The sequence below is a fragment of the Streptomyces yatensis genome, assembly GCF_018069625.1.
Lineage (GTDB): Bacteria > Actinomycetota > Actinomycetes > Streptomycetales > Streptomycetaceae > Streptomyces > Streptomyces yatensis.
The window spans coordinates 7,206,424-7,434,563 of the sequence record NZ_CP072941.1 but is presented as its reverse complement, the minus strand read 5'-3'; the positions used below and the strand labels follow the sequence as shown (position 1 = coordinate 7,434,563).

The 228,140-nt window shown below is 71.9% G+C and carries 196 protein-coding genes, 1 other RNA gene, 6 pseudogenes and 1 riboswitch (2 of these 204 only partly in view); of the genes and pseudogenes, 117 read left to right on the top strand and 86 right to left on the bottom strand.

Going from position 1 to position 228,140, the window contains the following annotated elements; translation table 11 throughout:
• The 4 genes from J8403_RS30930 to J8403_RS30915 all read right to left on the bottom strand — a co-directional run.
• A protein-coding gene (locus J8403_RS30930) for an Ig-like domain-containing protein (RefSeq protein ID WP_211126045.1) crosses the window boundary here: on the bottom strand, positions 1-391 show its 5' portion. 200 nt of this gene lie to the left of the window's left edge; 391 of the gene's 591 nt are visible here — the first part of the coding sequence; the start codon lies at positions 389-391; its stop codon lies off the left edge, out of view.
• Between the two features lie 360 nt (positions 392-751).
• Complete coding sequence (locus tag J8403_RS30925; RefSeq protein ID WP_211128518.1) at positions 752-2,089, bottom strand: hypothetical protein; 1,338 nt, start codon at positions 2,087-2,089, stop codon at positions 752-754.
• 159 nt (positions 2,090-2,248) lie between these two features.
• Complete coding sequence (locus J8403_RS30920) at positions 2,249-3,469, bottom strand: Ig-like domain-containing protein (protein ID WP_211126044.1); 1,221 nt, start codon at positions 3,467-3,469, stop codon at positions 2,249-2,251.
• A 347-nt stretch (positions 3,470-3,816) separates the two neighbouring features.
• Positions 3,817-4,455: a LysE family translocator gene (locus J8403_RS30915; protein ID WP_211126043.1), complete on the bottom strand. Its 639-nt coding sequence runs from the start codon at positions 4,453-4,455 to the stop codon at positions 3,817-3,819.
• A gap of 446 nt (positions 4,456-4,901) precedes the next feature.
• On the opposite strand from J8403_RS30915, the gene J8403_RS30910 reads away from it, so the two are divergent.
• Positions 4,902-6,695, top strand: a complete 1,794-nt coding sequence (locus J8403_RS30910; protein WP_246586399.1) for an ABC transporter ATP-binding protein — start codon at positions 4,902-4,904, stop codon at positions 6,693-6,695.
• A 77-nt stretch (positions 6,696-6,772) separates the two neighbouring features.
• On the opposite strand, the gene J8403_RS30905 is transcribed toward J8403_RS30910, so the two are convergent.
• On the bottom strand, positions 6,773-7,282 hold the full coding sequence (locus J8403_RS30905; RefSeq protein ID WP_211126041.1) for an inorganic diphosphatase: 510 nt from the start codon (positions 7,280-7,282) through the stop codon (positions 6,773-6,775).
• An 83-nt stretch (positions 7,283-7,365) separates the two neighbouring features.
• Entirely contained in the window at positions 7,366-8,082 is a 717-nt protein-coding gene (locus tag J8403_RS30900) for a TetR/AcrR family transcriptional regulator (RefSeq protein WP_211126040.1), read from the bottom strand.
• A 120-nt stretch (positions 8,083-8,202) separates the two neighbouring features.
• Between J8403_RS30900 and J8403_RS30895 the strand changes: the two genes are divergently transcribed.
• Entirely contained in the window at positions 8,203-9,258 is a 1,056-nt protein-coding gene (locus tag J8403_RS30895; protein ID WP_211126039.1) for a medium chain dehydrogenase/reductase family protein, read from the top strand.
• Positions 9,259-9,363: 105 nt separating this feature from the next.
• Entirely contained in the window at positions 9,364-9,996 is a 633-nt protein-coding gene (locus J8403_RS30890) for a GntR family transcriptional regulator (RefSeq protein ID WP_211126038.1), read from the top strand.
• A 126-nt stretch (positions 9,997-10,122) separates the two neighbouring features.
• Here the strand turns inward: J8403_RS30890 and J8403_RS30885 are convergent, their stop codons facing one another.
• The 3 genes from J8403_RS30885 to J8403_RS30875 form a co-directional block, all read right to left on the bottom strand.
• Positions 10,123-10,503, bottom strand: coding sequence for a cupin domain-containing protein (locus J8403_RS30885; RefSeq protein ID WP_211126037.1), 381 nt, complete (start codon positions 10,501-10,503; stop codon positions 10,123-10,125).
• Positions 10,500-11,309, bottom strand: a complete 810-nt coding sequence (locus J8403_RS30880; protein ID WP_211126036.1) for a carbon-nitrogen hydrolase family protein — start codon at positions 11,307-11,309, stop codon at positions 10,500-10,502. The genes J8403_RS30885 and J8403_RS30880 overlap by 4 nt, the downstream gene beginning before the upstream one ends.
• Positions 11,310-11,523: 214 nt before the next feature.
• A complete protein-coding gene (locus J8403_RS30875) occupies positions 11,524-12,876 on the bottom strand; it encodes an MFS transporter (RefSeq protein WP_211126035.1) in 1,353 nt (450 codons plus the stop codon).
• A gap of 255 nt (positions 12,877-13,131) precedes the next feature.
• Here J8403_RS30875 and J8403_RS30870 point away from each other — a divergent pair, with 255 nt between their 5' ends.
• Complete coding sequence (locus tag J8403_RS30870) at positions 13,132-13,845, top strand: DUF2848 domain-containing protein (protein ID WP_211126034.1); 714 nt, start codon at positions 13,132-13,134, stop codon at positions 13,843-13,845.
• A gap of 200 nt (positions 13,846-14,045) precedes the next feature.
• Here the strand turns inward: J8403_RS30870 and J8403_RS30865 are convergent, their stop codons facing one another.
• Complete coding sequence (locus J8403_RS30865) at positions 14,046-14,486, bottom strand: SPW repeat protein (protein WP_211126033.1); 441 nt, start codon at positions 14,484-14,486, stop codon at positions 14,046-14,048.
• A gap of 165 nt (positions 14,487-14,651) precedes the next feature.
• The gene (locus tag J8403_RS30860) at positions 14,652-15,023 is read right to left on the bottom strand and encodes a 5-carboxymethyl-2-hydroxymuconate Delta-isomerase (RefSeq protein ID WP_211126032.1); all 372 of its coding nucleotides are present in this window, start codon (positions 15,021-15,023) and stop codon (positions 14,652-14,654) included.
• 201 nt (positions 15,024-15,224) lie between these two features.
• On the opposite strand from J8403_RS30860, the gene J8403_RS44425 reads away from it, so the two are divergent.
• Together J8403_RS44425 and J8403_RS30855 are read left to right on the top strand one after the other, a co-directional pair.
• Positions 15,225-15,356, top strand: coding sequence for a hypothetical protein (locus J8403_RS44425; RefSeq protein ID WP_272933700.1), 132 nt, complete (start codon positions 15,225-15,227; stop codon positions 15,354-15,356).
• A 72-nt stretch (positions 15,357-15,428) separates the two neighbouring features.
• Positions 15,429-16,052: a winged helix-turn-helix domain-containing protein gene (locus J8403_RS30855; protein ID WP_211126031.1), complete on the top strand. Its 624-nt coding sequence runs from the start codon at positions 15,429-15,431 to the stop codon at positions 16,050-16,052.
• A 132-nt stretch (positions 16,053-16,184) separates the two neighbouring features.
• Here J8403_RS30855 and J8403_RS30850 read toward each other — a convergent pair whose 3' ends face one another.
• Positions 16,185-18,380 (bottom strand): MMPL family transporter, encoded by a 2,196-nt coding sequence (locus J8403_RS30850; protein ID WP_211126030.1) that lies wholly within the window; start codon positions 18,378-18,380, stop codon positions 16,185-16,187.
• A gap of 238 nt (positions 18,381-18,618) precedes the next feature.
• Here J8403_RS30850 and J8403_RS30845 point away from each other — a divergent pair, with 238 nt between their 5' ends.
• Positions 18,619-19,893 carry a sensor histidine kinase gene (locus J8403_RS30845; RefSeq protein WP_211126029.1) on the top strand — a complete coding sequence of 425 codons (1,275 nt, stop codon included), beginning with the start codon at positions 18,619-18,621 and terminating at the stop codon, positions 19,891-19,893.
• A gap of 143 nt (positions 19,894-20,036) precedes the next feature.
• Here J8403_RS30845 and J8403_RS30840 read toward each other — a convergent pair whose 3' ends face one another.
• Positions 20,037-21,452 (bottom strand): PT domain-containing protein, encoded by a 1,416-nt coding sequence (locus tag J8403_RS30840; protein WP_211126028.1) that lies wholly within the window; start codon positions 21,450-21,452, stop codon positions 20,037-20,039.
• 177 nt (positions 21,453-21,629) lie between these two features.
• Here J8403_RS30840 and J8403_RS30835 point away from each other — a divergent pair, with 177 nt between their 5' ends.
• Positions 21,630-22,277, top strand: coding sequence for a response regulator transcription factor (locus tag J8403_RS30835; RefSeq protein ID WP_211126027.1), 648 nt, complete (start codon positions 21,630-21,632; stop codon positions 22,275-22,277).
• Between the two features lie 115 nt (positions 22,278-22,392).
• The gene (locus tag J8403_RS30830; protein ID WP_211126026.1) at positions 22,393-25,527 is read left to right on the top strand and encodes an alpha-N-acetylglucosaminidase; all 3,135 of its coding nucleotides are present in this window, start codon (positions 22,393-22,395) and stop codon (positions 25,525-25,527) included.
• A gap of 122 nt (positions 25,528-25,649) precedes the next feature.
• Here J8403_RS30830 and J8403_RS30825 read toward each other — a convergent pair whose 3' ends face one another.
• Positions 25,650-26,039 carry a hypothetical protein gene (locus J8403_RS30825; RefSeq protein WP_211126025.1) on the bottom strand — a complete coding sequence of 130 codons (390 nt, stop codon included), beginning with the start codon at positions 26,037-26,039 and terminating at the stop codon, positions 25,650-25,652.
• Between the two features lie 234 nt (positions 26,040-26,273).
• On the opposite strand from J8403_RS30825, the gene J8403_RS30820 reads away from it, so the two are divergent.
• Positions 26,274-28,214 (top strand): hypothetical protein, encoded by a 1,941-nt coding sequence (locus J8403_RS30820; protein WP_211126024.1) that lies wholly within the window; start codon positions 26,274-26,276, stop codon positions 28,212-28,214.
• 206 nt (positions 28,215-28,420) lie between these two features.
• Here the strand turns inward: J8403_RS30820 and pulA are convergent, their stop codons facing one another.
• From pulA to J8403_RS30780, 8 genes and pseudogenes are all read right to left on the bottom strand, one after another.
• Positions 28,421-31,069: a pullulanase-type alpha-1,6-glucosidase gene (gene pulA, locus J8403_RS30815; RefSeq protein ID WP_211126023.1), complete on the bottom strand. Its 2,649-nt coding sequence runs from the start codon at positions 31,067-31,069 to the stop codon at positions 28,421-28,423.
• A gap of 43 nt (positions 31,070-31,112) precedes the next feature.
• Positions 31,113-32,501: pseudogene (locus J8403_RS30810) on the bottom strand (alpha-amylase); the annotation flags it as partial.
• Between the two features lie 295 nt (positions 32,502-32,796).
• The gene (locus tag J8403_RS30805; RefSeq protein ID WP_078641034.1) at positions 32,797-33,129 is read right to left on the bottom strand and encodes a putative quinol monooxygenase; all 333 of its coding nucleotides are present in this window, start codon (positions 33,127-33,129) and stop codon (positions 32,797-32,799) included.
• Between the two features lie 59 nt (positions 33,130-33,188).
• Positions 33,189-34,214: an NAD(P)-dependent alcohol dehydrogenase gene (locus J8403_RS30800; RefSeq protein ID WP_211126021.1), complete on the bottom strand. Its 1,026-nt coding sequence runs from the start codon at positions 34,212-34,214 to the stop codon at positions 33,189-33,191.
• A gap of 235 nt (positions 34,215-34,449) precedes the next feature.
• Complete coding sequence (locus J8403_RS30795; RefSeq protein WP_211126020.1) at positions 34,450-35,493, bottom strand: LacI family DNA-binding transcriptional regulator; 1,044 nt, start codon at positions 35,491-35,493, stop codon at positions 34,450-34,452.
• Positions 35,490-36,320: a sugar ABC transporter permease gene (locus J8403_RS30790; RefSeq protein WP_137965458.1), complete on the bottom strand. Its 831-nt coding sequence runs from the start codon at positions 36,318-36,320 to the stop codon at positions 35,490-35,492. The genes J8403_RS30795 and J8403_RS30790 overlap by 4 nt, the downstream gene beginning before the upstream one ends.
• A 2-nt stretch (positions 36,321-36,322) precedes the next feature.
• A complete protein-coding gene (locus J8403_RS30785; protein ID WP_211126019.1) occupies positions 36,323-37,336 on the bottom strand; it encodes a carbohydrate ABC transporter permease in 1,014 nt (337 codons plus the stop codon).
• An 11-nt stretch (positions 37,337-37,347) separates the two neighbouring features.
• Positions 37,348-38,628 (bottom strand): extracellular solute-binding protein, encoded by a 1,281-nt coding sequence (locus J8403_RS30780; RefSeq protein ID WP_211126018.1) that lies wholly within the window; start codon positions 38,626-38,628, stop codon positions 37,348-37,350.
• 263 nt (positions 38,629-38,891) lie between these two features.
• On the opposite strand from J8403_RS30780, the gene J8403_RS30775 reads away from it, so the two are divergent.
• The 6 genes from J8403_RS30775 (at position 38,892) to J8403_RS30750 (ending at position 45,738) form a co-directional block, all read left to right on the top strand.
• A complete protein-coding gene (locus J8403_RS30775; protein ID WP_211126017.1) occupies positions 38,892-40,553 on the top strand; it encodes a glycoside hydrolase family 13 protein in 1,662 nt (553 codons plus the stop codon).
• Positions 40,554-40,578: 25 nt separating this feature from the next.
• Positions 40,579-41,628, top strand: a complete 1,050-nt coding sequence (locus tag J8403_RS30770) for a LacI family DNA-binding transcriptional regulator (protein WP_211126016.1) — start codon at positions 40,579-40,581, stop codon at positions 41,626-41,628.
• 335 nt (positions 41,629-41,963) lie between these two features.
• Complete coding sequence (locus J8403_RS30765) at positions 41,964-42,812, top strand: phosphatase PAP2 family protein (protein ID WP_211126015.1); 849 nt, start codon at positions 41,964-41,966, stop codon at positions 42,810-42,812.
• 124 nt (positions 42,813-42,936) lie between these two features.
• Positions 42,937-43,842, top strand: coding sequence for an HAD family hydrolase (locus tag J8403_RS30760; protein ID WP_425519842.1), 906 nt, complete (start codon positions 42,937-42,939; stop codon positions 43,840-43,842).
• Positions 43,790-45,070, top strand: coding sequence for a threonine synthase (locus tag J8403_RS30755; RefSeq protein WP_246586072.1), 1,281 nt, complete (start codon positions 43,790-43,792; stop codon positions 45,068-45,070). Before J8403_RS30760 ends, J8403_RS30755 begins: the two co-directional genes overlap by 53 nt.
• Positions 45,067-45,738 carry a helix-turn-helix transcriptional regulator gene (locus tag J8403_RS30750; protein WP_211126013.1) on the top strand — a complete coding sequence of 224 codons (672 nt, stop codon included), beginning with the start codon at positions 45,067-45,069 and terminating at the stop codon, positions 45,736-45,738. Before J8403_RS30755 ends, J8403_RS30750 begins: the two co-directional genes overlap by 4 nt.
• 133 nt (positions 45,739-45,871) lie before the next feature.
• On the opposite strand, the gene J8403_RS30745 is transcribed toward J8403_RS30750, so the two are convergent.
• Positions 45,872-46,663 carry a class I SAM-dependent methyltransferase gene (locus J8403_RS30745; protein ID WP_211126012.1) on the bottom strand — a complete coding sequence of 264 codons (792 nt, stop codon included), beginning with the start codon at positions 46,661-46,663 and terminating at the stop codon, positions 45,872-45,874.
• A 246-nt stretch (positions 46,664-46,909) separates the two neighbouring features.
• Here J8403_RS30745 and J8403_RS30740 point away from each other — a divergent pair, with 246 nt between their 5' ends.
• The 4 genes from J8403_RS30740 to J8403_RS30725 all read left to right on the top strand — a co-directional run bounded on the left by J8403_RS30740 (position 46,910) and on the right by J8403_RS30725 (position 50,813).
• Positions 46,910-47,614, top strand: a complete 705-nt coding sequence (locus tag J8403_RS30740) for an MBL fold metallo-hydrolase (protein WP_211126011.1) — start codon at positions 46,910-46,912, stop codon at positions 47,612-47,614.
• A gap of 447 nt (positions 47,615-48,061) precedes the next feature.
• A complete protein-coding gene (locus J8403_RS30735; protein WP_211126010.1) occupies positions 48,062-48,436 on the top strand; it encodes a hypothetical protein in 375 nt (124 codons plus the stop codon).
• An 83-nt stretch (positions 48,437-48,519) separates the two neighbouring features.
• On the top strand, positions 48,520-49,620 hold the full coding sequence (locus tag J8403_RS30730; protein WP_211126009.1) for a hypothetical protein: 1,101 nt from the start codon (positions 48,520-48,522) through the stop codon (positions 49,618-49,620).
• Positions 49,617-50,813, top strand: a complete 1,197-nt coding sequence (locus J8403_RS30725; RefSeq protein WP_211126008.1) for a hypothetical protein — start codon at positions 49,617-49,619, stop codon at positions 50,811-50,813. Before J8403_RS30730 ends, J8403_RS30725 begins: the two co-directional genes overlap by 4 nt.
• Positions 50,814-51,002: 189 nt before the next feature.
• Here the strand turns inward: J8403_RS30725 and J8403_RS30720 are convergent, their stop codons facing one another.
• Together J8403_RS30720 and glnA are read right to left on the bottom strand one after the other, a co-directional pair.
• Positions 51,003-54,239: a bifunctional [glutamine synthetase] adenylyltransferase/[glutamine synthetase]-adenylyl-L-tyrosine phosphorylase gene (locus tag J8403_RS30720; RefSeq protein WP_211126007.1), complete on the bottom strand. Its 3,237-nt coding sequence runs from the start codon at positions 54,237-54,239 to the stop codon at positions 51,003-51,005.
• A gap of 166 nt (positions 54,240-54,405) precedes the next feature.
• Positions 54,406-55,767: a type I glutamate--ammonia ligase gene (gene glnA / locus J8403_RS30715; RefSeq protein WP_208521167.1), complete on the bottom strand. Its 1,362-nt coding sequence runs from the start codon at positions 55,765-55,767 to the stop codon at positions 54,406-54,408.
• Between the two features lie 428 nt (positions 55,768-56,195).
• Here glnA and J8403_RS30710 point away from each other — a divergent pair, with 428 nt between their 5' ends.
• Together J8403_RS30710 and J8403_RS30705 are read left to right on the top strand one after the other, a co-directional pair.
• Positions 56,196-57,869 carry a multicopper oxidase family protein gene (locus J8403_RS30710; RefSeq protein WP_211126006.1) on the top strand — a complete coding sequence of 558 codons (1,674 nt, stop codon included), beginning with the start codon at positions 56,196-56,198 and terminating at the stop codon, positions 57,867-57,869.
• A gap of 357 nt (positions 57,870-58,226) precedes the next feature.
• Positions 58,227-59,981 (top strand): NAD+ synthase, encoded by a 1,755-nt coding sequence (locus J8403_RS30705; protein WP_211126005.1) that lies wholly within the window; start codon positions 58,227-58,229, stop codon positions 59,979-59,981.
• 45 nt (positions 59,982-60,026) lie between these two features.
• Here J8403_RS30705 and J8403_RS30700 read toward each other — a convergent pair whose 3' ends face one another.
• The 5 genes from J8403_RS30700 to J8403_RS30680 form a co-directional block, all read right to left on the bottom strand.
• Complete coding sequence (locus J8403_RS30700) at positions 60,027-60,809, bottom strand: alpha/beta fold hydrolase (RefSeq protein WP_211126004.1); 783 nt, start codon at positions 60,807-60,809, stop codon at positions 60,027-60,029.
• Between the two features lie 927 nt (positions 60,810-61,736).
• Complete coding sequence (locus tag J8403_RS30695; protein ID WP_211126003.1) at positions 61,737-62,942, bottom strand: MFS transporter; 1,206 nt, start codon at positions 62,940-62,942, stop codon at positions 61,737-61,739.
• Between the two features lie 169 nt (positions 62,943-63,111).
• Positions 63,112-64,137: an endonuclease/exonuclease/phosphatase family protein gene (locus J8403_RS30690; protein WP_211126002.1), complete on the bottom strand. Its 1,026-nt coding sequence runs from the start codon at positions 64,135-64,137 to the stop codon at positions 63,112-63,114.
• A gap of 173 nt (positions 64,138-64,310) precedes the next feature.
• The gene (locus tag J8403_RS30685; RefSeq protein WP_211126001.1) at positions 64,311-64,919 is read right to left on the bottom strand and encodes a TetR/AcrR family transcriptional regulator; all 609 of its coding nucleotides are present in this window, start codon (positions 64,917-64,919) and stop codon (positions 64,311-64,313) included.
• Positions 64,916-66,541: an MFS transporter gene (locus J8403_RS30680; RefSeq protein ID WP_211126000.1), complete on the bottom strand. Its 1,626-nt coding sequence runs from the start codon at positions 66,539-66,541 to the stop codon at positions 64,916-64,918. Before J8403_RS30680 ends, J8403_RS30685 begins: the two co-directional genes overlap by 4 nt.
• Positions 66,542-66,788: 247 nt before the next feature.
• On the opposite strand from J8403_RS30680, the gene panB reads away from it, so the two are divergent.
• From panB to J8403_RS30665, 3 genes are all read left to right on the top strand, one after another.
• Positions 66,789-67,649: a 3-methyl-2-oxobutanoate hydroxymethyltransferase gene (gene panB, locus J8403_RS30675; protein ID WP_014060167.1), complete on the top strand. Its 861-nt coding sequence runs from the start codon at positions 66,789-66,791 to the stop codon at positions 67,647-67,649.
• A 147-nt stretch (positions 67,650-67,796) separates the two neighbouring features.
• Positions 67,797-68,807, top strand: coding sequence for an ATP-binding cassette domain-containing protein (locus J8403_RS30670; protein WP_211125999.1), 1,011 nt, complete (start codon positions 67,797-67,799; stop codon positions 68,805-68,807).
• Positions 68,804-69,628: an ABC transporter permease gene (locus J8403_RS30665; RefSeq protein ID WP_425519841.1), complete on the top strand. Its 825-nt coding sequence runs from the start codon at positions 68,804-68,806 to the stop codon at positions 69,626-69,628. The genes J8403_RS30670 and J8403_RS30665 overlap by 4 nt, the downstream gene beginning before the upstream one ends.
• Positions 69,629-69,734: 106 nt before the next feature.
• Here J8403_RS30665 and J8403_RS30660 read toward each other — a convergent pair whose 3' ends face one another.
• Positions 69,735-73,148: an ATP-binding protein gene (locus J8403_RS30660; RefSeq protein WP_211125998.1), complete on the bottom strand. Its 3,414-nt coding sequence runs from the start codon at positions 73,146-73,148 to the stop codon at positions 69,735-69,737.
• 221 nt (positions 73,149-73,369) lie between these two features.
• On the opposite strand from J8403_RS30660, the gene J8403_RS30655 reads away from it, so the two are divergent.
• Entirely contained in the window at positions 73,370-74,167 is a 798-nt protein-coding gene (locus J8403_RS30655; protein ID WP_211125997.1) for a site-2 protease family protein, read from the top strand.
• A 59-nt stretch (positions 74,168-74,226) separates the two neighbouring features.
• Here the strand turns inward: J8403_RS30655 and J8403_RS30650 are convergent, their stop codons facing one another.
• From J8403_RS30650 to J8403_RS30630, 5 genes are all read right to left on the bottom strand, one after another.
• Positions 74,227-74,427, bottom strand: a complete 201-nt coding sequence (locus J8403_RS30650) for a hypothetical protein (protein ID WP_211125996.1) — start codon at positions 74,425-74,427, stop codon at positions 74,227-74,229.
• 103 nt (positions 74,428-74,530) lie between these two features.
• On the bottom strand, positions 74,531-75,268 hold the full coding sequence (gene npdG / locus J8403_RS30645) for an NADPH-dependent F420 reductase (RefSeq protein ID WP_211125995.1): 738 nt from the start codon (positions 75,266-75,268) through the stop codon (positions 74,531-74,533).
• Positions 75,269-75,315: 47 nt separating this feature from the next.
• Entirely contained in the window at positions 75,316-76,299 is a 984-nt protein-coding gene (locus J8403_RS30640) for a carbohydrate ABC transporter permease (RefSeq protein ID WP_246586071.1), read from the bottom strand.
• The gene (locus tag J8403_RS30635) at positions 76,296-77,237 is read right to left on the bottom strand and encodes a carbohydrate ABC transporter permease (protein WP_211125994.1); all 942 of its coding nucleotides are present in this window, start codon (positions 77,235-77,237) and stop codon (positions 76,296-76,298) included. The genes J8403_RS30640 and J8403_RS30635 overlap by 4 nt, the downstream gene beginning before the upstream one ends.
• Positions 77,234-78,556 (bottom strand): ABC transporter substrate-binding protein, encoded by a 1,323-nt coding sequence (locus J8403_RS30630; RefSeq protein WP_246586070.1) that lies wholly within the window; start codon positions 78,554-78,556, stop codon positions 77,234-77,236. The genes J8403_RS30635 and J8403_RS30630 overlap by 4 nt, the downstream gene beginning before the upstream one ends.
• A 230-nt stretch (positions 78,557-78,786) precedes the next feature.
• Here J8403_RS30630 and J8403_RS30625 point away from each other — a divergent pair, with 230 nt between their 5' ends.
• Positions 78,787-79,986: an RNA-guided endonuclease InsQ/TnpB family protein gene (locus tag J8403_RS30625; RefSeq protein ID WP_211125993.1), complete on the top strand. Its 1,200-nt coding sequence runs from the start codon at positions 78,787-78,789 to the stop codon at positions 79,984-79,986.
• A 30-nt stretch (positions 79,987-80,016) separates the two neighbouring features.
• Here J8403_RS30625 and J8403_RS30620 read toward each other — a convergent pair whose 3' ends face one another.
• Positions 80,017-81,144 (bottom strand): sialidase family protein, encoded by a 1,128-nt coding sequence (locus J8403_RS30620; protein WP_211125992.1) that lies wholly within the window; start codon positions 81,142-81,144, stop codon positions 80,017-80,019.
• A gap of 261 nt (positions 81,145-81,405) precedes the next feature.
• Between J8403_RS30620 and J8403_RS30615 the strand changes: the two genes are divergently transcribed.
• Positions 81,406-82,014 (top strand): hypothetical protein, encoded by a 609-nt coding sequence (locus tag J8403_RS30615; RefSeq protein ID WP_211125991.1) that lies wholly within the window; start codon positions 81,406-81,408, stop codon positions 82,012-82,014.
• A 99-nt stretch (positions 82,015-82,113) separates the two neighbouring features.
• On the opposite strand, the gene J8403_RS30610 is transcribed toward J8403_RS30615, so the two are convergent.
• A complete protein-coding gene (locus J8403_RS30610; RefSeq protein WP_211125990.1) occupies positions 82,114-82,338 on the bottom strand; it encodes a hypothetical protein in 225 nt (74 codons plus the stop codon).
• A gap of 88 nt (positions 82,339-82,426) precedes the next feature.
• Here J8403_RS30610 and map point away from each other — a divergent pair, with 88 nt between their 5' ends.
• The 6 genes from map to J8403_RS30580 all read left to right on the top strand — a co-directional run bounded on the left by map (position 82,427) and on the right by J8403_RS30580 (position 88,651).
• Positions 82,427-83,284 (top strand): type I methionyl aminopeptidase, encoded by an 858-nt coding sequence (gene map / locus J8403_RS30605; protein ID WP_211125989.1) that lies wholly within the window; start codon positions 82,427-82,429, stop codon positions 83,282-83,284.
• 148 nt (positions 83,285-83,432) lie between these two features.
• Positions 83,433-84,077, top strand: a complete 645-nt coding sequence (locus tag J8403_RS30600) for a biliverdin-producing heme oxygenase (protein WP_211125988.1) — start codon at positions 83,433-83,435, stop codon at positions 84,075-84,077.
• A 262-nt stretch (positions 84,078-84,339) separates the two neighbouring features.
• Positions 84,340-85,473 (top strand): iron uptake system protein EfeO, encoded by a 1,134-nt coding sequence (efeO, locus tag J8403_RS30595; protein ID WP_211125987.1) that lies wholly within the window; start codon positions 84,340-84,342, stop codon positions 85,471-85,473.
• Positions 85,474-85,484: 11 nt separating this feature from the next.
• Positions 85,485-86,744, top strand: a complete 1,260-nt coding sequence (gene efeB / locus J8403_RS30590) for an iron uptake transporter deferrochelatase/peroxidase subunit (protein ID WP_211125986.1) — start codon at positions 85,485-85,487, stop codon at positions 86,742-86,744.
• Between the two features lie 73 nt (positions 86,745-86,817).
• Positions 86,818-87,795: an iron uptake transporter permease EfeU gene (gene efeU, locus J8403_RS30585; RefSeq protein ID WP_211125985.1), complete on the top strand. Its 978-nt coding sequence runs from the start codon at positions 86,818-86,820 to the stop codon at positions 87,793-87,795.
• Complete coding sequence (locus tag J8403_RS30580; RefSeq protein ID WP_485129829.1) at positions 87,728-88,651, top strand: SCO2278 family lipoprotein; 924 nt, start codon at positions 87,728-87,730, stop codon at positions 88,649-88,651. The genes efeU and J8403_RS30580 overlap by 68 nt, the downstream gene beginning before the upstream one ends.
• A 111-nt stretch (positions 88,652-88,762) precedes the next feature.
• Here the strand turns inward: J8403_RS30580 and J8403_RS30575 are convergent, their stop codons facing one another.
• Entirely contained in the window at positions 88,763-89,497 is a 735-nt protein-coding gene (locus tag J8403_RS30575; protein ID WP_211125983.1) for a bifunctional DNA primase/polymerase, read from the bottom strand.
• Positions 89,498-89,675: 178 nt separating this feature from the next.
• On the opposite strand from J8403_RS30575, the gene J8403_RS30570 reads away from it, so the two are divergent.
• Together J8403_RS30570 and J8403_RS30565 are read left to right on the top strand one after the other, a co-directional pair.
• Complete coding sequence (locus J8403_RS30570) at positions 89,676-90,578, top strand: glycerophosphodiester phosphodiesterase (protein ID WP_211125982.1); 903 nt, start codon at positions 89,676-89,678, stop codon at positions 90,576-90,578.
• 396 nt (positions 90,579-90,974) lie between these two features.
• Entirely contained in the window at positions 90,975-91,997 is a 1,023-nt protein-coding gene (locus tag J8403_RS30565; protein WP_211125981.1) for a small ribosomal subunit Rsm22 family protein, read from the top strand.
• Between the two features lie 69 nt (positions 91,998-92,066).
• On the opposite strand, the gene J8403_RS30560 is transcribed toward J8403_RS30565, so the two are convergent.
• Together J8403_RS30560 and J8403_RS30555 are read right to left on the bottom strand one after the other, a co-directional pair.
• Entirely contained in the window at positions 92,067-93,170 is a 1,104-nt protein-coding gene (locus J8403_RS30560; protein WP_425519840.1) for a serine hydrolase domain-containing protein, read from the bottom strand.
• Entirely contained in the window at positions 93,131-94,471 is a 1,341-nt protein-coding gene (locus J8403_RS30555) for a multidrug effflux MFS transporter (protein ID WP_211125980.1), read from the bottom strand. The genes J8403_RS30560 and J8403_RS30555 overlap by 40 nt, the downstream gene beginning before the upstream one ends.
• A gap of 91 nt (positions 94,472-94,562) precedes the next feature.
• Between J8403_RS30555 and J8403_RS30550 the strand changes: the two genes are divergently transcribed.
• Positions 94,563-95,576: a Gfo/Idh/MocA family protein gene (locus J8403_RS30550; RefSeq protein WP_211125979.1), complete on the top strand. Its 1,014-nt coding sequence runs from the start codon at positions 94,563-94,565 to the stop codon at positions 95,574-95,576.
• Between the two features lie 64 nt (positions 95,577-95,640).
• Here the strand turns inward: J8403_RS30550 and J8403_RS30545 are convergent, their stop codons facing one another.
• Positions 95,641-97,263 (bottom strand): alkaline phosphatase D family protein, encoded by a 1,623-nt coding sequence (locus J8403_RS30545; protein ID WP_211125978.1) that lies wholly within the window; start codon positions 97,261-97,263, stop codon positions 95,641-95,643.
• A gap of 173 nt (positions 97,264-97,436) precedes the next feature.
• Between J8403_RS30545 and J8403_RS30540 the strand changes: the two genes are divergently transcribed.
• From J8403_RS30540 to J8403_RS30530, 3 genes are all read left to right on the top strand, one after another.
• Complete coding sequence (locus J8403_RS30540) at positions 97,437-98,210, top strand: SDR family oxidoreductase (RefSeq protein WP_211125977.1); 774 nt, start codon at positions 97,437-97,439, stop codon at positions 98,208-98,210.
• A 251-nt stretch (positions 98,211-98,461) separates the two neighbouring features.
• Positions 98,462-99,076, top strand: a complete 615-nt coding sequence (locus J8403_RS30535) for a hypothetical protein (RefSeq protein WP_211125976.1) — start codon at positions 98,462-98,464, stop codon at positions 99,074-99,076.
• A gap of 242 nt (positions 99,077-99,318) precedes the next feature.
• Positions 99,319-100,158 carry a glycosyltransferase family 2 protein gene (locus tag J8403_RS30530; protein ID WP_246586396.1) on the top strand — a complete coding sequence of 280 codons (840 nt, stop codon included), beginning with the start codon at positions 99,319-99,321 and terminating at the stop codon, positions 100,156-100,158.
• Positions 100,159-100,341: 183 nt separating this feature from the next.
• Here J8403_RS30530 and J8403_RS30525 read toward each other — a convergent pair whose 3' ends face one another.
• The gene (locus J8403_RS30525; protein ID WP_211125975.1) at positions 100,342-100,962 is read right to left on the bottom strand and encodes a TetR/AcrR family transcriptional regulator; all 621 of its coding nucleotides are present in this window, start codon (positions 100,960-100,962) and stop codon (positions 100,342-100,344) included.
• Between the two features lie 174 nt (positions 100,963-101,136).
• Here J8403_RS30525 and J8403_RS30520 point away from each other — a divergent pair, with 174 nt between their 5' ends.
• The 12 genes and pseudogenes from J8403_RS30520 to J8403_RS30465 all read left to right on the top strand — a co-directional run bounded on the left by J8403_RS30520 (position 101,137) and on the right by J8403_RS30465 (position 116,280).
• Positions 101,137-102,207, top strand: a complete 1,071-nt coding sequence (locus tag J8403_RS30520) for a DMT family transporter (RefSeq protein WP_211125974.1) — start codon at positions 101,137-101,139, stop codon at positions 102,205-102,207.
• 42 nt (positions 102,208-102,249) lie between these two features.
• Positions 102,250-103,452 (top strand): PP2C family protein-serine/threonine phosphatase, encoded by a 1,203-nt coding sequence (locus J8403_RS30515; protein ID WP_211125973.1) that lies wholly within the window; start codon positions 102,250-102,252, stop codon positions 103,450-103,452.
• Between the two features lie 19 nt (positions 103,453-103,471).
• Positions 103,472-105,919 carry a SpoIIE family protein phosphatase gene (locus tag J8403_RS30510; RefSeq protein WP_211125972.1) on the top strand — a complete coding sequence of 816 codons (2,448 nt, stop codon included), beginning with the start codon at positions 103,472-103,474 and terminating at the stop codon, positions 105,917-105,919.
• Positions 105,920-106,090: 171 nt separating this feature from the next.
• Positions 106,091-108,003 (top strand): annotated as a pseudogene (gene dnaK, locus J8403_RS30505) (molecular chaperone DnaK).
• Between the two features lie 87 nt (positions 108,004-108,090).
• Positions 108,091-108,702 carry a nucleotide exchange factor GrpE gene (locus tag J8403_RS30500; protein WP_211125971.1) on the top strand — a complete coding sequence of 204 codons (612 nt, stop codon included), beginning with the start codon at positions 108,091-108,093 and terminating at the stop codon, positions 108,700-108,702.
• A 7-nt stretch (positions 108,703-108,709) separates the two neighbouring features.
• Positions 108,710-109,696: a DnaJ C-terminal domain-containing protein gene (locus tag J8403_RS30495; protein WP_211125970.1), complete on the top strand. Its 987-nt coding sequence runs from the start codon at positions 108,710-108,712 to the stop codon at positions 109,694-109,696.
• A gap of 43 nt (positions 109,697-109,739) precedes the next feature.
• Positions 109,740-110,120, top strand: a complete 381-nt coding sequence (locus J8403_RS30490; RefSeq protein WP_211122438.1) for a chaperone modulator CbpM — start codon at positions 109,740-109,742, stop codon at positions 110,118-110,120.
• Positions 110,111-112,752, top strand: a pseudogene (gene clpB / locus J8403_RS30485) (ATP-dependent chaperone ClpB). The gene J8403_RS30490 and the pseudogene clpB overlap by 10 nt, the downstream one beginning before the upstream one ends.
• Before the next feature lie 42 nt (positions 112,753-112,794).
• Positions 112,795-113,058, top strand: coding sequence for a UBP-type zinc finger domain-containing protein (locus J8403_RS30480; protein ID WP_211125969.1), 264 nt, complete (start codon positions 112,795-112,797; stop codon positions 113,056-113,058).
• A gap of 4 nt (positions 113,059-113,062) precedes the next feature.
• The gene (locus J8403_RS30475; RefSeq protein WP_246586069.1) at positions 113,063-114,976 is read left to right on the top strand and encodes an FAD-dependent oxidoreductase; all 1,914 of its coding nucleotides are present in this window, start codon (positions 113,063-113,065) and stop codon (positions 114,974-114,976) included.
• Between the two features lie 19 nt (positions 114,977-114,995).
• Positions 114,996-115,427 (top strand): DUF2267 domain-containing protein, encoded by a 432-nt coding sequence (locus J8403_RS30470; RefSeq protein ID WP_211125968.1) that lies wholly within the window; start codon positions 114,996-114,998, stop codon positions 115,425-115,427.
• An 82-nt stretch (positions 115,428-115,509) separates the two neighbouring features.
• Complete coding sequence (locus J8403_RS30465) at positions 115,510-116,280, top strand: IclR family transcriptional regulator (protein WP_211125967.1); 771 nt, start codon at positions 115,510-115,512, stop codon at positions 116,278-116,280.
• Between the two features lie 3 nt (positions 116,281-116,283).
• On the opposite strand, the gene J8403_RS30460 is transcribed toward J8403_RS30465, so the two are convergent.
• Entirely contained in the window at positions 116,284-117,252 is a 969-nt protein-coding gene (locus J8403_RS30460; protein WP_246586068.1) for a citryl-CoA lyase, read from the bottom strand.
• Positions 117,249-118,475, bottom strand: coding sequence for a CaiB/BaiF CoA transferase family protein (locus J8403_RS30455; RefSeq protein ID WP_246586067.1), 1,227 nt, complete (start codon positions 118,473-118,475; stop codon positions 117,249-117,251). Before J8403_RS30455 ends, J8403_RS30460 begins: the two co-directional genes overlap by 4 nt.
• 152 nt (positions 118,476-118,627) lie before the next feature.
• Between J8403_RS30455 and J8403_RS30450 the strand changes: the two genes are divergently transcribed.
• Positions 118,628-120,025, top strand: coding sequence for an MFS transporter (locus tag J8403_RS30450; RefSeq protein WP_211125965.1), 1,398 nt, complete (start codon positions 118,628-118,630; stop codon positions 120,023-120,025).
• Between the two features lie 20 nt (positions 120,026-120,045).
• Here J8403_RS30450 and J8403_RS30445 read toward each other — a convergent pair whose 3' ends face one another.
• The gene (locus J8403_RS30445) at positions 120,046-120,948 is read right to left on the bottom strand and encodes an alpha/beta fold hydrolase (protein WP_211125964.1); all 903 of its coding nucleotides are present in this window, start codon (positions 120,946-120,948) and stop codon (positions 120,046-120,048) included.
• A 133-nt stretch (positions 120,949-121,081) separates the two neighbouring features.
• On the opposite strand from J8403_RS30445, the gene J8403_RS30440 reads away from it, so the two are divergent.
• The 3 genes from J8403_RS30440 (at position 121,082) to J8403_RS30430 (ending at position 124,615) form a co-directional block, all read left to right on the top strand.
• On the top strand, positions 121,082-121,960 hold the full coding sequence (locus tag J8403_RS30440) for a LysR family transcriptional regulator (protein WP_211125963.1): 879 nt from the start codon (positions 121,082-121,084) through the stop codon (positions 121,958-121,960).
• Positions 121,961-122,102: 142 nt separating this feature from the next.
• Entirely contained in the window at positions 122,103-123,173 is a 1,071-nt protein-coding gene (locus J8403_RS30435) for a tartrate dehydrogenase (RefSeq protein ID WP_211125962.1), read from the top strand.
• Between the two features lie 149 nt (positions 123,174-123,322).
• The gene (locus J8403_RS30430) at positions 123,323-124,615 is read left to right on the top strand and encodes a serine hydrolase domain-containing protein (protein WP_246586066.1); all 1,293 of its coding nucleotides are present in this window, start codon (positions 123,323-123,325) and stop codon (positions 124,613-124,615) included.
• 116 nt (positions 124,616-124,731) lie between these two features.
• Here J8403_RS30430 and J8403_RS44810 read toward each other — a convergent pair whose 3' ends face one another.
• Entirely contained in the window at positions 124,732-124,809 is a 78-nt protein-coding gene (locus J8403_RS44810; RefSeq protein ID WP_370443954.1) for a 50S ribosomal protein bL37, read from the bottom strand.
• Between the two features lie 326 nt (positions 124,810-125,135).
• Here J8403_RS44810 and J8403_RS30425 point away from each other — a divergent pair, with 326 nt between their 5' ends.
• Positions 125,136-125,660 (top strand): DUF6879 family protein, encoded by a 525-nt coding sequence (locus tag J8403_RS30425; protein WP_211125961.1) that lies wholly within the window; start codon positions 125,136-125,138, stop codon positions 125,658-125,660.
• A 135-nt stretch (positions 125,661-125,795) separates the two neighbouring features.
• Here J8403_RS30425 and rnpB read toward each other — a convergent pair.
• Positions 125,796-126,197, bottom strand: an RNA gene (gene rnpB / locus J8403_RS30420) — RNase P RNA component class A.
• 196 nt (positions 126,198-126,393) lie between these two features.
• Here rnpB and J8403_RS30415 point away from each other — a divergent pair.
• The gene (locus J8403_RS30415; RefSeq protein ID WP_037947063.1) at positions 126,394-126,723 is read left to right on the top strand and encodes a DUF2795 domain-containing protein; all 330 of its coding nucleotides are present in this window, start codon (positions 126,394-126,396) and stop codon (positions 126,721-126,723) included.
• Between the two features lie 365 nt (positions 126,724-127,088).
• Here J8403_RS30415 and J8403_RS30410 read toward each other — a convergent pair whose 3' ends face one another.
• On the bottom strand, positions 127,089-128,306 hold the full coding sequence (locus J8403_RS30410; RefSeq protein ID WP_343245314.1) for a LacI family DNA-binding transcriptional regulator: 1,218 nt from the start codon (positions 128,304-128,306) through the stop codon (positions 127,089-127,091).
• Between the two features lie 240 nt (positions 128,307-128,546).
• On the opposite strand from J8403_RS30410, the gene J8403_RS43900 reads away from it, so the two are divergent.
• From J8403_RS43900 to eda, 6 genes are all read left to right on the top strand, one after another.
• Positions 128,547-129,002: an extracellular solute-binding protein gene (locus tag J8403_RS43900; RefSeq protein ID WP_246586065.1), complete on the top strand. Its 456-nt coding sequence runs from the start codon at positions 128,547-128,549 to the stop codon at positions 129,000-129,002.
• 80 nt (positions 129,003-129,082) lie between these two features.
• Positions 129,083-129,352 (top strand): type 2 periplasmic-binding domain-containing protein, encoded by a 270-nt coding sequence (locus J8403_RS43895; RefSeq protein ID WP_246586064.1) that lies wholly within the window; start codon positions 129,083-129,085, stop codon positions 129,350-129,352.
• 20 nt (positions 129,353-129,372) lie between these two features.
• On the top strand, positions 129,373-130,623 hold the full coding sequence (locus J8403_RS43890; protein ID WP_246586063.1) for a carbohydrate ABC transporter permease: 1,251 nt from the start codon (positions 129,373-129,375) through the stop codon (positions 130,621-130,623).
• Positions 130,624-130,841: 218 nt separating this feature from the next.
• Entirely contained in the window at positions 130,842-132,512 is a 1,671-nt protein-coding gene (locus tag J8403_RS30395) for a glycoside hydrolase family 13 protein (protein ID WP_211128507.1), read from the top strand.
• Positions 132,513-132,602: 90 nt separating this feature from the next.
• A complete protein-coding gene (gene yaaA / locus J8403_RS30390; protein WP_211125960.1) occupies positions 132,603-133,406 on the top strand; it encodes a peroxide stress protein YaaA in 804 nt (267 codons plus the stop codon).
• A 114-nt stretch (positions 133,407-133,520) separates the two neighbouring features.
• Positions 133,521-134,180 (top strand): bifunctional 4-hydroxy-2-oxoglutarate aldolase/2-dehydro-3-deoxy-phosphogluconate aldolase, encoded by a 660-nt coding sequence (eda, locus tag J8403_RS30385; RefSeq protein ID WP_211125959.1) that lies wholly within the window; start codon positions 133,521-133,523, stop codon positions 134,178-134,180.
• A 170-nt stretch (positions 134,181-134,350) separates the two neighbouring features.
• Here the strand turns inward: eda and J8403_RS30380 are convergent, their stop codons facing one another.
• The 4 genes from J8403_RS30380 to J8403_RS30365 all read right to left on the bottom strand — a co-directional run bounded on the left by J8403_RS30380 (position 134,351) and on the right by J8403_RS30365 (position 138,373).
• Positions 134,351-135,526, bottom strand: coding sequence for a bifunctional RNase H/acid phosphatase (locus J8403_RS30380; RefSeq protein WP_211125958.1), 1,176 nt, complete (start codon positions 135,524-135,526; stop codon positions 134,351-134,353).
• A 4-nt stretch (positions 135,527-135,530) separates the two neighbouring features.
• Positions 135,531-136,274: a zinc ribbon domain-containing protein gene (locus J8403_RS30375; RefSeq protein WP_211128506.1), complete on the bottom strand. Its 744-nt coding sequence runs from the start codon at positions 136,272-136,274 to the stop codon at positions 135,531-135,533.
• Between the two features lie 119 nt (positions 136,275-136,393).
• Positions 136,394-137,254, bottom strand: a complete 861-nt coding sequence (locus J8403_RS30370) for a Nif3-like dinuclear metal center hexameric protein (RefSeq protein WP_211125957.1) — start codon at positions 137,252-137,254, stop codon at positions 136,394-136,396.
• An 87-nt stretch (positions 137,255-137,341) separates the two neighbouring features.
• Positions 137,342-138,373 carry an ABC transporter substrate-binding protein gene (locus tag J8403_RS30365; RefSeq protein ID WP_211125956.1) on the bottom strand — a complete coding sequence of 344 codons (1,032 nt, stop codon included), beginning with the start codon at positions 138,371-138,373 and terminating at the stop codon, positions 137,342-137,344.
• Between the two features lie 227 nt (positions 138,374-138,600).
• Here J8403_RS30365 and J8403_RS44635 point away from each other — a divergent pair.
• Together J8403_RS44635 and J8403_RS30350 are read left to right on the top strand one after the other, a co-directional pair.
• Positions 138,601-139,752: pseudogene (locus J8403_RS44635) on the top strand (hypothetical protein); the annotation flags it as partial.
• Between the two features lie 1,409 nt (positions 139,753-141,161).
• A complete protein-coding gene (locus tag J8403_RS30350; RefSeq protein WP_211125955.1) occupies positions 141,162-141,323 on the top strand; it encodes a hypothetical protein in 162 nt (53 codons plus the stop codon).
• Between the two features lie 291 nt (positions 141,324-141,614).
• Here J8403_RS30350 and J8403_RS30345 read toward each other — a convergent pair whose 3' ends face one another.
• From J8403_RS30345 to J8403_RS30335, 3 genes are all read right to left on the bottom strand, one after another.
• Positions 141,615-142,643, bottom strand: a complete 1,029-nt coding sequence (locus J8403_RS30345; protein WP_246586060.1) for a 3-oxoacyl-ACP reductase — start codon at positions 142,641-142,643, stop codon at positions 141,615-141,617.
• The gene (locus J8403_RS30340) at positions 142,628-143,713 is read right to left on the bottom strand and encodes a Zn-dependent alcohol dehydrogenase (protein WP_211125953.1); all 1,086 of its coding nucleotides are present in this window, start codon (positions 143,711-143,713) and stop codon (positions 142,628-142,630) included. The genes J8403_RS30345 and J8403_RS30340 overlap by 16 nt, the downstream gene beginning before the upstream one ends.
• Before the next feature lie 67 nt (positions 143,714-143,780).
• Positions 143,781-144,635 carry a MaoC/PaaZ C-terminal domain-containing protein gene (locus J8403_RS30335; protein ID WP_211125952.1) on the bottom strand — a complete coding sequence of 285 codons (855 nt, stop codon included), beginning with the start codon at positions 144,633-144,635 and terminating at the stop codon, positions 143,781-143,783.
• A 339-nt stretch (positions 144,636-144,974) separates the two neighbouring features.
• On the opposite strand from J8403_RS30335, the gene J8403_RS30330 reads away from it, so the two are divergent.
• The 9 genes from J8403_RS30330 (at position 144,975) to J8403_RS30290 (ending at position 151,962) form a co-directional block, all read left to right on the top strand.
• A complete protein-coding gene (locus tag J8403_RS30330) occupies positions 144,975-146,180 on the top strand; it encodes a sensor histidine kinase (protein WP_211125951.1) in 1,206 nt (401 codons plus the stop codon).
• A gap of 86 nt (positions 146,181-146,266) precedes the next feature.
• Positions 146,267-146,872: a response regulator transcription factor gene (locus J8403_RS30325; RefSeq protein WP_211128505.1), complete on the top strand. Its 606-nt coding sequence runs from the start codon at positions 146,267-146,269 to the stop codon at positions 146,870-146,872.
• A 39-nt stretch (positions 146,873-146,911) separates the two neighbouring features.
• A complete protein-coding gene (locus J8403_RS30320; RefSeq protein ID WP_093461347.1) occupies positions 146,912-147,196 on the top strand; it encodes a hypothetical protein in 285 nt (94 codons plus the stop codon).
• Positions 147,178-147,591 (top strand): DNA-binding protein, encoded by a 414-nt coding sequence (locus tag J8403_RS30315; protein ID WP_211125950.1) that lies wholly within the window; start codon positions 147,178-147,180, stop codon positions 147,589-147,591. Before J8403_RS30320 ends, J8403_RS30315 begins: the two co-directional genes overlap by 19 nt.
• A 150-nt stretch (positions 147,592-147,741) precedes the next feature.
• Positions 147,742-148,335 carry a class I SAM-dependent methyltransferase gene (locus tag J8403_RS30310; protein WP_246586395.1) on the top strand — a complete coding sequence of 198 codons (594 nt, stop codon included), beginning with the start codon at positions 147,742-147,744 and terminating at the stop codon, positions 148,333-148,335.
• 68 nt (positions 148,336-148,403) lie between these two features.
• Positions 148,404-149,351 carry an N-acetylmuramoyl-L-alanine amidase gene (locus tag J8403_RS30305; RefSeq protein WP_211125948.1) on the top strand — a complete coding sequence of 316 codons (948 nt, stop codon included), beginning with the start codon at positions 148,404-148,406 and terminating at the stop codon, positions 149,349-149,351.
• 198 nt (positions 149,352-149,549) lie between these two features.
• A complete protein-coding gene (locus J8403_RS30300; protein ID WP_246586394.1) occupies positions 149,550-150,350 on the top strand; it encodes a DUF5336 domain-containing protein in 801 nt (266 codons plus the stop codon).
• Between the two features lie 240 nt (positions 150,351-150,590).
• A complete protein-coding gene (locus J8403_RS30295; RefSeq protein ID WP_211125946.1) occupies positions 150,591-151,601 on the top strand; it encodes an LLM class F420-dependent oxidoreductase in 1,011 nt (336 codons plus the stop codon).
• Between the two features lie 67 nt (positions 151,602-151,668).
• Positions 151,669-151,962 carry a hypothetical protein gene (locus J8403_RS30290; protein WP_043237004.1) on the top strand — a complete coding sequence of 98 codons (294 nt, stop codon included), beginning with the start codon at positions 151,669-151,671 and terminating at the stop codon, positions 151,960-151,962.
• A gap of 265 nt (positions 151,963-152,227) precedes the next feature.
• Here the strand turns inward: J8403_RS30290 and J8403_RS30285 are convergent, their stop codons facing one another.
• From J8403_RS30285 to J8403_RS30275, 3 genes are all read right to left on the bottom strand, one after another.
• Complete coding sequence (locus tag J8403_RS30285) at positions 152,228-153,328, bottom strand: prenyltransferase/squalene oxidase repeat-containing protein (protein ID WP_211125945.1); 1,101 nt, start codon at positions 153,326-153,328, stop codon at positions 152,228-152,230.
• The gene (locus J8403_RS30280) at positions 153,325-154,068 is read right to left on the bottom strand and encodes a class I SAM-dependent methyltransferase (protein ID WP_211125944.1); all 744 of its coding nucleotides are present in this window, start codon (positions 154,066-154,068) and stop codon (positions 153,325-153,327) included. The genes J8403_RS30285 and J8403_RS30280 overlap by 4 nt, the downstream gene beginning before the upstream one ends.
• A 98-nt stretch (positions 154,069-154,166) precedes the next feature.
• The gene (locus J8403_RS30275) at positions 154,167-155,504 is read right to left on the bottom strand and encodes a glycosyltransferase family 4 protein (RefSeq protein WP_211125943.1); all 1,338 of its coding nucleotides are present in this window, start codon (positions 155,502-155,504) and stop codon (positions 154,167-154,169) included.
• Positions 155,505-155,934: 430 nt separating this feature from the next.
• On the opposite strand from J8403_RS30275, the gene J8403_RS30270 reads away from it, so the two are divergent.
• Together J8403_RS30270 and J8403_RS30265 are read left to right on the top strand one after the other, a co-directional pair.
• Positions 155,935-156,549 (top strand): TetR family transcriptional regulator, encoded by a 615-nt coding sequence (locus J8403_RS30270; RefSeq protein ID WP_093461356.1) that lies wholly within the window; start codon positions 155,935-155,937, stop codon positions 156,547-156,549.
• Positions 156,550-156,839: 290 nt separating this feature from the next.
• Entirely contained in the window at positions 156,840-157,460 is a 621-nt protein-coding gene (locus J8403_RS30265; protein ID WP_211125942.1) for a response regulator transcription factor, read from the top strand.
• Positions 157,461-157,546: 86 nt separating this feature from the next.
• Here the strand turns inward: J8403_RS30265 and J8403_RS30260 are convergent, their stop codons facing one another.
• Positions 157,547-157,780 (bottom strand): ferredoxin, encoded by a 234-nt coding sequence (locus J8403_RS30260; protein ID WP_014060233.1) that lies wholly within the window; start codon positions 157,778-157,780, stop codon positions 157,547-157,549.
• Positions 157,780-159,246: an aldehyde dehydrogenase gene (locus J8403_RS30255; RefSeq protein ID WP_211125941.1), complete on the bottom strand. Its 1,467-nt coding sequence runs from the start codon at positions 159,244-159,246 to the stop codon at positions 157,780-157,782. The genes J8403_RS30260 and J8403_RS30255 overlap by 1 nt, the downstream gene beginning before the upstream one ends.
• 268 nt (positions 159,247-159,514) lie before the next feature.
• Between J8403_RS30255 and J8403_RS30250 the strand changes: the two genes are divergently transcribed.
• The gene (locus J8403_RS30250; RefSeq protein WP_211125940.1) at positions 159,515-160,567 is read left to right on the top strand and encodes a Strvi_7410 family MBL fold metallo-hydrolase; all 1,053 of its coding nucleotides are present in this window, start codon (positions 159,515-159,517) and stop codon (positions 160,565-160,567) included.
• 38 nt (positions 160,568-160,605) lie between these two features.
• On the opposite strand, the gene J8403_RS30245 is transcribed toward J8403_RS30250, so the two are convergent.
• Positions 160,606-161,826 (bottom strand): RNA-guided endonuclease InsQ/TnpB family protein, encoded by a 1,221-nt coding sequence (locus tag J8403_RS30245; RefSeq protein ID WP_211125939.1) that lies wholly within the window; start codon positions 161,824-161,826, stop codon positions 160,606-160,608.
• 368 nt (positions 161,827-162,194) lie between these two features.
• Between J8403_RS30245 and J8403_RS30240 the strand changes: the two genes are divergently transcribed.
• From J8403_RS30240 to J8403_RS30210, 7 genes and pseudogenes are all read left to right on the top strand, one after another.
• Positions 162,195-163,751: a cytochrome P450 gene (locus tag J8403_RS30240; protein WP_246586059.1), complete on the top strand. Its 1,557-nt coding sequence runs from the start codon at positions 162,195-162,197 to the stop codon at positions 163,749-163,751.
• A gap of 77 nt (positions 163,752-163,828) precedes the next feature.
• Positions 163,829-164,362, top strand: coding sequence for a GNAT family N-acetyltransferase (locus J8403_RS30235; RefSeq protein WP_211125938.1), 534 nt, complete (start codon positions 163,829-163,831; stop codon positions 164,360-164,362).
• Positions 164,363-164,418: 56 nt separating this feature from the next.
• Positions 164,419-164,493: riboswitch (cobalamin riboswitch) on the top strand.
• 168 nt (positions 164,494-164,661) lie between these two features.
• Positions 164,662-165,954, top strand: a complete 1,293-nt coding sequence (locus J8403_RS30230; RefSeq protein WP_211125937.1) for an SCO2321 family membrane protein — start codon at positions 164,662-164,664, stop codon at positions 165,952-165,954.
• Between the two features lie 284 nt (positions 165,955-166,238).
• Positions 166,239-166,952, top strand: a complete 714-nt coding sequence (locus J8403_RS30225; RefSeq protein ID WP_211125936.1) for an SCO2322 family protein — start codon at positions 166,239-166,241, stop codon at positions 166,950-166,952.
• A 17-nt stretch (positions 166,953-166,969) separates the two neighbouring features.
• Positions 166,970-168,166: pseudogene (locus J8403_RS30220) on the top strand (energy-coupling factor transporter transmembrane component T); the annotation flags it as partial.
• 524 nt (positions 168,167-168,690) lie between these two features.
• Positions 168,691-170,313, top strand: a complete 1,623-nt coding sequence (locus J8403_RS30215; RefSeq protein WP_211125935.1) for an ABC transporter ATP-binding protein — start codon at positions 168,691-168,693, stop codon at positions 170,311-170,313.
• A 224-nt stretch (positions 170,314-170,537) separates the two neighbouring features.
• Entirely contained in the window at positions 170,538-171,338 is an 801-nt protein-coding gene (locus J8403_RS30210; protein ID WP_246586393.1) for an ECF transporter S component, read from the top strand.
• Positions 171,339-171,400: 62 nt separating this feature from the next.
• Here J8403_RS30210 and J8403_RS30205 read toward each other — a convergent pair whose 3' ends face one another.
• On the bottom strand, positions 171,401-171,967 hold the full coding sequence (locus J8403_RS30205) for a hypothetical protein (RefSeq protein WP_233361717.1): 567 nt from the start codon (positions 171,965-171,967) through the stop codon (positions 171,401-171,403).
• A 371-nt stretch (positions 171,968-172,338) separates the two neighbouring features.
• Between J8403_RS30205 and J8403_RS30200 the strand changes: the two genes are divergently transcribed.
• Positions 172,339-173,520 carry a UDP-N-acetylglucosamine--N-acetylmuramyl-(pentapeptide) pyrophosphoryl-undecaprenol N-acetylglucosamine transferase gene (locus tag J8403_RS30200; RefSeq protein WP_246586058.1) on the top strand — a complete coding sequence of 394 codons (1,182 nt, stop codon included), beginning with the start codon at positions 172,339-172,341 and terminating at the stop codon, positions 173,518-173,520.
• A 333-nt stretch (positions 173,521-173,853) separates the two neighbouring features.
• On the opposite strand, the gene J8403_RS30195 is transcribed toward J8403_RS30200, so the two are convergent.
• Both J8403_RS30195 and J8403_RS30190 read right to left on the bottom strand, forming a co-directional pair.
• Complete coding sequence (locus J8403_RS30195) at positions 173,854-174,036, bottom strand: hypothetical protein (RefSeq protein WP_211125934.1); 183 nt, start codon at positions 174,034-174,036, stop codon at positions 173,854-173,856.
• Positions 174,037-174,121: 85 nt separating this feature from the next.
• Complete coding sequence (locus J8403_RS30190) at positions 174,122-174,481, bottom strand: ATP-binding protein (RefSeq protein ID WP_343245313.1); 360 nt, start codon at positions 174,479-174,481, stop codon at positions 174,122-174,124.
• A gap of 135 nt (positions 174,482-174,616) precedes the next feature.
• On the opposite strand from J8403_RS30190, the gene J8403_RS30185 reads away from it, so the two are divergent.
• Together J8403_RS30185 and J8403_RS30180 are read left to right on the top strand one after the other, a co-directional pair.
• Positions 174,617-175,951, top strand: a complete 1,335-nt coding sequence (locus J8403_RS30185; RefSeq protein WP_485129828.1) for an NsdA family TPR-like regulatory protein — start codon at positions 174,617-174,619, stop codon at positions 175,949-175,951.
• On the top strand, positions 175,936-176,475 hold the full coding sequence (locus tag J8403_RS30180) for a GNAT family N-acetyltransferase (protein WP_211125931.1): 540 nt from the start codon (positions 175,936-175,938) through the stop codon (positions 176,473-176,475). Before J8403_RS30185 ends, J8403_RS30180 begins: the two co-directional genes overlap by 16 nt.
• Before the next feature lie 28 nt (positions 176,476-176,503).
• Here J8403_RS30180 and J8403_RS30175 read toward each other — a convergent pair whose 3' ends face one another.
• Positions 176,504-177,673 (bottom strand): steroid 3-ketoacyl-CoA thiolase, encoded by a 1,170-nt coding sequence (locus J8403_RS30175; protein ID WP_211125930.1) that lies wholly within the window; start codon positions 177,671-177,673, stop codon positions 176,504-176,506.
• 261 nt (positions 177,674-177,934) lie between these two features.
• On the opposite strand from J8403_RS30175, the gene J8403_RS30170 reads away from it, so the two are divergent.
• Positions 177,935-179,167 (top strand): cytochrome P450, encoded by a 1,233-nt coding sequence (locus J8403_RS30170; protein ID WP_211125929.1) that lies wholly within the window; start codon positions 177,935-177,937, stop codon positions 179,165-179,167.
• Positions 179,168-179,220: 53 nt separating this feature from the next.
• Here J8403_RS30170 and J8403_RS30165 read toward each other — a convergent pair whose 3' ends face one another.
• Positions 179,221-179,964 (bottom strand): SDR family oxidoreductase, encoded by a 744-nt coding sequence (locus tag J8403_RS30165; RefSeq protein WP_211125928.1) that lies wholly within the window; start codon positions 179,962-179,964, stop codon positions 179,221-179,223.
• A gap of 99 nt (positions 179,965-180,063) precedes the next feature.
• Between J8403_RS30165 and J8403_RS30160 the strand changes: the two genes are divergently transcribed.
• Together J8403_RS30160 and J8403_RS30155 are read left to right on the top strand one after the other, a co-directional pair.
• Entirely contained in the window at positions 180,064-180,951 is an 888-nt protein-coding gene (locus J8403_RS30160) for a LysR family transcriptional regulator (RefSeq protein WP_211125927.1), read from the top strand.
• Between the two features lie 5 nt (positions 180,952-180,956).
• On the top strand, positions 180,957-181,556 hold the full coding sequence (locus J8403_RS30155) for an HD domain-containing protein (protein ID WP_211125926.1): 600 nt from the start codon (positions 180,957-180,959) through the stop codon (positions 181,554-181,556).
• 98 nt (positions 181,557-181,654) lie between these two features.
• On the opposite strand, the gene J8403_RS30150 is transcribed toward J8403_RS30155, so the two are convergent.
• The 3 genes from J8403_RS30150 to J8403_RS30140 all read right to left on the bottom strand — a co-directional run bounded on the left by J8403_RS30150 (position 181,655) and on the right by J8403_RS30140 (position 185,571).
• Positions 181,655-182,284, bottom strand: a complete 630-nt coding sequence (locus tag J8403_RS30150; RefSeq protein ID WP_211125925.1) for a superoxide dismutase family protein — start codon at positions 182,282-182,284, stop codon at positions 181,655-181,657.
• A gap of 99 nt (positions 182,285-182,383) precedes the next feature.
• Complete coding sequence (locus J8403_RS30145; protein WP_211128501.1) at positions 182,384-184,483, bottom strand: bifunctional glycosyltransferase 87/phosphatase PAP2 family protein; 2,100 nt, start codon at positions 184,481-184,483, stop codon at positions 182,384-182,386.
• Between the two features lie 272 nt (positions 184,484-184,755).
• Positions 184,756-185,571, bottom strand: a complete 816-nt coding sequence (locus J8403_RS30140; protein ID WP_211128500.1) for a helix-turn-helix domain-containing protein — start codon at positions 185,569-185,571, stop codon at positions 184,756-184,758.
• A gap of 165 nt (positions 185,572-185,736) precedes the next feature.
• Between J8403_RS30140 and J8403_RS30135 the strand changes: the two genes are divergently transcribed.
• Together J8403_RS30135 and J8403_RS30130 are read left to right on the top strand one after the other, a co-directional pair.
• The gene (locus J8403_RS30135; RefSeq protein ID WP_211125924.1) at positions 185,737-186,141 is read left to right on the top strand and encodes a DUF2000 domain-containing protein; all 405 of its coding nucleotides are present in this window, start codon (positions 185,737-185,739) and stop codon (positions 186,139-186,141) included.
• 48 nt (positions 186,142-186,189) lie between these two features.
• The gene (locus J8403_RS30130) at positions 186,190-186,516 is read left to right on the top strand and encodes an antibiotic biosynthesis monooxygenase family protein (protein ID WP_137965536.1); all 327 of its coding nucleotides are present in this window, start codon (positions 186,190-186,192) and stop codon (positions 186,514-186,516) included.
• 68 nt (positions 186,517-186,584) lie between these two features.
• On the opposite strand, the gene J8403_RS30125 is transcribed toward J8403_RS30130, so the two are convergent.
• The gene (locus J8403_RS30125) at positions 186,585-187,277 is read right to left on the bottom strand and encodes an SDR family oxidoreductase (protein ID WP_211125923.1); all 693 of its coding nucleotides are present in this window, start codon (positions 187,275-187,277) and stop codon (positions 186,585-186,587) included.
• Positions 187,278-187,529: 252 nt separating this feature from the next.
• Here J8403_RS30125 and J8403_RS30120 point away from each other — a divergent pair, with 252 nt between their 5' ends.
• Both J8403_RS30120 and J8403_RS30115 read left to right on the top strand, forming a co-directional pair.
• The gene (locus J8403_RS30120) at positions 187,530-188,459 is read left to right on the top strand and encodes a helix-turn-helix transcriptional regulator (RefSeq protein WP_211125922.1); all 930 of its coding nucleotides are present in this window, start codon (positions 187,530-187,532) and stop codon (positions 188,457-188,459) included.
• Between the two features lie 150 nt (positions 188,460-188,609).
• Positions 188,610-189,086 (top strand): hypothetical protein, encoded by a 477-nt coding sequence (locus J8403_RS30115; protein ID WP_211125921.1) that lies wholly within the window; start codon positions 188,610-188,612, stop codon positions 189,084-189,086.
• A 43-nt stretch (positions 189,087-189,129) separates the two neighbouring features.
• Here J8403_RS30115 and J8403_RS30110 read toward each other — a convergent pair whose 3' ends face one another.
• A complete protein-coding gene (locus J8403_RS30110) occupies positions 189,130-189,678 on the bottom strand; it encodes a GNAT family N-acetyltransferase (RefSeq protein WP_211125920.1) in 549 nt (182 codons plus the stop codon).
• A 182-nt stretch (positions 189,679-189,860) separates the two neighbouring features.
• Between J8403_RS30110 and J8403_RS30105 the strand changes: the two genes are divergently transcribed.
• The 3 genes from J8403_RS30105 to J8403_RS30095 all read left to right on the top strand — a co-directional run bounded on the left by J8403_RS30105 (position 189,861) and on the right by J8403_RS30095 (position 192,387).
• The gene (locus J8403_RS30105) at positions 189,861-190,463 is read left to right on the top strand and encodes a hypothetical protein (protein WP_246586057.1); all 603 of its coding nucleotides are present in this window, start codon (positions 189,861-189,863) and stop codon (positions 190,461-190,463) included.
• A 20-nt stretch (positions 190,464-190,483) separates the two neighbouring features.
• The gene (locus J8403_RS30100; protein ID WP_211125919.1) at positions 190,484-191,674 is read left to right on the top strand and encodes a sensor histidine kinase; all 1,191 of its coding nucleotides are present in this window, start codon (positions 190,484-190,486) and stop codon (positions 191,672-191,674) included.
• Between the two features lie 83 nt (positions 191,675-191,757).
• The gene (locus tag J8403_RS30095; protein WP_425519909.1) at positions 191,758-192,387 is read left to right on the top strand and encodes a response regulator transcription factor; all 630 of its coding nucleotides are present in this window, start codon (positions 191,758-191,760) and stop codon (positions 192,385-192,387) included.
• Positions 192,388-192,592: 205 nt separating this feature from the next.
• Here J8403_RS30095 and J8403_RS30090 read toward each other — a convergent pair whose 3' ends face one another.
• A complete protein-coding gene (locus tag J8403_RS30090; protein ID WP_211125917.1) occupies positions 192,593-192,778 on the bottom strand; it encodes a hypothetical protein in 186 nt (61 codons plus the stop codon).
• Between the two features lie 147 nt (positions 192,779-192,925).
• Between J8403_RS30090 and J8403_RS30085 the strand changes: the two genes are divergently transcribed.
• The gene (locus tag J8403_RS30085) at positions 192,926-194,122 is read left to right on the top strand and encodes a helix-turn-helix domain-containing protein (protein WP_211125916.1); all 1,197 of its coding nucleotides are present in this window, start codon (positions 192,926-192,928) and stop codon (positions 194,120-194,122) included.
• A 213-nt stretch (positions 194,123-194,335) separates the two neighbouring features.
• Here J8403_RS30085 and J8403_RS30080 read toward each other — a convergent pair.
• A pseudogene (locus tag J8403_RS30080) lies at positions 194,336-194,883 on the bottom strand (GNAT family N-acetyltransferase).
• 71 nt (positions 194,884-194,954) lie between these two features.
• A complete protein-coding gene (locus tag J8403_RS30075; RefSeq protein WP_211125915.1) occupies positions 194,955-195,557 on the bottom strand; it encodes a TetR/AcrR family transcriptional regulator in 603 nt (200 codons plus the stop codon).
• A gap of 123 nt (positions 195,558-195,680) precedes the next feature.
• Here J8403_RS30075 and J8403_RS30070 point away from each other — a divergent pair, with 123 nt between their 5' ends.
• Both J8403_RS30070 and J8403_RS30065 read left to right on the top strand, forming a co-directional pair.
• The gene (locus tag J8403_RS30070) at positions 195,681-196,085 is read left to right on the top strand and encodes a Dabb family protein (protein WP_211125914.1); all 405 of its coding nucleotides are present in this window, start codon (positions 195,681-195,683) and stop codon (positions 196,083-196,085) included.
• A gap of 85 nt (positions 196,086-196,170) precedes the next feature.
• Positions 196,171-197,085, top strand: coding sequence for an NAD-dependent epimerase/dehydratase family protein (locus J8403_RS30065; protein WP_211125913.1), 915 nt, complete (start codon positions 196,171-196,173; stop codon positions 197,083-197,085).
• A 19-nt stretch (positions 197,086-197,104) separates the two neighbouring features.
• Here J8403_RS30065 and J8403_RS30060 read toward each other — a convergent pair whose 3' ends face one another.
• Positions 197,105-198,412, bottom strand: coding sequence for a sialidase family protein (locus J8403_RS30060; protein WP_211125912.1), 1,308 nt, complete (start codon positions 198,410-198,412; stop codon positions 197,105-197,107).
• Positions 198,413-198,524: 112 nt separating this feature from the next.
• Positions 198,525-199,844, bottom strand: coding sequence for a phosphatase PAP2 family protein (locus J8403_RS30055; protein WP_211125911.1), 1,320 nt, complete (start codon positions 199,842-199,844; stop codon positions 198,525-198,527).
• Positions 199,845-200,228: 384 nt separating this feature from the next.
• Between J8403_RS30055 and J8403_RS30050 the strand changes: the two genes are divergently transcribed.
• The 7 genes from J8403_RS30050 (at position 200,229) to thrS (ending at position 207,937) form a co-directional block, all read left to right on the top strand.
• Positions 200,229-201,644, top strand: coding sequence for an acyltransferase (locus tag J8403_RS30050; protein ID WP_211125910.1), 1,416 nt, complete (start codon positions 200,229-200,231; stop codon positions 201,642-201,644).
• A 151-nt stretch (positions 201,645-201,795) separates the two neighbouring features.
• Positions 201,796-202,530, top strand: a complete 735-nt coding sequence (locus J8403_RS30045; protein WP_211125909.1) for a response regulator transcription factor — start codon at positions 201,796-201,798, stop codon at positions 202,528-202,530.
• Positions 202,531-202,552: 22 nt separating this feature from the next.
• On the top strand, positions 202,553-203,296 hold the full coding sequence (locus J8403_RS30040) for a sensor histidine kinase (protein ID WP_246586056.1): 744 nt from the start codon (positions 202,553-202,555) through the stop codon (positions 203,294-203,296).
• Between the two features lie 125 nt (positions 203,297-203,421).
• A complete protein-coding gene (locus J8403_RS30035) occupies positions 203,422-204,666 on the top strand; it encodes a cytochrome P450 (RefSeq protein ID WP_211125908.1) in 1,245 nt (414 codons plus the stop codon).
• 22 nt (positions 204,667-204,688) lie between these two features.
• Positions 204,689-204,886 carry a ferredoxin gene (locus J8403_RS30030; protein ID WP_211125907.1) on the top strand — a complete coding sequence of 66 codons (198 nt, stop codon included), beginning with the start codon at positions 204,689-204,691 and terminating at the stop codon, positions 204,884-204,886.
• On the top strand, positions 204,883-206,109 hold the full coding sequence (locus J8403_RS30025; protein ID WP_211125906.1) for an NAD(P)/FAD-dependent oxidoreductase: 1,227 nt from the start codon (positions 204,883-204,885) through the stop codon (positions 206,107-206,109). The genes J8403_RS30030 and J8403_RS30025 overlap by 4 nt, the downstream gene beginning before the upstream one ends.
• A 457-nt stretch (positions 206,110-206,566) precedes the next feature.
• A complete protein-coding gene (gene thrS, locus J8403_RS30020; protein ID WP_211125905.1) occupies positions 206,567-207,937 on the top strand; it encodes a threonine--tRNA ligase in 1,371 nt (456 codons plus the stop codon).
• Between the two features lie 262 nt (positions 207,938-208,199).
• Here the strand turns inward: thrS and J8403_RS30015 are convergent, their stop codons facing one another.
• The 5 genes from J8403_RS30015 to J8403_RS29995 all read right to left on the bottom strand — a co-directional run bounded on the left by J8403_RS30015 (position 208,200) and on the right by J8403_RS29995 (position 212,048).
• A complete protein-coding gene (locus tag J8403_RS30015) occupies positions 208,200-209,345 on the bottom strand; it encodes a serine hydrolase domain-containing protein (RefSeq protein WP_211125904.1) in 1,146 nt (381 codons plus the stop codon).
• A gap of 129 nt (positions 209,346-209,474) precedes the next feature.
• On the bottom strand, positions 209,475-210,017 hold the full coding sequence (locus J8403_RS30010; RefSeq protein WP_246586054.1) for a GNAT family N-acetyltransferase: 543 nt from the start codon (positions 210,015-210,017) through the stop codon (positions 209,475-209,477).
• A 63-nt stretch (positions 210,018-210,080) separates the two neighbouring features.
• Positions 210,081-210,656, bottom strand: coding sequence for a helix-turn-helix domain-containing protein (locus J8403_RS30005; RefSeq protein WP_211125903.1), 576 nt, complete (start codon positions 210,654-210,656; stop codon positions 210,081-210,083).
• A 118-nt stretch (positions 210,657-210,774) separates the two neighbouring features.
• Positions 210,775-211,341, bottom strand: a complete 567-nt coding sequence (locus J8403_RS30000; protein WP_246586053.1) for a hypothetical protein — start codon at positions 211,339-211,341, stop codon at positions 210,775-210,777.
• Positions 211,338-212,048, bottom strand: a complete 711-nt coding sequence (locus J8403_RS29995; protein ID WP_211125901.1) for a hypothetical protein — start codon at positions 212,046-212,048, stop codon at positions 211,338-211,340. Before J8403_RS29995 ends, J8403_RS30000 begins: the two co-directional genes overlap by 4 nt.
• A 126-nt stretch (positions 212,049-212,174) precedes the next feature.
• Here J8403_RS29995 and J8403_RS29990 point away from each other — a divergent pair, with 126 nt between their 5' ends.
• On the top strand, positions 212,175-212,750 hold the full coding sequence (locus J8403_RS29990; RefSeq protein WP_211125900.1) for a GNAT family N-acetyltransferase: 576 nt from the start codon (positions 212,175-212,177) through the stop codon (positions 212,748-212,750).
• A gap of 224 nt (positions 212,751-212,974) precedes the next feature.
• Here the strand turns inward: J8403_RS29990 and J8403_RS29985 are convergent, their stop codons facing one another.
• Positions 212,975-215,068 carry an MDR family MFS transporter gene (locus J8403_RS29985; protein WP_211125899.1) on the bottom strand — a complete coding sequence of 698 codons (2,094 nt, stop codon included), beginning with the start codon at positions 215,066-215,068 and terminating at the stop codon, positions 212,975-212,977.
• Positions 215,069-215,230: 162 nt separating this feature from the next.
• On the opposite strand from J8403_RS29985, the gene J8403_RS29980 reads away from it, so the two are divergent.
• On the top strand, positions 215,231-216,265 hold the full coding sequence (locus J8403_RS29980) for a peptidoglycan-binding domain-containing protein (protein ID WP_211125898.1): 1,035 nt from the start codon (positions 215,231-215,233) through the stop codon (positions 216,263-216,265).
• A 178-nt stretch (positions 216,266-216,443) separates the two neighbouring features.
• Positions 216,444-217,094 carry an HAD-IA family hydrolase gene (locus J8403_RS29975; RefSeq protein WP_211125897.1) on the top strand — a complete coding sequence of 217 codons (651 nt, stop codon included), beginning with the start codon at positions 216,444-216,446 and terminating at the stop codon, positions 217,092-217,094.
• Between the two features lie 359 nt (positions 217,095-217,453).
• Here the strand turns inward: J8403_RS29975 and J8403_RS29970 are convergent, their stop codons facing one another.
• Complete coding sequence (locus J8403_RS29970) at positions 217,454-218,035, bottom strand: TMEM165/GDT1 family protein (protein ID WP_211125896.1); 582 nt, start codon at positions 218,033-218,035, stop codon at positions 217,454-217,456.
• A 917-nt stretch (positions 218,036-218,952) separates the two neighbouring features.
• Here J8403_RS29970 and J8403_RS29965 point away from each other — a divergent pair.
• The 6 genes from J8403_RS29965 (at position 218,953) to J8403_RS29940 (ending at position 225,975) form a co-directional block, all read left to right on the top strand.
• Positions 218,953-219,621 (top strand): HNH endonuclease family protein, encoded by a 669-nt coding sequence (locus tag J8403_RS29965; protein ID WP_211125895.1) that lies wholly within the window; start codon positions 218,953-218,955, stop codon positions 219,619-219,621.
• Positions 219,622-219,750: 129 nt separating this feature from the next.
• Positions 219,751-221,511, top strand: coding sequence for an alkaline phosphatase D family protein (locus J8403_RS29960; protein WP_211125894.1), 1,761 nt, complete (start codon positions 219,751-219,753; stop codon positions 221,509-221,511).
• A 166-nt stretch (positions 221,512-221,677) separates the two neighbouring features.
• Complete coding sequence (locus J8403_RS29955; protein WP_211125893.1) at positions 221,678-223,651, top strand: FAD/NAD(P)-binding protein; 1,974 nt, start codon at positions 221,678-221,680, stop codon at positions 223,649-223,651.
• Between the two features lie 139 nt (positions 223,652-223,790).
• Positions 223,791-224,273, top strand: a complete 483-nt coding sequence (locus J8403_RS29950; protein ID WP_211125892.1) for a DoxX family protein — start codon at positions 223,791-223,793, stop codon at positions 224,271-224,273.
• Between the two features lie 217 nt (positions 224,274-224,490).
• On the top strand, positions 224,491-225,180 hold the full coding sequence (locus tag J8403_RS29945) for a DedA family protein (protein ID WP_211125891.1): 690 nt from the start codon (positions 224,491-224,493) through the stop codon (positions 225,178-225,180).
• Positions 225,181-225,264: 84 nt separating this feature from the next.
• Positions 225,265-225,975 carry a lytic transglycosylase domain-containing protein gene (locus tag J8403_RS29940; protein ID WP_211125890.1) on the top strand — a complete coding sequence of 237 codons (711 nt, stop codon included), beginning with the start codon at positions 225,265-225,267 and terminating at the stop codon, positions 225,973-225,975.
• Here J8403_RS29940 and J8403_RS29935 read toward each other — a convergent pair.
• Both J8403_RS29935 and J8403_RS29930 read right to left on the bottom strand, forming a co-directional pair.
• Positions 225,959-226,741: an alpha/beta fold hydrolase gene (locus J8403_RS29935; protein WP_211125889.1), complete on the bottom strand. Its 783-nt coding sequence runs from the start codon at positions 226,739-226,741 to the stop codon at positions 225,959-225,961. The genes J8403_RS29940 and J8403_RS29935 overlap by 17 nt on opposite strands.
• 168 nt (positions 226,742-226,909) lie before the next feature.
• On the bottom strand, positions 226,910-228,140 hold the 3' portion of the coding sequence (locus J8403_RS29930) for an RICIN domain-containing protein (protein ID WP_246586052.1). It continues 1,001 nt past the right edge of the window; only the last 1,231 of its 2,232 coding nucleotides appear in the window; its start codon lies beyond the right edge, outside the window — the gene reads right to left on this strand; it ends in the stop codon at positions 226,910-226,912.

The following is a 228,140-nucleotide window of genomic DNA, read 5'->3' as shown; positions in this document are numbered from 1 at the left end:
CGCCGGTGCCGGGCGCGACCGGGGTGACCTTGGCGGTGAACGTCACCGTGGCGCCCTGCGTCGAGGGGTCCGGCGCCGAGGACACCGAGGTGGTGGTCGCCGACTGGACGACGAGGATGACGTTGGCGCCGGTGGACGGGGAGAAGTTGGCGTCACCGTTGTAGTTGGCGAGGACGGCGTGGGCGCCGACGCTCAGGCTGGGGACGGTGACCGAGGTGGTCCCGCCCGACAGCGTCCCGGTCACGGTGGGGCCGCCGGTGACGACGAAGGTGACGTCGCCGGTGGGAGTCCCGACACCGAGCGGGATGACGGTGGCGGTGAGCGTGACCGACTGTCCGGCCGACGCGGGTTGGGGTGAGACCGTGACCAGGGTGATCGTGGGCGTAGCCATGGTGGCCCTCCAAATGGTGTGGGGTGGTGGGCCGTTGCTCGCCACGCATGCGGGAACACGGCGCGGCGGTGCATCGGAGGCAAGGGGGTGCGCACTTACGGCGATCCACGCGGGGAGATCCCCGCGTCGCCGTCCCCCGGCAGATGTGGAACCCACCGGTCTGTAGCACCAGTAGGCGCGCGACTCGCCGCCACCGCCATAGAGTTGCCGCCTAATTACCCCGGATAGCGCAGCGCTCGACGGCCTTCCCCGCGCACACCATCCGCCCGTGCGGCGCGCGTCCCACGCGGTCGGGGCACCGCGTACGCACCGCGCACACGCGTGTGCCGGGGGCCTTGCCGCGGGTGCGGAGGGCCGGGGTCAGCCGCCGCCGAAGTCGCCCCCGAAGCCACCGCCGTCCCCGAAGCCGCCGCCGAAACCGCCGCCGTCGCCGAAACCACCGCCGAAGTCGCCGCCCCCGGCGTCACCGCCGCCGTCGTCGCCGAAGCCACCGCCGAAGTCGCCGGTGTCGTAGCCGGGGTCGAGGGACCCGCCCAGCAGCGTGCCGATCAGCAGCCCCGGCAGCAGCATCGAGCCGTATCCGCCGAAGTACCCGCCGGCCCAGGGCCCGTAGGCCGGACCGGCCTCCCAGTAGGGCCGTCGCCGGTCGCCGCCTACCGGGACGGTGCGGGAGTCCGGATCGAGGCCGTCGTCGATGCGGGTGGCGTCCGCGGCGCAGGCGGGGACGGAGCGCCGGCTGCCGCCCGAGGGTGCCCACTGGACGTCCCGGACCGAGGGGCCGTGGCGCGGGTCGAAGAAGCACGGCGGTCGGCGCTCGGGCAGCGGCCCGCCCTCGCGGCGGGCATCGAGCACCGCCAGCGCGAAGCGACCCTCCTCCAGCGCCTCGGTCACCGGCCGTACGTCCGCGGGGCGCCGGGCGGCGGCCGACTTGGCCTTGGCCTCCTCGTAGGCGTCCAGGGCGCGGCCGTAGTCATCCGCCATCTCGGGGGTGGACGCCGGGTCGGCCGGGTCGAAGCCGGTCCTGCCGAGCTTCTCGCCGTACGCGGTGATGTCCTCCTCGACCGCGCCGCGCACCTGCTCCAGCTCGGCCCGCTCACGCTCGCGGCGCTGCTTGCGGGTGCGCCGCAGCATGTAGAGACCGCCTCCGGCGACCGCGGCCAAAATGATCAGCACCACCACGGTGTCCCCCACCGACATTCCGGTGGAGTCCCGCGCGCCCTGGTCGCCGCCGGTCCCCTGGCCGCCCCGGTCGTGGGTCGCCCTGGCCGCGTCGGTCACGAAGCCGTCGAGGACCGCCGCGAGGTCGCGCGGGTGCTGCCGTAGGTTCTGCGCCGCCAGCGCCTGCGAGGTGCGTCCCGGCAGCACCGAGGTGTCGGAGGCGGCGCCGAAGGAGGAGCCGAGCGCCACCGCGTAGATGCCGGGCCGGTCGACGGCGGCCCGCAGCCGCCCGAAGACCCGCTCGCCCCCGTACGCGGGATTGTCCGGCAGGACGGCGACGTAGACGGGCACGCCGGCGTCGCGGATATGTGCCACAAGGCGGCGCGCCTGTGCGGGGCTCAGTTCGTCGGAGGCGCCGGGATCGACGTAGACGGGGCTGTTCCGCAGCGCCTTGCCGATCTTGTTCACATCCGTTTCGGCACGGGCGCCCCCGGCGGTGAGCAGCACCGCCGTCAGAGCGACGAGGACGGCCAGCAGCATCGTGCCCCATCGCGGCGTCTTGACGGACACACCTGTCGTTTACCCGCATACGACCCATATACGCGCGGATCGGGCTTTCCGTGCGGGCCGACGGCCGATGTGCGTGGCTGGTCCCCGCCACTGCCCCTTTCGGCGGCGGCGGGGACCAGTGCTGTGGGATCAGCTCGTGCTGGTGGTCACCGTGCCGCTGTCCGGCTCCGTGACGACCTGGATGTACTCGGAGACGCCGGAGGCGCCGAAATTGGCGTCCCCCTCGTAGACGGCCTCGACCTCCCAGTTGCCCGCCGGCAGCGCCAGTTCGAGGAAGGCGAATCCATTGGTGTCCAGGGTGGGACTGGTGGTGATCGTGTCCACACCGTTGGTGAGGGTGAAGGTGACCGGTCCCGTCGGGGTACCGTCGCCGGGCGGGATGGCTTCCACGAAGGCGACGAAGTCGACGGGTGTGCCCGCCTCGGACGGGTTGGGGTTGGAGCTGATCGAGGTCCGGGAGTTCGCGAAGTTCACCATCTGCGTGAGCGGCGCCGACGTCGACGGGGCGAAGTTGGTATCACCGCTGTAGGTGGCGGTCACGGTGTGCGGCCCCGTGCCCGGTCCGCTGGTGGTGAACGTCGCCGTGCCGCCCACCAGCGGTTGGGTGGAGGTGACCCCGTCGGGGTCGCTGATCACGAAGGTGACCGTTCCGGTCGGGGTGCCGGTGGCGGGCGGGTTCGGGGTGACCGTGGCGGTGTACGTGACCGGCTGCCCGAAGACGGACGGGTTGACCGAGGAGGTCAGCGTGGTGGTCGTCGCCGCGGGGCCGGGGTTCACGGTGTGGGTGTCGGTGCCGGTGGACGGCAGGAAGTCCGTGCTGCCGCTGTAGGCGACCACCACGGCGTGGGTGCCGACACCGAGGGTGCTGAGGCTGAGCGTGGCCATGCCGCCGGACAGCGGCTGGGTGAACGTACCGCCGCCGCTGCCGCCGATGATGAAGGTGACCAGGCCGGTCGGGGTGCCCGCACCGGGCGCGACCGGGGTGACCTTGGCGGTGAACGTCACCGACTGCCCCAGCGTCGACGGGTCCGGGGCCGAGGTCACCGTGGTCGTCGTCGACGCCGGGATCACCAGGACGGCCGTGGTGCCGGTGGACGAGGTGAAGTTGGCGTCGCCGTTGTAGGTGGCGGTGACGATATGGGTGCCGCCGCTGAGACCGCTCGCGGTGACCGAGGCGGTCCCGCCCGACAGCGTCCCGTTCAGGGTGGGGCCGCCGCTGACCACGAAGGTGACGGTGCCGGTGGGGGTTCCGGCGCCGAGGGGTATGACGGTGGCGGTGAGCGTGACCGACTGCCCGGAGACCGCGGGGTTGGGTGACGCCGTGACCAGGGTGACAGTGGGTGAAGCCATGACGGGCCCTCCAAGGGGGTGGAATGGTGGGCCGTTACTCGCCACGCGCGACTGCGAGCGCGCGCGGCGGCGCATCGGAGGCTAGGGGGTGTGTACTTATGGCGATCCATACGGGGTCATCCCCGCGTCGCCGTCCCCCGGCAGATGGGGAACCCACCGGTCTGTAGCACCAGTAGGCGCGCGACACACCGCCAACGCCAGAGATTACGGGACGAATTGCCCTGAATGGCGCAGCGCCCGCTCCCTCCCCCGGCGCACCACCCACCCCGCGCACGGCGCGCGCCCCGTCTCCCCGACTCCCCGCGCACGCATGGCGTGCGGAGGGCGGTGCGGGTCAGAGGGCGTTGCTAGTCCGTGCGGCCGGTCGCGGCGACGGTGACGCCGAGGCCGATCATGGAGAGGCCGCCGACGCCGCCGACCAGGGCGAGGCGTCGTGGGGAGCGGGCGAACCAGGTGCGGGCGGTGGCCGCGGCCAGGCCCCAGACGCTGTCGGAGACCAGCGCGATGGCGTTGAAGATCAGGCCGAGGAGCAGCATCTGCAGCGTGACATGCCCCTGGTCGCGGTCGGCGAACTGGGGCAGTACGGCGGCGAAGAACACCGTCGTCTTGGGATTGGCCACACCGACCGCGAACCCCTCCCACAGCGTGCGCAGGCCCCCATGGGTGGGGCCGTCGCCGGTGAAGGCGGCCTGCAGCGAGCGGCGCCGGCGTACCGCCTTGACGCCCAGATGGACCAGATACGCGGCGCCCACCAGCTTCAGCGCGGTGAAGACGACGGCAGAGCGCTCCACCACGGATCCGACGCCCAGCGCCACGGCCACGACCAGCACATAGGCCCCGAGCGTATTGCCGATGACCGTGGTCAGGGCCGCGCGGCGGCCCTGGGACAGCGCCCGGCCGACCACGAAGAGCACGCTGGGGCCGGGGATCACGATGAGCAGAAGGGACATGGCCGCGAAGGCGAGCAGCCGGTCGAAGGACACCATGGGGCGCATCGAAGCACGCGAAGGGGGCGCGGCTCCATCCGTTTTCCGGGGTCGTCCGAGGTCGACAGAGGTCTGCTGAGTCTGCCGACGGCGCGTGAGGTGAGGGAGTCGCCTGAGGCCAGGGGCCGCTCCACGATCGGTGGACCTCGCCGCAAACCACGGGCGCCCGCGTCTCGGTCTGCGGCAATCTGAGGCACACCGAACGGAAAACACACCCTCAGGGGGGATTTGTGACGTCCCGAGCCACGGAGCAGGCGGAACAACCACCAGAACAACAGCCACAGGAACAGCCACAGGAACAGCCATCGAAGCAACCACCGGAGCAATCGTCGGAACAACGGCCGGAACAACCGCCGCGACAACCGGCCGAGCGGCCCAGCGAGGAGTTACGGTTCCGGCCGCCCGCGCTGACCGCCTTGGAGAAGAACCCCATCACCACCCGGGCCATGGCCCGCCGACTGCCCCAACTGGTCCGCCGCTCCATGGCGTTGGCCTGGAAGGTGGACCGGACGGCGGTGGTGGCGCTGCTGGTGTGCCAGGCGCTGTCGGGGTTCTTCGAGGCGTTCGGGCTGCTGGCCACCACGGGCACGATCACGGCGCTCATCTCCTCCGGCCACATCACCGACCGGCTCCGGGACGCGCTGCCCTCGATCGCGGTGCTGGCGGGGGCGGCCGGGCTGCGGGCGCTGCTGGGGATCGCGGTCAACAACATCTCCAGCCGGCTGTCCCCGCGGATCTCCCGGGAGGCCGAGACGCAGATGCTGGACGCGGCGATCAACGCCGAGCTGGCGGCGTACGACAACCCCGGGTTCAACGACAAGTGGGACGCGGCGGACCGGGGCGCCGAGGTGGCGCAGGATCTGATCACCGAGTCGCAGCAGCTCATGGCCTGTCTCTCGTCGCTGATCGCGGCGGCGGGCGTGGTCACCGTGCTGCATCCGGCGCTGCTGCCGCTGTTGCTGCTGACCGCGCTGCCGCAGGGGATCGCGGGTATGAAGGCGGCCCGGGTGCACTACGAGACCAGTCGTGCGATGAGCGCCGACCGGCGCACGCTCGGGCTGCTGCGCTGGTACATGGTGGACAAGGACATCGCCGATCAGCTCCGTTCCGGCACCATGGCGGAGTTCCTGCTGAAGCGGTACCGGGCCATCGGGGCGCGGGTGGACGCGGCCACCGACACGGCGGTCCACCGGGGCGCGCGCTACGCGGTGCTGGGCGCGCTGGCGGGAGGGCTGGCATCCGGGCTGGTGTGGGTGTCGCTGGCGCTGCTGCTGGGCGCGGGGCAGATGTCGGTGGCGTCGGCGGGTACGGCGGTGTTCGCGCTGCGGACGGTGGGCGCCTCGCTGCAGGGGATGGTCGGCTACGGGACGCGGCTGTTCCGTACGGGGCTGTATCTGGACGACTGGGCGGAGTTCATCGAGGAGGCGGGCGGGCACCGGATGCGGCGCGGCGCCCGGGTCCCGGCGGTGCCGCGGGTGATCAGGACCGAGGGGCTGACGTACGCCTATCCCGAGTCCGACGCCCCGGCCCTGGACGATGTCACGCTCGAGGTGCGGCGGGGCGAGGTGCTCGCGCTGGTCGGGGAGAACGGCTCGGGCAAGACCACCCTGAGCAAGCTGCTGACCGGGCTCTATCTGCCCACCAGGGGCACGGTGACCTGGGACGGCGTGGACGTGGCGGAGCTGGATCCGCAGGCGATGTGGCGGCATACGGCGGTCGTGCCACAGGACTACGCGCACTGGCCGCTGTCCGCCCGCGACAACATCACCCTGGGCCAGCCGCACGGCGGGGACGAGGCGGTCCGGAAGGCGGCGGCCCACTCGGGGGCGCATGAGGTGGTGGACGGGCTGCGCAGCGGGCTGGACACCCTGCTCGCCCGGCAGTGGTGGGGCGGGGTGGAGCTGTCCGGCGGGCAGTGGCAGCGCATCGCGCTGGCCCGCGCGTTCCACCGGCCCGCCGGGCTGCTGGTGATGGACGAGCCCACCAGCGCGCTGGACGCCCGCGCCGAGCACCGGATCTTCGCCGGGCTGCGGCGGATGGCGGAGGACCGCGCCGTCGTCCTGGTCACGCACCGGCTGGCGAACGTCGCCGTGGCGGACCGGATCGTCGTGCTGGAGCGGGGGCGGGTGATCCAGCAGGGCACGTTCGCGGAGCTGACGGGGTGCCGCGGGCTGTTCCGGGAGCTGTGGAAGCTGCAGAACGACCGGGGGGTGCCGGCGCCACGCGGGGAGACGCCCTGAGCGCGGGGGGCTGCGTGGGACACCCTTGGCTCTGGTCCTGGTCAGAGGCCCGGTCCGGGGCCCTGACAGGGGCCCGGTCAGGGGCCCGGGAACCAGCCGCTCTCGGCGGCGCGGGCGCGGGAGGCGGCTATTTCGGCGTAGGCCCGGTCACGACCCTCCCAGTGGGAGCCCTCGACGGACTTGCCGGGTTCGAGGTCCTTGTAGACCTCGAAGAAGTGGGTGATCTCCCGACGGTCGAATTCGGGGACGTCCTCGATGTCCTGGACGCCGACATAGCGCGGGTCATGGGCCGGGACGCAGAGGATCTTCTCGTCCGGGCCCTGCTCGTCGCGCATGCAGTACATGCCGATGGCGCGGCAGAGGATGACACAGCCGGGGAAGGTCGGCTCGGCGACGGTGACGAGGGCGTCCAGCGGATCGCCGTCCCGGCCGAGGGTGCGGTCGACGAAGCCGTAGTCGGCCGGGTACTTCGTCGAGGTGAAGAGCATCCGGTCCAGCCGGATGCGGCCGGTGTCATGGTCCATCTCGTACTTGTTGCGGGACCCCTCCGGGATCTCCACGACCACATCGAACTCACCCTGCTCCATCGCGGCCTCCGGTCACCCGTGCGCTCCGCCGTCCTTCCAGTGTGCGCCCGGCCCGCGGGGTGGGCAGCTCGGACCCGGGCACCTCAGCCACCCCGCACCAGGGCGTCGATCTCGGCCTCGAAGAGGACCGAGGGATCGAAGCCCATGCCCGTGAACTGCCCTTGCACATCAAGGCTGATCACGCCGTGGAGCCGGGTCCAGGTGCGCAGCGCACGGCCCTTCAGCTCGCCACCGGGCTCCTCCCCGGCCACCCAGGGGCCCGCGCCCTCCAGATGGCGCGCCAGCGCGGCCTCGAGCTCGGTGAGGGGCTGCCCGCCGCTCATCGCGGCGCCGCTCCCCCCGGCGCCGCCTTCACCGGCGCCGGCGCCCGCACCGCCGACGGTGGCGCAGGCGTCGAGGATGGTCCGCATCAGCCCGGCCGCGATCTCGGTGGTCTCCGGCGGCGCGTGGTAACCGGGCACCGGGGTGCCGTAGATGAGCAGATAGCGGTCGGGCTGCCGCTTCGCCCACTCGCGCAGGGCGAGGGCCAGGGCGCGGAAGCGGTCGGCGGGGGTGGCGTCGGCGACGGCCCGGGCGAGGGTTTCGGCCAGATCGCGGTAGGTGTCCGTGATCAGCTCGGTCAGCAGCTCGTCCCGGCTCGCGAAATAGCGGTAGAGCGCGGGGCCGGTCATGCCCATCGCCTTCGCGATCGCGTTCACCGAGATGCCGGCCGTGCCCGACTCGGAGAGCTGGGCCAGGGCCACGGCCTTGGCCTCCTCCCGGGTCTGCTTGCGGTAGCGCTCTCGCCGTGCTGTCGCCATGGACGGGCCTCTCGTACGGGTCATCGATGTCGGACTTGACACCTCGAGAGTAACAGGTTCATTGTTTGGTTAGAAGCTCTCACAACAACGAGAACTCCTCACAGGAAAGCGAGATCCGCCATGATCACCGAAGTCGTTCTGCCTGGCCAGGTCGAGCCGGAGGGGCTCCAGCTCCGCACCCGCCCGCTGGCCGAGCCCGGTCCCGGGCAGGCGCTGGTGGCCGTCGAGGCGTCGGGGGTCTCCTTCGCCGAGCAGCAGATGCGCCGCGGGAAGTACTACGACCAGCCGCCGTTCCCCTTCGTGCCCGGCTATGACCTGGTCGGCACGGTGGTCTCGACCGGTCCGGGGGTGGATCCGGCCCTGCGGGGCCGCCGGTTCGCGGCGCTCACGAAGATCGGCGGCTGGGCCAGCCACACCACCGTCGACGCGGGCGATCTGGTGGAGGTCCCCGAGGGGGTGGACGCGGCGGAGGCCGAGACGGTGGTGGTCAACGGGATCACGGCCTGGCAGATGCTCCACCGGGTGGCCAAGGTGCGCCCGGGGATGACCGTGCTGGTGCACGGGGCCGATGGCGGAGTGGGCACCACCCTGGTCCAGCTCGCCCGCCATGCGGGAGTCAAGGTCATCGGCACCGCCTCACCCCGCCATCACGACGCGGTGCGCGCCCTCGGCGCCACCCCCCTCGACTACCGCGATCCGGATCTCCCCGGCCGGGTGCGCGCGCTGGCCCCCGGCGGGGTCGACGCGGTCTTCGACCACATAGGCGGCGAGGGCATCGTCGACTCCTACCGGCTGCTCGCCCGCGGCGGCACGCTGGTCTCCTACGGCACGGCGGCCACCCGGGACATCCCCGGATCGTCCCGGGCCCCGGTGCTCAAGCTGTTCGCCCGGCTGGCCCTGTGGAATCTGCTGCCCAACGGACGGGGGGCGCACTTCTACAACCTCTGGGCCGGACGGCGGCGCCTGGCCGCCTACCAGGCGCGGATCCGCGCCGATCTGGGGCAGGTGCTGGCGCTGCTGGCGAGCGGCGAGTTCACCGCGCTGGTGGCGGCGCGGATCCCGCTCTCCGATGCCGCGGAGGCGATGCGGCTGGCCGAGTCGGGCACCGTCACCGGAAAGGTGGTCCTGGTCGCGGACCGGAGCGCCCGCCGGGACGGCGAAGGGGACGCGCGATGAGTGCCGAGCCCTCCGGCGGATCCACGGCTCCTGGATTCCCGACCCGGCCACCGGTCCGTGGTAATTTTCGTATACGAGTTGTATGCGAAGCAGCATGGGGGCCCAGTGCCAGCGCAGTCCGGACGAGAAAAGGCGTACGCGTTCCTCAAGGAAACCGTGCTGACCGATCCCGACATGCAGGGCCGGTTCCTCACCGAGCAGGAGATCGCCGACCGGATCGGCATCTCCCGGACCCCGATCCGTGAGGCCCTGCTCCTGCTGGCGGCCGAGGACCTGGTCCAGCTGGTCCCCAAGCGGGGTGCGCATATCGCCCCGCTCTCCGGTCGGGAGATCACCGAGCTGATGGAGCTGCGCGGCATCGTCGAGCGCTACGCCGCCGAGCACACCATCGAGGCGGGCACGGTGCCGGTCGCGAAGCTGATGGAGCTGCTGGACCGGCAGCGCGAGCTGATGGGGCCGGACCAGGCCAAGGAGTTCATCGCCATCGACCATCTCTTCCACGCGACCATGGTCGCCGCGGTGGGCAATGAGCTCCTCAACCGGCACTACGACGGGCTGCGCAGCCGCCAGATCCGGGCCGGAGTGGTGGCCCTGTACAACCAGACCGGCCGCCAGGAGGAGGTGCTCGGCGAGCACCGGGCGATCCTGGACGCGGTGGCCTCCGGTGACAGGGAGGCGGCCCGCACGGCGATCAGCGCCCATCTGGAGTCGACGCTGAAGGTGCTGCTCACCGGGTGAGCCGGCGCCCGGCGGCCGGACGCGGGCCGGACGTGGGGGCGACTCACCGCCCGGCGGCCGGACGCGGGTGAGTACCACCCGGCGCCCGGACGGCACGAGCCGGCGCCCGGCGGCCGGACCGGTACGTCACCGCTCGGCGGCCGCCGCCGGATAGGTGATCACCAGCATGGTGACGCCCTCCTCGGAGGCCCAGGGGCCATGCGGCATCCCCGGGGGCCGGCAGGCGTAGAAGCCGCGCGAGAAGGTCCTCCCCAGGGTCAGGTCGTGCATGCTGCCTTCGAGGAGATAGACCTCCTCCCAGCCGTCGTGGCGGGCGACCCCGGACGGGGAGGTGTCCGTCCCCGGCTCCCAGCGCACCAGGGCGGTGGTGTGGGAGCCGCTCCCGTCCGCGGCCAGGATCTGTTCGCTGACCCCCGCGCCCGCGCCCGGCGGCCGCTGCCAGGGCCCGGCGGGCAGATGGAATTCCAGCTCCGGTTTGGGCCCTTCGGCCTCGGGGGCGCCGCTCATGGGTTGACGCCCAGCCTGCGGTTGGCCAGGACGGACACCGTGCGGCGCACCGCCGTGACCTCCTCGGTGTCCACGTCCCCCACCAGCAGCCCCGGTCCGGCGTCCAGCCGCTCCCGTACGGTGCCGTCGGGGCCGATCAGGGCGCTGTGGCCGATACCGGTGGGGGCGGAGCCCGCGGCCGTCACACCGGACGCCGCCGGATCGGCCTGGCCCACGGCGGCCAGCCATACGGTGGCGTCGAGCGCCCGCGCCCGGGTCAGCAGCTCCCACTGCTCGCGCTTGCCGGGCCCCGCGCCCCAGGAGGCGGGCAGCACGGAGAGCACCGCGCCCGCGTCGGCGTGGGCCCGGAAGAGCTCGGGGAACCGCACGTCGTAGCAGGTGGCCAGGCCGATCCGGGCGCCGTCGAGATCGAAGGTCACCACCTCGGAGCCCGGGGCCACGGTCTTGGACTCGGCGAAGCCGAAGGCGTCATAGAGATGGATCTTGTCGTAGGAGGTCTCCACCCCCGGGCCGGTGGCCAGCAGGGTGTTGGTCACCCGGCCGTCGGGCGCCGGGGTGAACATCCCGGCCACGACCACCAGCCCGGCGTCCTTGGCGATCTGCCGGACCTCGGTGGCCCAGGGCCCGTCCAGCGGCTCGGCGATCGGGCCGAGCCGGGTGCCGAAGCAGGCCATGGCCGCCTCCGGGAAGACGACCAGACGCGCCCCGGCCTCCGCCGCCCGCTGTGTCTCCTGGCGCAGAAGGGCGAGGTTCGAGACCGGGTCCGGGCCCGTGGTGAGCTGGCTCAGTGCGATGCGGAGGGGCATGGCGGGTGCTGCCTCTTTTCCTGGTCGGGAGGGTCGGGAGGGTCGGAGTGCGAGCGGGCTGCCGGGGTACGCGGTCCCGTCCCGCGTAGGTGATCCCATCCCGCCCCTTCCCCGGCGCGGCTCGCTTTACAGCTCCGCGGAGCAGGGAGCGGGGAGCAGGGAGCCGAGAGCCGGAACTGGGTGCAGGGCCGGGACGGGACGGGGACGGAAGGGGTCAGGACACCGAGGTGGAGGTGGTGTGGCCGACGGGGAGCGGCTCCGGCTCCTCCTCCTGCGCGGAGGAGGGGTCCCGGCCCAGCCAGAGACCCGCCACCGTGACCGCTGCGGTGACCGCGATGTAGATGGCCAGCGGCACCCAGGCGTGGTAGACCCCGAGCAGCGTGGTGAAGAGCAGTGGCGCGACCGCGCCGCCGATGATCCCGGCGAGGGTGTAGGCGAGCGAGGAGCCGGTGTAGCGCAGCCGCGGGGAGAACTGCTCGGCGACGAAGGCCGCCTGCGGCCCGTACATCAGCGAGTGGATCATCAGCGCGCCGACGACCCCGAGGGTGAGCAGCGCCCAACTGCCATCCGCGACCAGGGGGAAGAACACAAACGGCCAGACACCGGCGGCGACGGCGGCGCCCCCGTACAGCCACCGCCGGTTGACGCGGTCCGAGAGCGCCCCGGCCAGCGGGATGAGCACGATCTGCAGCGAGGAGCCGATCAGCACGGCGGTGAGCGCCGAGCCGCGTGACATGTCGAGTTCCTCGGTGGCGTAGGTGAGCACGAAGACGGTGAACATCGCGTACAGCACATCGGGGGCGACCCGGCAGAGGATCGCGGCGATCAGCGCCCTCGGCTGGGTGGTGAACACCTCGCGCACCGGTGCCTCCGGCCGGTCCTGCGCGGCCTCCATCGCCTTGAAGACCGGGGTTTCCTCCAGCTTGGCGCGGACCCACAGGCCGAATCCCACCAGGGCACCGGAGAGCAGGAACGCCACCCGCCAGCCCCAGCTGATGAACTGGTCCTCCGTCAGCATCGCGCCCAGCGCGGCCAGGACGCCGTTGGCCAGCAGATTGCCCGCCGGCGGGCCGACCTGCGCGGCGGAGGCGTAGAAGCCGCGCCGCTTCGGATCGCCGAACTCGCTGGACAGCAGCACCGCACCGCCCCACTCACCGCCGACGCCGACGCCCTGTGCGAAGCGCAGCAGCACCAGTGCGGCGGGGGCCGCGACACCGACCGTGGCATAGGTGGGCAGCAGCCCGATCAGCAGCGTGGCGGCGCCGATGAGCACGAGCGTCGCGATGAGCACCTTCTTGCGGCCGATGACATCGCCGAGCCGGCCGAAGACGAAGCCGCCCAGCGGCCGGGACACATAGCCGACGGCGTAGGTGGAGAACGCCAGCAGGGTGCCGGTGAAGGGGTCCTTGGAGGGGAAGAAGAGGTCGCCGAAGACCAGGGCCGCGGCGGCGGAGTAGACGGCGAAGTCGTACCACTCCAGGGCGGTGCCGGTGAGGCTGGCGACGAAGGCGCGGCGGACCCCGGACCGGTCGGCCCGGGGCGGTGCGCTCGATGCGGTGGGCTGCATGTTCCGTCCTCGAGGTGGTGCGTGAGGCTTACGTGATGGTACGTGGCGTTTGGGCGGGTGGTGCGATGAGATGGTCGGGGGGTGTGCGTGGGTCGACCTTCCGGCATACTTGTTGTATACCAAGCGTATGCGCAACCCCTCCGGGGGAAGTTAACCGCTTCGAAATCGCGGAAAGCGCGGTCAGCGCAGCTCGCGCACCACCGCACAACCGCGGAAACAGCACATCGCCCCACCGTGCCTTGGAGAGCCCAGCCCATGACGACGCAGCCCGCACAGCCCGCCCGGTCCTCGCTCACCTTCGAACTGCCCGATGGCTCCCTCCACCACGTGGAGGTCGTCCAGGTGCTCAACGCGGGCTACGCGGGACGCAGCCAGGACGATGTGGCCGCCCATGTCGCCGAGCTCGCCGAGCTGGGCGTGCCCGCGCCCTCCGTGACCCCCGCCCTCTACCCCGTCTCCCCCTACCTCGCCCAGCAGACCGGCCAGGTCAGCGTCCAGCACGACCGCACCTCGGGCGAGGCCGAGTGGGCACTGGTCGTGGCCGCGGACGGGGAGCTGCTGCTGACGGCCGCCTGCGACCACACCGACCGGGCGCTGGAGGTGCACGGCGTGGCCTGGAGCAAGAACGCGGCCCCCGATGTGCTGGCCACCCGCGCCTGGCGGCTGTCCGACGTGGCCGCCCGCCTGGACGATCTGACGCTCCGTGCCTGGGTCACTCACGACGGTGAGGAGACCGAGGTGCAGAGCGGCACGCTGGCCGAGCTGCTGCCGCCGTCCTACTGGGTCGAGGTGCTGCGCGAACGCGGTGACCTGGTGCCCGGCACCGTGCTGATCTCCGGCACCATCCCGATGGCCGAGGACGTGGACCAATTCGCCGGGCGCTGGCGGGTGGAGCTGGGCGACCCGGCCACCGGCCGGACCATCGACTGCTCCTACGACGTGGTCCCGCTGCCCGAGCCGATCGGCTGAGACCGTCCGATCGGCTGAGACCGGCCCGCACACCGGCACCGGGCGCCCGCACACCGGCAACCGGCCCGCACGCCGGCGCCGGCGCTGCGCGAAGAGGGGCCACCGGCAACGCGCGAAGGCCGTCCACCACACGACCCCCGAGAGGCGTGCGGTGGACGGCCTCCGCCGATGCGCAGACGGTCCGGTGATTCAGCGTCCGGTCAGGTCTCCCTGCCCTTCCGCATCACCATGCCGGCTGCGACCAGGCCGAACAGGCAGGTGATGGCACCCACGACGACGTTGTTCGCGATCACTCCGGCATCGGCACCCCGGGCGACGACCCAGGGGGAGATGATCATCCATACACCGATCGCGGACATGGCCCAGCACAGGCTGTACATCCTCCTCGGCGCCGTGGTGAGACCGATGCCCAGCAGGGCGATCGTGATGCCGAGGACGAGGTTGTTGACCATGAGGTTGGGGCTGGTGCCCGAGAAGTGCACCACCCAGGGAGAGATGGCGAAGTACAAACCGGCGAGAAGTACCGGCCCGTCGAGGAAGACAACATCCCGAGCGTCCATCATGCGCGCGTAACGCTCCCGCATCTCGGACACGTCGGGGTGGCCCGCAAGATCACCTTTCGCACGTGAGACGTCGGCCATTCGACTCGCCTCCTTCGATCCATGCAAGTCTGACCGCACAGTGCGGTAAAACACCGCACCCCCATTGTGCGCCTCGCCCTGGTATATAGGTAGATGCCGGATTCGCATTAAATGACGTATAGTTGTGCGCCGCCGTACACCATGCGCGCGAGAGGCAGGGGCGCGTCAGGCCGGATGGACCGCCTCGTGCTTCTCGTAGCAGTCACGGTCGAGATCGCGGATATCGACGGTGGTCTGCACGGTCAGCCCCGGCACGGGCGACACATGGGCGCGGGCCACCTCCAGCACGGCGGCGGACAGCTCCCGCTTGGTCCCGGCGTCGCGCCCGGACAGGATGGACACCTCGATATGGATCATGGCGAGGTCCGGGGCGCCGTCCGCGAGATGGGCCTCCTCGATCCGCCGGAAGCGAGTCTTGCAGCCCGCCACCGCCGTGTCGACGGTCTTGGCGACCACCGGGTGCAGGGCGGCACCGAAGCCGGGGCGGTCGAACGCCTCGGTCAGGGTGTCGGAGTATTCGACGACGATATGCGGCATGGGCTTGCGCTCCTCAAGGGGTACGCGGCGGCCGGTGGGGCTGCCGCGTGGGGCCTCTGACGCCCGCATCGTCGCACTTCTCCCCGCTCCACCGCCGAGCGCCCCGAGCCCGCCATCCGCTCGAGTCCCCGCCCGGTTCCGCTTCGGTTCCGGCCCCGTATCCGCTTCAGCCCCGACCCCGGTATCTGCTTCAATAGCCCCATGGCCAGCCTCCATGACACCGCGACGGGTCGTTACGACCTCGAGCCGTTCTGGCCGTCCCGGCAGGCGCACCACTTCGACCGCGAGTGTTGCCGCGCATCCGATGCGCGGGCCCGCTCGCTCGGCCGCTGACCTCTCCGCCCGGCCGCCCAGCCCGCGCGCACGACGTCCACTGACGCCTTCTCGCGCGAAAGAGCTGACCTCATGACGAACCTCCGTAGCCTGTCGTCCGCCTCCGCCTCCGCTCCCGCCGCCCCGGCCGCAACCTCCGCGGCATCCGCGCCGTCCGGCCCGGCCAACCGCCAGCGGCTGCGAGCCGTCGCACCGGACGAGGTGCCGCCGGTCGCCGATCTGCTGCACCCCGGCGCCACCTGGCTGCCCGCTCCCCCGCACACCCTGCCCACGCTCCCCGGCCATCCGCCGATGGTCGGCTATCTGGTGCTGGTCCCGGCCGACCGGCAGCGGCCCGAGGCGGCGGGGCCGCCCCCGGGCGAAATACCGGCCGTGACGGGCGGGACGGGAGGGGCGGGCGAGAGGGGTGACGAGCTCGTCCGGATCGACCCCGACCATCGGACCGCCGAGGTCGCGGGGCGGCCGCTGGAGCTGACCTATCTCGAGTTCGAGCTGCTGAGCCATCTCGTCGCCCATCCGCACCGGGTGCACTCCCGCGATCAGCTGGTGACCACGGTGTGGGGGTACGGCCATGTCGGCGACGGCCGGACCGTCGATGTCCATGTGGCCCGGCTGCGGCGCAAGATGGGCCCCGAGCACCGGGGCACGATCGTGACGGTGCGGCGGGTGGGGTACAAGTACGTGCCCACCCTCTGACCGCGTCCCCGAACCCATGACGCCCGCCGTGCCGGGCAGGCCAGAAGCCTGTCCGGCACGGCGGACGCGTACCCGGACCCGGACGCGGACCCGTACCCGGACGCGGACCCGTACCCGGACGCGGACCCCCGCTCAGCGGTCCGCCCCCACCAGCGGCGGCCGCGGCCGCTCCACCGGCTCCTCGCCGTGGTCGAGGTTCGGCAGCCACCGCAGGGCGCGCGGCAGATACCAGTTGCGCTCCCCCAGCAGCGCCATCACCGAGGGCAGCAGCACCATCCGCACCAGCGTGGCGTCCACCAGCACCGCGACCGCGAGCCCGACGCCCATCTGCTGCATGTCCTGCATCCGCAGCAGCGCGAAGACCGCGAACACGGCGACCATGATGGTGGCCGCCCCGGTGACCGAGCCCGCCGTCGTCCGGATGCCCTCGCGGATCGCGTCCCGGGTGGCGAAGCCCCGTTCATGGGCCTCCCGGATCCGCGAGACCACGAAGACGTGGTAGTCCATCGACAGCCCGAAGAGGATGACGAGGACGAACAGCGGCATCCACGACTCGATCGCCCCGGCCGGCTCCATCCCCAGCAGCTCCGCGCCCCAGCCGTGCTGGAAGACGGCGGTCATCGTGCCGTACGCGGCGCCCACCGACAGCAGGTTGAGCAGGATCGAGACGAGGGCGATCGGCAACGACCGGAAGCAGAGCAGCATCAGAACGAACGTCACGGCGGCGATGAAGAGGAAGACCGGCGCGATGTCGGTCTTCAGCTGGTCGTTGAAGTCACGGCTCCCGGCGAGCTCACCGGTCACATACGCCTGGTCGGAGACCGGCCCGAGGATCTTCGGGACCAGCTCGTCCCGGAGGGTGTCCAGGGCGCGCCGGGAGGTGGCGTCCTGACCGTTCCCGGCCAGCGGCACCTCGATCCGCGCCACCCCCTTCGTACGGTGCGCCTCGACGTCGACCGTCCTGCCGAACCGTCCGGACGCGACGAGTTCCTTCTTGAAGTCCGCGACGGCGGCCTCGAAGCGGGGCGAAGCGATCTCGTCGGAGCGCAGCACCACCTCGGCCGGGGCGGGGCCGCCGGGGAAGGAGCCGGTGATCTCCTGGTAGGCCACGGTGATCGGGGCGTCGGAGCCGAACTGCTTGTCCATGCCGAGCTGTTCGGTCTTCATCCCGAGGGCGGGCGCGGACAGCACCAGCAGCAGCACGCCCGATACGACGGCGAACAGCTTCGGCTTGGCCAGGACGGGCCGCATCAGCCTGACGGTGACGCCACCGCTGGAGTGCACGCCCTTCCTCCGGCGGCGGCCCCGCAGCGGCACCCGCCCGGCGTCGATCCGGTCGCCCAGCCAGGACAGCATCGCGGGCAGTACGGTCACCGAGCCGAGCATGGCCATCAGGACGACCAGGATGGTGGCGACCGCGAAGCCGTGGAACAGCAGCAGCCCGGACAGGAACATCCCGGACATCGCCAGCATGACCGTGACCCCGGAGATCAGCACCGCCCGGCCGCTGGTGGCGGCCGCGATCCGCAGCGCGGTCCCGGCGTCCCGGCCCGCGGCCCGCTCGTCGCGCTCCCGCCGCAGGTAGAACAGCGAGTAGTCGACGCCGACGGCCAGGCCCACCAGGAACATCACCGAGGTGGTGGAGTCGAACATGGGCAGCTTGTGGCTGACCAGGGCGAGCAGTCCGAAGGTGCCGACGCAGGCGGTCACCGCGAGCAGCACCGGCAGCAGCGCGGCGACCAGCGCCCCGAAGACCACCAGCAGAATGCCCAGCGCCAGCGGTACGGCGGTCAGCTCGGCCTTCTTGAAGTCATTGGTGAGCATGTCGTCGAGCCGGTGCTGGGCGGTGGCGTCGCCGAACTCGTAGACCGCGATGCCCCGATGGGCCGACTCGGTCTTCTTCACCGCCTCGACGACCGGCTCCACCCGCTTCCCGGCGGTGTCCGGGTCGCCCTTCATCTCAAAGCTGATCAGGGCCTCCCGTCCGCTCTCCGAGCGCACCGGGGGCTGGATGCGCACCGCCTCGCCCGTCCGCTCCAGTCGCGCCGTGAGGTCGCGGGCCGCGTCCTTCCAGCCGTCCGGGCGGTCGCCGCGCAGCATCACCATCTCCCCGGCCGGGGTCTGGAGGCCCGCGTCCTCCAGGATCTTCTCCGCACGCGCGGAATCGCCCGTACCGTTCTCGGAATTGGTCATCTGCCGGGAGCCTGACATTCCGCCGACCACGGCGACGACCACGACGAACAGCAGCCATCCGATGATCGCGGTCTTGCGGTGGCGCGTGCTCCACCCACCCAGCCGCACGGCCAGGCCCTTCCTCGTTGCGCTCATGGCGTCTCTCCCCGTGAGGTACGGACGGAACAGGTCATGCCACGACGCTAGAAAAGCGCAGGTCCGCGCCCCAGCCGGGCAGCCACCCAGTCGCCGAGCCATAGGGCGAGGCGGGAAGGTGGTGCCAGCTACACCCCCGGACGGTGCCCGGCCCCCGTGTCCGGGCGGCAGGGCGCTGACACACTGAGATGGCCCGAGGACACGGGCACGAAGACCCGACCGGCGAGGGGGACTCAGGATGAACGGACGCAGAGCGCTGACGGCCTGCGCACGGGGGTTCGCCGTCTCCTGGCTCGCGCTGGTGTCGATCACCCTGTCCGTACTGACGATCCTGTCGATCTCCTTCATCCCGCTGGGCCTGGGGGTCTTCACCACCCCTCCCCTGATCAAGGCGGTGCGCGCACACGCCAACTGGCGCCGGCTCCTGGCCGCCACGTGGTCCGGTGTCACCATCCGGGCGCCGTACCGGCCGCTGCCCGCCGATCGGCGGGCCGGGGTCACCGGGCAGGTGGAGCTGTGCACCTTCCTGCTGAAGGACCCGGCCACCTGGCGCGATCTGCTGTGGCTGCAGGTCGACATGACGGCCGGGTACGTCACCTCGCTGCTGGCCTTCGTCTTCGTGCCGTACGGGATCGAGGGGTTCGTCCTGGCCGCCGGGGTGTGGAAGCCGATCGTGGAGGCGGGCGGCACCTACTGGTACGCGTTCCTCCCCATCGACTCGCTGGGCACCGCCCTGCTGGCCGTCCCGCTCGGCGTCGGCTTCATGGCGCTCGGGGCGACCGCCTCCCCGCTCGTGCTGCGCGGCCACTTCCTGCTGGCGCGCGCCTTCCTCGACCCGACCCCGCAGATGGCGCTCGAGCAGCGGGTGCGGCGGCTCACCGAGACCCGGCATGACGCGGTGGACACCTCCGCCGCCGAGCTGCGCCGCATCGAACGCGATCTGCACGACGGCGCCCAGGCCCGGCTCGTCGCCATGGGCATGAGCCTGGGCACCGTGGAGGCCCTGATCGAGAAGGACCCGGCCAAGGCCAAGGAGCTGCTCGCGGCGGCCCGTACGAACTCCGCCGAGGCCCTGGCCGAGCTGCGCGACCTGGTCCGCGGCATCCATCCGCCGGTGCTGGCCGAGCGGGGCCTGGGGGACGCGGTGCGCGCCCTGGCGCTGCGGATGGCGGTGCCCGTGGAGGTGGACGTGGAGCTGGCGGGCCGGGCCGATGAACCGGTCGAGTCGGCCGCGTACTTCGCGGTCAGCGAGGTGCTGACCAACGCGGCGAAGCATGCGGGTGCCTCGCGGATGTGGCTGGACGTGCACCACGCGGAGGGCATGCTGCGCATCACCGTGACCGACGACGGCCACGGCGGCGCCCGGATCACCCCGGACGGCGGGCTGAGCGGGGTCGAGCGGCGGCTGGGCACCTTCGACGGGGTCCTCGCGGTCAGCAGCCCGAGCGGCGGGCCGACCATGGTGACGATGGAGATCCCCTGCGCGCTCTCGGCGCCCGACGCCGCCCGATGACCCACCGCCGGGGAAAATCCGGCGGCGGGACGCGTCGCGCCGGTGTCAGCGTGCCGATGCCGGCCGCGGGACTCCGGTGCGACTTCCGGAACCCGCCTGTTGAGCGACGAGGCCGGTACGGAGATCGTCCGCCCCCGGCGCGCTCAGTCAGTGATGTACCAGTCGTCCTTCAGATACTCCAGGGTGCTGGTCCCGATCTCGTTTTCGGAGAAGGTGACGGAGGCCTTGACCGCATCGGCCGGAATGTCGATCTTGGCGGGGCTTCGTACGACGACCTTCCGCGGATCGACCGTCGCGGTCTGCAGGGCCTTCTTCTGCGTAGGCGAGATCATCTGGAACGTGACCAGGAACGTGGACGTGCACGGGCCGAACCCCTGGTCCTCCGCCTGCTTCGCCGCGGGCCCGGCCACCTCGCAGACCGTCTTGATGTCCTCCCGGCCCACGGCGTGCAGATACTCCTCGTACCGCCGGATCGCCCCTTCCTCCGTCCTGGGCGCGGCCTGGTCCGTGGGCCGTTCCGTGGGCCGTTCCGTGGGCTGCTCGGTGGGCTGTTCGGTGGGCCGGTCCGTGGGCTGGTCCTTGGGCGGATCCGTCGGCGGCTTGTCGGCGGGCCCGCAACTGTCGTCGGTGAAGACGCCCGACAGCAGACGCCCCGGGCGCGGGCCCATCGGCCCGTCGAATCCGCTCACATGCTGCTGCGACCCCCACCACCCGGCGTACCCCCACCAGGGCTCGCGGTCGACCGGGCGGGCGTGCTCCCAGGTGCGCCATTCGGCGCCGCCCTTCGAGGGCCGATCGAGCGTGCCGTTCACCCACTGGTTCTTGTCGGTCGGATAGGAGCCGTGTGAACCACGCGCCGAGTACACCGTCGGATGCCCGTCCCGCGGATCCAGTTCCGACCACTTCACGCTGCACGTATCCTTGCCGTGCTTCGCGAACGTCACCGCCTCGGGCTTGCCATCGCGCAGCTGGACCGCGACGCGCTCCCAGTCGCCCTCGTGCCGGTTGCCCGGGGTCAGGTTGTTGTAGGCGTAGAAGAACCAGTAGACGTACGCCGCGCGCTTCGGGTCCGTCTTGTGGTTGTGGTACTCCCAGTAGACCGGCGCGTCCGTGCCCTCGCCCTTCCGCACCTCCTTCGGCGGGTCGAGATAGAAACCGCCGCCGGCCTCGGTCGAGGTGTGCCACTTGTCCCCGTGTCCGGGGCAGGACACCGGCTTGGACGACGACTTCCCCGGCTGCACCTCCGCGTGCTTGTAGGCATTGTCCTTACTCCCCAACCGCCGCGGGTCGATCGCGGCGGCCACCGGCCCCTCGTCACGGCAGAAGCCGTCGTGGTCGAAGCGCAGCGCGGACCGCCCGATGAACCGCGTCGCGTCCATCGGCATCAGCGACTCCCCCTTGGCCAGCCGCACCAACGGCGCGAACCGCGCGGCCTCGGCCGCGGACCCCTTCGAAGGCTCCGCCCCCGTCCACTCCTTCTCCTTCTCCGGCCCGCACGCCACCAGCGCCGCCGAAAGCGACACCGCCACGCCCACCATCACCCGCCTCCGACCCAGCACCGGCTCCCCCTTCGTTCGCCCGCCACCAGCCGGCGGCACATCAAGAGGACATCACGCGGAATCCGGCAGAACGGTTCCCCGGGCCGCTGATCCCCTCCCGCTCACCGCACAGCGGTACATTCGTCGGATTCGGTCACGTCCCCCACCCCAGGGGCCCGAAGAAGTCATGGAGCCGCCGTGCGTGTTGTGGTCGCCGAGGATCTGTTCCTGCTGCGGGACGGGCTGGTCCGCATGCTGGAGGCGTACGACTTCGAGGTCGTGGCGGCCGTGGAGAGCGGGCCCGAGCTGAGCAAGGCGCTGGCGGAGCTGGAGCCGGATGTCGCGGTGGTGGACGTGCGGCTGCCGCCGTCGTTCAGCGACGAGGGGCTGCAGTGCGCGCTGCGGGCCCGGCGGGCGCGGCCGGGGTTGCCGGTGCTGGTGCTCTCCCAGCATGTGGAGCAGCTGTACGCGCGGGAGCTGCTCGCGGACGGCAGCGGGGGCATCGGGTACCTGCTCAAGGACCGGGTCTTCGACGCCGATCAGTTCATCGACGCGGTGCGGCGGGTGGCCGCGGGGGGCACGGCGATGGATCCGCAGGTGATCTCGCAGCTGCTGGACCGGCGCGCCCAGGACAAGCCGCTGGGGCGGCTGACACCGCGGGAGCTGGAGGTGATGGAGCTGATGGCGGAGGGGCGGTCGAATACGGCGATCGCCGCGCAGCTCTTCGTCACCGAGCGGGCGGTGGCCAAGCACACCTCCAATATCTTCGGAAAGCTCGGTCTGCCGCCGTCGGACGACAACAACCGCCGGGTGCTGGCGGTGCTGGCCTACCTGGACCGGGGCTGACGCTCCATGGCCCCGGGAACCGGCACCTCCCCGTGCGCCCCATTGCTCCCACCTCCCAACGCTGGTTAAGTGCCTTCTCCATACGACGCATTGGCCGTTGTCCGATGGGGGGCGCATGAGCGACCTGAGCAGACGCACGCTGATCGGAACCGCCGGAGCACTGGGGGCCGGGGCCACGCTGGGGAGCCGCCTCCCCGCGGTGGCCGATGAGCCGCACGACGCACAGGACACCGCCGTGACCGCATTCGACACCGCTCCCGCACGGGCCGCCCTCCGGCGGCTGCTGCCGACCCACGCCGGGCAGTTCCGGCTGGTGGCACTGGCCAAGCGGGGCGATGAGGAGCGGTTCGAGGTCGACGGCTCCGCGGGGCGGGTGACGGTCTCCGGCACCAGCCCGGCGGTGCTGCTCACGGGCGTGCACTGGTATCTCAAGTACACCTGTCACGCACAGCTCACCTGGTCCGGCGATCAGCTGAACCTGCCGGAGAAGCTGCCCGCGCCCGCCCGGCGCCTCACCCAATCGACCGCGCTGCCGCACCGCTTCGCGTTCAACGACACCCATGACGGCTACACCGCGCCGTTCGCCGACTGGGACCGCTGGGAGCACCTGATCGACGTCGCGGCCCTGCACGGCTGCAACGAACTGCTGGTCACCGCCGGTCAGGAGGCCGTCTACCACCGGCTGCTCCAGGAGTTCGGCTACACCGAGACCGAGGCGCGCACCTGGCTCCCCGCCCCCTCCCACCAGCCGTGGTGGCTGCTGCAGAACATGAGCGAATACGGCGGACCGGTCTCCACCGCGCTCCTGGCCAAGCGCACCGAGCTGGGGCGGCGGATCGCCGACCGGCTGCGGGAGCTGGGCATGCGGCCGGTGTTCCCCGGCTACTTCGGCACCGTCCCCGACGGCTTCGCGGACCGCAACCCGGAGGCCCGTACGGTGCCGCAGGGCGACTGGAACGGGCTCAGGCGCCCCGACTGGCTCGATCCGCGCACCGAGTCGTTCCGGAAGGTGGCCGCGGCCTTCTACCGCCATCAGCGCGAACTGTTCGGCGAGGCCGAGCTGTTCAAGATGGATCTGCTGCACGAGGGCGGCGACCCGGGCGACGTCCCGGTGCCCGACGCCGCCCGCGCCGTGGAGACCGCGCTGCGGACCGCCCGCCCCGGCGCGATCTGGGTGATCCTCGGCTGGCAGGAGAACCCCCGCCGGGATCTGCTGGACGCCGTCGACCACGACCGGATGCTCGTGGTGGACGGGCTGTCGGACCTGGACACCGTCACCGACCGGGAGAAGGACTGGGGCGCGGTGCCGTACGCGTTCGGCACCATCCCCAACTTCGGCGGCCGCACCACGATCGGCGCCAAGACCCATATGTGGACGAAGCGGTTCACCGTCTGGCGCGACAAGCCGGGCAGCAAACTGGTCGGCACGGCCTATATGCCGGAGGCGGCCGAGCGGGATCCGGCCGCGTTCGAGCTCTTCAGCGAGTTGGCGTGGCGTGAGGATGCGGTGGACCGGGCCGAGTGGTTCCGCTCGTACGCCGAGGTGCGCTACGGCGGACGGGACGCCAAGGCCCGGGAGGCGTTCGCCGCGCTGCGCGACACCGCGTACCAGATCAGCAGCAAGGACGGCCGCCCGCATGACTCGGTCTTCGCCGCCCGCCCCTCCCTGACCGCCCGTTCGGGCACCAACTACGCGACCCACACCCCCGCCTTCGACCCGGCCGGCTTCGACGTGGCCTTCGCGGCGCTGCTGGGCGTCCGCGCCGGGCTGCGCGACAGCGACGCCTACCGCCATGACCTCACCGACATCGCGCGGCAGGCGCTCGCCAACCGCTCCTGGCAGCTGATCCCCCAGCTCCAGGACGCCTACGACCGCAAGGACCGCACGGCCTTCCGGACGCTGGCCCGGCTGTGGCTCAAGCTGATGCGGCTCAGCGACGACATGACCGGCGCCCACCGGCGGTTCCTGCTGGGCCCGTGGCTCGAGGACGCCAAGCGGATGGCGTCGGGCGAGGAGGAGTCGGCCCAGCTGGAGCGGGCCGCGCGCACCCTCATCACCACCTGGGCGGACCGCGCCACGGCGGACGGCGGCAAGCTGGCCAACTACGCCAACCGCGACTGGAGCGGCCTCATCGCCGACTTCCACCTCCCCCAGTGGCAGTCCTACCTGGACGAGCTGGAGGACGCGCTGGCGGAGAACCGGCCCCCGCGCTCCTTCGACTGGTTCGCCGTCGAGGAGCCGTGGACCCGGGAGCGCACCAGCTATCCGGTGCGGCCGACGGCGGACGCCCACCGCACCGCCCAGCGGGTGTACGAGGCGCTGGCCAAGGCCCCGTACCAGGGCACGCTGACCGTCACCGCCGAGCCCGCCGCCCTGCCGCCCGGCGGCACCGCGTCCCTCACCGCCGCCCTGCGCAACGTCAACGGGCTGCGCCCCACCGGCCGCGTCGACTTCGACCTCACCGTGACCGGGCTCGACCCGGATCCGGACGGGCCGACCCGGCTGCCCGGCATCCCCGCGGGCGGCACGGGCGAGGTCCGCTGGCGCGCGACCGCGCCCGACGAGCCGCTGGAGCACCCGCTCAAGCCACTGCCGTACGAACTGGGCGTCACCTACGGGCCCCGGGGCGAGGACCGGGTGCGGGCCGTGCGCACGGGGACGCTGTGGATCGCCGGACCGCTGGCGGACGGCTTGCGGACGGTCACCAACAGCGGTGCGGCCTTCGGCCAGCTGGACGAGCGGTTCGCGATCGACGGCGCGGGCCAGGACCTGTGGAAGGGCACCGCCGAATTCGGCTCCGTCTACCGCGACGGCGTCCTTACGGTGGGCACGGCCATCACCGTGAAGGTGACCGCCCAGGCGGCCACCGGACCCTGGGCGCGGGCCGGCATCATCGTCCGCAACGACCTCGCCACGGCGGGCTCCCCCGGCTTTGTGAACCTCTCCGTCACCCCGGCCAACGGGGTCGTCCTGTCCTACGACTCGGGCGGCGACGGCACGCTGGACACCTACCAGCGGATCACCGGCGTCAAGGCCCCCGTCCTGCTGCGGCTGACCCGCACCGCGGCCACCTCCTACACCGGCGAGCTGTCCACCGACGACGGCGCGACCTGGCGCAAGGTGGCCACCGTGACGGCACCGGGCGGGGCGGCCGCGCAGGACGCCGGGATCTTCATGACGGCGGCGAACGGGGGCACGGGGGCCCGGGGGACGGTCGAGTTCAGCGGGTGGAAGACGGGTACGCCGTAGCGGGGCGGCGTCGGTGGCGGCACGGTATCGATTGCGGCTCCGCCGCGTGGCAGGCTTCGCCCCCGGCCCTCCGGGGCCCGGGGCCCGGGGCAGAGCCCCGCACGCGGCGGAGCCGCATATCGTCAGGTGTCGGGAAGGGGCGCTCGGGGGGTGTGCGGCGGATCGTGACGCCTGCGGCGGGCTGTTCCCCTCCCCGCCCCTTCCCTCAACTGGGGCTCCGCCCCAGACCCCGGCCGGGCGGCCCGGATGTGCACGGGCATCCGCCCGCCCTTCTCACGCCGGCGGCCGAACGGTCGGCCGATATCGACCGGCCGGGCGGCCCCGAGGGGCCGGACAGTGTCGGCGAACCATACGGCCTCGACGAGCTGGGCGCGGACGGCCTGGGCAGGCTGGCCCCTCGCCGCCGGGCACACCCGCATCGGCGGGCTGATCGCGGTCAGCCGGCCGATGCGGGTGTTCACGGCCGCGACGGCCGGGGGCAGGTCGAGGCCCTGCCACGCGCCGGAGCGCATACGGACGGTGCGAGTAGGGGCCGGGAGGGAAAGGCACCGCCACGCTGCTCTGCCGCGTGGGGGCGACTCCGCCGCATGGCAGGGGCTCGGCAGGGGGCTGCACCCCGGACCCCGGGGGTCTGGGGCGGAGCCCCAGTTGTGGGAAGGGGCGGGGAGGGGACAGCCCGCCGCGGGCGCCAACTCCCGCCGGACACCGCTAGGTGACCAACCCGGCCCGCCACTCGTTCACGAACCGTGGACCAGCACCAGGCGACAGTCGCCCCCGACGACGAAACCACCGGCCTGATCGACGTCGAGCAGGCCGAGGCCGCCATCGTCGAGCACTACCCGCGGCTGGTGCGGCTCGCGTATCTCATCCTGCCGCCGGGCATCGGGCGCACCCGCCGGGTGCTCGCGGCGCATGCCCTCGCCCAGCGCGCGCTGCCCCGTAACCGGGGCTACGGCACGGGCCCGGACCCGCACCCTGATGTCGAACTGCCCTGGCAGCGCGGCACGAAGGGCCCGGGCGCCGACACCGGCTATGCCTATGTGCGGCTGCGGGTGCTGCGCCTGGCGCTGCGCGCCGCCCGGCCGCGGCGCTGGTGGCAGCGGCCCCCCGCGCTGCCGCAGGTGTTCGGGCTGCGGCTGTTCCCACGCTCCGGCGGGGCCGATGAACTCGCTCTGGAGCGGGCCCTGTCGGAGCTGTCCGGCCCCGGCCGCGCCGCATACGTCCTGCGGGAGCTGGAGCGGCTCGGCGAGCACGAGGCGCGCACCCTGCTGCGCGCCGCCGGGGTCGCCGACGCGCGGGCCGCGCTGGACGAGGCGGACGCGGTGCCCGAACAGGCCGGCAGCCGGGACGGATCGCTGCTGGAGTCCCCGGAGTTCGACCCGTGTTCGCTCCAGGCGCGGCCCACCGATCTGATGCGCCGCCGTCAGCATGTGCGGGCGGTACTGGTGGCCGTGGTGGCGCTGGTGGTCTGCGGAACGCTGCTCGGCGTGCCCGGGCGGGGCTGGGGGCCGACCGGTGCGGCCGCGCCCTCGTACGCCCGTAATCCCTCCTCCGAACGGGCCCTGGACCCCGCGCGGTTGACGCGGGCCGCGCCCGACGCCTGGCGCACCGCGTCCCGCGCCGGGTTCTCCTCGTGGCCCGCACGCGGCGACCGCGTCCGGGACACCGCGCTGCTGCGCCGCGCGCTGGCCGTCTGGGCGCGGCCGGGCCGCTCCGTGCGGGTGTCGGCCACCCTGGGCACGCAGTCCGGGCCGCCCTCGGGGCCGCCGCAGCTGCTGTTCGCGGGCGAGGTGGACCAGGCCACGGTGGTGCTGCTGTACGACGGGCTGCGGGTGGCGCGGTACGCGGAGGCGGGCGACGGCGGCGCGGCCGCGCTGGACTTCGCCCGGCTGGACGCGGCCGACGCGGCCACCTCGACCGCGCTGGTCCTCAGCCGTACGGACGGCAACGTCCGCTATCTGACCGCCCCTTGGGTGCGCCACGCCTGGGTGCGGGATCTGCTCCACCCGAACGGGACGCCGCGTCCGCTGCACCGGACCGGGCACGGGGTGACCGACCCGGTGCGCACCGTTCCGCAGCTGCGGCCCTGCCGTGGCTGGCCCGCGTTGCAGTTCGGCTCCCGACTCGTGGCCGACCTGGGCGAACTGGCCCCGGCCCGGCTCACCTACGGCACCCCCGGCGCCGGTGTGCGCGATGTGGCGGGCCGGGCGGCCCGTGCGAGCTGGGCCAGGACCGGCTGTCGGCTGGCGATGATGCGCGGGCGGGGGGTGCGCTCGGTCAACGCCTGGCGGTTCGCCGCCCAGGCCCTGCCGGAGGCGGGCGGCCACGCGGCCTGGCTGTGCACCCGCGCCGACACCTGGCGGGACACGGGCAGCAAGGTCCTGGCCCAGTTCCAGCCGTGGGACACCCGCCGCGGCGCGGCGGGGGCGGTCGTCTCCAGCGCCGACAACTCCCCCGCCTGCGGTCCGCGCGAGCCGCGGGTGCTGGCGGGGGTGTTGTGGAAGGCGCGGTCCGGCCAGTGGTATCTGCTGGCCGCCGGAAGCCGTCAGGTCACCGGGATCGTCGCCACCGGCGGCGTCCGGGGCCGCTCCTACGGCCGCGGCCTGGCCCTCCCCGCGAAGGCAGGCGCCCGCGCCGACCTCAGGGCCCGGCTGGCGGACGGTGGCCGACTGCGACCGTTGCGCTAGGGGTATGCGGCGGGCCTTGACGCCTGCGGCGGGCTGCTCCCCGTCCAATCCAGCCCCTCCGGCGATTGAGGAGCGGGGTCCGGGGCGGAGCCCCGGCGGGGTCCAGGGGCGGAGCCCCGGCCACGCGGCGGAGCCGCATATCGATACCGCGGGAAGGGGCGGGGAGGGGAATGCATCGTTGTGCGGCTCCGCCGTGCCCCCCCCGCCTAGCCCCCGGCCGCGTAGACGGCCACCGTACGACCGGGCACCGTAAAGGTGCCGCTCGCCCGCTCGTACCGAGCCGTCTTCACCGTCGCGTCGGCGCCATGCGCCTGCACCGGGTGGAGGGCGTACCGGCTCCCGGCCACCGCCGGGACGGTCTGCGACTGCCGGGACGGGGTCGCGTTGAAGACCACGACCAACCCGCCCAGCCGCATCGTGATGACACCCGGCGTCTCCCCACTCCCCGACAGCGGGAAGGACAGCGCCTTCTGCACCCCCTCCGCCGTGCCCTGGCTGAACGCCGCCTCCGTGGTGCGGATCCGCAGCAGATCCCGGTAGGCCGCCGAGGCCCCCGTGATCTCGGGGCAGCCGGGGCGCGCCGCCGCGTTGGTCAACAGGGACTTGGCGTACGGCCACTTGGGCTCGTTGTCCGCCGCCGGGGGCAGTCCCCGACCGAAGCCGTTGCCGGACGCGCAGTCCCAGTGGATGGCGTTGAACCAGTCCCCGCTGTCAAAGGAATTGCGGTCCAGGGACTTCGAGCGCAGCAGATCGGTGCCGGCCTGGCTGAGCGCCGGCCCCTGGGAGAGGGTGGCGGTGGCCAGGGCCAGCACCTGCGCCCGGGCGCGGTCGGCGGCCGAGGTGGCGGCGGGGAGCTTGTAGGCGAGCGCGTCGTAGAGGGTCTCGTTGTCATGGGCGTCGGCGTAGGCGAGCGCGTCGCCGGGGGCGGCGGCGTAGCCGGCCGGGGAGCCGTTGTAGTCGACCTCGGAGCCCTTGACCCGGCGCCCGCCGCTGTCGGTGAAGGTGTAGTCGGCGAGGTTGCCGGAGAGCCCGACCTTGATCAGGTCCTGGGCGTGCAGCAGCCGGGCCCGCTGCTCGTCCGGACTCCCGTTGGCGGGCGACCCGTTGGGGTCGGTGAAGAGCCCGGAGGCGAAGCCCTGGACGCGGGGGTCCTCGTCGAACGGCCCGCCGCCGCGCACCGCGTCCCGCGCCCGGTCGCTGAAGGTGGCGATGCCGGTGCCGGCCATATTGCGCTGGTTGGCCTGGACGAAGCGGGCGTCGTCGGCCACCTCGCCGAAGTTCCAGCCCTCGCCGTAGAGGATGATCGACTTGCCGTCCACCCCGTCCTTGGCGGGGGTCAGCGCGTCGAGGGCCTTGCGTACGGCCAGGATGTTGGCCTTGGGGTGGTGGCCCATGAGGTCGAAGCGGAAGCCGTCGACCTTGTACTGCCTGGCCCAGGTGACGATCGAGTCCACCACCAGCTTGCCCATCATCGCGTGCTCGGGCGCGGTGCCGGGGCAGCAGGTGGAGGTGGCCACGCTGCCGTCGTCCAGCAGCCGCTGGTAGTAGCCGGGCACGATCCGGTCGAGTACCGACTTCTGGTCCTGTCCGGCGGCCACGGTGTGGTTGTAGACCACGTCCATGACGGTGCGCAGCCCGGCGTGGGCCAGGCCCTGCACCATCTGCCGGAACTCGCGGGTGCGGGCCGGGCCGTCCGGGTCGCTCGCGTAGGACCCCTCCGGCACGGTGTAGTGCAGCGGGTCGTAGCCCCAGTTGAAGCCGTCCTTCGCGGCCGTCTCGGCCACGCACTTCTGCTGCCGGTCGGAGTCGGCGGGCAGGGCGGCCAGATCGCAGCCGGGCCGGGCCTGGTCGGACCGCCGCTCCGGGACGGTGCCGAAGTCGAAGGCGGGCAGCAGATGGACGTACGAGGTGCCGGACCGGGCCAGCCGACCGAGGTGCCGCATCCCGTCCGAGTCGCGGTCGGTGAAGGCGAGGTACTGGCCGGGGTGGGCGCTGGTGCGGTCCGCGATGGAGAAGTCGCGGATCTGCAGCTCCTGGATGCGGGCGTCGCGCGGCGGGACGGCCTTGGGCTTCTTCAGCGACGCCCAGCCGGCCGGGGCGAGCCGGGGGTCGGCCAGGTCGGTGACCAGGCTGCGGGCGGAGTCGGCGGTCAGGGCGGTCGAATAGGGGTCGGTGACCTCGTTGGTGACGGTCTTGCCGACGCTCGGCGCCCAGACCTCGACCCGGTAGCGGTAGGGCTTGTCCCGCCAGTCGGAGCCGCCGGTCACGCTCCACACCCCGCTGCCGGGGTCCCGCCGCATGGCGACGGTACGCCCGTCGAGGTCGAGCGACACGGACCGGGCGGTCGGCGCCCACACCGAGAGGGTGGGGCGGGCCCCGTGGAAGACCGGGCCGAGCCGGGCCGAGCGCGCCCGGTCCGCGTAGAGGTCGTCCAGAACGCCGGGGATCTGCACCCCGGTGCGGTGCAGTACGTGGTCGTGGTCATCGGCCGCGCGCTGCACGGCGGCGAGGGGGCCGCGCAGCGCGATGGCGGCCTTGTCGCGGTCGCGCGGGTCGAGGCGATAGGCGGGGCGGCCGGCCAGCTGGGGGTAGGCGGCCTTCTGGGCGTCGGTCAGGGCGACCGGGGTCAGCCGCAGGGTGCGGCCGTCGGCGTAGCTCAGCTCCTCGACGGTCTCGGCGGTGTGCTCGGCCTGCCAGACGACGGTGGCGCGGTCGATCCACTGCGCCTGCGCCGCCTCGATGGCGGGCGCCGCGGCCCGGGCGGTCTGCGATACGGCGGGCACGGCCGCCGCGCCCAGGGCCAGGGTGGCGAGCGCGGCGGCGGTGCGAAAGAGGGTGGCTCTCGGGGGCTTCACGGGGCTGGTGACTCCTTGAGTGGCTGGTGGGCGGAGTGGGTCAGCCGCAGTTACGGGCGCCCACATGCAGTGCCACCGCCGTATTCGCGCCCAGCGTGGCGGTGAACTTCCCCGCGGAGTCGACGGTCACGGCCTTGCCGCTCTGCACATCGCAGTAGCCGCCGGCCGGGAGCGAGGTCTGGAAGGTCTGGGTGAGGGAGCCGCTTTCGTGGTTGATGGCCACGTACGCCTTGTCGCCGCGTCCGAAGGCGATGGCGTTGTTGCCGTTGTCCCACCAGTTGGTCACCGCGGCGCCCCGGGCCGTGTTGCGGAGGGCGACCATGCTCATGATCTCGGGCCACTTGTGCTGGCACTTCCAGCCGTCCTGGTAGCAGGCGCTGACCGAGCCGCCGTTCGGCGGGCCCGCGTCGTTGTCGCTGAACTCGTAGCCGGAGTGGACGTCCGGGGAGCCGTAGGGCCAGGCCAGCATGAAGACATTGGCCAGGGTGTAGTCGGCGCCGTTCTTGTACGTCAGCGTGGAGCCGTTGCGCTCGGTGTCCCAGTTGTCGACGAAGACACCGGACTGGCCGCTCGCCATATGGCCCCAGCCCTCACCGAAGTTCTGCAGATAGGCCAGCTTCTCGCCCTGGAACACCCGCTTGAGGTCCCGGCCGTAGCGGAACTCCTGCACATCGCCGTTGCGCAGATACTCCGTCGGGGAGACCGCCTCGCCCTCGCCGTAGATGACCTCCTGCTTCCAGTAGACGCCGGGGTCGCTCAACTGGCTCTTGATGGCGGCCAGGTCCTCTGCCGGGATGTGCTTGGCGCCGTCCACGCGGAAGCCGTCCACGCCGAGCGAGAGCAGGTCGTTCAGGTACTGCGCTATCCGGGTGCGGACGTAGCTCTCACCGGTGTCCAGGTCGGCGAGTCCCACCAGCTCGCAGTGCTGCACATTCCAGCGGTCCTGGTAGTTGCTGATCTGCGAGGTGCAGTCGTCCATGTCCTGGGCCTGGTAGATCCCGGGATAGTCGTACTTGGTGTACGAGGAGCCGCCGGTGCCGGTGCCGGATCCGGCGGACATGTGGTTGATGACGGCGTCGGCGACCACCTTGACGCCCGCCGAATGACAGGTGTCGATCATGTTCTTGAAGGCGGTGCGGTCGCCGAGCCGTCCGGCGATCTTGTAGCTGACGGGCTGGTAGGAGGTCCACCACTGGCCGCCCTGGATGTGCTCGGTGGCGGGTGACACCTCGACATAGCCGTACCCGGCGGGGCCGAGAGTGCTGGTGCACTCCTTGGCGACGGAGTCGTAACGCCACTCGAAGAGTTCGGCGGTGACGTCCTTGGTACCGGGCGGTGTCGCCCGGGCCGTCTGCGGGGGCAGCGCGAAAAGGGCCACCGAGCCCGCCGCGAGGGCGAGTGCGGTGGCAAGGGGAATGCGGTTGCCGGCCATCGTTCCTCCGTGGGGGGGGAAGAGCTGGGGGTGACGATTGAGCCTCATGCGGCAACGCGCCATGCCCGTAAGGCCAGTTGAAGGTTCTTGCTGCAAGACGTCAGTCCTGTAGCGGTGACCGGACCGTACTCGCGCGTTCTCCTCGTTGCAAGACCTTTCGCAAGCCATTGCGGCGGTGTTAAGTTCAACCCCGTTCTCCGGTCCGGCCGGTCGGGGGTCCGGTCAAGGGCCCCACGCGCCCGGCCGGCCGGACCGGTTCGACGGCCGTGGATCAGTAGATCAGCGGTTCAGCGGATCAGTCGCGGTCCTCGACGGCCATTTCCCCGAGGAGGGACCAGTCCTCCTGCGGGACGTTCATGTTGACGATCCGCGGGGTCGCGGCGAGATGCGGCGGCAGGGTCCGCTGCGCGGCCTTGAAGTGCGGCGAGTTGACGTGTGCCGCACCGGCCTCCTCGTCGCGGAACGCCTCGACCAGGACGTACTCGTCCGGGTCCTCGACACTGCGGGACCAGTCGAACCACAGACAGCCCGGCTCGGCGCGGGTGTCCCGGGTGAAATCGCCGGCGATCTCGGGCCACCGGTCAGCATGCTCGGGCAGGACGCGGAACTTCGCGGTGATGAAGATCATTGGGGGTTCCTCACGTTGCGTTGTGTCAGGTCGGCCGTCCCATGGGCATGGACCGGCGGTCAGGGGACAAGAATGGCGCGCCCGCGGATCCGTCCGGCGTCGAGGTCGTCCAGGGCGTCCTGGAACCGGTCCAGCGGGTAGGTGGTGGTGTGCAGGCGCACACGGCCCTGGGTGGCGAGCACCATCAGCTCGCACAGATCGGTGTAGGAGCCGACGAGATTGCCGATGAAGTTGATTTCGGCGGAGATGATGTCGATCGTCGGCACATCGATGTTCTCGCCGTACCCCACCACGTGGTAGTCGCCCGCACGGCGCAGCATGCGTACGCCGTCCCGGGTGGCACCGCCCTCGCCGACGAAGTCGACGACCGTCTCGGCCCCCTGCCCGCCCGTCAGCTCGAGCACCTCCTCGACCTGGCCTCCGTTCGCCACGATCCCGTGGTCGGCGCCGATGGAGACGGCCAGTTCGACCGCGTCGGGGTTGCGGTCGACCACGATGAGCTCGGCGGCCGTAAGGGCTTTGAGCACCTGCACACCGATGTGTCCCAGCCCGCCCGCGCCGATGATCACGCACCTGGTCCCGGGGCGCAGCCGTCCGGCGGCCTTGGCCGCGGCGTGATAGGCGGTGAGCCCCGCGTCGGCGAGCGCCGCGACGTCGGAGGGTTCGAGGGAGTCGTCGATCTTCACGACGCTGCGGGCGGAGGTCTTCAGATACTCGGCGTAGCCACCGGCGGTGTCGATGCCGGGGAAGAGGCTCTGCTCGCAGTGGACGTCGTTGCCGGTCCGGCACGCGGGGCACAGCCCGCAGGTGATCAGGGGATGCACGATGACCTTGTCGCCCTCGGCGACGTTGGTGACCGCGCTGCCCACCGCATGGACCCAGCCGGCGTTCTCGTGCCCGATGGTGTACGGCAGGCTCACCCCGGACTTGTCCGCCCACTGGCCCTCGAGGATATGGAGGTCGGTGCGGCACACGCCCGCGCCGCCGATCTTGACGATCACGTCGTACGGGCCGGTGACCTCGGGTTCCGGTACATCGGCCAGCCGCGGGTTCTGGCCGTAGCCCACGACCTGGACTGCCCTCATGAAGCGTTCTCCTTCCTCGGGAAGAGGTAGCGCGCGGGGAGGCTGATCGGCCCCGTCCGAAGACCACGCCAGGCAGCGCCTACCCACCTCAGCGAGGTACCGGGTGTCTCATTTCGAGACGCCCCGTCGAGGGGTGGCCCGGCGGGGAACTGCTCGCATCGTGGCAGCGCGGCGCGGGTTACGGCCTGTCGCCGGAGGAGATGCGGCCGGTGTTCACCGGTTCGGTCGACACCGCCTACCCTGCGGTAGGCGGCGCCTGGGCCGTGGAGCCGCGGACGACCAGGTCCGGCTGGAAGACGAACTCCGTGTGCTGCACCGGGTTTCCGGCCATCTCCTCCAGCAGCGCCCCCACCGCCGCCGTCGCCATCGACTGCACCGGCTGCCGGACGGTGGTCAGCGGCGGATCGGTGAAGGCGATCAGCGGGGAGTCGTCGAAGCCGACCACCGACACCTCGTGCGGCACCCGCAGCCCCCGCCGGGCCGCCTCCCGGATCACCCCGAGCGCCATCAGATCGCTGCCGCACACGATGCCCGTACAGCCCCGGTCCAGCAGGGTGGCCGCCGCCACCTGCCCGCCCTCGACGCTGAAGAGCGTATGCCGCACCAACTCCCCCGCCTCATCGGGCGATCGGCCGAGCAGCTCGGTGCTCGCCGCGAGGAACCCCTCCACCTTGCGCTGCGCGGGGACGTAGCGGGCGGGCCCCACCGCGAGGCCGATCCGGTGGTGGCCGAGCGCGGACAGATGGCGGACGGCCATCCGCGCCGCCGCCCGGTCATCGGGGGAGACGAAGGTGGCCTGGATGTGCTCGTTGTAGCCGTTGATCAGCACGAACGGCACCTTGCGGCCGGCCAGCCGGGCGTAGCGGGCGGGGTCGGCCGTGGTGTCGGCATGCAGTCCGGACATGAAGACGATGCCCGCCACATCGCGCTCCTCCAGCTGCTCCACCAGCTCGTCCTCGGTGGCGCCGCCCGGCATCTGGGTGCACAGGATCGGGGTGTAGCCATGGCCGGCCAGCACCTGCTCGATGATCTGCGCGAAGGCGGGGAAGACCGGGTTGGTCAGCTCCGGGATCACCAGGCCGACCAGCCCGGCGCTGCGCCGCCGCAGCCGCACCGGCCGTTCGTAGCCGAGGACGTCCAGGGCGGCGAGCACCCGCTGCCGGGTGGTGTCCGCCACCCCCGCCTTGCCGTTGAGCACCCGGCTGACGGTGGCCTCGCTGACCTTGGCCTGTGCGGCGATATCGGCGAGCCGCGGCCCCGCCGCGGGTGGGCTCGTCACGACTTGGTCGCTCCGGCCGTGAGTCCGGCGACGAGGTGGCGCTGGGCCCAGGAGAACACCAGCGCGGCCGGGATGGCGATCATGACGGCCGCGGCGGTCATGGAGCCCCAGTCGGAGGTGTACTGGTTGACGAAGGTCTGCAGCCCGGCGGCGAGCGTGAGGTTGTCCTCGCCCGTCATGAAGGCGGAGGCGTAGGCGACCTCGGCCCAGGCGGTGATGAAGGTGTAGAACGCGGTCACCGCGAGCCCCGGCTTGGCCAGCGGGACGACCAGCCGCCAGAAGGTCCCGAACGGGTTGAGGCCGTCGACCCGGCCCGATTCGTCGATCTCCACCGGGATGGTGTCGAAGAAGCCCTTCATCATCCAGGCGCAGAACGGCACGGCCACGGTGAGGTAGGTGACTATCAGCGAGATCGGCTGGTTGAGCCAGCCCAGCGTCGACATGATGTTGTACAGCGGCACGATGAGGATGGCCACCGGGAACATCTGGGTGATCAGCAGCAGCCACATCAGCGGGCGCATCCCGGGGAAGCGGAAGCGGCTGACGGCGTAGCCGGTGGTGGCCGCGATGAAGACGCCCAGGATCGTGGTGATGACCACGATGAACAGCGAGTTGCCGAACCAGGTCAGGAACTCGGTGTCGCCCAGGACGTGTCGGTAGTTCCCCAGTGTCGGGTTCTTCACCACATCGGTGCTGAACGCCTCGCTCTTGGGCTTGAACGAGGTCACCACCAGCCACAGCGGCGGGAAGACCGCGACGGCGGAGGCGATGACGAGCGTCGTGTGCAGCCCGACGGAGGCGAGCGGGCCGCGTCGTTGGTCACGCATGGCTACCAGACCTCTCCCTGCTTGCGGAGCGAACGGCGGTAGACCACCGCGAAGAGCATCAGGATGAGCAGGATCAGCACACCCCAGGCCGAGGCGCCGGCGAAGTCGCGCGGGCTGTTGACGAAGGAGAGCCGGTAGGCGTACGTCACCAGGATCTCGGTGGCATCGCCGGGTCCGCCGCGGGTCAGCAGGAAGATCACCGGGAACATGTTGAACGTCCAGATGGTGGACAGCAGGATCACGGTGGAGCTGACCGAACGCAGCCCGGGCAGGGTGATGTGGCGGAATCGCTGCCAGGGGCTCGCCCCGTCCATCTCGGCGGCCTCGTAGAGCTCACCGGGGATGGACTGCAGTCCGCCGAGCAGCGCGACCAGCATGAACGGCACCCCGAGCCAGATGTTCACGGCGATCACCGAGGCCTTGGCCATGGTGGGGTCGTTGAGCCAGGGCACCGCGTCGATCCCGCCGCCCTCCAGCACCTTGTTGAGGATGCCGTTCTTCTCGTTGTAGAGCAGCCGCCAGGCGAAGACGGAGACGAAGGCGGGGACGGCCCAGGGCAGGATCAGCAGCGACCGGTAGAGGGTGCGCCCGGCGAACCGCCGGTTGAGCAGTACGGCAAGACCCAGGCCGATCGAGAAGGTGAGCGCCACACAGCAGACGGTCCAGGTGACGGTCCAGCCGAGCCGGTCCCAGAAGACCTGGTCGTCCAGGATGGCCTTGAAGTTGTCGAGGCCGACGTTCTTGTAGGTGGCGGGGATGTGGTTGACCCCGATGGTGCGCTCGACGTTGGCCTCGTTGGCGTCGGTCAGCGACAGATACAGGCCGCGGCCCAGCGGATAGCCGATGATCAGCCCGATGACGATCACGACGGGCGCGACCATGGCCCAGGCGTACCAGTGGCGGGCCAGCGCGTTGCGGATCCGGCTCCGCGGCGGAGTTCCGGCGTTACGGATCCGGCCGCGGGCGCCCTTCGCGCCCGCGGCCGGGTCCAGCGGCCGGCTGGTGTCGACAGCCATCGTCGCCGGCCCTACTTCCAGTCGCCCTTGAGGAGCTTGCGGTAAGCGTCACCGGCCGACTTCGCGGCCTTCTCGGGTGAGGTCTTGCCGGTGAGGACGTTCGGGAACTGCACCAGGATCGCCTGGAAGAGGCTGTTGCCCTCGGGGATCCAGGGGCGCTCGACGGCCTTGTCGACGGCGGCCTTGAAGAACTTCACATTGGGGTTCGCGGCCACCGACTTGTTGGAGTAGACGGAGGTGCGGGTGGGCAGCAGCGAGAGCTTCTCGGTGGTCTTGGCCTGGACCTCGGCCGAGCTCATGTACTGGGCGAAGGCATAGGACGCGTCCAGGTTCTTCGACCCGGCGTAGACGGTGAGGTTCTGGCCGCCCTGCGGGGCGCCCTGGCCCTTGCTGCCGGCCGGGACGGGGACCACTCCGAGGTTGGACTTGTCCTTGAACGCCTTGCCCGCGAGGGTGTCCTCGATCGCCCACGGCCCGTTGATCGTCATCGCGACGTCGCCGTTCTTGATGGCGTTCTGCATGTTGTCCCAGCCGTCGGTGGCGTCGGTCTCCGCCGCCTTGGAGGTGACCAGGTCCCGGGCGGCCGCGAACGCCTTGATGCCGGGCTCGTCGTCGATGGTGACCTTCTTGGCGCCGGTGTCGAGGAGGTCGCCGCCCTCGCCGTAGATGAAGGGCAGGTACCAGTAGGCGTCGTCGCCGCGCAGATACAGACCGGTCTTGCCGGTCTTCTGCTTGATCTTCTTGGCGGCGGCCTTGAGCTCGGTCCAGTCCTTGGGCGGCTGGACACCGGCGTCCTTGAGCATCTTCTTGTTGTAGAAGAGGCCGAGGGTGTCGATGACCTGCGGTACGGCGTAGGTCTTGCCCTTGAACTTGGCACCGGCCAGGGCCTTGGGCAGATAGTCGGACTGGTCCGCGAGGGCGGGGGTGCCGTCCAGCGGGGCCAGATAGCCGATGTTGGCGAGGTCCTGGGTCCAGGCGACCTCGGTGCGCAGCACATCGGGCGCGCCGGAGCCGCCCGAGCCCGCGGCGTTCTTGAACTTGGCCAGTGCCTCGCCGAAGGGCACATTGACGTAGTTGACCTTGACGTCGGGGTGCTTCTTCTCGAAGCCGAGGGCGAGCTCCTTGTAGGTGCCCTTCTCCGCCTCGTTCGACGTGTCCCAGTAGGTCACGGTGCCGGAGAGCTTGCCGCCGGACTTCTTGTCGCCGCCGCTGCCGCCGTCGTCACCGCCGCATGCCGTCGCCGCGAGCGCCATGGCCGCGACGAGTGCGGTGGCCGCTATGCCACGTCGCATCTGAACTCCTCCAAAGCCGGCCGCTCCGTCGCGGCCCCGGGTTGCGGAGGAACGTAACAGGGCCGCAAGCCCGCCGAAAGAGCTTGCGGCAAATTTCTGCAAGGCACTCGGCATCGTTACGTCCGCGTGTCCCCGCGGTAGCCGCTCCGCTCCCGTTCGGGCGCTTGACATGCGCCCACAGCACGACCGGAGCCCCCGCCAAGGGCACCAGCGCGCCCTGCAAGCTCTTCCGCAAGGCATTGCAGAGCTGTTACGTTCGCGCCATGACCCAGGAGCTCACGACCTCCCTTCCCACCGAGCCGGTGCGACCGTCAAAGGGCCCCGGATGGTGGCGCGACGCCGTCATCTACCAGGTGTACGTGCGGTCCTTCGCCGACAGCGACGGCGACGGGATCGGCGATCTGCGCGGGGCGCGGGAGCGGCTGCCGCATCTCGCCGGGCTGGGTGTGGACGCCGTCTGGCTGACCCCCTTCTACGCCTCCCCACAGGCCGACGGCGGCTACGACGTGGCCGACTACCGCACCGTGGACCCGCTCTTCGGCACCCTCGGCGACGCCGACGACCTGGTGCGCACCGCCCATGAGCTGGGGCTGAAGGTGATCGTGGACGTCGTCCCGAACCACAGCTCGGACCAGCACCCATGGTTCCGCGAGGCGCTCGCCGACCGTCCCGGCGGGGCGGCCCGCACCCGGTATCACTTCCGCGGCGGCCGCGGCACCCACGGCGAACTGCCGCCGAACGACTGGGAGTCGGTCTTCGGCGGCCCCGCCTGGACCCGTACCACCGATCCGGACGGCACCCCCGGCGAGTGGTATCTGCACCTCTTCGCCCCCGAGCAGCCCGACCTCAACTGGGACTCCCCCGAGGTGCGGGCCGAATTCGACTCGGTGCTGCGCTTCTGGCTCGACCTGGGCGTGGACGGCTTCCGGATCGATGTCGCCCACGGCATGGTCAAGGCCGCCGGGCTGCCCGACATCGGCCGTACCGAACAGGCCAAGCTGATCGGCTCCCAGGTGCTGCCGTTCTTCGACCAGGACGGGGTGCACGAGATCCACCGCTCCTGGCGCCGGCTGCTGGACTCCTACCCCGGTGACCGGATCGGCGTCGCCGAGGCATGGGCGCCCACCTCCGAGCGCCTGGCCCTCTACGTACGCCCCGACGAGCTGCACCAGGCGTTCAACTTCCAGTTCCTCAAGTGCCCGTGGGACGCGGCCGCGATGCGCCAGGTGATCGACGAGTCGCTGGCCGCCACCGGCTCCGTCGGCGCCCCCACCACCTGGGTGCTCTCCAACCACGACGTGGTCCGGCACACCACCCGTTACGCCGACGGCGGTCCGGAGCGGGGGCTCGCCCGCGCCCGTGCCGCGGCCCTGCTCACCCTCGCCCTGCCCGGCTCGTCCTATCTCTACCAGGGCGAGGAGCTGGGCCTTCCCGAGGTGACCGATCTGCCGGACGAGCTGCGCCAGGACCCGGCCTTCTTCCGCACCTCCCCCGACGGGGAGGACGGCCAGAACGGTCAGGACGGCTTCCGCGACGGCTGCCGGGTGCCCCTGCCCTGGACCCGCTCCGGCGAGAGTTACGGCTTCGGCCCCGGCGGGAGCTGGCTGCCGCAGCCGGACGACTGGTCCGGGCTGTCCGTCGAGGCGCAGACCGGCGACCCCGGCTCCACGCTGGAGCTCTACCGCGGCGCGCTCGCGCTGCGCCGTGAGCTGCCGGGCCTGGGGGACGGGCCGATGAGCTGGCTCAAGGCCCCGGCGGGGGTGCTCGCGCTGTCCCGGCCGGGTCTGGTGTGCACGCTCAACACGCTCGGCGAAGAGGTCGAACTGCCGGTCCCGGGGCGTGCGCTGCTGTCGTCGGCGCCGCTTTCGTACGGGGCCGGAACCGTACGCATTCCGCCTGATTCGTGCGCGTGGTGGGCAATCTGACACGCGACCGGTACAGTCCCACTCCATGACCGCACGGCTTGCTGACATCGCAGCCCAGGCGGGGGTCAGCGAAGCCACCGTCAGCCGCGTCCTCAACGGCAGGCCGGGGGTGGCCACGGCCACCCGCGAGTCCGTCCTCGCCGCCCTGGACGTCCTCGGCTATGAGCGGCCCGTGCGGTTGCGGCAGCGCAGCGCCGGGCTGGTGGGACTGATCACCCCCGAGCTGGAGAACCCGATCTTCCCCGCGCTCGCGCAGGTCATCGGGCAGGCGCTCACCCGGCAGGGCTACACCCCGGTGCTGGCCACCCAGACCCCCGGCGGCTCGACGGAGGACGAGCTGACCGAGATGCTGGTGGACCGGGGCGTGGCCGGGATCATCTTCGTCTCGGGGCTGCACGCGGACACCTCGGCCGATATGCAGCGCTATGACCAGCTGCGCGGCCAGGGTGTTCCGTTCGTGCTGGTGGACGGCTTCTCGCCGAAGGTGCGGGCGCCGTTCATCTCCCCCGACGACCGGGCGGCGATGGGGCTGGCGGTCACCCATCTGGTCTCGCTCGGACACACCCGGATCGGTCTCGCGCTCGGGCCGAAGCGGTTCGTTCCCGTACTGCGCAAGATCGAAGGCTTCCAGCAGGCGATGCGGGACCGACTGGGGCTCTCCCCCGAGGAGTCCGAGGAGCTGATCCAGCATTCGCTGTACACCCTGGAGGGCGGCCAGGCGGCGGCGACCGCGCTGATCGACCTGGGCTGTACGGCGGTGGTGTGCGCGAGCGACATGATGGCGCTGGGCGCCATCCGGGCGGCCCGGCAGCGGGGTCTGGGAGTCCCTCAGGACGTCTCGGTGGTCGGCTTCGACGACTCCCCGCTGATCGCCTTCACCGATCCGCCGCTGACCACGATCCGCAAACCGGTGCAGTCGATGGGGCAGGCGGCGGTGCGGGCCCTGCTGGAGGAGATCGGCGGCACTCCGGCCCCGCCCAGCGAGTTCGTCTTCCTTCCCGAACTGGTGGTGCGCGGCTCCACGGCGTCGGCCCACGGGGTGGAGACCCGGGGCCGGGCGGCCGGGGGCGGCTGAGGCCCCGTCCAGGGGCCGTGGCGCCTGCGGCGGGCTGATCCCCCACCCGCCCCTTCCCACAACCGGGGCTCCGCCCCCAGACCCCCGGGATCCAGGGGCGGAGCCCCATCTTCCCGCCCCTCCGGCGATGGAGGAGCGGGTCTGGGGCCGAGCCCGGTTTCGGGAAGGGGCGGGTAGGGGAAAGCCCCCGTCCGGGCCCTCGTCCAGTGGCCCGACACCCGGTGGACGTATGGGGCATACGCCCCTTGGAGGACCCCCGGACCAGGACATAGGCAATCAAAACCCGATGCCGCGGATGATCTGCGGGTGGACGTCGTCTGGCAGACTGTTGCCCTATGGGTGGAGCGACTATCAGGACGACGGCGGGCCGAATGGCCACCCCGGCACCTCTCGCGGACACCGATGCGGCACGGGCGCCGCACCACACCCTGGTGGACCGGTTGCGTACGCCCAGAAGGCCCCGGCTCTGGTTCGAGATCGTCCTCATCGCCGTCAGTTACTGGACGTATTCGCTGATTCGCAACGCCGTCCCGGAACAGCGGCCGGAGGCGCTGCGCAACGCGGGCTGGATCTGGGAGTGGGAGCACCGGCTCGGCATGGCCTTCGAACGGGGCGTCAACCACGCGATCGACTCGGTCAGCTGGCTGATCGTGGGCATGAACTACTACTACGCGACGCTCCACTTCATCGTGACGCTCGGTGTGCTGGTGTGGCTCTACCACTGGCATCCGGGCCGTTACGCCGCCACCCGGCTGGCGCTCTTCGCGACCACGGGCGTGGCCCTGCTCGGCTACTACTTCTTTCCGCTGGCCCCGCCCCGGCTGATGAGCGGCGGCCATTTCATCGACACCGTGGTGGCGCACAACACCTGGGGCTCGATGGCCTCGGGCAACCTCGCCGATATGTCGAACCAGTACGCGGCGATGCCCTCGATGCATATCGGCTGGTCGCTGTGGTGCGGTCTGACCATCGCCACGCTGGCCCGTCCGGTGTGGGTGAAGGCGCTGGGACTGCTCTACCCCTCGGCCACACTGCTGGTGATCGTCGCCACCGCCAACCACTTCTGGATGGACGCGGTCGGCGGGGTCGTCTGCCTCTCCTTCGGTTTCGTGCTGTCGTGCGCCTGGTACGGCTCGCTGCCGTACCGGCTGCCGAAGCAGGTGGCCGTGATCTGCACGGCTTGATCGTCCCCGGCGGAGCCGCCATTCTCTGTTCCGCATGTCCGACATGAGTTCAGGGGCTCCATGTGTCGCGCTGATCGACGCGGAATGAGCACGATGAGCGTGACGAAAGGGACCACCGGCCACCGTGCACACCGCCGACACCGCTGACGCTTCTGTACCCCCCTCCCCGCGCACCGCGGCCGCCGCCGCGCCGCGCGTGCTGCTCCCCCGGCCCCGTACCGCCGGCCGGCCGCGCTTCCCGCTGGTGGCCACCGACCTCGACGGCACGCTGCTGCGCAAGGATCTGACGGTCTCGCCCCGCACTCGTGAGGCGCTCGCCCTCGTCCGGGCCGCCGGGGCGCGGCATCTGGTGGTCACCGGGCGCCCGGCCTCGTCCTGCCGGGAGTTCCTGGTCGCGATCGGCTACCGGGGGCTCGCGGTGTGCGGACAGGGCGCGCAGTTGTACGACGCCTCCGCGGACCGGCTGCTGGTCTCGGCGTCGCTGGACCGGGAGCTGGCCCGGTCGGTGGTGGAGCGCACGGAGGAGGCGCTGGGCGCGGGGCCGCTGGAGCTCGCCGTGGTGACGGCGGCGCCCGAGAACCGCTTCGTCGTCACCGCCCACTTCACCGACCGGAGGCGCCCGGCGTGGGGGCTGGCCGAGCGGGAGGAGCTGTGGGCGGCACCGATCGAGAAGGTGCTGATGCGCCATCGGACGGTGGCGGACGAGCTGGTCGCGGCGGCCGCGGAGCGGGTGGGCGCGGGCGAGGTGGCGGTGACCCACTCCGAGAAGGGCATGATCGAGGTGCTCCCCGCCGGCACGGACAAGGGGGTGGGGCTGCAACTGGCCGCCGACCGCATGGGGTTCACCCCCGCGGAGACGATCGCGTTCGGCGACATGCCCAATGACCTTCCGCTGCTGGGCTGGGCCGGATACGGGGTCGCGATGGGCAACGCACATCCGGAGCTGATGGCGATAGCCGATGAGGTGGCGCCGTCCCATGAAGAGGACGGGGTCGCGGTGGTGCTTGAACGGCTGTTCGTCCACCCTTGAGCGGCTCTCGCACCGCACTCGCGACCCGCTGGAGCCGCCCGTCCTGCCCTTGACTGGCCATATAGAAGTAAACAAAATATCCAAGGTGCGAGCTGAACCACGAGCCGAAGCCCACTACGTCGACGAGCGCTCCGGCGCCACGTACTCCCTCGACGACCCCCGCTGGTGCGGTGACGACGGGGCTCCCCTCACCGTCTCCGCGCTGCCCGGCATCACCCGCGAGCAGGTGGACACCGGGGCCCGGTCACTCTGGCGCTACCGAGCGGCCCTCCCGGTGCGCATCGACGCCCCGGTGTCACTGGGTGAAGGGTGCACCCCGCTGGTCGAGAAGGACTGGGGGGAGGATCGGATTCTGTTCAAGCTGGAGTGGTTCAGCCCCACCGGCAGCTTCAAGGACCGCGGCACCAGCGTGATGATCTCGCTCCTCGCCCAGCGGGGCGTACGGGAGGTCATCGAGGACAGCTCCGGCAACGGCGGGGCCTCCGTCTCGGCGTACTGCGCCGCGGCCGGCATCCGGGCCAGGATCCTCGCCCCCGCCGCCACCTCCCCCGCGAAGATCCTCCAGAGCCGGGCGTACGGCGCCGAGGTCGAGCTGGTGCCCGGCGACCGGGACGCCACCGCGGCGGAGGCGCTGCGCCAGTCGGCCCAGACGTACTACGCCAGCCACAACTGGCACCCCTTCTTCCTCCAGGGCACCAAGACCCTGGCGTACGAGCTGTGGGAGGACCTGGGCTTCACCGCGCCGGACGCCGTGGTGACCGTGGCGGGTGCGGGCAGCACCGTGCTCGGCTGCGACCTCGGCTTCTCCGAGCTGCTCGCCGCGGGCCAGATCGCCCGCCGCCCCCGGCTGCTCGTGGCCCAGCCCGCCCACTGCGCACCGCTCCACGCCGCGTTCCGCGCGGGCACCGAGACCCCGGTGCCGTTCGACCACGCCCCGACCATCGCCGAGGGCACGGCGATCCGGGAGCCCGTCCGCTTCCCCGAGGTGCTGCGCGCCATCCGCCGCTCGGACGGCGACATGGCGGCCATCCCGGAGGACGCGATCGCCGCGGCGGTGCGCCGGCTGGCCGCGATGGGGCTCTACGCGGAGCCGACCAGCGCGACGGCCGCCGCGGCGATCGAGGTCTTCCGGGCCCGGGGCGCGATCCGCCCCGGTGAGACCACGGTGGTGCTGCTGACCGGGTCGGGCCTGAAGGCGGCGCCGACGATGACGGAGCTGTTCGGATGACCGACCGGACGACCGAGAAGCAGCGTCAGGAGACGACGGGAACACCCGAGGACGAGCTGCTGCTGCGCGAGGCCGAGAAGATCGTGGTCGCCATCGGCCGGATGTTCCCCGGGCTGTGCGAGGTGGTCCTCCACGATCTGCGCAACCCCGACCAGTCCATCCGCGCCATCGAGAGCAATCTCTCCGGCCGCGAGGTGGGCGAGCCCACCACCGAGCTGGGCCTGGCCCGGATCCAGGACCCCGGCTTCCCCGACATCGTCCAGAACTACGCCAACCGCTTCCCGGACGGCCGCCCGGCGAAGAGCACCTCGATCGGCATCAAGAACGGCGCGGGCCAGTACGTCGCCGCCATCTGCCTCAACCTGGACGTCTCCCTCTTCGGGAGCGTCGCCCGCAGCCTCAACAACCTGGTCAGGACCGATGAGCAGCAACAGCCGCTCACCGAGACCCTCCGCGCCCGCACGGCCGCGGAGCTGCGCACCGTCATCGAGGAATTCGCCGCCGCCCGCGGCCAGACCCCCCGCAGCCTGGGCACCCCCGCCAAGAAGGAACTCGTCCGCACCCTCAAGACCAGCGGCTTCCTCCAGGTGAAGCACTCCGTCCAGGTGGTCACCGAACTGCTCGGCGTCTCACGGGCCACGGTCTACAACTACCTGCGCTCGCCCTGACGCGAACTGGATCCCGCGACTTCACGTAGGCGGAAGCTCACTGGCCCTCAACGCCGCACCGCCCGCGAGGAGGGCTGAGGCTCGACGATCGGACGGAGCAGGCCTGCCAGATGCTGGGTTACCGTCTGCGAACTCAGCCCGGCTTGACCGCCAGCGTCGCAAAGTAGTGGGACATGTATGGAGCGGATGCGTTGGATTGGTGCGGCGCTTCCGCGAAGCCGGTGAGGACGAACCCCGCGGCGAGTTGCCCGCCGATCTGGTCGGTGAGGGTGTGGCTGTATTCAAGAGGAGCATCGGCGCCGAACTTCTTGGCGCGTTCCTCGGCGGAGTAGTGCGTGACATCGCTGTAGGGCAGCTTGTGCACGACGGTCAGCTCGCCGCGCTCGTCGAGCGCCTCGTGGTCGAACAAGTACACATCGGGGTTGAGGAAGCCCACGAGCAGAGTTCCGCCCGGTCGCAGGACGCGGAAGCACTCACGCCACACCGCTGCCAAGTCCGGTACGAACAGGTTGGAGACCGGATGGAATACGACGTCGAACGTTGCGTCGCCGAAGGCGCTGAGGTCGCGCATGTCGCCTAGGACGGTGCGCATGTCGAGTCCGTCGCGCGCCGCCACCATCTGGTCCTGGCCGAGCTGGCGGGGTGAGTTGTCGAATACGGTGACCCGCGCCCCCGCGGCGGCGAGGATCGGACCCTGCTGACCGCCACCGGACGCCAGGCACAACACGTCCTTGCCGGTCAGGTCCGTCGGCAGCCAGGAGCGGTCGACTGGCTCACGCCCGATGAGAACAATCGACCAGTCGCCCCTGCGGGCGCGCTCGACATCCTCAGCGCTCACCGGCCTCGACCACTCGTTGCCCTCTTGGACACACTTGTCCCAGGCTGCCCGATTGTGGGCAACCGGGTCGACAACAATGTCCTGCACGTTCAACTCCCTGCTACGACCAAGCGGACACCTGCGGTACGGACAGTTCGGTGCCGCCAGCCAACACGATCGCAGGGTGGGTACTCAACGAAATTAGCGGGCATCGAGGTGCCCACGGGCTCGACGGGTGGTCGCGCATCGGGCGCGCAAGCGCTGGTTGCCGGGGTCGCGGAAGCCGTAGGCGTCCGGGCGATTGTCTTGATGACCGCCGAGCGAACTCGCCGCGCACCGCGCCATCATGGCGGGATGGTCAACGACATCTCCGTGCGCCGTCTCGACCTCGGCTACTTCGTCCGCCCGGCCTCCGAAACGGGCGGGCCGGAGCCACGGGTCGAACCGGTGCTCGCCTACCTCGTACGCCACGAGCGGGGGCTGATCCTCTTCGACACCGGCATCGGCGCCGCCGACCCCGAGACCGAAGCGCACTACCGCCCGCGTCGCCACGGCCTGCCGGACGCGCTGGCGGCTGCCGGGGTCGCCCTCGCGGACGTCTCCCTCGTGGTGAACTGCCACCTCCACTTCGACCACTGCGGTGGCAATCCCCTGCTGGCCGGCGCGCCGATCCTGGTCCAGGACGTGGAGCTGGCCACCGCGCGCGGGGGCGATTACACGTTCGAGGAGCTGCTGGACTTCCCCGGCGCCACCTACGAAGAACTCGACGGGGAGTGCGAGATCTGGCCGGGCGTCCACATCGTCCCGACTCCCGGCCACACCGATGGCCATCAGTCACTGGTGGTCCGCCAGTCCGACGGCACGGTGATCCTCGCCGGTCAGGCCCATGACTTCGCCTCCGAGTTCGCCTCGGACCACCTGGCCCGCAGGGCCGCCCTCGATGGCGTGACGCCGCCTCTTCCCCCGTACCGCCCCTGGCTGGACCGCCTCATCGACTTCGATCCACGCCGTGTGCTTTTCGCCCACGACTGTGCGGTCTGGGAGCCGTCGGGCGACTGACGGTTTCGTCTCGCGCCTTCGGCGCGTTTGAGCATGGGTCCGGGGGGGGGCGCGGGCCTCGTCGCCGGGCGGCAGGCCGTGGGTGGCGGGACCTGTGGCGGCTCCCCTGCCCAAGGGCTTGTGCCCATGCCGGACCCCCGGAGGCACCCCCCTGGAAAACGTTTGATGAATGAGTTGCTTCAGATCAAGCGTTTTCGGAAGGGGTACCCGGAGGGGACGTCAGTCCGGCCGGGCCGTGCACGACCTCGCGGCGCATGACGTTGCTCTCCACGAACTGCATATGAAACGCCCGCCCTGTCCGGGGCGGTGGACGACGCTCGGCGCGCACGCCATGGGAGAGGACTCGGGGCTCGTCTCTCTCACTTCCGGGCAACGGGCGGGGGTGCGCCACCCGCGGAGCTACCGTGACGCCACAACTCCCCTGTTCCTCGGCACCCGGAGGTTTGTGTGCGGTACAAACGGCCGCTTCCGAAGCGCGTCACCGGCCGGTTCAACGCCTGGATGGTCGGGCTGCGGTCCTCTCCGCGCTGGGGACGGTGGGTGAGGGGGCGGCTGACCGTGGTGACGTATACGGGGCGGCGGTCGGGGCGCGGTTTCAGTACCCCGGTCGCCTATGAGCGCGCCGCCGATGTCGTCACGATCCGCGTCGCCATGCCCGAACGGAAGCTGTGGTGGCGGAACTTCACCGGTGAGGGCGGGCCGATGACGCTGGATCTGGACGGGGGCGAGCGGGCCGGGCACGGGGTCGCTCGGATCGATGGGAAGGGGCGCGTCACCATCACGGTGCGGCTCGGCGAGCCGCCTGCGCCGAACGGCCGCTGACGCCTACGGAATTGCCATGCCCCCTTCACGCCGCGTGCTGAGCCGCTGAGTAGGATCGACGGCCACACGGGGGAAGGGCATCGATGAAAAAGTTGTTGGGCGGCGCACGCCGCCGGGCGGCTCTGGTCGGCGGCGCCGTCGTGGTGCTGGTGGCGGCCGGGGTCGGGACCTGGGCCACGGACACCTGGCCGTTCGGGAAGGACAGCTACTGCTGGGGCGCCTGGAAAGAGGACAGCGGGCCGGAGTTCCTGAGCGGCGAGGCGCTGGACGAGGACAACGCGAGCCGTACGTCCAAGGAGACCGCGCCGACACCGCGGCAGCCACGCGGGCGGTGCACCGTGGCGCTGCACTCCGAGCGCTACAGCAGCGACGGTGACAAGGTCACGGAGGAGACCGAGGTCACGGTCGTCTACGGCCCCGCGCCCGAGGACGCCGCGCGGCGCATGGAGTGGATCGGCGGGTATCTCGGCGACCGGGCGATGCCGCTGCCCGACCGGCTGCCGGGCGCCACCGACGGCGCTCATGCGCTGCTGGTCCTGCCCAAGGGGTGCGACACCCACGACGGGCGGCCGACCGCGGTGACGCTCGACTCGACGGCCCGGTCGGTCTACCCCGACTCCACGATGTCGGCCGGTGCGGGACTCGGCGGCTCCCAGTCCGTGGCCCGGCTGCTCGTGGCGGTCGCCAACCGGGCGATGGAGAAGGCGGGTTGCGCCCCGGCGAAGCCGCTCGAGGCCGTCTCGCCGATGCCCACCCTGCCCGAGGAGGAGGAGTCCTTCTTCACCCGCGCCTGCCGGATCAGGGGCCTGGAGTTCGGCGAGAAGGAGGGCGCCGACCTAGAATATCAGGTCGGCGCGGTCACCCGGGATCTCCAGTCCTGTTCGGTACGGACGCAGCACGGTGAAGGCCGGTACTTCGACGCCCTGATGGTCGCCGAGCCGCGGCTCTCCGCGCTGCTCGACGGGGCCACGGGCAGCAAGGCGCCGGCGCGCGGCTGGCGCGGTACGGGGGTCTTCGCCGACGACTACAAGGTCGTACGGGCCGACTGCGCGGGGCGTCCGTTCACCGTGCTGATGCTCGCCCCGTCGCCGCACGAGACGACACCGTACTTCGCCGCCTTCGCCGACGCCGTGGCGCGACGCGTCGGTTGCGCGCCCGTCGCACCTGGGGGATCCGACCGATGAGCGACTCCGAGAACGACACCAGCGACAAGAGCGGGGCGAGCGAGGAGCGCGTGCCCCTGCACGAGCGGCGCCGCCCCTGGTGGCACTGGCAGCGGCTGACCGGCAGTCGGCCGCGGCTGGCCGTGACCACGGCCGTCATCGGGGTCGTCGCCGGGGCGCTGCTCGGTGGCGCGGGCGTGGCCTGGCAGGCCGAGGCGGGTCCGTTCGCGGACGACCGGGCCTGCTGGGGGGCCTTGAGCCGGGACGATGCGGCGGCGCTGTTCGCGGGCGAAGACGGCCGCACAGCGGACGTGGAGAGCTCCGAGGTACCCATCACCAGCGATCGCACCGGCGCCGAGGGCTCGTCCGGCCAATGCCTGCTGACGTCGGACGGCTCGCGGATCACCGTCCAGGCGCATCAGCTGGATCCCCGGTTCGGCGGCTCGGGCGATCGGTGGGCCGATGAGTTCCTGTCCGCGCGGCTCACCCCGCTGGGCGATGGCCTGCTGGGCATGGCCTCGGACACCCGGGCCTGGCTGGCGGTACCCGACGGCTGCGTCGGCCGGCCGAGTGACATGGACGTCACCGGCGGTCCGACCGTGATCGACCTGGCGACCGGCTGGACGGTCTACGACCACGACGTCAACACGAAGGCCCGCGATCGACTCGCGCGTGCCGTGGTCAGGCTGGTCGACCACTACATGACCGAGAAGGGGTGCACGGGCACCATCGCCGATCCGACCGGCCGGATACCGGAGCCGCCACGGTTCCTGGACGAGAAGAAGGACGCCATGTGCGGCATCGAGGGGCTGCCGCTCCCCCGCGGGTACGGGCACAGTGCGCTGGGCCGCACCCTGGTGACCCGGGGCGCGGGGCCGGTGCGCACCTGCGACCGCCGGGTGCTCTTCCACCATCCCGGACTGCGGCTGATGACGGTGGAGGATCCACGGCTCGCGATGCTCTACGCGCAACTGTCCACGGACGGCGCCAAGGACCCGGTCAAGGCCGGTGACCAGGACGGATACGGCTTCGTCCGCGACGACATGGGGCTGTTCCAGGCCGAGTGCCAGACCGGCCCGGTCACCTTCCTGATCCGGGCGGACAGCGCCCGGCGCGCCGCCGACATCCGTACGCTCCTTCCCCGCTTCGTCGCGGCGGAGGCCGACCGCATCGGCTGCGGCCCGCTGCGCATCCGCCTGCCCGCGGACGGCTGAGGCGGCCGCGCACCACGGGCGCCCTGGCAGTTGACCCGGCCGCGCACCACGAGCGTCGTGACGGCCGCCCCCGCCGCCCGCCACGGGCATCCTGGTGCCGGACCCGGCCAGCGCCACGGGACGGGCCACGCGCCACGGGCCACGCACCACGTGACGGGCGCAGCCGTGACGGGCGCAGCGTGACGGGCGTCAGCTCTCGTAGTCGTAGAAGAGCCGCTCCACCACCGCCCGCGCCCGGCGGGTGATGCGGCGGTAGTCGTCCAGCATCTCCCCGACGTGGCCCGGGCCGTAGCCCAGGTAGCGGCCCACGGCGGCCAGTTCGCGGACGTCCGTCGGGAAGGTGTCGCCCGCGCGGCCGCGGACCAGCATGACGGCGTTGCGGACGCGGCTGGCGAGGACCCATGCCTCGTCCAGCGTCTGGGCGTCCTCGGTGGAGATCAGCTCGGCGGCGTGGGCGGCGGCCAGGGCCTCGCGGGTGCGGGTGGTGCGCAGCCCGGGCTCGGCCCAGCCGTGGCGCATCTGGAGCAGCTGGACGGTCCACTCGACATCGCTGAGGCCGCCCCGGCCCAGCTTCGCGTGGGTGGTGGGGTCGGCCCCGCGCGGCAGCCGCTCGGACTCCATCCGGGCCTTGAGCCGCCGGATCTCGCGGATCGCGTCCTCGCCCAGCCCCTCGGCCGGATACCGCAGCGGATCGATCAGCTCGATGAAGCGCCGGCCGAGCCCGGGGTCGCCCGCCACCGGTTCGGCGCGCAGCAGCGCCTGGCTCTCCCACACCAGCGACCAGCGGCGGTAGTAGGCGGCGTACGAGCCCAGCGTGCGCACCAGCGGCCCGGACTTGCCCTCGGGGCGCAGATCGGCGTCGATGAGCAGGGGCGGATCGGCGGTGGGGAGCTGGAGCAGCCGCCGCATCTCGTTGGCCACGGCGAACGCGGCGCGGGCGGCCTCCTGTTCGTCGGCCCCCTCGCGCGGCTCATGGACGAAGAGCACATCCGCGTCGGAGCCGTAGCTGAGCTCATGGCCGCCGAAGCGGCCGAGGCCGATGACGGCGAAGCGGGTGGGCAGCTCATCGCCCCAGGTGTCGCGGACGGCGGCGCGCAGGGCGCCGGCGAGGGTCGCGGCGTTCAGATCGGAGAGGGCGTCGCCGACCATGTCGATCAGGGCCGCGGCGTCCACGGGCGGTTCGGCGGCGGGGGCGGCGGGCCGGGCCGGCATATGGGGTTCGGATTCCCGCAGGGCGCTGGGGACCTCGGGGCCCCTGGCCGGCGCGGGGGCGGGCGCCGTCATCGTCGGTCCCGTGGCCCGGCCCGGCGTCCGCTCCTCCGACAGCGGCCAGCTCACGGTAGGGCGCGCCTCGCCGTTGGCCAGCCGGGCGCTTTCGATGACGTCCGCGGCCGCCGTACGGAACATCTCGCGCCGCCGCACCCCGCGCGCCACCGCGACCGCCTGCTCGGCGCCGTCGGCGCGGCCGACGGCGGCCAGCACCTCCTGCTCCAGATGGGCCCGGCCGCGCGGGCGCAGCCCCTCCGGGTCGCCGAGCAGGGCGACCGCCTCGGGGGCGCGCAGCAGCAGATCGGGGGCGAGCCGCCCGGCGGAGAGCACCCGGGCCAGGTTCTCGGCGGCGGCCCCCTCGTCACGCAGCAGCCGCAGGTACCAGGGCGTCTTGCCAAGCGCGTCCGAGACCTTGCGGAAGCCCAGCAGCCCGGCATCCGGGTCGGCGGAATCGGCGAACCAGCCCAGCAGCACCGGCAGCAACGTTCGCTGAATCGCCGCTTTTCGGGTCACACCGGAGGCCAGTGCCTCCAGATGGCGCAGTGCTCCGGCCGGGTCCGCGTACCCCAGGGCGGTGAGGCGCTGACCGGCCGCCTTGGGGCTGAGCCGGATCTCGCCGGGCTGGAGCTGGGCGACGGCGTCCAGCAGCGGCCGGTAGAAGAGCTTCTCGTGCAGCCGCCGCACCTCGCGGGCGTGCCGCCGCCAGGCGGTGCCCAGTTCGGTGACCGGCTCGGTGCGGAACCCCAGCGACCGGCCGAGGCGGCGCTGATCGGCCTCGCCCTCGGGCATCAGATGGGTGCGGCGCAGCCGGTAGAGCTGGAGGCGGTGTTCCATGGTGCGCAGAAAGCGGTACGCGGCGTCCAGCGCGGCGGCGTCGGTGCGCCCCACATAGCCGCCCGCGGCCAGGGCCGCGAGCGCGTCCAGCGTCGTACCGCTGCGCAGCGACTCATCGGAGCGCCCGTGCACCAACTGCAGCAGCTGGACGGCGAACTCGACGTCGCGCAGCCCCCCGGGGCCCAGTTTCAGCTCGCGGTCAACCTCGGAGACGGGGATGTTCTCGACCACCCGGCGGCGCATCTGCTGCACATCGGGGATGAAGTTCTCGCGCTCGACGGCCTGCCAGACCATCGGCGCGAGGGCGTCCACATACGCCTGGCCGAGCCCGGCGTCACCCGCCATCGGACGGGCCTTCAGCAGCGCCTGGAACTCCCAGGTCTTGGCCCAGCGCTGGTAGTACGCCAGATGGCTGGAGAGGGTCCGCACCAGCGGGCCGTTGCGCCCCTCGGGGCGGAGGTTGGCGTCCACGGGCCAGATGGTGCCCTCGACGGTGACATCGGAGCAGACCCGCATCAGCCGGGAGGCGAGCCGGGTGGCGGCCCGCACCGCCTCGTCCTCCTGGACCCCCTCGACCGCCTCCGCCACGAAGATCACGTCCACATCGGAGACGTAGTTGAGCTCGCGGCCGCCGCATTTGCCCATGCCGATCACGGCCAGCTTGCAGGCGGCGGCGTCCTGCGGCTCCTCCTCGGCCGCGATCTCCAGCGCGGCCCGCACCGTCGCGGTCGCCAGGTCGGCCAGTTCCGCGGCCGTCTGGGTGATGTCGATGGTGCCGCACACATCGCGGGCCGCGATGGCCAGCAGCGCCCGGCGGTAGGCGACGCGCAACGCGTCGGGCCGGGGCAGCCCCGCCCCGGGCGCGCCCCAGACCCCCTCTGCCAGGGCCCGCTCGAACTCGGGGGTGGCCGGATGCAGATCGGCCGACTCATAGGTCACCAGGGCGTGCCAGTCCCCCGGATGGCGGGCGAGGTGGTCGCCCAGCGCCTCGGAGGCGCCGAGCACCCCGAGCAGCCGGTCGCGCAGCGGTTTGGCGGTGACGAGGGTGTCCAGCAGCGCCTGCCGCGAACCGGCCCGCTGCCCGCCGTTCGGCTTCCCCGCCTCCCCCTCGTCCTCCGGCAGCGCCTCGACGAGCCGTACCAGCCCGAGCAGCGCCAGATCCGGGTCGGCGGTCGCGCCGAGCGCCTCCAGCAGCACCGAATCGCTGCGCACCGAGGCCAGCTCGGGCGCGTCCAGCAGCCGCTGGGCGGCCGAGGCGTCGGTGAAACCGTGCCGCAGCAGCCGGGTGACGTTGCTGCTCCTGCGTCCCTGCGGTACGGACATCCCGCCGCCTTCCGTCCCTGGTCGACTCCGCGCCGCTCGACCACGCACACCGATGATCAAAGGCGCCGCTGACGAGCCTAAGCGACCCCGAGGGCGAAGCGGCAGGTCCGGGCGGGGTCAGGCCGACGAGGGCGGGGCGCGCCCGCGCCCCGCCCTCGCCCGTCCGCTACAGCACCGGCAGCATCTTCCGCAGCTCGAACGGGGTCACCTCGGAGCGGTACTCCTCCCACTCCTGTTTCTTGTTGCGGAGGAAGAAGTCGAAGACATGCTCACCGAGCGTCTCCGCGACCAGTTCGCTGCGCTCCATCAGGTCGATCGCCTCGCCCAGGTTCTGCGGCAGCGGCTCGATGCCCAGTGAGCGGCGCTCGGCGTCGGAGAGGGCCCAGACGTCGTCGTCGGCGCCGGCCGGGAGTTCATAGCCGCCCTCGATGCCCTTGAGCCCGGCCGCGAGCAGCACCGCGTAGGCCAGGTAGGGGTTGGCGCCGGCGTCCAGGGAGCGGACCTCGATGCGGGTGGAGCCGGTCTTGCCGGGCTTGTAGAGGGGGACGCGGACGAGGGCGGAGCGGTTGTTGTGGCCCCAGCAGATGTAGGAGGGGGCCTCGCCGCCCGCGCCGGCGGTGCGCTTGGAGCCGCCCCAGATGCGCTTGTAGGAGTTGACCCACTGGTTGGTCACGGCGGAGATCTCCCCGGCGTGGCGGAGCAGCCCCGCGATGAAGGAGCGGCCCACCTTGGAGAGCTGGAACTCGGAGCCGGACTCGTAGAACGCGTTGCGGTCGCCCTCGAAGAGGGAGAGGTGGGTGTGCATGCCGGAGCCGGGGAATTCGGAGAACGGCTTGGGCATGAACGTGGCCTGTACGCCCTGCTCCAGCGCGACCTGCTTCATGACCAGGCGGAAGGTCATGATGTTGTCGGCGGTGGAGAGCGCGTCGGCGTAGCGCAGGTCGATCTCCTGCTGGCCGGGGGCGCCCTCGTGGTGGGAGAACTCGACCGAGATGCCCATCGATTCGAGCATGGTGATCGCCTGGCGGCGGAAGTCCATGCCGATGTTCTGCGGGGTGTGGTCGAAGTAGCCGGAGGAGTCGGCGGGCACCGGGCGGCTGCCGTCCACCGGCTTCTGGTTGAGCAGGAAGAACTCGATCTCGGGGTGGGTGTAGAAGGTGAACCCGAGGTCGGAGGTCTTGGCGAGGATGCGCTTGAGGACGAAGCGGGGGTCGGCGAAGGACGGTGAGCCGTCCGGCATCAGGATGTCGCAGAACATCCGGGCGGTCCCGGGGGCCTCGGCGCGCCAGGGCAGGATCTGGAACGTCCCGGGGTCCGGCTTGGCGATCATGTCGGATTCGTAGACCCGGGCGAAGCCCTCGATCGCGGAGCCGTCGAAGCCGATGCCTTCGTCGAAGGCGCCCTCGAGTTCGGCCGGCGCGACGGCCACGGACTTCAGGAAGCCGAGCACATCGGTGAACCAGAGCCGCACGAACCGGATGTCGCGCTCTTCGAGCGTGCGGAGCACGAACTCCTGCTGCTTATCCATGGTCCCCTATCCTTGCAGGTCAAACGGCTCTTTTTGCGGGCGCGGGGCACCTTCCGCAGCCCAGTATCACGCGGCGGGATTACACGGAGGTTTCGTCCGGGCTCTCCGGTCTTCCCTCAGCCGCACCACGATGTGTGCATCGTACTTTCACCCGGCCGGTCCCGGCCCCGGACGTTCCGTGCCCACCGTGGCGCCTGCGGGAGCTCCATACCCCTTGGGGGTAGGGTGCCGACTATCACGATGATCAAACGGTCAGATGATGATCTGAACGGTCAGATGGAGGCGGCGGTGCACCAAGGCCCCTCACCCCACAGCCGACCGCTGATGCGTCGCATAGAGCGGCGCGTCGGCCGCCCGCCCTTCCGGCGGGGCGGCGGACGCGCCGACCCTCACGCATCCGGCACACATCAGCATTGGGGTACTGACTCATGCACGAAAAGACTCGCCGTGCCGTGCTCGGCACGGGCATCGCCGCCGCGGGCAGCGGTCTGCTCGCGGCCTGTGGCTCCCCCGGCCCCCACCCCCGGACCGCGGGCCACGACGGAATGGACAGCAACGCGATGGGCGCCCCCGCCCGGGCCGGCGCCCCCGCGGAGGACGCCCCGGCGGAGTACATCTCCCCGCACGGCCCGGAGGTCGCCGCGACCGAGCAGCGTCGGGGCCCCGGCCCCGTGCGGACGTTCCGGCTGACCGCCACCGCGACCACCCTGGACATCGGCGCCCGCAAGGTGGCGTCCTGGGCGTACGAGGACCAGGTGCCGGGCCGGGAGATCCGGGTGACCGCGGGCGACACGATCGCCCTCACCCTCGCCAACAACCTGCCACAGCCCACCACGCTGCACTGGCACGGCATCCGGCTGCGCAACGACATGGACGGCGTCCCCGGGGTGACCCAGCGCCCGGTCAAGACCGGCGCCGCCTTCGACTACCGCTTCACCGCGTTCTACCCGGGCACCTACTGGGTCCATCCGCACTCGGGCGCCCAGCTGGACCGGGGGCTGTACGCACCGCTGATCGTGGAGGATCCCCAGGAGCCGCTGAAGTACGACAAGGAGTGGGTCGTCGTCCTCGACGACTGGCTCGACGGAGTGGGCGGCCGCACTCCGGACACGGAGCTCGAGCGGCTGAACGGCGGCAAGGGCGGCAAGGGCGGCCACTCCATGGGCTCCATGGGCGACGGCGGCGACCGAGCCGCCAAGGGCGCGGCCAAAGGCACGGCGGCGGGCGCCGCGAAGCGCGCCGCGGCCCGACCGTTGTCCCGGCCCGCGGCGCCCAAGAAGGCCGCGCCCGCCGCGCCCATGGAGAGCGAGCTGCTGGGCGGCCACGCGGGCAATGTCACCTACCCCTACTACCTGGTCAACGGGCGCAGCCCGGAGTCCCCGCAGGTCTTCCGCGCCAAGCGCGGCGACCGGATCCGCATCCGCCTCATCAACGCGGGCGGTGACACCGCCTTCCGCGTCGCCCTCGGCGGCCACCGGATGACCGTCACCCACACCGACGGCTACCCCGTCGTACCGGCCAAGACGGACGCGCTGCTGCTGGGCATGGGCGAGCGCTACGACGTGCTGGTGACCGTCAAGGACGGGATCTTCCCGCTCGCCGTCCTCGCCGAGGGCAAGGGGCGCTCCGCGATGGCGGTGCTGCGCACCCGCGGCAAGAGCCCGGTGAAGTTCCCCCGCCCCAAGGAGCTGGACGGCGAGCTGCTCACCGCGGACCGGCTGAAGGCGGCGGAGGACGTGCGCCTGACGCCCAAGGAGCCCGACCGGATCATCCGGATGCGGCTCACCGGCTCGATGCGGCGCTTCGACTGGGCGATCAACGGCCGGCCGTACGACCCCACGCAGCGCTATCCGGTGCGGGCCGGTGAGCGGGTGCGGATCTCCTTCATCAACGGCACCGACATGTGGCATCCGATGCATCTGCACGGCCACACCTTCGGGCTGCCGGACGGCGGCCCCCGTAAGGACACCACGATCCTGCGGCCGCACCACAAGGTGAACGTGGATCTCGACGCCGACAATCCGGGGCTGTGGATGGTCCACTGCCACAACGTCTACCACTCGGAGTCCGGGATGATGACCATCCTCGGCTACCAGAAGTAGCCGCGGCGTCCGGGACGGCCCGGCCCCGGAGGCGAGGGGCCGGGCGGGATCCGCCCCGGCGCGGCCGTCCGGCGCGGGGAGGCCGGCGGCGCGCGAGGAAGCGGACGGCCCAGGAGAAGACCGGCGGCGCGCGAGAAGGCCGCAGGCGCGAGAGGGCCGCAGGCGCGAGAGGGCCGCAGGCGCGAAAGGGCCGCAGGCGCGAGAGGGCCGCAGGCGCGAGAGGGCCGCAGGCGCGAGAGGGCCGCAGGCGCGAGAGGGCCGCAGGCGCGAGAGGGCCGGCGGCGCGCGACCAGGCCGCAGGCGTGAGAAGGCAGACACCCCCGGCTATCGCGTCAGACAGACGATTACACTGGGCGCGTGCCTCAACTTCGCCTCGCTCTGAACCAGATCGACTCGACCGTCGGAGACCTCGACGGCAACACCGAGTCGATACTCCACTGGACCCGGCACTCCGCCGAGCAGGGCGCCCATCTGGTGGCGTTCCCCGAGATGGTGCTGACCGGCTACCCCGTCGAGGACCTGGCGCTGCGCTCGTCCTTCGTCGAGGCGTCGCGCGCGGCGCTGCACGCGCTCGCCGAGCGGCTGAACGCCGAGGGTCTTGGCGAGTTGCCGGTGGTCGTCGGCTATCTCGACCGCAGCGAGCGCGCCCGGCGCTACGGCCAGCCGGCCGGCTCACCGCAGAACGCGGGAGCCGTGCTGCACCGCGGCACGGTCGCCCTGACCTTCGCCAAGCACCATCTGCCGAACTACGGCGTCTTCGACGAGTTCCGCTACTTCGTGCCCGGCGACTCCCTGCCCATGGTGCGCGTCCACGGCATCGACGTCGCGCTCGCCATCTGCGAGGACCTGTGGCAGGACGGCGGCCGGGTGCCGGCCAGCTGTTCGGCCGGGGCCGGGCTGCTGTTGTCGATCAACGCCTCGCCGTACGAGCGGGAGAAGGACGACACCCGGCTGGACCTGGTGCGCAAGCGGGCCCAGGAGGCGGGCTGCACCACCGCGTATCTGGCGATGATCGGCGGCCAGGACGAGTTGGTCTTCGACGGCGACTCGATCGTGGTGGACCGGGATGGCGAAGTCATCGCGCGCGCCCCGCAGTTCGCCGAGGGCTGTGTGCTGCTCGACCTCGAGCTGCCGGCCGCCGACCCGGACTCCGTCCCCGAGGGGGTCGTGGACGACGGGCTGCGCATCGACCATGTCACCCTCTCCGCCGACCCGCTGCCCGCTTACGAACCGGAGCTCGCGGGCGGCGAGGCCGAGCGGCTCGGCGACGACGAGGAGGTCTACACGGCGCTGGTCGTGGGGCTGCGGGCCTACGCGGCGAAGAACGGCTTCAGCAGTGTGCTGATCGGGCTCTCCGGCGGCATCGACTCCGCGCTGGTGGCCGCCATCGCCTGTGACGCGGTCGGCGCGCAGAACGTGTACGGCGTCGCGATGCCCTCGCGCTACTCCTCCGAGCACTCCGTCGCCGACGCCACCGAGCTGGCGCGGCGCACCGGGCTCAACTTCCGCACGGTCTCGATCGCCCCGATGTTCGACGCCTATATGGGCTCCCTGCAGCTCACCGGGCTGGCCGAGGAGAACCTGCAGTCGCGGCTGCGCGGCACGATGCTGATGGCGATCTCCAACCAGGAGGGCCATATCGTCCTCGCCCCGGGCAACAAGTCCGAGCTGGCCTGCGGCTACTCCACGCTCTACGGGGACTCGGTCGGCGCGTACGGCCCGATCAAGGACGTCTACAAGACGTCGGTCTTCCGCCTGGCGAAATGGCGTAACCGCGCGGCGGAAGAGCGGGGCCAGACCCCGCCCATCCCCGAGAACTCGATCACCAAGCCGCCGAGCGCCGAGCTGCGCCCCGGTCAGGTCGACACCGACTCGCTTCCCGACTACGAGATCCTCGACCGGATCCTGGAGCTGTACGTCGACCGTGACCAGGGGCGTCAGGACATCGTGGCGGCGGGGTACGACGATCCGCTGGTGACCCGGATCCTGCGGCTCGTGGACACGGCCGAGTACAAGCGCCGGCAGTACCCGCCGGGCACGAAGATCTCCGCGAAGGGCTTCGGCAAGGACCGCCGGCTGCCCATCACCAACCGCTGGCGCGAGCGCACCTGAGCCGGTGAGGGGGCGGGGCCCAGTGAGCAGGAGCTGCCCTGTGGGCTACGCATGCTGGGCGTCCAGGAACGTCCTGATCAGCCCCAGCCACTCATCGGGCGCCTCCACGAACGGCAGGTGACCGGACTCCAGCTCGGCGAAGCGGGCGCCGGGGATCCCGTCCGCGACCTGGCGGTGGTGGTACGGCGTGGCCATCGTGTCCAGGGTCGTGGAGATCACCAGGCTGGGCACCCGGATCCGGCCCAGGTCCTCGCGGACGTCGACCCGGCCGACCAGTTCGACCTGGTCGATCGCGCCGGGCGGTACGGAGGCGCGGGCACCCTTGATCACCATGGCGAGCTGGTCGGGCGTCATCCGGTCCAGATAGGGCGCGCCCGCCCCGATGAGCGCCGCCCAGCGGGCGGTCGCTTCCTGGTCGTCCGAGCGCAGATGGCGCAGCCAGTCCTCGACCAGGAGCCGCATCCGGGCGCTGGGCTGGGCGAAGGTCGCGGTCAGGACCAGGGCGGTGACCCGCTCCGGATGGCGGGTGGCGGCACGCAGGGCGACCGGGCCGCCGAGCGAATATCCGGCGATGGCGAAGGTGTCCAGCCCCTGCTCCACGGCGGCGGCCACCAGCTGGTCGGCGAGGGTGTCCAGATCCAGCGGCCCGCTCGCGCGCGGGGTGCGGCCGGAGCCGGGGTAGTCGGGGCCGACCACGCGGTGGCGCTCGGCGAGGCCGTCCAGGATCGGGCCGTAGTTCCCGTCGATGGAGCCGGTCCCGCCGTGGGCGAGCAACAGCCCGGGGCCGGCGCCCCGGACGATGCGGGCGAGGGGTGAGGTGCTGGTCATCGGGTGGTGTCCTTACGTCTCGCGGCTGATGACCGGGACGCTAAAGCCTCACATGGGTGTCAAAGTCAAGCGAGACGGGATCCGGGGCGGTCTGCCCCGGCAACGTGTCCAGCGGGCGCTTAGGGGTGTGCGACGGGGCGTGACGCCTGCGGCGGGCTGTTCCCCTCCCCGCCCCTTCCCGAAACTGGGGCTCCGCCCCAGCCCCCGACCGGGGCTCCGCCCCTGAACCCCGCTCCTCAAGCGCCGGAGGGGCTGGATTGGCTCGGCCGAGTCGCAGGGGTTTCCCGCCCGGGGCCCCGGGTCGGGGGCGGAGCCGCAATTCCGGGGCCGAGCGGAGCCCCAGTTCCGAAGTCGGGGGCGGAGCCCCGGCCCCGGGATCCAGCACGAAGCCCCAGTCGGGGTCCGGGGCCAAGCCCCGGCCGGGGGCCGCAGCCAGGCCCCCCGGGGCGAATCCCCGGCCGGGGCGGAACCAACCAGCCCCTCCGGCGCTTGAGGAACGGGGTCCTGGGCCGGAGCCCCGGCCGGGGTCTGGGGCCAAGCCCCGGCCGGGGCGGAACCAATCAGCCCCTCCGGCGCTTGAGGAGCGGGGTCCTGGGGCGGAGCCCCGGGCGGGTCCTGGGGCGGAGCCCCGGGCGGGTCCTGGGGCGGAGCCCCGGGCGGGGTCCTGGGGCGGAGCCCCGGCCGGGGTCCTGGGGCGGAGCCCCGGCCGGGGTCCTGGGGCGGAGCCCCGGCCGGGGTCCTGGGGCGGAGCCCCGGCCGGGGTCCTGGGGCGGAGCCCGGCCGGGGTCCTGGGGCGGAGCCCCGGCCGGGGTCCTGGGGCGGAGCCCCGGGCGGGGTCCTGGGGCGGAGCCCCGGGCGGGGGCCGGGGGCGGCCCCCGGGTTCGGGGAGGGGCGGGGTGGGGGAAAGATCCGCCGGACCCCCGTCGCTCAGCGCACCTCGGACATCTGCGGCATCGACTCACTGCTCGCAACAACCCGCGAGCCACCCGCCGGAGCCCGGTCGGTCCGCCCCGCGATCAGCGCTATCGCGAGACCGATCACCGCGAGCACCGCGCCGACCAGCGTCGGGGAGGTCCAGCCCCAGCCCGCCGCGATGGCGACGCCGCCCAGCCACGCGCCACCGGCGTTGGCCAGGTTGAACGCGGAGTGGTTGGAGGCGGAGGCCAGCGTCGGGGCGTGCTGGGCCTTGTTCATCACCAGCATCTGCAGCGGGGTGGTGGTCATGAAGCCGACCGCACCCAGCACCACGACCGACACCAGCGCCGCCCACTTCACATGCACCGTGAAGTCGAAGGCCACGAGCGTGACCGCGAGTGCCGCCAGCGAGCCGTAGAGCGTCGGGCGCAGTGCCCGGTCGGTCAGCGGACCGGCGACCAGGGCGCCCAGCGTCATGCCGATGCCGAACAGCGCCAGCACCAGGGTGACCGTCGACTCACCGAACCCGGTGACCTCGGTCATCATCGAGGCGAGGTAGCTGTAGACGGCGAAGACGCCGGCGAAGCCGAAGACGGCGGTGAGCAGCCCGAGGATGACCTGCCGGTCGCGCAGCGCGCCGAGCTCCTGGCGCAGGCCGCCGTGCTGCTCATGGGAGACCTGCGGGACGAGCCGGGCGAGCGCGGCCATCGCGACCACGCCGATCGCGGAGACCACGAGGAAGGTCGCACGCCAGCCGAGGTTCTGGCCGAGCAGCGTGGCCACCGGGACGCCGACGATATTGGCGATGGTCAGCCCGAGGAACATGGTGGCGACCGCGCGGGCCCGCCGGTCCTCGGACACCAGCCGCGAGGCGACCACCGCGCCGACGCCGAAGAACGCGCCGTGGGGCAGCCCGGCGAGCACCCGGCCCGCGATCAGCAGCCCGAAGTTGGGGGCGAGGGCGGAGGCGAGGTTGCCCACCGTGAAGAGCGCCATGAGCAACACGAGCATCCGCTTGCGCGGGATCCGGGAACCGAGGGCGGTCAGCAGCGGAGCGCCCACCACGACCCCGATGGCATAGGCGGAGACGAGGTATCCGGCGGTGGGCACCGAGGTGTCCAGATCGCCGGCGACATTGGGCAGCAAGCCCATCATCACGAACTCGGTAGTACCAATGCCGAAGGCGCTCACAGCAAGGGCGAGCAGGGCCAGGGGCATGAGAGACCTTTCAAACGAAGGAGAAACGTGCAGAGGATGCGTATGTTCTCTAGCTGAACAAAGTCTCTCACGCCGGATGTTCCCGAGGAGATCCTCAAGATGAACGGCACGTAAGATCTCGCCGGATGGGCCGTGAGCTGAGTCACCCGCCCGCCAAGGGGCTCACGGCTCAGTAGTCGACCGACGCCGCCAGCGGAAGGTGATCGCTGCCGGTCTTGGGCAGCGCCCACGCCGCGACCGGATCCACGCCCCGCACCATGATCTGGTCGATCCGCGCCATCGGGAACGAGGCCGGCCAGCTGAAGCCGAAGCCGTCGCCCGCCGCGCCCTGGGCGGACCGCATCTGCGCGGTGACGGGGGCCAGCGCCCGGTCGTTCATCGTGCCGTTCAGATCGCCGAGCAGGATCACCTTGCGGAGCCGTTCCCGGGAGATGGCCTGGCCCAGCGCCTCGGCGCTGGCGTCGCGCTGCCCGGCGGTGAAACCCGCGTTGAACTTCACGCGCACCGAGGGCAGATGGGCCACATAGACACCGACCTCACCGCGCGGGGTGGCGACGGTGGTGCGCAGCGCCCGCGTCCAGCCCAGCTTGATGTCCACGGGCTTGGTGCCGGACAGCGGGTACTTGCTCCACAGCCCCACCGTGCCCTGCACGGTGTGGTAGCGGTAAGTCCCCGCCAGGGCCCGCTCGTACGTGGGCACGGCATCGCCCGTCAGCTCCTCCAAGGCCACCACATCGGCGCCCGAGCCGGCCACGTCCTCGGCGGTGCCGGTCGGGTCGGGGTTCTCCGCGTTGACGTTGTGGGTGACGACGGTCAGCTCACCGCCGCTGCCGGACTTGTCGGAGAACATCAGCCCGCCGAAGAGGTTCAGCCAGACGGCGACGGGCAGCACCAGCGCGAGCACGGCGCTCGCCGACCGCCGCACCAGACCGAGCACCAGCAGCACCGGCAGGGCCAGGCCCAGCCACGGCAGGAAGGTCTCCAGCAGGGAGCCGAGGTTGCCCACCCGGTTGGGGATGTCGGCGTGGAAGATCATGACCAGGGCGAGCAGGATCGCGATCGCCGCCAGCACCAGTCCGCGCCGCCAGATGCCGCGATCGTCCCGGAACCGGTCGAGCAGGCGGCCGATCCGGGATCCCGATCGCCCGGGCGCGTCCCCGAGCTGTCCCGTCTCCTGCGTGTACGCCTGCGTCATTCGTCGTCCCTCACTGCCTCAACTGCCGCGCCTTGGCTACGACCCTAGGTGATGACCAGGGCTTTTCCGGACGCCCCCGGGGGCGTCTCGCGTCCGAGGACGTCGGGTCGGCGGCCGGGAGTTCCACATCCCGGCGCGGGAGGGGGTGTTGTGACACAACAGGCACAAACCGCTCAGCCGCGTGGGGAGACCCCTTCCAGGACCGTGTCGACGATCCGCTCGGCCAGCCCGTCGGGGAGTTCCTTCCACTCGTGGAGCATGGCGCGGGCGAGCATGGGGCCGGTGAAGAGGTCGGCGAGCAGCTCCAGATCCACATCGGCGCGGATCTCACCGCTCTCCCGCCCCCGCCGCAGCACGGCGCGCAGGGTCGCGCGGCGGGCCGCTATGACGTTCTCGTCGTAGGCCCGCCACAGCTCCTTGTGCGCGTGCATCTGGGTGATGACATTGCGCAGCAGGGCGGAGTGGCGCTTGGCGAGCCCGCGGCGGCGCATGAACTCCAGGACGGTGACGAGGTCGTCACGCACCGAGACCCCGGCCGGCTCGGGGCTGGGCTCCTCCAGGGAGCGCAGCACATCGAGCATCAGCGCGTCCTTACCGGGCCAGCGGCGGTAGACGGTGGCCTTGCCGACACCCGCCTCGCGGGCGATCCCCTCGATCGACAGCCCGCCGACCGAGGCGCCCTCCTCCAGCAGCCGCAGCGCGGCCTCGATGATCGCGGCGTCGGCGGCGGGGCTGCGGGGGCGTCCGCGAAGTCTGGGCGCGGAGCTCTCCGGTGCGGTCATCGGTCGGCCGACGCCTCCTTCCGCGGATGCGGCCGCCCGCTGTCGGGGGCCTCGCCGGAGGCGCCCTTGCCGGGCAGGAAGGCGAGGACCACCAGCGCGCCGAAGAGGGCGACGCCCGCCGAGCCGAGGGCGGTGACATGCATGGCGTGGACGAAGGCGTCCTGCGCGGGGCCCACCAGCTCCTGGCCCCTGGGCCCCAGCTTCTCGGCGACCCCCAGCGTGGCCTCGACGGACTCGCCCGCCGAGGCCCGTACGGAGTCGGGGAGTCCGGGCACGGCGGCCAGGGTGTCCCGGATGCCCTCGCGGTAGGTGGAGGAGAGCACCGAACCGAGCACGGCGACCCCGAGCGCGCCGCCGACCTGCCGGAAGGTGTTGTTGAGCGCCGAGCCGGAGCCGGCCTTCTGGCGCGGCAGCGCCTGCATGATCGCGGTGGTCACCGGCGGCATGATATGCGCCATTCCGGCGCCCTGGGCGAAGAACAGCAGCTCGAGCACGACGATCGGGGTGTCCACGCCCAGCAGCAGGAACCCCGACATGGTGGCGGCCACCAGCAGCATGCCGCCGGTGCACACCGCACGGGCGCCGAACCGCTCGACGACCAGCCGGGCGCGGGGGGCGAAGATCAGCTGTGCCACGGCCAGCGGCAGGATCAGCAGCCCGGATTCGAGCGCGCTGTAGCCGCGCACGCTCTGGGTGTAGAAGACCATGAAGAAGGTCACGCCCATGAGGGCGAAGAAGACCAGGGCGACGGCGCCGATGGCGGCGGAGAAGGCCGGGTTGCGGAAGTAGCCGATGTCGATGGCCGGGTGGTCGCTGCGCTTCTCGTGCAGCACGAACAGGACCAGGACGGCGAGCCCGGCGGCGATGGAGCCCAGCACCTGGGCGTCGGTGAAGTCGGCGAGCTGGCCGCCCTTGATGATGCCGTAGACCAGCAGCACGAGCCCGACGACGGACAGCAGCACGCCCGGTGGGTCGACCCGGCCGGGCGCGGGGTCCCTGGAGTCGGGGACGAGCAGCACCATCGCGATCAGTCCGACGATCACGATCGGCACATTGACGAAGAAGACCGAGCCCCACCAGAAGTGCTCCAGCAGCAGACCGCCGGTGATCGGGCCGATGGCGATGGCCAGCCCCACCGCGGCGACCCAGATGCCGATGGCCTTGGCCTGTTCCTCGCGTTCGAAGACATTGACCAGGATGGCGAGGGTCGCGGGCATCACGAAGGCGGCGCCGAGGCCCATGAGCGCCCGGAAGCCGATGAGTTCACCGGGCGAACCGGAGAAGGCGGCGAGCACCGAGCCCGCGCCGAACACCACCATCCCGCCGAGCAGGACCTTCTTACGGCCGATCCGGTCGCCGAGGATGCCCGCGGTGAACAGCAGCCCGGCGAAGACCAGCGTGTAGGAGTTGATCGCCCACTCGAGCTGGCTCTGGGTGGCCCCGAGCCCGGTGGGTTTGGGCGAGGCGATGGTCTTCATCGCCACGTTGAGTATCGAGTTGTCGAGGACGACCACCAGGACGCTGAACATCAGGACGACGAGGATCGCCCAGCGTCTGCGGTAGATCGCCTCGGGGACGCCGGACCCGTCCGGGGCGCCCTGGGTGCTGGATGGGGAGGCCATGCCGCCCAGGCTAGGCGCAATACGATACGAGACCGTATCGTATTGGAAGATCTTTGCGAGGCTTTTGGCCGACGGCCGGAGAAGGGGCCCGGGGAGGGGGCCCGGAGAGGGGGCCCGCGAAAAGGTGGTCAAGGCCACCGCCCGGGGGATCCGGGCCCACTTTCGCCCCGGCAGGAGCCGTGCCAGCATGGGGTTGGTCCGGGGACGCCGTCAGGGCGCCTCGAGATGATGAACAGGAGCCGTAGCGATGACGCACGTCAGTCCTGCGCAGAAGCAGTCCGAGAAGGCCCTCTACGGGGGCACGAGCTCCCGCCGCATCACCGTCCGTGACATCGCGGCCGCCAAGGAGCGCGCCGAGAAGTGGCCGATGCTCACCGCCTACGACGCGATGACCGCGTCCGTCTTCGACCAGGCGGGCATCCCGGTGCTGCTGGTCGGCGACTCGATGGGCAACTGCCACCTGGGCTATGAGTCCACCGTCCCCGTCACCATGGACGAGATCGCGCTGCTCTCCGCCGCCGTGGTGCGCGGCACCCGGCGCGCCCTGGTCGTCGGCGATCTGCCCTTCGGCTCGTACCAGGAGGGCCCGGTGCAGGCGCTGCGCAACGCCACCCGCCTGGTCAAGGAGGCGGGCGTGGGCGCGGTGAAGCTGGAGGGCGGGGAGCGCTCGGCCCAGCAGATCGAGCTGCTGGTCCAGTCCGGCATCCCGGTCATGGCGCATGTGGGCCTGACCCCGCAGTCCGTCAACGCCTACGGCGGCTATCCGGTCCAGGGGCGCGGCGAGGAGGCGGCCCAGCAGCTGCTGCGGGACGCCAAGGCGGTCCAGGACGCGGGCGCCTTCGCGGTCGTCCTGGAGCTGGTCCCGGCCGAGCTGGCCGCCGAGGTGACCCGCTCGCTGCACATCCCCACCATCGGCATCGGCGCCGGGTCCGAATGCGACGCCCAGGTCCTGGTGTGGACGGACATGGCGGGCATGACCGACGGCCGGGTGCCGCGCTTCGTCAAGCAGTACGCACAGCTGCGCCAGGGCCTGGGCGACGCGGCACGGGCCTTCGCGGAGGACGTCGTCGGCGGGGCCTACCCGGCCGAGGAGCACTCCTTCCACTAGGCACCACGGCCACCAGGCACCAGGCACCAGCGACCACCGGCCACCACGAGCCACTGCGGTACAACGACAGCCCGCCGATCTTCCCCCGTCGGCGGGCTGTCTGCCGCTTGTCGGCGGTCTGTCGGTGGCGGCTGTCATCCTGGGCGCATGACGCGGGAACAGAGGATCAGGGACGGCAACGCCGTCGAAGTACGGGGGCTGGTCAAGCACTTCGGTGACACCAAGGCCGTCGACGGAGTGGATCTGGACGTGCCGGAGGGCACCGTCCTCGGTGTGCTGGGCCCCAATGGCGCTGGTAAGACGACGCTTGTCCGCTGTCTGTCCACCCTGCTGGTGCCGGACGCCGGCACCGCGGTGGTGGCCGGGTACGACGTGGTGCGCCAGCCCCGGCAGCTGCGCCGCACCATCGGGCTGACCGGGCAGTACGCCTCGGTCGACGAGAAGCTCCCCGGCTGGGAGAACCTCTACATGATCGGGCGGCTGCTCGATCTCTCCCGCAAGGAGGCCCGGGCGCGGGCGGACGCCCTGCTCGAGCGGTTCTCGCTCACCGAGGCCGGCAAGCGGCGCGTGCGCACCTACTCCGGCGGTATGCGCCGTCGGCTCGACCTGGCCGCGTCCATGATCGGCCGGCCCTCGGTGCTCTATCTGGACGAGCCGACGACCGGTCTGGACCCGCACTCGCGCAACGAGGTGTGGGACGAGGTCCGGCGGATGGTCTCCGACGGGGCCACCGTGCTGCTGACCACGCAGTACATGGAGGAGGCCGAGCAGCTCGCCGACAACCTGACGGTGGTCGACCGGGGCAGGGTCATCGCCGAAGGCCGGGTGCACGAGCTCAAGGCCAAGGTCGGCGGCCGCACGCTGCAGATCCGCCCGTCCGACCCCGGCGAGGTGCACCGCATGGTCGGTGCCATCACCCAGGCGGGTCTCGACGGCATCGGCAACGCGACCGCCGATGTGGAGGAGGGCCAGGTCAGTGTGCCCATCGTCAGCGACGAGCAGCTGACCGCCCTGATCGGTCTGCTCGGTGAGCGCGGTTTCGCGATCGCCGGGATCGACACCCATATGCCCAGCCTGGACGAGGTCTTCCTGGCCATCACCGGCCGGAAGGCGTCCGCACCGCAGGACGACAAGACGCTGGAAGAGGTCGCCGCGTGAGTACGGCCACGATGACCGCGCCCGTACGGGGAAAGAGCGACGGCCGGATCGGCCTCCGCGCCAATCTGCGCCACATCGGCGCGCTGGTGCGGCGCAACACCCTGCAGATCAGGTACGAACCGTTCGCGATGTTCGACGCCCTGCTGATGCCGATCGTCTTCGCGCTGCTGTTCACCTATGTCTTCGGCGGCGCGATGACGGGCGGCAACCGCTCCGAGTACGTCAACTACTTCATCCCCGGCCTGATGGCGATGGGCGGACTCAACATCGCGATGTCGATCGGCAGCGGTGTGAATGACGACTTCAACAAGGGCGTCATGGATCGCTTCCGCACGCTGCCGATCGCCCGCTCCTCGGTGCTGATCGCCAAGCTGGTCGTGGAGTGCGGCCGGATGCTGGTGTCCACCATCATCCTGCTGATCATGGGCTTCATCATGGGCTTCGAGCTCAAGACCGGGCCGCTGGAGCTGTTGGCCGCGGTGGCGCTGGCCGTGCTCTTCGGATCCTCGCTCACCTGGATCTTCATGCTGCTGGGCATGTCGCTGCCCACCCCGCAGGCGGTCAGCGGCATGGGCTTCCTGGTGATCATGCCCCTGCAGTTCGGCTCGTCCATCTTCGCCCCGACCGCCACCATGCCGGACTGGCTGCGGTCCTTCACCGATTACAACCCGCTGTCCCGCCTCGCGGACGCCGCACGGGCGCTGACCAGCGGCCATGGCGCGATAGCCGAACCGGTGACGGTGACCCTGAGCTGGACGGTGGCCATCACGGTGCTCGTGGCGCCGCTCGCGGTGCGCAAGTTCCGCAACAAGACCACCTGACGGTCCACGGTCTCGAGCCACCGGCCGGGCGCGCCCTACGGGGGGGCGCCCGGCCGGTCGTCGTGTCCTCGCTCCCCGTGCTTCCCGGACCCGCTCACCGGCCGGATCAGACCAGCGCGATGGCCTCGTCCAGGGTGAGGCCGCCGCCCTCGGCATGGGCCCGCCCGTACGCGGCGTCCCCGAGCTCGGCCCGCACCACGGCCTCGGTCCGCTCCCGGCGCGCCCGCTCACTGGCGGAGACCCGGTACTGCCGGGGCTTGCGCAGCGCGTCGTACGCCCCCAGCAGCCGCGCCGCCCGAGCCCGCTCCACCCCGCCGAGGCCGCTCAGCGCCTCGGCGGCGGTCAGCAGATGGGTCACCGGGATGAACGGCGCGACCATCTCCGTCATCCGGCCGGTGGTCTTGGCCAGCGCACCGCGCACGGTCGTCAGGGCGTCGCCCGGCCGTCCCTCCAGCAGCTCCAGCCAGGCCAGCATCCCCTCCACCATGCCCTCGAACATCCGCAGCGCCCGGTGCTCGAACTCCCCGTGCAGGGTGGACAGAAGGGTCCGCGCCTCCGCGAGGCGGCCCGTGGTGCCGTAGCGCTGCGCCAGATGGATCCGGGCGTACGACAGCGCCTCGGCGCCCGCGTGCTGCCCCTGCTCGACCACCTCGCGCAGCATCCGCTCGCCCTCGGCGGCCTTCTCCTCGTCGCCGAACTCCACGAACAGCCCGGCCAGCCGGGACCGCAGGAACGTCACCTGGTCATGGGCCCCGAGCTCCTGGGCGCAGCGGATCGCCGCGCGGTAGTCCGCGGCCGCGGCCGCGCCCTCGCCGCGCTTCTCCCAGGTCTCGCCGCGGCCGGCCAGCGCCTCCGCCTCGCCCCATACGTCACCGAGCCTGCGGAAGATCGCCAGGCTTTCGTCGGCGTCGCGGGTGGTCGCGTCCTGGTGCTCGCCGCTCCGCTCCCGGTAGAACTTGGCCCGCAGCTGGAGGGTGAACGCCAGCTCCCAGGCGTAGTCCAGCTCCCGGCAGGTGCGCACCGCCTCGTCGGCCATCTCCCGCAGCAGGACGAAGTCCCCCTTGAGGATCACCGCGAAGAACCACAGGATGCCCGGGAGACGGCAGGTCTGGGGCAGCCCCGGCCGGTAGGCGGAGACGATGCCCTCCAACTCGCGCTGGGTGTCGTCGCCCACCATGGCCTGGAGGTCGCCGTCGATGTTGGCCAGCGCGTACAGCCGCACGCCCCGCCGCGCCTCCGTCAGCAGTTCGGGCTCCATCGGCGGCGGGGCGGCCGTGCAGCTGACGTACAGCGGCGGCGCGGGGGCCACGGGCGGCGCGAAGGGGCTCGGCCCGAGGTCGGCCGCGGCGGTCGCCCAGTGGCGCGCCTCGCCGCGGTGGCCGCGCAGATGCCAGAACCAGCCGAGCGAGAGCACCAGGCACAGCGCCTCCTGCTCGTCGCGGGCGGCCACGGCCCGGCGCAGCGCGGTGCGCAGATTCTCGTGCTCGGTCTCCAGCCGGACCAGCCAGTGGCGCTGCGCGGGGCCGCGCAGCAGCGGATCGGCGGTACGGGCCACCTCCCGGTAGGCGACCAGATGGCGCTGTTCGACCGCGGCCCGCTCGCCGGACTCGTCCAGCCGCTCGGCCGCGTACTCGGCGACGGTCTCCAGCAGCCGGTACCGCATCTCCCCGTCCGCCCCGGGCCCCGCTCCGGGCGCGGTGACGACCAGCGATTTATCGACAAGGGAGCCGAGCAGCGCGGCCACGTCCCGGGGCTCCACGGCCCCGTCACGCCCGGCGCGCCGTTCGTGTTCCGCGGTCTCCGCGTGCTCCGCGTCCGCTTCGGGATATCCGCGCACCGCCCCGGCCGCGTCCGCGCACACCGCCTCCGCCTCGGTCAGACCGCAGCCGCCGGCGAAGACGGACAGCCGGGCGAGCACGGTGCGTTCGGGGGCGTCGAGCAGGTCCCAGGACCAGTCGACGACGGCTCGCAGGGTCTGCTGCCGGGGCAGCGCCGTACGGCTGCCGCTGGTCAGGAGGCGGAAGCGGTCGTCGAGGCGGTCGGCGAGCTGCCGTGGGGTGAGCAGCCGCAGCCGCGCCGCGGCCAGTTCGATCGCCAGGGGCAGTCCGTCGAGCCGCCGGCAGATCTCGGCGCACGCGGCCGGATCGTCCTCGGTGCGGAAACCGGGCCGGGCCGCCGCGCCCCGGTCCTGGAGCAGCCGCAGCGCGACGGGGTCGGGCAGCGGCTCCACGGGACGCACCAACTCGCCCGGGACGGCGAGGGGTTCGCGGCTGGTGGCCAGGATGGTGACCCCGGGGCACTGGGCGAGCAGGGTCTCGGCGAGGTGGGCCGCGGCCGCGACGAGGTGTTCGCAGTTGTCGAGCACGATCAGCATCCGGCGCGGGGCGCAGTGCTCGATGAGCCGGGCGCGCGGATCGCGCACGGCCGGGTCGGTCGCGGCGCGCAGCCCCTCGGGCGAAGGGCCGAGGAGGACCGTCTCGCGCCCCCCGACCGCGCTGAGCACCGTCTCCGGAACGGTCTCGGGGTCGTCGACGGGCGCCAGCTCGGCCAGCCACACCCCGTCCGGCCAGTCGGGCGCGAACGATTCGGCGGCCTCCTGCGACAGCCGCGTCTTCCCGGCGCCGCCGGGCCCGAGGAGGGTGATCAGCCGGTGGCCGGACAGATCGCCGCGCAGGGTCGCCAGATCGGCCTCGCGGCCGACGAAGCTGGTCAGCCGGGCCCGCAGATTGCCACCGCCGCCGCGGACGGGGGCGGGGGCGGGGGCGGGGGCCGGGCGGGGCGGTACGGGGGAGCCCTCATCGGCCGCCGCCAGCAGCTCGGCGAACAGCCCCCGCAGCTCCGGCCCCGGATCCGCGCCCAGCCGCTCGGCGATCTCCGTACGGATCACCTCGTACGCGGCCAGCGCCTCCGCCACCCGGCCCACGTCCCGCAGCGCCCGGATGCGCAGCACGTGCAGCGGCTCGTCCAGCGGGTGGCCCTCGCAGAGCCCGGTGAGCGCGGGGAGGGCCTGGGCGGGGCGGCCGAGGGCGAGGTCGGCGGCGAGCCGGGCGCGCCGCGCGTCCAGCCGTCGCGCCTCGGCGCGGGCGGCGGGCGCGGTGGCGTCGGGCAGATCGCTGAGCACCGGCCCGCGCCACAGCGCGAGGGCGGCGTCGAGCAGATCGACCGCCTTGGCCGGATCGCCGTCGGCGAGGGCGTGGGCGCCCTCCTCCGCGAGCCGTTCGAAGCGGTGCAGATCGACGTCGTCGGGGTCGGCGCTCAGCCGGTACCCGCCCGGGACGGACTCCACGGCGTCCTTGCCGAGCGCCCGCCGCAGCCGCCCGACCAGCGCCTGCAGCGCGCCGTGCCCGTCGGCGGGCGGATCGGTGACCCAGATCTCCCCGATCAGCGCCCCGGTGGTCCGCGCCTGCCCGGGCGCCAGCGCGAGCGCCGCCAGCAGCGCACGCAGCCGCGCCCCGCCGACGTCCACGGGGGTGCCGTCGTCGTGGCGGGCCTGGGTGGTGCCGAGGATGCCGTAGCGCACCGCCCCATTCTGATGGATGCCCGTCTCCCGGCCGACCGCGCCCGCCCCGGCCGTTCTCCCGCTGACCCCGGCCCGGCCATCCTCCCGTTCCCCGCGGCCCCGGCCGCTCCCCCGTTTCCGCCGGCCCGGCCGTCCGCCCGTTTACCCTGGCCCGGAACTCCGCGCCCCCTGTTCGACGTTTCCCCGTCAGCGCTCACCAGCCCGTATGGAGACCCCACTCGATGACCACCGCCATCACCCGCCGCGAGCGGCGCATCAGCCCCGTCTTCCTCGGACTGTTCGCGATCATGGTCGTATCCGCGTGGGCCGTGTGGACGGAGTACTCGGCGAGCCCCGGCTTCGCCGTCTTCCTGTTCGTCGTCTCCGGCTGGGTCGTCTCCCTGTGCCTGCATGAGTACGCCCATGCGCGCACCGCGCTGCACGGCGGGGATCTGTCGATCGGCGCGAAGGGCTATCTGACCCTCAACCCGCTGAAGTACACGCATGTGGCGCTGAGCATCGTGCTGCCCGTGGTCTTCGTGATCATGGGCGGGATCGGGCTGCCGGGCGGGGCGGTGTTCATCGAGCGGCACCGGATCCAGGGCCGCTGGAAGCACAGCCTGATCTCGGCCGCGGGCCCGCTGACGAACGTGCTGTTCGCGGCCGCGCTGACCGCCCCGTTCTGGCTCGACGCCACGGACCGGGTGCCGGAGCTCTTCCGCTTCGCCCTCGCCTTCCTGGCGTTGCTGCAGGTCACTGCGGCGATCTTGAACTTCCTGCCGGTGCCGGGGCTGGACGGGTACGGGGTGATCGAGCCCTGGCTGTCGCACCGCGTCCGGCGCCAGGTCGAGCCGTACGCCCCGTTCGGGCTGCTCGGGGTCTTCGGGATCCTGTGGATACCCGAGGTCAACGAGGCGTTCTTCGGCGCCATCGACGCGGTGATGCGGGCCCTGGGCGTATCGGAATGGGACACCTACTGGGGCCAGGAGTTCTTCCGCTTCTGGCAAGGTGAACCCGATATCGCCGGATTCCGCCCCTAGGGGTACTTGGACGGGCTTTCCCCTACCCGCCCCCGCGGCCTCGGCCCGCGGCCGTGGCCTCAGCTCGTGGCGCCCGTGCTCTCCCGGTCGGCCGCGCGGTCGGCCCGGGCCTTGCGGATGTAGTACCAGGCCATGTTGGACGAGATACCGGCGATCAGGATCCAGATGATCCCGAGCCAGCTCCCCCGCGCGAAGGACACGACGGCCGCGGCGATCGCGAGGACGCAGACGGCCAGGGTGCTAAGGGCGAGGCGGGGCATGGGGTCGGCTCCTGTCGGCGGATGTGGCACTCCCCGACATTGTCCCCCATGCACCGCCGCGGGGGCGGGGCGCCCCGGATGTGCCGGTCGGGCGGCGGCGCCCTCAGACGTCGGTGACGCGCAGGCCCGCATGGGCCTTGTAGCGGCGGTTGACCGAGATCAGATTGGCCACCAGGGACTCCACCTGGTGGGCGTTGCGCAGCCGGCCCGCGAAGACGCCGCGCATGCCGGGGATGCGGGCCGCGAGCGCCTGGACCAGGTCGGTGTCGGCGCGCGACTCGCCCAGCACCATCACATCGGTGTCGATCTGCTCGACCTCGGGGTCCTGCAGCAGCACGGCCGACAGGTGGTGGAAGGCGGCGGTGACCCGGGAGTCCGGCAGCAGGGCGGCGGCCTGCTCGGCCGCGCTGCCCTCCTCCGGCGTCAGGGCGTACGCGCCCTTCTTGTCGAAGCCCAGCGGGTTGACGCAGTCGATGACCAGCTTGCCGCTGAGCTCCTCGCGCAGCGACTCCAGCGTCTTGGCATGGCCGTCCCACGGGACCGCGACGATGACGATGTCGCTGCGGCGCGAGCACTCGGCGTTGTCCGCGCCCTCGATGCCGAGCTCCGCGCCACCCAGCTCCCGCGCCGCGGTCTGCGCGCGCTCGGCGGCACGCGAGCCGATGATGACCTTCTGGCCGGCCCGGGCCAGCCGGTAGGCGAGGCCGCGGCCCTGGTCGCCGGTGCCGCCCAGGACGCCGACGGTCAGGCCGGACACATCGGGGAGGTCCCAGGGGTCCTTGGCGGGGGCCTTCTTCGCGGGGGCGTCGGACGCGGAGTTCGGGGCATCAGGAGTAGTCATGACAGTGATCCTGTCACGCACCGCGGCCACCTTCATGGTGACGTCTCTTACGCTTTGACACTCCCCTCCGTCAGCCCTGTGCGCCAGTACCGCTGGAGTACGCCCATCAGCACCATCAGCGGCAGGACGGACAGGAACGCCCCGCCGACCGTGTACTGGTACAGCTCCGGCTGCCGGTCCGCGTACCCCTGCCAGGACGTCAGACCGAGCTGGATCGGGTAGAGATCGGAGTCGGAGAGCATGACCAGCGGCAGAAAGAAGTTGTTCCAGATGTGCACGAACTGGAACAGGAAGACGGTGACCAGCGCCGGGGTCATCAGCCGCAGCCCCAGCGTGGAGAAGATCCGGGCCTCCCCCGCGCCGTCGATCCGCGCCGCCTCCAGAAGGGAGTCCGGGACGGCGGCGGCCGCGTAGATCCGGCACAGATAGACCCCGAAGGGGCTGACGATGCTGGGGATCAGCACGGCCCAGTAGGTGTTGGCCAGGCCGATCTCGCTGAAGAGGAGATAGAGCGGGAGGGCGAGCGCCGTGCCCGGGATCAGCACTCCGGCCAGGATGACGTTGAAGATGCCCTCCCGGCCGGGGAAGCGGAACTTGGCCAGGGCGTAGCCGGCGGCGGCCGACAGCAGGGTGGCGGCGAGCGCGCCGACGCCCGCGTACATCAGGCTGTTGGCGAACCACCGGACGTAGATGCCGTCGTCGTAGGTGAGCACCCGGTGCAGATAGTCGAGCGGGTGCGGGTCGTGGAACCAGAAGCCGAAGGTGCCGAAGAGATCGCTGCTGGACTTGGTGGAGGAGACGACGAGCCAGTAGACCGGGGTCAGGAAGTAGATGGCGGCGACGGTGAGCAGCGAGACGGTGATGATCCGGTGCCGCAAGGGGGGTTCCGTCCCCTCCCGGCGCCTCGCCGCGCGGCGGCCCGCACCGGGCCGGTCATCGGGCGGGACCGCCTCGGGCCGCACCTGCCCGGATGCGGCCCCGTCCGCGGGCTCGCTCGCGACCGCGCCCGCCAGGTCGTTCGCCTCGTTCATCCGTTGTCGCCGTCCTTCCCCCGCTGGCCCACGAGTCTCAGGAATCCGAAGGACAGCACGCAGGCGACGAGGGCGAGCAGCACCGCCTCGGCCGCCGCGATGTGCTGGTTGTTGCTGGTGAACGCCTCGTTGTAGGCGGCCAGGTTGGGGGTGTAGCCGGAGTCGATGGAATTGCTCAGCGGTTTGAGCACCTTGGGCTCGGCGAAGAGCTGCAGGGTGCCGATGAGGCTGAAGACGGTGGTGAGCACGAGCGCGGGCCGGATGAGGGGGAGTTTGATGTGCCGGGCGACCTGCCAGGCATTGGCCCCGTCGATCCGCGCCGCCTCGTACAGCTCTCCGGGTACCGCCTTGAGCTGGGCGATCAGCACCAGCATGTTGTAGCCGGTGAACTGCCAGGTGACGATGTTGGCGATGGACCACAGGACCGCCCCGCGGCCCAGGAAGTCCACGTCCCAGCCCATCGAATCGGCCATCTCCACCAGCGGGCTGATCCCGGGGACGTAGAGGAAGCCCCACAGGATCGACGCGATCACCCCGGGCACCCCGTACGGCAGGAAGAAGGCGGTCCGGAAGAAGCCGACCCAGCGGGCGGACGCCGCGTCCAGCAGCAGCGCCAGCGCGGTGGCGAAGGCGATCATCAGCGGGATCTGGACGGCGCCGAAGAGCAGCACCCGGCCGAAGCCCGCGGTGAACCGGTCGTCCTCCAGGGCGTGGGCGTAGTTGGACAGGCCCGCCCACACCTGCTTGGTCTCCCCGCCGAGGCCGAGCGGCCCGGTGCGCTCGACCTTCAGCAGGCTCTCGTAGAGGGCGTAGCCGATGGGGGCGATGAAGCAGAGCAGGAAGAGCGCGAGGAAGGGCAGCAGAAACCCGGACGCCGCCCTGGCGCTGCGTGCCTCGGTCCGGGTGAGGCGGCGGGGGGCTTTGCTCACCCGCCTCACCCGGCCTTCACCTTGAGGCCCTTTTCCTTGAGGTCGGCGATCGTCTCGCCCTGCACCTTCTTCAGCACGGAACGGAAGTCGGACCCGTCCCCGATGGCGGCGGTGAAGGCGTCGCCGAGCCGCTGGTAGAGGGTGTCCGTGGCGGGGCCCCACTTCCAGCTGGTGTCCACGCCCTTGCTCGCCTCGTCGAAGACCTTGCTGTACGCCTGGCCGCCGAAGAAGTCCTTGTGCACATCGAGCTGGGAGGTGGTGTACCCCTGCTTGGCGCCCGGGGTGCCATAGCCGTTCTCGATCAGGAGCTTGATCGACTCGGGGTCGGTGTTGAGCCAGATCGCGAAGGCAAGCGCGTCCTTGGGGTACTTGGTCTTGGCGAAGACCGCGGTGGTGGAGCCGCCCCAGTTGGCGTAGGAGGCGTCGCCCTTCTTCCACTGCGGCATGGGCACCACGCGCCACTTGCCCGCGGTCTTGGGCGCGTTGCCGACCAGCAGGGCGTCGCCCCAGCTGGCGCCGAGCCAGGAGGCGATGGAGCCGGTCTGGACGTCCTTGTACCAGGCGTTCTGCCGGTCCGGAATGGTCTTGATGAGCTTCCGCCGGGCCAGGTCGTACCAGTAGTCGGCGACCTTACGGGTGGGCTCGTCGTCGATGGAGACGGTCCAGGTGTCGCCCTCGGTGCCGAACCAGCTCGCCCCGGCCTGCCAGGCCAGCCCCGCGAAGCGGTTGCCGTTGGTGGCCGAGAAGGTCTCGATCCAGGCACCCTTCTTACGGATCGCGGTGGCCGCCGCCTCGTACTCGTCCCAGGTGGTGGGCGGTTCTATGCCCCACTTGTCGAACAGGTCCTGACGGATGAACAGGCCCATCGGACCGGACGCCTGCGGTACGGCGTAGACGGCCTTGCCGAAGACGGACTGCTGCCACTGCCAGCCGATGAACATGTCCTTGTGCTCGGCAACGCCGTACTTGGTCAGATCCAGCAGCCCGTTGTCGACGAGGAAGCTGGGCACGACCGGGTATTCGATCTGGCCGAGGTCCGGCGGATTGCCCGCCTTGATGGCGGCGTGCATCTTGGCGTACTGCGCGCCGTCGACGGCCGAGACCTTCTCGACCTTGACCCGCACCTCGGGGTTCTTGCTGTTCCACAGGGCGACGGGCTTGTCGATGCCCGGCACCCAGGACCAGAAGGTCAGGGTGATCTTCTCGCCCTTCTTGCGGCCCTTGGGTTCCCCGCCCCCGTCGTCGTCCGAGCCGCAGCCCGCGAGGGCGAACCCGGCCGCCGCGGCGGCCGCACCGCCGAGGACGGCGCGGCGCGGCGTGCCGGTCATCCAGGTGTTCCGTCGGGCCATCCGCGTGTCCCGTCGTGTCGGAGTGTCGCTCGTACCGGTCGGGGTGTCGTTCATCGGGAACCTCCGAGGAAACCCCCGCTTTCAGGCGGGGGAGGGATCGGGCTCCTGCGGAGCGGGGCAGAGGGAGCCGAATCGCCGCTGGGGCGATGCGGCGTCCGCCACTGACAACCCGTCAGGAGATCACTAGTCGATGTGCTAGTTTGTGAGCCATGGCCGATCACGTGAAGCGGGCGTATCGGTACCGCTTCTATCCGACCGATGCGCAGGCAGCGGAGCTGGCGCGTACGTTCGGATGCGTGCGGAAGGTCTACAACATGGCGCTCGCGGCCCGTACTGAGGCGTGGACGTTGCGTCAGGAGCGGGTCAACTACAACGCGACATCGGCCATGTTGACGGCGTGGAAGAAGACCGAGGAACTGGCCTTCCTCAACGATGTGTCCTCGGTTCCGCTCCAGCAGGCCCTGCGGCACCTCCAGGCGGCGTTCACCGCGTTCTTCGCCAAGCGGTCGAAGTACCCGCGGTTCAAGTCGCGTAAGAAGTCCGGCAAGTCCGCCGAGTACACCTCCAGCGCGTTCCGGTTCCGGGAGGGGAAGCTGACGCTGGCGAAGATGGATCAGCCGCTGGACATCGTCTGGTCGCGTCCCCTGCCCGAAGGCGCGGTCCCCTCCACGGTGACCGTCTCCCAGGACGCGGCCGGGCGCTGGTTCGTCTCCCTCCTCGTCGAGGACCCCACCCTCCAGCCGCTTCCCGCCGGCGGCTCGGCGGTCGGTATCGACGCCGGGCTCGACCACCTGCTCACCCTGTCCACGGGCGAGAAGATCACCAACCCCAGGCACGAGCGGCGCGACCGCGCCCGCCTCGCCCGCGCCCAGCGCAACCTCGCCCGCAAGGCCAGGGGCGACGGCGCCAACCGGGCCAAGGCACGCCGCAAGGTCGCCAGGGTCTACGCCCGCATCGCCGACCGTCGCCGTGACCATCTGCACAAGCTCACCACTCGACTCGTGCGTGAAAACCAAACGCTCGTGATCGAGGACCTCACCGTCCGGAACATGCTCAGCAACGGCAAGCTGTCCCGGGCGATCTCCGACGCGGCATGGTCGCAGTTCCGGAGCATGCTGGAGTACAAGGCCGCCTGGTACGGTCGCGAAGTGATCGCGGTCGACCGCTGGTTTCCCTCCTCCAAGCTGTGCTCCGTATGCGGCACCCTGCGGGAGAAGATGCCGCTCAGCGTCCGCACCTGGACGTGTGGCTGCGGCACGACCCACGACCGGGACGTGAACGCGGCGAAGAACCTTCTGGCCGCCGGACTGGCGGTGTCGGCCTGTGGAGCCGGTGTAAGACCTCAACGGGAGTCCTCCCGGACGGGGCAGTCGGTGATGAAACAGGAAGCCCCACGGCGCGAGCCGTAGGAATCCCTCTCGTTCACGAGGGGGAGGAAGTCAAACCAGCTCCTCCATCGGAATGCGCCGGAATGTGATGGTCGAGTAGGCGCTGAAGTCGCCGGTCTCGTAGAGCAGTCCGACCGTGGCGTCGTCGAGTCGGACCAGATCGGAGTAGGCGGCGGGCAGGCCGTTCACGGTGTGCGTGGGCCGCCAGGTGACACCGCCGTCATGGCTGGTGCGGACGGTCATCAGCGCCCGGTACGCGGGGTCGGCGGGGCCGGAGAAGAGCAGCGCGTCCGGCTCGCCGAGGTGCAGCACACTGCCCTCGACCACGGGGGCGACCAGCCCGGCCTGCGGCCGGAACGGGAGGTCCAGGGTGGCGCCGCCGTCGCCGGAGTGGGCGTCGGCGCGGGTGCCGGGCGCGGTCGCGTCGGTGCGGGTGTTGAAGTAGACGCGGCCGTCGGGGAGTTGGGCGGCGGTGGTCTCGTTGACGTTGACGTAGCCGTCGGGGTTGTCGTCCACGTACCCGATCCGCCAGGTGGCGCCGTCGTCGTCGCTGAGCAGATCGTGCCCGCCGTTGTACCGCCCCTCGGTGCCGTCGTCGCCGGGGACGGTCGGGGGCAGGGAGTGGTTGGCCGCGACGACGATCCGGCCCGCGTGGGCGCCGTACCGCAGCCGGAGGGCGTGGCCCGGGGTGGTGGCGTACCACCGCCATTCGGGCCGCTTGGTGCTCGCGGTGATCTCGCGGGCCTCGCTCCAGCTCGCGCCGTCGTCATCGCTGTACGTCAGCCACACCCGCCGCCCATCGGCCGCGCTCACCTCGCCGCGCCGGATCCGGTCCTCGGTGGCGGAGGCGGCACTGCGGACGTGCACCAGCAGGACGCGGCCGTCGCGCGGGCCGCCGTCGAGGACGACGGGGGCCGGATTGCCCGCCGTGCCATCGCCGTTGCGGGCGACGAGCTGTAAGGCGCCCCAGGTCCGCCCGCCGTCGGCCGACCGCTTGAGCACGAGGTCGATGCGGCCGTAGTCGGCGGAGGAGTCCACCCGGCCCTCGGCGAAGGCGAGGAGCGTACCGGCATGGGTCAGCACCACTGCCGGGATGCGGTAGCTCGCATACCCCTCGGTCCCCGCCCGGAACGGAACGGACACCTCGTACGAGCGTGCCGCCCCCGTGCCGACTGCCATCAGACCTCCCGATGCCCCGTCGCAATCGAGTGCCGAGTCAGAAAAATGGGACGTAGGACGTCCCTTGTGTGCGGCGACCTTAGGGTTTGCCTTACAGAGCGTCAAGAGACGGCGCATGAACAGTTGGAGACGCGAACGGAGGGCGCGTGGGCGCCGGGCGCGGCACGGGTCGACGGCATGCCCACCGCATATGCCCCGAACGGGTGAGCCGGGCCCGAACCGCGCCCGCGGGGCCGCGGGCCGCGGCAGGATGCGGGTGCCATGGACGCCGTAAGGGTTGCACTGCTGCGCGAAGTCCTCGCCGGAACGGAATGGCTCCAGGCCACCCGCCGCTTCGCGGGCTCGCTACGGGCCTCGGTCGGACCGCGCGAGGGCGGACTGCTGCTCGTCGGCAGCGAGGCTTACGAACCGTGGCATCTGGCCGCGCATCTCGACGACGAGGCCGCCTGGTCCGGACTGCCCGAGCTGTCCCCGACCCTCGTCCGCCACCGGGTGCCGGAGGGCACCGCCGTCCCCGCGCATCTGGCGGTCGGGCTGGGGCGGCTGGAGGGGGCGGGCCGCGGTGAGACCCTGCTGGTGGTCGCGCCGGGCGACCCCGGGGCCGGGCTGCTGGAGCGGGTGAACGACGCCCGCCGGGGCGGGGCGACCGTGCTCGCCCTCGACGGCGGCGACGCCGAGCTGCACGCCCTGGCCCATGACGCGCTCTCCACCCCCGAGGGCGGCGAGCTCGACCTCGACACCCTCCAGCACCTGGTCAGCGCGGCCGCCGGGGAGAACAGCCTGCCGCGCCCGGGCCGCCGCCACCGCTTCCAGGACCGCTTGGCCAGGCTGGCCGAACACTTGGCGGCGCCGCCGCCGACGCACTGGTGAGGACACCCCCGTCGACGCCGGTCGGGTTCCTCATCACAGCGCAGGAGGTGCGGGAGGGGGCCACCGCGCAACCTGTGGACGGGTACCCCCCGGTCGTCCTCAGCTCCTCGCCGGGGGCTCGTCGTCCCGCCAGCGCGGATCGTTCTGCCACTCCTCATTGCGCTCGCGCGCGGTCTCCATCGCGCGGGCGGCCTCCTCGCGCGAGGCGTAAGGTCCGAGGCGGTCGGCGGCGCGGCACTCCGGGCCCTCCTCGACCTTCTGGTGCCGGATGCAGTAGTACCACTCACCGGGCTTGCCGGCGGTTCCCCTCTTGAACAGCGCCATCCCGGCCTCCGGCCTCCGCTCGTTCCCCTGTGGCCCGAAGGGCCCTTGCGGCCATGCTGCCCCATGCGCCGCCGATACACTCGCTGATATGTCTGGCCAGTCGCTTCTAGTCCCGGGGACGCTCTCCCCCACCCGCCCCGTCCCCGCCTCGATCCCGCGCCCGGAGTACGTCGGCAAGGCGGGCCCGACACCCTATGACGGGCCCGAGGTCCAGGACGCCGAAACGATCGAGCGCATGCGGATCGCGGGGCGTATCGCCGCACGGGCGATGGAGGAGGCCGCCAAGCTGATCGTGCCGGGGGTCACCACGGACGAGCTGGACCGGGTGGCCCATGAGTACATGTGCGACCACGGGGCGTACCCCTCGACGCTGGGCTACCGCGGTTTCCCCAAGTCGCTGTGCAGCTCGGTCAACGAGGTCATCTGCCACGGCATCCCGGACACCACCGTCCTCCAGGACGGGGACATCGTGAACCTCGACGTCACCGCCTTCATCGGCGGGGTGCACGGGGACAACAACGCCACGTATCTGTGCGGTGAGGTGGACGAGGAGTCGCGGCTGCTCGTGGAGCGCACCCGGGAGTCCCTCAACCGCGCGATCAAGGCCGTCAAGCCGGGCCGCCGGATCAACATCATCGGCCGGGTCATCGAGTCGTACGCCAAGCGCTTCGGCTACGGCGTGGTCCGCGACTTCACGGGCCACGGGATCAACTCCTCGTTCCACTCCGGCCTGATCGTCCCGCACTACGACAGCCCGCATCACACCACCGAGATCAAGCCGGGGATGACCTTCACCATCGAGCCGATGCTGACGCTCGGCACCTATGAGTACGACATGTGGGAGGACGGCTGGACCGTGGTCACCAAGGACCGCAAGCGGACGGCGCAGTTCGAGCACACACTGGTGGTGACGGAGACCGGGGCGGAGATCCTCACCCTGCCGTAGCGGCTGGAGCGGTTCGCAATGTCTTGTGCTGGGGGCCGATTCTTCGGCGGCCGTTTTACCGACAGCTTGTCGGGAAGGCTATTGACGTAGGCGGCGGCCTCTACTTAGGTAAGCCTAACCTACACACCTCGGCCCCCGGAGGTCCACCGTGGAGTTCTCCGCCCTGATCCGCACCGCCTCGCGGGAAGCGCACACGGACGTCGGGAGCTCGTCGTTCATGACCGATCTGCTCGGCGGACGCCTGGGGGTGGCGGCCTACCGCCGCTACTCCGAACAGCTGTGGTTCGTCTACCGCGCCCTGGAGTCCCCTGTCGACGCACTCGCGGCTGACCCCGTGGCGGGCCCGTTCCTCCGGCCGGAGCTGGCCCGCATGGCCGAGCTGGAGCGCGATCTCGCCCATCTCGGCGGCCCGGACTGGCGCGCCGGTCTGACCGCACTGCCCGCCACGACGGCGTACGCGGCGCGGGTGGCGGAGTGCGCCCGTGACTGGCCGGCGGGCTATGTCGCCCACCACTACACCCGCTACATGGGCGACCTCTCCGGCGGCCAGTACGTCCGGGACACGGCGGAGAAGACCTGGGGCTTCGACCGCAAGGGCGACGGGGTGCGGTTCTACGTCTTCGAGTCGATCGGCAACCCCGCCGCCTTCAAGCGGGAGTACCGCGCGCTGCTGGACGCGCTGCCGGTGGACGATCTGGAGAAGCAGCGCGTGGTGGAGGAGTGCAAGCGCGCGTACGCGCTGAACGCGGGGATCTTCCAGGAGTTGGCCGAGGAGTTCCGGCTCAGCGCCTGAGGCACCGTCGCCACCGCCGCGCGACGGGCGGCCGGGCGGCCCGCGCCGCCGGAGGTGCCGCGCCCCTGAGAGGCGTGCGTCACGTTCTCGCACCTCTCTGGCCCCTGAACTGGCTCAAATCAGCCCCCTTGGTCAAACCTTTGCCATTCACGGGGCACTCCTTGACCTTGCATAGGATCTACACAGGCAAGGCTCAGTTAAGTTAGGGCGGCCTTATCCGACGCCCGTTGTCCGCCCTGTCCTGATTCCGTCTGGAGCCCGTATGCGAGCCGCTCGCACCTCCGTTGTCGCCGCGATATCGGCGCTGGCGACGATCACCGCCGTCGCCGGCTGCGCCCAGAAGTCCGACGCCAAGGACTCGGACGCCGTCCAGGTCACCGCCTCCGACGACGCGTGCGAGGTCTCCAAGACCTCATTCCCCGCCGGGCATGTGAAGCTCGCGGTGGAGAACAAGGGCTCCAAGGTGACCGAGGTGTACGTCTACGCCCCGGGCGACCGGATCGTCACCGAGCGGGAGAACATCGGACCCGGCACCTCCGCCTCGATCAGCGCCGAGATCAAGACCGGTTCGTACGAGATCGCCTGCAAGCCCGGGATGAAGGGCCACGGCATCCGGCAGAAGGTGTCCGCCACCGGCAAGGGCGCGGCGGCCAAGCGCGATCCGCGGCTGGACAAGGCGGTGGCCGCGTACCGCGCCTACACCCAGCAGCAGGCCGACGAGACCCTGCCCGTGGCCCAGAAGTTCGCCGACGCGGTCAAGAAGGACGACCTCGAGGGCGCCAAGAAGCTCTACGCCCCCTCGCGCGTCGGCTGGGAGCGCACCGAGCCGGTCGCCGAGTCCTTCGGCGACATCGACCCCAAGGTCGATGTGCGCGAGGACGGTCTGGAGAAGGGCCAGAAGTGGACCGGCTGGCACCGGCTGGAGAAGTCGCTGTGGCAGACCAAGAAGATCACCGCGGCCGACCATGACCTCGCCGACCAGCTCATCAAGGACCTGAAGGACTGGCAGAAGCGCGTCGGCACCGCCGACATCACCCCCACCGGCATGGCCAACGGCGCCAAGGAGCTGCTGGACGAGGTGCAGACCGGCAAGGTCACCGGTGAGGAGGAGCGCTACAGCCACACCGACCTGGTGGACTTCGAGGGCAATGTCGAGGGCGCCGAGACCTCGTACAAGCTGCTCAAGCCGGTGGCGTCCGCCAACGACCCGGAGCTGGCCAAGGAGCTGGACAAGCAGTTCGCGGCCGTCGTGAAGCTGCTGGACAAGTACCGCGAGGGCGAGGGCTTCGTGTCGTACGACACCGTCACCGAGTCCAAGCGCAAGGAGCTGTCCGACGCGGTCAACGCGCTGGCCGAGCCGCTCTCCCGGCTCGCCGCCGCCGTCGTCACCAAGTGAGGGGCCCTGGCATGACCGACGAGACCGGCACCACACCCTCGCGCCGGGCGCTGATCGGCTGGGGAGGCGCCGGGCTCGCGCTCGGCGCCGCGGCAGCCGGCGGCGCCGCGGCCGCGCTGGGCGGCGGTGCGGACGACACCGAAACGGTCGCCGACAGCGGCGCCGCGGTGCCCTTCCACGGGGCGCACCAGGCGGGGATCGCCACGGCGGTGCAGGACCGGCTGCACTTCGCGGCGTTCGACGTCACCACCGACGACCGCGCCGAGCTGATCGCGCTGCTGAAGGAGTGGACGAAGGCGGCGGCCCGGATGACCCAGGGGCACGCGGTCGGCGGCGGCGCGGTGAGCGATCTGGCGGAGGCACCGCCGGACGACACCGGCGAGGCGCTCGGCCTCAAGGCGTCCCGGCTCACCCTCACCATCGGCTTCGGGCCCACGCTCTTCACGGACAAGAAGGGCAAGGACCGCTTCGGCATCGCCGACCGCCGCCCCGAGGCGCTGATCGACCTGCCCGCCTTCCCCGGCGACAACCTCGACGCGGCGCGCAGCGACGGCGATCTGTGTGTGCAGGCGTGCGCGGACGATCCGCAGGTGGCCGTGCACGCCATCCGCAACCTGGCCCGGATCGGCATGGGCAAGGTGGCCATCCGCTGGTCGCAGCTGGGCTTCGGCAAGACGTCCTCGACCACGCCGGACGCGCAGACACCGCGCAACATGATGGGCTTCAAGGACGGCACCCGGAACATCGCGGGCACCGACACCGCCGCCCTGGACAAGCATGTGTGGGTGAGCGGGAAGGCGGGCCCGGCGTGGCTGGCCGGCGGTTCGTATCTGGTGGCACGCCGGATCCGGATGCACATCGAGACCTGGGACCGCACCTCGCTCAAGGAGCAGGAGGACGTCTTCGGCCGGGACAAGGGCGAGGGCGCACCGCAGGGCAGGCAGCACGAGCGCGACGAGCCGAATCTGAAGGCGATGCTGCCCACCGCGCATGTCCGGCTCGCGCATCCGGACTCCAACGGCGGGGCGCGGATCCTGCGCCGCGGCTACTCCTTCACCGATGGCACGGACGGTCTGGGGCGGCTGGACGCGGGGCTGTTCTTCCTCGCCTACCAGCGCGACGTACGGGACGGGTTCGTACCGGTGCAGCGGCGGCTGGCCCGCACGGACGCGCTCAACGAGTACATCCAGCACGTGGGTTCGGCGATCTTCGCGGTCCCGCCGGGCGTCCGGGACGCGGACGACTGGTGGGGCAGGGCGCTGTTCTCCTGACGGACCCCCGCGACAACCCTCGACGACTCTCGAGGACCCTCGACGACCCTCGACGACAAGGAAGGCGAACCCCGTGTTCGGCAATTACCTGATCGGTCTGCGCGAAGGGCTCGAAGCCAGCCTGGTGGTGTGCATCCTGGTCGCCTATCTGGTCAAGACCGGGCGCCGGGACGCGCTGCGCCCGGTGTGGCTCGGGATCGCCGTCGCGGTCGGCTTGAGCATGTCCTTCGGCGCGGCGCTGGAGTTCGGCTCGCAGGAGCTGACCTTCGAGGCGCAGGAGGCGCTGGGCGGCTCGCTGTCGATCCTGTCGGTGGGCCTGGTGACCTGGATGGTCTTCTGGATGCGGCGCACCGCCCGCCATCTGAAGTCCGAGCTGCACAGCAAGCTGGACGCGGCGCTCGCGATGGGCACCGGGGCGCTGGTGGCCACGGCCTTCCTGGCGGTCGGCCGGGAGGGCCTGGAGACCGCGCTGTTCGTGTGGACGGCGGTGCGGGCGAGCAACGACGGTACGGCGGATCCGCTGATCGGCGTGTTGCTGGGCCTGGTCACCGCGGTGGTGCTGGGCTGGCTGTTCTACCGGGGCGCGCTCCGGATCAACCTGGCGAAGTTCTTCACCTGGACGGGCGCGATGCTGGTCGTGGTGGCCGCGGGGGTGCTCGCGTACGGCTTCCACGATCTGCAGGAGGCCGACTGGCTGCCCGGGCTGCACTCGCTGGCCTTCGACATCAGCTCCACCATCGCGCCGGACTCCTGGTACGGCACGCTGCTCAAGGGCGTCTTCAACTTCCAGCCCGACCCGACCTGGCTCCAGGTGTGGATGTGGGCGCTCTATCTGGTCCCCACGCTCGCGCTGTTCCTGCGTCCCGGTAGGGTGTCGCCGTCCACAGCAGCCCCCAGGAATCGGGAGCCGGAGCCCCATGACACGCAGGCCGCCCCGCCGGCAGTTGACAGTTCCGACCGCAGCGGTGGTGCTGACGCTGGGGATGACGCTGACGGGGTGCATGACGGTCCACGGCGAGCGGGAGAACATTCCGTCGGTGGACAAGGCTGAGGCGCCCAAGGCGCTGAAGCAGTTCACCGACGCGTACAACAAGGCGTACCGGGAGCTGGATCCGGCGGTGGCGAGCCAGGTGGAGACGGGCCCGCTGGAGGCCATCACCACCGCCGACCTCAAGGCCCAGCACGCGAGCTCCCCGAACGGCAACCCCAAGTACCCGGCGCTGGAGCTGTCCGACGTCACCTACCGCATCCCCAAGCAGGTGGGCTGGCCGAAGTTCTTCGTCGCGGACACCGACAGCAACCGCGACGACAACCGCTGGCTGTTCGTCTTCACCCGCGGCGGTGCGGACGAGCCCTGGAAGGCCGCGTATCTGTCGATCCTCAGCCAGGACGAGGTGCCGGACTTCGCGACCGACGAGGACGGCTGGGCCAAGCCGGTCCCGGCCGAGGGGCCGACCCCGAAGCTGGCGACCCGGCCGGACAAGCTGAGCGCGGAGTACACCGACTACCTGATGACGGGCGAGGGCTCGGTCTTCGCCGACGGCCAGTCGACCTCGGGGCTGCGGGACACCCGGAAGAAGTTCCTGCGCACCCCGAAGTTCTGGACGGAGTACATCGACACCCCGGCGCGGGGCGCGCAGGACGCCCCGGTGGGGCTGCGCACCTCGGACGGCGGGGCGATCGTGTTCTTCTCCTCGCACCACCGGCAGAAGCAGACGATGGCGAAGGGGTTCCGGCCCAACCCGGATCCGCGGATCAAGGCGCTGATGACGGGCGAGGCGAAGAAGGCGGTGACGCTGACGAGGGTTTCGGAGTCGGCGGTGCGGGTCCCCGCGAAGGACGCGGCGGACCCGAAGGTGGTCTTCCTGAACCGCCTGGAAGGGGTGACCGCCGCAAAGGGCGAATGATGGTTGTGGGCAATCGTTCCGCGGAGGGGGCACCTCCCAGCGGTAGCTGGGGGAGGAACGGGTGGGCACAACCCGGCCACCGGCCCGCACCCGACAACGAAACCGCGAGGGCTACCGCCCTATGGGCCAAGCGGCCGCATGATCCTGATCCTCGCCCGCGAAGCGGGCACACGCATCGGTGAGCGTCTCAAGCAAGCTCAGCGGATCCGGCAGCGGCCGCTCAGGCCCCAGCAGCCACCCCACATGCCCGTCCCCCGGCAGCTTCGCGGGCGGCATCAGCACATAGCTGCCCCGGCAATGCCACCGCAGCCCCGGATGCTCGTCCATCGTCTCCGGGTGGCAGTCCAGCTCACAGGGCCACCACTCGTCCTCGTCATCCGGCGTGCCCCGGGTGGCGGTGAAGAACAGCATCCGCCCCTGCTGGACATCGCCGCTGCTCGTGGCCACCGGCCCGACCTCGACCTCGGCCGCGCCCAGCCGCTCCAGGGCCAGCCGCCCGGCGTCCGCGGGTACGTCGAGCACATCGTGGACGATGCCGGTGGCGGTGATGAAGTTGGCCCGCGGATCGGCGCGCAGCCACTGCGCGACCTTGTCCGGGTCGGTGGTCGCCTGGGTCTGCCAGGCGAACGAGACGGGGTGGCGGCCCGGGGTGGGACAGCCGATGCGGTCACAGGAACAGCCGTAACCGGAGGGGTGGGCGGCCGGCGCGAGCGGGAATCCCGCCGCCGCGGCGGCCATGAGCAGGTCCTCGCGGACGCCACCGGCGCCCGCTCCCGTGTCGTGGTCGCCGCCCGCTCCGCTCCTCGGCCGACGCAGCCACTGGGAGAACCTGCCCTTGCGTTCCATCTACCGCCTCGCTTCACCGCCGGTACCGCCGGTACCGGCGGTACGGCCGGTACCCGATCAATGCTGCCACCATCCTGCTCCGGAAGTGGCCGGTGTCCGCATCCGGGGTGGGTGAGACCACCTCGACCGGGTGTCGATATCAGGGCATCCACGACATCTCACCCCTAGCGTTCCAACTATGATCAGCAGGCATTTTCTGACCGCCGTCGTGGTGCTCGGCCTGTCCATACCGGCGGCCGTCGCGGCCCACCCCACCGCTCGTCCGTCCGTACGACGTCTCATACCCCCGGCCGGCGAACCGGCGCGGCTGCAGCCCGCGCTCACGGCGCCGTCGGCCGGCAAGCCCGCCGTCGTCTACACCGCGCACCGCGGCGGCGCCCTGGAAGTGCCCGAGAACAGCATGTCCGGGCTGGCCAGTGCCTTCAGCCGGCATGACGTCCAGGTCCTCGACTTCGACACCCGCATGCTGGGGGACGGCACGCTCGTGGTGATGCACGACGCGACGCTGGACCGCACCACCGACCGGACCGGGCCCGTACGGGCTCTGACCGCCGCCCAGTGGCGGGACGTCCGGCTGCGCCCCGACCCCTCCCTGCGCGGCACCTGGCGACCCGAGCGGCCGCCCACCGTCGCCGAGGCGCTGGACCGCTTCGGCGGCCGGATCACCTTGATGGTGGAGGCCAAGGACCCCGAAAGCCTGCCGCGGCTGGCGCGGATGATCCGCGACCGGGGTCTGGTCCACTCCGTCTACGTCAACAGCAACCGCCCCGAGGTGGCCCGCCAGGCCCACCGGGAGGGGCTGCTGACCCAGCTGTGGCGGTCCGCCCGGCAGATGCGCACCGACACCCCGCGCGACTGGCGTGGCGTCGTCGACCTGCTGGACGTCGACTACCGGGCGCGCGACAAGGACGTGCGCCGGGCCGTCGCCTCCGGGATACCGCGGGTGTGGGCGCACACCGTGGACACCCCGGCGCAGCGGGACCGGATGCTGCGGCTGGGGTGCGACGGCATCATCACGGACGCACCGGCCCTGCTGGTCTCCACACCCGTACGGACCTCGCGGGCGCTCGGCGGAAGGTGAGCGACAGCCGACGGCGGTGGGTGAACGGGGCCGACCGGTGGCCCGGCCCGGACGGCGGGGGAGGTGGCGGACCGCGCGGGAGGTACCCGGCCCGGAGGCGAGGCCGACCCTGGATCCGGACGGCGAGGCCGACCCTGGATGAGGCCGGCCCTGAGGGCAGCGGGAGCCCGTGAGGCCCCCGGCCCCGGGGCGGCCCAGCCCCCGGTCCGCGATGCGGGGGCGGCCCTGGGAGCAGCGGACCGCGTGGGAGGATCCCGGCCCAGGCGGCGAGGATCCCGGCCCAGGCGGCGAGGGCGCCGCCCGGGGGCAGCGCGGCCCCCGCGAGAGGCCCCGGCCCAGTTGAGAGGCCCCGGCCCAGGCGCCGAAGGCGCCCCTCCCGCCGGTAGAATCCGCCGAATGCACGCCCCCGACGCCACCCGCACCGACGAGACGCCGCAGACCGCGCTCGCCGGTCTGCTCGACGGTCTGCCGCCCCGCCAGGCGGCCCAGGCGGTCGACCGGCTGATCGGCCACTACCGGGGGCGCACCCCGACCGACGCTCCCGTGCTGCGCGACCGCTCCGACGTCGCCGCCTACGCCGCGTACCGGATGCCCGCGACCTTCGAGGCCGTGCGCGCCGCGCTCGCCGCCTTCCGCGCCCGCACGCCCGGCTGGGCCCCGGCCTCGCATATCGACATCGGCGGCGGTACGGGCGCGGCGAGCTGGGCGGTGGCCGCCACCTGGCCGCGCGACGGGCACACCACCACCGTCCTGGACTGGGCCGAGCCCGCGCTGGCCCTCGGCCGCGAGCTGGCCGGGCAGGCGCCCTCCGAGGCACTGCGCACCGCCCGCTGGCAGCGCCGGGCGATAGGGGACGGGCTCGCACTGCCGGACGGGACCGACCTGGTCACCGTCAGCTATGTGCTGGGCGAGCTGACCGAGGCCGACCGGAAGGCCGTGGTGGCCGAGGCGGCGCGCGCGGCCGAGGCCGTGGTGCTGATCGAACCGGGCACCCCGGACGGCTATCTGCGGATCCGCGAGGCGCGGGACCGGCTGCTGGCGGCCGGGCTGCGCCTCGTCGCCCCCTGCCCGCACGGCGCGGCCTGCCCGATCGAGCCCGGCACCGACTGGTGCCACTTCGCCGCCCGGGTCCGCCGCTCCTCCCTCCACCGGCAGGTCAAGGGCGGTTCGCTGCCGTACGAGGACGAGAAGTTCAGCTATGTCGCGGCCGTACGGTTCGACGCCGCGCCCGCCGACGCGCGGGTGGTGCGCCGCCCGCAGATCCGCAAGGGCCAGGTGCTGCTGGACCTGTGCGCCCCGGAGGCGGGGCTGGCCCGCACCACGGTGACCAAGCGTCAGGGCCCGCTGTACCGGGCCGCCCGCGACGTGTCCTGGGGCGACGTCTGGCCACCGGAGGAATCCAGCCCCTCCGGCGTTTGAGGAGCGGGGTCCGGGGCGGAGCCCCGGCGGGGGTCGAGGGGGCGGAGCCCCCCACGCGGCGGGCGCCCCTCACTCCACCGCCCGCGCCAACGCCGTCCCCGCCGCCGCCCGGGGCCCACTGTCCCCGGGCCGCCTCCGCGGATGCACCGTCGTGGCGAGCAGCACCAGATACACCCCGCGGGCCCGGTCCACCACCAGACTCGTCCCGGTGAACCCGGTGTGCCCCGCGGCACCCCGCCCCGCCAACTCCCCCATGAACCACGGCTGGTCGACCTCGAACCCCAGCCCAGGAGCGCTCAGCATCAGCTCGGTGGAATCCGGCGACAGCACGGGCCCGCCGCCGGCCAGCAGCGCCCGGCACAGCACCGCCAGGTCCCCGGCGGTCGAGAAGAGCCCGGCGTGGCCCGCGACCCCGCCCAGCGCCCACGCGTTCTCGTCGTGCACCACGCCCCGCAGCATCCCCCGGTCCGCCTTGCCCCAGGGCCGCCGCTGGTCCTCGGTGGCCGCGATCCGGGGCAGCCAGGAGGCGGGAGGGGTGAAGCGGGTGGCTGCCATGCCCAGCGGGCCGGTGACCGTCTCCTGGACGAGCCGGTCCAGCGGCCGCCCCGCGGTCCGCTCCAGCACCCGCTGCAGCAGCAGGAAGTTGAGGTCGGAGTAGCGGCGGGCGGTGCCGGGCGGGGTGACCGGCGGCTCGGCCGCGAGCCGGGCCCACCGCCGCCGCACCCCGTCCTCCTCGTACAGCGGCAGTTCGGGAACCAGCCCCGAGGTGTGGGTGAGCAGCTGCCGCACGGTGATGCCGTGCTCGGCGGCGGCCGTGCACTCCGGGGCGTACGCGGCGACCCGCCCGTCCAGCGCGATCAGCCCGCGCTCGACGGCCCGCAGCGCCACGATCGTGGTGCACAGCTTGGTGAGCGAGGCGAGGTCGAAGAGGGTGTCGTGGCGCACCGGCACCCACCGCTCGCGCGGCAGCTCCACGCCCCGGTCGGCCCGCTCGTCGTACGCCGCGTAGCGCACCGCCCAGCCGAAGGACTCCTCGGCCAGCGGGCCCGACGCGGTCCCGGCGGCCAGCGCCACCCCCGAACACCAAGGGCGCTCCCCTTCGGGAAGCGCCCTGACGATCTCCAGCAGCCGGGTCAGACCACGGTCACGCTCTGCTTGGTACGTCGCTGCCACGGACGGCAGAGTCCCACGAAGCAGGCGATGGCCGCGAGTGCGGAGACGAGCTGTACGACGGCCATCGGCACCGCCGTGGTCTCCCCCGCGATCCCCACCAGCGGGGAGGCGACGGCGCCCAGCAGGAAGGTGGAGGTGCCCAGCAGCGCGGAGGCGGAACCGGCGGCGTGCGGGGTGCGGTTCAGGGCCTGGGCGTTGGTGTTCGGCATGGCCAGGCCCATCGCGGACATCAGCACGAACAGGCTCCCGGCCACCGGGACGAGACCGGCCTTCCCGAAGACCCCGGAGGCCAGCACGAGCAGCACGGCCGCCGCGACGGTGATCACGACCAGCCCGGCCATCAGCACCTTGTCCATGCTGACCCGGCCGACCAGCACCCGGCCGTTGAGCTGGCCGGTGGCGATCAGGCCGATCGAGTTCAGCCCGAAGAGCAGGCTGAAGGTCTGCGGTGAGGCGCCGTAGATCTCCTGGACGATGAAGGACGACCCGGCGACATAGGCGAAGAGCGCCGCGAAGGCGAAGCTGCCCGCGAGCATGTAGCCGGTGAAGACGCGGTCGGCGAGCAGCCCGCGCATGGTGCGCAGGGTCTGGCCGAGCCCGCCGTCCTGGCGCCGCTCGGGCGGCAGCGTCTCGCCCAGCCACCGCCAGACCACGAAGGTGAGCAGGGTGCCGATCACGGTGAGCACCGCGAAGACCCCGCGCCAGTCGGTGAAGCGCAGGATCTGGCCGCCGATGAGCGGGGCCACGATGGGCGCCACGCCCGAGATCAGCATCAGGGTGGAGAAGAAGCGGGCCATCGCGATGCCGTCGTAGAGGTCCCGGACCACGGCGCGGGCGATCACGATGCCGGCCGCGCCCGCGAGCCCCTGGAGCAGCCGGAAGCCGATGAGCAGCCCGGCGGTGGGGGCGAAGGCGCAGATGGCGGTGGCGATGACGTAGATCACCATGCCGATGAGCAGCGGACGGCGGCGCCCCCACCGGTCGCTCATCGGGCCGACGGCGAGCTGGCCGAGCGCCATGCCCATCAGGCAGGCGGTGAGGGTGAGCTGGGCGGTGGCGGCCGAGCTGTGGAACCCGTCGGTGACCTCCGGCAGGGCCGGGAGGTACATGTCCATGGACAGCGGCGGGAGTGCGGTGAGCCCGCCGAGGATCAGGGTGACGAGGAGGCTCGTACGGCGCTGCGCGGTGAGCCCGGGGAGGGCGGCAGCGGAGGTGCGGGAGGCGGCGGAGGTGTCGGGGGACAAGGTTCCGGGACGGTCGGCCCGGGTGGGAGCGGCGGCCGGTTGGCCGGGCTGCTGCATGCGTACCTTCCATGAGTCGTTGATGCGTCTCTATGCTCTCAGCAATTCGAATGGGGTCGAACTCCTGTGGACAGGGGGGAACGGGGTCGGAATGGCCGGGACAAGCGGGTCAAGGGCCGTGCGGTGGGGGATTCTGGCGACCGGTGGGATCGCCGCCTCGTTCACCACGGATCTGCTGGAGATGGCGGACGCGCAGGTCATCGCGGTCGGCTCGCGCCGCCCGGAGTCGGCCAAGCGATTCGCGGAGCGGTTCGGGATATCCCGCGCCTACGGCGGCTGGGCGGAGCTGGCCGCCGATGACGACATCGATGTGATCTATGTCGCCACCCCGCACTCGGCCCATCGGGAGGCGGCCGGACTGTGCCTGGAGGCGGGGCGGGCGGTGCTGTGCGAGAAGCCGTTCACGCTCAATGTCCGTCAGGCCGAGGAGCTGGTGGACCTGGCCCGGGACCGGGGCCGCTTCCTGATGGAGGCGATGTGGACGTACTGCGATCCGGTCGTCCGCCGGATGGCCGAGCTGGTCCACGACGGCGCGATCGGTGAGGTCCGGGCGATCCACGCGGACTTCGGGCTGCCCGGCCCGATCGACCCGGACCACCGGCTGCGCGATCCGGCGCTGGGCGGCGGCGCCCTGCTGGACCTCGGCGTCTATCCGGTGTCCTTCGCGCAGTTGCTGCTCGGCGCACCGGACGAGATACGGGCGGTGGGTCAGCTCTCCCCCGAGGGCGTGGACGTGAACACGGGCCTGGCGCTGGGCTGGGACGGCGGGGCGGTGGCGCTGCTCTCCTGCTCGATCACCGCGGATACGCCGATGACGGCGGCGGTGACGGGCACCGCGGGGCGGATCGAGTTCCCGCGCGGCTTCTTCCACCCCGAGCGCTTCGTACTGCACCGGCCCGGCCGGGATCCGGAGGAGATCACGGCGGTGGACGGGCTGCGCTCCTACCAGCGGGAGGCGGCGGAGGTGATGCGCTGCCTGCGCGCGGGCGAGACGGAGTCCCCGCTGGTGCCGCTGGACGGCACGCTGGCGGTGATGCGGACCCTGGACGCGGCGCGGGAGCGGCTCGGGGTGCGCTATCCGGGCGAGGACGAGGGCGTGGGGTGACGGGGTGTGAGGTGTGAACCGGGCGGGCCCGGCGCTTGGGGTGCGCGCCGGGCCCGCCCGTTCGTCAGACCTGCTTGAGGCCGGGGTTCCCGGCCTCGCTGACGAATGACGCCGCCGTGGTGAGCGGCGCGCCCGGGGTGGTGACCGCGGAGACGGTCTTGTAGTCGGCCCGTGCCCGCTCCTCGTCCAGCGAGAGCGTCACATAGCCGCGCCGGCCGTTGTAGAACTTCATATGCGGGTTGGCGGCCATGTAGGTGGCCCAGTTGGCGGGCTTGTCGGCGCCGTCCTTGCCGCTGCTGATGGAGGTGCCGACGAACTCCACGCCCAGGGTCCGGGAGGCCGGGTCGTCGAAGTCCTTCTTGATGTCGAAGGCGTAGTGCACATGGACATCGCCGGTGAGCACCACGAAGTTCTCCAGGCCCGCCTGCTCGACACCGGCCAGGATCCGCTCGCGGGAGGCGGGGTAGCCGTCCCAGGAGTCCATGGAGAGCTGGGAGCGCGCGGCCGTGGTGTTCTTCCGCTGGGAGAAGGTGACCTGCTGCGGCAGTACGTTCCAGGTGGCGGTGGAGCTCTGGAAGCCGCTCAGCAGCCAGCGCTCCTGGGCGGAGCCGGTGAGGGTGCGCGCGGGGTCCTCGGACTCCGGGCCGGGGTACTGCCAGCCGTCGCCGTACGCCTGGTTGGAGCGGTACTGCCGGGTGTCGAGGATGTCGAACTGGGCCAGCTTGCCGTAGTGGAAGCGGCGGTAGAGCCGCATGTCGGCGCCGTCCGGCTGCTGGGGCATCCGCAGCGGCATGTTCTCCCAGTACGCCCGGTAGGCGGCGGCGCGGCGGATCAGGAACTCGTCCGAGGGGCCGCCGTTCTCGTCGATGTCGTCGGCGTAGTTGTTCTCGGTCTCGTGGTCGTCCCAGGTGACGAACCAGGGGAACGCGGCGTGAGCGGCCTGGAGGTCCTCGTCGGACTTGTAGAGCGCGTACCGCAGCCGGTAGTCCTCGAGGGTCATCGTCTCGGTGTTGAACACCGCGGGGAGGGTGCGGTCGGTGTACTTCCGGGCGCCGCCGACGGAGTTGACCGCGTACTCGTACTGGTAGTCGCCCACGTGGAAGACGGCGTCCAGGTCCTCGTCCGCCAGGTGGCGGTAGGCGGTGAAGTAGCCGTCGTGGTACGCCTGGCAGGAGACCAGGCCGAAGCGCACGTCCCGGACCTTGGCGCCCAGGACGGGGGTGGTGCGGGTGCGGCCGACCGGGCTGGTCCAGTTCCCGGCCCGGAAGCGGTACCAGTAGACGCGGTCCGGCTCGAGCCCGCTGGCGTCCACGTGCACCGTGTAGTTGAACTCGGCGTGCGCGGAGGTGGTCCCCCGGCGGGCGACGCGCGTGAACTTCTCGTCGCGCGCGATCTCCCACTCGACCTTGACGGTGCCCTCTTCGGGCAGCCCGTTGCCGGGCTCGTACGGGCGGGGCGCCAGCCTGGTCCACAGCACGACCGAGCCGGGCAGCGGGTCGCCGGAGGCCACGCCGAGCGTGAAGGGGTTGTCGGCGAGCGCGCGCGGGGACACCTGCGCGGCGTGGGCGCTGGGCAGGTTGGTGGTGAACGCGAGCGCGGCGGCGGCCCCGGTGACGGTGAGGAAGCGGCGGCGTCCCAGACGTGCGGCCGCGGCTCGTATGGCCTGCTGGTGCGAGTCGTGTGCCATGTGCTCTCCCCTGGCTCGTGGCGTCAGAGGAATTGCAGTGTCGGGGGACGGCCGCCCGCTTGCGTGCACACGACATCGATATGACCGCTGGGTGAGGTCCGTTGCCGGAAGGGACCATTGCGGCGAATCGACATGTCCACAGGGCGAACTGACGTGGCGTACGCTGCGGCGCCATGAGCGACGGTCGTGTGTCGGTGGTGTCGAAAGTGGCGGTGGTGACGGGCGCGGGCTCCGGGGTCGGCCGGGCGGTGGCGCTCGAACTCCTGGAGTCGGGCTGGTCGGTGGTGCTGGCGGGGCGCCGCGAGGAGGCCCTGGCGGAGACGGCGCGGCTGGCCGGCGGCGGCCCGCCGGCCCCCGTGGTGCCGACGGATGTGGCCAGGCCGGAGCGGGTGGCGGCGCTCTTCGCGGCGGTGCGGGAGCGGTTCGGACGGCTCGATCTGCTGTTCAACAACGCGGGGAGCTTCGGCCCGCGCGGGGTGGCCCTGGCGGACCTGGCCCACGAGGACTGGCGGTCGGTCGTGGACACCAATCTGACGGGCGCGTTCCTGTGCGCCCAGGCGGCGTTCCGGCTGATGCGGGATCAGGAGCCACAAGGCGGACGGATCATCAACAACGGCTCCATCTCGGCGCACGCGCCCCGGCCGGACAGCGTGGCGTACACCGCCACCAAGCACGCCGTCACGGGGCTCACCAAGTCGCTGTCGCTGGACGGGCGCCGGTACCGCATCGCCTGCGGGCAGATCGACATCGGCAACGCGGCGACCGAGATGACCGAGCGGATGTCCGCCGGTGTACCGCAGGCGAACGGGGAGGTGGCGGTCGAGCCCGTGATGGACGTCGCCGACGTGGCGCGCACGGTGCGGCATATGGCGTCGCTGCCGCTGGAGGCCAACGTGCAGTTCGCGACGGTCATGGCGACGGCGATGCCGTACATCGGCCGCGGCTGACGGATGAGGGATCGTCACCCGTCCTAGATAACCCTCCAATTGTGGAGATAATGTGAGGATGCGGGCAATTCACTCCATCGGCACAGCGGCTCCGCCGCCACCGCCGACGCACCCGCTCACCCACCTCCGCACCGGCGCCCTCTCCCACCCCGGACTGTTCGACGCCCGCTCCATATGGCAGGGTCGTTTCCCACCGCGCCACACCCTTCACCACCGCCCCACGACCGCCATCCGAACGAAGAGAGACCGCCGTGCGTTCTCTGCCGCTCACCTTGGTCGCCCGTCTGCTGCCCGTCGCCGTCATCGCCGCCGCGGGGGTGGCCCTGACGACGTCGGACGACTCGGACGCGGGCGCCACCCCGGCGGGCCCCTCCCCGCAGACCTCGGCCCCGGCCACCGGCGCCGCCGCGCCGCGCTACGCCAAGCCGCCCGCGGAGGCGTGCACCACCCTCCCGGAGTCGATGATCAAGGACCTGGTGCCGGGTGCCAAGGCGACCGGGAACGAGCTGAAGTCCAGCGACCTCGGCCGCCGCACGGGCTGCTCCTGGCACGCCCTGGACGACTTCGACTACCGCTGGCTGGACATCGCCTACGACGTCAAGAGCACCGCCGGGAAGACGAGCGGGAGCGAGGGCGGCAGCGCGGTGCCCGGCCTCGGCGACGACGCGTCGGTGACCGAGAAGACCACCAAGGACGACGACCAGGGCATCCGCGAGGCGGTGGTGACGGTCCACCAGGACAACGCCACCGTCACCGTGACCTACAACGGCGGCGACTTCGAGAGCCACAAGGCCGCCGACGGCGATGCGATCCGTAAGGGCGCCATCAGCGCGGCCAGGAAGGCCCTCGCCGCGCTCGACGGCTGATCGCCCCGCCCAGTCTTCTTGCCCTGTCTCTTCGTTCCGCCCTGTCGTTCCGCCCTGTCGTTCTGCTCGGTCTTTTTGTTCCGCTCGCTCTTCGAGGCCGGCCGCTCGGTCCTTGACGAACATCAGCCGTACGGAAGTGTCCTTCCGGGTGAACGGCTACGATCGCGGGCATCGCACCCGAGCTCTGGAGTCCCACCGTGTCCGCCGCCCCCGAACCACGCCTGGGTATCGCCGTCCTGACCATGGGCAACCGGCCCAGAGAGGTGGCCGCCCTGCTGGAGTCGGTCGCGAAGCAGGACGTGCCGCCGGCCCGCATCGTGGTCGTCGGCAACGGCTCCCCGCTCCCGGAGTTCCCCGCCGAGGTGACCGCGGTCGAACTGGAGGAGAACCTCGGCGTCTCGGGCGGCCGTAACGTCGCCTGGCGGCGGCTGCGCGACTTCGGCGACGTGGACGTCGTCATCGACCTCGACGACGACGGGCTGCTGGTGGACGCCGACGTCTTCCGCAGGGTGCGCGAGCTGTACGCCGAGGACCCGCGCCTGGGCATCGTGAGCTTCCGCATCGCCGACGAGACGGGCGAGACCCAGCGCCGCCACGTGCCCCGGCTGCGCACCTCCGATCCTATGCGCGGCGGCGAGGTGACCACCTTCCTCGGCGGCGGCCACGCCCTGTCGGTGGCGATGCTGGAGCAGATCGGCGGCTGGCCGGACGCGTTCTTCTTCACCCATGAGGAGACCGACCTCGCCTGGCGGGCGCTCGACGCGCGCTGGAAGGTCGTCTACGCCCCCGAGCTGCTGCTCCAGCACCCCAGGACCTCCCCCGCCCGGCACGCCGTCTACCACCGGATGACCGCCCGCAACCGGGTCTGGCTGGCCCGCCGCCATCTGCCGCTGCCGCTGGTCCCGCTCTACCTCGGCACCTGGACGCTGCTCACACTCGCCCGCACCCGCTCACTGACGGGGCTGCGGGCCTGGGCGGGCGGCTTCCTGGAGGGGCTGCGCACCTCCTGCGGCCGCCGCCGCCCGATGCGCTGGCGCACGGTGTGGCGGATGACCAAACTGGGCCGCCCGCCCGTGATCTGACGGGCCGGCAGCCCGGCCGATTTTCCCCTCGCCGCCCCTTCCCGCCGCACTGCCATGCGGCTCCGCCGCATGGCAGGGGCTCCGCCCGCCCGGACCCCCGGGGCCTGGGGCGAAGCCCCGGTTTCGGGAAGGGGCGGGGAGGGGACCGGCCCGCCGCAGGCTCCAGGGCCCGCCGGACACCCCCTACGGCGCCAGCCCGAGGGCGGGGAAGACCGACGCCTCGAGGAAGCGGGTCAGATAGTCGCGGTCGGCGAACCGGCCCTCCAGCAGATGGCGGACCCGCATCGCGCCGATCAGCTGGGTGGGGACGAACTCGACGGCGGGGTTGTCCGCGGCCACCTCGCCGCGTTCCACGCCCCGGCGGACCATCGCCTGGATCGTCTTCACCTCGTGCTCGATCAGCGCGGCGCGCAGCGCCTGCAGCAGATCGGGGTCCTGCAGCGCGGCGTGCCCGACGGCGTACACCAGCGCCGTGTCACCGCCGCACACCTCCCCCGCCTCCCCCACCGCCATCGCGACGGCGCGCAGATCGCCCGCGAGCGAGCCGGTGTCGATGCCCTCCAGCGCGAAGGGGCGCTTGCACGAGCGCAGCGCGGCGACGACGAGCTGGGGCTTGCTGCACCACTGCCGGTAGAGGGTGGAGCGGCTGGCGCGGGTGCGGGCGGCGACCGCCTCGATGGTGAGGGCCTCGTAGCCGCCCTCCTGGAGCAGGTCCAGGACCGCCTGGTAGAACTCCTGCTCCCGCTCGGGGCTGATCTTTGAACGGCGCTGCGGCGCGGCCGTCTCCGGGCCTTGCGTCGCCATCGGCTCTCCTCCTCGGTCACCGGACTCCGGACCCCCGACCACGCAGTGTACCGACACATCCTCGTACCGATACACCCATGTACCGATACAGCTCCGAACCGGTACACTCTCGTATCGATACGTTTGTGTGCCGATGGCGCCAGGCAGATGGGCGCCCAGAGGAAGGCACGGTGGATGAACCCGACCGTCATAGCCGTCGCGCTCGCGCTCGCCTCGGCCGTCGCCTACGCGACCGCCGCGGTGGCCCAGGAGCGGCTGGCCGCCGGCGGGCGGCCGGGCCGCATGCCGGGACTGCTGCTGCGCGGTGCCTGGTGGGGCGCCGTCGGCCTCAACTCCGCCGGTGCCCTGCTGCATGTGGCCGCGCTGCGGTACGGACCGCTCACCCTGGTCCAGCCGCTCGGCGCGCTGACCCTGGTCGCGGCCGTGCCGTTGGGCGCGCGGCTCGCGGGGCGGCGGGTGGCCCGGAAGGAGTGGCGGGGCGTGGCCCTCGCACTGCTCGGCCTCGGCGCCCTGCTGCCGGTCACCGCCGGGGAGACCCCGCGCGACACGCTCAGCCTGCCGCAGGCGGCCGGGCTCGCGGGCGTCGTCCTGGTGTTCATCGCGCTGTGCGTCCGGCCGGGGCGCACCGGACGCGGGACGCCGGGCCGGGGGCTGCGGCACGCCACCGCGTCCGGGGTCGCCTCCGGCGTCGCCTCGGCGCTCACCCAGACCCTCACGGTCGCGCTCGCGGACTCCCGCGTCCCCGGGGCGGCCCTGGTGTCCTGGCGGGCCGTGATCGTGGCCGTTCTGGTCGCGGTCTTCGCGGTGAGCGGTCTGCTGCTGGCCCAGAGCGCCTACGGCAGCGGCCTCGGCGCACCCCTCGCGACCCTGACCCTCGCCAACCCGGTGGCGGCCGCCGCCATCGGGATCGTCCTGCTGGACGAGCGCTTCCGGGGCGGCCCGGCGGGCTGGGCCCTGGCCGCCGCGGGCGCGGCGGCGGCCGCGCGCGGCGTGGTCCTGCTCTCCCGGGCTCCCCAGGCGGGCGCGGACGTGCGCGGGGACGCCGTGGCCGTACGGGAGGCCGCCGCGACCGTACGGCGGGCCACCGCACGCGACGCGGCCGTACGCGAGATAGCCGTGCCGGAGAGCCGCGCACCCGATGAGGCCGTGCGCGAGCCCGCCACCGTCCCCCGGGAACCCGTGCGGGAACTGGTGCGGGACCCCGTGCGCGAGTCGGCGCGGGAGCCGGTGCCCACGCCCCCGTGATCGTCCCGGCGTACGGCGGTCCGCCGCCGTATGGTGGACCGCATGGTGGACGCGAGCGTGTCGACCTCGGCCGAGACTGCTGAGCAGTCGCTGGACGAGCTGCTCCGGGCGTCCCACGAGGCTTCACCCGCGGAGCTCCCGGGAGCCCTGGACCGCTACACCGCGGCCATGCACATGGGCCATGCGGTCGTCTTCCTGATCGACCTCCAGCAGCGGCTGCTGATCCCGCTCGACGAGGACGTACCGCGTCTGGACCTCGACGACTCGCTGGCCGGATTCGCGTATCGGACCTGCACCGTGCGGGTCAAGGAGGACGACCAGGGCGGGCTGGACGTCTGGCTGCCGCTGACGAACGGCGCGGAGCGGTTGGGGGTGCTGCAACTGTGCATGGACACCCTGGACGCGCTCACGCTCTGGCGCTGCCGGACGCTGGCCTCGCTCCTCTCCCTGGTCATCACCTCCAAGCGCACCTCCATCGACAGCTTCGCCCGGCGCACCCGGACCCGGGCCATGGAGCTGCCCACCGAGATGGTGCGGGCCTTCCTCCCGCCGCGTTCGATCGGCACCGGCCGGGTGATCTCGACGGCCGTTCTGGAACCCGCGTACGAGCTGGGCGGCGATGCCTTCGACCATTCGTTCACCGAGGACGTCCTGCACGCCACGATCCTCGACGCCATGGGCCACGATCTGGCCTCCGGGCTGACCACCTCCGTGGCGATGGCGGGCAGCCGCAATGCCCGGCGCACCGGCGCCGACCTGGCGGAGCTGGTCACCACCGTGGACGAGGCGCTGGCCAAATGGCTTCCGGACCAGTTCTGCACGGGCGTCTTCCTCCGGCTGCACATGCCGAGCGGGGCGCTGCGCTGGTCCAACTGCGGCCACCCCACCCCGCTGGTCATCCGCCGCCAGCGGCTGCTGGACATAGAGCTGGAGCGCGCCGCCGAACCGCCGCTGGGGCTGCCCCCGCGGCTGTCGGCGGCGCCCCGCCGGATCCATGAGACGGTCCTGGAGCCCGGCGACCGGATCCTGCTCTACACCGACGGGGTCGTGGAGTCGCGCGACGAGACAGGCGAGCAGTTCGGCCCGGAGCGCTTCGCCGACCACATCATCCGCTCGACGGCCGCCGGGGAGAACGCCCCCGAGGTGCTCCGGCTGCTCATCCACGCCATCCTCGGCCACGGGCACAGCCAACTCAGCGACGACGCCACGATTTTGATGATCGAGTGGCGACCGCCGGATCCCTGAGCCGTCGAGGCGATATCGGATGACACCCCCCGACCCCGCCACCCGCCGCGTCCGGCCGAACCCCCCGCCCGGCGCCCCCGACCTGGCCACGGCCACGGTCGACGAGCACGGCGTGGTGACCGGGTGGAGCGAGGGCGCGCGGCGGCTGCTGGGCTACCGCGCCGAGGACGTCGTAGGACGGGCGGCGGCCGAGCTGCGCGCCGGGAGGACCGTCGGGGACAGGGCGTGCGGAACCGGCCCGTGCCCGCCGGACGAGCCCCGGTGGAGCGGACGGATCGCGCTGTGCCACCGGGACGGCCACCGGGTGGAGGTCGAGCTGCTGGCCCAGCGCGGCCCGGTGGGCGACGGATCCGCGGGCTGGCTGCTGGTCTGCGCCGCGCCCCGGGAGCCGCCGCCCCAGGAGCCGCCCCGCCGGGAGTCCCAGGAGCCGGGCGCGCCGGCGGACCGCGCGTTCGCCCAGTGCCCATGCGTCCTGGCGCTCTTCGACACCGAGCTGCGGCTGGCGCGGGCCAACGCCGACATGCAGGCCGCCACCGCCCGCGGCGAGGACCACATGCGCGGGCTGCGGCTGACGGAGCTGGTCGGCCGCGGGGAGAGCGAGCGGGTCGAGCGGGCCATGCGGGAGGTGCTGGAGAGCGGCGAACGGTTCGAACTGGAGACGCACCTGCGGGGGCCGGGCGAGAGCCATGAGCACGCCTGGTCGGTCTCCCTGGCCCCGCTGGCGGGCGGGACCGGCGAGCGGTGCGGCGTGTGCTTCGCGGCGCGCGACACCACCGCCGAGCAGGAGGCCCGGCAGCGGCTGCTGCTGCTCAGCGAGGCGGGCGCGCGGCTGGACAGCACCCTGGACCTGGACCGGATCGCCCGGGAGCTGGCCGAGGTGGCGGTCCCCCGGTTCGCCGACTTCGCCAGCGTCGATCTGCTCACCTTCCTCCACCGGGGCGACGAGCCCCCGGCGGGGCCGCTGCACGAACCCGTCACCCTGCGGCGCGCGGCCCACCGGTCCGTCCTCGAGGGCGCCCCGGAGGCGCTGGTCGGGGTCGGGGAGCTGGCCACACATCCCCGGCACTCCCCCACGGCGACGTGCCTGATCGAGGGCCGGGCCGCGCGGCACCAGGTGGACGAGCCCCTGCTGGCGCACTGGGAGTCCAGGGACCCCGGCCGGGCCGCCCGGATCCGCGAGCACGGAGCGCATTCGGTGATCGTGGCGCCGATGCGCGCCCGCGGAGTCACCCTCGGTACGGCCCTCTTCGCCCGCCACCGCACATCGGCGCCTTTCACCGAGGACGACACGATGCTGGCCGAGGAGCTCACCGCCCGGGCGGCCGTCTGTGTCGACAACGCCCGCCGCTATCTGCGGGAACGCAGGACGGCCGAAACCCTGCAGCGCAGCCTGCTGCCGCAGGAGTTGCCCGAGCTGACGGCGCTGGAGATCGCCTCGCGCTATCTGCCCGCGGGCGCCTGGGCCGGGGTGGGCGGCGACTGGTTCGACGCGATTCCGCTGTCCGGAGCCCGCGCCGCCGTGGTGGTCGGCGATGTGGTGGGCCGCGGCGTCGAGGCGGCCGCCACCATGGGACGGCTGCGCTCGGCCGTACGCATCCTGGCCGATATCGATCTGCCGCCCGGTGAGCTGCTGACCCATCTCGACGACCTGGTCACCCGGCTGTCCGCGGACCAGAAGCCCGAGAGCTTCGGGCCGTTCGGCGCCACCTGTGTGTACGCGGTCTACGACCCGGTCTCCCGCCACTGCGCCATCGCCGCGGCGGGCCATCCCGCACCGCTGGTGGCCGGCCCGGAGGCCGCCGCGGAGCCGCTCGATCTGCCCACCGGTCCGCCGCTGGGGCTGGGCGGGCTGCCCTTCGAGGTCATGGACACGGAGCTGCCCGAGGGCAGTCTGCTGGCCCTGTACACCAACGGTCTGGTCGACGGCCGCGAGCGCGAGATCGGCGAGGGGCTGGAGACGCTGCGCGAGGTCCTGAGCCGGCCCGCCCCGTCGCTGGAGGCGCTCTGCGACAACGTCCTGCGGGCCCTGCTGCCGGTCCGTCCCGACGACGACATCGCCCTGCTCCTCGCCCGCACCCGGCCGCTCGCCTCCGACCGGGTCGCCACCTGGGACATCCCCGCGGACGCGGCGGCCGTCGCCGAGGCCCGCCGGAACACCACCGGGCAACTGCTCGCCTGGGGTCTCGAGGAGACGCTGTTCACCACCGAGCTGATCGTCAGCGAACTGGTCACCAACGCGATCCGCTACGGCCGTCCGCCCATCCGGCTGCGGCTGATCCGCGACCGCGGCCTCATCTGCGAGGTCTCCGACGCCAACAGCACCGCGCCCCACCTGCGGCGGGCCCGGCTCTTCGACGAGGGCGGCCGCGGCCTGATGCTGGTCGCCCAGCTGGCGACGCGCTGGGGCACCCGGCAGGGCCCGGACGGCAAGACGATCTGGGTCGAGCAGGACCTCGCCCCGGGCTGACCGCGGATGCCCGTCCCATGGGTGCACTCGGGGCGCCGATATTCGACCCCCGGGCACTGGACCGGCCGTGGTCCGATTTGTCACTCTTTGTCTAGAGGTCTGCTCACCGATCCGCTCCCGCGGCCGACCGGGCGTTGACTGCGGCCCGGGGCCGTCCCGGAAGGAGTTGCCATGGCCAAGGCAGTCGGTATTGATCTGGGCACCACTAATTCGGTGATCGCGGTGTGGGAGGGTGGTGAGTCCTCGGTTGTTCCGAATTCCGAGGGGAGCCGCACCACGCCGTCGGTGGTGGCGTTCACCGATACCGGTGAACGGTTGGTGGGGCAGCTGGCCCGGCGCCAGGCGATTCTCAATCCCAAGGGCACTATCTATTCGGCGAAGCGGTTCATCGGCCGGCATTACGACGAGGTGTCCGGTGAGGCCAGGGCGGTGGCTTATGACGTGGTGCCGGATGAGCAGGGTCTGGCCCGGTTCAAGGTGCGCGAGAAGCTGTATTCGCCGGAGGAGATCAGTGCGCAGGTGTTGCGCAAGCTGGCCGATGATGCGGGGAAGCAGCTGGGTGAGCGGGTGACGGAGGCGGTCATCACGGTGCCCGCGTATTTCAACGACGCTCAGCGCAGTGCGACCAGGGATGCCGGTGAGATCGCGGGTCTGAAGGTGCTGCGGATCATCAATGAGCCGACCGCGGCGGCGCTGGCTTATGGCCTGGACAAGAAGGGTCATGAGACGGTTCTGGTCTTCGATCTGGGGGGCGGCACGTTCGATGTGTCGATCCTGGATGTGGGGGACGGGGTGGTGGAGGTCCGTTCCACGGCGGGTGACAGTCATCTGGGCGGTGATGATTTCGACCGGCGGCTGGTGGATCATCTGGCGGATAAGTTCCAGCAGGAGAACGGCATTGATCTGCGGCAGGATCCGCAGGCGTTGCAGCGGTTGTTCGAGGCTGCGGAGAAGGCGAAGACCGAGTTGAGTTCGGTGACGCAGACGCAGGTGAGTCTGCCGTTCATCACGGCGGATGCTTCCGGGCCGAAGCATCTGACGGAGACGGTGATGCGGTCGACGTTCGAGCAGATCACGTCGGATCTGGTGGAGCGTTGTCTGGGGCCGGTGCAGCAGGCCATGGGGGATGCGAAGGCGGGTGAGAGCGATATCGACGAGGTGATCCTGGTCGGTGGGTCGACCCGGATTCCGGCGGTGCAGGCTCTGGTGCGGCGGTTGACGGGGGCAAGGAGCCCAATATGAGCGTGAACCCTGATGAGGTCGTGGCGTTGGGTGCCGCGATCCAGGCGGGGGTGCTCAAGGGTGAGGTCAAGGATGTGCTGCTGCTGGATGTGACGCCGTTGTCGCTGGGTGTGGAGACCCGTGGTGGGGTGATGACGAAGATCATCGAGCGGAATACCACGATTCCGGTGCGGCGGACGGAGACGTTTTCCACGGCTGAGGACAATCAGCAGGCGGTGGACATCGTGATCTTGCAGGGTGAGCGTGAGCGGGCCGCGGACAACCGGGTGCTCGGGCGTTTCCAGCTGACGGGTATCCGTCCGGCGCCGCGGGGTGAGCCGCAGGTCGAGGTGACCTTCGATATCGATGCGAATGGCATCTTGAACGTCACCGCGCGCGACCAGGACACGGGTAAGGAGCAGTCCATCCAGATCACCGAGACCGGCAACCTGGACCGTGGTGAGGTCGAGCGGATGGTGCAGGAGGCGGAGCGCAACCGGGGTGAGGACCAGGCGCTGCGTGAGGCCGTGGATGCGCGCAATGAGCTGGATGCCATCGCCTATCAGGTGGAGAAGCGTCTTGCTGAGCTGGGTGATGCGGTGCCCTCGCATGAGCGGTCGCGTGCCGAGATGCTGGTCAACGATGCCCGTGAGGCGGTCAGGAACGAGGCCGGGGTCGACAGGACCAGGCCACTGGCCTCCGAGCTCCAGCAGGTCTACGCGGGCCTGGCCGCCCACGAGACAGCCGGAGCCGCCGGTGCCGGGGCGGGTGCGGGTGAGGGCAGCGCCCAGGATGCCGGGGCCGGGGCCGGCGGAGGCGGGGGCGATGAGGACGTCATCGACGCCGAGTTCGACAAGGGCTGACCGACCGGGCCCGTACGACGGGTCCGGCCGATACGGCTGACCCGAGCGATACGGCGAAGGCAGAGGAAGGCTGACGGAGAGGCCGCGATGTCCACTCAACCGCAGCAGCCCGAACCGGTGCCGGAGGGCGCCGTGACGGAGCAGGAGCAGGGGCAGGAGCAGGGGCAGGGGCTGCCCGCGCCGGGCGCCGTGGAGGCGCGGGGGGCGGTTGGGGAGGGGCCGGGTCCGGACGCGGCCGGTGGCCCTGCCGTTGCCGCATCGGATGAGCAGGCTGCTGCGCTGGCGGAGTTGGAGGACCGTTGGCGGCGGGCGGTGGCCGATGTGGAGAATCTGCGCAAGCGTCATGCCAGGGAGGTGGAGCGGGAGCGGGCCGCGGAGCGGGCGCGTACGGCGGCGGCTCTGCTGCCGGTGATCGACAATCTCGAACTCGCTCTCTCTCATGCCGAGGCGGATCCCGGCTCGATCGTGGAGGGTGTCAAGGCCATCCGTGAGCAGGCGGTGAACACGCTGGCTCAGCTGGGTTACGAGCGGCAGGGGGAGACGGGGGTGCCGTTCGATCCGGCGAGGCATGAGGTGGTCGGTGTGGTGGAGGATCCCGAGGCGGAGCCGGGCACGGTGGTCCAGGTCCTGCGTCCTGGTTATGGGGATCCCGGGAACCAGCTGAGGCCGGTGGCGGTGGCCGTGGCGAGGCGGGAGTGAGCCGGCGATGGCACGGGATTACTACGAGGTGCTCGGTGTTTCACGGGGTGCGAGTCAGGATGAGATCCAGCAGGCGTTCCGCACCCGGGCCCGGCGTCTGCATCCTGATGTGAACAAGGATCCGAACGCGGAGGAGCGGTTCAAGGAGCTCAACGACGCCTACAGCGTGCTGTCCGACCCCAAGGCGCGGGCGCGTTATGACCGGTTCGGTGAGGACTTCCGCAAGATCCCCGAGGACTGGGAGGAACGCGTCGCCGCGGGTGCCGGTGCCGGTGCCGGTGCGGGTGCCGGTGGTGGTTTTCGTGGGTGGACGACCGCCGGGGAGGGGGGGCGGGTGCGGTTCACGCGTGGTTTCGGGGAGGACGCCGGGGGCGGGGGTGTGGATTTCGAGGACCTGTTCGGCTCGTTCTTCGGCGGCGGCGCAGGCCCGGGCGGCGCGGGTGGGCGTGTGGATATCCCCGGGGCCGATCAGGAGGCGGAGTTGCCGCTGACCGTGGAGGATGCCTTTCACGGCGGCCGTCGTACGGTCACGTTGGCGGGGCCGTCGGGGCAGCGCACGTTCGAGGTGGATGTTCCGGCGGGTGTGGTGGACGGGCAGCGGATCCGGCTGGCCGGGCAGGGCGGCCGGGGCACCGGGGACGCACCGGCGGGGGATCTGTATCTACGGGTGCGGATCCAGCCCCATCCGCGGTTCCGGCTGGAGGGCCGGAACATCCATGTCACCCTCCCGGTCGCCCCCTGGGAGGCCGCCCTGGGTGCGACCGTTCCGGTGCCCACGCCTGGGGGCACGGCGAAGGTGACGGTTCCGCCCGGGTCCTCCAGCGGCCGCCGGCTGCGGCTGCGCGGTGAGGGCATGCCCAACCCGCGCGGCCCTGACGGTGATCTGTTCGCGGAGATCCGTGTCATGGTGCCGCCCAGCCTCAGCGACCGGGAGCGGGAGCTGTTCGAGGAGCTGGGCCGCACTTCCTCCTTCGACCCCAGGAGCGAACGATGACCACGCACACACCTGGGCGCACTCACACACTCGGGAGGGAGCGATGAGCACCCACACCTCCGGCACGGTTACGGCCACCCGCTATGCCCCGGTGACGTCCGTCCATTACGAGTTGGTGCCCGCGCCCAGGTTGTCCCTGGAGACGGTGGCCAGCCGTACTGGGCTGCATCCCGAGTTGATCCGGCGCTTCGTGGTCCTCGGCCTGGTCGACGCCGAGCGCGACGCCGGGGGGCGGTTGGTGTTCGCCCCGGGCGCTCCGGCGGCGCTGGGCCGTGTGGAGCGGCTGCATTCGGGGCTGTGTCTGAACTATGCCGCTATCGGTCTGGTGATGGATCTGCTGGATCGTATCGATCTGCTGGAAGCCGCACTGCGCCGCGGTGGCGCGAGGAGTGGCGTGAGGAGTGAAGAACCGTCATGGACATGAACCGCCTCACCCAGAAGTCCCAGGAAGCTCTCCAGGATGCCCAGTCCCGGGCCCAGGGGTATGGCCATAGCGAGGTCGACGGTGAGCATCTGCTGCTGGCCCTCCTCGACCAGCCCGAGGGGCTGGTGCCCCGGCTGGTCTCCCAGTTGGGCGCGGATCCGGAGGCGGTGCGCACCATGCTGGAGGCGGAGGTGGCCCGCAAACCCAAGGTCACCGGCCCCGGGGCCACGCCGGGGCAGGTCTTCGTCACCCAGCGGCTGTCCCGTCTGCTGGACACTGCCGAACAGGAGGCCAGGCGGCTGAAGGACGAATACGTGTCGGTGGAGCACCTGGTGCTCGCCCTGGCGCGGGAGGGGCCGGCCACCGCGGCCGGTCGGGTGCTGGGGGAGCACGGCATCACCCCCGAGGCATTCCTCAACGCCCTGACCCAGGTGCGTGGCAGTCAGCGGGTCACCTCCGCCAATCCGGAGGTGGCGTATGAGGCGCTGGAGAAATACGGCCGGGATCTGGTCCTGGAGGCCCGTTCCGGCAAGCTGGACCCGGTGATCGGCCGGGACGCGGAGATCCGCCGGGTGACGCAGATCCTCAGCCGCAAGTCGAAGAACAACCCCGTCCTCATCGGCGACCCCGGTGTCGGCAAGACGGCGATCGTGGAAGGTCTGGCGCAGCGGATCGTGCGCGGTGATGTGCCCGAGGGGCTGCGCGATAAGACCATCTTCGCTTTGGACATGGGTTCGCTGGTGGCGGGGGCGAAGTACCGCGGGGAGTTCGAGGAGCGGCTCAAGGCGGTGCTGACCGAGGTCAAGTCCGCTCAGGGGCGGATCCTGCTGTTCGTGGACGAGCTGCACACCGTGGTCGGCGCCGGGGCGGCGGAGGGTGCCATGGATGCCGGGAACATGCTCAAGCCGATGCTGGCCCGCGGTGAGCTGCACATGATCGGCGCGACCACGTTGGATGAGTACCGCCGGCACATCGAGAAGGACGCCGCGCTGGAGCGCCGTTTCCAGATGGTGCTGGTGGATGAGCCGAGTGTGGAGGACACCATCTCCATCCTGCGGGGCCTGCGTGAGCGCCTGGAGGTTTTCCACGGGGTGAAGATCCAGGACACCGCGCTGGTCTCCGCCGCCACCCTCAGCCACCGCTACATCAGCGACCGGTTCCTGCCCGACAAGGCCATCGACCTGGTCGATGAGGCATGCGCCCGGCTGCGCACCGAGATCGACTCCATGCCCGCGGAGCTGGATGAGATCACCCGGCGGGTCACCCGGCTGGAGATCGAGGAGGCCGCGCTGTCCAAGGAGAGTGATCCGGCCAGTGCGCAGCGGCTGGAGGAACTGCGCCGGGAGCTGGCCGATCTGCGCGCCGAGGCGGATGCCAAACACGCCCAGTGGGAGGCCGAGCGGCAGTCCATCCGCCGGGTGCAGGACCTGCGACGGGAGCTGGAGGAAGTACGCCGCGAGGCCGAGGAGGCCGAACGCGCCTATGACCTGAACCGGGCCGCCGAACTGCGCTACGGCCGACTCCAGGAACTCCAGCGCAAACTGGCCGCCGAGGAAGAACAACTGGCCGCCAAACAGGGCACGCACCGGCTGCTGCGCGAAGTGGTCACCGAGGAGGAGATCGCCGACATCGTCTCCGCCTGGACCGGCATCCCCGTCTCCCGCCTGCAGGAAGGCGAACGGGAGAAGCTGCTGCGCCTGGACGAGATCCTCCAGGAGCGGGTCATCGGCCAGGACGAGGCGGTCAAGCTGGTCTCCGACGCCATCATCCGGGCCCGCTCGGGCATCCGGGACCCGCGCCGTCCGATCGGCTCGTTCATCTTCCTCGGCCCCACCGGCGTCGGGAAGACCGAGCTGGCCAAGGCACTGGCCGCGGCCCTCTTCGACACCGAGGAGAACATGATCCGCCTGGACATGAGCGAGTACCAGGAACGGCATACCGTCAGCCGGCTGGTCGGCGCCCCGCCCGGATACGTCGGCTACGAGGAGGGCGGCCAGCTCACCGAGGCGGTGCGGCGCAAACCGTACTCGGTCGTCCTCTTCGACGAGATCGAAAAAGCGCACACCGATGTGTTCAACACCCTGCTGCAGGTCCTGGACGACGGCCGGATCACCGACGCCCAGGGACGGCTGGTGGACTTCCGCAACACCGTGATCATCATGACCTCCAACATCGGCTCGATGCACCTGCTGGACGGCGTCACCACCGACGGCGAACTCAAGCCCGACGCCCGGGGCCTGGTGATGAGCGAGCTGCGCGGCCACTTCCGCCCCGAATTCCTCAACCGGGTCGATGACATCGTCCTCTTCAAGCCCTCGGCGAGGCCCAGATCGAACGCATCGTGGAACTCCAACTCGACGACCTGCGCAAACGCCTGGCCGAACGCCTCATCGCCATCGAACTCACCCCCGCCGGCCGCCAGGTCATCGCCCACGAAGGCTACGACCCCGTCTACGGCGCCCGCCCACTGCGCCGCTTCATCTCCCACGAAGTCGAAACCCTCATCGGCCGCGCCCTGCTCCGCGGTGACATCGACGAAGGCACCACCATCAAGATCGACGCCCAACACGGCGAACTCGTCGTCACCCACGAACGACAACCAGAAACCGCGGAACTCGGAAAGGCCGCGTGAGAACAATGCCGACCCGGGCCCCCGCCAGAAAGGACGAACGCCATGGCCATCGAGCCCGATCCACACCTGTCGATGGTGCGGCCGGTCGCCCCGCGCAGCCCCGAGGGCTGTGAGGAGTGCCTGCGCCTGGGGTCCCCCTGGGTCCATCTGCGGCTCTGTCTGACCTGCGGACACGTCGGGTGCTGCGACTCCTCGCCGCTCAAGCACGCCCGTGCGCACGCGTACGCCGACCAACACCCCATCGTCGAGCCCATGGAACCGGGCGAGACGTGGCGGTGGTGCTACGCCCACGAGGCCATGGCCTGATGTGATGACGGACGAGGACCGGTCCCGGGACGCCGCACCGGAGCAAGCCGTACCGGACGACGTGCGGGAGCGAGCCGTACCGGACGCCGCACCGGAACAAGCCGTACCGGACGAGACCCCGGATATCCACGGCGCGTATCCGCGGCTGACGGACGAGCAGATCGCCCACCTCTCCCGGCACGGCACCCGCCGCTCCGTGGTGCCCGGTGAGGTGCTCATCCACGACGGCGGCCCGCCCCCGGACTTCTTCGTCGTCCTCAGCGGCTCGGTCGCGATCACCGCGCACCGCGGCACCCCGGACGAGCAGCTCCTGAGGGTGCACGGCCCGGGGCGCTTCCTCGGCGAACTGAGCCTGCTCCAGGGGCAGGTGGCCTTCTACACCGCCCACGCCCAGGAGGCCGGAGAGGTGCTGGCCCTCCCGGTGGACCGGCTGAAGGCGCTGCTGGCCCGTGACCCCTGCCTGGGCAACCTCGTCCTGCGCGCCTATCTGGGCCGCCGCGCCCAGCTGGTCGGGGGCGGCGTCGGCTTCCGCATCCTCGGCTCGCGCTACTCGCCCGACACCCGGCGGCTGCGCGAGTTCGCGGCCCGCAACCGGCTGCCGCACCGCTGGATCGACCTGGAGACGGACCGGGAGGCCGAGGCGCTGCTGCGCCGCGTCGCGGTCAGCCCGGAGGACACCCCGATCATCATCTGGCGCGAGCACCATGTGCTGCGCAACCCCGACAACGCCGAACTGGCCCAGCTCATCGGCCTCTCCCCACCGATGGCCCCGCACAGCCACTGCGACCTGCTGGTCGTCGGCTCCGGCCCGGCCGGGATCGCCGCCGCCGTCTACGGCTCCTCCGACGGGCTGACCACCACGGTCGTGGACACGGTGGCCCCCGGCGGCCAGGCGGGCACCACGTCCCTGATCGAGAACTACTTCGGCTTCCCGGCCGGGATCCCCGGCTCGGAACTGGCCGAGCGGGGCATGCTCCAGGCGCGCAAATTCGGTACGCAGGTACGGATCCCGGCGGAGGCGACCTCCCTAGAACCGGGCCACGACCACTACCGCGTCACCTTCGCCGACGGCAGCGAAACGCTGTGCCGTACCGTCGTCCTGGCCACCGGCGCCCATTACCGCCGCCTCGACGTCCCCGGAATGGACCGGCTGGAGCGGACGAGCGTCTACTACGCGGCCACCGTCTACGAGGCGCGGCAGTGCGGCGCGGCCCCCGTCGCCGTGGTCGGCGGCGGCAATTCGGCGGGCCAGGCCTCGCTCTTCCTCGCCGCATGGGTGCCCCGGGTGTATCTGCTGATCAGGGGCTCGTATCTGGGCGCCAACATGTCCCGCTATCTGGTCGACCAGATCGAGCGCCATCCGCGGGTGAGCGTGCTGCTGGACAGCGAGCTCCGCGAGGTGCGCGGCGAGGACGCCCTGCGGACGATCGTGGTGGAGCACCGCCGCACCGGGGAGCGCCGCACCCTGGACGCCTGCGCCCTGTTCGTCTTCATCGGGACCAAGCCGTGCACCGACTGGCTCACCGACGTCCTGGCCCTGGACGACCAGGGTTTCGTGCTCACCGGCGACGAGGCCGAGGCCCGGGCGGGGCACAGCGTCCGGGAGGGCCCCGGCCGCGGCTGTCTGGGCCTGGAGACCACGCTGCCGGGGGTCTTCGCCGCCGGTGATGTGCGCAGCGGCTCGGTCAAGCGGGTCGCCTCGGCGGCCGGTGAGGGGGCGATGGCCATCCACCACGTCCATGACCGCCTCGCCCGCACCGCCGCCGCCCCTGCCCATCCGAGCGCCGACCCTTCAGCCCCTCCAACCTCTCCAGCCCCGTCCGGCCGGTCCGCCGCGCCGGGCGTTGATCCGGGCGCTGATCCGCACGTATCCGCTTCCCCTGCGCAGCCGCGACAGCCGCGCAGCCGCTCCACCTGATGACCGGAGGACGAACACCATGGTTGCCACAGGCTTTGCCTCCTTCGACACGACGGTCGACAAGACCAACCGGCTCCTCAAGGACATCGAGGACGCGTACGGCTGGCCCAAGGAGCGCCGCAAACAGTCCTACGCCGCCCTGCGCGCGGTCCTGCACCAGCTGCGGGACCGGCTGACGGTGGACGAGGCCGTGCAGTTCGGCGCACAGCTCCCGATGCTGGTGCGCGGCATCTACTACGAGGGGTGGAGACCGGCGGAGACGCCCGTGAAGATGCACAGCGAGGAGTTCTACCGGCGGATCCGGCACGACTTCCCGTACTCGATCCAGGGCGACACCGAGCAGCTCGTCCACACCGTCCTGGAGACCCTGCAACGCCATATCAGCGAGGGCGAATGGCACGATCTGCGGGCCCGGATGCCCGCCGATCTGGTCACCGTCATCCCGGGCTAGCGCGAACCACCTGGTGGTACTACCTGGTGGTACTGTCGCACCGTTAGACGGTCTACGCGCGGTGCGGCGAGGAGGACGGGCGATGGGGACGGCAGCCGGAGAGGGCGGCGAGGGAGTACGGAGTGTACTGCGCGCACTGGATCTGCTCGCCCTGTTCGACGAGTCCCACCGCTCCCGCAGCGTACGGGAGTTGACCGACGCCACCGGACTGGCCAAGTCCACCGTGGTCCGCCTGGTGGCCACCCTTGAGCAGCGCGGGCTGCTCTGGAGCCGGGGGGACGGCCGGCTCACCCCCGGTGCGGGGCTGCTGCGCTGGGCGGCGCTCGCCCAGGACGCCTGGCGGCTGCCCCCGGAGGCGGTGGAGTGCCTGCGCGTCCTGTCGGTACGGTCCGGCGGCGAGTCCTCGCGGATCTACATCCGCCAGGGGGCCTCCCGGGTGTGCGTGGCCCAGCACGAGGGCACCCAGCAGCTGCGCCATGTGGTGCGCATCGGCGAGGAGATGCCGCTGTGGGCCGGTGCCTCCGGGCATGTCCTGCTCATCGGCGGCTCGCCCCGGACCCTGAGCCGAGTGGCCTCGGCGGCCGGGCGCGACCCCGACTTCGCCTCCGTCCTCGCCGAACGGGCGCGCCTGGCCGCGCAGCGGGGCTGGGCGGTCAGCCACGGTGAGCGCGAGGACGGGGTGTCCGCCGTGGCCGCCCCCGTCACCGACGCGGCCGGGCAGGTCGTCGCCGCGGTGGGCCTCGGCGGCCCCACCAGCCGCTTCACCGAGGAGCGCGTCGAGTCGTTCCGCCCCGCGCTGGCCGAGGCCGCGAGGCGGCTGTCGGAGCTGCGGTTCCTCGGCGAGAGCGGCTGACGCTCACGCGCCCTCCGCGCCGTCCGGGCTGTTCGTGCTTTCCTCGCCCTTCTCGCTCTCCCCGCTCTTCTCGCTCTTCTCCCCCTCCCCGCCCTCCGGCCGGATGAGGTCCCGGGGCGCCGGGCCCTCGTAGGAGGGCAACAGCCGCCGGGGAATGGGGCCCTTGATCCTGGCTCCACCGGACTTCTCCTCCCAGGCGTGGGAGAGGATGCCCACGCTGCGGGAGAGCACGAACAGCCCGCGTCCGAGCTCGGGCGGAAAGCCGAGTTCGCTGTAGACGATGGCGGTGGCGCCGTCGATGTTCATCGGCACGGGGCGGCTGCGGCCCTCCGCCAGCGCCCGCTCCAGGGCCGTCCCGGCGCGCAGCGCCCAGCCCGGCGCCTCGCCGTCCGCCACCGCCGCGCCCACCAGGTCGAGCAGGGGGCTGCGGCGCGGGTCGTACGGGTGGAACCGGTGGCCGAATCCAGGGACATGGGAGCCCGTGGCGCGGTACTCCGCCACCAGGTCCTTCGCGGCGTCGTCGACGTCCGCCCCCTCGGCCACGGCCCGCTCCAGCTCGGTCAGCACCCGCATGCACTGCTGACCGGCCCCGCCGTGGACGTCCCCCAGGAGGTTCACCCCGGTGGCCACCGCGTTGTTCAGGCCCAGGCCGCAGGTGGCCGCCATGCGGGCGGCGGCGATCGACGGGGCCTGCGGCCCGTGGTCGACGGCGGCGACGAGCGCGGCCTCCAGCAACCGGCCCTGGGTGCGGGTGGGCAACTCACCGCGCAGCATCAGCCAGATGGTCTCGGCGAAGGACAGCCGGCCGATCAGCTGCTCGACCGGGTAGCCGCGCAGCAGGATCTCGCCCGGCCGGATCCGGCTGACGCCGGTGGACCACCAGTCGGTGACCTCGCGCGGATCCATGAGGTGCTGCGGAGGCGTGACGTCCTGAGAAGTCGTCACGTCCTCGTCTCCGGACCGGCGGGTCATATCGCACCACGCTCCTTCATCGCGTCGATCTCCTCGGGTCGGTAGCCGAGTTCGGCCAGGACCTGTTCGGTGTGCTGGCCCAGCAGTGGTGGCGGGGCGGTGGCGGCCACCGGTTCGCCGTCGACCCGGAACGGGCTGCCCAGAACGCGCAGCTCGCGCTCGCGCCCGTCCGGGAAGGGCAGGGTGCGGACGAAGTCCCGCTCCGCGAGCTGCTCCAGGCCCAGCGCGTCGGGTACGGACAGCACCCGCGCGGCCGGCACCCCGGCGTCGGCGAGGATCTCCTCCCACTCCCCGGCGGTCCGCTCGACCAGCCCCTTCTCGATCTCGGCGCGCAGCTCCTCGCGGTGGGCCTTGCGGTCCGCGGGATGCGCGAACCGCTCGTCCACCAGCAGCTCCGCACGGCCGATGAGCCGGCACAGGGTGGCGAACTGCTGCTGGCGATTGGCCGCGATGTTGAGACATCCGTCCGCGGTGCGGAACGTCCCCGACGGCGCGGCGGTGAAGTTCTCGTTGCCCATGGGCCGCGGCGGGCGGCCGGTGATCAGATAGTTGGAGGTCACCCAGCCCATCGCGGTGAGCGCGGCCTCCAGCATGGAGACGTCCAGATACGCGCCGCTCCCGGTGCGCTCCCGGCGCACCAGCGCCGCCGCCACGGCGAAGGCGGCGGCCATCCCGCCCAGGGTGTCGGCGACCGGGAAACCGGCCCGCAGCGGGCTGACCTCGGGGGTGCCGGTCACGCTCATCATGCCGGAGAGGCCCTGCACGATCTGGTCGTACGCGGGCCGGGCGCGCAGTGGTCCGGTCTGGCCGAAGCCGGAGACGGCGCAGTAGACCAGCCGAGGATTCTCCCGCATGAGGACCTCCCGGCCGACGCCCAGGCGGTCCATCACCCCGGGGCGGAAGTTCTCGAGGAGGACGTCGGACTCCCGCACCGCGCGCAGCAGGGCCTCGCGCCCCTTCTCCTCCTTGAGGTTCAGGGTCAGCGAACGCTTTCCGGCGTTCTGGGCGAGGAACGACGCGCCCAGCAGCTCCTCGCTCAGCCGCCGGTCGGCGCCCAGTTGGCGCGCCAGGTCCCCGGCCCCCGGCAGCTCGACCTTGAGGACGTCGGCGCCGTGCAGGGCCAGCTGGTATCCGGCGAAGGGCCCGGCGAGGACATTGGTCAGGTCCAGGACCCGGATGCCGTCGAGCAGGGGCGGTGGGGCGGCGGGGGCGGGCGTGCTCAACGGCTGACCTCCAGTGCGAATCAGGGTGTGACCCCTTGCCACGGGGTGGGCGCCTCCATAACATCACCGAACCACCAAGCGGCACAAGCGAACCACGCAGTGGTACGCGATCCACTCGATCCACTCGATCCACGGTGACAAGGGAGTCCCCCATGACGCATACCGGCAGTTCCGCCACCAGAAGGCCGGTCTTCCAGCCCAAGGTCGCCCTCGCCGCCGTCTTCGGCACCACGGTGGAGTGGTACGACTTCGCCCTCTACGGCACCGCGGCCGCCCTGGTCTTCAACAAGGTCTACTTCCCGGGCAGCGATCCGCTGGTCGGCACGGTCCTCGCCTACGGCACCTTCGCCATCGGCTTCCTCGCCCGGCCCCTGGGCGGCGCCTACTTCGGGGAGCGGGGCGACACCCAGGGCCGTAAGGGCGTCCTGGTGGCCACTCTGCTGATGATGGGGCTCGCCACCACGGCCATCGGACTGCTGCCGACCCATGCGCAGATCGGCGTCGCCGCGCCGGTGCTCCTGACCCTGCTGCGCTTCGTCCAGGGCTTCGCCGCGGGCGGCGAGAAGACCGGGGCGCTGATCATCCTCTTCGAGAACGCACCGCCCAAGTGGCGCGGTCTGCTCACCTCACTGCCCGCGATCGGCACCGGCACCGGCACCCTCCTGTCCACCGGCGCCTTCGCGCTCACCACCGGGCTGCTGTCCGAGGACGCCTTCCTCGACTGGGGCTGGCGGATTCCCTTCCTGCTCAGCGCGGGGCTGACCTTCTTCGGCCTCTGGGTGCGCCGCTCGCTGCCGGAGACCGCCGAGTTCCAGCAGGTGCGGCAGGTCCAGCAGGCGGGTCCCGCCACCGCGAAGGCACCGCGCCCGCTGCGGCAGCGGATCGCCGAGAGCCGCTGCGTGGCCGCCTGGCGCCGCTACCCCAAGGAGATGCTCATCGTGATCGGCGCGGGCGCCGCCGAGAACGCGGGCTACTACGTCTTCGGCACCTTCTCGGTCACCTACGCCGAGGACCGCGGCCTGTCGACCAGCGCACTCCTCAGCGGCATCTCGCTGGTCGCGGCCGTGAAGCTGGTGACGGTGCCGGCCTTCGGCGCGCTCTCCGACCGCATCGGCCGCCGCCCGGTCTCGATCGGCGGAGCCCTGGTGCTGCTGGCCGCCGCCTGGCCGTTCTTCACGGTGATCGACGGCGGCCACACCTGGGGCATCTGGCTCGCGCTCTTCATCACCCTGGGCATCGGCCAGTCCGCCGTCCTCGGCTCCCAGCCCGCCTTCTTCGCCGAACTCTTCGACACCACGGTCCGGTTCAGCGCGGTCGGCATCGCCAACAACATCGGCACCGTGCTCACCGGCGGCCTCGCCCCGATGCTCGCGTCCGCCCTGCTGCTCTGGTTCGACCACAGCGTCACGGGCGTGGTCGTCTTCATCGCCCTGATGAGCGCGCTCACCGTGGTCACGGTGGCCCTGGCGCGGGAGACGCGCGGGGCCGCGGAACCGGCCGAGGAGACGGCCACACGGAAGCAGGACGTGGACGTCCGGACGGCACCGTGACACCCGTGCGCGCCGCCGGGTCAGGCGCCGCCGTGGTCCGCGAGGAACGTCCGCAGCTCGCGCAGCGTCTCGTCCGGCGCCTCCTCGGGCAGGTAGTGGTCGCACGGCAGCGCCTGCCCGCGCACATCGTCCGCGTAGCCGCGCCAGACCTCCGGTACGTCGTAGTGGCGGCCGACGAAACCGTGCGCGCCCCACAGGGCCAGCAGCGGTGCGGTGACCCGGCGGCCCGCGGCGGCGTCCGCGTCGTCGTGGACCAGGTCGACGGAAGCGGCGGCGCGGTAGTCCTCGCAGCTGGCGTGGATGGCCGCGGGGTCCGAGAAGCAGCGGATGTACTCGGCCTGGGCCGCCTCGTCGAACGGGGTTCCGCCACCGTGGCGGGCCCCCATCCGGGCACGGATCCAGAACGCGGGGTCCTGGCCGATGAGGTGTTCCGGGATGCCGTTCTCCGCCGCCAGGAAGAACCAGTGGTAGTACCCGAGCCCGAAGTCCGCGTCGGCGTGCTGGAAGACGTACCGCGTGGGCACGATGTCGAGCACCGCGAGCGCGGAGACCGCCGCCGGATGGTCGAGGGCCAGCCGGTGGCCGACCCGGGCGCCCCGGTCGTGGCCGACGACCGCGAAGCGGTCGAAACCCAGCTCCCGCATCACCAGCAGCTGGTCGCGCGCCATGGCCCGCTTGGAATACGTGGTGTGCTCGGCGTCGGACACGGGCTTGTGGCTGTCGCCGTAGCCGCGCAGATCGGTGAGGACGACGCGGTGGGTGGCCGCGAGCGCCGGGGCGATGTGGTGCCAGATCATATGGGTCTGCGGATAGCCGTGCAGGAGCAGGACGGGCGGCCCGTCCCCGGCCGTGCGTACGTTGATTCCCACACCCTCGACGTCAAGGGTGCGGCGGTCGAAGTCGCCCAGCAGCTGATCGCTCATGAACCGATCCCAGCAGCCGCCGCGGTGCGCGTCCAAGACCCGTTGACGACAATCCTTATAGGCGACACCTATGGACGGGTGAGGGTGGCGACGGACCTGGGCGACGGACCTATGAGCGCGGGGAGGCGGCGCGGTGGATGTGCGGCAGCTGGAGTACTTCCTGGCCGTGGTGGACCACGGCGGATTCAACCGGGCGGCCGCCGCGCTGTATCTGTCCCAGCCCTCCCTCTCCCAGGCCATCCGCGCCCTGGAGCGCGACCTGGGCAGCGACCTCTTCCACCGCATCGGCCGCCGGGCGGTCCTCACGGACGCGGGCACGGCGCTGATCGCCCCGGCGCGGGAAGCGGTACGCAGCCTGCAGCTCGCGCGGGCCAGTGTGGAGTCGGTGCACGGGCTGCGCGGGGGCAGGGTGGACATCGCGGCCCCGCCCTCACAGGCCGTCGAGCCGCTGACGGGGCTGATCGACCGCTTCACCCGGGCCCATCCCGCGGTGTCCGTGCGGGTGCAGGCCGCGTTCACCCCGCGCGATGTGACGGAGATGGTGCGCACCGGCGTGTGCGAGCTGGGGCTGCTGGCCTCCCCCGAGGCCGAGCCGCAGGGCGATGTGCGTACGTACCCCCTGCTCGACCAGCGCTTCGTCCTGCTGACACCCCCGGACGGGCCGTTCCGCCCCGGAGTGCCGGTGCGCCATGAGCAGTTGGCGGGACATCGGCTGATCGTGGGCCAGAAGGGCACCGGGATGCGCCGTTTCGTCGACGACCTCCGGGCCGAGGGCGTCGCGCTGACCGTCGTGGTCGAGACCGAGCACCGGGTGGCGATCCTGCCGCTGGTCCTGCGGGGCGTCGGCCTGGCCGTGGTCGCGGACGCCTGGCGCGGCCTCGCCGAGCGGGCGGGGGCGCTGGTCCTGGAGCTCGAACCGAGCACCAGCCTGCATATCGCCCTGGTCAGCCGGCGGGCCCCGCTGACCCCGGCGGCGGAGGCGTTCGTCAGCAGCGCCACGGCAGCCACCTGAGTCGGGCAGCCCTCCCATAAGACGCGCCCGTAAGACCCGCCCATAAGACCCGCCCATAAGACCCGCCCATAAGGCGCGCCTATAAGCCACATGGAATCTGCGTCTTGGACGCGGTGGGCGCTCCCCTGCTGCAATCCCCTCCATGACGAACCGCCGTACGACCACCCACCGCATCGCTCTGATCCCCGGCGACGGCATCGGCAACGAGGTCATCCCGGCCGCCCGCCGCGTCCTGGACGCCGTGGCCGCCCGGCACGGCCTCGGCTTCAGCTACGAGACGTTCGACTGGTCCTGCGAGCGCTATGTCGACCAGGGCGCGATGATGCCCGACGACGGTCTGGAGCGGCTGCGCGGCCATGACGCGATCCTGCTCGGCGCGGTCGGCTACCCCGGCGTCCCCGACCATGTCTCGCTGTGGGGCCTGCTGATCCCCATCCGCCGGGGCTTCCAGCAGTACGTCAATCTGCGCCCCATCCGCGTCTTCGAGGGCGTGCCGAGCCCGCTGCGCGAGGCGGGGCCCGGCGATGTGGACCTCGTCGTGGTCCGGGAGAACGTCGAGGGCGAGTACGGCGAGATCGGCGGCCGCCTCGGGCGGGGGCTCCCGGAGGAAATGGCCGTCCAGGAGGCGGTGTTCACCCGTAAAGGCGTCACTCGCGTGCTGGACTACGCCTTCTCGCTCGCCGAGCGGCGCGGCGGCAATCTCACCTCGGCCACCAAGTCCAACGGCATCATCCACACCATGCCGTTCTGGGACGAGCTCGTGGCCGAACGCGCCGCCGCGCACCCGGAGGTGGCCTGGGGCCAGGAGCACATCGACGCCCTGGCCGCCAAGTTCGTCCTCGACCCGCGGCGCTTCGATGTCGTCGTGGCCTCCAACCTCTTCGGCGACATCCTCAGCGACCTGGCCGCCGCGGTCGCCGGCAGCATCGGCATCGCCCCCGCGGCCAACCTCAACCCCGAACGCGACTTCCCGTCCATGTTCGAACCCGTCCACGGCTCCGCCCCCGATATCGCCGGACGCGGTATCGCCAATCCGCTCGGCGCGATCTGGTCCGCCGCCATGATGCTCGACCACCTCGGCCACGCCGAGGCGGCCACCGGCATCACCGACGCCATCGCGACCGTCCTGGCGAAGACCCCCGTCCGCACCCCGGACCTGGGCGGTACGGCCACCACGGAGGAATTCACCGACGCGCTGCTCGAACTGGTCTGACTGGTCAGACTGCTGGTCGGACTGGTCTGACCCGCCTGGGGTGAGGCTGTCCCCAGGGCGATCCGGGTGGCTGACCGGATCGTTCCCGGGCCCGGCGGGCCTTTAGCGTGGCCATTCGGTCGCGGGTGGGGCTCGGAGGGGGACGACGGATGAACGTGATCAAGCACAGGCGGGCGCGGGGTGGACTGCTCACGCTGGCGGTGGCGATGGGTGTCGCGGCGGTGACACCGGCCGATACGCCGTGGCGGAACACCGCCGCCACGGCCACGGCGGCCGAATCCGGGGTGACCGAATCGACCGCGGCCGAGTCCGGGGTGGCCGAATCCACCGCCGCCGAATCCACCGTGACGGGGTCCACCACTGCCACGTCCACCAACGCCACGTCCACCAACGCCGCCGACCACACCCGGCTGCGCGCACTCCTGCGGCGGCTGACCACGGTCGACGGCGCGCCCGGAGCGCTCGTGGAGGTGCGGAACCGGCGCGGCGCCGGCTGGGTGCTGACCAGCGGCGTCGCGGATGTGAAGAGCCATGCGCCGGTGCGCCGTGACAGCAGGTTCCGGATCGGCAGCATGACGAAGCCGTTCGTGGCGACGGTCGTGCTCCAGCTGGTGGGCGAGCGTCGCGTCGTCCTCGACGCGCCGGTGGAGCGCTATCTGCCCGGTGTCGTCCGCGGACACGGGAACGACGGGCGGCGGATCACCGTCCGCCAGTTGCTCCAGCACAGCAGCGGTGTGCCCGACTACCTCGCCTACCTCACCCCGCGGGAGATCCTCGAGGACCCGCTCGCCCACCACGACATCCGCGACCTCGTGAACATCGCGCTCGCCCATCCCCCGACCTTCGAGCCCGGCACCGGCTGGCATTACTCCAACACGGGCTATCTGCTCGCCGGGATGCTCATCGAGAAGGTGACCGGCCACACCTACGGCGAGGAGATCCACCGGCGCATCATCGCGCCGCTCGGCCTGCGCGAGACGTACGTACCCGGCGACGCCCCGTCGATCCCCGGCCCGCATCCGCGCGGGTATGCGCGGCCGGGCGAGGACGCCCCGCTCCTGGACGTCACCGCGATGAACCCCACGGTCGCGGGCCCGAGCGGCAGCATGATCTCCAGCGGCACCGACCTCAACCGGTTCCTGGCCGCCCTCGTGGGCGGCAGGCTGCTGCGCCCGGCCCAGCTGCGGCAGATGATGAACACCCGCCCGACCGGCAACCCGGACGGCCGGGCGTACGGCCTCGGCCTGGAGAGCAGGCCCCTGCCCTGCGGCGGCCTCTCCTGGGGACACACCGGCGATGCGCTCGGGTACGAGACGATGGGCGGCGCCACGGTCGAGGGCCAGCAGGCGACGGTCATGGCGAACGTCGACCCGGGCGGCTCGGACGCACAGGACGCCGACATGAAGGCCGCCGTCCGCACGGCGCTGTGCGGGAGCCGGTAGCGCAGTGCCGCCGCGGCCACACGGACGACGGGGCTCCCCGTGCCCGGGCGCGGTGGCGCCACGCGCTCGGGGAGCCCCGTCGGTGTCACTCGGCGGAGTGCCTCAGACCAGGGTGATCAGGACTGGGGCCGGCTGCCGTGGTTGGCTCCGTTCTTACGACGGGCCTTCTTCTTGCGACGTCGCTTCGACGACATGTCGCCTCCTCTCCAACGGTGCTTTCGCCCTATGTGTACCGATCGGATCGGTATCTCAAGCGGTGATCACGCGGGCGCGTACCCAGCCCCGCCCCTCGCTACGTCACCCACTTCCGTGAAGCACCTCACGTCACCGCCCTGCCTTGCCATCCCGAGGAACCATCCCCGCGGGCGCGGGGAGCAGACTCTCGCCGAGCAGGGCACCTGCATCCCGCAGGACCCGGAAATGCACATCTCTGAAGCCCTGAGCCAGATGCGCATACCCGGCTGAGGAACGGGCATCGAGGTCCCCAAGTCCTCGATAGCGGCCCTGTTGGAGGAAGGCAGTGGAGCTGATCACCTCCGCCCAACGTGACAAGCTGTTCGACAGCTTTGAACGCGACGCTTTTCATCTGGAGCTGAGGGACGACTACGGATCTCCCATCGAGGACACGCCCTACGCCCGATGGCGGAGAGGCGAGCCGGATGACCTTGCGTGGCTCGCCCCCTGGATGACCCTCATGAAGCGCGTCACGGGCGAGGGGAAGACGGTCCGACGGGTCCGCGTCATCAGTGAGCCCCACTCTCGATATGTGGGCTGGGAGCACTCGTTGACCCACCTCAATATCGAGGCCGGCGAGGATATCCGCTGGTTGCCCCGGCACCAATTGGCTGAGGGTCTCACCTTCCCCGTACAGGGGAACGACTGGTGGCTGTACGACGATCGGCTTCTAGCTGTCGGTCACTTCGACTCCGAGGGCCGCGTACTGGGGTCCGAGGTCATAGACGACCCGGACATCGTGGCGGAGTGCTTCCGGCTACGCGAACTCCTCTGGTCCATCGCCACCCCACACTCCGAGTACAAGCCCTGACCCCGTGCATGTCCGTCGCACGGTAGGTGGTTCGCACGGAACTTTCTCTGAGTCCGGCATCCGGGCCATACGGCCCGCCCCCATACGGTCGGGGCGCCCCGGCAGGGGCGTGGGCCCAGGTCAGGTGGGTGGTGGCGGACGAGTCGGCCTGTACGCCGGGTTCTGTCTCCCGGGGGCCTTGCGGACCCCGGGGAGGCGGCCATCCATCTAGGACCGGCGTTGCCGCCGGTCTCGTGCGGTCTACCCGCGGACTCGGGCGGGCAGCCCTCGATCGTCCGCGCAGAGCCGCCGGGTGGCGGCTCCTCTTGACCTTGCTCCAGGTGGGGTTTACCGAGCCATCCGAGTCACCTCGGACGCTGGTGGTCTCTTACACCACCGTTTCACCCTTACCGGGGGCCGAAGCCCTCGGCGGTCTGTTTTCTGTGGCACTGTCCCGCGGGTCACCCCGGGTGGGCGTTACCCACCACCTTGCCGTGTGGAGCCCGGACGTTCCTCGGCGGGATCCGAAGATCCCGACGCGACCGCCCGGCCGGCTCGTCCGCCGTAATGACCATGATACCTGGCGAGGCGGCCGGACGGCTCAGAGGAAGCACGCCGTCTCCCACGCGAAGGAGACGTCGTTGACCTTTATGGTTCCGCCCCCCTTTGCTCCGTTCTGGGCGGTTTCCCCGATGGGCCCCCGGGCACCCGGGGGCCGTCCTGCGGACGGTCGCGGCGGTTGCGAGGAGGGCCCATGAGCGACACGGATGTGAACAAGGTGCTCGACGCCGTGCGGGATGTCGATTTCCCCGCGGGCAAGGACGAACTGCTGGACGCGGCGCGGCGCGCGGATGCCCCGGAGGGGGTCGTCAAGGCGTTGCGCGGTATTCCGCCGGAGGAGTACCAGAACCGCGAGGAGGTGGCACGGTCCGTGCGAGTGCCCCCGGACTCGGATCTGGGGCACAGCCCCGGGCAGCGCGGGGAGCAGGCCCGGCGGGGCGGCAGACCGGGGCAGTCTCAGTATCTGCGGGACGTGCCGAAGCCCCCGGTCGAGGAGGAGCAGGAGCGGGGCCGGGAACGCTGAGTCGGCCACCGGCCAGGGCCGCCGGCACCGGCCCGCGCCACCGGCCCCAGCCCGCGGCCACCGGCCCTGGCCCGGCGCCTCCGGCCCCTGCCGGGACCGCTGAGCCGATCACCTTCGCCCGGGCCGCTGCCGGCCTGTCTGACCTGCGAAGAGTTGACCTGCGAAGAAACGAGGGAGCTGATCGTCCGGCCCAGCGGCTCCCGCTTCGGCCCGGAGCGGGAGGGGCGCTCCCGGAGCGGGCAGGGCGCTGACGCCGACGGTCGGCCCGTGGGCCAGACCGGTGGTCGAAGGACCGGCCTGGTCATCGAGCTGTCGAGCCGGTGAGGGGGTCCCGAGCCGGGGCGGGAGTTCTGCGATTCGGCCTGTCAGGGTCGCGCGGGCCGGTCGGGGCGGGGCTCCGGGTGGGCCGAGGGCGCCGGTGGGGCCGTGCTGCCCCGGGGGATGACGCGGGTGGGGAAGACCACGTGGCGGGTGGGGTCGGCCTCCGGGTCGTCGATGATCGATCGGGCCAGCTCCGCGGCCGCGCGTCCGATCTCCTCCACCGGCTGGGCGACGGTCGTGAGGTCGAGCCATTCGGCGAGGTGGTGGTCGTCGAAGCCGAGTACGGACATCCGGCCGGGTATGTCGACACCGGAGGAGCGCAGCACCCCCATCACCTCGATCGCCACCTCGTCGGACTCCGCGAAGACCGCGGTGGGCGGGTTGCGCAGGCTCAGCAGGTGGCCGACCGCCTCGCGGATGCCCCGGCGGTGCCGGGCGACGGGGTAGAGCACCAGTTCCTCGTCGTACGGCAGCCCGGCCTCCTCCAGCGTCTTGCGGTAGCCGGTGAGCCGCTCCTTGGAGCTCCAGTAGAAGCCGGTGTCGTCGCTGGACTGGAGGAAGGCGATGCGCCGGTGGCCGAGGTTGAGCAGGTGGCGCATGCCGCGCTGGGCGCCGTCCACATCGTCGATGTACACGCTGGGCCGCCCGGGAGCGTGCTGGCTGACGAAGACCACGGGCATGCCCAGCGCGTCCAGCCGGGCGCGTTCTTCCGGGGTCAGGTCGAAGCAGGCGACCAGCATCGCGTCGGCGTTGCGCCGGGCGGGCAACCGGTCGAAGAACGCGCCGCGTTGGGCCAGGTCCGTGACGCTGTAGACGAGCAGGTCGAGCTCGGCTTCGCGCAGCACCCCGCTCACCCCGGCGATGGCGCTGCCGAGGAACCATGAGTCCAGGTGGGGGGTGAGCACGGCGATCCGCCGGGTCTTGCCCGTGACCAGGCTGGAGGCGCTGCGCGAGACGGCGAACGACAGCTCGCGGGCGGCCTTTTCGACCCGGCCGCGGGTCTGCGGGGACACGCTCGACAGTCCGCGCAGGGTCCGGGAGACCGTGGAGACGGAGACGCCCGCGCGCTGGGCGACGTCGGCCATCGTGGCCTCGGTCCCGAGGCTCCCGGTGTCTGCGGTGTCTCCGGTGTCCGCGGTGTCCGCGGTGTCTCCGGTGTCCGCGGTGGTTCCGGTGTCTTCGGGGTTTCCGTCGCCGTTGACAGCGCTGTCCCGGGTCGCGGGTGCGGTCGGACCGGCGGGGCCGTCGGAAGCTGCGGACATGGCGGGACGGTAGCACGCGGGCCTCCCTCCTCGACAAGGGTCTTCGCCAAGGTTTGGCAACGCTGTCATTCATCTCGCCACCATCTCGTCCTCGAACTTCCGCTGACACGACCGTTGACACCCGTCACAGCCCCCACCTAGCTTGCAAACGCTGTCAGAGAGGCAGCCCTGACGGGAACGGGAGGAGGGCGCATGGTTCTGAGCCGCAGAACGCTGCTTGCAAGCGCTGGCAGTCTCGCCATGACCGCCGGTCTCACCACCGCGTGCGGGACCAACAACCTTGACGATCTGTTGGTCAAGGCGAAACGGCCACCGAAGGGACCGGTGACCGTCCGCTGGTGGGCGGGGAAGATACCCGCCCGAGACGGGGGCGATATGCGCCCCGGCATCATCCGGGCGTTCCGCCGCAAGCACCCCGACATCCACATCGAGACCGTGAAGGCGCCCAGCACCACCGACGGCAGTCGGGTGGCGCTGACCACGCAGATCGGCGGGGGCTCCGCCACCCCGGACGTCTATCTCGGCGACACCACCTGGCCCGCCCAGTTCGGCGCCAACTACCTCGCGCTGCCGGTGGAATCGCTGGTGCCGAAGGGTTTCTGGGACCCCTATCCGCGGGCGCTGATGCGGGCGTCCAGCCTCAAGGGGAAGGTGTACGCGTTCCGCTTCTATACGGACGCCGCCTACCTCTACTAAGCAACTTCATCAACCCGAACGCGGAGAACCTCGGCGCCGCCGTCGCCTTCGCCCGCTTCTGCGCCGAGGAGGAGGTGCAGATGATGCTGCTGCGCCGGGCTGGGGTGCTGCCCGCGATGGACCGTGTGATCGACAGCCCGGCGGCGGCGCGGACCGGCGATCCGACCGTCACCACCACCCGGCGGCTGCGGCTGGTCGCCCGTCCGGTGCAGACGCCGTTCTACCCGCAGGTCAGCAAGGCGATCTACACCCGGGTCAATTCGGCGGTCGGCGGCTCGGAGCCGGTCGGCGGCGCGCTGCGGGCGGCCCGCTCCGACATCACCGCGGCACTGGAGGGCAAGGCGCTGTGAGTAGCACCAGTCACACGAGCATGAGCAGCACGGTGAGCCGGACAGCCGGTACCCCCAGGCACACGAGCACGAGCACCACGGTCGGCCGGACAGCCGGTACCGCCAAGCGCACGCGCCCGACCGCACGCCGCGCCCCCGTCCGCGCCCCCGTCCACGGCTCCACCGAGCGGCGGCTCGCCCGCGTCGGCTGGCTCTACGCCTCCCCCGCCCTCACCGTGATCGCGGCCGTCACCCTCTTCCCCATCCTCTTCTCCGTGGTCCTCAGCTTCTCCGAGGTGCACCTCAGCTACGGCGGGTTCCGGATCGACGGTTTCACCACCGGCAACTACGCGGCGCTGGCGCAGAGTTCCGCGTGGTTCGCATCGCTCGCCTTCACCCTCGGCTTCACCCTCGTCACCGTCGTCCTGGAACTGGCGCTGGGCACCGCCGCCGCCCTGGTCCTGGAGCGGCTGGGGGCCGCACGCGGCTGGATCCTGGCCGTTCTGCTGCTGCCCTGGGCGATGACCACCGCGCCCCTCTACTGGATGGCCACGGCCTCCTTCAAAGGCGCCGGTGAGATCAGCGCCAGCCCGCCCACCGTTCTCCCCCACCACCCCACCACCGCGAACTACGCGGACGCCTTCGGCGGCAACAGCCTCGGCCGGTACTTCTTCAACAGCGTGCTGGTGTCCGGGGTCTCCACGATCGTGGTGCTGGCGCTGGCCTTCTTCGCGGGCTACGCGCTCGCCCGGCTGCCGATGCGCGGACGCGGACCGATCATGGTCTCGTTGCTGATGATCTCGGTCTTTCCGTGCATCGCCGTGGTCACCCCGCTGTACCTGCTGGAGCGCTCGGCCGGGATGCTCAACAGCTATCAGGGGCTGATCATCCCCTACGTCGCGTTCAATCTGCCGTTCTCCATCTGGATCCTGCGCAACTACCTGCTGAGGGTGGAGCGGGCGCTGGAGGAGGCGGCCACGGTGGACGGCGCGAGTCCGCTGCGCACGGTGGTCTCGGTCATCCTTCCGCTGGCGCGGCCGGGGCTGTTCACGGCCGGGGTGTTCACCTTCACCGCCACCTGGGCGGAGTTCCTGATGGCCCTCACCTTCAACAGCGAGGACGCCTTCCGTACGGTGCCGGTCGGCATGGCCCTGTTCACCAGCCAGTACACGGTCCCCTACGGCACGATCTTCGCCGGCGCGATGGTGGCCACCGTGCCCATCGCCGTCCTCGTCCTGATCTTCCGGCGGTCGGTGATCTCCGGAATGACCTCCGGCGCGGTGAAGGGCTGACGTCGCCATGAACCGCGCTGGAACCGCCACGAAACGCCACGCCGGGGGTGACGCCGCCATGAGCTGACGCCCGCGGCGCACCGGCCGCACCGGCCGTGAACGTACGCCTCTCACCCGTACGCATCGCACCCGTACACATCCCCGCCCGTACGCACCCCCGCCCGTACGCACCCCCGCCCGTACGCACCCCCGCCCGTACCGATCACCGCGAGGACCTCGTGACCCTTCAGCCCTCGGACCCCAACTGGTGGCGGCAGGCCGTCTTCTACCAGATCTACCCCCGCAGCTTCGCCGACTCCAACGCGGACGGCATAGGGGACCTGCCCGGTATCACCGCCCGGCTGCCGTACCTCGCCGGGCTCGGCGTGGACTGCGTCTGGCTGAGCCCGTTCTATCCCTCCGCGCTCGCCGACGGCGGCTACGACGTGGCCGACTACCGCGCCGTCGACCCGCGCCTTGGCACCCTCGACGACTTCGACCGGATGGTCGCCGAGGCGGACCGGCTCGGCCTGAAGGTCATGGTCGACATCGTCCCCAACCACACCTCCAGCGACCACGCGTGGTTCCAGGAGGCGCTGGGCTCGGCCCCCGGCTCCGCCGCCCGTGCCCGGTACGTCTTCCGCGACGGGCGCGGCCCGGACGGCTCGCTTCCGCCCACCGACTGGGTCTCCTGCTTCGGCGGCCCGGCGTGGACCCGGCTCCCCGACGGGCAGTGGTACCTGCATCTGTTCGCGCCCGAGCAGCCGGACCTGAACTGGGACCACCCGGAGGTGCGCGCCGACTTCCTCACCACGCTGCGCTTCTGGTCCGACCGCGGCGTGGCGGGCTTCCGCGTCGACGTGGCCCACGGCCTCGCCAAGGACCTGGCCGAACCGCTGCGCGACATCGGGGACAGCCGGGGCTACGACCCGGACGAACTGCCCGAGGACGGCAGCCATCCGCTGTGGGACCGCGATGAGGTGCACGGCATCTTCCGCGAGTGGCGCAAGGTGATGGACGAGTACGACCCGCCGCGGATCGCCGTGGCCGAGGCATGGGTCCGCACCTCCCGCCGCACGCCCTACGCCAGCCCCGACGAACTGGGCCAGGCGTTCAACTTCGACTTCCTCTACACCCCGCTGTCCGCGCCCGCGCTGCACACCGCCATCGACGGCGCGCTGCACGACGCCCGGGCGGCCGGTGCCTCGGCCACCTGGGTGCTCTCCAACCACGACGTCATCCGGCACGCCTCCCGGCTGGCCCTGCCCGACGAACTGAGCCGGGCGGGACGGGAGGAGTGGCTGCTCGCCGACGGCCGGGAGCCGGAGGCCGACCGGGAGCTGGGACTGCGCCGGGCCCGGGCCGCCACCCTGCTGATGCTCGCGCTGCCGGGGTCCTCGTATCTCTTCCAGGGCGAGGAGCTGGGCCTGCCGGAGGTGGCCGACCTGCCCCGGGAGGCGCTCCAGGACCCGACCTGGGAGCGCAGCGGGGGGCGGATCAAGGGCCGTGACGGCTGCCGGGTGCCGCTGCCATGGGCGCGGTCCGGCCCGTCGTTCGGCTTCGGCGAGCGGGGTTCCTGGCTGCCGCAGCCGGAGTACTTCGGCGAGCTGTCGGTCGAGGCGCAGGACGGGGTGGCGGGCTCCACGCTGGAGCTGTACCGGGAGGCGCTGCGGCTGCGCCGTGCGCTCGGCGGCGACGAGGGCGTGGAGTGGGTCGGCTCGGTGGAGGAGCTGAGCGCGGGGGTGCTGCACTTCCGGCGCTCCACCGGCTGGCACAGCCTGAGCAATCTCTCGGCGGGCCCGGTGCCGCTGCCGGAGGGCCTGGAGGTGGTGCTGGCCAGCGGTCCGCTCGATGGGGAGGCCGGCGCCGCGGGCCGGGTGCCCGCGCAGACGACGGTCTGGCTGCGTTAGCGGGAGGTCGTAGGCTGCGGGCGGGGCGGGCGTGGCTTCCCGGGCCCGCCCCGCGCCCTGCCGCCGACGAACCCTTCGAGGAGATCCGCCGTGCTCGTCCTGCTGCCGCCGTCCGAGGGAAAGGCCACGGGAGGCTCCCGCTCCCCGCTGGACCTGGGAGCGCTGTCGCTGCCCGAACTGGGCGAGGCACGGGCGGAGGTCCTGGACGAGCTGGTGTCGCTGTGCTCGGGCGACGAGGCGAAGGCCGCCGAGGTGCTGGGGCTCAGCGAAGGGCTGCGCGGCGAGATCGCGAAGAACGCGGCGCTGCGGGAGGCCGGGACCCGGCCCGCGGGCGAGATCTACACCGGGGTGCTGTACGACGCGCTCGGCCTGGCCACCCTGCCCACCGCCGCCCGGCGCCGGGCGGGCCGGTCGCTGCTGGTGTTCTCCGGGCTGTGGGGCGCGGTGCGGATCGGCGACCGCATCCCCTCCTACCGCTGCTCGATGGGGGTGAAGCTGCCGGGGCTCGGCGCGCTGGGCACGTACTGGCGGAACCGGACCCCGATGGCCGAGGTGATTCCGCAGGCCGCCGGGCGCGGGCTGGTGCTGGACCTCAGGTCGGCGGCGTACGCGGCGGCGTGGAAGCCCAAGGGGGCGCTCGCCGAGCGTACGGCGACGGTGCGGGTGCTCCAGTCGAAGATCGTGAACGGGGTCGAGAAACGGTCCGTCGTCAGCCACTTCAACAAGGCGACGAAGGGCCGGATGGTACGGGACCTGCTGACCGCCGAGTCCACGCCGAGCGGTCCGAGCGAGCTGGTGGAGGCGCTGCGGGGGCTCGGGTACGTGGTGGAGGCCGCGGCACCGGAGCGGGCGGGGCAGGCGTGGGGGCTGGACGTGGTGGTGACCGAGCTGTAGGGCTTGGGGAGCCAGGTGGCGTTCCGAGCCGCGGCGCCCGGGAGCCACCTCGACGGCGCATGGGCGTTGCGGCATGCGCAACCACCATTGCGCAGTGCGCGCACCATGGGCAGGATGGGCGCCGTGACTAGCACCGCGCCCTCCCCCGGTTCCCCGGCGTCCTCGCTGCTCGATCTCGCCCCCGTGATCCCCGTGGTCATCGTCCATGACGCGGCCCAGGCGGTCCCGCTGGCCCGTGCGCTGGTGGCGGGCGGGCTGCCGGTGATCGAGGTGACCTTCCGGACGCCCGCCGCCGCGGACGCGATCCGGGCGATCGCCGAGGAGGTCCCGGACGCGGTCGTCGGCGCCGGGACCGTCCTGAGCCCGGAGCAGGTGGAGACGGCCGTCGCCGCCGGGTCGCGCTTCCTGGTCACGCCCGGCTGGACGGACCGGCTGCTGGGCGCGCTGGACGCGTCCGGCCTGCCGTATCTGCCGGGCGTCTCGACCACTTCGGAGGTCGTGGCGCTGCTGGAGCGCGGGGTCGAGGAGATGAAGTTCTTCCCGGCGGAGGCGGCCGGGGGCACGCCGTATCTGAAGGCGCTCGCCTCACCGCTCCCCCAGGCCCGCTTCTGCCCGACCGGCGGTGTCAACGCCGCGACCGCCCCCCAGTATCTGGCCCTCCCCAACGTCGGCTGCGTGGGCGGCACCTGGATGCTGCCCCCGGACGCGCTGGACGCGGGCGACTGGGGGCGCGTCGAGTCCCTGGCCCGGGAGGCGGCGGCACTGCGGGGGTGACCTTCGGGGGGACCTTCTGAGGCATCCCCCGGGTTGACCTCCCGAGGCATCCCCCGGGTTGACCTCCCGAGGCATCCCCCGGGGTGACCTCCCGAGGCATCCCCCGGGGTGACCTCCCGAGGTACCCCCCGGGGTGCCCCGGGGAGTGACAGCCGCTGCGGTCGGCGCCCCTACCGCAGATGCGCCGTCTCGTTCAGCAGCCTCACCGACGCGTTCCCGTCCGCGTAGTACGCCACCGCCGACAGCGACGCCGCCGAGAGCTCCATGCGGAACAGGGTCTCCGGTGGCGCGCCCAGGGCCAGCCGGACCAGGGTTTTGATCGGTGTGACATGGGTGACCAGCAGCACCGTACGGCCCGTGTAACGGGCGATCAGCTTGTCGCGGGCGAGCGCGACCCTGCGCGTGACCGCCGCGAAGCTCTCGCCGCCGCCGGTCGGGGCCACCTTGCTGGAGGCCAGCCATGCCTCCAGGTCGTCCGGGTAGCGCTCCTTGACCTCCGCGAAGGTCAGGCCCTCCCAGGCGCCGAAGTCCGTCTCCCGCAGCCCCTCCTCGACGCGGACGTCCAGGCCCAGGCGCCGGGCCACCGCGTCGGCGGTCTCCCGGCAGCGGCGCAGCGGTGAGGTGACGATGGCCTGGATGGTGCCACGTGCGGCGAGCGCCGCCGCCACCCGCTCGGCCTGGTGGCGGCCCACATCGGAGAGCCCGGGGTCGGTGCCGCCGCTGCCGGAGAAGCGCTTCTCGGGGGTGAGCGGGGTCTCCCCGTGCCGGAGCAGGACGAACGTGGCGGGGGTGCCCAGGTCCGCCGAGCCCCAGCCCACCGCCGGGGCGCCGGTGGCCGCCGGCTGGGCGAGGGCGTCGTCGGCGGGGGCGGCGGCCTCCGGCGCGCCCGCCGCCAGTGTGCCGCCGGGCGGCACCTTCGGCTGCCACTGCTCGCCCCGCTTGCCCGCGTCCATCGCCTCGTTGGCGAGCCGGTCGGCGTGCTTGTTCTTCTCGCGCGGGATCCACTCGTACGCCACCCGGCCGGGCGGCATGATCGCCTTGGCCTCGGCGGCGAGCGGCCGCATATCGGGGTGCTTGATCTTCCAGCGGCCCGACATCTGCTCGATGACCAGCTTGGAGTCCATCCGCACCCGGACCTCGGCCTCCGGGTCCAGGGCGTACGCCGCCCGCAATCCGGCGATCAGGCCCTTGTACTCGGCGACGTTGTTGGTCGCCGTGCCGATGTACTCGGCCACCTCGGCCAGCGGTTCACCGGTCTCCGCGTCGAGCACGACCGCGCCGTAACCGGCCGGCCCCGGGTTGCCCCGGGACCCGCCGTCCGCCTCGACGACGAAGCGCCGCGCCATCGCCCTACAGCCCCGACTCGGGCGTACGGACCAGGATCCGGCGGCAGTTCTCGCACCGCAGCACCGTGTCGGGGGCCGCCGAGCGCACCTCGTTGAGCTCGGTGATGGCGAGCTCCTGGCGGCAGCCGTCACAGCTGCGCTGGTAGAGCCGGGCCGCGCCGACACCGCCCTGCTGCTCGCGCAGCTTGTCGTAGAGCTTCAGCAGATCGGCGGGGATGGTCCCGGCGATCACCTCGCGCTCCTTGGTGGCGGTGGCGATCTCGGCGTCGATCCCCTCGGCCGCCGCGTCCCGGCGCGTCTGGGCGTCGCCGATCTTGGACTGGAGGGACTCCACCCGCTCGGTCAGCTCGGCGATCCGCTCCTGGACGGACTCCCGGCGCTCCATGACCTCCAGGACGACGTCCTCCAGATCGCCCTGGCGCTTGGCGAGGGAGGCGATCTCGTGCTGGAGGTTCTCCAGATCCTTCGGCGAGGTGACGGCACCGGAGTCCAGGCGCTTCTGGTCGCGGGCGGCGCGCTGGCGCACCTGGTCCACGTCCTGCTCCGCCTTGGTCTGCTCGCGGGCGGTGTCGCTCTCCTCGGTCTGCGCGGCGATGAGCAGGTCGCGCAGCTGGGTGTGATCGGCGTTCAGCGTCTCGATCTCGGCGTGCTCGGGCAGCGTCCTGCGCTTGTGCGCGAGTTGCGACAGCCGGACGTCGAGCGCCTGGACGTCGAGGAGGCGGATCTGATCGGCGGGCGCGGCATTCAGCGTGGGGCTCCAGGGGAGTCGAGTGGGACGGAAAACGAGGTCAGGGAAGTCACGGGGTCGAGGGGGTCAACGGGCGGACACTGCGAGCGGGTGTTCAAGCGGTGCGGGGTCGTGCGGGGTCAAGCGGAGAAGGACGGGGCGGCCGCGCGGACGGCGGGGGCCGTGGCGTGGGCCGTCCAGGGATCGGTGACGATACGGGAGACATGCGTACGCAGGCCCCAGCCGTGCCGGTCGGAGATCTCGTCCAGCTGGGCCGCGGCCTGTTCGGTCCAGGGCCATTCGGTGGCCCAGTGCGCGGCGTCCACCAGGGCGAGATCGCTGTGCTCGCGTGCCTCCGAGGAGGGGTGGTGGCGCAGATCGGCGGTGAGGAACGCGTCGACCCCGGCCGCGCGCACCGCGTCGAAGAGGCTGTCGCCGGAGCCGCCGCTGACGGCGACCCGGCGGAGCGTACGGTCCGGGTCGCCCGCGGCGCGGATGCCCTGCGCGGTGGCGGGCAGCCGGGCGGCGGCGCGCTCGGTGAACTCCCGCAGCGTTTCGGGGTGGTCGAGCTCGCAGACCCGGCCCAGACCGCGGCGGCCCTCGGGGTCCGTGGCGTCGGGCACCAGCGGGCCGACGATCCGCAGGTCGAGCGCGCCGGCGAGGGCGTCGGAGACCCCGGGGTCGGCGGTGTCGGCGTTGGTGTGCGCCACGTGGAGCGCGATGTCGTTCTTGATCAGCGTGTGCACCACCCGGCCCTTGAAGCTGGAGGCGGCGACCGTGGTCGTCCCCCGCAGATAGAGCGGATGGTGAGTGATCAGCAGATCGGCGCCGAGGGCCACCGCCTCGTCGGCCACCTCCTGGACCGGGTCGACGGCGAACAGCACGCGGGTGACCTCGGCCTCGGGGTCACCGCACACCGTGCCGACGGCGTCCCACTGCTCCGCCCGCTCGGGCGGCCAGAGGGCGTCGAGTGCGGCGATGACGTCGTTGAGTGCGGGCACGGGGCAAGGCTACCTCCCGGATCAGGGCTGAGCCCTGCCCTGGCCTTCACGCAGCGCGACGACGGTCCCGGTGGAGCCGTGCGCGTATCAATGGACGAGGTAGCCGCGGAGGTCGTCGAGGACCCGGTCGGCGGCGGTGACGCCGAGGCCCAGGTACCAGGTCTCCTCGTCGACGTTCTTGGCCCGGCCGTCCTTGACCGCCTTGAGCTTCTTCCACAGCGGGTTGGACTGCGCCTGGTCGCGCTTGGTGGCCTTGGGGTCGCCGTAGACGCCGGTGAAGATCCAGTCGGCGTCGGCCTCGTCGATCCGCTCCGGGCCGATCTCGGCGGCGAGGTCGTTGATCTGCTGGTTCTTCGGGCGCGGCAGTCCGACGTCCTCGAGGATGGTGCCGATGAAGGACGCCTTGGCGTAGAGCCGGGTGGCCTGCGGCATGAAGCGGAGCATGGTGACGGTCGGCTTGTCGGGGCCGATGTCCTCGCCGAGCTTCTTCGCCTTCCGCTCGTACGCGCCGAGTGCGCGCTCGGCGTCGGCGGTCCGGTCCAGGGCCGCGGCGTTGAGGAGGTAGTTCTCCTTCCAGGTGAAGCCGGGGCGGATGGCGAAGACGGTCGGGGCGATCTGCTTCAGCTCGTCGTAGAGCGGCTCGGCGCGCAGCTTGCTGCCGAGGATCAGATCCGGGTGGAGGGCGTTGATGGCCTCGAGGTTGAGGTTGTTGATGGTGCCGACGTTCTTCGGGTTCCCGGCGTCCTTCTTGAGGTAGTCGGGTATCGCCTGGTCACCCTCGGAGGGGGCGTAGCCGACCGGCTTGAGCCCCAGCGAGACGACGTTGTCCAGCTCGCCGACGTCGAGCACCACGACCCGCTTCGGCTTGCTCTTGAGCTCGGTCTTGCCCATCGCGTGGGTGATGGTGCGCGGGAACGCGCCGGGCTTCGCGTCCGTGCCCATCTTCGCGGTCTGCTCGGCCGCCGAGCCGAAGTCCTTGCCGCCCTGGGCGACGGACTTGCCGCCCCCGCCGTTGCGCTTGGCGCCGTCCCCGTTGTCCGACGATCCACAGGCGGCGAGGGACAGCGCCCCGGCCAGGGCGAGGGCGAGGGCGGCGGTGCCGCGGACGCGCAGGGACATGACGGAGCTCCTGGAATTGCAGGGGCGCGCCGTTCTCACGAGCGCGCCAGACGCACTTAGGTGTGCCTTACTTTAATCACAAACCATCCTCCCGTCGCTTACAGCACATTCACCCCCGACCTCTCAGGCGAATCGGGCAAGAGCCACACTTACGGGTGGAGCACACCCATTACGGCCTTCGGCAGGGAGTACGAAAACTACGTTCTGTGGCCGGAGGTGACTGACCGATGACTGCCTGTGCCTTCGACACCGCCCTCACCGGGGGCGTCGGCGACCGGCCACGAGGGGGTTTCACCATCGCCTCGGACCGCTCGTACGGCGCGCGGCTCGCGCTCAGCGACGAGGCGTGCTGCTGGTACCCCGAGCGCTGGACGCTGGACGGCCCGGAGCCCTACGCCGTGCCACTGCCCGCCGCCCAGCCCGAGGAGCCGGACAGCGAACTGCTGCCCCTGGCCGACGGGCAGGTGCTCATCCACCGCCGGGTGGCCGGGCACCACGCCTTCTCGCTGCTCTACCCGGCCGGCCCCGGCACCGGCGAGCGCCCGCTCGGCGGCATCGACCGCGCCGAGGTCTCGCTGCTGCCGCCCGCACCCGGCGGGCTGTGCGCGTTCGCACTGGGGCGCGGGCCGCGGTCCACCTCCATCTGGCTGGTGGCCGGGGGCGGCGTCCTCGCCCCCCAGCATCTGGCCGAGGTGCCCGGCCGCTGTTCGGGCGGCAGTTGGCTGGACCGTACGGGCCGGCTGCTGGCGCTCGACCGCGAACTCGACGGCCGGACGAAGACCGTGGTGGTCGATCTGCGGCGCGGCGGTGAGACCAGCCCACTGCTGCAGATCACCGAGCGCAGCGACGACCGGCTGCTGCTCGCCGACCCCGACAGCGGTCTGCTCCTCCTGCGGTCCGACGCGCCCGGGGAGGAGCGGCTGGGGTGGGGGGTGCTGGGCAGCACCCGGCCGGTGCGGTTCCCGGACTGTCTGCGGCCCGCGGGCTGGTCGGAGGCCACGCCGTTCGCGGTGCAGCCGGGTCAGGTGCTGACGCCGGAGGCGTGCGCGGTGGCCTTCCGCGTCGACGGACGGGGCGCGGCCGGACGGCCGTGGGTGGGCGTATGGCGCCCGGCCGAGCGGCGGCTCCGCGAGTTCCCGGCCCCGGAGGGCTGGCTTCCGGGCGCGGGCCTGTGGACCCGGGACGGCGAACTGCGGCTGCCGTACGCGACCCCGCAAGTGCCCTGCGGACTGGCCCGGGTGCGGCCGTCGGGGGTTCCGGGGGTGGCGGCGCCGAGGCCGTCGGGGGGGTTCTGGGTACCGGCGGCGGCGACGGGTGGCGCGGGGGCGGCGCGGGTGGCGGGCGTTCCGGAGGGGTCGGGCGGGGTTTCGGGTGGGGCGTCGGGCGGGGTTTCGGGTGGGGTCTCGGGCGGGGTTTCGGGTGGGGTGGGCGCGGTGGGTGCCGGGATCGGTGGCTCGGGTGGAGTGGGCGCGGTGGGTGCCGGTGGTGGGGCGGGCGCGGCGGGCGCCGGGGGCGGGGCCTCGGGTGGGGCGGGCGGCGGCGCAGGCGCGGCAGGTGCCGGGATCGGCACGTCGGGCGGGGCGGGCGCGGGGGGCGCGGGGGGCGGGGCCTCGGGTGGGGCGGGCGGCGCGGCAGGTGCCGCGATCGGCGTCTCGGGTGAGGCGGGTGCCGTGATCGGCACCCCGGGCGGGGTGGGCACCGGGATCGGCGCCCCGGCCGGGGCCTTGAGCGCCCCGCGTACGGGGGAACCCTCCGAGGCGCCGGAGCTGTCCGGGACCCCTGAGTCTCCGTGGCCACCGGACAGCGCGACCGGGTCGTGGCGACGCGACGAGTCGACCGGGTCGTGGCGACGCGACGAGTCGACGGGGTCGTGGCACCAGGACGAGTCAACCGGAGCGTGGCGATCGGACGACGTGACAGGGGCGTGGCAGTCGGACGGCACCACGGGATCGTGGCCAAGGGACAACGCGACCGGATCGTGGCGGCCGGACGAAGCGACGGGGGCGCGGCGGATCGCGCGGGTGACGCGGGTGTTGTCCGAGCCCTCCAGCCGGGTGGCCGAGCCCTCCGCGCGGCACGCCGAGTCCTCCGGCCGGGTGGCCGCAGGGCCTCCGCATCCGGCAACGCCCGGGGCGCGGGACGTGCAGACGCCGCGGGCGACCGCCCCCGCGGCCGAGATCGCGACCCGGATCACACCGTGGACCCGGGTCGGCGGCCCCGGCAGCGCGGACCCCGCGCGAGTGCCTGGGCTGACGCCGCTGCGGCCGCCTGGACCGGCACCGGAGCTGAGACCGTCGCGAACGGCCGGACTGACGCCTGAGCTGAGACCCTCGCGGACGGCCGGACTGACACCGTCCCGGACACCCGAGCCGATGCCAGTGCCGGTCCCGATGCCGGTGCCGGTTCCGGCGCGGGAGCGGTCGCCGATGCCGGTGCGGATGCCGGAGCCCGAGGGCGGATCGGGTGTCGAGCCGTGGGGCGGAACCGGTTCATGGGCCGGGGTCGAGCAGGAGATGGGGCCCGAGCCGGACCCCGATCCCAGCGCCGGTACCAGCCCCGCCCTGCGGCCCGTACCGCTGCAGCAGGCACCGCTCGCCCGGCCCCCGCAGCCCCGGCCACCCCGCTGGGTCCGGGATCACCGCCGTGGTTAGACTCGATCGGGGGCTGCGCGTCCCCGCGTTCCGTCACGCGCGGGGCGCCCCGGGCGATGCGCATGGAAGGGCGTGCGCCATCGTGGTCAGCCCCCTTCGCACAGTACAAAGCGATCTGACGGGGTGACGTACCCACCATGTCCGAAACCCACATCGACACGACCCAGGCGCGCCCGCGGGGCGCCGCCGCGGCCCAGGCCGATGGCTCTCAGGGCAAGCACCGGGGGCAGGCAGCGTCCGAGGAGTCCCAGGCTCCGGCCAACGGCCGCCACCGACGTCCGAACGAGAACGCCGCCTGAGATTCTCAGGATCTGGGTGTTCCAGGATCTGGGTGTTCCAGGATCTGAGAGTCCCAGGATCTGGGAGTTCCAGGACCGTCGCGAGAACCTCAGGTTCGTCCTCACACAGGGCAGCCAGGCAGCCAGGCCCCCGGGGCGCGTCTCCGATCGCGGGACGGGCTGGATTTCCCGCGGAAGTCCAGCCCGTCCGGCGATCGTGGGGCGCCCCCCGGTTCCGGCCCCAGGATCCCGGCCCGAGCCCCGGCCTGACCCCCGGGCCCCGGGCCCCCACCCCGGCCCCGCCCCCCCCCGTCACCCCCGCTTGAGGCCCAGCACCTCCACCGCCGCGAAGCTCTCCCCGCCCCGCTCCGCGAAGTACGGCGTCAGCACCGCGTCCAGTTCCTCGAAGCCGAAGGCGTCCCCCTTGGCGTCCAGCTTGGTCGCCACCTTCGGCCGCTCCAGGATCGCCACCATGCCGCCGTGCACCACGAACACCTGGCCGCTGACCTTCGCCGCGGCCGGTGAGGCGAGATAGCCGACCAGCGGGGCCGCGTGTTCGGGGGCGAGGGCGTCGAGCCGGCCGTCCTCCGGGAGCTCGAAGTCCGCGAAGACGTCCTCGGTCATCCGGGTGCGGGCGCGCGGGCAGATGACGTTGGCCGTCACCCCGTACTTGGCGAGCGCCACCGCCGTGGAGGTGGTCAGCCCGACGATGCCGCCCTTCGCCGCCGCGTAGTTCGGCTGGCCCGGCGAACCGGCGAGGAACGCCTCCGAGGAGGTGTTGATGATCCGGCCGTGGACCGGGCCGCCCTCCGCCGCCTTGGACCGCTCGCGCCAGTGCGCGGCGGCGAAGCGGATGGTGTTGAAGTGGCCCTTGAGATGGACCCGGATCACCGAGTCCCACTCGTTCTCACTCATCGAGAAGACCATCCGGTCGCGCAGGATGCCCGCGTTGTTGACCAGGATGTCCAGTGCGCCGTAGGTGTCGACCGCGAGCTGGACCAGCTCGCCCGCCTGCGCGAAGTCGCCCACATCGCCCGCATGGGCGGTGGCCCGGCCGCCGGCCGCGCGGATCTCCTCGGCCACCTGCTCGGCGGGGCCGGCCGATGCCTCGCCCGAGCCGTCGCGTCCGCCCTGTCCGTAGTCGTTGACGACGACGTTCGCGCCCAGCCGGGCCAGTTCCAGGGCCTCGGCGCGGCCGAGGCCGCGCCCGGCGCCGGTGACGATCGCGGTCTTCCCGGCCAGCGGGCTCCCATTCAATGGGCTCCCGGCCAGCGGGCTCCCGGCCGGCGCGTTCCCGGTCAGTGGACTCCCCGCCAGGGGGCCCGTCAGATCTCGATGCATGTGCGCAGTGCCTCCCCGCTCCGCATCTGGCCGATCGCCTCGTTGATCTCGCCGAGCCGCACCCGGTGGGTGATCAGCCCTTCGAGGTCGATCCGGCCCGCCCGCCACAGGTCGATGGTGCGCCGGTAGGAGCGGAGCACATCGCCGCCGCCGTAGAGCGAGGGCAGGATCCGCTTCTCGTCGAAGAACAGCTCGAACATGTTGAACTGCAGGAAGTCGTCCAGCGCCCCGGCCCCGACCACGCACAGCGTGCCGCCGCGCCGCGTGATCTCGTAGGCCCGGCGGGCGGTGGCGGAGCGGCCCACGACCTCGAAGACGTAGTCGAAGCCCTCGCCCGCCGTGACGCTGTTCTTGGCGGTGTCGAGGCCGTCCGGCGCCACCGCCTCGGTGGCCCCGAAGCGCAGCGCGGCCTCGCGCCGCGACTCCACCGGGTCGACGGCGACGATCTGCGCGGCGCCCGACGCCCTGGCCCCCTGGATGGCGCTGATGCCCACCCCGCCGCAGCCGATGACCGCGACCGACGAACCGGCCTCCACCCGGGCGGTGTTGAAGACCGCCCCGAGCCCGGTGGTCACTCCGCAGCCGATGAGGGCCGCGATGTCGTACGGGACGTCGTCGGGGATCGGCACGGCGCAAGCCGCGGGGAGGACGATCTCCTCGGCGAAGGTGCCGGTCCCGGACATGCCGAAGAGATCCTGCGAACTGCCGCCGGAGCGCCGGAAGTTGGGGGTTCCCGCGTTCATGAACCCGGTCAGGCACAGCTCGGTCTGACCGCGCTGACAGGCCGGACAGTCGCCGCAGGCGGGCAGCCAGCACACCAGCACCCGGTCCCCGGCGCTCAGCCCGGTCACCCCGTCGCCCACATCGAGGACCTCGCCCGCGCCCTCGTGGCCGGGGATGAACGGCGCGGGCTGCGGCAGCACCCCGGCCATCGCGGAGAGGTCGGAGTGGCACAGCCCGGTGGCCCTCAGCCGCAGCCGGACCTTCCCGGGGCCGAAACCCACCGCCTCGATGTCGTCGAGGACTTCGAGCTTGTCCTGTCCCGTCTCATGCAGTACGGCCGCGCGCACGACGCCTCCTTGGGGATCACACTGGGAACACGCTGGCCCGAGCCCGCCCGAGCCCGCTCGAGCCGGATCAAACGTGGTCGACGACGGTGTCGGTGAGGACCGGCGCGTCGTCCCGCTCGACGGCGGTCGCCGTCACATGGACGCGCCCCTCGTCCCGCCACATCCGCACGCGCAGGGTCTCGCCCGGGTAGACCACCCCGGCGAAGCGGGTGGTGTACGAGCGCACCCGGGCGACGTCCCCGTCCAGCACCGTGTCCACGACCGCCTTGAGCACCATCCCGTACGAGCACAGCCCGTGCAGGATGGGCCGCTCGAACCCCGCGACCTCGGCGAACGCGGGATCGGCGTGGAGCGGGTTCCAGTCCCCGGAGAGCCGGTAGAGCAGCGCCTGGTCCTCGCGGATGGCCCGCTCCACGGTGTGGTCCGGCTCCCGGGCGGGCGGCTCCACACGGTCGGAGGGGCCGCGCTCGCCGCCGAAGCCGCCCTCGCCCCGGGCGAAGATCCGGGTGTCGCAGGTCCACAGCGGGCCGTCCGCGTCGGCGACGTCGGAGCGCAGCACGATGACGGCGGCCTTGCCCTTGTCGTAGACCGCGGCGACCTTCGAGGTCTGGGTGGCCTCCCCGCTGACCGGGATCGGGCGGTGCAGTTCGACGGTCTGGCCGCCGTGCAGTACGGCGGCGAGGTCGACGTCGATCCCGGGGGCGCTCATGCCCCCGGCGACGGCCATACCGCCGCCCGCGACGGTCGCGAAGCTGGGGAGCACATGGAGCCTGCTCTCCAGGGTGTAGCGGAGCTCTTCGGGGTCGGTGGCGGGGATTCCGGCGCCGATGCCCAGGTGGTAGAGCTGGATGTCCTTGTGCCCCCAGGTGAGAGCGGTGCTGCGGGGTTCGGCCGAGATGGCCTTGGCGGCATCGATGGGCATAGGGCGACAGCACTCCTTGGTCCGCTCGCTCGGCCACGGTCCGAAGACCCCGGCCCGCCCGTCCGCACCGTCGGCCGTGCCGGGGTCGTCGCTGGTCGGCCGGGTCGCGTCGCTCGCATGGATATCTAGAACGCGTTCTAGCCGATGGCACCCTGTATAGCCCAATCGCTCCACAGGGGGAAGAGTGCTGACGCTCCATCAGGTGGACATGCGAACCGCCATCGGACGACCTTCGGACAACCGCTGTCCGGGATGGCGAAGGCCCCGGGACAAATGTCACGGCCATCCCCCGACATCCGCATCTGCCCAGCTCATGGGCGCTTCCGTAAGGTCGGACGCATGTATGCCACCGCCGCGCACATCGAGCGCCTCAAGCCGCCGGGCCGCCGCGCCTTTCTGCCCTGGCTCTTCATGCTCTCGGGTGATGTGCAGGCGCTCTTCAAGGGGAAGACCCCCCTGCCCTGGCTCGGCGGCGCCGGGGCGGCGGCCTTCGTCGCGCTCTACGTGACCGCCATCTACACCAGCCTGGACGAGCGCCGCCGCCGCACCAGGGCCCCGCTGCTGGCGCTCGCCGGGCTGGCGGCCGTCACCTACGCGCTGGGCATCGGCTACGCCGGGGACTGGCTGCTGTGCTTCCCGCTGCTGTCACTGGCCTCCGGGATCGTGCTGCGCGGGGGAAAGCGGCCGCTGGGACCGGTCATCCTCGCCCTGTCCGGCTCCGCCGGGATCATCGCCGGGCTCCGCGGCGGCGCCTCGGACTCGCTCACGGTCACGTACGGGACGATCCTGTCCGGCCTGGTGACGGCGGCCATCCTGTCGCTCTTCGAGACCGTGGCCCAGCTCCGCGCCACCCGTCAGGAGCTGGCCCGTACGGCGGTGGAGAAGGAGCGGCTGCGGTTCTCCCGCGATCTGCACGATCTGCTGGGCCACACCATGTCGGTCGTCGTGGTCAAGGCGGAGGCGGTGCGCCGGCTCGCCCCCAAGAACCTGGAGGCGGCGCTGGGACAGGCCGCGGACATCGAGGCGGTCGGGCGGCAGGCGCTCACCGAGATCCGCGAGGCCGTCACCGGCTACCGCGAGGGCAGCCTGGCCACCGAGCTGGACCGGGCCCGCTCGGCGCTGGGCGCCGCCGGTATCGAGGCCGCCGTCCGCCGCTCCGGGCCTCCGCTGGCCCCGCAGACCGAGGCGCTGCTGGGGTGGGTGGTCCGCGAGGGCGTCACCAATGTGGTGCGGCACAGCGGGGCGGCCCGGTGCGAGATCGAGGTCCGCGGCGGCATGGACCGGGTACGGCTGGAGATCACGGACGACGGGGGCGGCGTAGGCTCCCGTGCCACCGGTACGGGGAGCACGGCGAACGGCGAAGCGGCAGCGGGCGCCATCGGCGGTACGGGCCTCAAGGGCCTGGCCGAACGGCTGTCCGCGGCGGGCGGCTCGCTGGAGTCCGGCCCCTGCGGGCGCCGCGGCTTCCGGCTCGTGGCCGAACTGCCGGTGGATACGGAGGAGGATCCGATGGAGGCCGAGGTCAAGGAGGCCCGGACGTCGTGAACGACGCGGACGGTGCGAGCGACACACAGGGCACGCAGGGCACGCAGGGCACGCAGGGCGTGAACGACGCGAAGGGCACGCAGGGCGTGATCAGGCTTCTGCTGGCCGAGGACCAGGGGATGATGCGGGGCGCGCTCGCCCTCCTGCTCGGGCTGGAGGAGGACTTCGAGATCGTCGCGCAGCTCGGGAACGGCGACGAGATCGTGCCCCGGGCCCTGGAGACCCGGCCCGATGTGGCGCTGCTCGACATCGAACTCCCCGGCCGCAACGGTCTGGATGCCGCCGCCGCGCTGCGCGAGGCGCTCCCGGAGTGCCAGGTGCTGATCCTCACCACCTTCGGCCGCCCCGGCTATCTGCGCCGCGCGATGGAGGCGGGCGCGGCCGGCTTCCTGGTCAAGGACGGCCCGGTCGAGGAACTGGCGGTGGCGATCCGCCGGGTCCTGGCCGGTGAGCGCGTCATCGACCCAGGCCTGGCCGCCGCCGCCCTCAGCGCCGGCCCCAACCCGCTGACCCAGCGCGAACGCGATGTGCTCTCGGCGGCGGTGGACGGCGCGACGGTCGCGGACATCGCGGCCAAGGTCCACCTATCCCCCGCCACCGTGCGCAACTACCTCTCCTCGGCCATCGGCAAGACCCAGACCCGCAACCGCATGGAAGCCGTCCGCGCCGCCCGCCAGAACGGCTGGCTGTGACCGCGGACACGATTCCTACTCCTTTGATAATCTCGCCCCATGGACGAGATGCCGTACAGCGTCGGAGAGGGACCGGCCACCAGGGTGAGCCTCTCCCTCCCGGAGGGCACGGCCGAGGCGATTCGCCGCCGGGTCGGCAAGCGGGAGTTCTCCGCGTTCATCACCGAGGCCGTGGAGCGGGAACTGCGCGGTCAGATCCTCGATGAGTACCTGGCCGACTACGAGCGCCGCAAAGGGCCGGTCTCCGAGGACGAGCAGGAGCGGGCGCGACGGGTCTTCGACGAGGTGTTCGCCGAGGAGGGCCAGTGGCCCGCCGCAAGCTGAGCCACGAGGGCACCCTCGTCCTCGACTGTGAGGGCCTCTCGAAGCTTGTGAACGATCACGAGCCCGCGGTCGCCCTGGTCGCGGAAGCCCGCAAGCGCGGCATGGAAGTGGTGATCAGCGCGCTGACCATCATCGAAGCCGCACACCGCCGGACCGACAGGCCGCGGCTGGCCTGGGTTCTGTCGGGCACACGGATCGTGCCCGTCGGCGACGAGGACGCGAAACGCGCCTCCGCACTGCTGATCGCCGCCGGGCTGCACGGACACAAGTACGCCATCGATGCCGCGGTTGCCGAGATGGCACTGCGCCAGCGTCGCCCCGTCGTCATGCTCACCTCGGACCTCGATGACATGACGAAGCTCTGCGGGGAGAAGGTCCGTCTCGTCGCGGTGTAACGGGCAGCCGCGCGACCGGCACCGACCCCTCCCCGGCCTGCCTGGGAGGTCGTACGGGAGGATGGGCCGGTGACTCAGTCTGCTGCTGCCGCCGCGTCCGCGGTTCCCGATCGCACCGTGCTCGACGCCTTCGAGGGGGCGAAGGGGTTCATGCCGCTGGACGAGGGGCTGGCGCTGTATGCCGCGGCCGTTGAGGTCGCGGCGCCGGGGCTGCCGCTGCTCGAGGTCGGTACGTACTGCGGGCGCTCCACCATTCTGCTGGCCGACGCCGCCCGCGCGGCGGGGACGGTCGTCGTGACCGTGGACCACCACCGGGGCTCGGAGGAGCAGCAGCCGGGGTGGGAGTACCACGACCCGGAGGTGGTCGACCCGGAGGTGGGGCGGATGGACACGCTGCCCACCTTCCGCCGCACGCTCCACCGGGCGGGCCTGGAGGACCATGTCATCGCCGTGGTCGGGCGGTCGCCGCGGGTCGCGGCGGTGTGGGGGCGGCCGGTGGGGCTGGTGTTCATCGACGGCGGGCACACCGATGAGCATGCGAACGCCGACTACGAGGGCTGGGCGCCGCACGTGGCACCGGACGGGCTGCTGGTGATCCACGACGTCTTCCCGGACCCGGCCGACGGCGGGCAGGCGCCGTACCGGATCTACCGTCGCGCGCTCGGCTCCGGCGCGTTCGCCGAGGTTTCCGCGACCCGCTCGCTGCGCGTACTGCGCCGCACCGCGACCGCCCCGGCCGCCTGAGCCGCGTAAGGCGGCCGTAGCGCGGGACCGGGCAACGGCGCGGCGGCGGCACGACTACCATCGCCCGCGTGTCCAACGGCAGCTTTCCTCCTGAGCCCGGTCGCCGCGGCGGCACCCTCGCCATCGTTCTGGCGGCGCTGATACCTGCCTGCTTCGCCGGCTGGCTGCTGTGGAGTTCGGTAGGAGACGCGAAGGACGACGGCACGGAGGGGGCGGGCGCGCCCACGACCTCCTCGACGTCCTCCCCCTCGCCCCCGTCGTCCGGTGCGCCCGTCGCGCCCTCGCCGCCGACGCCGTCCGGAGACGCGTCCGGAAAGCAGCAGCCCGGAAAGCAGTCCGGAAAGCCCCTCGCGGGCAAGGTCGTCGTCCTCGACCCCGGCCACAATCCGAACAACCGCGACCACCCCTCACAGATCGCCCGGCTCGTGGACATCGGCACCGACGAGAAGGAGTGCGACACCACCGGCACGGCCACCAACTCCGGCTACGCCGAGGCGTCCTTCACCCTCGATGTGGCGCGCCGCGCCCGCACCCTGCTCGAAGCGCGCGGCGCCATGGTGCGGTTCACCCAGGACGGCGACCGGCCGTACGGGCCGTGTGTGGACGAGCGCGCGGAGATCGGGAACAAGGCCCACGCCGACGCCGTGGTCTCCGTGCACGCGGACGGCGCTGCCGCCGGGGAGCGCGGCTTCCATGTGATCCTGCCCAAGTCCGTCCGCGGCGGCGGCGCGGACACCTCCGCCATCACCGCCCCCTCCCGCCGGCTCGGCGAGCGGCTGCTCAGCCGGTTCGCCCAGGCCACCGGCAGCGAGCCCGCGCAGTACATCGCCGACGGCAGCGGGCTGGACGTGCGGGGCGATCTGGGCGGGCTCAACCTCTCCACCGTCCCCAAGGTGTTCATCGAGTGCGGCAATATGCGCGACTCCCAGGACGCCGCCGAACTGACCGACAAGGCCTGGCGCGAGCGCGCGGCGGACGGTGTCGCACAGGGCATTACGGACTTCTTGAACGAGTAGCGCTCCCACAACCGAACGGGAGGTCACGAGCGGGATACCGATGGGCCACCCCCGGTCTCCGCAGGCAGATTCACCCGTACGATGGGGCCCACCCCCGACGCCTTCGCGCCACGCGCCTGGCGGCAGCGCTACGTTAAGACGAAACCGACAAAGGACCTCACGTTGAACATCCGCTCGCTCACTCGAGGCGACGGCGTGGTGATCGGAGCAGCGGTGCTGCTGTTCATCGCCTCCTTCCTCGACTTCTACACCAACGACTGCGGCGGCAGCAGCTTCTGCCAGGACGCCGGTGTGAACGGATGGAAGTCCGACTTCTTCCCCGTACTGCCGTCGATCTTCCTGGCCGGTGTGATCGCCGCGGCGCTCATCGTCGCCGCGCGTTTCCAGCCCGCGCCCCGCAACCTCTTCGGGCTCTCGCTCGACCAGTGGGGCACGGCGCTCGCGGTCTTCGCGGCCTGGAGCTCGCTGTGGACGATCATCGGTGGCCCGGAGGGGGTCGACAAGGGCGTCGGACAGATCCTCGGCCTGATCGCCACGCTGGCGATGGCGGCGGTCGCGCTGCTCACCCAGCGCGTCCCGGCCCTGAAGGCCCCGCTGGTGAACGCCTCCGGCCCGGCCCCGTCCCCGTACGGCGCCCAGGGCCCGCAGCCGGGGTACGGCTACCCGGGTGGTGCCCAGCCCGGCGCCCCCGCGCCGTACGGCGCCCAGCCCGGTCAGCCGCAGCCGGGGCAGCCGCAGCCCGGCCAGTCCTTCGGCGGCCAGCCCGCCCCGGCCCCGGCTCCGGGGCCCTCGGGCGGCGGGGACTTCGCCCCGTTCTGGTTCGCGGTGCCGGTGGCCCGCCCGCTGTACGCCGAGGACGGTTCGTCGAGCACCATCGCCGAACTGGCGCCCGGCACCTGGTACCTCGCGGTGGAGCAGCGCGGTCAGGCGCTGGTCGCCCAGACGCAGGACGGCCGTCGCGGCGTGCTGCAGGACACCACGGGGATCCAGCGCGGCTGAGCCGAGCCGCGCCGCGCGTTCCCTGACGCGCCTCCGCGCGCGTCACGCATGACGCGCCCCCGCGCGCGTCGCGCATGACCGCGCGTCGCGCATGACCGCCGACGGCCCCTCGCCCGTAACGCTCGGGCGAGGGGCCGTTGCCATGTGCGCCCCCGGCCCGTACAGTCCGGCCGGTGCGGCTGACGGCTGACCTGCTGTCAGTCGCCTCTCCACCCTGTCCGGCGGAACGAGGGGGCTTCCATGCGGCTCGGTCTGGCGCTCGGCTACTGGGGCCGCGGCCCCGACCCCCGCCATCTGGAACTCGCCCAGGAGGCGGAGCGGCTGGGCTACCACTCGGTGTGGACCGCCGAGTCCTGGGGCTCGGACGCCTTCACCCCGCTCACCTGGCTCGCCGCGCACACCACCCGGATCGCGCTGGGCACGGCGGTCGCCCAGATGGCCGCCCGCACCCCCACCGCCACCGCGATGCAGGCCCTCACCCTGGACCATCTCTCCGGCGGCCGGATGATGCTGGGGCTGGGGCTGTCCGGACCGCAGGTGGTCGAGGGCTGGTACGGACGCCCGTTCCCCAAGAGCCCGCTGACGGCGACCCGTGAGTATGTCGAGGTCATCCGGCAGGTGCTGGGCCGTGCGGCGCCGGTGCGGCTCGACGGGCGCTACCACCCGCATCCGTACGCCGGTCCGGACGCCACGGGTCTCGGCAAGCCGCTGAAGCCCATCGTCCATCCGCTCCGCGCCGATCTGCCGGTGCTGCTCGGGGCCGAGGGGCCCAAGAACATCGCCCAGACCGTGCGCATCGCCGACGGCTGGCTGCCGCTGTACTGGTCGCCGTCGCGGACGGAGCTCTACCAGGAGACCCTGGCCGACGCGCGGGACGGCTTCATGGTGGCGCCGATGACCCAGGTGCGGGTGTGCACCGATGTGGCGGAGGGGCTGAAGCCGGTGAAGGCGATGCTCGGCTTCTACATCGGCGGGATGGGTCACGCGGCCCGCAATTTCCACGCCGACCTGATGGCCCGTTTCGGCTACGAGGCCGAGGCGCGCCGGGTGCAGGAGCTGTTCCTGGCGGGCCGGCGGGCGGAGGCGATCGAGGCGGTGCCGGACGCCTTCGCCGATGAGATCTCGCTGGTCGGGCCGCGTGAGCGGATCGCGGAGCGGCTGGAGTTGTGGCGCAAGGGCCCGATCACGGATCTGCTGGCGCTGGCGCCGGATCCGCAGACCTTGCGGGTGCTGGCGGAGCTGGCGGGCTGAGCGCCTCTCGTACGGGTGTGCGGCCGCACTTTAGTTTGGCTCCGCGGAGGCGGGCAACACGTGAGGCATGTCACGAAGTTATCGCCACGGAAGCAACCAGGCGGCGACCGTCGTGGCGGTCGTCGCGGACGTCATGGCCGTCATCCTCGGCCTCTGGATTCTGTTCGCCCTTCTCGACGCGAACCGCGCCAACGACCTCGTCACGGTGGTCCATGACGCGGCGAGCTGGCTCGCGAGCTGGTCCCATGACCTGTTCACCATGGACACGGACTGGCTGCGGACCGTCCTCAACTACGGCCTGCCGGCCGTGGTGTACCTCTTCATCGGGCACGCGATCGCGGGGCGGTTGCGGCGCGGCTAGGGGCCGTCCGACGGATCGTGGCGCCTGCGGCGCGTCTTTCCCCTCCCCGCCCCTTCCCGAAACCGGGGCTTCGCCCCAGACCCCGAGGTCTGGAGCGAAGCCCCTGCCACACGGCGGAGCCGCACATCGACTCAACCCCGCCCCCTCAGGGCGCACCGACATGCGGCTCCACCGCATGCGGAACGTCGCCCCTGAACCCCGGGGCCTGGGGCAGAGCCCCAGTTTCGGGAAGGGGCGGGCAGGGGAACAACCCGCCGGCCACCGCCTAGGCGCAGCAGTCCGAGTCCAGCCCCCTCGGCAGCCCCTCGCCGCCGAAGACGGCCGTGGTCGCCTCGTCGCCGCCCAGGGCCGCCACGGCGAGCAGTAGCGACCCGGCGGTCCAGGTGGTGCGCTCCTCCGGCCAGACCGCGTCGTCCTCGAAGACGTAGCCCGTCCAGTACATCCCGTCCTCGGCCCGCAGCGGCCGCTGGATCCAGCGCAGGATGTCCACCGCGTGGTCGGACTCCCCCATCGCCCAGAGCGCGAGCGCCAGTTCGCAGCTCTCGCCGCCGGTGACCCAGGGGTTGGGCGAGACACAGCGCACCCCGAGCCCCGGGACCACGAAGCGGTCCCAGCCCTCCTCGATGCGCTCCTTGGCGGCGGCGCCGGTGAGGGCGCCGCCGAGGATCGGGTAGTACCAGTCCATCGAGTAGCGGTGCTTGTCGAGGAACCGTTCGGGGTGGCGGCGTATGGCATGGCCGAGCAGCCCCGCCGACAGCTCCCAGTCGGGCTGGGGCTCCTCGCGGTGCTCGGCGATGGCCAGGGCGCAGCGCAGCGCCTGGTAGACGGAGGAGGAGCCGGTCAGCAGGGCGTCGGGGTCGATGGTGCCGTCGGCGGCGCGCCGCCAGCCGATCTGGCCGCCGCTCTGCTGCATGCCGAGGACGAACTCGACGGCGGCGAAGACGGTGGGCCAGATCCCGTCGAGGAAGGCGTCGTCGCCGGTGGAGAGGTAGTGGTGCCAGGCGCCGACCGCGACGTAGGCGCAGAAGTTGCTCTCCCGGCCGCGGTCGGTGGGGTCGGCGGCGGCCACGCCGTCCGGGGTGTCGGGGTAGGCCGCGTACCAGGAGCCGTCGGGGTTCTGGTGCCGGGCCAGCCAGCGGTAGGCGGCCGTGGCGCGCTCGTGCTCGCCCGCCGCGTCCAGCGCCATCGCGGCCTCGATGTGGTCCCAGGGGTCGAGGTGGTGGCCGCGGAACCACGGTATGGCGCCGTCCGGGTGCTGGACGGCGGCGATGGACTCGACCGTGCTCAGCACCTGCTCGGGGCTGAGCACGCCGGGCAGCGCGAGCCGTTCGGTGCGGGGGCCGGGGCGCGGTCCGAGCGCCGTCACGCCTGGTCCTCGCGCGGGGCGTGGGGCTTGGTCGCGTAGGCCACGAAGCTCTTGCCGACGATCGGGTTCAGCGCGCGCTCGGCGAGCCGGGTGGCCAGCGGCTTCTTCATGATGTCCCACACCAGCAGCTTGTGGTACGCGCGCACCGGCAACGGCGCCTCATCACCGTCCTTGTCGACTCCGAACGCGCACTTGAGCCACCAGTACGGGCTGTGCAGCGCGTGTGCGTGATGGGTGCCGTACGGCCGCAGCCCGGCCTCGCGCATCTTCTCCAGCAGCTCATCGGCGCGGTAGATGCGGATATGGCCGCCCTCGACCTCGTGGTAGGCGTCCGACAGCGCCCAGCAGACCTTCTCGGGGCCGTAGCGCGGCACGGTGACGGCGATCCGGCCGCCGGGCCTGAGCACCCGCACCATCTCGGCGAGCACGCCCTTGTCGTCGGGTATGTGCTCCATCACCTCGGAGATGATGACCACGTCGAAGCTGTCGTCGGGGAAGGGCAGGGCGAGGGCGTCGCCCTCCATGGCGGTGGCCGTGGCGCCCGCCGGGGCCTCACCGGCCTCCTTCATGGCGGCGAACCACTTGGCGACCTCGCGTATCTCCTCGCCGTTCTGGTCGAGCGCGACGACCTGGGCGCCGCGCCGGTAGCACTCGAAGGCGTGCCGGCCGGCGCCGCAGCCGAGGTCGAGGACGCGATCGCCGGGGGCGAGGGGGAAGCGGGAGAAATCGACGGTCAGCACGGGGGTCTGCTTTCGTCCGGCGGGTTCGTGGGGCGGGAGGGGCAGGGGCGGGGCTCAGCGGCGGGCAGGAGGGACAGGGAGCGAGGCGGGGGCGGGGCTCAGCGGCGGGCGGCCGGCGCGGATACGCCGATGGCCCGGCGGTACTGCTCGACGGTGCCGCGCGCGGCCTGTTCCCAGGTGAAGCGGCGCAGCACCCGTTCACGGCCCGCGGCGCCCAGCCGTCGTCGGAGGTCGGCGTCGCCCAGCAGCCGGATCAGGGCCGCGGCGAGCGCGTCGGCGTCGCCGGGCGGTACGGCCAGACAGGTCTCGCCGTCGGGTCCGGCGACCTCGGGGATCGCACCGCCGGTGGTGGCGACCAGCGGGGTGCCGGTGGCCATGGCCTCGGCGGCGGGCAGCGAGAACCCCTCGTACAGGGAGGGCACACAGGCGATCTGGGCGCCGCGCACCAGGTCCACCAGTTCGGCGTCGCTGATGCCCTTGACGAACTCGACGGCGTCCTCGAGGCCGTGGCGCGCCATGGTGGTGGCCACCGGCCCCTCCTGCGGCCGCTTGCCGACGACGACCAGATGGGCCTCGGGGTTCTCGGCGCGGACCTTGGCGAGCGCCTCGATCAGATACACCAGGCCCTTGAGCGGCACATCCGCGCTCGAGGTGGTGACGATGCGGCCGGGGGTCACGGGGACGGCGGGGTCGGGCGAGAAGAGCCCGGTGTCGGCGCCGATGTGCACCACATGGATGCGGTCCGGCCGCACCCCGAGGTCCTCGACGATCTCCCGGCGGGAGGAGCCGGAGACGGTGAGCACCGAGGGCAGCCGCCGGGCCACCCGCTTCTGCATCCGGGTGAAGCCGTACCAGCGGCGCACGGAGAACCGGCGCTTCCAGCCGTCGGCGGCCTCCAGCTCCAGCTGCCGGTCGACGGTGATCGGGTGGTGGATGGTGGTGACCAGCGGGAAGCCGAGCCGGTCCAGGCCCAGCAGCCCGTATCCCAGGGTCTGGTTGTCGTGGACGACGTCGAACTGGCCGAGGCGCGCGGCGAGATGGCGGCGGGCGCGCAGGCTGAAGGTGAGCGGCTCGGGGAAGCCGCCGGTCCACATGGTGGAGACCTCCAGGGCGTCGACCCAGTCCCGGTACTCCTCGCGCCGGGGCGTACGGAACGGGTCGGGCTGGCGGTAGAGGTCGAGGCTGGGCAGCTGGGTGAGGGTGACGCCGTCCTCGGCGTCCAGCACCGGATACGGCTGGGCGCCGATGACCTCGACGGTGTGGCCGAGCCGGGCGAGCTCCCGGGAGAGATGGCGCACATAGACGCCCTGGCCCCCGCAGAATGGATTCCCCTTGTAGCTGAGCAGGGCGATGCGCAGCGGCCGTTCGTCGGTGGCGGTGGGGGGTGCTGCTCGAAGCGGGTCGGCCCCGGTCTCCTGCGCGGCCTCTGCGGTCACTCGCGCCCCCTCCTTGGTGCAGTTCAGCGGGAGCGTATCCGCTTCCGTTTATCTAGAACAAGTTTCACTAGCGCATCCCCTGAGGAGTCACGAAGATACCTGCCCCACATGGCCGCTCCAGGGCCGGGGCGGGTGATCCCTACCACTCGGTAGCCAGGGCGCCGGGAAGAAGTTGGCGACCGGCGTGTGCACCGGGCGGGCCGCCCGCCGACCCGGCCGCGGGCACCACCCGGGTGCCGCGCGGCGACAACCCGCCCCAACTGCCGCGACAGCAACCTGCCTCAACTGCGCGGACACGGGCGCTTCGGGGAGGACCCGCGCTAGCCTAGAACGAGTTCCAGTGACTCGCGGGCCCCGGACCCGCCCTGCCACCATGCACCATGTCCGCTTGCCGCCGACCCGCACACGCAACACATTCGAAGTGGGACACATGACCGCAGAAGTCAAGCCAGCCGCCCTGCAGCTGACCGAGCGGCAGGAGGCGCGCCGCCGGCGCATCCTGCACGCCAGCGCCCGGTTGGCCAGCCGAGGCGGCTTCGACGCGGTCCAGATGCGCGAGGTCGCGGAGAACTCTGGAGTGGCGCTCGGCACCCTCTACCGCTACTTCCCCTCCAAGGTCCATCTGCTGGTCGCGACGATGCAGGACCAGCTGCAGCATATGCATGAGACGTTGCGCAAGAGGCCGCCGACCGAGGAGGAGCCGGCCGCCCGGGTCGCCCAGACCCTGATGCGCGCCTTCCGCGCCCTGCAGCGCGAGCCCCATCTGGCCGACGCGATGGTGCGCGCCCTCACCTTCGCCGACCGGTCGGTCAGCCCGGAGGTGGACACGGTCTCCCGGCTCACCACCGCGATCATCCTGGACGCCATGGGCCTGGACGACTCCCCGACGCCCGAGCAGCTCTCCGCGGTCCGCGTCATCGAGCACACCTGGCATTCGGCGCTGATCACCTGGCTCTCGGGGCGCGCCTCGATCGCCCAGGTCAAGATCGACATCGAGACCGTCTGCCGGCTGATCGACCTCACGGCCCCCGCCCCGGCCCGGTAACCGGGCGCAGCGCACACCGGGGTCGGGCGTACCGCACATCAAGGACGGGCGTACCGCATATCCACGACGGGCGTACCGCATACCAAGGCCGGGCGTACCGCACATCAGGGGCGCATGGGCCAATTCCTGCGCCCCTTCGAGCTTCCGGACGTGGTTTGTGCGCCCTTGCGCCCCCTCTTGGCTCAAATTCCGCGTTCACGCCCTGCCCAATCCCGGTATTCATGAACGGCGCGCGACAGAGCGACAACGGCGCGCGACGAGAGAACGCATCGTGGGGGGTGGAGAAGTTCGTGATCAGGTTACTTCTGGTACACGAGTCAGGGCTGCTGCGATCGGCCCTGGCCTCGGTCATAGGGGCCGAACCAGACATCGAGGCGGCCGCGTGTGCCTGGCGCGACGCGCGTAGCAGAGCTCGTTCCATGGAGCCACAGGTGTGCGTGGTGGACACGGATTGCCCGGCGGCCGACAAGGCGGCACGCAAGGGCGAGTGGGGGAAGTTCGTGGCGTCCGCCTCTGGGGAGGGCGGGGACTGCGGGCTTCTGGTGCTGGTCAACTCGGAGCGGCCGGGCCCACTGCGCCGCGCCCATGAGGCCCGGGCGCTGGGGTACGTCGACAAGGACGCCCCACCGCAGCGGCTGATCGAGGCCATCCGGCGGGTGGCACGGAAGGAGCGCTATGTCGACGACGCGCTGGGCTACGGCTTCCTCCAGGCGGCCAAGATCCCGCTGACCGAGCGCGAGCTGGGCGTGCTGTCCCTGGCCGCCGACGGCGCCTCCATCTCGGAGATCGCCCGTACGCTCCATCTGTCCACCGGGACGATCCGCAACTACCTGGCCGCGATCACCCGGAAGACCGGGGCGCGCAACCGCGTGGACGCCATACGGATATCCCAGTGCGAGGGCTGGGTCTGACCGCTGCCGACGACGACGGCCGGTCCGACACCTGCCGACGACGACGGTGGCGGTCCGACACCTGCCGACCGCGGCTGGGGGAGCCGCTACTCGTCAGGGGGAAAGACCTGTTCACCGGTGTCCGACAGGCGCAGGGCGATGGCCTCGACCGGGCAGCCCTCGGCCGCCGCGAGCACCGCCTCGGAAGCATCGGCCTCCGGCTCGACGGGATGCGACTGCCGCGCCCCGTCGAGCCGGAAGCCGCCCGGCGCGGTGCTCACGCACATCCCGGAGCCGATGCACACGCCCCGGTCCACCTCGATCCGCCAGCGGTCCCCCATCAGTCCGTCTCCCCGTCCCAGCCCTGGGGCAGGTGGATCATCTTGTGCTCCAGATACGCGGAGAAGCCCTCCGGGCCGAACTCCCGGCCCAGACCGGAGTTCTTGTAGCCGCCGAACGGCCCGAGCATGTCGAGGCTGAAGGTGTTGACCGAGTAGGTGCCGGTGCGGATGCGCCGGGCGAAGTCGATGCCGTGCCCGACGTCCGCCGTCCATACCGAGCCGGACAGCCCGTAGTCGGAGTCATTGGCGATCCGGGCCGCCTCCTCCTCGTCCCCGTACGGCAGCAGACAGATCACCGGGCCGAAGATCTCCTCACGGGCGATCCGCATGCCGTTGCCGACATCGCCGAAGAGCGTGGGCTCCACGTACCAGCCGGTGGCCAGGGCCTCCGGACGGCCGCCGCCGGTCAGCACCTTGGCGCCCTCCCGCTGCCCCAGCGCGATGTAGTCCAGCGACCGCTTCTGCTGCCGCCGCGCCACCAGCGGCCCGACCTGGGTGGCCGGATCCAGCGGGTCGCCGACGACCAGGGCGGAGGCGGCGGCCGCGAACCGCTCGGCGATCTCGTCGTAGTGGCTCCGCGGGGCGAGGATCCGGGTCTGGGCCACACACGCCTGGCCGTTGTTCATCCAGGCGTTGGGCACGATCCCGGCGACGGCCGCCTCCAGATCCGCGTCCGGCAGGATCACCGCGGCCGACTTGCCGCCCAACTCCAGGGTGACCCGGGTGAGATGGCGCGAGGCGACCTCCATCACCCGCTTGCCGGCCGCGACCGACCCAGTGAAGGACACCTTGTCCACACCCGGATGGCCGACCAGATACTCGCTGACCTCACGGTCGGCCGGCAGGATCGACAGCACCCCCTCGGGCAGCCCGGCCTCGGCCGCGATCTCCGCCAGGAGGTAGGAGTCCAGGGGCGTCTCGGGGGACGGCTTGAGGATCACCGAACACCCGGCGAGCAGCGCGGGCGCCAGCTTCGCGGCCGCCACGAACTGCGGCACGTTCCACGGCACCACGGCCGCGACCACCCCGACCGGCTCCCGCCGCACCAGCAGCGGGCCGAGCACCCCGGCCCGCCGCTCCTCGTAACCGAAGTCGCGGGCCACGGTGATGGCCGCGTCCCACACCATCATCGCGCCGAGCGCCTGGGCGAGGACGCTCCAGGAGTACGGGGATCCGTTCTGCGCGCTGATGACCCGGGCGATCTCCTCATGGCGCACGGCGATGGCGTCCTTGATCCGGGTGACCACCGCGATCCGCTCGGCCACGTCCATCCGGGGCCAGGGGCCCTCGTCGAACGCCGTCCGCGCCGCCGCGACCGCCCGGTCCACATCGCCGCGCGCGGCGTGCGGCACCCGGCCGATGACCTCCTCAGTGTGGGGCGAGACGACCTCGATGGTGTCCTCGCCCGCCGGGTCGGTCAGCGTGCCGCCGATGAAGAGCTGCCCGTGCTCGATGAGATCGCCCACCGTTTGCCTCCGGCCGATGACTGAGGGGTACGTCCGGCTGGCCCGCGCCCGGGACCGCCGACGGCAGGCCCGCGCTCGGGGCCGCCACCAGCTCGCCCGATCGCGGGACCGCCACTGGCCCGCCCGATCGCGGACCGCCGCCGGCCCGCCCGGTCCGGGGCCGAAAAGCCCGCCCGGACCCGGGGCCGCCAATATCTGACGCTGCATCAGAACTGATACCAGTTCCAGCTATAGTGAGCAATGCTTGTGTCGAGGAGAGGGGGAGCCGATGGCGCAGGTGACGCGGGTGACCGAGCACGGTGGCGGGGTGTGGAGCATCCCGGTCCCCATCCCCGACAATCCGCTCGGGCACACCCTGGTCCACCTTCTCGACACCGACCGCGGCCCGGTCCTGATCGACACCGGCTGGGACGACCCCACGGCCTGGGACACCCTCACCGCCGGGCTCGCCGCCTGCGGCACCTCGGTCGCCGAAGTCCACGGCGTCCTCGTCACCCATCACCACCCCGACCACCACGGGCTGTCCGGCCAGGTGCGGGAGGCGTCCGGGGCGTGGATCGCGATGCACGCCGCCGACGCCCAGGTCGTCCGGCGCACCCGCGAGGCCGAGCCCTCCCGCTGGCTCCTCTACCTGGAGGAGAAGCTCGGCGCGGCCGGGGCACCCGAGGAGCATCTGGCCCCGCTGCGCGCTAGCCGCGCGTCCGGCCGCGCGGGCCTCCCGGGGCGGCGGCCCGCCCTCCCCGACCGCGAGATCGTCCCCGGTGAGCTCATCGATCTGCCGGGCCGCCGGCTGCGCGCCGTCTGGACCCCCGGCCACACCCCCGGCCATGTCTGCCTCCATCTCGAAGAGGATCACCCGGCGGCCGGCGAGGGCATGCCCGGCCATGGCCGCCTGTTCTCCGGTGACCATCTGCTGCCCGAGATCACCCCCCATATCGGGCTCTACGAGGACCCCGACGACACGACCGTCATCGACCCCCTCGGCGACTACCTCGACTCCCTCGAACGCGTCGCCGCCCTCGCCCCGGCCGAGGTGCTCCCCGCCCATCAGTACGCCTTCAGCGACGCCCCGGCGCGGGTGCGCGCGCTGCTGAGCCACCACGAGGAGCGGCTGGCCGGGCTGCTGACCCTGCTCACCACCCCGCTCACCCCGTGGCAGCTGGCCGAATCCATGGAGTGGAACCGCCCCTGGGAGCAGATCCCCTACGGCTCCCGCAACATCGCGGTCTCGGAGGCGGAGGCGCATCTGCGCCGGCTGGTGAAGCTGGGCAGGGCCGAAGCGGTGCCGGGCAGCAACCCCGTGAGGTACCAAGCGATTTGATTGAATCCTCCCCTCCCTGAAGGGAGGGGATTCCTGGCTCAGGCCGCCTCCTGGAGCAGCGCTCCAGGAGGTCTTCCGCCATCGGCACCAGCCGGGTTGAGACCGGCCCGGACGAGCATCACGCGTGCGGAGTTCTTGTCCCGTGGGGACACGGTTCCGCACCCGGTGCAGGTGTAGGTGCGCATCCCCAGCGGCAGTGCGTGCTTGGCTCTCGCATCGCAGTGCGCGCAGTCCATCGTGGTGTGCGCGGGGTGTACGAGGCGGATGTCCCGCCCGTGCTTGCGGCCCATCTCGATCAGAGCCGTCTTGGTGGCGCCGATGGCGGCGTCAGCGGCCTTGCGGGCCATCGTGGTCCTGGCCAGGAACTTCGGGCGGAAGTCCTCGACAGCGACAGCGTCATGGTCACGGACGACCTTCTTGGCCCACTTACGGCCAGTGTCCTGCCGCTGCCGGGCGACCTTCCTGTACGACTTCGCCCGAAGCTTCTGCGCCTCGCGGTAACCCTTCGATCCAGGCTGTCCCTTCTTCGGCCTGCGGCGGACCATCATCCGGTCGTACCGGGTCAGCTTCGCCTGGGCCTTCCTGCCGTGCCCGACGTGCGGCAGATCGTGGGCGTCGGACGTGGTGGTGGCGGTCTCCTTCACGCCCCAGTCGACACCGAGTACCCGACCGCTCTCCGGCAGGGGCTGGACCTGGGCGGGGACGACGAACGAGCAGTACCAATGCCCGAGGCTGTCCTGGTACACGCGCACCGAGGACGGCTCGGCCGGAAGTTCCCTCGACCACACCACCGTCACCACGATGCCGCCCGCCAGATGCAGCCTGCCGTGCTTCAGCCGGAAGCCGCGCCGGGTGTAGTTGAGACTCGCCCGCGCCTCGCGCTTCTTCTTGTGCCCGGGCATCCCGGCCCGGCGCGCCATCGGCAACCGCTCCCGGATGTCCTTGTGCGCCTTGGCCCGGGAGCGGCCGAAGTCACGGATGATCTGCTGCTGGAGAACCGACGAGCCCTCACGCAGCCACGGTGTGCGAGCGCGGGCCTCGGTCAGCATCCTGTCGAGCTGCGCCGGGCCGCACGTCGTCTTCTGCCCGGTGGCCTTGTTGTGCCGGTGCACGGCCCTGGACTTGGCGACACACTCGTTCCACGTCCACCGGCACCGGTCCCACTCCGCCACCAGAGCAGTGCGGGCGCCGGACGATACCCGCAGCCGGTAGGTGTACCGGGCATGACCCACATCACCGGGCCCCGCCACTTCCGCCATGCCGACACCCCCGCTCCCGTTCCCGTCACCCACCCCAGCGCTCACACGACCATACGAGCGAGAACCGCACATCCGCACCCATCTCCCGCCGCGATCACCCCCATCAGCGAACACGGAAACATGCGTTCGCCTTCCCCCGGCTCCGCCGGGCAGAGGTCGGTGGTGCTCAGCGCCCGTAAAGCCAGATACGGCGACGCTCCGCGTCGCTGTCACGGGATGCGATTCCTCCCCGGCGTGAACGCCGGGCCTCCCCGCAAGAAACCAGGTGACGTATGGGGTGCCGGTCCGCCGAACCGGAAGCTAGCCTTACCCGACCTGGCGCACACAGCCGCGCACCCCCCGTAACAGCCGTATCAGCAGGAGCATGCGTGACGAGCCCCATCCGCGATTCCGACCCGACTCCGACGGCCGATCCGGCAGCAGGTCCGGCAGATCCGGCCGCTGACCCGGCACCGCCCCCGGGCTGCCCCGCGCACTCCGGTCAGGCCCCGGCCGGGGAACGGCTGGAGTCGCTGCACGGCCCCGAGTTCGCCGCCGACCCGGCCGCCACCTACGCGCGACTGCGGGAACACGGGCACATCGCGCCCGTGGAGCTGTCGCCCGGCGTCCCCGTCTCGCTCGTCACCAGCTATCAGACCGCGCTGGACATCCTGCGCAGCCCCGAGACGTTCTCCAAGGACGCCCGCCACTGGGAGGCTCTCGCCGACGGCACCATCCCCCTGGACAACCCCGTGGTGCCGATGATGATGTACCGGCCGAACGCGCTGTGCAGCGACGGCGAGGCACATCACCGGCTGCGCGCGGCGATCTCCGACACCCTCGACCGGCTGGACATCCACGCGCTGCGCCGCTACGTGGAGCGCAGCGCCGACTTCCTCATCGACCTCTTCGGCCCCAAGGGCGAGGCCGATCTGCTCAAGGAGTACTCCGCCCGGCTCCCGCTGCTCGTCTTCAACCAGCTCTTCGGCTGCCCGCCCGAGTTGAGCGACAAGCTGGTCAGGTCGCTCTCGGCGCTCTTCGACATCACCGAGGACTCCGAGCAGGCCAATGTGCTGCTCGCCGAGACCCTCTTCGAGCTCGTCGCCCTCAAGCGGGCCACTCCGGGTCCGGACATGACGTCCTGGCTGATCGCCCACCCCTCCGAGCTCACCGACGAAGAGCTGGTCCACCAGATCGTCGTCCTCGTCGGCGCGGGCACCCAGCCCCAGCAGAACCTGATCTGCAACGGGCTGCTGCTCCTGCTGTCCGACGAACGGTTCGCGGGCGCCCTCGCGGGCGGCACCATGCTGATCGAGGACGCGCTCAACGAGGTGCTGTGGAAGGACCCGCCGCTGGCCAACTTCTGCATCCACTACCCGCGCCACGACGCGACGGTCGACGGACACCGGCTGCCCAAGGGCGAGCCCGTGGTCATCAGCCTCGCCGCCGCCAACAACGACCCGTATCTGCTGTCGAACCGGCGCGGCAACCGGGCGCATCTGGCGTGGAGCGCGGGCCCGCACACCTGCCCCGCGAAGGACCCGGCCCAGGTCATCGCCGCCGTCGCCATCGAGAAGCTCCTCGACCGGCTCCCCGACCTCGAACTGGCCGTGCCCGCCGAGGAGTTGGAGTGGCGGCCCGGCCCCTTCCACCGGGCCCTGGCCGCGCTGCCGGTGCGCTTCCCGCGGACGGCCGCCAAGTCCGACGAGGCGCTGGCCGAGATGGTCGCCGCGGCGACGGCGACGGGCGCGGGAGCGGTGGGCAGCACACCGCCGGTCGCCGGGGAGACCTCGTCGCACGACGGTCCCGCCGAGACCGGGCCGTCGGCGGACGACACGGATTCCACCGCCACGGCGTCCACCGCCGCGGCTTCGGAGTCCGGCTCCGAGCACGAGGCCCGCCGCCGCTGGTGGAAGTCCCTGGCCCAGTGGTGGCGCCGCGGGTAGGAGCGCGGAGCGCGCTGTCCCCGGCCGCCGCGTCAACGGATTGCCGGGTGGTGCCCGGCCGCGTAGCGTCGCGGCGCATGACCGCGACGCTGCGCACCGCGCGCCTGCTGCTCGAGCCGTACCGGCCCGAGGACGAGGACGCCTTCGTGGTGCTGTTCCAGGACCGGCGGGTGTCCCGCTGGATGGGGGACGGGAGGCCCGGTCCGGAGGCGGAGGACCGGGCGCTGTTCGGGCGGATCTTCACCAAGGTCTACGCCCGGCGGCTGTTCGACGTCTGGGCCGTCCGCGAGGACGGCCGGTACGTCGGCCACGCCGAGATCAAGCCGACCGAGGTCACCGGCGGCCACGAGATCGTCTACGCGCTGGCGCCCGAGGCGTGGGGGCGCGGTCTGGGGACGGAGCTGGCCGAGGCGGTCGTCGGCCACGGCTTCGGCGCGCTCGGCCTGAGCGCGGTGCACGCCACGGTCACGGCGGCCAACGACGCGTCGCTGGCCCTGCTCGCCCGGCTCGGCTTCGCGCACGGCCGCGACATCGAGGAGGACGACGGCACGACGACGCGCTGCCTCACGCTCGTCCGCCCCCCGTCCCCGGGGGGCTCTGAGGGCGGCTGAGGTCGCCCGATTAGTCGGCGGATAAGCTGTCCGTAAACTTCATACGCGTCCGATCGGGGGAAGCCGGTGCGATTCCGGCGCTGACCCGCAACCGTGAGCGCGCCCCGCGGGGCGTACGAGCCGGAACACCCGGGCGGGCGCGACGACGCAGGCTCCCGCCGCCGGAGGACCGGTGGCGGCACCGTCGAGGTATGCGGAGCTGAGCCGGGTGCCAGAGGTGTCGCGGAGCGTTCCGCGCGCGGCTGGACGGCCGTGCGCGGCTGCGTGCGCCCGTCCACCGACCGAGAGGCACCACAGCCATGACCATTCGCCGCAGCGTGGCGGCTCTTTCCCTGTGCGCCGCCATGGGCGCCGCCCTGGGTGCGGCCACCGCGCCTGCCGCTGTCGCCGATGACAGCCCGGCCGGGCGTTCCAAGGGGCTCTACGGCGCCAAGGACCCGAAGTTCGACGGGGTGTGGCGGCAGTCGCTGGCGCTGCTCGCCCAGGACGCGGTGGGCGTCACCCCGGCGAAGTCGGCCATCGACTGGCTGGCCGGGCAGGGGTGCGCGGACGGCGGTTTCGCGGCGTATCGCGCGGACACCTCGAAGGCGTGCGACCCGAAGAAGGGCGAGTTCACCGACGCGACGGCGGCGGCGATCCAGGCGCTGGCCGCGGTGGGCGGCCGCGCCGACACCGTGGAGAAGGGCATCGGCTGGCTGAAGAGCCACCAGAACGACGACGGCGGCTGGGGCATGAACCCGGGCGGGCCGAGCGACGCCAACTCCACCTCGGCGGCGATCGGCGCCTTCGCCGCCTCGGGTCAGGACCCGGCGAAGCTGAAGTCCAAGGGCGGCAAGAGCCCGTACGACGCGCTGCTCGGACTGCAGCTGGGCTGCTCGGCGAAGGCGGAGGAGCGCGGGGCGTTCGCCTACACGGCGGACAAGGGCAAGCCCGTCGCCAATGAGCTGGCCACCGCGAGCGCGGCGCTGGCCGTCCAGGGCAAGGGCTTCGTCTTCGAGACGGTCGGCAAGGACGGCGGCGCGGCCCCGAAGCCGCTGAGCTGCGCGGACGGCAAGGGCGGGGCCGACAAGGCAGCCGGGGCCGATACGCCGAAGGACGCGGCGGAGGCCGCGCTGGCCCATCTGTCCCGCGTCATGTCCGACAGCGATATGCACCTGAAGTCCGCGATGCCCGGCGCCAAGGACCAGCCCGACTTCGGCGGCACCGCCGACGCGGTGGTGGCGCTCGCCGCCGGGGAGCACAGCGCGACCGCGGGCAAGCCACTGCAGTGGCTGCAGGGCAAGGACAGCGGCGCGGCGGCCTGGGCCAAGGGCGACCCGGGCGCGCTCGCCAAGCTGATCCTCGCGGCCCACGCGGCCGGCGCCAACCCGCGCGACTTCGGCGGCGCCGACCTCGTACAGCAGCTGAACGCCACCGGCCCGAAGCCCGAGGCGGCGGCCCCGGGCGCGGGGTCGGACGGCAAGAGCGAGAAGAACGAGAAGAAGAGCGACGACGGCGGGGTCGGCGGCGTCTGGTGGACCGTCGGAGTCTGCGCGGTCGCGGGCATGGGCATCGGCTTCCTGATCAGCGGCCGAAAGAGGCGGCAGCTTTGACCCTGCGCACGGATGTGAAGTCGACCCCGCGAACCGAGGCGGCCTCGGCCCCGCGCACGCAGGCGGCTCGGGCGCGGCGCGCCCAGGCGGCTTCGGCCCCGCGCACCGGCGCGGCCAGGGCGTGGCACGCCCGCGCGGCGTGGGTGCGGTACGCATACGCGGCATGGGGCGTGTGCACCGGCCCGGCTCGGGCCCTGTGCGCAACATGGGTGCCGTGCACGCGCGCGGCTCGGGTCCTACGCGGCCGCGTGGCCAGGGCCCCGCGCGCGCACGCGGCCCCGACCATGCGCACGCCCGCGGCTTCGGCCCCGCGCACCCGCGCCGCTCGGCTGCTGCTGCCCGCCCTCGCCCTGCTGCTGCCCGTTCTCGTGCTGTTCGGGATGTTCGGCGCGGCGCCCGCGCAGGCCGCCGATGGGTATCGCTACTGGTCGTTCTGGCAGCGGGGCGGGGACGGCGGCAGTTGGAGCTATGCCACGCAGGGGCCCTCGTCGGCGCGGCCCGGTGATGGCGACATGATCGGCTTCCGTTTCGCGGTCAGCGAGGACTCGAACGACGCCACCCGGCCTCGCGGCATGGCCGATTTCGCCGCCGTCTGTGCCGACACCCCGACCACGGAAGGCACCAAACGGGTCGCGGTGGTCCTCGACTTCGGCACGGCCGCCGACGCGCCCGACCGCCGGACACCGCCCGCGCCCCGTACCGAGTGCGCACGGGTCGGCGAGGACGCCACCGCCGGGGAAGCGCTCGCCGCGGTCGCGAAACCGCTGCGCTACAACTCCGCCGCGCTGCTCTGCGCCATCGCCGGATATCCGGAGTCGGGCTGCGGTGACAAGGTGACCACGTCCGGAAACGCCCACGCCACCCCGAACGGCGACGGCGGCAAGGCGAGCGACGACGGCGCCTCAAGCGGCCCCTCCGCCGGGCTGATCGGCGGGCTCGCCACCGTGGTCCTGCTCGGCGCCGCGGCGGTGTGGCAGGCGCGCCGCCGTCGCGTATGAGCGCGCGGATGACCACCATGCCGCCACCGCGCGCCACTCCTCCCGACGGCACCGCCCCGGGCCGCAACCGCACCGGGTTCCGCACCGGGTTCCGCGCCGGGTTCCGCACCCGGCGCGGCACCCGTCCGCGAGCCGGTGCCCCGCGCGGCGGAAGCGCGCTGCACGCGGGGGCCTGGTGGCTGTGGGCGCTCGGGCTGGCCACGGCCGCGTCCCGGACCACCAACCCGCTGCTGCTGGGGCTGCTCATCGCGGTCGCGGGCTATGTGGTGGCCGTACGGCGCACGGACGCCCCGTGGGCCCGCTCGTACACCGCGTTCCTCAAGCTGGGCCTTGTGGTGCTGGCCATCCGGCTGTTCTTCGCGGTCTTCTTCGGCTCGCCGATCCCCGGGACGCGGGTGCTCTTCACGCTCCCCGAAGTCCCGCTGCCCCACTGGGCGCAGGGGGTGCGGATCGGCGGCCGGGTGTCGGCCGAGGGGCTGGTGTTCGCGCTGTACGACGGGCTGCGGCTGGCCACCCTGCTGATCTGCGTCGGCGCCGCGAACGCGCTGGCCAGCCCGGCGCGGCTGCTCAAGTCGCTGCCCGGTGCGCTCTACGAGGCCGGGGTGGCGGTCGTGGTGGCGATGAGCTTCGCACCGCATCTGGTGGCGGACGTCCAGCGGCTGCGCTCCGCCCGACGGCTGCGCGGCCGCCCCGACCGCGGGGTGAAGGCGCTGCTGCAGGTCGGACTGCCGGTGCTGGAGGGCGCGTTGGAACGGTCGGTGGCCCTGGCGGCGGCGATGGACGCGCGCGGCTACGGCCGCACGGCCCACGTCCCGCCCGCCGTCGCCCGTACCACCACCGCGCTGACGCTGGGCGGGCTGCTCGGCGTCTGCTGCGGTACGTACGGCCTGCTCGCCGCCGAGGGCGCGGGCTACGGTCTGCCACTGCTGCTCGCGGGACTGGCCGCCGCGCTCGGCGGGCTGTGGCTGGGCGGCCGCCGCTCGGTGCGCAGCCGCTACCGCCCGGACCGCTGGGGCGTCCGGGCGTGGCTGGTGGCGGGGTCGGGTGCGGCGGTCGCGGCGCTGATGATCCGCGCCACCTCGTACGCCCCGGGGGCCCTCCAGCCCTCCGTGGTCCCGCTCACCACCCCGACGCTGCCGCTGTGGCCGGCGGCGGGGGTCCTGCTGGGCCTGCTCCCGGCCTTCGCCTCCCCGGCACCGACACCGGCCCCGCCGGACGAGGCCCCCGCCGGCCCGGCCCAAGCCCGGGGCCGCCCCGGCCCCCTGCGCACCGGCACCCGGCCCGCGGTCGAGCGACACCCGCAGCCCGCCGACGCGACAACGGAGCCGCCCCCGGGCACGCACCGTGCACCGGCCCCGCCGGACGACGCCCCCACCGGCCCGGCCCACGCCCGGGGCCGCCCCGGCCCCCTGCGCACCGGCACCCGACCCGCGGTCGAGCGACACCCGCAGCCCGCCGACGCGACAACGGAGCCGCCCCCGGGCACGCACCGTGCACCGGCCCCGCCGGACGACGCCCCCACCGGCCCGGCCCACGCCCGGGGCCGCCCCGGCCCCCTGCGCACCGGCACCCGACCCGCCACCGAGCCACGCCCCGAGCCCGGCGACGCGGCCACGGAGCCACCCGCAACCCCCGACCCCAACCCGGCCCCCGACAGCCACCCCACCCCCACCGCACACACCCCGCACGGCGAGCGAGAGGACGAGCGCGCCGAGGACGGGGCCGAGGAGGCCAGTCCGTGATCCGGTTCGAGCAGGTGTCGGTCCACTACGACGGGGCGGCGCGGCCCGCACTCGCGGGGGTGGATCTGACCGTCCCCGAGGGCGAGCTGTGTCTGCTCGTCGGCCCGTCCGGGGTCGGCAAGTCGACACTGCTGGGCGCCGTCTCCGGTCTCGTACCGCATTTCACCGGTGGCACCCTGCGCGGCCGGGTCACCGTCGCGGGCCGGGACACCCGTACCCACAAGCCGCGCGAACTGGCCGACGTCGTCGGCACCGTGGGCCAGGACCCGCTCGCGCACTTCGTCACCGACACCGTCGAGGACGAGCTGGCCTACGGCATGGAGTCCCTCGGCATCGCGCCGGACACCATGCGCCGCCGGGTCGAGGAGACCCTCGATCTGCTGGGTCTCGCCGAGTTGCGGGACCGCCCCATCGCCACGCTCTCCGGCGGGCAGCGGCAGCGCGTGGCGATCGGCTCGGTGCTCACCACCCACCCCCGCGTCCTCGTCCTCGACGAACCGACCTCCGCGCTCGACCCGGCCGCGGCCGAGGAGGTGCTGGCGGTCCTCCAGCGGCTGGTGCACGACCTGGGCACCACCGTGCTGCTGGCCGAGCACCGGCTGGAGCGGGTGGTGCAGTACGCGGACCAGATGATCCTGCTGCCCTCCCCCGGCGCCGCCCCGCTGACCGGCGCACCGGCCGAGCTGCTGCCGGTGTCGCCCGTCCAGCCGCCCGTGGTGGCGCTGGGCGGCCTCGCGGGGTGGCCGTCGCCGATGCCGCTGTCCGTACGGGACGCGCGGCGCAAGGCGGGGCCGCTGCGGGAGCGGCTGGCGTCGCTGGCCCCGCGGGCGGTGGCCGATCCGCCGCCGGGCGAACCGGTCGGCGAGGTGGCGCGGCTGTCCGTGCGCCACGGTCGGGTCGAGGCGCTGCGCGGAGTGGACCTGTCGGTGCGGCCGGGCGAGACGGTGGCGCTGATGGGACGCAACGGGGCGGGCAAGTCCACGCTTCTGGCCAGTCTGGTCGGGCTGCACGAACCCGCCTCGGGGTCGGTGCGGGTCGGCCCGGGCCGGGTCGTACCGCATCGCACCCGCCCCGCCGAACTGCTGCGCCAGGTCGGCCTCGTACCGCAGGAGCCGCGCGATCTGCTCTACGCGGACACGGTCGCCGCCGAATGCGCGGCGGCCGACCAGGACGCGGGCGCGGCGCCCGGCACCTGCCGTGCGCTGGTCGGCCGGCTGCTGCCGGAGGTGGCGGACACCGCCCATCCGCGCGATCTGTCGGAGGGACAGCGGCTGGCACTGGCCCTGTCCGTCATCCTCACCGCCCGTCCGCCCCTGCTGCTGCTCGACGAGCCGACGCGCGGGCTCGACTACGCGGCGAAGGCGCGGCTGGTGGAGGTGGTGCGCGGGCTGGCGGCGGACGGCCACGCCATCGTGCTGGCCACCCACGATGTGGAGCTGGCGGCCGAACTCGCCCATCGCGTCGTCATCCTGGCCGAGGGCGAGGTGGTCGCGGACGGGCCCACGGCGGAGGTGGTGGTGTCCTCCCCCGCGTTCGCCCCACAGGTGGCCAAGGTGCTGGCACCGCTGCCGTGGCTGACGGTGCCACAGGTGCGCGAGGCGCTGGAGGGAACACCGTGAGCGGGCGGCGGCACCTGAGCAGCGAGCCGCACCGGGCCGGTGCGCACGCCACGGAGCCGACGGCGGCGCACGAAACGGAGCCGACCCCGGCGCACGGCACCAAGCCGACCCCGGCACACAGCGCCCAACCGATCGCGCCGCACGACACCAAGCCGACCCCGGCACACGGCACCCAACCGACCACGGCACCCGGCACCGAGTCGACCGCAGCCTCCAGTCGCCGCATCCGGGCCGTACGCCTCGGGCCCCGCTCCGTGGCGGCGCTCGCCCTCGTCTCCGCGATCGGTGTCGTCGCCTTCGGCTGGCCGCTGTTCGCACCGGGTGACTCCGGGATCACCACCCACGCCGCCGACGCGCCCTGGCTGTTCGCCGCGCTGCTTCCGCTCCTGCTGGCCGTGGTCGTGGCGACCATCGCGGACTCCGGTCTGGACGCCAAGGCCATCGCGATGCTCGGGGTCCTGGCGGCGGCGGGCGCCGCCCTGCGGCCGCTGGGCGCGGGGACGGCCGGGATCGAGCCGATGTTCTTTCTGATGGTGCTGTCGGGGCGGGTGCTGGGCCCCGGTTTCGGCTTCGTCCTCGGCGCCGTGTCGATGTTCGCGTCAGCGTTGCTCACCGGCGGGGTGGGGCCGTGGATGCCGTTCCAGATGCTGGCCATGGGCTGGGTATCGATGGGCGCGGGGCTGCTGCCCGGCGCCGCCCGGCTGCGCGGCCGGGCGGAGAGGCTGCTGCTCGCCGGGTACGGGGCGGTGGCGTCCGTGGCGTACGGGACGGTCATGAACCTCCAGGGCTGGACCCTGATGCAGGGCATGGCCTCGGGGATCTCCTACGTCCCCGGCGATCCGCTCGGCGACAACCTCGCCCGCTTCGTGGCGTACTGCCTCGCCACCTCGCTGGGCTGGGATCTGCCGCGCGCCGTGGTGACCATGGTGCTCACCCTCACCCTCGGCACCCCCATCCTCAAGGCCCTCCGCCGCGCCACCCGCCGCGCGGCCTTCGAGGCCCCGGTGGCGTTCGAGGACGGCTAACGTCGCGCGGGCCCGGCGCGTTGACCCGCACCGGGCCCTCGATCACTCCTGTTGGTGGAGCGTCAGTTCTGGTGGAAGACGCCGGCGTCCCACTGCGCGACCCAGCCGCCGTCGCCGAACCGCAGGTTGGCCGTGCACTTGTAGGTGTCACCGTCGCAGTTCAGGGCCGTCACCGGCACCGGGGCGGCGGCTTCCCGCGGAGCCTTGACCGTCTTCGCCGACGCGGCGGGCACGGCACTGGCCATGGCCTGGTGGAACACATTGGCGTTCCACTGGGCGACCCACCTGCCGTCACCGAATTGCAGTCCGGCGGTGCACTTGTAGGTGTCCCCGTCACAGCTGAGGGTCGTCACCGGGACCGGGGCCGCGGCGCCGCGCGGGGCGTCCGCCGACCGGGCGGCCCGCTGATGGCTCGCCGCGCTCTGGTGGAATACGTTCACATTCCACTGCGCGACCCACCTGCCGTCGCCGAACCGCAGGTTGGCCGTGCACTTGTAGGTATCGCCATCGCAGTTGAGGCCGGTCACGGGGACGGGCGCGGCGTTGGCCGCCGGGGCGACCGCCGTGGCGGCCAGGGCCAGGGCTCCCAGCCCCAGGAACGTACCGGTGAGCATTCGGCGAGCTGACATGTCGTCGCTTCCCTTCGACTCTGGCCACGCAAAGGGGTGATCCACTGCGATTTACCGCAAACCACCCCAAGTGGCCAATCCGATGACATCCCAGAGATTAGCGGCCCTTAAAGGCTTTACATGTGCTCGTACTATATGAACTCATATGCGACACAGCCCCCGTGACGGCGAGGGCGGTCACCGTGGATTGACGATTCCAGGCATACGAGAACGGCGGCGCCCCAAGGGGCACCGTCGAGGAATCGTTACCGCTGAAATCCAACCCCAGGATTCCGGTCGATCAGCGCTCGACCATAGCCACACTCTCGCCGATGGCGGGGCGCGGCTGGAATCGTCCTCCGGGCTGCGGCCGGGCCAGTAAGGTGCGCGGGGTGAACGAACCTGCTTCCCGTCTCCCGAGCACCTTCCGCCTCATCGTCACGGGGGGAGGCACCGGCGGCCACACGTACCCCGCGCTCACCGCGGTCCGGGCGTTGCAGGCCCGGCTGGCGGCCGAGGGCCGCGCGCTCGATGTCCTCTGGATCGGCACGCCTGACGGGCTGGAGGCCCGCGTCGCCCCGGCCGAGGGCATCGCCTTCACGACGGTAGCGACGGGCAAGATCCGCCGGTCCGCGAACCCGCTCAAGATGATCAGCCCGGCGAACGTGCGGGACATGGCGCGGGTGCCGCTGGGTGTCGCCCAGGCCCGCAAGATCGTGTCGGACTTCCGGCCGGATGTCGTCCTCGCGACCGGCGGGTACGTCGCCGTCCCGGCCGGGCTCGCCGCCCGCATGTGCAAGCGCCCGCTGGTACTGCACGAACAGACCGTGCGGCTCGGGCTGGCGAACCGGAAACTGGCTGGGTCGGCGGCGCGTATCGCCGTGTCGTCGGAGTCGACGCTCCCGCTCCTCCCGGGGGATGTGCGATCCGCGGCGGTCGTCACAGGCAACCCGGTACGGCCTGAGGTCCTGACCGGGCACGCCGATAAGGCGGTCGCCGCCCTCGGGCTGGACGGGTTCGACCGGCGGCTCCCGACGCTGTACGTCACCGGCGGCGCGCAGGGCGCGCAGCAGATCAACAACGTGATCCGGGACGCGCTCTCGTGGCTGCTGGAGCGCGCGAACGTAGTGCACCAGTGCGGGCCGGCGAACGTCGAGGCCCTGCGCGCGAGCGCGTCGGCGCTCCCGCCACACCTCGCGGGGCGGTACTACCTCACCGGGTTCGTCGGCCCGGAGCTGCCCGACGTCCTGGCGCTCGCCGATGTCGTGGTCTCCCGCAGCGGCGCCGGCACTCTGGCGGAGCTCACCGCCCTCGGCAAGCCGGCCGTGTTCGTGCCGCTCGCCTCCGCGGCGGGGAACGAGCAGGCGCACAACGCCCAGCACCTCGAGGACGCCGGCGCCGCCGTCGCGCTCACCGGGGAAATCACCGCCGCGCGGTTGCAGGAGGCGCTTGGGCCACTGCTCACCGACCCGGCGCGGCGCGCGGGGATGGCGGAAGCGGCCCGGGTACACGGACGGCCGGACGCGGCGGACAGGCTCGTGGACGTGCTCCTGTCCGCCGCGTCCAGCGGCTGACCGGCCGGGCCGGGTCGGCGCGGACGAACGTGTTGTGGATCCCGGCTGGGTGGGCCACTGGCCTGCAAGCGGGAGGCCGGGGCGAGCTTTCCTGAATGGGGACTCCGGCCTTGCGATCCCCAAATCGGGGCCGGAGTCCTTGCCCTGCGGCGACTACGCTTGGGCTGCGCCTACCGCAGGGGCTTTTGGAGGGCGGGCCGCTGGGGCCGTCGTCCGGTACGGGGCCCGGACCACCAGCGACCCACCCGGCTTATGGGATGGGGGCGACCGCGAAACAGAGCCAGACCGCGAGCAGCCCGGCCCGCGTAGCGGTCGACCGCCCACGGTGCTGCCTCATGCGCCCTCCGCCGACCGGGCCAGCCGTACTGCCTCCTCGTAGGCGCCGAGGAGTTGCTCGCCGGTCTCGCATACGGCGCCGGGCGTCCGGCAGGCCGGGCAGCCCGCAGCGTGCTCGATGGCCGCCCGCCACGCCTCCTCAACGTCCAAGGCGACCCCGGTCCGCTCACCGCCCGCCATCAGCAGCGCTCCTGCGGCCTGGCCCGGAACGCCGCGATGGAGCCACGCGGGCGGCCGTACTGCCGACAGTCGACACTGCGGGTGATCAATCGCACTTCATCTCACCCCAGACCTGCTTGCCCCAGCGGTATCGGTCCGTCCCCCACCGGTCCGTGAGGGCATCGACCAACAGCAGCCCACGGCCTCGGGTGTTGTCGCCATTGGAGTCCGTCCGCAGGTAGGGGACATCGCGGGACCGGTCCACCACGCCGAGGCGGACGAATTTCTCGGACGGTCGGGTGACGACGACGCGGATCGACTCCAGGCGGGCGTGGTCCACGGCGTTGGAGACCAGTTCGGTGATGACCAGCGCGGCGTCCTCTATCAGGCCCTCCTGCCCCCAGGCGGCCAGTGCCGCGCGCACCAACTCGCGGGCGGCCTCCGCGCTCTCCGGTACGCGGCGCATGGTCTGGGAGTATCCGGGGTGCCCCGTGGGGCGAGGTGTAGCGGTCACGGACATCAGGACCTCATGGGTGCGAAGTGAGCGGCCTTGTCCGAGTGAACGACGGCTCGTCGCGCGAGGGGAGGTAATACCCACCGGGTGTGCAAACCGCCCAACCGGAAATTCTCGGCCGACTCTCCTCACAGAGAGGGCTCGCATGGCTACGGTGGGTACGTGGAGGGGAACGAAAACCTCATCAGCGCCCTGCGCGAGAGCGGGCTCACCCAGACCGCCCTGGCGGACGCGGTGAACACTCATCTGCACCGCGACGGCCACGAAGGCACGGTCAGCGACCGGACGGTCCGCAACTGGCTGACCGGAAAGACGCGTTGGCCGCACTCTCGGCAGCGGGCAGCCTTAGGGGCAGTATTCGGATGTACGGCCGAAGAACTGGGATTCGTCCCACCGGCCCCAAGATGCCCCGCCACAGAACCGGAGGATCCCGTGAGGCGCAGGAACTTCCTGACCGCCACCACCGGTACGACGGCCGCGGTCGCCGTCCCTCTCATCGCACAGCACTCCGTAGGCACCTCCGACGTGATCCGGCTCCGTTCCGGCTTGGACGCCCTGGTGGCCGTGGACGCCGCACGGGGAGGTCACGACGAACTGGAGCACATGGCCCTGGCCGGGGCGGCCGAGACGCTGGAGAAGCAGAAGCTGGGCGCCTCCCAGCGCATCCGCCAGCGGCTGTTCGGCGTGGCCGCCGACTACATGTCCATGGCCGCTTGGTCCGCCATCGACGCCAAGCGAACCGACCGGGCCCGGAGTCTGCTGGACCGGACGCTCTACCTGGCCGGGATGGCGAAGGACTCCGTCGCTGAGCTGGATGCCTGGAACTTGTACTCCATGCTCGCCCGCCAGTGCGATGCGTACACCGAGGGCGTCGACTCCGGCTATGCGGCTCAGGCGACGGCCATCGCTCGTCGGGACCCGTTCTACGCCTCCCTGGCCCATGCCCGGACAGCGCTCGCCCACTCAACCCTGGGCGACCGACAGGCCGCCTTACGCTCCCTCGGCTGCGCCCAAGAGGCCCTGGGTAAGGCGTCCATGGACGATCCCAGGCCGAGCTGGACCGCCTTCTACGGGCCTGCCGAGCTCCTGGCCATGACGGCCATCGTCCGGGACCGGATCGGCGAACCCGCCGAGGCCGAAGCCGCCTCGCACAAGGCTCTGGCCACCATCCCCGAGCAGTTCCGCCGCAACCGCGCCCTGGCCACCGCACGGCTCGCCCTGACCCAGCTGCACCAGCGCGATATCGATCAGGCCTGCGCGACCGCCTCCACGGTCTTCGACCTGATGGCCGGGCACCCGCTGCCCGGCCGCCTGCGCTCACTTCTCGGCGACTATTACCGCGACTTGATCACTCTTGCCCCCGACGCGGGCGTGGCCCGCGAGTGGGGAGACCGCTACCGATCCGAATGGAGCCGAGCTTGAGTGCCACAGGTCTGGACGTCCGCCATTTCACCCACGCGAACCTTCCGGAGATCCGCCAGACGCTGATCGACGTGCACGCCGACGCGTATGCGGATGAGATGGACGACGAGTTCAACCAGCGCTTCCCCTGGTTCGTGGACCACTGGGGCGGCCTCCCCGGGTACTCCTGCGTGATCGCGTTCGACGGCGACAAGGCCGTGGGCTTCGCCTACGGCGCCCCGGCCGTTCCGGGGCGCGAGTGGTGGCGCGAGCACATCGACCCGGCACCCGCGAAGGACCTGACCTTCTCGTACTCCGAGCTGGCCGTCATCCCGACGTGGCGGAAGAAGGGAGTGGCCGAGCGGCTGACCCGCACGTTGCTGGAAAAGCGGGACGAAGATCTCGTAGTGCTGCTCGTGGACCCCGACCACCCCCGGGTACAGGCCCTGTACGAGTCCTGGGGCTTCCGCAAGGTGGGGAAGCGCCAGCCCTTCCCCGACTCTCCGGTCTACGCCGTCATGCTCGCCGAGCTGCCCCTGCCCTGACCCCGACCGCCACCGTGACCGGAGCCCCCTACAGCCGCTGAATGATCGTCCCCGTAGCCAACGCCCCACCCGCACACATCGTGATCAGCGCGAACTCCTTGTCCGCGCGCTCCAGTTCATGCAGCGCCGTCGTGATCAGGCGCGCCCCCGTGGCCCCCACCGGGTGCCCGAGCGCGATCGCGCCGCCGTTGACGTTCACCTTCTCCAGGTCCTGTCCGAAGACCCGCGCCCAGGACAGCACCACCGAGGCGAACGCCTCGTTGATCTCGACCAGGTCGATGTCCTTCAGCGTCATCCCGGCCTTGCCCAGCACCGCCTTCGTGGCGTCGATCGGCCCGTCCAGATGGAAGTGCGGATCGGTGCCGACCAGGGCCTGGGCCACGATGCGGGCGCGGGGGCGCAGCTTCAGTGCCCGGGCCATCCGCTTGGAGGCCCACAGCACCGCGCACGCGCCGTCGGAGATCTGGGAGGAGTTGCCCGCGGTGTGCACGGCGGTCGGCATGATGGGCTTGAGCCCGCTCAGCGCCTCCATGCTGGTGTCGCGCAGCCCCTCGTCCCGGTCGACGGCCCGCCACATGCCCTCTCCGGCGCTCTGCTCCTCCTCGGTCGTGGGCACCTGCACCGCGAAGGTCTCGCGTTTGAACCGCTCCTCCGCCCAGGCCCGCGCCGCCCGCTCCTGGGAGATCAGGCCGAGGGCGTCCACGTTCTCGCGGGTCAGGCCGCGGTGGCGGGCGATCCGCTCGGCCGCCTGGAACTGGTTGGGCAGATCCACGTTCCACTCCTCCGGGAACGGTTTGCCCGGGCCGTGTTTGGAGCCGCTGCCCAGCGGCACCCGCGACATGGCCTCGACCCCGCAGCCGATGCCGATGTCGATGACACCGGTGGCGATCATGTTGGCCACCATATGGTTGGCCTGCTGCGACGAGCCGCACTGGCAGTCCACCGTCGTCGCCGCGGTCTCGTACGGCAGGCCCATCGTCAGCCAGGCGGTGCGCGCGGGGTTCATCGACTGCTCCCCCGCATGGGTGACCGTGCCGCCGACGATCTGCTCGACGCAGTCGGGCTGAATGGCGGTACGGGCGAGGAGTTCGCGGTAGGTCTCGCCGAGCAGATAGGCGGGGTGGAGGTTGGCGAGCGCGCCTCCGCGCCTGCCAATGGGGGTGCGTACGGCTTCGACGATGACGGGTTCCGCGGCCATGGCTGTCTCGTCCTCTCATCGCATCCGCGGGGCTCCCGGCAGCGCCCGCGCCAGAACTAGTACGCGTTCTAGTTCTTCAGCTCAGTCTGCTGAGGCCCGGCCCGGCGGCGCAAGGGTTGTGCAGGGGTTGAGCGGACCAGGAGCGGCACCAATCCCCCGAAACAATGGCCGCGTTCTCTCTTGCGACTTGTAGAACCCGTTACTACGTTGCGGACACTTCTGATAGGCCGTCAGATCTCCCGTCAGATCTCTGGAGTGGCCATGTCCTGTCCAGCGCTCCCCGAAGGCTTTGACCTCACCGACCCCGACCTCCATCAGCACCGCGTGCCACTCCCGGAGCTCGCCCGGCTGCGGCAGACCGCCCCGGTGTGCTGGATCCCCCAGCCCCACGGCATCGCCGGCTTCGGCGACGACGGCTACTGGGCCGTCACCCGCCACGCCGATGTCAAGGAGGTCTCCACCCGGCCGGAGATCTTCTCCTCCCACGCCAACACCGCGATCATCCGCTTCAACGAGCACATCCAGCGGGACCAGATCGACGTCCAGAAGCTGATCATGCTCAATATGGACCCGCCCGAGCACACCCGGGTCCGCCAGATCGTCCAGCGCGGCTTCACCCCGCGCGCCATCCGCGCCCTGGAGGACGCCCTGCGCGACCGCGCGGAACGCATCGTGGCGGGGGCCCGGGAGAGCGGCAGCGGGGACTTCGTCACCGATGTCGCCTGCGAACTGCCGCTGCAGGCGATCGCCGAGCTGATCGGCGTCCCCCAGCAGGACCGGTCCAAGATCTTCGACTGGTCCAACAAGATGGTCGCGTACGACGACCCGGAACTGGCCATCACCGAGGAGATCGGCGCCGAGTCGGCCATGGAGCTGATCTCGTACGCCATGAACCTCGCCGCCGACCGCAAGGCCTGCCCGGCCAAGGACATCGTCAGCCGGCTGGTGGCCGCCGAGGACGAGGGCAATCTGGGCTCGGACGAGTTCGGCTTCTTCGTGCTGCTGCTCGCCGTCGCCGGCAACGAGACCACCCGCAACGCCATCAGCCACGGGATGCACGCCTTCCTCACCCACCCCGACCAGTGGGAGCTGTTCAAGGCCGAGCGCCCGGCCACCGCCGCCGACGAGATCGTGCGCTGGGCCACCCCCGTGATGTCCTTCCAGCGCACCACCACCCAGGACACAGAACTGGGCGGACAGCGCATCGAGGCGGGCGCGCGGGTCGGGGTCTTCTACTCCTCCGCCAACAACGACCCGGAGGTCTTCGACCGCCCCGAGGACTTCGACATCACCCGCGACCCCAACCCCCATCTGGGCTTCGGCGGGGGCGGACCGCACTTCTGCCTCGGCAAGAGCCTGGCGGAGCTGGAGATCCGGCTGATCTTCCAGGCCGTCGCGGACACCCTCCCGGACATCCGGCTCGCGGGCGAGCCCCGGCGGCTGCGCTCGGCCTGGCTGAACGGGATCAAGGAGCTGAGGGTGACCTACACATGAGGTGTTCCCCGGCCTGAGGTCCGGGGATCCCTCACCTGGAGCGGGTTCCTCACCTAGAGCTGCGAACCTCCGCCGTCGACCGGGAACTCCGTTCCCGTCGAGAAGGTGGCACCGAACGCCAAGTACGCCACCGCGGCGGCCACTTCCTCGGACGACCCCAGCCGCTGCATCGGGATGGTGCTCCGGTAGGTGTCCTTCATCGTCTCGAGGACGTCGGCGGGGACGGAGCGGTCCAGGATGCCCGTGTCGATCGGACCGGGGCTCACGGCATTGACCCGCACCTTGCGCGGCAGCAGCTCGCGGGCCAGCGTGCGCGTCATCGACCGCAGGGCCGCCTTGCTCGCCGAGTAGACACTGAGCGCGTCGACGCCCAGGACGTTCACCACCGACGTGGTGAGGACCACGCCGCCGCCCTCGCGCATCAGCGGCGCCAACGCCTGCACCGTGAAGTAGGGGCCCTTGGTATTGATGCCGAACAGCGCGTCGTACATCTCCTCCGTCGTGGAGTCGAACGGCGCGGACGCGGTGACGCCGGCGTTGACGAACAGCGCGTCCACCGCGCCGAACCGCTCCTGGACCGTGCCGGCCAGCGCCTTGATCTCTTCCAGGGACGCGGCGTCGCTGCGGACGGCGATCGCCTTGTCCCCCAGCCGCTCCAGCGCGGTGTCCAGGGTGGACTGGGTGCGGCCGGTGATCAGTACGTGTGCCCCGCCGTCCGCGAACAACCGGGCCGCGGCCAGGCCGATACCGCTGCTTCCGCCCGTGATCACGATCTTCTTGCCGTCATAAGTGGTCATGCCCGTAAGCCAAATATCCACCGGCACCGCCTGTCCAAGACCTGTTCCGCATGCCGCCATGCCCCAGGCGTATGACGGCACGCGACGTACGCTGGGCGAATGGACGTCGATCTGCGGCTCGTGCGCTATTTCACGGTCGTGGCGGAGTGCGGCAACTTCGGCCGGGCCGCCATCAGGCTGCATCTGGCGCAGCCGTCGCTGAGCCGCCAGATCCAGCGGCTGGAGGCTCAGCTCGGGGTCCGGCTCTTCGACCGCTCACCGCAGGGCACCAGCCTCACCGACGCCGGCCGGGCGTTCCTGCCCGGGGCCCGGACACTGCTCCAGGAGGCCGAGCGGGCCGCTCGCACCGCCAGAGCCGCCGTCCAGCCCCGTACCATCACCGTCGGCTGCGCCGAAGGACTGGTCATCACCGCCTGGGTGCAGGAAGTGCGCCGCCGGCACCCCGACGACCGGATCCGCACCCGGCACCTCGACTGGCGGGACACCCGCGCCCTGGCCGAGGGACGGATCGAGGCCCTCGTCGCGTACCGGCCGCTGCCCTTCCCCACGGACGGCTTCCGGGTGACGAAGCTCCATGAGGAATCGCGGGTACTCGTCACGTCGGCGCGTCATCGTCTGGCGCACGAGAAGGCCGTCAGCCTGCGCGCTCTGTCGGACGAGGAACTGGTGGCCTGCGCCAGCAGTCCGGTGATCTGGAGCACGCCCAAGCCGGTCGGCGGCCGCCCGGCCCCACCCCCGCCCGCGATCGACGACGGCTACGAGGACAAGCTGGAACTCATCGCCACCGGCCACTGTGTCGCGATCTTCCCGGCCGGCGATCGGCGCGCCGCCGTGCGCGAGGACATCGCCCTGGTACCCGTCATCGACATCGATCCCTGCGAGGTCGTGCTCGTCACGCGCGCCGACGACCCCGACCCGCTGCTCGGATCCCTGGAAGACGCCGCACGTACATTGCTCGCCACAACCCCCCGGACGCGGGCACACTGACCGCCATGAGCGAGATGTACGGTCCGCACGGCGCGGCGGCCGATCGGCGAAGACTCTTCGACTTCATAGCCCTGACCGCCCGCCTTCGTGACATCGAGCGCGCCAACAAGGCCACCCCGGAGCGCAAGGAAAGCGTCGCGGAGCACTCCTGGCATCTGGCGATGGTGAGCTGGATACTGCACGGCGAGTTCGAACGCGAGGCCGGGCAGCGGCTCGACCTCACCAAGATGCTCAAGCTGTGCCTGATGCACGACCTCGTCGAGATGGACGCGGTGGAGCGGGGCGCCGGGGGCGGTGAGCCCGCGCGCTTCGCCTCGCTGCCCGCGCCGCTCGGCACCGAACTGCTGGCGCTGTGGCGGGAGTACGAGGAGGGCCGTACGCCCGAGGCGTGTCTGGTGCGCGGGGTGGACCGGCTCAACCCCACCCTGATGCGCTGTCTGACCGGCCAGGGCTGGGGCGATATGGCCACCGACAGCCACGCTCCCGTGGACGCCGAGGCGCTGGACCGGCTGCATCTGCCACGGGTCGCCGTGAGCGAGACGCTGCGCGCGCTGTACGAGGAGATCAGGAACGCCTCGGTGGAGGGCGGGCTGCTGCCACCCTGAGTCTTACCCGGGCTCACGCTGGCCTTGAACCCGCCGCCCCACCGGGCGCCCCGGAACGCCGCTACCTGAACGGCAACACCGCTACCTGAACGGCACCGCTACTTGAACGGCACGTTGACGCACGCCACCCGGGCTCCGGCCTGGCCGGCCTTGCCCTGCGTGGTGCCCGTCGCATGCTTGTGGATCACCACGGAACGGGCCTCCCCGGGCCTGAACTGCCACTTCTCCCAGGATTTGGCCCAGCCCTTACCGGCTCCGTTGGTGGTGACATCCAGCCAGACCTCGTTGTGCGGGTTGGCGTACTTCGGATTGGTCGAGGGCTGCTTGGGATCCTTCTTGTTCTGGTAGTGCGGCCCCGAGGAGTCGGGCGTGGTGCCGCACGGCTTCGTATGGACATGGATCCCGTAGTGGTGGTGGGCCGCGAGGCCGCGCACGCTGAGGAACACGAACGTGCCCTTGTGCATCATGCGGTGGCCTTGGCCTTCTCCGCCCTCATGGTGCTTCATGCCCTCGCCGCCCACGCGCAGCTCGGCGATGAACACCGTGGCCGACGTCGGCACCAGCGACTTGTCGTAGGTCACCGCATCGGCGGTCTTCGCCTGCGACGCGGGCTGGAACTTGTCGTGCACGAAGACGAAGGGGTGCGGCGGCGCGGCGGCCGCGGGGGTCGCTATGGCCATCGAAGCGCCCATCGCGACCGCCGCGGTGACTGCCTTCACCAGGGACATCGTTGATCCCTCCTCGGTCGGGGTCCCCGCTCCCCGTCTCGATTCCCGGATCCCCCCGCTTAACGCTCTTTCACGCCTTTCCGCCCCCTTCTCACCACGCTAGACCCGCTGGTCATGGCGCTCAACGCGAGCCTGTCCCCCTTTCGGGGGCCCGTCCGCGGCGTCGGACCGATCCTTCCCGGCGGACTCGGCGCCGGCCGGCTCCACGTCGTCGTGCCCACCGCCGCGCTGCCGCACCAGCCCCGGCACCAGCCCCCTGGCCCGGGCCATCGCGGCGCCCATCGCCGCCGACAGCGGTGGCGCCTCCTCGCGCGGGCGCTTGCCCACGCCGAGCAGCACGTACTGCAGCCCGAACCCGGCCGAGACGATGGCCGCGCCGCCGATCGCGTCCAGCACATAGTGGTTGGCGGTGCCCACGATGACCGCCGTCGTCAGCAGCGGGTACAGGATGCCGAGCACCTTCGCCCATACGTACGGCGCCACGATCGCGATGACCACCCCGCACCACAGCGACCACCCCACATGCAGCGAGGGCATGGCCGCGTACTGGTTGGACAGCTTGGTGAGGGCGCCGAAGTCCGGGTTGTTCAGATCCTGCGGGCCGTGCGCGGTGTCCACGTACCCGAGCCCCATCAGCCGCGGCGGGGCCAGCGGGTAGAGCCAGAAGCCGACCAGGGCGAGCATCGTGGCGAAGGCCAGCGGCGTACGGGCCCAGCGGTAGGTCGCCGGGCGGCGCAGATACAGCCAGGCCAGCAGGGACAGCGGGATCAGGAAGTGGAAGGTGCTGTAGTACCAGTTCATGAAGTCTTTGAGCCATGAGGTGTCCGCCACGATGGCGTTGAACCAGTGCTCGATGTCGATGTGCAGCCAGCCCTCGAGGGTGAGCACCTGGTCGCCGTGGCCCTCGGCCACGCTGCGCTCGTCCGGGGCGTGGGCGCGGATCCAGGAGTAGGCGAAGTAGCCGACGCGGATCAGCATCAGCTCGAGCATCAGGTTCGGGCGGGACAGCGGCCGCTTGAGGAAGCGCAGCAGCGGCACCCAGGCGTAGCGGCTCCTGGCCGGCTCGGCGACCGGCGTCGGCTCGGGGTCGTCCCATCGCGGCGAGGTGCGGGAGTGGAACGGCACCACACAGGCGGCGGCGAGCGCGGCGAGAAGCGGCGCATTGTAGCCGATATGTCCGAGAATCTCGATGTCGGGCAGCAGCGCGGTACGGCTGAGCGACATCACCAGCACCACCAGCACCGGCCACACCAGCCGGTCGGAGCCGCGCCGCCCCACCCGGCCGACCACGGCCAGCAGGATCCACAGCTGCTGGTGCTGCCAGGAGGTGGGCGAGACCGCGAGCGCGACGCTGCCGGTGATGGCGGCGGCGAGCAGCAGCTGCCCGTCCTTCGCGTAGTGCACGGCGCGCCGCAGGCCGATCACGGCGACGGCGACCGCGAGCACGGCCAGCAGCGCCAGCTCGCCCGGGCCCTCGAGACCGATGCGCAGCAGCAGCCCGTGCAGCGACTGGTTGGCCAGGCTGTCGGCGGGCGCGCCGAGCCCGGCGCCGCCGATGTGGTGGCCCCAGTACGTCCACGAGTCGTGCGGCATGGCCGCCCAGGCGAGCGCGGTGCACCCGGCGAACGTGGCGCCCGCGAGCGCCGCGGCCCGGCGCCGGCCGATGAGCCACAGCACGACGGCGAACAGCAGCAGCGCGGGCTGCAGCGCCGCGGCCACCCCGATGAGCACACCGGCCTGCCGCCCGGAGGTTCTGGGCAGCACGGTGAGGACGACCAGCAGCACCGGGATGATGCTGGTCTGGCCGAGGGTGAAGGTGTTGCGCACCGGAAGCGAGAGCACCAGCAGGCTGATGGCCAGCGGCGCGGCGATCAGCGCGGTGCGGCGGGAGACCGGACCGGGCAGCGCCCGGGCCACGACCAGCCCGAGGACCACGACCAGCAGCAGGGTGCCGAAGGTCCAGGCGACGCCGAGGCTCTGCTCGGCGGCCCGGGTCAGCGGCTTGAGGACGAGCCCGGAGAACGGGGTGCCGGTGAAGGAGTCCCCGTCGTACAGCGACCCCCTGACATGCAGCACACCCTCTTCGCCGATCCAGGTCTCCAGGTCGGTCAGCCGCTCGTCGGGGGGCAGCCGCAGCACCGCCGCCGCCTGACGGACCGCCAGCACGCCGGCCAGGAGCCACAGGGCGACGAGCCCCATTCTGGCCCGTGACGTCCGCGCCCCGACGGCACCGGGGCCCGGCCCCGTGTCCGGGTTTCTCCCCAGTCCGCTCCGCTCCACGTTCGCCACGCCCTGCCGCTCCCCCACTCGCCCTCTTCACCTGTCCTGGATGTCTGAAGACCCTACTGAGCCCACTACTCAGACGCCGAACACTCCCACTTCACCTGACCGTCGTCCGAGGTTGTCCGAAAGATGTCAGGCTTTGGCAGGGTGCTATCGCTCCGCGTGAGTCCGTACGGTCCGGCCCAATTTCACCAGGGCTGCGGGGTGCGCCGCGAATCGGGACCCGCCGCGCGCTGAAATGTTCCCGGCGTCACTCCGAAGCACCGCACGAACCACCGGTGGAAATGGCTCTGGTCGGCGAACCCCGCCTGGGCCGCGGCCTCGGCGGCGCTACGGCCCGCCACCAGCAGCCCGCGCGCCCGGCGCAGCCGAAGCTGCCGCTGGAAGTCGCTCGGCGCCATCCCGTACGCCGCGCGGAAGGCCCGGTAGAGCGCGAAGCGGCTGCATCCGGCGGCCTCCGCGAGCCGCGCCGCCGGGATCTCCTCCAGGTACTCCTCCTCCAGCAGCGCCCGGGCCCGCCGCGCGGCCCGCGCCTGCTCGCCGCTCCCGCCCGGCAGCTCCCGGGCGCGCAGCGGCCCGGTGGCCCCGCGCCGCACCAACGCCCCGACGGCCGCCGTCAGCCGCTCGTCCCGCACCAGCGGACCGGCGCCGCCGACCAGCGCGGTGTGCAGCCGCAGCAGGGCGGGGACCAGCACGGGATCGGAGACCACCGGCCGGTCGAACAGCGGCAACGCCGCCCGGTCGGCCGCGCTGTCGGCCACATCGGCGAGGACGTTCCGCATCACATCGGGACCCATATGGACGATGCGGTACTTGTAGCCGAGCTCGGCGGCCGCCTCCCCGTCATGCGGATCGTCGGGGTTGAAGACCATCACCATCCCCGCCCCGCTGGTGCGCAGCGCACCCCGGCACCGGAAGCGCTGGGCGCCGATCTCGGTGACGGCGAAGGAGTAGGCGTCATGGCTGTGGGGATGGAAGCGATGGCTGAAGAAGTGGGCGTGCATGGCCTCCACGGCCCGGTCGGGATCGCGCCAGTACCGGGCCCAGTCCTCGGGCCCCCGCTCCCCTTCTCCTGCCACACCCACGCCCCCATTGTGCCGTCACGGTCGTGACCGCCCCCGCACCAGCGTTCAAGACCGCGGGCCGGGATCGTGGCGAGACTGCCGTCCATGCGTTTCGACACCAAGATCGCCGTCATCGTCCGTACCGACCTCGCCGACTGGCAGAAGCTGAACGTGACCGCGTTCCTCTCCAGCGGCCTGGCGCACGCCACGGACGAGATCGTCGGCAAGCCGTACGAGGACGCCTCGGGCAATGGCTACCTCCCGATGTTCCGCGAGCCGGTCCTCGTCTACGCCGCCGACGCCCCCGCCCTCACCCGCACCCACGCCCGCGCCCTCTCCCGCGACCTGCCGACGGCCCTCTACACGGAGGAGCTCTTCGGCACCAACAACGAGGACGACAACCGCGCGGCGGTCCGCGCCGTCGACGCGCTGAACCTGGTCGGCCTCGCCGTCTACGGGCCGCGCGGCCAGGTGGACAAGGTGACCAAGGGCCTGAAGCTGCACGGCTGAGGGTGAGGCACCGCCGGGACGCGGCATCGGCTACGGCAAGATGGGGCCATGAGCGTAGTCAAGATCAATGTGCTGACCGTGCCGGAGGAACAGCGCGAGGTGCTGGAGAAGCGCTTCGCGTCGCGCGCCGGGGCCGTGGAGGGCTCCGACGGTTTCGAGTGGTTCGAGCTGCTGCGCCCGGTCGAGGGGACCGACCAGTACCTCGTCTATACGCGCTGGCGCAGCGAGGAGGACTTCCAGGCGTGGATGGAGGGCCCCATGAAGGCGGCCCACCAGCGCGGCGGCGAGGACGCCCCCCAGCAGAAGCCCGCCGCGGCCGGCTCCACCCTGTGGTCCTTCGAGGTCGTCCAGCAGGCCGCGCCCAAACAGGGCTGAACCGGGCCCCTGACGAACCGTCGCCGGTCCCCGGGCCCAGGCCCGGGGGCTACGGTTTCGCGCCGCGGTCAGGCGGGCTGGCCCATGGGCCGGATGGTCAGGGCGTTGAGGTCGATGCCCGCCGGCTGGTCGAGGGCGAGGCAGATGGCCTCGGCGATGGGCTGGGGAGGCAGGGCGAAGGGGGGAACGCTCGCGCCTTGCCAGAAGGGTGTGTCGATCATGCCGGGGTTGACGAGAGTGACCCCGATGCCGCGGGTCGTGGCGTGCAGGCGCAGGTTCTCGGCGAGTCCGGTGGTGGCCCACTTGGTGGCCGAGTAGAGATTGGCGGGAGAGTTCTTCAGCCCGGCGACGCTGCCGATGAGCACCAGCCGTCCGCCAGTGGCCTCGAGGTGGGGCAGGGTGGCATGGGCCAGCAGGGCGGGGCCGAGGACGTTGGTGAGGACCATGGGCGGCCACAGTGTCGGGTCGCCGGCCCCGATGGAGTCACCGGACATGAATCCGGCGTTGGCCACCGCCGCGTCCAGGGCACCGAAACGCTCCACGGTGCGGGTCACGACCGACTCGGTGGCCTGCCAGTCCGCCGCGTCCGCGACAAGACCCAGCAGCCGGTCGGGGTGGCCGGCCTCGTCGAGGAAGGTCTTCAGTTTGCTCTCGTTGCGGCCGGTGACCGCCACACGGTGGCCGCGGTCGAGGAGCAACCGCGCGGTGTGGGCGCCGATACCGCTGGTCGCGCCGGTGATCAGTACGGTCTTGCTGGCCATGGTCATGCTCCTGAGGTGTGGATGGGGGACGGCGGACACGGCGGACACGGCGGATGGCGGCCCGCGATGGACGCGATGCCCGCGATGAAGGAGTGCCGTTCAACTCCGCCGAAGTGCCGTTCACGTCCGCCGAAGTGCCGTTCAACTCCGCCGACCCCATGAAACCGGCGCCGTCAGAGGCGGGGAAGGTCGTGTTTATGGGGGGTATAAGCACAACCCCTCTATCGGCCGGACCATGGGTACCCTGGGCGAATGGAGCCTCCGTCCGAAAACCACACCGGTGATCCCACCGACAACCGTTCGGACATCCGCGACTTCCTCATCAGCCGACGCGCCAAGCTCGCCCCGGAGCGGGTCGGACTGCCCACCGGCCGACGCCGCCGGGTTCCGGGACTACGGCGCGAGGAGGTCGCGGCCCTCGCCGGCGTGAGCACCGAGTGGTACACACGGCTGGAGAAGGGCCACATCGGCGGTGTCTCCGAGGACGTGCTGGAAGCGGTCGCCCGGGCATTGCTCCTCGACGAGGACGAGCGCACCTACCTGCTCGATCTGGCCAGAGCGGCTCGCCCCGCTCGCCGCAGGTCGCACCGCCGCAAGGACGTCACGATCCCGTCCCCCGTCCAATGGATGGTGGACTCCATGACCATGGCTCCCGCCTTCGTACGCAGCGGCCGTTTGGACATCATCGCGAGCAACGCGCTGTGCAGGGCCCTGTATTCACCGATGTTCGACAGCGACACCACCGGCGACCGGGGCTGCGCCAACTTTCCCCGTTACTTCTTCCTCGACCCCGGCTCCTCCGACTTCTTCGTCGACTGGGAGGAAGGCGCGAGGGCCACGGTCGCCGTGCTCCGCGCCGAAGCCGGACGTGAACCCCACGACCGGGCCCTGCGCGAACTCATTGGCGAACTGTCCACGCTGAGCTCCGACTTCCGCACCATGTGGGCCAGTCACGACGTCCGGATCCATCACGAAGGCGTCAAGCGGCTGAACCATCCCGAAGTCGGCCGTCTGGAGATGACCTTCCGCTCCCTGGAACTGCCCCTGCCTCAACGGGCCGTCCACGACCTGATCATCTACGCGGCCGAGCCCGGCACCGCCTCGGAGGACCGCCTCAAACTCCTCGCCAGTTGGACAGCACCGCAGACCTCACCTACGGAACCGATCCGCCCGCCCCGCTGACCTCACGCGTTCATGAGGACCGTGCGGGTGGCACGGCGCCCGTGTCGGCGATCCGTCCTGGTCACAACGGGTATCGTTCGCCATCACCTTGGCCTGGGCCATCGACGCTGCGATCGTTGCTGTGGGTCGCACACTCACACGGAGGCGTCGATGAATCCGCATGATGACGACAGCTCGCGAGCGGTCTGGAACGGGTCCCAGTCCAGCCGTTGGATGCTCGCCGTCGGCGTGATCCTGGGAGTAGGACTGATCGCCTTGGCCGTCGTCGACGCGGAATACCGGGCCGTCGGCCTGGCCCTGCTGCTCGCGGCGGCCGCGTTCCTCGTCACGGGGGCCATCAAGGTCACCGTCTCCCCACGCGGCGTCACGGTGGCCTCAGCGCTCGTCCCCTTCCTGCGGCAGAACATCACGATGGACCGGATCGAGCGGGCCACGGCGCGGTGGACCAGCCCCCTGGAGATCGGCGGCTGGGGCTACCGGTGGAAGCCGGGGGTGCGGGCGGTCTCGCTCCGGAAGGGCGACGCGCTCTGGCTCGAACTCACCCGCGGAACCCGCTTCGTCATCACGATCGATGACGCGCAGACGGCGGCGGAACTGGTCAACCGATACCTTGCCCGCAGGCCCTGAGGGCCATTGGCCCCGCTGCGCGCCCCTGACGGAACGACCCGGCTCAACCGGACGGCGTGACCGCGGACCACACCCCGAACCACTGCTCGGCGCCGTACTCCTCGAACCGCTCCACCTCGGTGAACCCCAGCTTCGCCGCGAGGCGCATCGAGCGGTCGTTGGCAGTCTGGGTGCAGAGCACCACCGGCTCCCCGGGAAGCGCGCCGGCGAACCAGCCGAGCGCCGCCGCGCACCCCTCGGCGGCGTACCCGCACCCCCACGTCTCCGGCAGGAACACATAACCGAGTTCGGCCTCCCCGGCATCCGGACGGAGGTGCCCCGGACGCTCCGCATCGCGCCGATCGAGCGTGATCATGCCGATCATCGCCCCGTCGAGATCGACCACGAACCGGCCAGGGCGCCGCCCGGGCACCTCGGGCACCGCGGCTTCGAGTTCCTCACGCGATCGAGGGCCACCCAGATGGGTGCGCACCTGCGGCGACGCGAACAGCTCGATGAACGCGGCCCGGTCCCGCGCCTCGGACTCCCGGAGGACGAGCCGTTCGGTCCTTATCGGGACAGGTGGCCAGGCGACGGGTCCGAGTCCAGTCATGGCGGGCAACCTATCGCACGCCCGTGAGCGCGATCCGGAAGGGAAGGCCCAGCGATGTCGTGCTGGTGCGCCCAACGACTGCCGCTCCCGTGAGTCCGGGAGATCACCGGCTGACCGGACTCCACCCATAGTTCCACCCGTGGGTCCAGGCGCGTACGGGCCCGTGCCAGCAGCCTTGAGGCATGACAACGACTGACTGGATCACCGACATCGCCCTCCTCCTCGTCGTCTTCCGGCAGCTGCGGGAGGGCCGCCTCGACGCCAAGTCGTACGTGATCCCCCTGGGAATCGTGGCCTTCGTCGCGCGCAGCTACCTGAACACCGTGCCCACGGCCGGCAACGACCTGGTGCTGATCGGCACGCTCGTCGCCATCGGCGCGGCCCTCGGCGTCGCGGGCGGCGTCTACACCCGTATACGCAAGGTCGGCGCGCATCTCTTCATCAAGGCGGGCGCGGTCTCCGCGACCCTGTGGGTGCTGGGCATGGGGGCGCGGATGGGCTTCCAGCTGTGGGTCGACCACGGCGGCGCCGACGACGTGGCCCGCTTCAGCCTGGCCCACCAGATCACCACGGGGGACGCGTGGGTGGCCGCGTTCGTGCTGATGGCACTCACCGAGGTGGTCACGCGGCTGGCCACCATATTTCTCCGCGCCCGCATGGTCACCCGCGAGCAGCGGCGGCCTGCCGTGGACGGACAGGCCGCGGCGGACGGACGGGTCGCGGCGGACGGACGGGTCGCGGCGGACGGACGGGTCGCGGCCGTCGCCGCGGACCGGACGGTCTGAGTACGGGTTATCGTCGCGCCGTGTCCGCTTCCGACGATCCCCCAGCCTCCGGGCCGGCTTCCGAACGGGAGCCCGGCCCTCGGGTCGTGCTCCGGCACGACGTCTCTCTCCAGTGGGCCGTCACCCTGCTGATCATCGCCATCGCGGTCACCACCGTCCGGCCGGTGGGCGTCAGCGGCCGCGGCCTGGCCGTGGCTGCCCTGCTGGTGGTCAACTCCGTCGCCCTGCTGGCCAGACACCTGCCGCCCGACTTCCCACGCCGGGCCGCGCTGGTCTGGCTGACCGCCGGTGTCGTGGCGTGCGCCGGCCTGCTCGAGGTGTGCGACAAGGGCTCCGGTTACCTCTTCGCCTACTTCCTCGTCGGCCACGCCGGCTACCGCCTCCCCCTCAAGCCGGCCCTGGCGGTCGCGGCCCTGTCCAGCCTGCTGTGCGGCGCTGTCTTCTATTTCTACGTCGGCCCCGATCACCAGGTGATGACGTGGACCTTCGGTCTCAGCACGGGTGTCCCGGTGGTGGCCGGAATCCTGGGCCGCAGCAAGCAACAGGCAGTGGAGGCCAGGCTCCAGGCCGCCGAGTCCGCCGAGCGGGCCGCGCGGGCCGAGGTGCGAACGGCCGTGCTCACCGAACGCGGCCGCATCGCCCGCGACGTCCACGATGTGCTGGCGCACTCGCTGGCCGGGATCAACATGCACCTGGAGCTGGCGGACGCCTTGATGGACACCGGCGACCTGGAGAAGGTCCGCGCGGCGCACAACAAGGCGCAGAGCCTGGTCAAGGAGAGCCTGAAGCAGGCCCAGTGGACCGTGCACGCGTTGCGCGAGGACTCCCTTCCGCTGCTCGAGAGCCTGACCGCCATGATCGAGTCGTCCGGCCACCGCGAGGTGCTCACCGTCACCGGGGCCGTCCGAGAGCTGCCGGCACAGGTCACCCAGAACGTGCTGCGCATCGTGCAGGAGGCGCTGACCAACGCGGCCCGGCACGCCCCCGGGGCCGAGATCGCGGTGGAGCTGACGTTCGACGCCGCCTCGACCAGCCTCGCCGTCCGCAACGGGCCCGCGACCGGTGAGGCCACCGCGGGTGTCGGCAGCGGCATGGGGCTGATAGGAATGCGCGAACGCGTCGCCCTGCTGGGCGGCACCCTCACCGCGGGTCCGCTCACCGAGGGACCGGACCGGGGCGGCTGGCAGGTGGAGGCAGTGATCCGAGGATGACGACGAACGAACCGGCCCAGGAGCCACGGAACCCGCAGGCCCCGCAGGACCCGCAGGACCCGCTGACCGAGCGCTCGCTGAAGGTGATCGTCGCCGACGACCAGGCCACCGTCCGCGAGCCCTTGGCCGCGGTGCTCGACATGACCGAGGACATCGACGTCGTGGCCGCCGCCGCGGACGGTACCGAGGTGCTCGCCGCCGTGGCCGCCACACCGGTCGACGTCGTCCTGATGGACCTGCGCATGCCTGTCATGGACGGCACCGAGGCCACCCGCCGGCTGAGCGAGGAACACCCGGGAACGGCCGTGGTCGTGCTGACCACCTTCGCCGACGACGACTCGATCCTGGCCGCCCTGAGCGCCGGCGCCCGCGGCTATCTGACGAAGAACGCGGGGCGCCAGGACATCGTCCGCGCGATCCGGGCCGCCGCCGCGGGACAGTCCGTACTCGACCACGAGGTGCAGAACCGCCTCCTGGCCACCGTCCGCACGCGCCCGCAGGCCGACACGCAGCCGCTCCCCCCGGACCTCACCCGCCGCGAACGCGAGGTGCTGACCCTCATCGGCCAGGGCCTGCCCAACCGGGCCATCGCCGAGAAACTCTTCATCAGCGAGGCCACGGTCAAGACCCACATCAACAACCTGTTCGCCAAAGCCGGCATCCAGGACCGCGCCGACGCCGTCCGCCGCGCCATCGCGGCCGGCCTGGCCTGACCCGGGCCCCGCCAGGGGTTTCGTGTTGACCGTCAGCGCGGCTGACGACCGGTCACGTGCGCCGGTACGCATCGGGCGCACTCGCACGGCGGCCACACCGACGTCTCGAGCGGCATCAGGGGCTCGGTGGACCTGACCACGCGGGTCGGCCCGTAGGTCTTTCCACTGTCCCGCGACACTCGCAGCGTCATCGTCGTGCGGTCCTTCACCGGGCCGCCTCGCCGTGGAGCAGGCCGTCGTGGTGCCGCTGGAGTTCGATGAGACAGGCGGTCGCCCGCTTGTGATCCCCGTTGCGCCGTGCTTCGGCCTGCTGTCGTAACAGCGCCCCGCACACATCGCAGCCGTCGTTGGGCGTGTTCGCGGGTGGGGTGGCTGGGCTAGTGTCCGACACGTTGTCGCTCCCGTTGGCGATGGCCATGCCCCCGGGCCGGTCGCACGGTCGCGGGGGTCCTTACGTACGCCCAAGACAACCGCGAATGCGTGGTCGCGGTTGGTGATCGCTTGGTGACTGCGCGGTGACAGCCGTACTCTGGTCACCATGAGCTGCGGGGAGTTCAGCCAACGAGTTCGCGACCTGCTCCGTGACCGGGACATGAGTGTTCGGGCGGTCGCCCGCCAACTGAACTACGACCACGCCTATCTGTCCCGCGTGCTCTCCGGGAAACAGCAGCCGTCCACGCAATTCGTCACGGCACTGGACAATCTGTTCAAGACGAACGGGGAACTGGCCGAAATCGCGGTACGAGTAGCACCGCCGACCGTTTCACCGGAAGCTACTGAATCTCCGGCCATCACTGATCGGATACTGACACTCAACGAGGCACGCGGAACCGACTTCGTCCAGGCCATCCGGGAGACTTCCCGTCGGCTGGTCGTCCTGGACAACGAACTCAGCGGAGTATCCATCGCCGAGCCCGCAGGCCGAGCATTCAAGGTCGTGCATCGGCGGCTCGGGGCCGGAGACTACGACCCCCGGTACGAGCGCGACATTCAGTCGGCCGCCGCAGAACTCGCCGAAATAACCGGCTGGGCTCTGTTTGACGCGGAAAGAGACGGCGCCGCCCGGCGCTTCAACCAAGAGGCGCTGTTCCTCGCGAATCTCTCGGGGGACCGCTCCATCGCACTGCTGACACTGCAGAACATGGCGATGCACAGTGAATGGCGCGGACGGAACCAAGAGGCGCTGGCCATTGCCCGGTCGGTGCTCAACCGAAGGCGGCTCTCCCCGCGCGTCGAGGCGATGTTCCGCATGCGTGAAGCGAAGGGATTGGTCGGCACGGGACGTACGTCGGAGGCCATCGAGTCGCTTCAACGCGCCCGGTCGCTCATCGAGGACGGTAACGACGTCGGCGAACCGGACTGGTCATGGTGGTTGACCGACAGGGAGATTGACGGCCACTGGGGTCACACACTGCAGATCGCAGGTGACGTACAGAAAGCCATCCAGCGGCTACTGCAATCCGCACAACCAGGGCATGGCGTCGGGACCGGCTACGCAAGTATGTCATCCGCACGGCTCGCACAATGCCTGCTGGACGTCCGTGCCTGGCGCGACGCGGAAGACGTCGTCAGCTCCCTGGTCACCGCCGCACCCGGCATCTCCTCGGGGCGGACCCTCCGCCTCATCGGTCATGTCGCCGAGCAGCGCGAAAGGCTGAACGGCGCACCGACAAGCCTTACGGACACTCTTGAGCGCTTGTCAGAAAAGCTCGACGAGGATCCATTCACGCTGTAACACGTGAACGGCGCCCTGTGGGCACGACGGGGGCTGCCCATGGAGCGAGAGAACAGGGGGCTTACGCTCTGGCGATTGGCCATCGACGCTGCGATCGTTGCTGTGGGTCGCACACCATCACGGAGGCGTTGACGAAGCCGCATGATGACGACAGCACGCGAGCGGTCTGGAACCGGTCCCAGTCCAGCGATTGCCACAAGGACCATTGACCGCTCAGCCGGACGGTGTGACCGCGGACCACACACCGAACCACTGCTCGGTGTCCCAGGCTTGGAACCGCTCTACCTCGGTGAACCCCAGCTTTGCCGCGAGCCGCAGCGAGCCGATGTTGGCGGTCTGGGTGGTGAGCACCACCGGCTCGCAGGGAAAGAGGCCGCCGAACCAATCGAGTGCGGCCTCGCACGCCTCGGCGGCATACCCAAATCCCCACGCCCGCGGCAGGACAGGTAGCCGAGATCGGCCTTCCCCGCAGCAGCCGAGCGACGATGCTCCGTTGCCCTCCTGAGCAGGATCTGGCCGATCATCGCCCCGTCGAGATCAACGACGAAACTCCCCGGCCACCGTTCGGGCACCCCGGGCATCTCACGCTCAAGCTCGTCACGCGGCCGGGGGCCGCCGAGGTACGTGTGCACCTCCGGCGACGCCAGCAGGTCGATGAACGCCGCCCGGTCCCGGGCCTCGGACTCCCGGAGCACGAGCCGTTCGGTCCTTATCGGGGCAGGTGGCCAGGCGACGGGCTCGCGGTCATGCGGGCAGTCCACGGTGTATCACCCTCCCTCTCCAGCTCTTTCGTCCTTGCGGGGTCTCGCGTTGAGCCGGCTTCGGTGCCGGACTACCCGTTCCCCGGCGCCTCAGTCCGCCAGCCGAGAAGGATCGCGCGGAGCCCTTGCTCGGCGAGTCGCCGGGCGCGCTCGTTGCTGATGGTGCCGACGGAGCCGAGCGATGCGATGCCGTACAGGGTGCCCCAGATGATCTCGCATGCCTCGTCGGGGTCGGCCAGGACCACGTCGTGGGTGTCGGACCAGGTGGTGAGCAGTTCCTTGAGGAGGCCGATGGCCGGTTCCGCGGCGCGGCGGCGTTCGTTCGCGCCGACCGTGGTGCCGTTCATGACTTCGTAGAGGTGCGGATGCTCGCCGGCGAACCGGATGTACTCGGACGCGATCCGCATCATGCGCCGGTCGATATCGGACTCCTCGGCAGCCTGCCGGAACTCGGCCAGCATCAGGCGGTGGCCGTGGGCGGCCAGCTCCAGTACGAGTGCGTCCTTGTTGGCGAAGTGCTGATAGACGACAGGTGCGGAGTATTCGATGTCGGTCGCGATGCGCCGGATCGTGAGCGCTGCGGCGCCGTCAGTCTCAAGGACATGCAGCGCGGCCTCGATGATCCGCTCGCGGGTGCTCGCCCGTTCACGGGCCCGTCTTGTGCTGCTGGGCATGCCCCGTCTCTTACCTCCGTTGATGTCCTCGAACAGTATCTGCCGTCCTTGACGACACCGTCACGGCGTAGCTATCTTAACGACGTTAGGAAATATAACGCCGTTAGGAAAAAGGTACTCGGCATGCTCTACCACATCAACCGGGCCACGATGAAGCCCACCGCGGCACGCGAGCAGATCGAGGCAGCACTGGAGAGCTGGCGCGAGCAGGGCCGCTCGAATCCCGCGGTCAAGTCCTTCATCGTCGGCCGCGACCACGGCGGCGACTACGAGTACAGCGCGGTGTTCGTCGTCGAGGACCTCGACGGACTCTTCGCGTATCTGACTCACCCGACCACCTACCAGACCGACCACCTCGGCCTGAACCTGGTCGAGCGACTCGAAATTTTCGACGTCAGCGACGACGACGATCCCGAGCTGGACGCGAAGATCCAGGAACTGCACCGGCGCCGCAACGAGCTCGCCCCTGAGGTCGCGGGAATGCTCGCCGACGTGCCCGCCTACTCCGGCTCCGGCGTGAATGACTGACCGAGATCCAACCCCTCGTCCTGGGCGCGACAGTGCCCCCAGGACGTCCGCCAAAGATCATCCCTGTCCAGGAGAAGTGCCTGTCATGGCCGATCATGTTGTCATCGGCGCCGGCTCGATCGGCTCGAACGTCGCCCGCCTGCTCGCCGAGCGCGGCGAGGGCGTTCGCATCGTCACGCGCAGTGGCTCAGGCCCTGAGCACCCGCTGATCGTGCGGGTCGCCGCGGACGCCTCCGACCCGGCCCGCCTGACCGAGCTGTCCCGCGGCGCAAAGGTGATCTACCACTGTGCCAATCCGCCCTCGTACACCATGTGGGAACACCTGTTGCCGCCGTTGCAGACGGCGGCGATCGCCGCCGCCAAGGCGCATGATGCCGTCCTGGCGCTCACCGGCAGCCTCTACGCCTACGGCCGGCAGCCCGGCGGCCGGATGAACGAGCACACTCCCATGGCCGCCACCGGGCGCAAGGGCCGCCTGCGCAAACGGATGTGGGAACAGGCCCTCGCCGCCGGTATCCGTACCGTCGAAGTCCGCGGCTCCGACTACATCGGTAAGGACGCGACAGGCATCTACGCCATTTTCATCGAGCCGGCTGTGCAAAAGGGCCGCGCTGCCTGGATCACCGGCCACCTGGATATGCCGCACACCTTCACCTTCAACGGCGACATGGCGCACGCCCTGGTGGCGCTCGCCCAGGATGAACGCGCGTGGGGCCGGGCCTGGCACGTTCCGTCCCCGCCCGCCGTCACCATTCGCGAGCTGGCCCGGCGTTGCACCGACGCCGCGGGCCGGCCACCGGCCAAGCTGATCCAGATGCCGCGCTTCGTGATGCGTACAGCGGGGCTGGTCCTGCCGATCGCCCGGGAGGTGGCCGAGATGGACTACCAGTGGTACGCGCCGTTCCACATGGACGCGACGGAGACGGCTGACACCTTCGGCCTGACCGCCACCGACCTTGACACCGCCATCCGCGACCAGGTCGGCGCGATCAGAAATTGAGGATGCCGCTTCGACGAGGTCATGTGCCCTGCGTGGCGTGGTATGGCCGGCACACTCCCCCGTCGTAGTCGGTCGCGATCTCCAGTACCTCGCGCCCGTCGGAGGAGGGCAGCAGGCTGGAACTGTAGTTGGGGCAGGAGTCCAGCTTGTCGGATGTCACGGCGACGGGGGCCGGGATCTCGCGCCAGGCACCGTCGCCGCCCTTGCTGTTGGTCCAGATCGTGCGGCCGCTGCCCTCGGCCCTGCTGCCGTCCGCGTTGTACATCGCCTGTCCGATCAGCAGCAGCTTGCCCTGCGGATTCCCCGCCTCCGGTGCCCAGGCCAGGGTCGGGGCGTGCTTGAAGTACTTGCCGTCGGCCGTCTCGGGCCGGGTGCCGAGGTTGGTGGGGTTGCCCCAGTCCCATCCGTCGGGAGAGGTGCGGTAGTGCACGACGCAGGAGAACTTGGGGTCCTCGGAGCAGATCTCGTACGTCATGACGTACGTGCCGTTCGGCAGCTTCCGTACGACCGCCATCCCGGGGCGGTCGGAGGCCGGGGTGCCGGCGACGGTGTCGTGGAGGCCGCTCCATGAGACGCCGTCCCGCGAGCGTACGGCGACGAGCTTCTGGCTGTGGCGCGGATCGGTCTCGTCGGAGTAGTGGCAGACCAGGTTCCCCTCCGCGTCGATGGAGAACTCCGGCTCCCACAGCCCCTTGGTGTCCTCGGCGGTGGCGACCGTGGACAGATGGGACCACTTCCGCCCCAGGTCGGTGCTCTTGAACACCTCGATCGTCATACGGCGCCCGGGCGTGTCCTGCCCGAAGGAGGCGGCCCACAGCAGGGTGCCGGCCGGCATGTCACCGACCTGTTGCGGCAGCTCGTAGAGGGTCGCGCAGCACAGCCCCCGGCCGGCGGCGGACTTGGGGTCGGCCACGGTGCCCACCTGGCGGAAGCTGGATCCCCCGTCCGTGCTCTCCTGGATGGCGCCGATGCCGTTGCCGCCGTCGTGGACGACGGTCGAGGCCAGCACACGGCCGTTGTCCTTGCCGCTGTGCTGCAGACGGATCGCCCGGGGGTAGAGGGCCCCGCCGTCGCGCAGCGGCGTGGGGGCCGTCTTCCGCAAGGACCCCGCGTCGCCCGCCCCGCTCTTCGCGGACGCGTCGGGGGAGCCGGAGTCCTGGGAGCCGGAGGCGCTGGAGGACGCGGCCTTGGTGTCACCGCTGGTGTCACCGTCCTGGCAAGCGGTCAATCCGAACGCGGCGACGGCGGCCACCGCGACGGCGGCGACTTTACGCGCGTGATGCCGTGCGGCGCGGGGCGCGGTGCGGTGTGCGGTGCGGCGGGACATGTGTCTCCCCCCTTTGTCAGCAGGTGGTCCCGGCCTTCGGGCCCTGTAATCACCAGGCTGCCTGCCGCCGCTTGTGATCCACTGCTGACCGGCTAACGCCTCGCTAACCCCCTCACACCAGCTCGGGCTGCGGCTCCGGTTGCAGTGCCGGTGCGGCCTTCGGTTCCCACAGCCTGGTGGTCCGCACATAGCCGTGGATCACTGAGCCCATCGCCAGCAGGAGAAGCGGTCCGAACAGCCACGGATGTCTGGCCATCTCCATCGGCAGATAGCGATAGGAGACCAGGAGCGCGGCGAAAACCGTCGTGCCATGAGCGACCAGCTGGATCGCGGACCGGTCCCAGCCACGTGCGAGCGCGCGCAGCGCGGTCTCGATCGTGAGGGTGAACACCACGCCCGCGATGAGATCCACGCCGTAGTGGTAGCCGAATCCCAGCGTCGCGCCGAGCGTGGCGACCAGCCAGAACGTGCCGGCGTAGCGCAGCGGACGGGGGCCCTGGCGGGAGTGAATGAAGATCGCGGTGGCCCACGCCGTGTGCAGGCTGGGCATGCAGTTGCGCGGGGTGATCTCGTCGAAGGGCATCGGGTGCGGGGGGTTGACCGGCGGCAGCGTGTTCGGCCAGATGTCGGCCAGCGCCCAGTGCCCGCCGTCGGCGCCGTAGGCGAAGACCGGGCCGACCACCGGGAAGATCATGTAGACGGCCGGCCCGACGAGGCCGATGACCAGAAAGGTGCGCACCAGATGGTGGCGCGGGAAGCGGCGCTCGGCCGCCACGTGGCGCAGCTGGTACATCGTGACGACGACCGCGGCCACCGCGAGCTGGATATAGACGTAGTCGAGAACATGGGCGCCGATCGGGCCGGTGGCCTCGACGATCCGGCCCACCACCCACGAGGGGTTGCCCAGCGCCTGATCGGCGGTCGCCACGTACTGGTCGAGCACCGTCGGGCGGGTCCTGGACGTGATGAGCAGCCAGGTATCGCCCGTCTTACGACCGGCCACCAGCAGCAGGCCCAGCCCGACGCCCTTGAGCAGCAGGGCGCGTTCCCGGCCGGTGCGGCGGGTGAGGGCGATGACCACACAGCCCAACATCACCCACAGCGCGCCGTTGCCGAAGGGGTGGCCCTCGGTCAGCTTCGCCCCGACCGCCCACCGCACCAGCAGGAAGACGACGTCGATGCCGATCGCGGCGCCGAGGGCGATGAACCGTTGCCGCCAGGTGAGCACCACCATCATCAAGGCCATCCCGGCGTACAACAGGAAGCCCGACTTGGGTGGCAATACCACCTCTTGCACCTGATTGGTGACCGGCCCCGGCAGGCCGTAGCGGCGCGCGGTGATCTCCAGCGCGATGAAGAATCCGAGGGCCACCACACCCGCCGCGGCGTACAGCATCGCCCGTGGTCGACGCCACGTGGTGAACGCAGCCATGCGGCTTATCCGGGAAATCACCCGCGATGCTATAGGTATCAATGCTTTGGCCGATTTGCTAGATGTTGGGTATGGGTCACCCTTCGTACCGGATAGCGCCGTTTTCCGGCGATGGGCGGACGATGGGGGTTCTCGTCGTGGGGGTCCGATCATGTTAACGGAGGGATGCGAGTGGGTGACGTAGCAGCGCCGCGGCGCCGTGGCCCCCAGCCGGCCGCGAGGCTCCCCGGGGTCGGCGGGCACCCCGCGAGCCGACCCCGCCCGCCATTTTTCAAAATTGCCTGAAACAAGTTCTAGTCAATGAGGCAGCGTTCGCCCCGGGGGTAGGGTCAATCCACCGACCCAGAAACACCTTCGGACAGAACGAAAGAACGTGCGCACATGATGGCATCCCCCACTGCCACCGAGAGCGACACCAAGCGATCGACCACCGTACGCGCCGGAGAGGCGAGCGGTGACCGCATACGTTTGAGCGTCTACGACATGCTCATCGGGCTGGTCTACACCCCACGTACCTTTTTCTACCGCGAGACGCTCGACGGCGATGCGCTGCGCGCCTCCCTCAGCAGAACACTGCTCAGCTTCCCGATGGTTTCAGGCCGCATGAAGAAGGATCCCGACGGCCGTCTCAGCGTGCTCTGCGACGACTCCGGTGTGCGCTTCATCGAGACACACGCGGCCGAGCCCATGCCGGATCACGGGCCTCATCACACGGCGAAAAAGGGCATCAATCGCTATCTGAGTCAGGTCAACCCACTCCAGGTGGTCGACGGCGACATACCGCTTTTCACGGTGAAGCTCACCCATATGAAAGGCGGCGGCTCGGTTCTGGGTGTCAACATGAACCACGCCGTGGCCGACGGATCCGCCTATATGCGGTTCATGGAGAGCTGGTCGAAGGAGCACCGAGGGCTCGGGTACCCCGCGCCCGGCCACGACCGCGGCATCATCGACGCCCTCGCGGCGCCGGTCGCGGGTGACGCCCCGCCGGACAACGACCACTTCACGGTCACCAAGCGCGGCCGGAAGTCCGCCTATGTGGCCCGTATCCTGCTGAGCAGCATCGCCAAGGTGACGACGATGGTGACCACCCGCTTCACCGCCGCCGAACTGGCCACCATGAAGGACGCCGCGATGGCCGACCTCGCGGGCACGGAGCGATGGGTGTCGACCAATGACGCGCTGACCGCCCATCTGTGGAAAGTCCTCGGCGCATTGCGGGACCGCCCCGATGCGAGCGAGGAAAAGCTGGGCCTCCTCGCCGACTTCCGCGCTTTCGGCGGCGGGGCCGTACCGGACGGCTACTGGGGCAACACCGTCACCAACACCCGACCCGGGATGCCCGCGGCCGAACTGCGCTCCCGCCCGCTCGGCGAGATCGCCTTGGCGGTCCGCGCGGGCTATGCCGAGAACACGGAGGAGAAAATTCGCCAGGAAACGGCGTTCCTCTGTGCCGAATACGAGGCGGGACGCCTCAAGCGCATCCTGCCCACCATGACGCTCGACAAGTTCGAGAACACCATCGTGATCAACAACTGGTCCAAGCTCCCCTTCTACGACCTCGACTTCGGAGCGGGCACGCCCTTCTGGTACGACGTCCCGGCGCTTCCCACTCCCTGGACCGTACTCATAGCGCCGACTCCGCCGGATGAGCCCGGTGGCCGCGATGTGCATATGGCCGTGCCCCGTGCATTGGTCCAGACCCTTCGGGAACAGTCCTGGACCGACCGGTTCCACTGTTACGCGGAATCCGGCGAGGCCTCCGCGCTGACTTTCGGATCGCCCAAAGCCGGAGGTTGAGGAAACCGGAAGGCGAAGGAACCGGAGGTTGAGGAAACCGGAAGACAGGGTGCCGTGAGGAGGGCTCCCCCCCACGGACCCCTGTCCGGATCCCATCGGTCGCGGTCAGGGCCCCGTGCCCCGGAACGGTCGGTTCACGTAGTGTCATGGCGTGTACGGGAGTGTCAGCGAAAAACCAGCGCCCGCCCGTGGCAGCGGGCAGCACATCCTGGTCGTCGACGATGAGTCGAGAATCGCCGAGCTGCTCTCGACCACCCTCGAGCTGGCCGGATACCGGGTCGGCACCGCCGCCACCGGCGGAGAGGCGCTCGACCGGGTCGGGCGGGAGCGGCCCGACCTGGTGATCCTCGATGTGATGCTGCCCGATCTGGACGGCTTCACGGTGTGCCGCCGCCTGGTCGCGGCCGACGAGAACCATCCGCCCGTCCTCTTCCTCACCGCCCGCGACTCGCTGGACTCGCTGGTCACCGGCCTCGGCATCGGCGGGAACGACTATGTGACCAAGCCGTTCCGGATCGCCGAGGTGCTGGCCCGGGTACAGGCCCTGCTGCGCACCCGCAACCGGCGGCGGGAGGAGCCCTCGCCACGCTACGCGGATCTGCTGCTGGACGACACGACCCGTCAGGCGCGGCGCGGCCGACGGGCGCTGGAGCTGACCCCGGCCGAATTCCGGCTGCTGCGCTATCTGCTGGTCAACGCCGGTCAGGTGCTGTCCAAGGAGCAGATAGGCGAGCATCTGTGGGTGGCGGACCACCGGCGGTACGGGGACAACGCCATCGAGAAGCTGATCTCACGGCTGCGCCATAAGGTCGACGGGACCGGGCCCGCCCTGATCCACACCCGTCGGGGCTTCGGCTACTGGCTCGGCCGGCTCGCCTCCCCATGAGCAGGAACGAGCGCCCGTAGGGATGAGCATGGACAAGCACCGCGGGGACGACCGGCACCATGGCGAGGACGCGTACGAGCGCCAGCAGCGGCTGGAGGTCCTGCTGCACGAGCTGCGCACCTCCCTGACCACCATCCGCGGCTGGGCCGAACTCCCGCTGCAGGGGCTCAGCGACGACCCCGAGCTGATGGTGCGCGCCCTGCGCCGGATCCAGGACGAGGCCGACCATATGCACCAGGCGGTCCAGCAGGTGTTTCCGCGCGCGGACACCTCCTGGGTACGGCCGCTGGACGCGGAGCCGGTGGATCTGCGGGACGTGGCCGACGAGGCGGTGGCGGATCTGGGGCTGCTCGACCCCGAACGCCCCATCGCCCGCGAGAACTCCGGCCGGCCGACCCTCGTCGCCGACAACCGCATGCTGCGGCACGCCATCCGCAATCTGCTGGGCAACGCGCTGCGGCACACCCCCGCCGGATCCCCGGTGACCGTGGCGGTGCGCGGCCCGGTGGCCGGGTCCGGTGGGCGGCCGCGGGTCGAGCTGTCGGTCAGCGACCAGGGGCCGGGCATGAGCCCGCACGACATCGCCCGGCTCACCTCCCCCCGCTCCGAGGACGGGCGGATCGAGCTGGGCGGCGGCCTCGGCCTGTCCATCGTGCGGCGGGTGGTCGAGCGGCACGGCGGCGAGGTGAGCGTGCACAGCGCACCGGGCCGCGGCACCACGGTCACTGTGGCCTTCCCCATAGTCAGCGTTTCGTCAGGTAACTGACCGGAGGACGTCAGGTCGAGCGGGTTGGCTGGTCATCGTCCCCGTTAACGCGAAAGGTTCACGTCCCCCCCTGACGCGAAGGTTCACGCTCCGCTCCCATCGGAATCCCCCACCCGAGGAGAGACATGACCGAGACGCTGGCAGAGACCACGGCCGAGGCGGAAGAGCCGCTTCCGGAGTTCCCGATGCCGCGGGCGAACGGCTGCCCCTTCGCCCCGCCCCCGACCGCACGGGCGCTGCACACCGAACGGCCGATCGCGCGGGTGCGGCTGTGGGACGGCAGCGCCCCCTGGCTGGTGACCCGGTACGCCGACCAGCGCGCCCTGCTCGCCGACCCCCGGGTCAGTTCCGAGGCCACCCGGCCCGGCTTTCCCCATGCGAGCGCCGGCTTCCGCGAGAACGCCGGGCGGCGGCGCTCCTTCATCACCATGGACGACCCCGAGCACGCCCGGATCCGCCGGATGGTCACCGCACCGTTCGCCATCAAGCGGGTCGAGGCGATGCGGCCCGAGATCCAGAAGATCACCGACGATCTGATCGACTCCATGCTGGCCGGGCCGGCCCCGGTCGACCTGGTGCGCGCGTTCGCGCTGCCGCTGCCGTCGCTGGTGATCTGCAAGCTGCTCGGAGTGCCGTACGAGGACCACGACTTCTTCCAGCGCAACAGCTCGCTCCTGATCAACCGCCATTCCTCGGTCGAGGAGGTGGTCGGCGCCAACGAGGCGCTGACCGACTATCTGGACGACCTGGTCAGCGCCAAACTCGCCCACCCCGCCGACGACATGCTCTCCGAGCTGGCCGCCCGGGTCAGGGCCGGAGAGCTGACCCAGCGCGAGGCCGCCAACATGGGCGTGCTGCTGCTGATCGCCGGTCATGAGACCACCGCCAACATGATCGCCCTCGGCACCGTCGCCCTGCTGGAGAACCCCGACCAGCTCGCCGTCCTGCGGGAGACCGACGACCCGAAGGCGGTCGCCAGGGCCGTCGAGGAACTGCTGCGCTATCTGACCATCGTGCACAACGGCCGGCGCCGGGTCGCGCGGGAGGACATCGAGATCGGCGGCGAGACCATCCGCGCCGGGGACGGGATCATCGTCTACACCGGCACCGGCAACTGGGACGCGGAGGTCTTCCCCGAGCCCGAGCGGCTGGACATCGGCCGCGACGCCCGCCGCCACATGGCCTTCGGCTTCGGCGTCCACCAGTGCCTGGGCCAGCCGCTGGCCCGGGTGGAGCTGCAGGTGGTCTACGGCACGCTCTACCGCCGCATCCCCACGCTGCGGCTGGCGACCGGGATCGACCAACTACCTTTCAAGGACGACGGCTTGGTCTACGGCGTCTACGAACTGCCCGTCACCTGGGCGTCTTGAGCAGCGGAGGCAAGGAGTCACCATGCGTGTGGAAGTCGATGTTCCCAAGTGTGTGGCGTCGGGTCAGTGCGTGATGATCGCGCCCGACGTGTTCGACCAGCGGGAGGAGGACGGCATCGTGATCCTGCTGGACGAGCGGCCCGCGCCCGAACTCCACGCCGATGTGCGGGAGTCCGCGGTGGTCTGCCCGGCGGCGGCGATACGGGTGGTCGAGAAGTGAAGCACGTGGTGGTGGTCGGTGGATCCGCCGCCGGTCTGGCGGCGGCGGAGACGCTGCGCCGGGAGGGGTACGAGGGCACGATCACGCTCATCGGCGATGAGCCGTACCACCCGTACGACCGGCCACCGCTGTCCAAGCAGATCCTCGGCGGGCAGTGGGAGCCCGACCGGGTGCCGCTGCGCGCGCCCGCCGATCTGGACGCGCTCGGCCTCGATCTGCGCCTCGGGGTCGCCGCGACCGGCCTCGACCTGGCGGGCCGTACGGTCGCGCTGGCCGACGGGGAGCGGGTGCCGTACGAGGGCCTGGTCATCGCCACCGGCGTCCGCCCGCGCCGGCTGCCCGGCGACGGGAACGGCGGTGGGGACGGCGACGGGAACGGCGGCGGCGAGGGGCGCGCGCATGTGCTGCGCACCCTGGACGACGCCCTGGCCCTGCGGGACCGGCTGGGCCCGGGGCGGCGGCTGGCGGTGGTCGGCGCCGGGTTCCTCGGCGCCGAGGCGGCCGCCGTCGCCCGGGGGCTCGGCACGGAGGTGACGCTGCTGGAACCGGCACCGGTGCCGCTGGCCCCGGCGGTCGGCGAACGGGTCGGCCGGGTGCTCGCCCAGGCCCACCACGACCACGGCGTCGATCTGCGCACCGGCGTCATGGTGGCCGAGGTGGCCGACGGCGGGGTGCGGCTGACGGACGGCACGCTGGTCGAGGCCGATGAGGTGCTGGTCGCGATCGGCTCGGTGCCCAACACCGGCTGGCTGGAGGGCAGTGGCCTCACCCTGGGCGACGGCCTGGAGTGCGACGAGTACAGCGCCGCCGCGCCGGATGTGTACGGCGCGGGGGACGTGGCCCGCTGGCACAACCCGCTGTTCGGCACGGCGATGCGGATCGAGCACCGGACCAACGCCACCGAACAGGGCATGGCCGTGGCCCGCAACCTCCTCCGCCCCGACGAGCGGCGGCCGTTCGCCCCGGTGCCGTACTTCTGGTCGGACCAGTACGACCTCCGGATCCAGGCCCATGGCCATCTGCGAGGCCATGAGGAGGTCGCGGTCGTGGAGGGCGCCCTGGAGGAGCGGAAGTTCCTGGCCGTCTACCGCTCCGGGGACCGGGTGGCCGGAGTACTGGCCGTCGGCATGCCCCCGAAGGCAATCCGCACGTGGCGACAGGCGGTCGCGACGCGGGCCGCGTGGCGGGACGCGGTGGGGGAACTGGTGCCGGAGGGGGCGTAACGACCCCCGGCTGCGGGCCGTTGGCCCCGGTGCGGCTGGGGCCCGTAGCCCCGGCGGCCGGGCCGCGGGCCGTAGCCCCGGCGGCCCAGTGCGGGCCGTGGCCCCGGCCACCAGATGCAGGCCGCGCCCTGGCAGGGCGCCTCGCCCCGGCGGCCCCGGTGCGGCCGTGGCCCGGCAGAACCCGTGCCCGAGCTGGTGCCGGAAGGGGTGTAACCGCCCGCAGCTGCGGGCCGTGGCCATGGCGGCGCGGCCGCAGGCCGTTGCCCCGGCGGCCCAGTGCGGGCGGCGACACGGCGCCCCGGCCGCAGGCCGTAGCTCGGCGGCCCCGTCGGAGCCGTGGTGCGGCGGGGTCCGTGCCGGGAAATTGACGGGCGGGGTGCGTTGGGCCTTGCTACGGTCGTCGGCATGAAGCGCGCTGCCATCGCTGCCCTCGTCGCCATGACGACGACGCCGGAGAGTGTCCCGGCGCGCTGATCGATGTTCTGATCCGAAGCCCCGGGGCGAGTGCCCCGGGGCTTCGCCGTGCGGTCACTCGCCCGATTCCACCGGCGTTCGCCACGCCAACGAGGAGACCGCGATGTCCGACCACCGCAAGCTGGGCCGTGAGCTGGGCCTGTTCGACACCGATCCGCTGATCGGCGCGGGGCTGCCGTACTGGTTGCCCGATGGCGCGACCGTTCGGCACACCCTGGAGGAGTACATCCGCGACGCCGAGCGGCGGGCGGGCTACCGGCATGTGTACTCGCCGGTGCTCGGCAAACGGGAGCTGTACGAGCTGTCGGGGCACTGGTCGCACTACAGCGACGACATGTTTCCCCCGATGGAGCTGGGCGCGGAGCCGGGTGCGGAGCAGGTCGTCCTGCGTCCGAGCCTCTGTCCCCACCACGCGGTCATCTACCGCTCCCGCGGCCACAGTTACCGCGAACTGCCTCTGCGCATTGCCGAGTTGGGCGGAATGTACCGCTCGGAGCTGTCGGGGGTGCTCGGCGGGCTGACCCGGGTCCGGGCCATCCAGCTCAACGACGCCCATATCTTCTGCACCCTGGACCAGGTCGCCGACGAGGCGGCGGCCGCGCTGGAGATGATCCGCCGGGCGTACGAGGCGCTCGGCATCACCCCGGCCCGCTATCGGCTCTCCCTCCCGGGCCCCGGCGGCAAGTACGTCGCCGCCCCCGAGATGTGGCGCCGCTCGACCGCCCTGCTGACCGACGTCCTGGACCGCTCCGGTCTGCCGTACGAGGCGGAGGAGGGCGAGGCCGCGTTCTACGGCCCCAAGATCGATGTGCAGGTCACCGACGGGGCCGGGCGGGAGTCCACCCTGTCCACCGTCCAGGTCGACTTCCACCAGCCCGAGCAGTTGCATCTGCACTACATCGGGCCGGACGGCGCCCGGCACCGTCCGGTCATGGTCCACCGCAGCATCATCGGCAGTGTGGAACGGGCCGTGGCCCATCTCATCGAGGAGCACGGCGGGGCCTTCCCCGCCTGGCTCGCCCCCACTCAGCTGGTGGTGCTGCCGGTCTCCGAGGCCGAACTGCCGCACGCCGAGGCGCTCGTCCGGCGGTGCGTGGACCTCGGGCTGCGCGCGGAACTCGCCGGACCGGAGCGCGGCAGCCTGGGCGCCCGGATCCGGGAGGCCCGCCTGGTGCCCTACCAGGCCGTGGTGGGCGCGAGAGAGGCCGACGACGGCCGAGTGGCCCTGCGGCTGCGGGACGGCCGCCGGCTGGACCCGCTACCGGTCGGGGAGGCGCTGGCCCGGATCGACGCACTGGTGGGGGCGCACCGCACCGAGCTGTGGGCCCCCCGCCCCAGCCCCTCCGGCGATTGAGGAGCGGGGTCCGGGGCAGAGCCCCGCCGGGGCCAGGGGCAGAGCCCCGCCGGGGCCAGGGGCAGAGCCCCGCCGGGGTCCGGGGCAGAGCCCCGCCGGGGCCAGGGGCAGAGCCCCGCCGGGGCCAGGGGCAGAGCCCCGCCGGGGCCAGGGGCAGAGCCCCGCCGGGGCCAGGGGCAGAGCCCCGCCGGGGCCAGGGGCAGAGCCCCGCCGGGGCCAGGGGCAGAGCCCCTGTTTCGGGAAGGGGCGGGGTGGGGGACGATCAGCCGCCCAAAGACTTCCGCAGGGCGGCGACAAGACGAGAGGCCCGGGCGTCACCGTGGCCGATCATGCGGTTGGCCACATAGGCGAAGCCCACCCCGAACTCATCGTCGCCGAGGGCGAATTGGCCGCCCGCCCCGTCGTTGCCGAAGCTGCGCTCCCCCAGCATCGGCCGGAAGGACGGCGAGTCGAGCAGAAAGCCCGAGCCCCAGCGCGCTCCCATGTCAAAGCCCAGCCATCCCTTGCCGGACGAGACCTCGCGGACCGCGTCCGTCACGGTCTCGGGGCTGAGCAGCCGCCGATGGCCCTCGATACCGGTCACCGCCGCCGCGTACAGCCCGGCGAGCCCGGTCGCCGACGCCGTGGCGCCGGCGCCGGGCAGCTCCATGCCGAGCAGCGCCGGGTCGTTCCAGCCGTGCGGCTCCTCCAGGCCGGGGAAGGCCAGCGCGCCGTTCATGGTCACGATGCGGGTCAGCAGATGCTCGGGCCCCGGCATCCCGGGCCGCCCCTCGGCCTCGACGAGCCGGGCCCGCCCGTCCCTCTCCGCCGTGGGCAGCCCGATCCAGGCCCGCAGCCCCAGCGGATCCGCCACGGCCCGGCGGAAGTACGCGCCGGGGGTGTGGCCGGTGATCCGCCGGATGACCTCACCGATGAGGAAGCCGAAGACATGGCCGTGGTACTCGTACGACACACCCGGCTCCCACAGCGGCGTCTGCCCCTCGATGGCGCGGATCACCGGCTCCCAGTCGGCGATCTCCTCGAACGTCAGCACCCGGTCGAGCACGGGGACCCCCGCCCGGTGCCCGAGGACCATCCGGCAGGTGATGGCCTCCTTGCCGTACCGGTCGAACTCCGGCCAGTACCGGCTCACCGGGGCATCGAGGTCCAGCCGCCCCTCCTGGGCGAGGAGGTGGGCGCAGACGCTCACGATGCCCTTGGCGCACGAGAACACCGGCACGGCGGTGTCCCGCTCCCACGCCCGCCCGCTCCCCTGGTCCGCGACCCCGCCCCACAGCTCCACGACCTTGCGGCCACCGGCGAAGACGGTGACGGCCGCCCCGAGTTCGGGAAACTCCTCGAAGTTCCGCGCGAACACCTCGGCGACGCCGCCGAACCCCTCATCGGCCCACCCGCTGTACCGCTCCATCGCGTCCCGCCCCTTCACGGCCCCCGGCCGGCCCCGTCCGAACCCGCCTGAAACTGCCTGAATCTTCCTGAACCCGGCTGATCACAACCGCGCCACGGTAGGCCGTGACCCGTCCCCCGTACGACCGATTTACGACCCGGTCGGCGGCGTGAGGTGCTTGTAGAAGAAGCTGCAGTCCTCCAGGGAGCCGTCCGGGTCGGCGGCGTAGGCCGGGACGATGCCGTAGCGGGTCCAGCCCTCGGCGCCGTAGACCCGCTCGGCGGGGCTGCCGGTGCGGGTGTCCAGCAGCAGGAGGGTGACCCCGGCGGCGGTGGCGGCGGCTTCGGCGGTGGCCAGGAGGGCGCGGGCGATGCCCCGGCCCCGGGCCTCGCGATGGACGATCAGTTTGAGGAGCTCGGCCCGGTGACGGCCGTTGGGCTTCCGGGAGAAGGCCAGGCTGACGGTCCCGGTGATGCCGTGGGTGTCGTGGCAGACCCAGACGGCCAGGGTGCCGTCGGCCACCGCCGGGGCCTGCGTCTGCCACCAGCTCGCGGCGGTCTCATGGTCGAAGGGGGCCAGGAAACCCATGGAGGCACCGTCGTCGACGGCGTCGACCAGGAGCTCGGCCAGAGCCTTGACTGTGTCGGGGAAGTCGGCGGCAGTCAGGCGGTCGATGCGGGGTGCTGCGGGCACGGGGCGCTTCTCTTTCTGCGGGGTGGCGGGGGGGGTTGGGGATCTCGCGGTGCCGCGGTGCCGCTACGGCAGGACGACCATCAGCGCGTAGCGCACCGGATCGGAGCCCACGCAGCGGAACCGCGAGCTTCCCCACAGCCGGAACCGCAGACAGTCCCCCGCCCCGAGCGCGTACGCCTGGCCGTTGGCCGTGATCTCCACCGCGCCCTCCAGCACCCAGATGTGCTGCTCGACGCCCGGGACCGGTGGTCCGTCGTACGCGATGTCCGCACCCGGGCGCAGCGTGCCCTCGACCACCTCACCGCGCAGCCCCGGATGCGGCGGGGACACCGAGCGGCGGGTGAACCCCGAGGTCTCGTCCCGCCACACCGGCTGCGCGGCGGCGCGCACCACCTGGGGCGGCTCCGCCTCCACCTCGGCCAGCAGCCGCGACATCGTGCGCTCGTAGGCCGTGCACAACGTGTTGAGCAGGGCGGCGGTCGGGCTGATCTCGCCGCGTTCGAGACGGGACAGCGTCGAACGGCTGATGCCCGTCCGGCGCGCCAACTCCTCCAGTGACCAGTCTCGTTCCCTGCGCAAGTCGCCGAGGCGGGTGGCCAGCCGGGCCTCCAGCGGTGCGACGATCTCCGGGTCTCCCATATTCGAGAAGATATCCCAGAAATGGGAGATGGCCACCACCCGGAGGGGATCCGGGCGGTGGCCGAGGGGTGGCCCTGATGGTTTGGCCGGTTGTGGTGGTGTCGTCGGTCCTGGACGGTCAGATGCTGATGAGGCGCTCCAGCACATTGCGGTAGCCCCGCATCGCCAGGCGCAGCTCTTCCGTCTCCGAGATGACCGCGTCATTCTCATGCCAGGCGGCACGGAGCGTGCCGCGGCGTTCGGCCAGGAGATCGGCGAGCCGGGTGGCCACCTCCGCGAGCAGGGCATCGGCCTCCTCGACGGCGCCGCGTGGGGAGTCGACGAAGCCGCTGACGGCGTACCGCAGCCGCTGGGCCAGCATGTCGTGCTCGCTGGTCGGCAGCACGGGGAAGCTGGGGCCGTTCGGGGTGTTCGGCTGCTCGGCGGACGTCCCGGAGGGTCCGGACGCCCCGGACGGCTGCCGCGTCGTCGGCTTCGTGCCGTTCGACGGCTGCGAACCGTTCGACGGCCGCGTTCCGTTCGTCGGCACCGGCGAGTGCCAGGACGTCATCGGATCCGCCGCTACTTCCCTGTCGTCCCTGTTGTCCCTGTTGCCCACTCCCTGGGACAGCGGCGCCACTTCATGCTTCTCCAGTCCATGGCGCCGCCGGCCGTCGTGCTCCGCCGGGTCGATCGGATCCGTCACCACGCGCCACCCTTCCTGGTGTGGCCGAACCGCGTATGGCCCGTTCCGGATCCGGTCCCGGTGCCGGTCCCGCTCCCGGGCAGCCACCGACGCAGTCCGCTTCCGCTCCGCCGCTCGCCGTAGGGCTGGCGTGCGGTCTCGGGGCCGGTCGTGGCGCCGTGGTGCGGGGGCCTGACCAGGTCCTCGAAGAACGGCCGGGCGTGCACGATGGACTCGCGCAGCTCCTCGGTGTCCGCGCGCCCCTCGCGGGCGAGGCCGGCCGTGTCATGGATCTGCCGGTAGCCCTGGACGTGTTCGGCGTGGTGCACGGACAGCGCCGCCACCTGCTCCTCGTAACGGTCCGACGGATAGCCGCGGTCGTGGGCGAGGCGGGCCAGCAGCCGATCGGCGCTGGTCACCGCGCGCTCCGGAGACTCGATGAACATCTCCTGCACGGCCGCCCACTCGGCGACGTACCGCTCGCGCAGCTCACCCGGCAGCGGCTGGGTCCTCAGATCGCCGTACATGCGCAGCCGTTCGTCCAGCTCCCGCTGCGCCGCCTTGGAGTCGCCCGCGTGCTGGGCGACGTTCAGTTCGTACTCGGGCCCGAAGCGGCGTCGCAGAGCGCGTTCCCTACGGCTGGCGCCCGCACGGACGACGCGGATGATGAGCGCGGCCGCGAGGACGACCGCGACGACAACCACGATGCTGATGACAGCAGTTGACATGGTCTGCTTCTGCCTTCCCGCTCGCTTCCCCCTCCGCGTTCGGGGGGCTCCTCTCTTCGGGTAGCCCGGTCTTCGGCCCTCAAACTGCGGTGCGTGAGGCCGGTGGTGAGTGCCAGGATGCCGACCATGACGAGTACGCCACGTAGCCAGGACGGTTCGCGCGCCCCGGCCTCCCCCGCGACGGAGCCGGCGAGGGGCTGGACGGTCGCCGCGCGGCCCGTCGACGATCCGGTCTCGGCCATGCTGCTGCGCGAGTACCTCGTCGATGTCGCGGACCGCTACTACCGGCTCCACGAGGAGCGGGACTCGACCCCGGAGGAGATCGAGCAGGCGCTCGCGGAGATGCCCAGCGACGATCTCGCCCCGCCGCGGGGGGTCTTCCTGCTGGCCCATCACGAGGGCGAACTCGCCGGCTGTGCGGGGGTGCGGCTGATGGACGGGCGCACGGCGGGGCCGGAGCGCGCGGCGGAGCTGAAGCGGGTGTACGTACGGCCCGCCAAGCGGGGGCTGGGCGGCGGCGCCGCGCTGCTCGCGGCCGTCGAGACGGCGGCGGGCGAACTGGGCGCCGAGCGGATCGCGCTCGACACCCGGCTCGACCTGGTCGAGGCCCGCGCGCTGTACGCCCGGCATGGGTACCGGGAGGTGCCGCCCTTCACGGAGGGGCCGTACGCCGAGGTCTGGATGGCCAAGGAGCTGGGCTGAGGCGGGATGCGTGTGGGGGTGCGGTGTTCGGTCAGGTACGGCTCTCGTCTCGCGCCTTCGGCGCTTTGAGCATGAGTGCGGGGGCGGCGGCCTAGGGTTCGTCGCCGGGTGGCGGGCCGGTGGGCCGGTGGGCGGTGGGCTGCCAAGGGGGGCCGGGTACCCCTTCACAAAATGCTTGATATGGCGCAACCATCGCATCAAAGGTCTCCCGAGGTGCCCCGCCCTTACGGCGTGCGCGGTGGCGGGGGGCGGCGGTGGTCGGGGCGGGGGGTGCCTTCTCTCGGCTGTTCCGCGTCGGAGCCGCACAGCTCGTGCGTCAGCTCGTCCACCAGCTCGCTCAGGTCGGTCGGGCGGCCGGGTGACCACCAGTCGCCCAGGAGTTCCGCGAGGGACGCCTCGCGGGCCCCGTAGAGCCTGATCGCGGCCTCGCGGCCGTCGTCCGTGAGGATCAGGTCCAGTCCGTAGCGGCGGCCCAGGCCCCGCTCCTCGATCTGCCGGGCCGCCTCGGTGATGACCCGCAGCGGTACGGGCGAGCGCTCGGCGAGCATCGCGGGTTCGACCGAGCCGTAGTGCTGGATGCGCAGCAGCATCCAGCTCGCGGCCGGTCCGAGGTCCAGGCCGGCGCGCCGGGTGATGTCGACGTAGACCTTCCGGCGGCCCTCCCGGCTGCCGAGCAGGGACAGGGCCCGGGCGCACTCCTCGTGCGAGGAGCGCTGGACGGGGTTGCTGGCCAGTATTTCGCTGCCGTCGGGCGCGGTGACGCTGCCGCGCAGCGGCTCCTCCCGGAGGTACCAGGCGAGGAGGAAGGCGAGCAGCACGACCGGCACCGCGTACAGGAAGACGTCGGTGATGGAGACGGAGAACGCGTGCCGCACCGCCGCCCGGTCCGCCGGGGGCAGCCGGCCGAGGCCGCGGGGGTCGGAGGTGAGGGACCCGGGGGTGATACCGGGTGGCAGGCGTCGTCCGGCGAGGGCGTCGGCGATATGGGGGCCGAGGTTGTTGGCGAAGATCGTGCCGAAGACGGAGACGCCGAACGAGGCGCCGATCGAGCGGAAGAAGGTCGCGCCGGAGGTGGCGACGCCCAGGTCCTGATAGCTGACGGAGTTCTGCACGATCAGCACCAGCACCTGGATGACCAGGCCGAGACCGCAGCCGAAGACGAAGAAGTACGCGCTCATCTCCGCCACCCCGCTGGACTCCCGCAGCTGGTGCAGGAGCAGCAGGCCGATGGCGGTGATCGCGGTGCCCAGGACCGGGAAGACCTTGTAGCGGCCGGTGCGGCTGACCAGGTGACCGGAGACGGTGGAGGACAGGAGCGTGCCGAGGACCAGCGGCAGCAGATGGAGGCCGGAGGTGGTCGGTGAGACGCCCTGCACGACCTGGAGGAAGGTCGGCAGATAGGTCATGCTGCCGAACATCGCGAAGCCGACGATGAAGCCTATGACCGCGCAGAGCGTGAAGGTACGGCTGCGGAAGAGGGTGAGCGGCAGCACCGGCTCGGCCGCGCGGAACTCCACCCGTACGAAGGCCGCCAGCAGCGCCATGCCGACCACCGCGAGCCCGACGATCTGCCAGGACCCCCAGCCGAAGGAGACCCCGCCGAGGGAGGTCATCAGCACCAGCGCGGCGGCGACCGCGGCGATCAGGAAGGTGCCGAGGTAGTCGATGGTGTGCGAGGTGCGGCGCACCGGGATCCGCAGCACGGAGGCGATGACGAGGAGGGCGACGATGCCGACGGGCAGGTTGATGTAGAAGACCCAGCGCCAGCTGAGATGGTCGACGAACACCCCGCCCAGCAGCGGCCCCAGCACACTGGCGGCGCTGAAGACGGCGCCGAAGAGGCCCTGGTAGCGGCCGCGGTCACGGGGCGGGACGATATCGCCGACGATCGCCATCGACAGGACCATGAGGCCGCCGCCGCCCAGCCCCTGCAGCGCGCGGAAGACGATGAGTTCCGCCATGTTCGCGGCGAGCCCGCACAGCGCGGAGCCGATCAGGAAGATGACGATCGCGGTCTGGAAGAGCCTCTTGCGGCCGTACTGGTCGCCGAGCTTGCCCCACAGCGGGGTGGCCGCGGTCGAGGCGAGCAGATACGCGGTGACGACCCAGGACAGATGCTCCAGGCCGCCGAGGTCGCTGACGATCGTGGGCAGCGCGGTGGAGACGATCGTCTGGTCGAGCGCGGCGAGCAGCATGCCGAGCAGCAGCGCGCCGATGGCCACCAGGACCGCGCGCCGCGGCCGGCCCTCTCCGGGGCCGGGGGCCACGGCGTCGGGGGCTCCCGGGGCCGGAGCCGGGCTGCCGCCGTCCCGCGCCATGGCGACTCCTCCTCGCTCCTCCGTTCCCTCTTCATCCTCACCCCATCCTCACCTTTATGCCCTGTTACGGCCCGCCGTGCCGGTCCGCACGGCGGGCGAACACCTGCGCGGAAGGGGATCGGATGCGCATAATCGCTGCGAACTCCAGGGAGGGAAAGTTCCGTGACGGCAGAGTCCTGCCCGCACTGCTTCGCACCGGCGCGCGCCAACGGCCGCCCGGGCTGTACGTGTGCCGAACGCGCCGCCGCGTCCACCGCGACCGCAGGCGAGACCGACGACCAGACCCATCCGCACCCCCTTGTGACGCGCTCGGAGGAGCGCCCGGGCGGGCCCGATCCGCGTGATCTGCGTCTCTTCGAGGAGGCGGAGAGGAAGAAGGCGGAGAAGGAGAAGGAGGAGGCGGAGAAGGGGGACACCGACGAGACGCGGGTGATCGACCGCGTCGAGGAGAGACCCGGCGGGGACGAGGCGGCGGCGGACGGCGACGTCTTCGCCGACGGAGGCGCACCGGGATTCGCCGACGGAGGCGCACCGGGAGAGGAGCCCGGCCCCGCCCGGCACCGCAAGAGCAAGCGCAAGGTCGTGGCGGCCGTGCTCGCGGGGGCGGCGGCCGTGGCCGTGGCCGGTTCGCTGGCGGTCGGCACCGGTCTGCTCGGCGGTGACCACAAGGAGGACGGCGGCGGCGGCGCGAGCGACCGCACGCTGGCCGACAGCACCGCCAGCGCCCCGGTCGAGGAGGAGCTGCCGGCCGCGGAGAACGGCCCGTCGTCCGGTGCCCCGTCGTCGAGTGCCACGCCCCGCCCGTCCGCGTCCGGCTCGGCGAGCGCGAGCGCGTCCCCGAGCGAGACGGGCCCCTCGGCCACCACCCGCCCCTCGGCGTCGGGCTCCCCGACCGGCTCGGCGACGAAGCCCGGGCCGACCGCCTCCGGCGGCCCGACCTCCGCCCCGTCCGATCCTCCCGGGCCCACCGGGCCGCCGGCGCTGCGCGAGGGCGACAGCGGGCCCGAGGTGGCCGAGCTGCAGAAGAGGCTGTCCCAGCTGCTGCTGTACATCGGCGCGGCGGACGGGGACTACGACGCCGGGGTGCGGCGGGTGGTCTCCAGCTACCAGGACCAGCACGACATCACGGGCGACCCGGATGGTGTCTACGGCGAGAACACCCGCCGCGACCTCGAATCCAGAACCAGAGAGCCATAGACCAGGACCAGAGAGCCATAGAGACGAGCCGTGGGGGCACCCCCCCCTGGCGCATCCGGGCCAGGCTTTGTATCGTGAAGGAACAAAGTGGTTCCGCCCGCTTCCCCTGACCGGCGGGCGGAGCCGCTTGTGTTCCTTACCGCTGTGCCTCTTTCCGCGCTCGCGCCCAGGAGTCCCGATGTCGCTCACCGCCCGCGCACTCCTCCTCGACATGGACGGCACCCTGGTCAACTCCGACGCCGTCGTCGAACGCTGCTGGCGGCGGTGGGCGGCCGAGCAGGGGCTGGACGCGGAGAGCGTGCTCGGGATCGTCCACGGGCGGCAGGGCCACGCGACGATGGCGGTGCTCCTCCCCGATCGGCCGGTCGAGCAGAACCTGGCCGACAACCAGCGGATGCTGGAGTGGGAGACCACGGATCTCGACGGCGTCGTACCGGTGCCCGGCGCGCCCGCCTTCATGGCCTCGCTGGCCGGTCTTCCGCACGCCCTGGTGACCTCCGCCGACAAGGGGCTCGCCGGAGCGCGGATGGGCGCCGCCGGGCTCACGATGCCGGAGGTGCGGGTCACCGCGGAGTGCGTCGGGGCGAGCAAGCCGGACCCGGAGGGCTTCCTCAAGGGCGCGGCCGAGCTGGGCTTCGCCCCCGCGGACTGTGTCGTCTTCGAGGACTCGGAGGTCGGCATCGCGGCGGGCCGGGCGGCCGGGATGCGGGTCGTCGGCGTCGGACCGCGCGCCGCGGCGCACGCCCCGGACGCCCATGTGCGGGACCTGGAGCAGGTGGGGGTCGAGGCACTGGCCGACGGCACGCTGCGGCTGCACATCTCCGGCTGAGTGCCGCGCCACGCCTCGCCCCTGGACGCCTCGGACGCGGCTGCACGTCTCCGGCTGAGTGCCACGCCACGCCTCTCGCCCCCTGCACGCCTCGGGCCCTTACCCCCATTGCCCCCACGATCCGCGGACGTCTTGGGCTGAGCGTCGCGCCCGCAGGGCCCGGCATCTCGGACCGAGCGCCGGAACTCACACCCCCACACACCGCGAGTCCTCGGGCTGAGCCTCGACCCACGCGCCCGGCTTCCCGGGCTCAGCACCGCGGACGCAGCGCCGCGCCGCCGCCGCCCGCCCGGGTGCCCCGGGGGCGCCCCCGGGGCGCTCGGACGCGCGACTCGGACGCGCCCGGGCCCGCCGCCCGCTCAGCCCGCGATGGCCTCGTACAGGCTGAATCCGCCCAGCGCCAGCATCACCAGCGCCGCGATCTTCGTGATCAGCCGGAGCGGTACGTACCGCATCAGGGTGCGGCCGCCCACGATGCCAAGGCCCGCGACGGCCCACAGCGCCAGCACCGCGCCCACGCCCACCGACAGCGGGTCGTCGTAGCGGGCGGCGAGGTTGGCGGTCATGATCTGGGTCAGATCGCCGAACTCGGCGACCAGGATCAGCATGAAGCCCGCGCCGGACACCTTCCAGAAGCTCTGGTCGGCGGGCTTGCGGACCTCCTCCTCCCCGTCGTCCTTCTTCAGGAGCAGCATCGCCGCTCCGCCGAGGAAGAGGACCCCCACGATCGCCTGCAGCAGCCGGTGCGGCAGCAGGGTGAGCACACTGCCCGCCGCGATGGCGAGCCCGACGTGAAGGGCGAAGGCCGCGGCCACGCCGACGAAGACGTACGAGGCGCGGTAGCGGGTGCCGAGCATCAGCCCGGCCAGGGCGGTCTTGTCGGGAAGTTCGGCGAGGAAGACGACGCCGAAGACCACGGCGGCGACGGTGATGCTGAACACGGAATGGATACCTCGTAGATCGGGCCGCACCCAAGGGCCCCGGGGAGGGATCGCTTCGGCACGGCAGCGTCGGACACTGCGGCCGAAGGTCTCGCTGGCGCACGGCCTCCGCGTCACGCGGTGGTTCCGTACGCTCCGGGCGCCGGCCCGCACCTCGAGGGCGGGCAGTATGTCGACGGTCCGGCGAGGAGCTACTCCCCTTCTGCTGCCGACAAGGATACGGGAGACCTCCAGCACGTCCACCGCCCGGGCCACCGGCCCCACCCCCACCGCGTCCTCCGCGATCAGCTCGTGATCAGCACGAACAGCCGCCCCGCGCCTGGCGACACGGATGAGGCGCCGCCCGACGGCCTCCCGCCGAAGCCGCCGGGAGTGTGACCAGCCCCACAGTCCGGGGCCGCCGGGCGGACGATCTCGCGTCGGGCGCCCGGTCCGGCGGCCCGACGCGAGTCCCGCCTCGACCCGAGTCCCGCCCCGACCCGAGTCCCGCCCCGACGCGAGTCCCGCCCCCACGCCTCGCCGCAGCGCGCACCGCAGCGCGCAGGCGCGCGCCGCGATGCCGAGGCGGGCGACGGCGGGCGACAACGGCCGACGGCGGTCCACAACCGCCGACAGCGGCCGACAGCAACGCGGCAAGCACCCACCCCGCCCACCGCGTTGACCGGCGGCAAACACCCACCACCGCGCGGGCGGGCGCACGCACCACGCGGCCACGACGCGGCCACCACGCGGCCAACGCGCGGCGCGCGACCGCCACGCCGGATCGCATACCTGGCCCCAACCACCCCCTGGAACCCCTTGCGTTGACATGACCGCGTCGTCACTCTGTTACCTGGCGCCCACCCCACGGAAACCCGGCGTCGCAAGCATGGCCGGGCACCAGCGGCCAACGACCCCCCACCCTCAAGGGAGTTCGCATGTCAGACATGCACCGTCATCCCACTCGCCGCCGCGTCTACGCGCGTCGCGCCTCCGTCTTCAGCGGGTTCGTCGCCCTGCTGGGCACGATCGTCATGAGCGGGCCCACCGCCCAGGCCTCCCCGCCCACCCCGCCGAGCGCCGCCACCGCCCGCACCCAGCTGGCCTCGCTGACCGTCAAGGCCGAGGGCTCCACCGACGGTTACAGCCGCGACAAGTTCCCCCACTGGATCACCCAGAGCGGCTCCTGCGACACCCGCGAGGAGGTCCTCAAGCGCGACGGCACCAACGTGCAGACCAACTCCAGCTGCGCGGCCACCAGCGGCTCCTGGTACTCCGAGTACGACGGCGAGACCTGGACCGCCTCCTCCGACGTGGACATCGACCACATGGTCCCGCTCGCCGAGGCGTGGAAGTCCGGCGCCAACAGCTGGACCACCGCCCAGCGCCAGGCCTTCGCCAACGACCTGACGCACTCCCAGCTCATCGCCGTGACGGACAACGTCAACCAGTCCAAGAGCGACCAGGACCCCGGCGAGTGGCTGCCGCCCCGGACCGCCTACCACTGCATGTACGCCCGCATGTGGGTCTCGGTGAAGTACACGTACAAACTCAGCCTCGACTCGGCCGAGAAGTCCGCGCTCAGCGGCATCCTCAACGGCTGCTGAGACGGCGTACCGACCGGCCTACCGATCGGCCTGCCAACCGGCACTCCGCCGGGTGGAACGCCGCACCTCCTCCGTCGTTCCGTACCGTACGCATGACGAGCACATCAGAGAACGACGGAGGAGGTCCGGATGGCCGGGCTGCGGCTGGGACCACTACTGCGCCAGGTCGACTGGGAGACCGGCACCGGCGCGACCGTCTGGGTCGAGGCCGACCGGGCCTGTGAGGCCGAGGTGCGGTGCGCCGACGGTGCGGGCGGCACCGCCCGCACCTGGCAGATCGCCGGCCACCACTACGCCCTGATCCCGGTCACCGGGCTGCGGCCGGACACGGAGACCGCCTACCGGGTGCTGCTCGACGGTGAGCAGGTCTGGCCGCTGCCCGACTCGCCCTTCCCCGACAGCACCATCCGCACCCCCGCCCCGGGGACGGACGCGCCCGTGCGCGTGGCCTTCGGCTCCTGCCGGTGGGCTGCGCCGCCGTCCGACGCCTCGCACGACCCCGTCGGGCCCGACGCGCTCGACACCCTGGCGCAGGCGCTGGCCGGCGCCCCCGAGCGCCCGCGCCCCGATGTGCTGGTGCTGCTGGGCGACCAGGTGTACGCGGACGAGACCTCCGCCGAGACCCGCCGCTGGCTGGCCACCCGCCGCGATCTGAGCGAGCCGCCGGGCGAGCAGGTCGCGGACTACGAGGAGTACACCCGCCTCTACTACGAGTCCTGGCTGGACCCCGAGGTGCGCTGGCTGCTCTCCACCGTCCCCAGCTGCATGATCTTCGACGACCACGATGTCATCGACGACTGGAACACCAGCGAGGCGTGGCAGCGCCGGATGCGCGCCACCCCGTGGTGGCGGGAGCGGATACTGAGCGGCCTGATGTCCTACTGGGTCCATCAGCACCTGGGCAACCTCTCGCCCACCGAACTGGCCGCCGACCCGCTCTACGCACAGGTGCGCACGGCCGAGGACGGCACCCAGGCGCTGCGGGAGTTCGCCACCCGCGCCGACGCCGATCCGTCGTACACCCGCTGGAGCTACCGCCGTGACTTCGGCCGCACCCGGCTGCTGATGGTCGACACCCGCGCGGCGCGGGTGCTGGAGGAGGGGCGGCGGGCGATGCTGTCCGAGAAGGAGTTCGCCTGGGTGCGCGAGCAGGCCATGGAGGGCACGGGCGGCCACCCCGGCCACCCCGGCCAGGAACACCCCGGCCACCCCGGCCAGGAACGGCCCGGGGCCCCCGGTCAGGAACGGCCCGGAGCCTTCGGCGGCTATGACCACCTGCTGCTCGGCACCTCGCTGCCCTGGCTGCTGCCGCATTTCGTGCATGACGTGGAGGCGTGGAACGCCTCGGTGTGCGGCGGCAGACGCGGTGGGCGCTGGGCGCGGATCGGCGAGGATCTGCGGCAGCGCGGCGATCTGGAGCACTGGGCGGCGTTCCCCGAGTCCTTCGACGCGCTCACCGACACCATCGCCGCGGTGGGCGGCGCGCCGGGGGCACCGGCCACGATCAGTGTGCTCTCCGGCGATGTGCACCACGCCTATGTCGCCGCGCCGGACTGGTCGCGGTGGTCGTCCCGGCCGCCCCGCAGCCAGGTGCGGCAGTTGACCTGCTCGCCGGTCCACAACAGCATCTACGCCTCGATACGGCTCGGCTTCCGCTTCGGCTGGAGCGCGGCGGGCCGCGCCCTGGGCCGGCTCTTCCGGCGCCATGGGCGGGTGCCGGGCTCCCGCCTGACGTGGCACAAGACGGGCGGGCCCTGGTTCGGCAACCAACTGATGACGCTGACCCTCCAGGGCCGTAGCGCCCAGCTGCGGCTGGACCAGGCGCGGTCGGACGCCTCGGGCGGCGGTGCCCGGCTGGTGACGGCCCTGGAGACGGACTGGGCCGGGTAGTCGGGTCCTCGGGTCCCTCGGGTCCCTTGGATACCGTTCCGCGCCGTACGTCACGTGATACAGGCCACAACGGAGCCGTACGTTCCGGAGACCGGGTCGATTCGTGTGGAGCGAGCGGCATGATGGGCGCGCATCCTGCGTCACATCTGCCCCGGGAGACACGACCTTGGCCGGAGACCCTCACGCGATAGCCGTCGTCGGCGCCGGGCCGCGCGGCACCAGCGTGCTGGAGCGCCTGTGCGCCTCGGCCCCGGAACTGGCGCCCGGCACCCCGCTGACGGTGCACCTGGTGGACCCCTCGCCGCCCGGTGCGGGACGGGTGTGGCGCACCGCCCAGCCGGCCGAGTTGCTGATGAACACCGTGGCCTCGCAGGTGACCCTGTTCACCGACGCCAGCGTCGAATGCGGCGGACCGGTGCGGACCGGGCCGAGTCTGTACGAATGGGTCGCGGCGCGCGGTCTTGCGCCCGGTCTCGGCCCGGACGACTATCCCAGCCGCGCGCTCTACGGCCGCTATCTGGAGTGGGTGTTCGGCGAGGTGGTGCGGGGCGCGCCGGAGACCGTGACCGTCCGGACGCACCGGGCCCGCGCCGTACGGCTGGAGGAGCGGGCCGACGGCGAGCAGGTGCTGACGCTGGACGACGGCAGCCGCCTGGAGGGGCTGCGCGCGGTCGTCCTGGCGCAGGGTCATCTGCCGGCGGCCGGCGACGCCACGGAGCGGCGGCACGCGGCGCACGCGGAGCGGCACGGGCTGCGCTACTACCCGCCCGCCAACCCCGCCGATGTCGACTTGTCGCCCATCGCGCCGGGCGAACCGGTGCTGCTGCGCGGTCTCGGCCTCAACTTCTTCGACCATATGGCGCTGCTGACGGCGGGCCGGGGCGGCACCTTCGCACCGCATCCGCGCGGCGGTCTGGTCTACCGGCCCTCGGGGCGCGAGCCACGGCTGTACGCGGGGTCGCGGCGCGGCATCCCGTACCACGCGCGGGGCGACAACGCGAAGGGGCCGTGCGGGCGGCACACCCCGCTGCTGCTGACCCCCGATGTGCTCGGCCACTTCCGCAAGCGCGCGGACTCCGGCGATCCGCCGGACTTCCTCGCCGAGATATGGCCATTGGTCGCCAAGGAGGCCGAGACGGTCTACTACGAGGCGCTGCTGGCCCTCCGCGCACCCGACACCCGCGCCCCGGCGGCCCCGGAAGGCTCCGGGACCGAGCCCGGCGCCCCCGCCCCGCACACCTCAGCACGCTTCAGGAGTCACTTTTTGGCCACCGGGCACGGCAGCCCCGAAGAGGCCGCCGTGCTCACGGCGTACGGCATACCGGACGCGGAGCGCTGGTCGTGGGACGCGGTCTCCCAGCCGTATCGCGGACGCCGGTTCACGGGGCGTGACGAGTTCCGGCGGTGGCTGCTGACCTACGCCCACCAGGATGTGGCGCACGCCCGGCTGGGCAATGTCGAGGGCCCGGTCAAGGCGGCCCTCGACGTGCTGCGCGACCTCCGCAACGAGGTGCGGCAGATCGTCGACCACGGCGGGCTGACGGGGGCGTCCCGCCGGGCCCATCTGGACCGCTGGTACACCCCGCTGAACGCCTTTCTCTCGATCGGCCCGCCGCGCCGCCGGATCGAGGAGATGGCCGCGCTGATCGATGCGGGCGTCCTGGAGGTCCTGGGCCCACGGCTCGAAGTGACCTTGGAAAGCCCGGACACGGGAGCCGAAGGCGCCGGTTTCGCCGCCCGGTCGGCCGAGGTGCCGGGTCCGCCGGTGGTGGCCACGACCCTGATCGAGGCGCGGCTGCCGGAGCCGGATGTGCGCCGGACCGCCGATGAGTTGCTGATCCATCTGCTGGAGACCGGGCAGGGCCGTCCGCATCGGGTGGAGGGCTACGAGACCGGCGGCCTCGATGTCACCACCGCCCCCTACCGGCTGGTCGACGCCCACGGCCGCCCGCATCCGCGGCGGTTCGCCATCGGGGTGCCGACCGAGGGGGTCCACTGGGTGACGGCCGCGGGCGCGCGGCCGGGCGTGAACTCCGTCACCCTCTGCGACACGGACGCGGTAGCACGCGCGGCGCTGCGCGTGGCACATACGGGAGAGACCCTGCAGGAAGGTGTCCCGATGTGCGCGGCGGGGCTCTGAAGAGCGGCTTTTGGGGCGCCTTGAAGAGGGCGCCCGGGCACCGACATTGGCATGAACTTGAACTTGCAACAAAAGGTGAGGGGAACCTAACCTGGCGTTCCGCTGTTCCCTGTCCCCAGGAGCAAGGAGCTCCCCTCCCATGCCTTCTTCCCCCACCCCCCGCACCCTCGGCGAGGCGCTCGATGGCGCCAGGCCGTACGTTCTCTCCCTCTTCCGCATCGTCGTCGGACTGCTCTTCTTCTGCCACGGCGCCTCGTCGCTGCTCGGCTGGTTCGGCGGCATGATGGGCACCGGCAAGACCGTCGAGGCCGGCACCTGGCCGGGCTGGTACGCGGCGGTGATCCAGCTCGTCGGCGGCGCCCTCGTGATGCTCGGCGTCGGCAGCCGCACCGCGGCGTTCATCTCCTCGGGCTCGATGGCCTACGCGTACTTCCATGAGCACCAGCCCGAGAAGCTGTGGCCCATTCAGAACGGCGGCGAGGCGGCCGCGATGTTCTGCTGGGCGCTGCTGCTGATCGTCTTCACCGGCCCCGGCCCCTGGGCGCTGGACCGGATATTCGGCTCGGCCCGCGCGAACGAGGCGGCGCCCGAAACGCAACGCGAACCGTCGACTGTCGGATAGGCGTCACTTCTCCGCATTCGACCGACATCCAGCATCACCTGACCGATCACGCCATGCAGGGTCGAACGCCCTGCATGGCGTGATTCGAACAACCTCATGACGCCCCTTACCGTTATCCTCGTCAGTCACAGGCGTACGCTGTATGGCTGTTACAGGCTGACGCCTGCCGCTTCCCGGCGACATGCGCAGCGGGGGGACCGGGATCGGGAGTAGAACGTTGTTGGAACATCTGGGGTCGCTGACCAACACCCCATGGATCTATGCGGTGATCGGGGCGTCCGTCCTGCTCGATGTCTTTCTGCCCGTCCTGCCCAGCGGAGTTCTGGTCATCACCGCCGCCACCGCGGCCGCCGGCACCACCGTCGACGCCGTCGGCGTGGTGCGCCAGGCCGGTGCCGCCGACTTTCCCGCCATGTTCGGGCTGATGCTGTGCGCCGCGACCGCCTCCGTCCTCGGGGACATGGTCGCCTACCGGCTGGCCTGGCGCGGCAGCGACCGGCTCGATCGCGCCATCGCCCGTTCCCGCCGACTCACCTCCGCACAGGAGAAGTTGGGCACCGCGCTGGTGCGCGGGGGCGGTCCGCTCGTGGTGATAGCCCGCTTCGCGCCCGCGGGGCGCTCGGTCGTCAGCCTGAGCGCGGGCGCGGCCCACCGGCGGGTGAAGGAATTCCTGCCGTGGTCCGCGGTGGCCGGGCTCGCCTGGGCGGCGTACAGCGTGGCCCTCGGCTATATCGGCGGCCAGTGGCTGGGCGCCACCTGGCTCGGCACGGCGGTCTCGGTGCTCGCGCTCTTCGCGGCGGGCTCCGGCGCGGCGTATGTGATGAAGCGTCCGGGCGCCAACGCGGCCGGACCGCTCCCCGCGGCACCCGCCGGGCAGCCCCTGCCCCCGGTCCACCAGGCGCGATAGGGCCGTGTCGGCGACCGATTACGGATCGGCCCGCGAGACCCGCTACCGTCCCTGCATGCGTACCCCTTCCGTACCGCCTCTGGCATGCTGACCCGCGCCGCCGGGCTGGCCGCGGCGTTCGTCGCCGGGCTCGCACTGGTCGTCGCCGCGGTGCTCGTCGTACGGCATCTCACCGCGCCCTCGGAACCGGAGCTTCCGGTGGTCCCCGAGGCCCGGCGCCCCGTCGTGGAGGCGGCGGTGCGGGCCTGCACCCCGCTGAGCGTGCCGCTGCTGGCCGCCCAGATCGACGCGGAGAGCGGCTGGCGTCCGGACGCGGACTCCGGGCACGCCCAGGGCATTTCGCAGTTCTCCCCGGTCACCTGGAAGGAATGGGGCCAGGACGGCGACGGCGACGGCAAGGCCAATGTCTGGGAGCCCCGCGACGCCATCCCCTCGCAGGCCCGCTACATGTGCCATCTGTACGAGGTGGTCAAGGTGGTCCCGGGCGGCAAGACCACGCTCGGGGCGACCCGGCTCGCGCTCGCGGCGTACAACGCGGGGCCGAACGCGGTGCTTCGGGCCCGCGGCATCCCGAAGATCCTGGAGACGCAGGACTACGTCGACAAGATCTTGAACGACCTGCTGCCCAAGTACCGGGAGAGCGAGGAGAAGTACCAGCGGAGCGAGGCGAAGCACACCAGCAGTGCCTCCGCCTCGCCGTCCGGCTCGTCCTCCACCTCGTCCTCCACCTCGCCCTCCACCGATCCGTCCGCGACCGCCCCCGGCGACTCACCGCCGGCTACGCGTCGGCCGTGATGAAGTCCTCCACCGCCCGCACCAGTTCCTGTGGAGTCTCGTCGGCGGGGTAGTGCCCGGCATACTCCAGCTCCACCAGCTCGGCGTTGACGTACCAGCGCAGCCAGGTCTGCCGCATCACCTCCGCCGTGAGCGCCGGATCGTGGGCGCCGACCACGATCCGGACCGGCACCTGGGCGCCGGCTATGTCCTCGTGGAAGTCCTCCAGCGCCCACGAGTCGAGCCAGGCGCGGAGCGCCTTGGGCTCGCTGTGCTCCAGTGAGTGGCGCACCATCAGGTCCAGCCAGGCGGCCGGGTGACGACCGCCGGTGGTCAGGTCGATGATGGTCCGTCGATTCTCCGGGTGGTCGGCGGCGGCCGCGAACAGCTGCCACTGCTCGCCCTCCATCGGCACTCCGCTGGCCGGCACCGGCGCGACCCCGACCAGCCGGCGGACCCGCTGCGGGGCGGCCGCCAGGACGCGCTGGACGACGGCCCCGCCCATCGAGTGGCCGACGAGCGAGAACCGCTCCCAGCCGAGGTGATCGGCGAGCGCGAGCAGATCCTGCCCGGCCTCGCCGGTGGTGTACGCGCCGGGGATGTCGCGCGCCTCGCCGTAGCCGCGCAGATCGGGCAGAACATAGGTGAATCCGCGCCGGTCGACATGCGGCAGCATCGCGGCGTACGCGGCACGGTCCGAGAACCAGCCGTGCACCGCCATCACATGGTGCGGCCCGTCGCCGACGGTCTCATACGGTGGAACGAGGGGTGGAACGATCGGTCCCATGGCACCTCCGGTCCCAGTCGAATACGGGCGACGCGGCGCGTGCCCGTGGGGCTCAACGGTGACGTCTCCGGCAGAGGTGGGCAAGCCCGGTGCGCATATGCGTGCCCGCGATACGACCCGTGGAGGGGCCGTATCGCGGGCATGTGGCCGTCCGCGGGGCGGGGGGTTCTAGGGGTAGTTCACGAGATTCGCCACATTGTTGCCGGAATTGGACGGCCCGCCCGTGTTGTTGATGACGTGGCTGATGGTGCCGGTGCCGCCGAGCGACACGGTGACCATGTGGTGGAAGCGGACGCCCGGGGTGTCGGGGACCTCGAAGGCGCGGGCCGCGACGACACCGGGGTTCACATTGAAGTAGCAGTAGCTGCCCAGCCCCCACGCCTCATGGCTGGTGACGTTCGGCCCCACCTTGTAGGCCGCGTAGCCCTGGGTGTTCCCGTTCGTCCAGGCGCCCTGGTTGGGCGGGTCGTAGGGCATTTCGTTCTGGTAGAAGTAGGTCCGGCCGCCGTTGCCGTTCCAGATCGTCTGGTACTGCTGATAGTGCTCGACGAACAGGCCGTACATGGTGACGTCGGCACCGTTCACGATCAGGCCGTTGGCGGCGGTGTTGGTGTTCCAGCCGACGCCGTCACCGTGGTCGGCCCGCCAGATCCACAGATGGTCGCCGATCACGTTCGAGCTGTTGACCACCAGGCTCTTGGACGCCTTGCCCACCCCGGCCCCGCCGACCCGGAAGAACACATCGTGCAGGGACGTCGGATTGGCCGCGTGCTTGCCGCTCGCCCCGCTCGGCCCCACCTCCATCAGGGAGGCGGAATTGACCGTACCGGCGTCGAACAGCAGCCCCGCCACCTTGACCCCGTCGACATCGGCGACCGTCATCGCGGTCACACCGTTGTCGGGGACGAGGGTGGCGAGCCCGAGGCCGAGGACGACCGTGTCGGGCCGGGTCACCTTCAGGGTCTCGCCGAGGTGGTAGACGCCCGGGGTGAACAGCAGATGCTTGCCCTGGGCGAGCGCGGCGTTGATGGCCGACGCGGAGACCCCGGGCTTGGCGATGAAGAACTGGTCGATGGGCAGCGACGAACCCGCCGGAGCGCCACCGGCCCAGGTGGTGCCCTGGGAATTCGACCGCAGCGAGGGCACGAAGACCTTGTAGGCGCCCGCCTGGTCGACGTAGAGGAAGGGCTTCTCGCGGACGGTCGGGGTCTGGTTCACCACCGTGTAGGGCGGGCTCGGGAAGTTCCCCGAGGGCGCGTTGAGGGCCCCGACGAACACCATGTTCCAGTTGGACCCGGACCAGCTTCCCCACTGGGTGTTCCGGGAGAGCCACTGCTGCTGCGAACCGGAGCGCACCTGGCCGTCGATCTTCGTATCGGCCATGAACCCGCCGCTCGAC

Excerpts from the sequence above, each read along its gene's own strand:
- J8403_RS30925 (WP_211128518.1), bottom strand. The coding sequence starts at position 2,089 with ATGCTGCTGGCCGTCCTCGTCGCTCTGACGGCGGTGCTGCTCACCGCC.
- J8403_RS30920 (WP_211126044.1), bottom strand. The coding sequence starts at position 3,469 with ATGGCTTCACCCACTGTCACCCTGGTCACGGCGTCACCCAACCCCGCG.
- J8403_RS30915 (WP_211126043.1), bottom strand. The coding sequence starts at position 4,455 with ATGGTGTCCTTCGACCGGCTGCTCGCCTTCGCGGCCATGTCCCTTCTG.
- J8403_RS30910 (WP_246586399.1), top strand. The coding sequence starts at position 4,902 with ATGGCCCGCCGACTGCCCCAACTGGTCCGCCGCTCCATGGCGTTGGCC.
- J8403_RS30905 (WP_211126041.1), bottom strand. The coding sequence starts at position 7,282 with ATGGAGCAGGGTGAGTTCGATGTGGTCGTGGAGATCCCGGAGGGGTCC.
- J8403_RS30900 (WP_211126040.1), bottom strand. The coding sequence starts at position 8,082 with ATGGCGACAGCACGGCGAGAGCGCTACCGCAAGCAGACCCGGGAGGAG.
- J8403_RS30895 (WP_211126039.1), top strand. The coding sequence starts at position 8,203 with ATGATCACCGAAGTCGTTCTGCCTGGCCAGGTCGAGCCGGAGGGGCTC.
- J8403_RS30885 (WP_211126037.1), bottom strand. The coding sequence starts at position 10,503 with ATGAGCGGCGCCCCCGAGGCCGAAGGGCCCAAACCGGAGCTGGAATTC.
- J8403_RS30880 (WP_211126036.1), bottom strand. The coding sequence starts at position 11,309 with ATGCCCCTCCGCATCGCACTGAGCCAGCTCACCACGGGCCCGGACCCG.
- J8403_RS30875 (WP_211126035.1), bottom strand. The coding sequence starts at position 12,876 with ATGCAGCCCACCGCATCGAGCGCACCGCCCCGGGCCGACCGGTCCGGG.
- J8403_RS30870 (WP_211126034.1), top strand. The coding sequence starts at position 13,132 with ATGACGACGCAGCCCGCACAGCCCGCCCGGTCCTCGCTCACCTTCGAA.
- J8403_RS30865 (WP_211126033.1), bottom strand. The coding sequence starts at position 14,486 with ATGGCCGACGTCTCACGTGCGAAAGGTGATCTTGCGGGCCACCCCGAC.
- J8403_RS30860 (WP_211126032.1), bottom strand. The coding sequence starts at position 15,023 with ATGCCGCATATCGTCGTCGAATACTCCGACACCCTGACCGAGGCGTTC.
- J8403_RS44425 (WP_272933700.1), top strand. The coding sequence starts at position 15,225 with ATGGCCAGCCTCCATGACACCGCGACGGGTCGTTACGACCTCGAGCCG.
- J8403_RS30855 (WP_211126031.1), top strand. The coding sequence starts at position 15,429 with ATGACGAACCTCCGTAGCCTGTCGTCCGCCTCCGCCTCCGCTCCCGCC.
- J8403_RS30850 (WP_211126030.1), bottom strand. The coding sequence starts at position 18,380 with ATGAGCGCAACGAGGAAGGGCCTGGCCGTGCGGCTGGGTGGGTGGAGC.
- J8403_RS30845 (WP_211126029.1), top strand. The coding sequence starts at position 18,619 with ATGAACGGACGCAGAGCGCTGACGGCCTGCGCACGGGGGTTCGCCGTC.
- J8403_RS30830 (WP_211126026.1), top strand. The coding sequence starts at position 22,393 with ATGAGCGACCTGAGCAGACGCACGCTGATCGGAACCGCCGGAGCACTG.
- J8403_RS30825 (WP_211126025.1), bottom strand. The coding sequence starts at position 26,039 with ATGCGCTCCGGCGCGTGGCAGGGCCTCGACCTGCCCCCGGCCGTCGCG.
- J8403_RS30805 (WP_078641034.1), bottom strand. The coding sequence starts at position 33,129 with ATGATCTTCATCACCGCGAAGTTCCGCGTCCTGCCCGAGCATGCTGAC.
- J8403_RS30800 (WP_211126021.1), bottom strand. The coding sequence starts at position 34,214 with ATGAGGGCAGTCCAGGTCGTGGGCTACGGCCAGAACCCGCGGCTGGCC.
- J8403_RS30790 (WP_137965458.1), bottom strand. The coding sequence starts at position 36,320 with ATGCGTGACCAACGACGCGGCCCGCTCGCCTCCGTCGGGCTGCACACG.
- J8403_RS30785 (WP_211126019.1), bottom strand. The coding sequence starts at position 37,336 with ATGGCTGTCGACACCAGCCGGCCGCTGGACCCGGCCGCGGGCGCGAAG.
- J8403_RS30780 (WP_211126018.1), bottom strand. The coding sequence starts at position 38,628 with ATGCGACGTGGCATAGCGGCCACCGCACTCGTCGCGGCCATGGCGCTC.
- J8403_RS30775 (WP_211126017.1), top strand. The coding sequence starts at position 38,892 with ATGACCCAGGAGCTCACGACCTCCCTTCCCACCGAGCCGGTGCGACCG.
- J8403_RS30770 (WP_211126016.1), top strand. The coding sequence starts at position 40,579 with ATGACCGCACGGCTTGCTGACATCGCAGCCCAGGCGGGGGTCAGCGAA.
- J8403_RS30765 (WP_211126015.1), top strand. The coding sequence starts at position 41,964 with ATGGGTGGAGCGACTATCAGGACGACGGCGGGCCGAATGGCCACCCCG.
- J8403_RS30755 (WP_246586072.1), top strand. The coding sequence starts at position 43,790 with ATGAAGAGGACGGGGTCGCGGTGGTGCTTGAACGGCTGTTCGTCCACC.
- J8403_RS30750 (WP_211126013.1), top strand. The coding sequence starts at position 45,067 with ATGACCGACCGGACGACCGAGAAGCAGCGTCAGGAGACGACGGGAACA.
- J8403_RS30740 (WP_211126011.1), top strand. The coding sequence starts at position 46,910 with ATGGTCAACGACATCTCCGTGCGCCGTCTCGACCTCGGCTACTTCGTC.
- J8403_RS30730 (WP_211126009.1), top strand. The coding sequence starts at position 48,520 with ATGAAAAAGTTGTTGGGCGGCGCACGCCGCCGGGCGGCTCTGGTCGGC.
- J8403_RS30725 (WP_211126008.1), top strand. The coding sequence starts at position 49,617 with ATGAGCGACTCCGAGAACGACACCAGCGACAAGAGCGGGGCGAGCGAG.
- J8403_RS30720 (WP_211126007.1), bottom strand. The coding sequence starts at position 54,239 with ATGTCCGTACCGCAGGGACGCAGGAGCAGCAACGTCACCCGGCTGCTG.
- glnA (WP_208521167.1), bottom strand. The coding sequence starts at position 55,767 with ATGGATAAGCAGCAGGAGTTCGTGCTCCGCACGCTCGAAGAGCGCGAC.
- J8403_RS30710 (WP_211126006.1), top strand. The coding sequence starts at position 56,196 with ATGCACGAAAAGACTCGCCGTGCCGTGCTCGGCACGGGCATCGCCGCC.
- J8403_RS30700 (WP_211126004.1), bottom strand. The coding sequence starts at position 60,809 with ATGACCAGCACCTCACCCCTCGCCCGCATCGTCCGGGGCGCCGGCCCC.
- J8403_RS30695 (WP_211126003.1), bottom strand. The coding sequence starts at position 62,942 with ATGCCCCTGGCCCTGCTCGCCCTTGCTGTGAGCGCCTTCGGCATTGGT.
- J8403_RS30690 (WP_211126002.1), bottom strand. The coding sequence starts at position 64,137 with ATGACGCAGGCGTACACGCAGGAGACGGGACAGCTCGGGGACGCGCCC.
- J8403_RS30685 (WP_211126001.1), bottom strand. The coding sequence starts at position 64,919 with ATGACCGCACCGGAGAGCTCCGCGCCCAGACTTCGCGGACGCCCCCGC.
- J8403_RS30680 (WP_211126000.1), bottom strand. The coding sequence starts at position 66,541 with ATGGCCTCCCCATCCAGCACCCAGGGCGCCCCGGACGGGTCCGGCGTC.
- panB (WP_014060167.1), top strand. The coding sequence starts at position 66,789 with ATGACGCACGTCAGTCCTGCGCAGAAGCAGTCCGAGAAGGCCCTCTAC.
- J8403_RS30670 (WP_211125999.1), top strand. The coding sequence starts at position 67,797 with ATGACGCGGGAACAGAGGATCAGGGACGGCAACGCCGTCGAAGTACGG.
- J8403_RS30655 (WP_211125997.1), top strand. The coding sequence starts at position 73,370 with ATGACCACCGCCATCACCCGCCGCGAGCGGCGCATCAGCCCCGTCTTC.
- J8403_RS30650 (WP_211125996.1), bottom strand. The coding sequence starts at position 74,427 with ATGCCCCGCCTCGCCCTTAGCACCCTGGCCGTCTGCGTCCTCGCGATC.
- npdG (WP_211125995.1), bottom strand. The coding sequence starts at position 75,268 with ATGACTACTCCTGATGCCCCGAACTCCGCGTCCGACGCCCCCGCGAAG.
- J8403_RS30640 (WP_246586071.1), bottom strand. The coding sequence starts at position 76,299 with ATGAACGAGGCGAACGACCTGGCGGGCGCGGTCGCGAGCGAGCCCGCG.
- J8403_RS30630 (WP_246586070.1), bottom strand. The coding sequence starts at position 78,556 with ATGACCGGCACGCCGCGCCGCGCCGTCCTCGGCGGTGCGGCCGCCGCG.
- J8403_RS30625 (WP_211125993.1), top strand. The coding sequence starts at position 78,787 with ATGGCCGATCACGTGAAGCGGGCGTATCGGTACCGCTTCTATCCGACC.
- J8403_RS30620 (WP_211125992.1), bottom strand. The coding sequence starts at position 81,144 with ATGGCAGTCGGCACGGGGGCGGCACGCTCGTACGAGGTGTCCGTTCCG.
- J8403_RS30615 (WP_211125991.1), top strand. The coding sequence starts at position 81,406 with ATGGACGCCGTAAGGGTTGCACTGCTGCGCGAAGTCCTCGCCGGAACG.
- J8403_RS30610 (WP_211125990.1), bottom strand. The coding sequence starts at position 82,338 with ATGGCGCTGTTCAAGAGGGGAACCGCCGGCAAGCCCGGTGAGTGGTAC.
- map (WP_211125989.1), top strand. The coding sequence starts at position 82,427 with ATGTCTGGCCAGTCGCTTCTAGTCCCGGGGACGCTCTCCCCCACCCGC.
- efeO (WP_211125987.1), top strand. The coding sequence starts at position 84,340 with ATGCGAGCCGCTCGCACCTCCGTTGTCGCCGCGATATCGGCGCTGGCG.
- efeB (WP_211125986.1), top strand. The coding sequence starts at position 85,485 with ATGACCGACGAGACCGGCACCACACCCTCGCGCCGGGCGCTGATCGGC.
- J8403_RS30580 (WP_485129829.1), top strand. The coding sequence starts at position 87,728 with ATGACGCTGACGGGGTGCATGACGGTCCACGGCGAGCGGGAGAACATT.
- J8403_RS30575 (WP_211125983.1), bottom strand. The coding sequence starts at position 89,497 with ATGGAACGCAAGGGCAGGTTCTCCCAGTGGCTGCGTCGGCCGAGGAGC.
- J8403_RS30570 (WP_211125982.1), top strand. The coding sequence starts at position 89,676 with ATGATCAGCAGGCATTTTCTGACCGCCGTCGTGGTGCTCGGCCTGTCC.
- J8403_RS30565 (WP_211125981.1), top strand. The coding sequence starts at position 90,975 with ATGCACGCCCCCGACGCCACCCGCACCGACGAGACGCCGCAGACCGCG.
- J8403_RS30555 (WP_211125980.1), bottom strand. The coding sequence starts at position 94,471 with ATGCAGCAGCCCGGCCAACCGGCCGCCGCTCCCACCCGGGCCGACCGT.
- J8403_RS30550 (WP_211125979.1), top strand. The coding sequence starts at position 94,563 with ATGGCCGGGACAAGCGGGTCAAGGGCCGTGCGGTGGGGGATTCTGGCG.
- J8403_RS30545 (WP_211125978.1), bottom strand. The coding sequence starts at position 97,263 with ATGGCACACGACTCGCACCAGCAGGCCATACGAGCCGCGGCCGCACGT.
- J8403_RS30540 (WP_211125977.1), top strand. The coding sequence starts at position 97,437 with ATGAGCGACGGTCGTGTGTCGGTGGTGTCGAAAGTGGCGGTGGTGACG.
- J8403_RS30530 (WP_246586396.1), top strand. The coding sequence starts at position 99,319 with ATGGGCAACCGGCCCAGAGAGGTGGCCGCCCTGCTGGAGTCGGTCGCG.
- J8403_RS30525 (WP_211125975.1), bottom strand. The coding sequence starts at position 100,962 with ATGGCGACGCAAGGCCCGGAGACGGCCGCGCCGCAGCGCCGTTCAAAG.
- J8403_RS30520 (WP_211125974.1), top strand. The coding sequence starts at position 101,137 with ATGAACCCGACCGTCATAGCCGTCGCGCTCGCGCTCGCCTCGGCCGTC.
- J8403_RS30515 (WP_211125973.1), top strand. The coding sequence starts at position 102,250 with ATGGTGGACGCGAGCGTGTCGACCTCGGCCGAGACTGCTGAGCAGTCG.
- J8403_RS30510 (WP_211125972.1), top strand. The coding sequence starts at position 103,472 with ATGACACCCCCCGACCCCGCCACCCGCCGCGTCCGGCCGAACCCCCCG.
- J8403_RS30500 (WP_211125971.1), top strand. The coding sequence starts at position 108,091 with ATGTCCACTCAACCGCAGCAGCCCGAACCGGTGCCGGAGGGCGCCGTG.
- J8403_RS30495 (WP_211125970.1), top strand. The coding sequence starts at position 108,710 with ATGGCACGGGATTACTACGAGGTGCTCGGTGTTTCACGGGGTGCGAGT.
- J8403_RS30490 (WP_211122438.1), top strand. The coding sequence starts at position 109,740 with ATGAGCACCCACACCTCCGGCACGGTTACGGCCACCCGCTATGCCCCG.
- J8403_RS30480 (WP_211125969.1), top strand. The coding sequence starts at position 112,795 with ATGGCCATCGAGCCCGATCCACACCTGTCGATGGTGCGGCCGGTCGCC.
- J8403_RS30475 (WP_246586069.1), top strand. The coding sequence starts at position 113,063 with ATGACGGACGAGGACCGGTCCCGGGACGCCGCACCGGAGCAAGCCGTA.
- J8403_RS30470 (WP_211125968.1), top strand. The coding sequence starts at position 114,996 with ATGGTTGCCACAGGCTTTGCCTCCTTCGACACGACGGTCGACAAGACC.
- J8403_RS30465 (WP_211125967.1), top strand. The coding sequence starts at position 115,510 with ATGGGGACGGCAGCCGGAGAGGGCGGCGAGGGAGTACGGAGTGTACTG.
- J8403_RS30460 (WP_246586068.1), bottom strand. The coding sequence starts at position 117,252 with ATGACCCGCCGGTCCGGAGACGAGGACGTGACGACTTCTCAGGACGTC.
- J8403_RS30450 (WP_211125965.1), top strand. The coding sequence starts at position 118,628 with ATGACGCATACCGGCAGTTCCGCCACCAGAAGGCCGGTCTTCCAGCCC.
- J8403_RS30445 (WP_211125964.1), bottom strand. The coding sequence starts at position 120,948 with ATGAGCGATCAGCTGCTGGGCGACTTCGACCGCCGCACCCTTGACGTC.
- J8403_RS30435 (WP_211125962.1), top strand. The coding sequence starts at position 122,103 with ATGACGAACCGCCGTACGACCACCCACCGCATCGCTCTGATCCCCGGC.
- J8403_RS30430 (WP_246586066.1), top strand. The coding sequence starts at position 123,323 with ATGAACGTGATCAAGCACAGGCGGGCGCGGGGTGGACTGCTCACGCTG.
- J8403_RS44810 (WP_370443954.1), bottom strand. The coding sequence starts at position 124,809 with ATGTCGTCGAAGCGACGTCGCAAGAAGAAGGCCCGTCGTAAGAACGGA.
- J8403_RS30415 (WP_037947063.1), top strand. The coding sequence starts at position 126,394 with ATGAGCGACACGGATGTGAACAAGGTGCTCGACGCCGTGCGGGATGTC.
- J8403_RS30410 (WP_343245314.1), bottom strand. The coding sequence starts at position 128,306 with ATGTCCGCAGCTTCCGACGGCCCCGCCGGTCCGACCGCACCCGCGACC.
- J8403_RS43900 (WP_246586065.1), top strand. The coding sequence starts at position 128,547 with ATGACCGCCGGTCTCACCACCGCGTGCGGGACCAACAACCTTGACGAT.
- J8403_RS43895 (WP_246586064.1), top strand. The coding sequence starts at position 129,083 with ATGATGCTGCTGCGCCGGGCTGGGGTGCTGCCCGCGATGGACCGTGTG.
- J8403_RS43890 (WP_246586063.1), top strand. The coding sequence starts at position 129,373 with ATGAGCAGCACGGTGAGCCGGACAGCCGGTACCCCCAGGCACACGAGC.
- eda (WP_211125959.1), top strand. The coding sequence starts at position 133,521 with ATGGGCGCCGTGACTAGCACCGCGCCCTCCCCCGGTTCCCCGGCGTCC.
- J8403_RS30380 (WP_211125958.1), bottom strand. The coding sequence starts at position 135,526 with ATGGCGCGGCGCTTCGTCGTCGAGGCGGACGGCGGGTCCCGGGGCAAC.
- J8403_RS30365 (WP_211125956.1), bottom strand. The coding sequence starts at position 138,373 with ATGTCCCTGCGCGTCCGCGGCACCGCCGCCCTCGCCCTCGCCCTGGCC.
- J8403_RS30350 (WP_211125955.1), top strand. The coding sequence starts at position 141,162 with ATGTCCGAAACCCACATCGACACGACCCAGGCGCGCCCGCGGGGCGCC.
- J8403_RS30345 (WP_246586060.1), bottom strand. The coding sequence starts at position 142,643 with ATGCATCGAGATCTGACGGGCCCCCTGGCGGGGAGTCCACTGACCGGG.
- J8403_RS30335 (WP_211125952.1), bottom strand. The coding sequence starts at position 144,635 with ATGCCCATCGATGCCGCCAAGGCCATCTCGGCCGAACCCCGCAGCACC.
- J8403_RS30330 (WP_211125951.1), top strand. The coding sequence starts at position 144,975 with ATGTATGCCACCGCCGCGCACATCGAGCGCCTCAAGCCGCCGGGCCGC.
- J8403_RS30320 (WP_093461347.1), top strand. The coding sequence starts at position 146,912 with ATGGACGAGATGCCGTACAGCGTCGGAGAGGGACCGGCCACCAGGGTG.
- J8403_RS30310 (WP_246586395.1), top strand. The coding sequence starts at position 147,742 with ATGCCGCTGGACGAGGGGCTGGCGCTGTATGCCGCGGCCGTTGAGGTC.
- J8403_RS30295 (WP_211125946.1), top strand. The coding sequence starts at position 150,591 with ATGCGGCTCGGTCTGGCGCTCGGCTACTGGGGCCGCGGCCCCGACCCC.
- J8403_RS30290 (WP_043237004.1), top strand. The coding sequence starts at position 151,669 with ATGTCACGAAGTTATCGCCACGGAAGCAACCAGGCGGCGACCGTCGTG.
- J8403_RS30270 (WP_093461356.1), top strand. The coding sequence starts at position 155,935 with ATGACCGCAGAAGTCAAGCCAGCCGCCCTGCAGCTGACCGAGCGGCAG.
- J8403_RS30260 (WP_014060233.1), bottom strand. The coding sequence starts at position 157,780 with ATGGGGGACCGCTGGCGGATCGAGGTGGACCGGGGCGTGTGCATCGGC.
- J8403_RS30250 (WP_211125940.1), top strand. The coding sequence starts at position 159,515 with ATGGCGCAGGTGACGCGGGTGACCGAGCACGGTGGCGGGGTGTGGAGC.
- J8403_RS30245 (WP_211125939.1), bottom strand. The coding sequence starts at position 161,826 with ATGGCGGAAGTGGCGGGGCCCGGTGATGTGGGTCATGCCCGGTACACC.
- J8403_RS30235 (WP_211125938.1), top strand. The coding sequence starts at position 163,829 with ATGACCGCGACGCTGCGCACCGCGCGCCTGCTGCTCGAGCCGTACCGG.
- J8403_RS30230 (WP_211125937.1), top strand. The coding sequence starts at position 164,662 with ATGACCATTCGCCGCAGCGTGGCGGCTCTTTCCCTGTGCGCCGCCATG.
- J8403_RS30225 (WP_211125936.1), top strand. The coding sequence starts at position 166,239 with ATGCGCACGCCCGCGGCTTCGGCCCCGCGCACCCGCGCCGCTCGGCTG.
- J8403_RS30205 (WP_233361717.1), bottom strand. The coding sequence starts at position 171,967 with ATGTCAGCTCGCCGAATGCTCACCGGTACGTTCCTGGGGCTGGGAGCC.
- J8403_RS30195 (WP_211125934.1), bottom strand. The coding sequence starts at position 174,036 with ATGGCGGGCGGTGAGCGGACCGGGGTCGCCTTGGACGTTGAGGAGGCG.
- J8403_RS30190 (WP_343245313.1), bottom strand. The coding sequence starts at position 174,481 with ATGCGCCGCGTACCGGAGAGCGCGGAGGCCGCCCGCGAGTTGGTGCGC.
- J8403_RS30180 (WP_211125931.1), top strand. The coding sequence starts at position 175,936 with ATGGAGCCGAGCTTGAGTGCCACAGGTCTGGACGTCCGCCATTTCACC.
- J8403_RS30175 (WP_211125930.1), bottom strand. The coding sequence starts at position 177,673 with ATGGCCGCGGAACCCGTCATCGTCGAAGCCGTACGCACCCCCATTGGC.
- J8403_RS30170 (WP_211125929.1), top strand. The coding sequence starts at position 177,935 with ATGTCCTGTCCAGCGCTCCCCGAAGGCTTTGACCTCACCGACCCCGAC.
- J8403_RS30165 (WP_211125928.1), bottom strand. The coding sequence starts at position 179,964 with ATGACCACTTATGACGGCAAGAAGATCGTGATCACGGGCGGAAGCAGC.
- J8403_RS30160 (WP_211125927.1), top strand. The coding sequence starts at position 180,064 with ATGGACGTCGATCTGCGGCTCGTGCGCTATTTCACGGTCGTGGCGGAG.
- J8403_RS30155 (WP_211125926.1), top strand. The coding sequence starts at position 180,957 with ATGAGCGAGATGTACGGTCCGCACGGCGCGGCGGCCGATCGGCGAAGA.
- J8403_RS30150 (WP_211125925.1), bottom strand. The coding sequence starts at position 182,284 with ATGTCCCTGGTGAAGGCAGTCACCGCGGCGGTCGCGATGGGCGCTTCG.
- J8403_RS30145 (WP_211128501.1), bottom strand. The coding sequence starts at position 184,483 with ATGGGGCTCGTCGCCCTGTGGCTCCTGGCCGGCGTGCTGGCGGTCCGT.
- J8403_RS30140 (WP_211128500.1), bottom strand. The coding sequence starts at position 185,571 with ATGCACGCCCACTTCTTCAGCCATCGCTTCCATCCCCACAGCCATGAC.
- J8403_RS30135 (WP_211125924.1), top strand. The coding sequence starts at position 185,737 with ATGCGTTTCGACACCAAGATCGCCGTCATCGTCCGTACCGACCTCGCC.
- J8403_RS30130 (WP_137965536.1), top strand. The coding sequence starts at position 186,190 with ATGAGCGTAGTCAAGATCAATGTGCTGACCGTGCCGGAGGAACAGCGC.
- J8403_RS30125 (WP_211125923.1), bottom strand. The coding sequence starts at position 187,277 with ATGGCCAGCAAGACCGTACTGATCACCGGCGCGACCAGCGGTATCGGC.
- J8403_RS30120 (WP_211125922.1), top strand. The coding sequence starts at position 187,530 with ATGGAGCCTCCGTCCGAAAACCACACCGGTGATCCCACCGACAACCGT.
- J8403_RS30115 (WP_211125921.1), top strand. The coding sequence starts at position 188,610 with ATGAATCCGCATGATGACGACAGCTCGCGAGCGGTCTGGAACGGGTCC.
- J8403_RS30110 (WP_211125920.1), bottom strand. The coding sequence starts at position 189,678 with ATGACTGGACTCGGACCCGTCGCCTGGCCACCTGTCCCGATAAGGACC.
- J8403_RS30105 (WP_246586057.1), top strand. The coding sequence starts at position 189,861 with ATGACAACGACTGACTGGATCACCGACATCGCCCTCCTCCTCGTCGTC.
- J8403_RS30085 (WP_211125916.1), top strand. The coding sequence starts at position 192,926 with ATGAGCTGCGGGGAGTTCAGCCAACGAGTTCGCGACCTGCTCCGTGAC.
- J8403_RS30075 (WP_211125915.1), bottom strand. The coding sequence starts at position 195,557 with ATGCCCAGCAGCACAAGACGGGCCCGTGAACGGGCGAGCACCCGCGAG.
- J8403_RS30070 (WP_211125914.1), top strand. The coding sequence starts at position 195,681 with ATGCTCTACCACATCAACCGGGCCACGATGAAGCCCACCGCGGCACGC.
- J8403_RS30065 (WP_211125913.1), top strand. The coding sequence starts at position 196,171 with ATGGCCGATCATGTTGTCATCGGCGCCGGCTCGATCGGCTCGAACGTC.
- J8403_RS30060 (WP_211125912.1), bottom strand. The coding sequence starts at position 198,412 with ATGTCCCGCCGCACCGCACACCGCACCGCGCCCCGCGCCGCACGGCAT.
- J8403_RS30055 (WP_211125911.1), bottom strand. The coding sequence starts at position 199,844 with ATGGCTGCGTTCACCACGTGGCGTCGACCACGGGCGATGCTGTACGCC.
- J8403_RS30050 (WP_211125910.1), top strand. The coding sequence starts at position 200,229 with ATGGCATCCCCCACTGCCACCGAGAGCGACACCAAGCGATCGACCACC.
- J8403_RS30040 (WP_246586056.1), top strand. The coding sequence starts at position 202,553 with ATGAGCATGGACAAGCACCGCGGGGACGACCGGCACCATGGCGAGGAC.
- J8403_RS30035 (WP_211125908.1), top strand. The coding sequence starts at position 203,422 with ATGACCGAGACGCTGGCAGAGACCACGGCCGAGGCGGAAGAGCCGCTT.
- J8403_RS30030 (WP_211125907.1), top strand. The coding sequence starts at position 204,689 with ATGCGTGTGGAAGTCGATGTTCCCAAGTGTGTGGCGTCGGGTCAGTGC.
- J8403_RS30015 (WP_211125904.1), bottom strand. The coding sequence starts at position 209,345 with ATGGAGCGGTACAGCGGGTGGGCCGATGAGGGGTTCGGCGGCGTCGCC.
- J8403_RS30005 (WP_211125903.1), bottom strand. The coding sequence starts at position 210,656 with ATGGGAGACCCGGAGATCGTCGCACCGCTGGAGGCCCGGCTGGCCACC.
- J8403_RS29995 (WP_211125901.1), bottom strand. The coding sequence starts at position 212,048 with ATGTCAACTGCTGTCATCAGCATCGTGGTTGTCGTCGCGGTCGTCCTC.
- J8403_RS29990 (WP_211125900.1), top strand. The coding sequence starts at position 212,175 with ATGACGAGTACGCCACGTAGCCAGGACGGTTCGCGCGCCCCGGCCTCC.
- J8403_RS29985 (WP_211125899.1), bottom strand. The coding sequence starts at position 215,068 with ATGGCGCGGGACGGCGGCAGCCCGGCTCCGGCCCCGGGAGCCCCCGAC.
- J8403_RS29975 (WP_211125897.1), top strand. The coding sequence starts at position 216,444 with ATGTCGCTCACCGCCCGCGCACTCCTCCTCGACATGGACGGCACCCTG.
- J8403_RS29965 (WP_211125895.1), top strand. The coding sequence starts at position 218,953 with ATGTCAGACATGCACCGTCATCCCACTCGCCGCCGCGTCTACGCGCGT.
- J8403_RS29960 (WP_211125894.1), top strand. The coding sequence starts at position 219,751 with ATGGCCGGGCTGCGGCTGGGACCACTACTGCGCCAGGTCGACTGGGAG.
- J8403_RS29950 (WP_211125892.1), top strand. The coding sequence starts at position 223,791 with ATGCCTTCTTCCCCCACCCCCCGCACCCTCGGCGAGGCGCTCGATGGC.
- J8403_RS29940 (WP_211125890.1), top strand. The coding sequence starts at position 225,265 with ATGCTGACCCGCGCCGCCGGGCTGGCCGCGGCGTTCGTCGCCGGGCTC.
- J8403_RS29935 (WP_211125889.1), bottom strand. The coding sequence starts at position 226,741 with ATGGGACCGATCGTTCCACCCCTCGTTCCACCGTATGAGACCGTCGGC.